Annotated in this window: 184 protein-coding genes, 2 tRNA genes, 1 other RNA gene and 2 pseudogenes (1 of these 189 only partly in view); 86 read left to right on the top strand and 103 right to left on the bottom strand. The window is 62.0% G+C overall.

Translation table 11 applies throughout. The features are described 5' to 3' along the window. Positions 1 to 191: 191 nt before the first annotated feature. Positions 192 to 1,391 (bottom strand): tyrosine--tRNA ligase, encoded by a 1,200-nt coding sequence (gene tyrS / locus IE093_RS05615; RefSeq protein ID WP_189466989.1) that lies wholly within the window; start codon positions 1,389 to 1,391, stop codon positions 192 to 194. 115 nt (positions 1,392 to 1,506) lie between these two features. Between tyrS and IE093_RS05610 the strand changes: the two genes are divergently transcribed. Next, entirely contained in the window at positions 1,507 to 2,640 is a 1,134-nt protein-coding gene (locus IE093_RS05610; RefSeq protein WP_189466988.1) for an anhydro-N-acetylmuramic acid kinase, read from the top strand. Positions 2,641 to 2,664: 24 nt separating this feature from the next. On the opposite strand, the gene IE093_RS05605 is transcribed toward IE093_RS05610, so the two are convergent. Next, positions 2,665 to 3,690 carry a type IV pilus twitching motility protein PilT gene (locus tag IE093_RS05605; protein ID WP_189466986.1) on the bottom strand — a complete coding sequence of 342 codons (1,026 nt, stop codon included), beginning with the start codon at positions 3,688 to 3,690 and terminating at the stop codon, positions 2,665 to 2,667. 33 nt (positions 3,691 to 3,723) lie between these two features. On the opposite strand from IE093_RS05605, the gene IE093_RS05600 reads away from it, so the two are divergent. From IE093_RS05600 to IE093_RS05575, 6 genes are read left to right on the top strand one after another with little or no spacing between them, the layout of a single operon-like run. After that, entirely contained in the window at positions 3,724 to 4,422 is a 699-nt protein-coding gene (locus IE093_RS05600; RefSeq protein ID WP_189466984.1) for a YggS family pyridoxal phosphate-dependent enzyme, read from the top strand. 56 nt (positions 4,423 to 4,478) lie between these two features. Next, positions 4,479 to 5,303 (top strand): pyrroline-5-carboxylate reductase, encoded by an 825-nt coding sequence (proC, locus tag IE093_RS05595; protein ID WP_189466982.1) that lies wholly within the window; start codon positions 4,479 to 4,481, stop codon positions 5,301 to 5,303. A 25-nt stretch (positions 5,304 to 5,328) separates the two neighbouring features. Continuing rightward, the gene (locus tag IE093_RS05590) at positions 5,329 to 5,919 is read left to right on the top strand and encodes a YggT family protein (protein WP_189466980.1); all 591 of its coding nucleotides are present in this window, start codon (positions 5,329 to 5,331) and stop codon (positions 5,917 to 5,919) included. A 53-nt stretch (positions 5,920 to 5,972) separates the two neighbouring features. Next, positions 5,973 to 7,127: a homoserine O-succinyltransferase MetX gene (gene metX, locus IE093_RS05585; protein WP_189466978.1), complete on the top strand. Its 1,155-nt coding sequence runs from the start codon at positions 5,973 to 5,975 to the stop codon at positions 7,125 to 7,127. After that, positions 7,127 to 7,723 (top strand): methionine biosynthesis protein MetW, encoded by a 597-nt coding sequence (gene metW, locus IE093_RS05580; RefSeq protein ID WP_189466976.1) that lies wholly within the window; start codon positions 7,127 to 7,129, stop codon positions 7,721 to 7,723. The genes metX and metW overlap by 1 nt, the downstream gene beginning before the upstream one ends. Before the next feature lie 55 nt (positions 7,724 to 7,778). Continuing rightward, positions 7,779 to 8,234, top strand: coding sequence for a DUF4426 domain-containing protein (locus tag IE093_RS05575; RefSeq protein ID WP_189466974.1), 456 nt, complete (start codon positions 7,779 to 7,781; stop codon positions 8,232 to 8,234). Here the strand turns inward: IE093_RS05575 and IE093_RS05570 are convergent. Genes IE093_RS05570 through IE093_RS05560 form a run of 3 tightly spaced genes read right to left on the bottom strand, consistent with a single transcriptional unit; the run spans position 8,219 to position 11,095 of the window. Then, positions 8,219 to 9,124 carry a ChaN family lipoprotein gene (locus IE093_RS05570; protein WP_189466972.1) on the bottom strand — a complete coding sequence of 302 codons (906 nt, stop codon included), beginning with the start codon at positions 9,122 to 9,124 and terminating at the stop codon, positions 8,219 to 8,221. The genes IE093_RS05575 and IE093_RS05570 overlap by 16 nt on opposite strands. A 37-nt stretch (positions 9,125 to 9,161) precedes the next feature. Next, the gene (sfsA, locus tag IE093_RS05565; protein WP_189466970.1) at positions 9,162 to 9,923 is read right to left on the bottom strand and encodes a DNA/RNA nuclease SfsA; all 762 of its coding nucleotides are present in this window, start codon (positions 9,921 to 9,923) and stop codon (positions 9,162 to 9,164) included. An 11-nt stretch (positions 9,924 to 9,934) separates the two neighbouring features. Beyond that, positions 9,935 to 11,095, bottom strand: coding sequence for an aminotransferase class I/II-fold pyridoxal phosphate-dependent enzyme (locus IE093_RS05560; protein ID WP_189466968.1), 1,161 nt, complete (start codon positions 11,093 to 11,095; stop codon positions 9,935 to 9,937). Positions 11,096 to 11,385: 290 nt separating this feature from the next. Between IE093_RS05560 and dksA the strand changes: the two genes are divergently transcribed. The 12 genes from dksA (at position 11,386) to IE093_RS05500 (ending at position 23,587) form a co-directional block, all read left to right on the top strand. Beyond that, complete coding sequence (gene dksA, locus IE093_RS05555) at positions 11,386 to 11,823, top strand: RNA polymerase-binding protein DksA (RefSeq protein WP_016419052.1); 438 nt, start codon at positions 11,386 to 11,388, stop codon at positions 11,821 to 11,823. 95 nt (positions 11,824 to 11,918) lie between these two features. Beyond that, positions 11,919 to 12,797, top strand: coding sequence for a tRNA glutamyl-Q(34) synthetase GluQRS (gluQRS, locus tag IE093_RS05550; protein WP_189466967.1), 879 nt, complete (start codon positions 11,919 to 11,921; stop codon positions 12,795 to 12,797). A gap of 31 nt (positions 12,798 to 12,828) precedes the next feature. Beyond that, positions 12,829 to 13,005, top strand: a complete 177-nt coding sequence (locus IE093_RS05545) for a hypothetical protein (protein WP_189466965.1) — start codon at positions 12,829 to 12,831, stop codon at positions 13,003 to 13,005. After that, the gene (locus IE093_RS05540) at positions 12,995 to 15,955 is read left to right on the top strand and encodes an ATP-binding protein (protein WP_189466963.1); all 2,961 of its coding nucleotides are present in this window, start codon (positions 12,995 to 12,997) and stop codon (positions 15,953 to 15,955) included. Before IE093_RS05545 ends, IE093_RS05540 begins: the two co-directional genes overlap by 11 nt. Continuing rightward, positions 15,933 to 17,318, top strand: a complete 1,386-nt coding sequence (locus IE093_RS05535; RefSeq protein ID WP_189466961.1) for a sigma-54-dependent transcriptional regulator — start codon at positions 15,933 to 15,935, stop codon at positions 17,316 to 17,318. Before IE093_RS05540 ends, IE093_RS05535 begins: the two co-directional genes overlap by 23 nt. Positions 17,319 to 17,398: 80 nt before the next feature. Next, positions 17,399 to 17,857, top strand: coding sequence for a hypothetical protein (locus tag IE093_RS05530; RefSeq protein WP_189466959.1), 459 nt, complete (start codon positions 17,399 to 17,401; stop codon positions 17,855 to 17,857). A gap of 323 nt (positions 17,858 to 18,180) precedes the next feature. Further along, positions 18,181 to 19,590 carry a polynucleotide adenylyltransferase PcnB gene (gene pcnB, locus IE093_RS05525; RefSeq protein ID WP_189466957.1) on the top strand — a complete coding sequence of 470 codons (1,410 nt, stop codon included), beginning with the start codon at positions 18,181 to 18,183 and terminating at the stop codon, positions 19,588 to 19,590. Continuing rightward, entirely contained in the window at positions 19,583 to 20,077 is a 495-nt protein-coding gene (gene folK, locus IE093_RS05520; protein WP_189466955.1) for a 2-amino-4-hydroxy-6-hydroxymethyldihydropteridine diphosphokinase, read from the top strand. Before pcnB ends, folK begins: the two co-directional genes overlap by 8 nt. 143 nt (positions 20,078 to 20,220) lie before the next feature. After that, positions 20,221 to 21,012 carry a 3-methyl-2-oxobutanoate hydroxymethyltransferase gene (panB, locus tag IE093_RS05515; protein WP_189466953.1) on the top strand — a complete coding sequence of 264 codons (792 nt, stop codon included), beginning with the start codon at positions 20,221 to 20,223 and terminating at the stop codon, positions 21,010 to 21,012. Next, the gene (panC, locus tag IE093_RS05510) at positions 21,012 to 21,863 is read left to right on the top strand and encodes a pantoate--beta-alanine ligase (protein ID WP_189466950.1); all 852 of its coding nucleotides are present in this window, start codon (positions 21,012 to 21,014) and stop codon (positions 21,861 to 21,863) included. Before panB ends, panC begins: the two co-directional genes overlap by 1 nt. Before the next feature lie 32 nt (positions 21,864 to 21,895). Beyond that, positions 21,896 to 22,276 (top strand): aspartate 1-decarboxylase, encoded by a 381-nt coding sequence (gene panD / locus IE093_RS05505; RefSeq protein ID WP_189466948.1) that lies wholly within the window; start codon positions 21,896 to 21,898, stop codon positions 22,274 to 22,276. Between the two features lie 132 nt (positions 22,277 to 22,408). Then, positions 22,409 to 23,587, top strand: a complete 1,179-nt coding sequence (locus IE093_RS05500) for an acetyl-CoA C-acetyltransferase (protein ID WP_189466946.1) — start codon at positions 22,409 to 22,411, stop codon at positions 23,585 to 23,587. A gap of 136 nt (positions 23,588 to 23,723) precedes the next feature. Here IE093_RS05500 and pnp read toward each other — a convergent pair whose 3' ends face one another. The 15 genes from pnp to rlmE all read right to left on the bottom strand — a co-directional run bounded on the left by pnp (position 23,724) and on the right by rlmE (position 39,271). After that, positions 23,724 to 25,856 (bottom strand): polyribonucleotide nucleotidyltransferase, encoded by a 2,133-nt coding sequence (gene pnp, locus IE093_RS05495; RefSeq protein ID WP_189466944.1) that lies wholly within the window; start codon positions 25,854 to 25,856, stop codon positions 23,724 to 23,726. A gap of 185 nt (positions 25,857 to 26,041) precedes the next feature. Next, a complete protein-coding gene (rpsO, locus tag IE093_RS05490; RefSeq protein ID WP_189466942.1) occupies positions 26,042 to 26,311 on the bottom strand; it encodes a 30S ribosomal protein S15 in 270 nt (89 codons plus the stop codon). Positions 26,312 to 26,420: 109 nt separating this feature from the next. Then, a complete protein-coding gene (gene truB / locus IE093_RS05485) occupies positions 26,421 to 27,350 on the bottom strand; it encodes a tRNA pseudouridine(55) synthase TruB (RefSeq protein WP_189466940.1) in 930 nt (309 codons plus the stop codon). Beyond that, positions 27,350 to 27,760 (bottom strand): 30S ribosome-binding factor RbfA, encoded by a 411-nt coding sequence (gene rbfA / locus IE093_RS05480; RefSeq protein ID WP_189466938.1) that lies wholly within the window; start codon positions 27,758 to 27,760, stop codon positions 27,350 to 27,352. The genes truB and rbfA overlap by 1 nt, the downstream gene beginning before the upstream one ends. Before the next feature lie 20 nt (positions 27,761 to 27,780). Then, a complete protein-coding gene (gene infB, locus IE093_RS05475; RefSeq protein WP_189466936.1) occupies positions 27,781 to 30,321 on the bottom strand; it encodes a translation initiation factor IF-2 in 2,541 nt (846 codons plus the stop codon). Between the two features lie 27 nt (positions 30,322 to 30,348). After that, positions 30,349 to 31,842, bottom strand: coding sequence for a transcription termination factor NusA (gene nusA, locus IE093_RS05470; RefSeq protein ID WP_189466934.1), 1,494 nt, complete (start codon positions 31,840 to 31,842; stop codon positions 30,349 to 30,351). A gap of 27 nt (positions 31,843 to 31,869) precedes the next feature. Next, the gene (gene rimP, locus IE093_RS05465; protein WP_189466932.1) at positions 31,870 to 32,331 is read right to left on the bottom strand and encodes a ribosome maturation factor RimP; all 462 of its coding nucleotides are present in this window, start codon (positions 32,329 to 32,331) and stop codon (positions 31,870 to 31,872) included. A gap of 206 nt (positions 32,332 to 32,537) precedes the next feature. After that, positions 32,538 to 32,614, bottom strand: a tRNA-Met gene (locus IE093_RS05460). Positions 32,615 to 32,722: 108 nt separating this feature from the next. Further along, a tRNA-Leu gene (locus IE093_RS05455) sits at positions 32,723 to 32,809 on the bottom strand. Positions 32,810 to 32,839: 30 nt separating this feature from the next. After that, positions 32,840 to 33,199, bottom strand: coding sequence for a preprotein translocase subunit SecG (gene secG / locus IE093_RS05450; RefSeq protein WP_189466930.1), 360 nt, complete (start codon positions 33,197 to 33,199; stop codon positions 32,840 to 32,842). Positions 33,200 to 33,203: 4 nt separating this feature from the next. Next, positions 33,204 to 33,953 carry a triose-phosphate isomerase gene (tpiA, locus tag IE093_RS05445; RefSeq protein ID WP_189466928.1) on the bottom strand — a complete coding sequence of 250 codons (750 nt, stop codon included), beginning with the start codon at positions 33,951 to 33,953 and terminating at the stop codon, positions 33,204 to 33,206. A gap of 131 nt (positions 33,954 to 34,084) precedes the next feature. Beyond that, a complete protein-coding gene (glmM, locus tag IE093_RS05440; protein WP_189466926.1) occupies positions 34,085 to 35,431 on the bottom strand; it encodes a phosphoglucosamine mutase in 1,347 nt (448 codons plus the stop codon). Further along, a complete protein-coding gene (gene folP, locus IE093_RS05435; protein WP_189466925.1) occupies positions 35,428 to 36,291 on the bottom strand; it encodes a dihydropteroate synthase in 864 nt (287 codons plus the stop codon). The genes glmM and folP overlap by 4 nt, the downstream gene beginning before the upstream one ends. A 153-nt stretch (positions 36,292 to 36,444) precedes the next feature. Continuing rightward, entirely contained in the window at positions 36,445 to 38,427 is a 1,983-nt protein-coding gene (ftsH, locus tag IE093_RS05430) for an ATP-dependent zinc metalloprotease FtsH (protein ID WP_189466923.1), read from the bottom strand. Positions 38,428 to 38,593: 166 nt separating this feature from the next. Next, positions 38,594 to 39,271, bottom strand: a complete 678-nt coding sequence (gene rlmE / locus IE093_RS05425) for a 23S rRNA (uridine(2552)-2'-O)-methyltransferase RlmE (RefSeq protein WP_189466921.1) — start codon at positions 39,269 to 39,271, stop codon at positions 38,594 to 38,596. Between the two features lie 138 nt (positions 39,272 to 39,409). On the opposite strand from rlmE, the gene IE093_RS05420 reads away from it, so the two are divergent. Next, positions 39,410 to 39,736: a YhbY family RNA-binding protein gene (locus IE093_RS05420; RefSeq protein ID WP_189466919.1), complete on the top strand. Its 327-nt coding sequence runs from the start codon at positions 39,410 to 39,412 to the stop codon at positions 39,734 to 39,736. A gap of 121 nt (positions 39,737 to 39,857) precedes the next feature. Here the strand turns inward: IE093_RS05420 and greA are convergent, their stop codons facing one another. From greA to dapB, 4 genes are all read right to left on the bottom strand, one after another. After that, complete coding sequence (gene greA, locus IE093_RS05415) at positions 39,858 to 40,334, bottom strand: transcription elongation factor GreA (RefSeq protein WP_189466917.1); 477 nt, start codon at positions 40,332 to 40,334, stop codon at positions 39,858 to 39,860. After that, complete coding sequence (carB, locus tag IE093_RS05410) at positions 40,331 to 43,561, bottom strand: carbamoyl-phosphate synthase large subunit (RefSeq protein ID WP_189466914.1); 3,231 nt, start codon at positions 43,559 to 43,561, stop codon at positions 40,331 to 40,333. The genes greA and carB overlap by 4 nt, the downstream gene beginning before the upstream one ends. A gap of 55 nt (positions 43,562 to 43,616) precedes the next feature. Continuing rightward, positions 43,617 to 44,759 carry a glutamine-hydrolyzing carbamoyl-phosphate synthase small subunit gene (gene carA / locus IE093_RS05405; RefSeq protein ID WP_189466912.1) on the bottom strand — a complete coding sequence of 381 codons (1,143 nt, stop codon included), beginning with the start codon at positions 44,757 to 44,759 and terminating at the stop codon, positions 43,617 to 43,619. A gap of 250 nt (positions 44,760 to 45,009) precedes the next feature. After that, the gene (gene dapB / locus IE093_RS05400) at positions 45,010 to 45,831 is read right to left on the bottom strand and encodes a 4-hydroxy-tetrahydrodipicolinate reductase (protein WP_189466910.1); all 822 of its coding nucleotides are present in this window, start codon (positions 45,829 to 45,831) and stop codon (positions 45,010 to 45,012) included. A 130-nt stretch (positions 45,832 to 45,961) separates the two neighbouring features. Here dapB and IE093_RS05395 point away from each other — a divergent pair, with 130 nt between their 5' ends. Next, positions 45,962 to 47,911: a Clp1/GlmU family protein gene (locus tag IE093_RS05395; protein ID WP_189466908.1), complete on the top strand. Its 1,950-nt coding sequence runs from the start codon at positions 45,962 to 45,964 to the stop codon at positions 47,909 to 47,911. 20 nt (positions 47,912 to 47,931) lie between these two features. Here IE093_RS05395 and IE093_RS05390 read toward each other — a convergent pair whose 3' ends face one another. The 6 genes from IE093_RS05390 to grpE form a co-directional block, all read right to left on the bottom strand. Beyond that, the gene (locus IE093_RS05390) at positions 47,932 to 48,849 is read right to left on the bottom strand and encodes a DMT family transporter (RefSeq protein ID WP_189466907.1); all 918 of its coding nucleotides are present in this window, start codon (positions 48,847 to 48,849) and stop codon (positions 47,932 to 47,934) included. A 54-nt stretch (positions 48,850 to 48,903) separates the two neighbouring features. After that, entirely contained in the window at positions 48,904 to 49,185 is a 282-nt protein-coding gene (locus IE093_RS05385; RefSeq protein WP_189466905.1) for a DUF2218 domain-containing protein, read from the bottom strand. A gap of 70 nt (positions 49,186 to 49,255) precedes the next feature. Then, on the bottom strand, positions 49,256 to 50,506 hold the full coding sequence (locus IE093_RS05380; protein WP_189466903.1) for an NAD(P)/FAD-dependent oxidoreductase: 1,251 nt from the start codon (positions 50,504 to 50,506) through the stop codon (positions 49,256 to 49,258). 126 nt (positions 50,507 to 50,632) lie between these two features. Then, the gene (gene dnaJ, locus IE093_RS05375) at positions 50,633 to 51,778 is read right to left on the bottom strand and encodes a molecular chaperone DnaJ (RefSeq protein WP_189466901.1); all 1,146 of its coding nucleotides are present in this window, start codon (positions 51,776 to 51,778) and stop codon (positions 50,633 to 50,635) included. A 94-nt stretch (positions 51,779 to 51,872) separates the two neighbouring features. Next, complete coding sequence (dnaK, locus tag IE093_RS05370; RefSeq protein WP_189466899.1) at positions 51,873 to 53,804, bottom strand: molecular chaperone DnaK; 1,932 nt, start codon at positions 53,802 to 53,804, stop codon at positions 51,873 to 51,875. 114 nt (positions 53,805 to 53,918) lie between these two features. Further along, positions 53,919 to 54,548, bottom strand: coding sequence for a nucleotide exchange factor GrpE (grpE, locus tag IE093_RS05365; protein ID WP_189466897.1), 630 nt, complete (start codon positions 54,546 to 54,548; stop codon positions 53,919 to 53,921). Between the two features lie 241 nt (positions 54,549 to 54,789). Between grpE and recN the strand changes: the two genes are divergently transcribed. After that, positions 54,790 to 56,463, top strand: coding sequence for a DNA repair protein RecN (gene recN, locus IE093_RS05360; RefSeq protein WP_189466895.1), 1,674 nt, complete (start codon positions 54,790 to 54,792; stop codon positions 56,461 to 56,463). Between the two features lie 14 nt (positions 56,464 to 56,477). Here recN and fur read toward each other — a convergent pair whose 3' ends face one another. Further along, positions 56,478 to 56,924, bottom strand: a complete 447-nt coding sequence (gene fur / locus IE093_RS05355) for a ferric iron uptake transcriptional regulator (protein WP_189466893.1) — start codon at positions 56,922 to 56,924, stop codon at positions 56,478 to 56,480. Between the two features lie 72 nt (positions 56,925 to 56,996). Between fur and IE093_RS05350 the strand changes: the two genes are divergently transcribed. Beyond that, a complete protein-coding gene (locus tag IE093_RS05350; RefSeq protein ID WP_189466891.1) occupies positions 56,997 to 57,440 on the top strand; it encodes an outer membrane protein assembly factor BamE in 444 nt (147 codons plus the stop codon). Positions 57,441 to 57,473: 33 nt separating this feature from the next. On the opposite strand, the gene IE093_RS05345 is transcribed toward IE093_RS05350, so the two are convergent. Together IE093_RS05345 and IE093_RS05340 are read right to left on the bottom strand one after the other, a co-directional pair. Further along, positions 57,474 to 57,803, bottom strand: coding sequence for an RnfH family protein (locus IE093_RS05345; RefSeq protein ID WP_189466889.1), 330 nt, complete (start codon positions 57,801 to 57,803; stop codon positions 57,474 to 57,476). Next, positions 57,790 to 58,227: a type II toxin-antitoxin system RatA family toxin gene (locus IE093_RS05340; protein ID WP_189466887.1), complete on the bottom strand. Its 438-nt coding sequence runs from the start codon at positions 58,225 to 58,227 to the stop codon at positions 57,790 to 57,792. Before IE093_RS05340 ends, IE093_RS05345 begins: the two co-directional genes overlap by 14 nt. Before the next feature lie 132 nt (positions 58,228 to 58,359). On the opposite strand from IE093_RS05340, the gene smpB reads away from it, so the two are divergent. After that, positions 58,360 to 58,845: an SsrA-binding protein SmpB gene (smpB, locus tag IE093_RS05335; protein WP_189466885.1), complete on the top strand. Its 486-nt coding sequence runs from the start codon at positions 58,360 to 58,362 to the stop codon at positions 58,843 to 58,845. Between the two features lie 61 nt (positions 58,846 to 58,906). Next, positions 58,907 to 59,286: a transfer-messenger RNA gene (ssrA, locus tag IE093_RS05330) on the top strand. 172 nt (positions 59,287 to 59,458) lie between these two features. Here ssrA and IE093_RS05325 read toward each other — a convergent pair. Further along, a complete protein-coding gene (locus IE093_RS05325) occupies positions 59,459 to 60,343 on the bottom strand; it encodes a class I SAM-dependent methyltransferase (RefSeq protein ID WP_189466884.1) in 885 nt (294 codons plus the stop codon). Positions 60,344 to 60,541: 198 nt separating this feature from the next. Here IE093_RS05325 and rloA3 point away from each other — a divergent pair, with 198 nt between their 5' ends. Both rloA3 and ybiO read left to right on the top strand, forming a co-directional pair. After that, positions 60,542 to 61,099, top strand: coding sequence for a retropepsin-like aspartic peptidase RloA3 (gene rloA3 / locus IE093_RS05320; protein ID WP_229803262.1), 558 nt, complete (start codon positions 60,542 to 60,544; stop codon positions 61,097 to 61,099). A gap of 213 nt (positions 61,100 to 61,312) precedes the next feature. Further along, positions 61,313 to 63,640 carry a mechanosensitive channel protein gene (ybiO, locus tag IE093_RS05315; RefSeq protein WP_422730962.1) on the top strand — a complete coding sequence of 776 codons (2,328 nt, stop codon included), beginning with the start codon at positions 61,313 to 61,315 and terminating at the stop codon, positions 63,638 to 63,640. Between the two features lie 74 nt (positions 63,641 to 63,714). On the opposite strand, the gene IE093_RS05310 is transcribed toward ybiO, so the two are convergent. The 5 genes from IE093_RS05310 to hemC form a co-directional block, all read right to left on the bottom strand. Further along, positions 63,715 to 65,091: an NCS2 family permease gene (locus IE093_RS05310; RefSeq protein WP_189466882.1), complete on the bottom strand. Its 1,377-nt coding sequence runs from the start codon at positions 65,089 to 65,091 to the stop codon at positions 63,715 to 63,717. A 206-nt stretch (positions 65,092 to 65,297) separates the two neighbouring features. Beyond that, positions 65,298 to 66,521 (bottom strand): heme biosynthesis HemY N-terminal domain-containing protein, encoded by a 1,224-nt coding sequence (locus IE093_RS05305; protein ID WP_189466880.1) that lies wholly within the window; start codon positions 66,519 to 66,521, stop codon positions 65,298 to 65,300. Further along, positions 66,518 to 67,987, bottom strand: a complete 1,470-nt coding sequence (locus IE093_RS05300) for a uroporphyrinogen-III C-methyltransferase (protein ID WP_189466878.1) — start codon at positions 67,985 to 67,987, stop codon at positions 66,518 to 66,520. The genes IE093_RS05305 and IE093_RS05300 overlap by 4 nt, the downstream gene beginning before the upstream one ends. A gap of 6 nt (positions 67,988 to 67,993) precedes the next feature. Then, entirely contained in the window at positions 67,994 to 68,782 is a 789-nt protein-coding gene (locus tag IE093_RS05295) for a uroporphyrinogen-III synthase (protein WP_189467021.1), read from the bottom strand. Between the two features lie 6 nt (positions 68,783 to 68,788). Continuing rightward, complete coding sequence (hemC, locus tag IE093_RS05290) at positions 68,789 to 69,730, bottom strand: hydroxymethylbilane synthase (protein ID WP_229803260.1); 942 nt, start codon at positions 69,728 to 69,730, stop codon at positions 68,789 to 68,791. A 186-nt stretch (positions 69,731 to 69,916) separates the two neighbouring features. On the opposite strand from hemC, the gene argH reads away from it, so the two are divergent. The 6 genes and pseudogenes from argH (at position 69,917) to IE093_RS05260 (ending at position 75,290) form a co-directional block, all read left to right on the top strand. Continuing rightward, entirely contained in the window at positions 69,917 to 71,320 is a 1,404-nt protein-coding gene (gene argH / locus IE093_RS05285; protein WP_189466876.1) for an argininosuccinate lyase, read from the top strand. A gap of 16 nt (positions 71,321 to 71,336) precedes the next feature. After that, positions 71,337 to 71,423: pseudogene (gene lptM / locus IE093_RS22865) on the top strand (LPS translocon maturation chaperone LptM); the annotation flags it as partial. Between the two features lie 92 nt (positions 71,424 to 71,515). Next, entirely contained in the window at positions 71,516 to 72,796 is a 1,281-nt protein-coding gene (lysA, locus tag IE093_RS05275) for a diaminopimelate decarboxylase (protein WP_189466874.1), read from the top strand. Next, positions 72,796 to 73,629, top strand: coding sequence for a diaminopimelate epimerase (dapF, locus tag IE093_RS05270; RefSeq protein ID WP_189466873.1), 834 nt, complete (start codon positions 72,796 to 72,798; stop codon positions 73,627 to 73,629). The genes lysA and dapF overlap by 1 nt, the downstream gene beginning before the upstream one ends. 31 nt (positions 73,630 to 73,660) lie before the next feature. After that, positions 73,661 to 74,383: a DUF484 family protein gene (locus IE093_RS05265; protein WP_189466872.1), complete on the top strand. Its 723-nt coding sequence runs from the start codon at positions 73,661 to 73,663 to the stop codon at positions 74,381 to 74,383. After that, complete coding sequence (locus IE093_RS05260) at positions 74,376 to 75,290, top strand: tyrosine recombinase XerC (protein ID WP_189466871.1); 915 nt, start codon at positions 74,376 to 74,378, stop codon at positions 75,288 to 75,290. Before IE093_RS05265 ends, IE093_RS05260 begins: the two co-directional genes overlap by 8 nt. A gap of 161 nt (positions 75,291 to 75,451) precedes the next feature. Here IE093_RS05260 and gcvA read toward each other — a convergent pair whose 3' ends face one another. Continuing rightward, a complete protein-coding gene (gene gcvA / locus IE093_RS05255) occupies positions 75,452 to 76,342 on the bottom strand; it encodes a transcriptional regulator GcvA (protein WP_189466869.1) in 891 nt (296 codons plus the stop codon). A gap of 124 nt (positions 76,343 to 76,466) precedes the next feature. On the opposite strand from gcvA, the gene amaB reads away from it, so the two are divergent. The 5 genes from amaB to IE093_RS05230 all read left to right on the top strand — a co-directional run bounded on the left by amaB (position 76,467) and on the right by IE093_RS05230 (position 83,231). Continuing rightward, positions 76,467 to 77,960, top strand: a complete 1,494-nt coding sequence (amaB, locus tag IE093_RS05250) for an L-piperidine-6-carboxylate dehydrogenase (RefSeq protein WP_189466867.1) — start codon at positions 76,467 to 76,469, stop codon at positions 77,958 to 77,960. An 83-nt stretch (positions 77,961 to 78,043) separates the two neighbouring features. After that, positions 78,044 to 79,450 carry an L-pipecolate oxidase gene (amaA, locus tag IE093_RS05245; protein WP_229803258.1) on the top strand — a complete coding sequence of 469 codons (1,407 nt, stop codon included), beginning with the start codon at positions 78,044 to 78,046 and terminating at the stop codon, positions 79,448 to 79,450. Between the two features lie 186 nt (positions 79,451 to 79,636). Further along, positions 79,637 to 80,920 (top strand): 2-aminoadipate transaminase, encoded by a 1,284-nt coding sequence (locus IE093_RS05240; RefSeq protein WP_189466865.1) that lies wholly within the window; start codon positions 79,637 to 79,639, stop codon positions 80,918 to 80,920. A gap of 25 nt (positions 80,921 to 80,945) precedes the next feature. Beyond that, positions 80,946 to 82,313, top strand: a complete 1,368-nt coding sequence (gene hglS, locus IE093_RS05235; RefSeq protein ID WP_189466862.1) for a 2-oxoadipate dioxygenase/decarboxylase HglS — start codon at positions 80,946 to 80,948, stop codon at positions 82,311 to 82,313. Between the two features lie 159 nt (positions 82,314 to 82,472). Further along, on the top strand, positions 82,473 to 83,231 hold the full coding sequence (locus tag IE093_RS05230; protein ID WP_189466860.1) for an HAD family hydrolase: 759 nt from the start codon (positions 82,473 to 82,475) through the stop codon (positions 83,229 to 83,231). Here the strand turns inward: IE093_RS05230 and yihA are convergent. Further along, positions 83,228 to 83,839, bottom strand: coding sequence for a ribosome biogenesis GTP-binding protein YihA/YsxC (yihA, locus tag IE093_RS05225; protein WP_189466858.1), 612 nt, complete (start codon positions 83,837 to 83,839; stop codon positions 83,228 to 83,230). The two genes, IE093_RS05230 and yihA, sit on opposite strands and share 4 nt — an antisense overlap. 229 nt (positions 83,840 to 84,068) lie before the next feature. Here yihA and IE093_RS05220 point away from each other — a divergent pair, with 229 nt between their 5' ends. From IE093_RS05220 to IE093_RS05200, 5 genes are all read left to right on the top strand, one after another. Then, positions 84,069 to 84,683: a c-type cytochrome gene (locus IE093_RS05220; RefSeq protein ID WP_189466857.1), complete on the top strand. Its 615-nt coding sequence runs from the start codon at positions 84,069 to 84,071 to the stop codon at positions 84,681 to 84,683. A 204-nt stretch (positions 84,684 to 84,887) separates the two neighbouring features. Beyond that, the gene (locus IE093_RS05215; protein WP_189466856.1) at positions 84,888 to 85,520 is read left to right on the top strand and encodes a thiol:disulfide interchange protein DsbA/DsbL; all 633 of its coding nucleotides are present in this window, start codon (positions 84,888 to 84,890) and stop codon (positions 85,518 to 85,520) included. A gap of 1 nt (position 85,521) precedes the next feature. Continuing rightward, positions 85,522 to 86,373 (top strand): endonuclease/exonuclease/phosphatase family protein, encoded by an 852-nt coding sequence (locus tag IE093_RS05210; protein ID WP_189467016.1) that lies wholly within the window; start codon positions 85,522 to 85,524, stop codon positions 86,371 to 86,373. 58 nt (positions 86,374 to 86,431) lie between these two features. Beyond that, the gene (locus tag IE093_RS05205) at positions 86,432 to 86,983 is read left to right on the top strand and encodes a TRAP transporter small permease subunit (protein WP_189466855.1); all 552 of its coding nucleotides are present in this window, start codon (positions 86,432 to 86,434) and stop codon (positions 86,981 to 86,983) included. 11 nt (positions 86,984 to 86,994) lie between these two features. Continuing rightward, positions 86,995 to 88,398 carry a TRAP transporter large permease gene (locus IE093_RS05200; RefSeq protein ID WP_189467014.1) on the top strand — a complete coding sequence of 468 codons (1,404 nt, stop codon included), beginning with the start codon at positions 86,995 to 86,997 and terminating at the stop codon, positions 88,396 to 88,398. A gap of 36 nt (positions 88,399 to 88,434) precedes the next feature. On the opposite strand, the gene nuoN is transcribed toward IE093_RS05200, so the two are convergent. The 14 genes from nuoN to IE093_RS05130 all read right to left on the bottom strand — a co-directional run bounded on the left by nuoN (position 88,435) and on the right by IE093_RS05130 (position 104,022). Next, positions 88,435 to 89,883 (bottom strand): NADH-quinone oxidoreductase subunit NuoN, encoded by a 1,449-nt coding sequence (nuoN, locus tag IE093_RS05195; protein WP_189466853.1) that lies wholly within the window; start codon positions 89,881 to 89,883, stop codon positions 88,435 to 88,437. Next, on the bottom strand, positions 89,880 to 91,427 hold the full coding sequence (gene nuoM / locus IE093_RS05190) for an NADH-quinone oxidoreductase subunit M (RefSeq protein WP_189466851.1): 1,548 nt from the start codon (positions 91,425 to 91,427) through the stop codon (positions 89,880 to 89,882). The genes nuoN and nuoM overlap by 4 nt, the downstream gene beginning before the upstream one ends. A gap of 72 nt (positions 91,428 to 91,499) precedes the next feature. Further along, positions 91,500 to 93,353, bottom strand: a complete 1,854-nt coding sequence (nuoL, locus tag IE093_RS05185; protein ID WP_189466850.1) for an NADH-quinone oxidoreductase subunit L — start codon at positions 93,351 to 93,353, stop codon at positions 91,500 to 91,502. 20 nt (positions 93,354 to 93,373) lie between these two features. Beyond that, positions 93,374 to 93,682 carry an NADH-quinone oxidoreductase subunit NuoK gene (nuoK, locus tag IE093_RS05180; RefSeq protein ID WP_189466849.1) on the bottom strand — a complete coding sequence of 103 codons (309 nt, stop codon included), beginning with the start codon at positions 93,680 to 93,682 and terminating at the stop codon, positions 93,374 to 93,376. Continuing rightward, positions 93,679 to 94,197: an NADH-quinone oxidoreductase subunit J gene (gene nuoJ / locus IE093_RS05175; protein ID WP_189466848.1), complete on the bottom strand. Its 519-nt coding sequence runs from the start codon at positions 94,195 to 94,197 to the stop codon at positions 93,679 to 93,681. Before nuoJ ends, nuoK begins: the two co-directional genes overlap by 4 nt. An 80-nt stretch (positions 94,198 to 94,277) precedes the next feature. Further along, positions 94,278 to 94,817, bottom strand: a complete 540-nt coding sequence (gene nuoI / locus IE093_RS05170) for an NADH-quinone oxidoreductase subunit NuoI (protein WP_189466847.1) — start codon at positions 94,815 to 94,817, stop codon at positions 94,278 to 94,280. A 16-nt stretch (positions 94,818 to 94,833) separates the two neighbouring features. Next, positions 94,834 to 95,820, bottom strand: coding sequence for an NADH-quinone oxidoreductase subunit NuoH (gene nuoH / locus IE093_RS05165; protein ID WP_189466845.1), 987 nt, complete (start codon positions 95,818 to 95,820; stop codon positions 94,834 to 94,836). Next, positions 95,817 to 98,555, bottom strand: coding sequence for an NADH-quinone oxidoreductase subunit NuoG (gene nuoG, locus IE093_RS05160; RefSeq protein WP_189466844.1), 2,739 nt, complete (start codon positions 98,553 to 98,555; stop codon positions 95,817 to 95,819). Before nuoG ends, nuoH begins: the two co-directional genes overlap by 4 nt. 22 nt (positions 98,556 to 98,577) lie before the next feature. Further along, entirely contained in the window at positions 98,578 to 99,942 is a 1,365-nt protein-coding gene (gene nuoF / locus IE093_RS05155) for an NADH-quinone oxidoreductase subunit NuoF (RefSeq protein ID WP_189466843.1), read from the bottom strand. After that, positions 99,939 to 100,448 carry an NADH-quinone oxidoreductase subunit NuoE gene (gene nuoE / locus IE093_RS05150; protein ID WP_189466842.1) on the bottom strand — a complete coding sequence of 170 codons (510 nt, stop codon included), beginning with the start codon at positions 100,446 to 100,448 and terminating at the stop codon, positions 99,939 to 99,941. Before nuoE ends, nuoF begins: the two co-directional genes overlap by 4 nt. A 3-nt stretch (positions 100,449 to 100,451) precedes the next feature. Further along, positions 100,452 to 102,236, bottom strand: coding sequence for an NADH-quinone oxidoreductase subunit C/D (gene nuoC / locus IE093_RS05145; protein WP_189466841.1), 1,785 nt, complete (start codon positions 102,234 to 102,236; stop codon positions 100,452 to 100,454). 50 nt (positions 102,237 to 102,286) lie between these two features. Further along, positions 102,287 to 102,982, bottom strand: coding sequence for an NADH-quinone oxidoreductase subunit B (locus IE093_RS05140; protein WP_189466840.1), 696 nt, complete (start codon positions 102,980 to 102,982; stop codon positions 102,287 to 102,289). Positions 102,983 to 103,030: 48 nt separating this feature from the next. Then, positions 103,031 to 103,438 (bottom strand): NADH-quinone oxidoreductase subunit A, encoded by a 408-nt coding sequence (gene ndhC, locus IE093_RS05135; protein WP_189466839.1) that lies wholly within the window; start codon positions 103,436 to 103,438, stop codon positions 103,031 to 103,033. 155 nt (positions 103,439 to 103,593) lie between these two features. Further along, positions 103,594 to 104,022, bottom strand: a complete 429-nt coding sequence (locus tag IE093_RS05130; protein ID WP_189466838.1) for a YqaA family protein — start codon at positions 104,020 to 104,022, stop codon at positions 103,594 to 103,596. Between the two features lie 78 nt (positions 104,023 to 104,100). Between IE093_RS05130 and thiD the strand changes: the two genes are divergently transcribed. The 3 genes from thiD (at position 104,101) to dtd (ending at position 106,437) form a co-directional block, all read left to right on the top strand. Continuing rightward, entirely contained in the window at positions 104,101 to 104,913 is an 813-nt protein-coding gene (gene thiD / locus IE093_RS05125; protein ID WP_422730964.1) for a bifunctional hydroxymethylpyrimidine kinase/phosphomethylpyrimidine kinase, read from the top strand. A gap of 179 nt (positions 104,914 to 105,092) precedes the next feature. After that, entirely contained in the window at positions 105,093 to 105,938 is an 846-nt protein-coding gene (locus IE093_RS05120) for a universal stress protein (RefSeq protein WP_189466834.1), read from the top strand. Between the two features lie 61 nt (positions 105,939 to 105,999). Beyond that, a complete protein-coding gene (gene dtd / locus IE093_RS05115; protein WP_189466832.1) occupies positions 106,000 to 106,437 on the top strand; it encodes a D-aminoacyl-tRNA deacylase in 438 nt (145 codons plus the stop codon). 170 nt (positions 106,438 to 106,607) lie between these two features. Here dtd and IE093_RS05110 read toward each other — a convergent pair whose 3' ends face one another. Then, positions 106,608 to 108,548, bottom strand: a complete 1,941-nt coding sequence (locus IE093_RS05110) for an ABC-F family ATP-binding cassette domain-containing protein (RefSeq protein WP_189466830.1) — start codon at positions 108,546 to 108,548, stop codon at positions 106,608 to 106,610. Positions 108,549 to 108,604: 56 nt separating this feature from the next. Here IE093_RS05110 and IE093_RS05105 point away from each other — a divergent pair, with 56 nt between their 5' ends. The 7 genes from IE093_RS05105 (at position 108,605) to IE093_RS05075 (ending at position 114,641) form a co-directional block, all read left to right on the top strand. Further along, positions 108,605 to 109,141 carry a TIGR02444 family protein gene (locus IE093_RS05105; protein ID WP_189466829.1) on the top strand — a complete coding sequence of 179 codons (537 nt, stop codon included), beginning with the start codon at positions 108,605 to 108,607 and terminating at the stop codon, positions 109,139 to 109,141. 93 nt (positions 109,142 to 109,234) lie between these two features. Continuing rightward, positions 109,235 to 110,251 (top strand): TRAP transporter substrate-binding protein, encoded by a 1,017-nt coding sequence (locus tag IE093_RS05100; protein WP_189466827.1) that lies wholly within the window; start codon positions 109,235 to 109,237, stop codon positions 110,249 to 110,251. A gap of 192 nt (positions 110,252 to 110,443) precedes the next feature. Further along, complete coding sequence (locus IE093_RS05095; protein WP_189466825.1) at positions 110,444 to 111,022, top strand: TRAP transporter small permease; 579 nt, start codon at positions 110,444 to 110,446, stop codon at positions 111,020 to 111,022. A 30-nt stretch (positions 111,023 to 111,052) separates the two neighbouring features. After that, complete coding sequence (locus IE093_RS05090; RefSeq protein WP_189466823.1) at positions 111,053 to 112,339, top strand: TRAP transporter large permease; 1,287 nt, start codon at positions 111,053 to 111,055, stop codon at positions 112,337 to 112,339. 22 nt (positions 112,340 to 112,361) lie between these two features. Then, entirely contained in the window at positions 112,362 to 112,802 is a 441-nt protein-coding gene (locus IE093_RS05085; RefSeq protein ID WP_189466821.1) for a universal stress protein, read from the top strand. A 97-nt stretch (positions 112,803 to 112,899) separates the two neighbouring features. Further along, positions 112,900 to 113,586: a BamJ family beta-barrel-assembly machinery protein gene (locus IE093_RS05080; RefSeq protein WP_189466819.1), complete on the top strand. Its 687-nt coding sequence runs from the start codon at positions 112,900 to 112,902 to the stop codon at positions 113,584 to 113,586. Beyond that, positions 113,583 to 114,641 carry an extracellular catalytic domain type 2 short-chain-length polyhydroxyalkanoate depolymerase gene (locus IE093_RS05075; protein ID WP_189466817.1) on the top strand — a complete coding sequence of 353 codons (1,059 nt, stop codon included), beginning with the start codon at positions 113,583 to 113,585 and terminating at the stop codon, positions 114,639 to 114,641. Before IE093_RS05080 ends, IE093_RS05075 begins: the two co-directional genes overlap by 4 nt. On the opposite strand, the gene IE093_RS05070 is transcribed toward IE093_RS05075, so the two are convergent. Continuing rightward, the gene (locus tag IE093_RS05070) at positions 114,638 to 115,228 is read right to left on the bottom strand and encodes an SCO family protein (protein ID WP_189466816.1); all 591 of its coding nucleotides are present in this window, start codon (positions 115,226 to 115,228) and stop codon (positions 114,638 to 114,640) included. The two genes, IE093_RS05075 and IE093_RS05070, sit on opposite strands and share 4 nt — an antisense overlap. Further along, a complete protein-coding gene (locus tag IE093_RS05065; protein ID WP_229803254.1) occupies positions 115,228 to 115,737 on the bottom strand; it encodes a hypothetical protein in 510 nt (169 codons plus the stop codon). The genes IE093_RS05070 and IE093_RS05065 overlap by 1 nt, the downstream gene beginning before the upstream one ends. Before the next feature lie 114 nt (positions 115,738 to 115,851). Here IE093_RS05065 and IE093_RS05060 point away from each other — a divergent pair, with 114 nt between their 5' ends. Beyond that, entirely contained in the window at positions 115,852 to 116,769 is a 918-nt protein-coding gene (locus IE093_RS05060; RefSeq protein ID WP_189466814.1) for an AEC family transporter, read from the top strand. Positions 116,770 to 117,004: 235 nt separating this feature from the next. Here the strand turns inward: IE093_RS05060 and IE093_RS05055 are convergent, their stop codons facing one another. Next, positions 117,005 to 117,916 carry a LysR substrate-binding domain-containing protein gene (locus IE093_RS05055; RefSeq protein ID WP_189466812.1) on the bottom strand — a complete coding sequence of 304 codons (912 nt, stop codon included), beginning with the start codon at positions 117,914 to 117,916 and terminating at the stop codon, positions 117,005 to 117,007. Between the two features lie 76 nt (positions 117,917 to 117,992). Here IE093_RS05055 and IE093_RS05050 point away from each other — a divergent pair. Next, positions 117,993 to 118,862: pseudogene (locus IE093_RS05050) on the top strand (DMT family transporter); the annotation flags it as partial. A gap of 10 nt (positions 118,863 to 118,872) precedes the next feature. On the opposite strand, the gene trmB reads toward IE093_RS05050, so the two are convergent. From trmB to thiS, 3 genes are read right to left on the bottom strand one after another with little or no spacing between them, the layout of a single operon-like run. Next, the gene (gene trmB / locus IE093_RS22415; protein ID WP_229803252.1) at positions 118,873 to 119,619 is read right to left on the bottom strand and encodes a tRNA (guanosine(46)-N7)-methyltransferase TrmB; all 747 of its coding nucleotides are present in this window, start codon (positions 119,617 to 119,619) and stop codon (positions 118,873 to 118,875) included. Positions 119,620 to 119,626: 7 nt separating this feature from the next. Further along, on the bottom strand, positions 119,627 to 120,424 hold the full coding sequence (locus IE093_RS05045; RefSeq protein ID WP_189466808.1) for a thiazole synthase: 798 nt from the start codon (positions 120,422 to 120,424) through the stop codon (positions 119,627 to 119,629). Between the two features lie 21 nt (positions 120,425 to 120,445). After that, the gene (thiS, locus tag IE093_RS05040; RefSeq protein WP_189466806.1) at positions 120,446 to 120,646 is read right to left on the bottom strand and encodes a sulfur carrier protein ThiS; all 201 of its coding nucleotides are present in this window, start codon (positions 120,644 to 120,646) and stop codon (positions 120,446 to 120,448) included. 194 nt (positions 120,647 to 120,840) lie between these two features. Between thiS and IE093_RS05035 the strand changes: the two genes are divergently transcribed. After that, positions 120,841 to 121,233: a DUF423 domain-containing protein gene (locus IE093_RS05035; RefSeq protein ID WP_189466805.1), complete on the top strand. Its 393-nt coding sequence runs from the start codon at positions 120,841 to 120,843 to the stop codon at positions 121,231 to 121,233. Here IE093_RS05035 and IE093_RS05030 read toward each other — a convergent pair. Then, positions 121,209 to 121,622 (bottom strand): PaaI family thioesterase, encoded by a 414-nt coding sequence (locus tag IE093_RS05030; RefSeq protein WP_189466804.1) that lies wholly within the window; start codon positions 121,620 to 121,622, stop codon positions 121,209 to 121,211. The two genes, IE093_RS05035 and IE093_RS05030, sit on opposite strands and share 25 nt — an antisense overlap. Positions 121,623 to 121,788: 166 nt before the next feature. On the opposite strand from IE093_RS05030, the gene IE093_RS05025 reads away from it, so the two are divergent. The 6 genes from IE093_RS05025 (at position 121,789) to IE093_RS05000 (ending at position 129,130) form a co-directional block, all read left to right on the top strand. After that, entirely contained in the window at positions 121,789 to 122,541 is a 753-nt protein-coding gene (locus tag IE093_RS05025; RefSeq protein ID WP_189466803.1) for a response regulator, read from the top strand. Between the two features lie 2 nt (positions 122,542 to 122,543). After that, positions 122,544 to 125,069 (top strand): PAS-domain containing protein, encoded by a 2,526-nt coding sequence (locus tag IE093_RS05020; protein WP_189466802.1) that lies wholly within the window; start codon positions 122,544 to 122,546, stop codon positions 125,067 to 125,069. Positions 125,070 to 125,192: 123 nt separating this feature from the next. Beyond that, complete coding sequence (locus IE093_RS05015; protein WP_189466801.1) at positions 125,193 to 126,212, top strand: sugar ABC transporter substrate-binding protein; 1,020 nt, start codon at positions 125,193 to 125,195, stop codon at positions 126,210 to 126,212. A 59-nt stretch (positions 126,213 to 126,271) separates the two neighbouring features. Next, complete coding sequence (locus IE093_RS05010) at positions 126,272 to 127,357, top strand: ABC transporter permease (RefSeq protein WP_189466799.1); 1,086 nt, start codon at positions 126,272 to 126,274, stop codon at positions 127,355 to 127,357. Next, positions 127,354 to 128,133 (top strand): ATP-binding cassette domain-containing protein, encoded by a 780-nt coding sequence (locus IE093_RS05005; RefSeq protein WP_229803250.1) that lies wholly within the window; start codon positions 127,354 to 127,356, stop codon positions 128,131 to 128,133. The genes IE093_RS05010 and IE093_RS05005 overlap by 4 nt, the downstream gene beginning before the upstream one ends. Positions 128,134 to 128,194: 61 nt before the next feature. Beyond that, positions 128,195 to 129,130 (top strand): substrate-binding domain-containing protein, encoded by a 936-nt coding sequence (locus IE093_RS05000; protein ID WP_189466796.1) that lies wholly within the window; start codon positions 128,195 to 128,197, stop codon positions 129,128 to 129,130. Positions 129,131 to 129,239: 109 nt separating this feature from the next. Here IE093_RS05000 and IE093_RS04995 read toward each other — a convergent pair whose 3' ends face one another. Beyond that, the gene (locus IE093_RS04995; protein ID WP_189466794.1) at positions 129,240 to 131,426 is read right to left on the bottom strand and encodes a malate synthase G; all 2,187 of its coding nucleotides are present in this window, start codon (positions 131,424 to 131,426) and stop codon (positions 129,240 to 129,242) included. 269 nt (positions 131,427 to 131,695) lie between these two features. Between IE093_RS04995 and IE093_RS04990 the strand changes: the two genes are divergently transcribed. From IE093_RS04990 to IE093_RS04980, 3 genes are all read left to right on the top strand, one after another. Continuing rightward, positions 131,696 to 132,700, top strand: coding sequence for an alpha/beta hydrolase (locus IE093_RS04990; RefSeq protein WP_189466792.1), 1,005 nt, complete (start codon positions 131,696 to 131,698; stop codon positions 132,698 to 132,700). Next, positions 132,697 to 133,191, top strand: a complete 495-nt coding sequence (locus IE093_RS04985) for a hypothetical protein (RefSeq protein ID WP_189466790.1) — start codon at positions 132,697 to 132,699, stop codon at positions 133,189 to 133,191. The genes IE093_RS04990 and IE093_RS04985 overlap by 4 nt, the downstream gene beginning before the upstream one ends. A gap of 76 nt (positions 133,192 to 133,267) precedes the next feature. Then, the gene (locus IE093_RS04980) at positions 133,268 to 134,383 is read left to right on the top strand and encodes an aminotransferase class I/II-fold pyridoxal phosphate-dependent enzyme (RefSeq protein ID WP_189466788.1); all 1,116 of its coding nucleotides are present in this window, start codon (positions 133,268 to 133,270) and stop codon (positions 134,381 to 134,383) included. Here the strand turns inward: IE093_RS04980 and IE093_RS04975 are convergent, their stop codons facing one another. Together IE093_RS04975 and IE093_RS04970 are read right to left on the bottom strand one after the other, a co-directional pair. Then, a complete protein-coding gene (locus IE093_RS04975) occupies positions 134,384 to 135,892 on the bottom strand; it encodes a YifB family Mg chelatase-like AAA ATPase (RefSeq protein WP_189466787.1) in 1,509 nt (502 codons plus the stop codon). A gap of 133 nt (positions 135,893 to 136,025) precedes the next feature. Beyond that, positions 136,026 to 136,376, bottom strand: coding sequence for an accessory factor UbiK family protein (locus IE093_RS04970; RefSeq protein WP_189466785.1), 351 nt, complete (start codon positions 136,374 to 136,376; stop codon positions 136,026 to 136,028). A gap of 270 nt (positions 136,377 to 136,646) precedes the next feature. Between IE093_RS04970 and IE093_RS04965 the strand changes: the two genes are divergently transcribed. The 3 genes from IE093_RS04965 (at position 136,647) to glnK (ending at position 138,828) form a co-directional block, all read left to right on the top strand. Beyond that, positions 136,647 to 136,985 (top strand): P-II family nitrogen regulator, encoded by a 339-nt coding sequence (locus IE093_RS04965; protein ID WP_189466783.1) that lies wholly within the window; start codon positions 136,647 to 136,649, stop codon positions 136,983 to 136,985. Between the two features lie 84 nt (positions 136,986 to 137,069). Then, entirely contained in the window at positions 137,070 to 138,320 is a 1,251-nt protein-coding gene (locus tag IE093_RS04960) for an ammonium transporter (RefSeq protein WP_189466781.1), read from the top strand. 169 nt (positions 138,321 to 138,489) lie between these two features. Then, a complete protein-coding gene (gene glnK, locus IE093_RS04955) occupies positions 138,490 to 138,828 on the top strand; it encodes a P-II family nitrogen regulator (protein ID WP_189466779.1) in 339 nt (112 codons plus the stop codon). A gap of 203 nt (positions 138,829 to 139,031) precedes the next feature. Here glnK and IE093_RS04950 read toward each other — a convergent pair whose 3' ends face one another. Then, entirely contained in the window at positions 139,032 to 139,823 is a 792-nt protein-coding gene (locus IE093_RS04950) for a ferredoxin--NADP reductase (protein ID WP_189466776.1), read from the bottom strand. Between the two features lie 131 nt (positions 139,824 to 139,954). Between IE093_RS04950 and IE093_RS04945 the strand changes: the two genes are divergently transcribed. Then, complete coding sequence (locus tag IE093_RS04945) at positions 139,955 to 140,881, top strand: LysR family transcriptional regulator (protein ID WP_189466775.1); 927 nt, start codon at positions 139,955 to 139,957, stop codon at positions 140,879 to 140,881. Positions 140,882 to 140,939: 58 nt separating this feature from the next. Here IE093_RS04945 and IE093_RS04940 read toward each other — a convergent pair whose 3' ends face one another. Together IE093_RS04940 and IE093_RS04935 are read right to left on the bottom strand one after the other, a co-directional pair. Beyond that, positions 140,940 to 142,814, bottom strand: a complete 1,875-nt coding sequence (locus IE093_RS04940; RefSeq protein ID WP_189466773.1) for a methyl-accepting chemotaxis protein — start codon at positions 142,812 to 142,814, stop codon at positions 140,940 to 140,942. Between the two features lie 114 nt (positions 142,815 to 142,928). Next, positions 142,929 to 143,357: a host attachment protein gene (locus tag IE093_RS04935; RefSeq protein ID WP_189466772.1), complete on the bottom strand. Its 429-nt coding sequence runs from the start codon at positions 143,355 to 143,357 to the stop codon at positions 142,929 to 142,931. Positions 143,358 to 143,553: 196 nt separating this feature from the next. Between IE093_RS04935 and IE093_RS04930 the strand changes: the two genes are divergently transcribed. Beyond that, positions 143,554 to 144,051, top strand: coding sequence for a hypothetical protein (locus IE093_RS04930; RefSeq protein WP_189466769.1), 498 nt, complete (start codon positions 143,554 to 143,556; stop codon positions 144,049 to 144,051). Positions 144,052 to 144,121: 70 nt separating this feature from the next. Here the strand turns inward: IE093_RS04930 and IE093_RS04925 are convergent, their stop codons facing one another. The 7 genes from IE093_RS04925 to hemE all read right to left on the bottom strand — a co-directional run bounded on the left by IE093_RS04925 (position 144,122) and on the right by hemE (position 151,036). Beyond that, positions 144,122 to 144,850 carry an amino acid ABC transporter ATP-binding protein gene (locus IE093_RS04925; RefSeq protein ID WP_189467010.1) on the bottom strand — a complete coding sequence of 243 codons (729 nt, stop codon included), beginning with the start codon at positions 144,848 to 144,850 and terminating at the stop codon, positions 144,122 to 144,124. Positions 144,851 to 144,915: 65 nt separating this feature from the next. Continuing rightward, on the bottom strand, positions 144,916 to 146,016 hold the full coding sequence (locus IE093_RS04920; RefSeq protein ID WP_189466767.1) for an amino acid ABC transporter permease: 1,101 nt from the start codon (positions 146,014 to 146,016) through the stop codon (positions 144,916 to 144,918). A gap of 10 nt (positions 146,017 to 146,026) precedes the next feature. Further along, positions 146,027 to 147,217 carry an amino acid ABC transporter permease gene (locus IE093_RS04915; RefSeq protein WP_189466765.1) on the bottom strand — a complete coding sequence of 397 codons (1,191 nt, stop codon included), beginning with the start codon at positions 147,215 to 147,217 and terminating at the stop codon, positions 146,027 to 146,029. A 121-nt stretch (positions 147,218 to 147,338) separates the two neighbouring features. Next, complete coding sequence (locus tag IE093_RS04910; RefSeq protein ID WP_189466763.1) at positions 147,339 to 148,367, bottom strand: amino acid ABC transporter substrate-binding protein; 1,029 nt, start codon at positions 148,365 to 148,367, stop codon at positions 147,339 to 147,341. Between the two features lie 321 nt (positions 148,368 to 148,688). After that, on the bottom strand, positions 148,689 to 149,549 hold the full coding sequence (gene speE / locus IE093_RS04905; RefSeq protein WP_189466761.1) for a polyamine aminopropyltransferase: 861 nt from the start codon (positions 149,547 to 149,549) through the stop codon (positions 148,689 to 148,691). A 37-nt stretch (positions 149,550 to 149,586) separates the two neighbouring features. Continuing rightward, positions 149,587 to 149,967, bottom strand: coding sequence for a VanZ family protein (locus tag IE093_RS04900; RefSeq protein WP_189466759.1), 381 nt, complete (start codon positions 149,965 to 149,967; stop codon positions 149,587 to 149,589). Continuing rightward, complete coding sequence (hemE, locus tag IE093_RS04895; RefSeq protein WP_189466756.1) at positions 149,960 to 151,036, bottom strand: uroporphyrinogen decarboxylase; 1,077 nt, start codon at positions 151,034 to 151,036, stop codon at positions 149,960 to 149,962. The genes IE093_RS04900 and hemE overlap by 8 nt, the downstream gene beginning before the upstream one ends. A gap of 196 nt (positions 151,037 to 151,232) precedes the next feature. Here hemE and ribA point away from each other — a divergent pair, with 196 nt between their 5' ends. Together ribA and trhA are read left to right on the top strand one after the other, a co-directional pair. Further along, positions 151,233 to 151,868 (top strand): GTP cyclohydrolase II, encoded by a 636-nt coding sequence (ribA, locus tag IE093_RS04890; RefSeq protein WP_189466754.1) that lies wholly within the window; start codon positions 151,233 to 151,235, stop codon positions 151,866 to 151,868. 103 nt (positions 151,869 to 151,971) lie between these two features. Then, positions 151,972 to 152,643: a PAQR family membrane homeostasis protein TrhA gene (trhA, locus tag IE093_RS04885; RefSeq protein WP_189466752.1), complete on the top strand. Its 672-nt coding sequence runs from the start codon at positions 151,972 to 151,974 to the stop codon at positions 152,641 to 152,643. A gap of 103 nt (positions 152,644 to 152,746) precedes the next feature. Here the strand turns inward: trhA and djlA are convergent, their stop codons facing one another. The 4 genes from djlA to IE093_RS04865 are packed head-to-tail and all read right to left on the bottom strand — an operon-like array spanning position 152,747 to position 156,659. Beyond that, the gene (gene djlA / locus IE093_RS04880; RefSeq protein ID WP_189466750.1) at positions 152,747 to 153,523 is read right to left on the bottom strand and encodes a co-chaperone DjlA; all 777 of its coding nucleotides are present in this window, start codon (positions 153,521 to 153,523) and stop codon (positions 152,747 to 152,749) included. A 41-nt stretch (positions 153,524 to 153,564) separates the two neighbouring features. Next, positions 153,565 to 155,481 (bottom strand): 1-deoxy-D-xylulose-5-phosphate synthase, encoded by a 1,917-nt coding sequence (gene dxs / locus IE093_RS04875; protein WP_189466748.1) that lies wholly within the window; start codon positions 155,479 to 155,481, stop codon positions 153,565 to 153,567. A 16-nt stretch (positions 155,482 to 155,497) separates the two neighbouring features. Next, positions 155,498 to 156,394, bottom strand: a complete 897-nt coding sequence (ispA, locus tag IE093_RS04870; protein ID WP_189466747.1) for a (2E,6E)-farnesyl diphosphate synthase — start codon at positions 156,392 to 156,394, stop codon at positions 155,498 to 155,500. Further along, positions 156,378 to 156,659: an exodeoxyribonuclease VII small subunit gene (locus IE093_RS04865; RefSeq protein ID WP_189466745.1), complete on the bottom strand. Its 282-nt coding sequence runs from the start codon at positions 156,657 to 156,659 to the stop codon at positions 156,378 to 156,380. The genes ispA and IE093_RS04865 overlap by 17 nt, the downstream gene beginning before the upstream one ends. A 359-nt stretch (positions 156,660 to 157,018) precedes the next feature. Here IE093_RS04865 and serA point away from each other — a divergent pair, with 359 nt between their 5' ends. From serA to IE093_RS04845, 4 genes are all read left to right on the top strand, one after another. Then, positions 157,019 to 158,269: a phosphoglycerate dehydrogenase gene (gene serA / locus IE093_RS04860; RefSeq protein WP_189466743.1), complete on the top strand. Its 1,251-nt coding sequence runs from the start codon at positions 157,019 to 157,021 to the stop codon at positions 158,267 to 158,269. Between the two features lie 167 nt (positions 158,270 to 158,436). Then, a complete protein-coding gene (gene trhO, locus IE093_RS04855) occupies positions 158,437 to 159,399 on the top strand; it encodes an oxygen-dependent tRNA uridine(34) hydroxylase TrhO (RefSeq protein WP_189466741.1) in 963 nt (320 codons plus the stop codon). Positions 159,400 to 159,552: 153 nt separating this feature from the next. Next, positions 159,553 to 160,446 carry a DMT family transporter gene (locus tag IE093_RS04850; RefSeq protein ID WP_189466739.1) on the top strand — a complete coding sequence of 298 codons (894 nt, stop codon included), beginning with the start codon at positions 159,553 to 159,555 and terminating at the stop codon, positions 160,444 to 160,446. Positions 160,447 to 160,527: 81 nt separating this feature from the next. Then, a complete protein-coding gene (locus IE093_RS04845; protein WP_189466737.1) occupies positions 160,528 to 160,761 on the top strand; it encodes a hypothetical protein in 234 nt (77 codons plus the stop codon). A gap of 155 nt (positions 160,762 to 160,916) precedes the next feature. Here IE093_RS04845 and IE093_RS04840 read toward each other — a convergent pair whose 3' ends face one another. Then, positions 160,917 to 162,149, bottom strand: a complete 1,233-nt coding sequence (locus tag IE093_RS04840; protein WP_189466735.1) for an amino acid deaminase — start codon at positions 162,147 to 162,149, stop codon at positions 160,917 to 160,919. 167 nt (positions 162,150 to 162,316) lie between these two features. Here IE093_RS04840 and IE093_RS04835 point away from each other — a divergent pair, with 167 nt between their 5' ends. The 4 genes from IE093_RS04835 (at position 162,317) to IE093_RS04820 (ending at position 166,678) form a co-directional block, all read left to right on the top strand. Next, positions 162,317 to 163,180: a MurR/RpiR family transcriptional regulator gene (locus tag IE093_RS04835; protein ID WP_189466733.1), complete on the top strand. Its 864-nt coding sequence runs from the start codon at positions 162,317 to 162,319 to the stop codon at positions 163,178 to 163,180. 2 nt (positions 163,181 to 163,182) lie between these two features. Continuing rightward, the gene (locus IE093_RS04830; protein ID WP_189466731.1) at positions 163,183 to 164,649 is read left to right on the top strand and encodes an N-acyl-D-amino-acid deacylase family protein; all 1,467 of its coding nucleotides are present in this window, start codon (positions 163,183 to 163,185) and stop codon (positions 164,647 to 164,649) included. Further along, positions 164,646 to 165,038: a RidA family protein gene (locus IE093_RS04825; RefSeq protein ID WP_189466729.1), complete on the top strand. Its 393-nt coding sequence runs from the start codon at positions 164,646 to 164,648 to the stop codon at positions 165,036 to 165,038. Before IE093_RS04830 ends, IE093_RS04825 begins: the two co-directional genes overlap by 4 nt. A gap of 143 nt (positions 165,039 to 165,181) precedes the next feature. Continuing rightward, positions 165,182 to 166,678 carry a sodium:solute symporter family protein gene (locus IE093_RS04820; RefSeq protein WP_189466727.1) on the top strand — a complete coding sequence of 499 codons (1,497 nt, stop codon included), beginning with the start codon at positions 165,182 to 165,184 and terminating at the stop codon, positions 166,676 to 166,678. A gap of 113 nt (positions 166,679 to 166,791) precedes the next feature. Here IE093_RS04820 and IE093_RS04815 read toward each other — a convergent pair whose 3' ends face one another. The 8 genes from IE093_RS04815 to IE093_RS04780 all read right to left on the bottom strand — a co-directional run bounded on the left by IE093_RS04815 (position 166,792) and on the right by IE093_RS04780 (position 177,618). Beyond that, the gene (locus IE093_RS04815; RefSeq protein ID WP_189466725.1) at positions 166,792 to 169,785 is read right to left on the bottom strand and encodes a hybrid sensor histidine kinase/response regulator; all 2,994 of its coding nucleotides are present in this window, start codon (positions 169,783 to 169,785) and stop codon (positions 166,792 to 166,794) included. Positions 169,786 to 169,807: 22 nt separating this feature from the next. Beyond that, entirely contained in the window at positions 169,808 to 171,457 is a 1,650-nt protein-coding gene (locus IE093_RS04810) for a Glu/Leu/Phe/Val dehydrogenase dimerization domain-containing protein (RefSeq protein ID WP_189466723.1), read from the bottom strand. 89 nt (positions 171,458 to 171,546) lie between these two features. After that, complete coding sequence (locus IE093_RS04805; RefSeq protein ID WP_189466721.1) at positions 171,547 to 172,308, bottom strand: 2-keto-4-pentenoate hydratase; 762 nt, start codon at positions 172,306 to 172,308, stop codon at positions 171,547 to 171,549. Positions 172,309 to 172,310: 2 nt separating this feature from the next. Beyond that, complete coding sequence (hydA, locus tag IE093_RS04800) at positions 172,311 to 173,741, bottom strand: dihydropyrimidinase (protein WP_189466719.1); 1,431 nt, start codon at positions 173,739 to 173,741, stop codon at positions 172,311 to 172,313. Between the two features lie 33 nt (positions 173,742 to 173,774). Next, positions 173,775 to 175,076, bottom strand: coding sequence for a TRAP transporter large permease (locus IE093_RS04795; protein ID WP_189466717.1), 1,302 nt, complete (start codon positions 175,074 to 175,076; stop codon positions 173,775 to 173,777). Then, positions 175,073 to 175,687 (bottom strand): TRAP transporter small permease subunit, encoded by a 615-nt coding sequence (locus IE093_RS04790; protein ID WP_189466715.1) that lies wholly within the window; start codon positions 175,685 to 175,687, stop codon positions 175,073 to 175,075. Before IE093_RS04790 ends, IE093_RS04795 begins: the two co-directional genes overlap by 4 nt. A gap of 51 nt (positions 175,688 to 175,738) precedes the next feature. Then, entirely contained in the window at positions 175,739 to 176,797 is a 1,059-nt protein-coding gene (locus IE093_RS04785; RefSeq protein ID WP_229803245.1) for a TRAP transporter substrate-binding protein, read from the bottom strand. An 83-nt stretch (positions 176,798 to 176,880) separates the two neighbouring features. After that, entirely contained in the window at positions 176,881 to 177,618 is a 738-nt protein-coding gene (locus IE093_RS04780) for a maleate cis-trans isomerase family protein (protein WP_189466713.1), read from the bottom strand. 189 nt (positions 177,619 to 177,807) lie between these two features. Between IE093_RS04780 and IE093_RS04775 the strand changes: the two genes are divergently transcribed. From IE093_RS04775 to IE093_RS04750, 6 genes are all read left to right on the top strand, one after another. Beyond that, complete coding sequence (locus IE093_RS04775; protein WP_189466711.1) at positions 177,808 to 178,506, top strand: GntR family transcriptional regulator; 699 nt, start codon at positions 177,808 to 177,810, stop codon at positions 178,504 to 178,506. Between the two features lie 221 nt (positions 178,507 to 178,727). Beyond that, complete coding sequence (locus tag IE093_RS04770; RefSeq protein WP_229803243.1) at positions 178,728 to 179,729, top strand: TRAP transporter substrate-binding protein; 1,002 nt, start codon at positions 178,728 to 178,730, stop codon at positions 179,727 to 179,729. After that, complete coding sequence (locus IE093_RS04765) at positions 179,726 to 180,283, top strand: TRAP transporter small permease (RefSeq protein ID WP_189466709.1); 558 nt, start codon at positions 179,726 to 179,728, stop codon at positions 180,281 to 180,283. The genes IE093_RS04770 and IE093_RS04765 overlap by 4 nt, the downstream gene beginning before the upstream one ends. Then, positions 180,280 to 181,560, top strand: coding sequence for a TRAP transporter large permease (locus IE093_RS04760; RefSeq protein ID WP_189466707.1), 1,281 nt, complete (start codon positions 180,280 to 180,282; stop codon positions 181,558 to 181,560). Before IE093_RS04765 ends, IE093_RS04760 begins: the two co-directional genes overlap by 4 nt. A 103-nt stretch (positions 181,561 to 181,663) precedes the next feature. Continuing rightward, positions 181,664 to 182,419, top strand: coding sequence for an aspartate/glutamate racemase family protein (locus IE093_RS04755; RefSeq protein WP_189466705.1), 756 nt, complete (start codon positions 181,664 to 181,666; stop codon positions 182,417 to 182,419). 95 nt (positions 182,420 to 182,514) lie between these two features. Continuing rightward, positions 182,515 to 183,231, top strand: coding sequence for a GntR family transcriptional regulator (locus tag IE093_RS04750; protein ID WP_189466704.1), 717 nt, complete (start codon positions 182,515 to 182,517; stop codon positions 183,229 to 183,231). A 65-nt stretch (positions 183,232 to 183,296) separates the two neighbouring features. Here IE093_RS04750 and pyk read toward each other — a convergent pair whose 3' ends face one another. From pyk to IE093_RS22745, 14 genes are all read right to left on the bottom strand, one after another. Next, on the bottom strand, positions 183,297 to 184,754 hold the full coding sequence (gene pyk, locus IE093_RS04745) for a pyruvate kinase (protein WP_189466702.1): 1,458 nt from the start codon (positions 184,752 to 184,754) through the stop codon (positions 183,297 to 183,299). Continuing rightward, positions 184,751 to 186,061 (bottom strand): glycerate kinase type-2 family protein, encoded by a 1,311-nt coding sequence (locus tag IE093_RS04740; protein ID WP_189466700.1) that lies wholly within the window; start codon positions 186,059 to 186,061, stop codon positions 184,751 to 184,753. The genes pyk and IE093_RS04740 overlap by 4 nt, the downstream gene beginning before the upstream one ends. 181 nt (positions 186,062 to 186,242) lie before the next feature. Then, a complete protein-coding gene (locus IE093_RS04735) occupies positions 186,243 to 187,127 on the bottom strand; it encodes a 2-hydroxy-3-oxopropionate reductase (RefSeq protein ID WP_189466698.1) in 885 nt (294 codons plus the stop codon). 205 nt (positions 187,128 to 187,332) lie between these two features. Then, complete coding sequence (hyi, locus tag IE093_RS04730) at positions 187,333 to 188,109, bottom strand: hydroxypyruvate isomerase (RefSeq protein ID WP_189466695.1); 777 nt, start codon at positions 188,107 to 188,109, stop codon at positions 187,333 to 187,335. Positions 188,110 to 188,347: 238 nt separating this feature from the next. Next, positions 188,348 to 190,123, bottom strand: coding sequence for a glyoxylate carboligase (gcl, locus tag IE093_RS04725; protein WP_189466694.1), 1,776 nt, complete (start codon positions 190,121 to 190,123; stop codon positions 188,348 to 188,350). Positions 190,124 to 190,376: 253 nt separating this feature from the next. Beyond that, positions 190,377 to 190,865, bottom strand: coding sequence for an ureidoglycolate lyase (locus tag IE093_RS04720; RefSeq protein WP_189466692.1), 489 nt, complete (start codon positions 190,863 to 190,865; stop codon positions 190,377 to 190,379). A gap of 18 nt (positions 190,866 to 190,883) precedes the next feature. Continuing rightward, entirely contained in the window at positions 190,884 to 191,720 is an 837-nt protein-coding gene (locus tag IE093_RS04715) for a bifunctional allantoicase/(S)-ureidoglycine aminohydrolase (protein ID WP_189467004.1), read from the bottom strand. Between the two features lie 218 nt (positions 191,721 to 191,938). Further along, positions 191,939 to 192,667 carry an amino acid ABC transporter ATP-binding protein gene (locus IE093_RS04710; protein WP_229803242.1) on the bottom strand — a complete coding sequence of 243 codons (729 nt, stop codon included), beginning with the start codon at positions 192,665 to 192,667 and terminating at the stop codon, positions 191,939 to 191,941. After that, positions 192,648 to 193,304 (bottom strand): amino acid ABC transporter permease, encoded by a 657-nt coding sequence (locus IE093_RS04705; RefSeq protein ID WP_189466690.1) that lies wholly within the window; start codon positions 193,302 to 193,304, stop codon positions 192,648 to 192,650. Before IE093_RS04705 ends, IE093_RS04710 begins: the two co-directional genes overlap by 20 nt. Then, on the bottom strand, positions 193,301 to 193,978 hold the full coding sequence (locus tag IE093_RS04700; protein WP_189466688.1) for an amino acid ABC transporter permease: 678 nt from the start codon (positions 193,976 to 193,978) through the stop codon (positions 193,301 to 193,303). The genes IE093_RS04705 and IE093_RS04700 overlap by 4 nt, the downstream gene beginning before the upstream one ends. Positions 193,979 to 193,986: 8 nt before the next feature. Continuing rightward, positions 193,987 to 194,814, bottom strand: coding sequence for a transporter substrate-binding domain-containing protein (locus IE093_RS04695; protein WP_229803241.1), 828 nt, complete (start codon positions 194,812 to 194,814; stop codon positions 193,987 to 193,989). A 257-nt stretch (positions 194,815 to 195,071) separates the two neighbouring features. Beyond that, on the bottom strand, positions 195,072 to 195,914 hold the full coding sequence (locus IE093_RS04690) for a MurR/RpiR family transcriptional regulator (RefSeq protein ID WP_189466685.1): 843 nt from the start codon (positions 195,912 to 195,914) through the stop codon (positions 195,072 to 195,074). Between the two features lie 150 nt (positions 195,915 to 196,064). After that, complete coding sequence (locus IE093_RS04685) at positions 196,065 to 198,626, bottom strand: sensor domain-containing protein (protein ID WP_189466683.1); 2,562 nt, start codon at positions 198,624 to 198,626, stop codon at positions 196,065 to 196,067. Positions 198,627 to 198,690: 64 nt separating this feature from the next. After that, a protein-coding gene (locus tag IE093_RS22745; RefSeq protein ID WP_189466682.1) for a methyl-accepting chemotaxis protein crosses the window boundary here: on the bottom strand, positions 198,691 to 198,827 show its end. Its footprint extends 1,579 nt past the window's final position; 137 of the gene's 1,716 nt are visible here — the last part of the coding sequence; its start codon lies beyond the right edge, outside the window — the gene reads right to left on this strand; it ends in the stop codon at positions 198,691 to 198,693.

Here is a 198,827-nt window from a genome sequence, read left to right as displayed (position 1 = left end):
GCCGCTTCCGTGCAACCCCGAATCGCCCAAACGATCCGAAAAAGCCCAACGAAAACAGCCACTTCGGCCACTCACCACCGCCCGCAACGTTTGCCCGTCGCCGGCAGCGGATGCGTACTTTACGGATTCTTGCGCCCCTCTACAAGAATCTTTGACAAAAAAACTCGCCGAACGATCCATCAAGCAGTCGTTCAGCTAACACTCACTCGGGCGAAGCGCTTTTTTCCTGCCTGGATCACGTAGCTCTTGCCGGTTTCCAGCAGGTGATCGCGCTCGACCACCTGACCATCGACCTTGACCCGGCCATTGCCGAGCATGTCCTTGGCCTGAGCACTGTTCTTGGTCAACCCGCAGCGATTGAGCACGGCGGCGATGGGCGCGTGGGCACTACCTTCGAAATCGACACTGACCTCGGGCAGGTCTTCAGGAAGCTCGCCTTCGGTCAACAGGTTGCCGGCAGATTTGTGGGCATGGGCCGCAGCTTCCTCACCGTGGTAGCGACCGATCAGTTCACGGGCCAGGACCATCTTGATGTCGCGGGGGTTGGCACCCTGTTCAACATCACGCTTGAGGGCCCCGATCTCTTCATTGCCCTTGAGTGACAGCAACTCGAAGTAGCGCCACATCAGACTGTCAGGCATGGACACCAGCTTGTTGAACATGACGCCGGGAGCCTCGTCGACGCCGACATAGTTGCTCAGCGACTTGGACATCTTCTGCACGCCGTCCAGCCCTTCCAGTAAGGGCATGGTAATCACCACCTGCGGCTCCTGACCAAAGTGCTTCTGGATTTCGCGCCCCATCAGAAGGTTGAACTTCTGGTCGGTACCGCCCAACTCGACGTCCGCTTTGAGCGCGACCGAGTCATAGCCCTGCACCAGTGGGTAGAGGAACTCGTGGATAGAGATCGACTGCCCCGACCTGTAGCGCTTTTCAAAGTCGTCACGCTCCAGCATGCGCGCCACGGTACTCTGACCCGCCAATTCGATCATGTCGGCAGCACTCATGGCGGAGAACCACTCGGCGTTGAAGCGTACCTCAGTCTTGTTCGGGTCGAGGATCTTGAACACCTGCTCACGATAAGTCTGGGCATTGGCCCTGACTTCCTCTTCGGTGAGTGGCTTGCGAGTGACATTCTTGCCGGTCGGGTCACCAATGCGGCCGGTGAAGTCGCCAATCAGGAAGATAACCTCATGCCCCAACTCCTGGAACTGGCGCATCTTGGTCAGCAGAACACTATGCCCCAGGTGCAGGTCCGGTGCGGTGGGGTCGAAGCCGGCCTTGATGCGCAGCTTGCGGCCGGAGGCGAGCTTTCGCTCCAGCTCGTCTCCCAACAGGATTTCATGGGTGCCACGCTGCAACAGGGCCAGCGCGTTAGCGACATCGGTCATCGTACCCTTTCTCCACTCAAAGCGGTTTTGTCACCAAACGGATTCTCGATTGGGGCAAGATGGTAGCATGTCTTGTGCATAACGGTTGAGCGCCGACGGCGCCAGGGAGGGAAGCATGCCTTTGTTCATCGGCCTGATGTCAGGCACCAGCCTCGATGGCATTGATGCAGCTCTGGTGCGATGCGAGTCGTCACGCCCCCCTGAACTGCTGGCCACCCAAGCGATTGGCTTCCCCGATGAGTTGCGCGACCGGCTGCTTGCACTATGCCATGCCAAGCGGGCCGACTTTGCCGAACTGGCTACAGCGGAAGACAGTTTCTGTCGCCTGCAGGCCGAAGCCGTGGCCCGCCTGCTCGAGACCAGCGCCACATCGCGCGATAACATTGTTGCCATCGGCAGTCATGGTCAGACCATCGAACACGCGCCCTATGGGCATGCTCCTAGCGGCCCGGCCTACACTTATCAGCTCGACAACCCCAGTTTGCTCGCCGAGCTTACCGGCTGCCAAGTGGTGGCCGACTTTCGCCGTCGCGACTTGGCCGCCGGCGGCCAAGCCGCTCCTCTGGCCCCGGCTTTCCACAACGCCCTGTTTCGTGATCCAACCGAGTGGCGCCTAGTGCTCAACCTGGGAGGCTTTGCCAACCTGACGCTGTTGCCCCCGCAGAACAGGACAGCCGAGGTTCTTGGTTTCGACACCGGGCCAGCCAACGTGCTGTTGGATGCTTGGCATGGTCGCCATCGCGGCGGGCGCTTCGATGCGAATGGTGAGTGGGCAGCCTCTGGCCAAGTAGATCCCCCCCTGCTCGAATCGCTGATGCGCGAGCCGTTCTTTCATCAACCGCCGCCACGCAGCACCGGTCGTGAAGTGTTCCACCTACCTTGGTTAGAGCGCCACTTGAATGGCAATGAAGCACCACAGGATGTCCAGGCGACCCTGGCCGAACTGACAGCCACGAGTGTCGCCCTAGGGGTCGAAATGGCCAGAGAGCTGTGCCAGGCGCCTCCAGCCAGCAGCCTGATTCCTTGTGGTGGAGGGGCTCACAATGCCGACCTGCTGTCGCGCCTGGCATACCACTTGCCAGATACCGCCCTGGTACCCAGCGACGACTGGGGCTGGCCCGCCGACTGGCTGGAAGCGGGCGCCTTCGCCTGGCTGGCGTATCGCCGCCTGGCGGGCTTGTCCGGTAACCTCTCTTCGGTCACCGGAGCTTCGGGGCTTCGAGTGCTGGGAGGCATTTACGCGCCTTGAACTCTCTCAGAGGAGTCAGGACGGCTACACGCCCCTGGCCTTGGCCTGTGCGTCCTCACGCGACACCACGCCATCGCTGGCCAGGCGTGCCAGCGAGGCATCCAGAGTCTGCATGCCCAGGCTGCCACTGGTCTGAATGGTCGAATAGATCTGCGCCACCTTGTCCTCCCGAATCAGATTTCGCACCGCCGGGGTTGCCACCAGGATCTCGTGAGCGGCGACCCGCCCACCGCCGATACGCTTGAGCAGGACTTGGGAAATCACGCCTTGCAACGACTCGGAGAGCATCGAGCGCACCATGGCCTTTTCGTCGCCGGGGAATACATCGATGATGCGGTCGATGGTCTTGGCTGCCGAAGTGGTATGCAGGGTGCCGAATACCAGATGACCGGTTTCGGCCGCGGTCAGCGCCAGGCGAATGGTCTCCAAGTCACGCATTTCACCGACCAGGATCACGTCCGGATCCTCGCGCAGCGCACTGCGCAGTGCCGGGGCGAAACCACGAGTGTCGCGGTGCACTTCACGCTGACTTATCAAGCAACGCTTGCTGCGATGCACGAACTCCACAGGATCTTCGATGGTAAGGATGTGGTCGGAACGGGTCTCGTTGATGAAGTCGATCAGCGCCGCCAGGGTGGTACTCTTGCCCGAACCGGTAGGCCCAGTCACCAGCACCAACCCGCGCGGCAGAGACGTCAAGCGGCAAAAAGGGTCGCCCAGCCCCAGCTCCTCCATGGTCAGCACCTTGGAGGGAATGATACGGAAGACCGCGCCGGCCCCCCGTCCATGATTGAAGGCGTTGACACGAAAGCGTGCAATGCCGGGCACTTCGAAGGAGAAGTCGGCCTCGAGCCGTTCTTCATAGTCGCGGCGCTGACAGTCATCCATGATGTCGTGGATCAGCTTTCGAGCCTCACGATCCTCCATGACGGGCATATCGAGCCGGCGGATGTCACCATCGATGCGAATCATCGGTGGCAACCCCGCCGAGAGATGCAGATCGGAGGCGTTCTGCTTTGCCGAGAATGCCAGCAGTTCGGTAATATCCATGCGTTCCCTGCTCCCTACTAAGGTCGACTCAGTATGACAGAGGTTGAACTTTCCGAAACACTCGCCGCCGCACGCGCGCGCCTTGCCGCAGCCCTGCGCGATGCCGGGCGGGACGAGCATGCCGCGCAGTTGCTGGCCGTCAGCAAGACCAAGCCCGCGAGCATGATTCGCGAGGCCTATCGTCATGGTCAGCGCGATTTCGGGGAGAACTACCTGCAGGAGGCACTCCACAAGCAGGCAGAACTGGCCGATCTCACGGATATCGTGTGGCATTTCATCGGGCCTTTGCAGTCGAACAAGACCAGGTTCGTGGCCGAATGCTTCGACTGGGTCCACAGCATCGATCGCAAAAAGATCGCTCAGCGGCTGAGCGAACAACGCCCCGCTCATCTGCCGGCACTGAATGTCTGCCTGCAGGTCAATGTCAGTGGCGAAGCCAGCAAGTCGGGTGCCACGTTCGAGCAACTGGATGCATTAGCCTCGGCGGTAGTCGACATGCCACGACTTGCACTACGCGGCCTGATGGCGATTCCCGCCCCCGCCACGACCCTGGCCGAGCAGAGAATGCCGTTGGCTCGCTTGCGCCAAGCGCTGGAAACCTTGCGGGAACATTATCCCCAAGCGCCGCTCGATACCCTGTCGATGGGCATGAGCGATGACCTGGAAGCGGCTGTCGCCGAAGGTGCCACCTTGGTACGGTTGGGAACTGCCATCTTCGGGGCGCGCCAATAAACGACGGTTTCTGGCACACTTCATCATTCAAAGCCCAGGACGAGAGGACAATATGCATGGCTAGCCAAGTCACATTCATCGGAGCCGGCAATATGGCCAGCGCCATTTTCGGCGGCATGATCGAGAGCGGCTATCCACGAGAGGCGATTACCGCGACATCTCCGGGCGACGAGCACCTGGCCCCCCTGCGCAGCCGCTACGGCATTCATACCCAGACCGACAACCGTGCTGCCATAGCCAATGCCGATGTGGTGGTATTGGCGGTCAAGCCGCAAGTCATGCAAAGCGTCTGCACCGAGCTGCACGAGGTCATCCAGGCACGCAAGCCGCTGATCGTGTCGGTTGCCGCCGGCCTGCCTGCCGAGACGCTGGAGCATTGGTTGGGCGGGAGCCTGGCGGTGATCCGCTGCATGCCCAACACCCCTTCACTGGTGGGTGCGGGTGCCGCCGGCCTGTACGCCAACCCGCGCGTTTCAGCCGCCCAACGCGAACTGGCTACCACCCTGATGCAAGCCGTAGGCCTGGCTGAGTGGGTCGATGACGAAGCACAGTTGGAGGCAGTTACGGCAATCGCTGGCAGCGCTCCAGCCTATTTCTTCCTGATCTTCGAAGCCTTGGAGGCTGCCGGCATACGCTTGGGGCTACCTGCGGACACTGCCCGTCGACTCGCCCAGCAGACTGCCTATGGCGCTGCTCTCATGGCTCAACAGAGCGATCAGTCCCCGGATCAGCTCAAGCGCAATGTCATGTCGCCCGGTGGTACTACGGAACGTGCTATCCAGGTGCTCGAAGAGGCCGGCCTACGCCAGGCTTTCCTCGACGCCGCGGATGCCTGTGCCGAGCGCGCCCGCGAGATGGCCGACGAGCTCGGCAAACGTTAGCCCCATTCAGTCACGAGGAGCCCCCATGGGCAGTCAACTGGGAAGTGCCGGCTTATTGCTGGTCAACACACTGATCAATATCTACCTGCTGCTGCTGATGCTGCGTTTCCTCCTGCAGGCATCACGTGCGGATTACTACAACCCTATCAGTCAGTCGGTGGTCAGGATCACCCAGCCGGTGGTCCGCCCCTTTCAGGGGTTTTTACGTCCGATCGGTACCATCGATCTCGCTACCTTGGCCGCTGGCTTCCTGATCAAGGCCGTGAGCATCATCGTCATCCTGCAGATCGCCGGCTACGGGGTTCCCCCCATCGTCGGTGCAGCCATCGGTGCCGTGGCAGCACTGGCCAACGCTATCCTCAAGATCTATTTCTTCGCCCTGATCGCAATGATCATCCTGAGCTGGGTTGCGCCGCAGGCGAGTCACCCCGCGGCGCTACTGATCTTTCAACTGGTCGAACCGATCATGGCCCCGGTCCGTAAGGTGATCCCACCGCTTGGTATGATCGACCTATCGCCGATCGTGGTGTTCATCGCCATTAGCATCGTCGATGGTCTCGTAGTGGGCTCCCTGACCCGGGCCGCCGGTGTATCCGGTGCTCTGGTCGGCCTGTGAGTACCGCCATGACAACGACGGGAACAACAACATCCGTGAACAACGATAGCCCGATGCCCGAGCTCCCCTGCGATTCGGTCGGCCTGGTGGCGCCGCAGACGGCTCACTTCGACGAGCCACTACCATTGGCCTGTGGTAGAACACTACCGGCCTACGACCTGGTCTACGAGACCTATGGCAAGCTCAACGCCAGTCGCAGCAATGCCGTACTGATCTGCCATGCCCTGTCGGGACATCACCATGCTGCTGGCTATCATAGCCGCGAGGATCGCAAGCCCGGCTGGTGGAATGCCCATATCGGCCCCGGCAAGAGTATCGATACCGACCGCTTCTTCGTGGTGTCGCTGAACAATCTGGGAGGTTGTCACGGCAGCACCGGGCCCTGCGCCATCAATCCCAACACTGGACGCCAATGGGGTCCGGACTTCCCGATGATGACCGTCGGTGACTGGGTTCACAGTCAGGCCAGGCTGGCGGACCGCCTGGGCATCGATCGCTTCGCTGCCGTAGTCGGCGGTAGCCTCGGAGGCATGCAAGTCCTGCAGTGGACCCTGGCCTATCCGGAGCGTATCGCCAATGCCGTCGTCATCGCTGCCACTCCCAAGTTGTCGGCACAGAATATCGCCTTCAACGAAGTCGCACGCCAGGCGATTCGCTCCGACCCTGATTTCCATGAAGGTTGGTACGCCGAGCATGGCACGGTTCCCCGACGCGGCCTCAAGCTGGCACGCATGGTCGGCCATATCACTTATCTCTCCGAAGACGCCATGGGCACCAAGTTTGGCCGCGACTTGCGCAGCGACGATCTCAATTTCGGCTACGACGTCGAGTTCCAGGTCGAGTCCTATCTGCGCTATCAGGGCGACACCTTTTCGACCTCCTTCGACGCCAACACCTACCTGCTGATGACCAAGGCCCTGGACTATTTCGACCCGGCCGCCCCCCATGGCGGTGATCTGGCGGCAGCGGTAGCACCGGCAACTTGCCCGTTTCTCGTGGTCAGCTTCTCCACCGATTGGCGCTTCCCCCCCTTGCGCTCCCGCGAGCTGGTCGATGCACTGATCCGGGCCGGCAAACCAGTGAGTTATGCCTGTATCGACTCACCACATGGCCATGATGCCTTCCTCTTGCCGGAGCCCCGCTACCAGGCAGTATTCGCCAGTTTCATGGGTCGCGTAGCCCGCGACCTCGGCCTGGAGGACACTTGATGCGCGCCGATCTTGAACTCATCCACGACTGGGTGCCAGAAGGCGCCCATGTGCTCGACTTGGGCTGCGGCGACGGCACCCTGCTGGCAGCCTTGGCTCGCGACAAGAACGTCACCGGCTATGGCTTGGAGATCGACCCCGATGGCATCACCGCCTGCATCGCGCGCGGTGTCAATGTCATCGAGCAGAACCTCGATCAAGGCTTGGCAAACTTCGATGATAACGCCTGCGACCTGGTGATCATGACCCAGGCCTTGCAAGCTCTGCGCCGCCCTGACCGGATGCTCGACGAAATGGTGCGCGTGGCTGGCGAATGCATCATCACCTTCCCCAACTTTGCCTATTGGCGCCACCGCGCCTATCTGGGCTTCAAGGGTTACATGCCGGTATCCAAGTCGCTGCCTCACGCCTGGTACGACACTCCCAACATCCATCTCTCGACTTTCAACGATTTTGAACGCCTGTGCCGTGACAAGGGTCTGATCATCAGTGACCGTGCTGTGGGCAACGGCGACCACGAAGGTCACTGGAGCTCACGGTGGTGGCCTAACCTGTTCGGTGAAACGGCCATCTTCCGCGTCAGCCGCGGCCGGTAGTCGACAGGGGAACGTGGAAATAAATCGACGAGCGACTCGAGGAGGGGAGAAAACCATGGCCACAAGAAGCACCTTTCTCGCCTGGGGACTTGGCCTGTTGCTGATGCTGAGTGCGGGCCTGGTATCGGCACAGCAATTCGAGCAGGTGGGCAACTATCAGATTCACTACAGCGCGGTGAATACCAGCTTCCTACCCGCGGATGTCGCCGCAGCCTACGATATCCAACGCAGCCAAATACAGGCACTGCTCAACATTAGCGTGCGCGAGGAACTCGAGGATGGCTCGACCCGCCCGGTCAACGCCACGGTCAATGGCAACGTCGGCAATCTCGCCGGCCAACTCCAGAGCCTGTCATTTCGCACCGTACGTGACGATGACGCCATCTATCATCTGGCGACCTTCCGGATCCAGGAAGACGAACCGATGCGCTTCAACCTCAATGTGACTTACGACCGCAACCAGGAGCCGGCAAGCATCAACTTCGTCCAGCGCTTCTACATTGACCGCTGATCGTGAGCCACGCGCTCACGCAGTGCCTCACAGGGGTCACCTCGTTCGACGGGGAGCGTGAACCAGGCCAGGTCATAGGGTGGCACGCCATCGACACCGGCAGGCAATGCCGAACGCCAGTCGTTCTGGCCTGGCGCCAACTCGACGCAGGCCAGCGAGAGAGGTGCCACGTCGCTATGTAGTGCCACTCCGATGTCACGACGTGCATGGCCGCTACCGCAGATCAAAACCGCCACGGGCGGTAACGCCGCCAATGCCGCAGCCATGGCCTTGTCACGGGCCACCTGGGCGGCCAGCATCCCATCAAGCCGATTCTCGGGGAGTAGATGACAATGGCCCTCGATCAAGATCCGGCGGTGGACGGCAGCCACCGCCGGGGGCAATGCCGGTGCCTGGTTGGTAGCTACGAGTTCCTTGATAGCCTGGCGCCCAATGTTGGCTGCACGCGGCACCAGCCCCAGTTCGAGTACTCGTCGCACTATCGGGCCATAGGCTTGCCAGTTCCACCCTTCGTTCCATTGCAGCAACTTGCGTAAATCAGCCTCAGGCAGCGCCAGCAGCTCGGCGGCCGAGTAGCTCTCCAGCCGCGCCTGCTGGCTGGGGTCGAGCATCTCCATCGCTACCCCGCCTAATTGCCCGCGGCTTGCCAGCCGGTCGATCAACCAGCGTTCCAGCCGATGGTGCTCGGGATTGTCGTGCCGCTCACCAACGATCACCCCACGAGCCTCAAACAATCGCGCCATCAGAGCCCGCTCACTCAGCCAGATACCGCCTCGCAGGTCGCGCACGCGCCCCTGCGGACGCACTGCTTCGATCTCGGCCTCGGCAGCGGGTATCATGCCCAACGCCGCCAGGGCGACGAATCCCTTGAGACACTCGCGTCGACGCATGACCAGACCTCCCTGACGACATGGATGGCGCGCGGCGTTATGTCGCGATGCCCAGAACCTGCCCTACCTGGCGGGTCAGCGATACCGGCAATCGTCGGGCCAGCCGAATGGCTCGTGGCATGCCCCCCTTGAACTCGAGCCGGCATCCGTAAGCCAGCACCTCGACACCTCGAGCCGCAACCTCCCGCAGCGTCTGGGCATAGGCAAGGTCGAGGTGGGCCGCGGGCGCCACATCCGAGATGCCGGTGTGCGCCACGCAGAACAGCAGGACTGCCCGCTGCCCCTGCTCGGCCAATTCGGCTAAGCTTTCCAAGTGTTTGCGTCCCCGTTCGCTGACGGCGTCAGGAAAGTAGCCATGGCCATCGGCCTCCTTGAGGGTCACCTGCTTGACCTCCACGAAGGCACTGGCACAGCCGGGCCGATCGAGGCGAAAATCCAGTCGCGCGCCCGTGACCTTCACTTCGCGCCGGTATTCAGCGTAACCCTGCAGTTCCTCGACCACGCCAGTGCACAGCGCTTCCTCGACGATGGCATTGGCACGCCCAGTCTGCACCGAGGCCAGGGCGGTCGCACCATCGTCCTGGGGAAGCTCGATCAGTTCCCAGGTCCAGGCCAGCTTGCGCTTGGGGTTGTCGCTCGGTGATAGCCATACCCGGCAGCCGGGCACATTGACCGCACGCATCGAGCCGGTATTAGGACAATGCGCCACCACCTGCGAACCGTCACTGAGCTCGACATCGGCCAAAAAGCGCTTGTAACGGCGCCGCAAGATGCCCGGCACCAGGGTAGGGTATTCCATGGGACTCCTCGCTATTGCCGGGCCAGGAAGCGCTCGAGGCGACTCATGGCCTCCTCGAGACGCGCCACGTCGTTGGTGAAAGCGATACGCACATGGCACTCACCACCGTGCACGGCGAAATCGATCCCCGGGGTGATGGCGACGTTCTCTTCTTCCAGGAGACGCCGACAGAATGCCTGACTGTCATGGCTATAGCGCGAAATATCCAACCATGCATAGAACGCACCCTGAGGAGGCACGGAAGGAGCCAGTTCCAGCCGTTGCAACCCCGCCAGCAGGACATCGCGACGCCGCTGCAGTTCCCTTCTGCGCCTCTCGAGCTCCTCCCGACACTCCGGAGTGAAGGCCGCCAAGGCAGCATGCTGAGACGGTGTCGGTGCGGCCAGGAAAACATTCTGTGCCAGGCGGGTAAGTGGTTCGACGGCGGCCTGGGGCGCAACCAGCCACCCCAGACGCCAGCCGGTCATGCCGAAGTACTTCGAAAAGCTGTTGACCACGAATGCTTCGGGTGCAACGGTTGCTGCCGATAATGGCTCGATGTCATAGGTCAGCCCCTGATAGATCTCGTCGACCAGCAAATGACCGCTTTGCTGCCTTACTGTGTCGGCTACCGCAGCAAGTTGTGCTTTATCAAGCATATGCCCCGTGGGATTCGAGGGCGTCGCCAGCATTGCCAGACGCGTCGTCGGCTGCCAATGAGCGGCGATCAGGGCGGCATCAAGTTGCCAGCCGCTATCCGGCCCCACCGGCACCGTATCCAGCTCCGCATCGGCCAAGGCCATGAAATGCCGATTGCAGGGATAGGTGGGGTCCGCCATCAGCACTCGATCGCCGCGCTGCACCAGCAACTGGCTAGCCAACAGCAGTGCCCCGGAAGCCCCGGGGGTGACGATGATCCGGCCTGGGTCGATGTCGGCATCGAAGTGGCTCGCGTAATGTCCGGCGATCGCCTCGCGCAGCGCCGGGAGACCGGCGGTAGGCGTGTATCGCGTGTGTCCATTGGTCAAGGCTTGCCGGCCCGCCGCCACTATCGCCTCGGGCGTGGCGAAATCGGGCTCGCCGACTTCCAGATGGATGACATCGTGGCCCGCGGCTTCGCGTGCCTGCGCCTCTTCCAGCAGGCTCATTACACGAAAGCCCTCGACACGCTCGACTCGCGAACTGAAACGCATTTCCTGCTCCTGATGGCTGTATGACGACAAGGCAGCCTCGTTGCGGCACCCTAGAGGAACTTTTGCGGTCAAAGACGACATTGTACCCGCTTCGCATGTCCTGCTTCAGCTCAAACATGTATTTCAGCAGTTGCAATGTGGGCGTTTTTTCGCTAAATAAGCAGGGCTCTGGGCGGGTGAGGCCGCGCCCACATCAGGTCACCACGAATCACCTCACATCGCGCGATTCGCTGATGATCGGAAACGGCCGGGCATCGGCCCCAGTCACTTGTAAGTAATGAGGCAGCCCCATGCCAGTAGCAGAACAGAAGACGGAAGCGCCTAAGAAATTCACCCCGTACGAGCCGGCGCCGGGTGAAGAGTACATGAACGAGAAGCAGTTGGAGCACTTCCGACAGATCCTGCTGGGCTGGAAACAGGAGTTGATGGAAGAGGTGGACCGTACGGTTCGCCACTTGCAGGAAGACGCCAACAACTATGCCGACCCAGCGGATCGGGCCACCCAGGAAGAGGGCTTCAGCCTCGAACTGCGGACCCGCGATCGCGAGCGCAAGCTGCTCAAGAAGATCAACGAAACCATCGACAAGATCGACGAAGAAGACTACGGCTTCTGTGAGGCCTGTGGTGTCGAGATCGGCATTCGCCGTCTCGAGGCTCGCCCCACTGCCACTCTGTGCGTCGACTGCAAGACGCTGGCCGAACTCAAGGAAAAACAGCTCGGCGGATAAAAGGCCAGCATCATGCAGCCCCTTCCTCCCCGACTGCGCAACGGGCACCTCAGGGTGCCCGTTCGCGTATGCTTCTCCATGTACTCGAACTGCTTATGAGTCACTATCGCGGTCGTTTCGCTCCTACACCGTCAGGCCCGCTTCACTTCGGCTCGCTGGTCGCGGCACTGGGCAGCTTCCTCGACGCTCGGCATGCCGGCGGCCAGTGGCTGTTGCGCATCGAGGATATCGACCCACCTCGCTGCCCACCAGGCGCCAGCGACACCATCCTGCGCCAGCTCGAGGCCTTTGGGCTGACCTGGGACGGGCCGGTGCATTATCAGCACGACCGGAGCGACTCCTATCAACAGGCGCTCTCGTGCCTGGGCAAGCTCGGCTTGGTCTACCCTTGCAGTTGTTCGCGCCGGGAATGGCGAGAGCATCCTATCTATCCCGGGTGGTGTCGTGACGGCGCACAAGCGCCACACAAATCCCAGGCTTGGCGGTTACGCAGCGACCTGGGACTGCGTCCGGTCATCTGGCACGACCGCCTCTTGGGCGAACAGGCCTTCGATCCGGCTGAACTCGGCGATACGATCCTCAAGCGCAAGGACGGTCTCTGGGCCTATCAACTGGCAGTCGTGGTCGATGACGCCGATCAAGGTATCAGCGACGTGGTCCGTGGCGCCGATTTGCTCGACAACACGCCCTGGCAGCGACAGCTTCAAAAGGCCCTCGGTCTTCCCGAGCCACGTTACCTGCACCTGCCATTGATCGTCGGTCGCGATGGCAAGAAGCTGTCCAAGCAGAACTTGGCTCCGGCACTGCCCTGCGATGACGACCAGGTACGACCACTGCTGTATCGTGCTCTGCGTGCGCTCGACCAGCCGGTAGAGAAATCGCAACAGCAGGCACCCGTCGCCGAGCAACTCGCAGCCGCCATCGAGAGGTGGGACAGTACACGGCTGCAACCAGTCACACAGCGAGACTGTTAAACTCGGAGTATTCAAGCGCGCAAGGACTCCCATGTACGTCTACCGCATCATGCTGTTTCTGGTGTTCGGCGGTTATCTGCTGTCGCCGCTGCTGATGAGCGGCTGGTCGAGCCCCGAAACGGCCTGGTATCGCCCCTTCGTGATCTGGGGGGTGCTGATCGCTCTGTCGATCTGGCTGGAGCAGAAAAGGAAACTGGATGAACGCTAGTCTGGGTGGCGTCTTCCTCCTCGGCGCCGGCTACCTGGCTCTCTTGTTCGCCTGCGCACTAGCGGTCGAACGTGGTTGGATCCCGCTTCGCCTCGTGCGCCATCCCGCCGTCTACACGCTGGCACTGGGCGTCTATGCCAGCGCCTGGGCAATCTACGGCAGCCTCGAACTGGCCAGTCAGGTTGGCTACGGTTACCTGGCCTACTACCTCGGCGTAGCTGGGGCCTTTCTGCTGGCGCCTGTGTTGTTGCTGCCGATCCAGCGCATGACGCGCACCTACCAGCTCTCCTCGCTCGCCGACCTGTTTGCGTTTCGTTTTCGTTCGCGCTGGGTCGGCACCCTGGTGACCCTGGTCAGCGCCCTGGCCGTGCTGCCACTGCTGGCCCTGCAGGTGCAAACCATGGGCGATGCCATCCACCTGATGACCGGTGCCGCCTCCCCAAGCATGTTGGCACTGGTCTTCTGCGCGCTGATCGCGTTGTTCACGATTCTGTTCGGAGCCCGGCACACGCGCCTGCACGCCCGCCATGACACGCTGCTGGCCACCATTGCCCTGGACTCCCTGGTCAAGCTGGCCGCCATGCTGATCCTTGGAGCGGTGGCCTTGTTCGGGATCTTCGATGGCCCCGCCGATTTGCAGGCCTGGCTCGACGGGCCGGGGTTGGCACGCCAAGCGGAGGTGACTCATCTAGACCCTGGGCAGTGGCGCACCTTGTTGCTACTGTTTTTTGCTGCGGCCTTCCTGATGCCGCACATGTTTCATATGACCTTTGCCGAGACGCTATCGAGACGCGCCCTGCTCCAGGCCGGCTGGAGTCTACCGCTGTTCCTGCTGCTGATGGCCCTCCCAGTACCACTGATCCTGTGGGGGGCACAGCGCATCGGTGCCGATGAGTCAGGACTCGGCGCTGCTTATCTGGCCTTCGGACTGTCCGACACCTGGTGGGTCGACACCTTGGCTTTCCTTGCCGGGCTTGCCGCGGCCAGCGGTACCCTGATCATCATATCGCTGGCTCTCTCGGGAATGATCCTCAATCATCTGGTACTCGTGGCCCACCCTCCAGCGTACCAGCCGGACCTCTATCGCTGGTTGCGTTGGCTACGCCGGGCGCTGATCGCCGCCGTCGTCTTCGGTGGCTGGCTGTTCTACCGTACCGTCGGTGTCCATCATGACCTGACCACCCTTGGCCTGGCGTCGTTCGTCGGCATGGCGCAATGCCTGCCAGGCATGCTGGCCGTGCTCTACTGGCCCGGTGCCAACCGCAAGGGCATGGTCGCCGGCCTGCTGATGGGCGTTCTGATCTGGCTGCTGGGCCTGTGGCTTCCTTTGCTTACCGGCATGCCGGCACTGGTAGTCATCCCCCCGGGGTTGGAGGCTCTCCAAGGCGCCCCGGTGTGGTACGCCGTCGCACTGGAAGCCCTGGCGGCAAACATCCTGACCTTCATCCTCGTGTCACTGGCGACGCGCACCTCCGAAGGAGAACGCGCGGCTGCCGAGGCATGCTCGGTGGACGCGGTGATTCGTCCCAAACGTCTGCCGCTGATGGCCAGCAGTGGCGAGGATTTCAAGCATCATTTGGCCGAAGCCTTGGGCGAAGAGGTTGCCAACCGGGAAGTGGATCGCGCTCTGGGCGCACTGCACATGTCACCACACGACGGCCGACCCTATGCCTTGCGTCGCCTGCGCGACCGGATTCAGGCCAACCTCTCGGGGCTGATGGGCCCCTCGGTGGCTCAGGACATCGTCGACAGATTCCTGCCCTACCGCCGTGACGGCCAGGCCGCGACCGACGATATCCACTTCGTCGAGAGCCGGCTGGAGGCCTATCGTTCCCGGCTCACCGGGTTGGCACGCGAGCTCGATGGCCTGCGTCGCTACCATCGTCGCACTCTGGCCCAATTGCCCATCGGGCTGTGCGCCTTCGGCGACGATGGCGAGCTTTTGATGTGGAACGATGCCCTGGCCGAACTCAGCGGCATCGACGGAGCCAGTGTGATCGGCTCCCGGCGCAATAGCCTGCCGGCACCTTGGGCCGAACTGCTGGGACGCGTCCTCGCCGGACCACACAGCCACCTTTACAAGCAACCGGTGGAGCTGGCCAAGGGGCAACGCTACCTCACCCTACACAAGGCCGTGCTGAGCAATGGCGATGAGGAACGCGGTGGCACCGTGATCCTGATCGAGGACCACAGCGAGATGAAATGGCTGGAAGACGAGCTGGTACATGCTGCTCGGCTGGCCTCGATCGGCCAACTGGCTGCCGGTGTCGCCCACGAGATCGGCAACCCCATCACCGGCATCTCCTCGTTGGCCCAGAATCTGCGCTACGACACCGACGACCCCGATCTTCTGGAAACCGCCGATCAGATCCAGCAACTCACCGACCGCGTCTCACGTATCGTCGGCTCGCTGGTCGGCTTCGCACATGGCGGCCGACATGTGCATGGCACGACCTTCGCACCGGTCACGCTGCACCACGTCACCGAAGAGGCCTTGCACTTGATTCACTTGGCACGCTCGGGTCAGGATGTAGTCTATCGTAACCAGTGTCCGCCCGACCTGACGGTCGAAGGCGATGCCCAGCGCTTGATCCAGGTGCTGGTCAACTTGTTGAGCAACGCCCGAGATGCCAGCCCGGAAGGGGGAGAAGTCGTCGTTGCCGCTGAACCGGAAGGCCGGGGTGTCTCGCTGACAGTGACCGACGAGGGGCCAGGTATCGATGCCCGGGTTCGCGATCACCTTTTCGAGCCCTTCACCACGACCAAGGCCCCGGGAGAGGGCACTGGCTTGGGCCTGCCACTGGTCTACAGCATCATTGCCGAGCATCACGGGCAGATTCATATCGACTCACCGCCACTCGGGCGGGAACGCGGCACCCGCATCTACATGTGGCTGCCCACGACTAGAGAGGACGGCGAAAACCGCGATGAGCCGGATTCTGATCGTTGAAGACGAAGCCATCATCCGCAGCGCCCTCAAGCGACTGCTCGAGCGTCATGACTACCAGGTCAGCGAGGCCGGTTCGGTCGCCGAAGCCGAAACCCTCGACCCCCAACGTTTCGACCTGGTGATCAGCGACTTGCGATTGCCCGGTGAGGCAGGCACCGCCATGATCGAGCGTGCCGCGCCTACGCCGGTATTGATCATGACCAGCTATGCCAGCATGCGCTCAGCGGTGGATGCCTTGAAGCAAGGTGCAGTGGACTATATCGCCAAGCCCTTCGATCACGATGAATTGCTCGACACCGTGGCCAAGACTCTGGCGCAGTACGGTCATAAGGCTAGCCCCAAGGGCGAAACGCCTCCTGCTGCCACCGCTCAAACCATGATCGGCGACTGCCCGGCCATGGAGACTGTCTATACCCGTATCCGCAAGACCGCCCCGGCCGATGTGACGGTACTGATCCAAGGCGAATCCGGTACCGGCAAGGAGCTGGTCGCACGCGCCATCCACTACCAGAGCCAGCGCGCTCGTGCGCCGTTGATCTGCGTCAACTGCGCTGCCATCCCCGAGACACTGATCGAGTCCGAACTGTTCGGCCACGAAAAGGGCGCCTTCACCGGTGCCAGTGCCGCTCGCACAGGCCTGGTGGAGGCCGCCGATGGCGGCACCCTGTTCCTCGACGAAATCGGCGAACTGCCCTTGGACGCCCAGGCTCGCCTGCTGCGCGTTCTGCAGGAAGGTGAGATTCGCAAGATTGGCTCGGTGGAGACCCGGCACGTGAATATCCGACTGATCGCCGCCACCCATCGCGACTTGCGTGCGCTCTCGAAGAGCGGAGAGTTCCGCCTCGATCTCTATTACCGTCTCAACGTGATGCAGATCGACTTGCCACCGCTACGCGAGCGCGAGGATGACATCCTCAAACTGGCCGATGTACTATTGGAGAGTGCCTGTCGCCGCCACGCCAGAGAAGGCCTCAAGCTTTCTCGTGCCGCACGCCGCGAGATCCGTGATTACCCCTGGCCCGGCAACGTCCGCGAGTTGGAAAACGCCCTCGAACGGGGCGTGATCCTCGCCGAGGGTCACCTGATTCATCCCGATGACCTGGGCCTGCGCCCTCAAGCCCCCCTCCGACCAACACCTCCCACACCCCATCCTCGCAGCGTAGCCAGCACGCAGGACGATCCCCCCAGCGAGGAGGACCTGTCGCTGGAAGACTATTTCCAGCACTTCGTCCTCGAGCACCAGGACCAAATGAGCGAGACAGAGCTGGCTCAGAAATTGGGGATCAGTCGCAAGTGCTTGTGGGAGCGCCGCCAGCGGCTCGGCATCCCTCGCAAGAAGGGCGCTCGTAGCCGTGCAGGCTAACCAGCCCACGGACAACCCGACCATGGTCTAAGTGCCCGGGAGCCAGTCTCTCGGGCATCTTTTTGTGGCCAACACAGGCCTTGGCGCACCAGTTGTTACCATCTCACACAGTAACTGCCCCGCGATGGCTCAAAGGAGGTAACACACCGGTCCCCCATATCAGAGGGAACTCAAGAGAAAAAACACAAACAATTGAAAAAAAAGGACTTTATCAGGCGTGGCACAAGGTCTGCTATACCTATACCAAGAAAAACAAACATCCGGACGCCATCGGCCACCTCCAACAACAACAAGGTGACACCATGGCGCTGCCCCGGCTTCAGAACAAAAACAAAGCCACCGGGGGATCCAGATGGGGCGATGCGCAAGGCGCGAACAACAACAACGCCGCACCGCCCAGCTTCGACTGCCACAAGAACAACACGGTCGAAGATCCGGAAACGACTCAGGACGCGACGCATCCCGAGCGGGCAACAACAAGAACAGGCCCGTCAGAGATGCATCCTCGGCAACAACAACAACATGCCGAGGGGAGGTAGATACCCTACCGTCGTGGTTGGATTATTGTTTTGAATACGAGACGGTCGCCTTCGGGAAGATCGACAACAACAAGAATGCTGATTGCCTGATCACTTCTTGGTGACTGTGGTGCGTATTCAGGGCGATGCGCCATCACGAAGAAAAATCAACAGCATGGATTGCTGGATGCATGCTTGTAGGGGAGGCCATCTGGCCTCCCCTTTCTGCATCTGGCCCTTGCCTTCCACTCTCTCGTGCGCGCTAACGGTTACACAGCGGTTCCCAAGGTGTCGGCGGTCGGCTACACTTGGTGTTTTACAGCATAGCGAGTCGATATCGCTGCATGTTCAAAGGATTTACCCGCTTTCTCCAACGCCCCGGTGAACGATTGAAGACACTTCTCGGCAGCCAGGATGGCCCCGGTGACGGACCCGGCCTTCGCATCATCCCCCGTGAGGATCATCCCGTTTCACGCAAGCTGTTCAGTGAAGCAGCCCTGAAGGTACTCTATCGTCTGCATAACGCAGGCTTCGAGGCCTATTTGGTCGGCGGTTGCATCCGCGACTCGCTACTCGGCAAGGCCCCCAAGGACTTCGATGTCGCCACCAATGCCACCCCGGAGCAACTGCGAGATCTGTTTCGCAACTCGCGCATCATCGGCCGCCGCTTCCGCATCGTGCATGTGCGTTTCGGCCGCGAAGTCATCGAGGTCACCACCTTTCGTGGCAAACCGGGCGACGATCACGGCGAGCACATTGCACACCAATCCGAACATGGTTTGCTGCTGCGCGACAACGTCTGGGGCAACATCGAAGAAGACGCTCTGCGCCGCGACTTCACCGTCAACGCTCTCTACTACAACATCGCCGACTTCTCGATTCACGACTGGGCCGACGGCGTGCGCGACATCGAGTCCCGCACCCTGCGTCTGATCGGCGACCCAGAGACTCGCTACCGCGAAGACCCGGTGCGCATGTTGCGTGCCATCCGCTTCGCCACCAAACTCGGCTTCCGGCTCGACGCCGACACCGAGGCTCCGATTCGCGAGTTGGCTCCGCTGCTGTTGCAGATTCCACCAGCACGGCTGTTCGACGAGGTTCTCAAGCTATTCCTGGCTGGCCATGCCGTCGATACTTTCCATGCCTTGCGCGATTATGGTCTCTTCGCGATGCTGTTTCCCGAAGCCTATGAGGCCATGGCGGAACTCCCCTGGGCCGAGTCTCTGATCGAACGAGCCCTGGACAATACCGATACGCGCATCCGCGAAGAGCGGCCGGTGACGCCAGCCTTCCTCTTCGCCGCCCTGCTATGGCCCGGCGTGGCGCGGCGCATGGACGATATTCAAGCTGAAGGCATGCCTCCCATCCCCGCTCTACAAGCCGCCTCGCAACAAGCCGTGTCACGCCAGTTGCAGCACATCTCGATCCCCAAGCGCTTCAGCCTGCCGATGCGCGACATCTGGGACCTGCAACTACGCCTGCCCAAGCGTCGCGGCAAACGCGCCATACAGACGCGAGAGCATCCGCGTTTTCGAGCCGCCTACGACTTCCTGCTATTACGCGAGGAAGCCGGCGAGATCGATCCAGGCCTTGGCCAATGGTGGAATGCCTTCCAGAACGCCGATGATCATGAACAGCATCGCATGCTGGGCAAGCTGGACGGCAGCGACCCTTCGGGCGCAGATAACGGTCGCAAGCGCCGCCCACGCAAGCGTCGGCGTCGTACCTCGTCATCCATGGGACACCATGACTAGCCGCTACCACCGCGCCTACATCGGCTTGGGCAGCAATCTCGATTCACCTAGCGATCAGGTCGAACGCGCCTTGATGGCACTGGATCGATTGCCACTGAGCCAGCTGGTTGCCCGCTCGAGCCTGTACGCCAGCCGACCGGTTGGCCCTCAGGACCAGCCCGATTTCGTCAATGCCGTCGCCGCGCTCGACACCCGGCTATCGCCGCTGGCACTACTCGACCAACTTCAGGCTTTGGAACAGCGCCATGGCCGCCAGCGTCTGCGTCACTGGGGGCCCCGCACGCTGGATCTCGACCTGCTACTCTACGACGACTCCCATATCGATACCCCCCGCTTGCGCGTTCCCCATCCGCGGATGGTCGACCGCGGCTTCGTGCTGGTGCCCTTGGCCGAAGTGGCGCCGACATTGCGTCTACCCGATGGACGTGACATCGCCAGCCTGGCGCGGGACCATCCACAGGACGACTTGCGGGTGCTGTTACCCTAAAGGTAGAGTTGCCCGAAATTTGTTACCGATCCACACTTCCTTGCGTCAGCGGTAACAACCCATGTAACAGTTCGGGCCAGCCATGGCGGCTTCGGAGCCAATCCGAAATGCCGTCCGTATGAGAACGACGAGATCGAACGCCTATGAAAACGGTCACCTTGAGCACGCTACAAGCCTGCAAGCGCGCCGGCGAAACGTTCAGTTGCCTGACCGCCTACGATGCCACCTTCGCCCGTGCGGCAAGCGATGCGGGTATAGAGGTCCTGCTGGTCGGCGACTCCTTGGGGATGGTACTGCAGGGCCATGACAGCACCCTGCCCGTCACGCTGGACGACATCTGCTACCACACTCGCTGTGTAGCGCGCGGCAAGGGCACGAGCCTGCTGATGGTCGACCTGCCGTTCATGAGCAATGCCAGCCAGGAACGCCTGCTGCTGGATGCCGGCGAGCTGATGCGAGCAGGGGCAGAGCTGGTCAAGGTGGAAGGCGAAGCCTGGATGGCTGACGGCATTCGCGAGCTGACGCGTCGAGGAGTGCCGGTATGCGCTCATTTGGGCCTGACACCGCAGTCTGTCTATCAGTTCGGAGGCTACAAGGTCCAGGGTCGCGAGGCTGAACGTGCCGAGCAAATCGTCGCCGATGCACGTACCCTGGTTGACGCTGGCGCCTCAGTGATCCTGCTCGAATGCGTACCGGCCAGCCTTGGCCGCGCGGTGCGCGAGGCGGTATCGGTCCCGGTGATCGGCATCGGCGCGGGCCCGGATGTCGATGGCCAGATCCTGGTAATGCACGATGTACTGGGCGTCACACATGGCCGCACCCCGCGTTTCGTCAAGAACTTCCTCGCCGAGGCCAGCGATATTCCGGGGGCGTTCCGCCGCTACCATGAAGACGTCAAGGCCCGGCGCTTTCCCGCCGAGGAGCACTGCTTCTGATGCGAACGATCTACGATATCGCCGAACTCCGTCAGGCTCTCGATGGGCCCAAGCGTCAAGGACAGTGCATTGCCCTGGTCCCCACCATGGGCAACTTGCACGCTGGACACTTGGCCCTGGTTGAGTCGGCCCGGGCCCGAGCTGATCTTGTGGTGGCCACCATCTTCGTCAACCCTTTGCAATTCGGGCCGGACGAGGATCTCGACAACTATCCGCGCACCTTGGCTGCGGACCAAGCCGGCCTGCAAGCGGCCGGCTGTGACCTGTTGTTCACTCCGGATACCGCCACCCTTTACCCTCGTGGACTCGACGTCCAGACCCATGTCAGGGTTAGTGGTGTGAGCGAGGGGTTGTGTGGCGGCAGTCGCCCCGGCCATTTCGACGGCGTGGCAACCATCGTCACCATGCTGTTCAATCTGGTCCAGCCCGATGTGGCCTGCTTCGGCGAGAAGGACTACCAGCAGTTAGCGGTGATTCGTCAATTGGTGGCCGACTTGCATTTCCCCATCGAGATCGTCGGCGTACCCATCGTACGTGCCGACGATGGCTTGGCGCTGTCCTCCCGCAATGGCTATCTCAACGCCGAGGAGCGTGGCAAGGCCCCTGGCCTGTACCGTACCTTGTGCGAAGTACGGGATGCCCTGGAGGACGGCCACCCCCCTCAGCAGGCCATCGATGCCGCTCTGACACGCCTTGTCGAGCGCGGTTTCAAGCCCGACTATCTCGAAGTGCGCCGTGCCCACGACCTGGCACCGCTCGATGAATCGAGCCGTGAAGCGGTGATTCTCGTCGCCGCCCACCTGGGGCCGGCGCGCCTGATCGATAACCTGTCCGTCAGCCTGCCGCGCTAGTGCGGTGGAACGAAGAAAGGAAAACCAACGCCATGCATACCATCATGCTCAAGGCCAAGTTGCATATGGCCCGCGTCACCCATGCCGTTCTCAACTACGAAGGGTCCTGCGCCATCGACGGCGACCTGCTCGACATGGCGGGAATCCGCGAGAATGAACAGATCCAGATCTATAACGTAGAGAATGGTCAGCGCTTCACCACTTATGCCATTCGCGGCGAAGAAGGCTCGAAGATCATTTCCGTCAACGGTGCAGCGGCTCATCTAGCTAGTGTCGGCGACCGGGTGATCATTTGCAGTTACGCCCACTACAGCGAGGCCGAGCTGGACGACCACCAACCGGCGCTGGTCTATCTTCAGGAAGGCAACACGGTAAGCCATACCAGTAATGCGATTCCTGTCCAGCTTGCCTGACGACGCTCCTGGTACGAAAACCACTGATTGAGAGCATGCCGAATTACCGGCATGTCATCGATTTGGCGTTGCCGCGGTGCACAAAACTCTCCTATGCTAGGAGGTCCATAGATCAGTATCGAGGAGTCTCTTATGCAAGATGTGGTGATTGTCGCGGCTCGCCGCACCGCTATTGGCACCTTCGGCGGGTCGCTCGCCGGTATTCCCGCCAGTGACTTGGGGGCACTCGTCATCAAGGACATCCTCGAGCGTACCGGCGTCGCCAGTGACCAGGTCGATGAGGTGCTGCTCGGCCAGGTGCTGACCGCAGGTGTTGGGCAGAACCCGGCACGCCAGGCCGCTATCAAGGCCGGCCTTCCCGACGCCGTTCCCGCCATGACCATCAACAAGGTGTGTGGCTCCGGGCTGAAGGCCTTGCACCTGGCTACCCAAGCGATTCGCTGCGGTGACGCCGAGCTGATCCTCGCCGGCGGTCAGGAGAACATGTCGCTCGCGCCGCACGTGCTGCCCAACTCACGCACCGGCCAGCGCATGGGAGATTGGAAGGCATTGGACTCCATGGTGCATGACGGCCTGTGGGACAGCTTCAACAACTATCACATGGGGATCACCGCCGAGAACCTGGCCGAGAAGTACGGCATCACCCGCGAGGCGATGGACGAATTCGCCGCCGCTTCACAGCAGAAGGCCAGCGCCGCCATCGAGAGCGGCAGGTTCAAGGACCAGATCGTTCCTGTGGAAATTCCGCAGCGCAAGGGTGATCCGCTGGTATTCGACACCGACGAGGGGCCGCGCGCCGGGACCACCGCAGAGAAGCTGGCCGGCATGAAACCTGCCTTCAAGAAAGACGGTAGCGTTACCGCCGGCAACGCCTCCTCGATCAACGACGGCGCTGCCGTGGTCATGCTCTGCTCCGCCGAGAAGGCCAAGGCCCTGGGCCTCGAGCCGCTGGCGCGGATTGCAGCTTATTCCAACGCTGCTGTCGACCCGGCAATCATGGGTATCGGTCCGGCCCCGGCCACGCGCCGCTGCCTGGAGAAGGCCGGCTGGAGCCTGGACGATCTTGACCTTGTCGAGGCCAACGAAGCCTTCGCCGCCCAGGCGCTGGCGGTGAATAAGGAACTCGGCTGGGATACCGATAAGATCAACGTCAATGGCGGCGCCATCGCCTTGGGCCACCCCATCGGCGCCTCCGGCTGCCGTATCCTGGTGACCTTGCTGTACGAAATGATCGCCCGCGATGCCAAGAAAGGTCTGGCCACCTTGTGCATCGGTGGTGGGCAAGGAGTTGCGCTAGCCATCGAACGCTGAGCTCGAAGCTCGAAGCTCGAAGCTCGAAGCTCGAAGCTCGAAGCTCGAAGCTCGAAGCTCGAAAGCAAAGCCTAACGAAACCGCCCCCATGGCGATGCCATGGGGGCGGTCGTTCTTTCAGCTTCTAACTTACCACTTACAACTGGGTATCGACGGTCTCCGTTTCGAAGGCAGCCTTCTCTTCCGCGGTGATCTCCTTGATCGAGAGCTTGACGCGGTTACGGTTGTCGATATCGAGCACCTTGACGATGACTTCGTCACCCTCGTTGAGGTAATCGCGCACATCGTTGACCCGTTCTGGGACGATCTGCGAGATATGCACCAAGCCATCGGTGCCCGGCATGATATTGACGAAGGCACCGAAGTCGGCGATACGCACCACCTTGCCCTTGTAGAGCTTGCCGATCTCGGCCTCGGCAGTGATCGCCAGAACGGTGTCGATGGCCTTCTTGGCCGCAGCCTTGTCTTCGGCATAGATCCGCACGGTACCATCGTCGTCGAGGTCGATGGACGCACCGGTGTCTTCGCATATCTTGCGAATGGTCGCGCCACCCTTGCCGATCACATCACGAATCTTTTCCGGATCGATCTTGATGGTGGCCATCGACGGCGCGTTCTCGGAGATCTCGCTACGGCTCTGGCTGATCACCTGGTTCATCTCACCGAGGATATGCAGGCGCGCCTGATGGGCCTGCTGTAGCGCCGTTTCCATGATTTCCTCGTTGATGCCCTCGATCTTGATGTCCATCTGCAGGGCGGTGACACCGTCAGCGGAACCGGCCACCTTGAAGTCCATGTCGCCAAGGTGATCCTCGTCGCCGAGAATATCGGTCAACACGGCGAACTTGTCACCGTCCTTGACCAAGCCCATGGCGATGCCCGCTACCGGCGCCTTGAGCGGCACCCCGGCATCCATCAGTGCCAGCGAGGTACCACACACAGAGGCCATCGAGCTGGAGCCGTTGGACTCGGTGATTTCGGACACCACGCGAATGGTATAGGGGAAGTCGTCTTCCTCGGGCAACATGGCCTGCACACCACGCCGAGCCAGGCGCCCATGGCCAATCTCGCGGCGCTTGGGACCACCCATGAAGCCAGCTTCGCCGACACAGTATGGCGGGAAGTTGTAGTGCAGCAGGAAACGATCCTTGCGCTCACCCTCCAGGGATTCGATCAACTGGGCGTCACGCAGCGTGCCCAAGGTGGCGATAACTATCGCCTGGGTCTCGCCGCGGGTGAACAGAGCCGAACCATGGGTCTTGGGCAGTACGCCGACACCGATGTCCAACGGGCGCACAGTCCTGTGATCGCGACCATCGATACGCGGCTCGCCATTGATCACACGCGAACGCACCACCTGCTTCTCGAGGCTGGCGAAAGCACCGGCCACGTCGTCGGCATCGAACTGGCCTTCATCCTCGCCAACGAGCTGCTCGATGGCGGCCTGCTTCAGCTCGGCCAGGGCATCCTGACGAGCCATCTTGTCGGTGATGCGATAGGCATCGCCGACCTTGGCTTCGAAGCCGGCCTTGATGGCATCCTTGAGCGCGACGTTCTCGGCCGGAGGCTGCCAGTCCCACTTGGGCTTGCCGGCTTGCGCGACCAGTTCGTTGATGGCCTGGATGGCGATCTGCATTTCCTGATGAGCATAAAGTACCGCGCCCAGCATCTCGTCTTCCGAGAGCTCCTTGGCTTCGGACTCGACCATCAGCACGGCCTTATCGGTGCCAGCGACGACCATGTCCAGTTCGGAAGAAGCAAGCTCCTCGACGCTGGGGTTGAGGAAGTAGCCATTATCCTCGGTAAAGCCGACACGAGCGGCGCCGATCGGCCCATTGAACGGCAGTCCGGAGATGGCCAGCGCCGCCGAGGTGCCGATCATCGCGGCGATGTCCGGATCATGGTTGCGATCGGCTGACAACACGGTGCAGATGACCTGCACCTCGTTCATGAAGCCCTTGGGAAACAGTGGACGGATCGGGCGGTCGATCAGCCGTGAGGTCAGGGTCTCCTTCTCCGTGGGACGTCCTTCGCGTTTGAAGAAGCCACCGGGAATCTTGCCTACCGAGTAGGTCTTTTCCTGATAGTGCACGGACAGCGGGAAGAAGTCTTGGCCTGGCTTGAGCTCCTTCTTGCCGACCACGGTGCAAAGCACCACGGTGTCGTCCATGGTCACCTGAACGGCGCCGGTGGCTTGACGAGCGACTCGGCCCGTTTCGAGAGTGACGGTGCTACGACCGTACTGGAAGCTTTTCTTGACCGGATTCACGGTAACATCCTTCAACTTGTCGATTTCATGTATGGGTCGTTTTTGACTCGGTGACCATTTTAGGAGTTCAGTCGGGCCAGGGCTACCGATTGCGCATAATAAAGAACGGGCAGCCCCAAGAGGGGCTGCCCGTTCAACATCCAGCAGGAGACGGAGGAATTCGCGGTAACGAATTACCCTTTTCCTTAGCGACGCAGGCCGAGGCGCTGGATAAGCGACTGATAACGCTCGTAATCCTTGCGCTTGAGGTAGTCGAGCAGCTTGCGACGCTGGTTGACCATGCGGATCAGGCCACGACGCGAGTGGTGATCCTGCTTGTTGGTCTTGAAGTGATCCTGCAGGCCATCGATGTTAGCGCTCAGCAGGGCCACCTGAACCTCAGGGGATCCGGTATCGTTTTCGCCACGGCCGAATTCCTTGACGATCTCGGCCTTCTTTTCAGCGGTCAGTGCCATCTGTTTCTCCAGTAAGCAATATGCCTGAGTGATGAATGTCGGAGACCACGCATATTTGCAGTCTCCACGCCTGCCATACGCCGCCTTGGGCGACGAATCGCGGGTTGCTTCACGCACCGCCGGTAGCGGCGGAGGTATCCAGCAGGCGCCGGGGAGCGATTTCCCCCACCGCCTTGACCGTAGCCAGGCCCAGAAAGGCCTCGTCACGGTAGAGTCGTGCCAGGCTGTCAGGCGTCAGACCGTTGGTTTCGGCGCAAACCGGCTGGCCGTGCAGTAGACGGCAAGCTTGCTTGTCCTCGACGGTAATCACCGGCAAGTGAGCAACCAACACGTCCATCGGCAACAGCAACGCTTCACGAGCGGCCTGGTTGGGCAACGCCTCCAAGGTTTCCAGCGTGTGCATACCGTCGGCCTCGAAAGGCCCTGTCTTGAGCCGCCGCAGCGCGGTGATATGCGCTCCACAGCCCAATTCCCGGCCGATATCCTCGGCCAGAGTGCGAATGTAGGTTCCCTTGCTGCACGACACTTCGAACTCGAAGCTGGCATCGTCGTGCGAAAGAAGGCGCGTATCATAAACCTTCACGCGCCGAACTGCACGTTCGATCGTCTTGCCCTGCCGGGCCAGTTCATAGAGCGGGCGTCCTTGGTGTTTCAGGGCTGAGTACATCGGCGGCACCTGCTCGATCTCGCCACGAAAGCGTACCAATACATCGCGCAGCTCGGCTTCGCCGAACGGCGGCACCGGCAGTCGTTCAACCACCTCGCCCTCGGCATCGCCGCTATCAGTGACCTCGCCCAACCGGGCCCGGGTACGATAGACCTTGTCAGCCTCGAGCAGATGCGAAGAGAACTTGGTTGCCTCGCCGAAACATATCGGCAGCAGGCCAGTGGCCATCGGATCCAGAGTGCCGGTGTGCCCGGCTTTCTGGGCCTGGAAAAGCCGCCGTACGCGCTGCAATACCTGGTTGCTCGACATTCCCTGGGGCTTGTCGAGCAACAGCACACCGCTTACCGGCAGGCCACGACGCCGACGTGCCATCAGTGAGTATCCTCGTCCTCGTCGCCTTGCGGCCCATCATGTTCGTGACGAGCACGATCGCTGGCGACCGCCTCCTCGATCAGTGACGACAGGCGCCGTCCGCGCACCAGGGTCTCATCATAATGAAAGCGCAATTCCGGCACATGACGCAGTTTAATGCGGCGCGCAACCTGGGTACGCAGGAACCCCGCGGCACGTTTGAGCACCTTGAGATTGGCCCGGATCCGTTCGAGGTCGTTCTCCCCGAGCAGCGTCACATAGACGTCCGCATAGGCGAGGTCACGGCTGACCGTGACCCCGCTGACGGTCACCATGCCCAGGCGCGGATCCTTGATCTCGCGCTGGATCAACACCGCCAGCTCCTGTTGGAGCTGATCGGCGACCCGGTCGGTACGCTTGAACTCACGCATCGGCGTCGCTCCTCGGCGGCTTACAGACTACGCTCGACCTTGACTTGATCGAAGACCTCGATCTTGTCACCGGTCTGGACATCATTGTAGTTCTTGACGCCGATACCACATTCCATGCCGTTACGTACTTCGTTGACGTCATCCTTGTAGCGACGCAGGGATTCCAGCTCGCCCTCGAAGATCACCACGTTGTCACGCAGCACGCGGATCTTCTTGTTGCGATGGACGGTGCCCTCGACCACCATACAGCCGGCCACGGCGCCGATCTTGGGAGCACGGAAGACATCGCGTACTTCGGCCACGCCAATGATCTCTTCCTTCCACTCCGGTGCCAGCATGCCGCTCATGGCCTGCTTGACCTCGTCGATCAGCTGGTAGATGACGCTGTAATAGCGCAGGTCCAGCCCCTCGCGCTCGATGATCTCGCGGGCCGAGGCGTCGGCACGCACGTTGAAGCCGATCACAATGGCGTCACTGGCCAGCGCCAGGTTGGCATCGGTGCCGGTGATGCCACCGACCCCGGAAGAAACCACGGAAACCTGGACTTCGTCGGTGGACAGCTCTTCGAGCGCGCCTTTGATTGCTTCCAGCGAGCCCTGCACATCGGCTTTGAGGACAATGTTGACCTTGGCCGCTTCGTCTTGGCCCATCTGGCTGAACATGTTCTCCAGCTTGGCCTTCTGCTGACGCGCCAGGCGCACTTCGCGGTACTTGCCCTGACGGAAGTTGGCAACCTCGCGGGCTTTCTTCTCGTCGGCCACGACCATGAAGTCATCGCCGGCATCGGGCGTCCCATCGAGCCCCTGAATCTCCACCGGCATCGCCGGGCCGACTTCCTCGACCTGACTGCCAAGCTCGTTGGTCAGCGCCCGCACCCGGCCGTAATGCAGACCGGCAAGCACAATATCGCCGCGCTTCAAGGTACCGTTCTGGACCAGCACCGTGGCCACCGGACCACGCCCCTTGTCGAGACGCGACTCGACCACCACCCCCTTGCCGGGGGCCTCGGGCACTGCCTTGAGTTCGAGCACCTCGGCCACCAGCAGTACCGCCTCGAGCAGTTCATCGATGCCTTCACCGGTCTTGGCCGAAACATGCACGAACTGGGTGTCGCCACCCCACTCCTCGGAGATCACACCATGCTGGGATAGCTCGTTCTTGACCCGGTCCGGGTCGGCGCCCTGCTTGTCGATCTTGTTGACAGCCACCACCATCGGCACCTCGGCCGCCTTGGCGTGCTCGATGGCCTCAATGGTCTGTGGCATCACACCGTCATCGGCGGCTACCACCAGGATGACCACGTCAGTGGCCTGGGCACCACGAGCGCGCATAGCGGTGAAGGCCGCGTGCCCCGGGGTATCAAGGAAGGTGATGTCACCATTCTCGTGCTCGACGTGATAGGCACCGATATGCTGGGTAATGCCCCCGGCTTCGCCAGTGGCTACCTTGGTGCGGCGGATGTAGTCGAGCAACGAGGTCTTGCCGTGGTCGACGTGCCCCATGACGGTCACGACCGGTGCACGGGTGATCTCCTCGCCTTCGTAGGAGATGCCTTCGAGCACCTCGGTCTCCAGCGCGTCGTCCTTGACCAGTTTGGGCTTGTGCCCCATCTCCTCGACCACGATGGCCGCGGTGTCCTGGTCGATGGTCTGGTTGATGGTCACCGCCGCGCCCATGGTGAACATGGTCTTGATGACCTCATTGGCCTTGATCGACATCTTGTCGGCCAGGTCGGCGACACTGATCGACTCAGGGATCGATACCTCGCGTACTATCGGCTGGGTCGGCTTCTGGAAACCGTGCTTGCCACCGCTGTCACGGCCGCCGCGGCGAGAGCCGCGCCGCTCGGCACGTTTGACCTTCTTGCCGCCGCGACGACGTTCATCGCGCTCACTGCGATCATCGTCATCATCGCGCACGCCATGACGACCTTTCTTGGCCGCAGCCTTCTTGGGCGGTGCGGTACGGCGATCGCTCCGTCCCTCCTTGGGTGGAGCCGGGGGTTCATCGGCCGGCTGCACGACATCGAGCTCCGGAACCGGGATCTCGGGCTCCGGAACCGGTTCGGGCTGTGCCGACGTGGCCTGTTCAGGCTTGGCTTTCTCGGCCTTGGCCGCTTCCTCGCGCGCGCGCTCCTCGGCTGCCTTGGCTTCAGCCTGAGCGGCTTTTTCCGCCTCGGCCTGAGCCTGCTGCGAGTCGGCCATATCGCCCACCAGTTGACGAGGGCCACTCTCCTCGACCTTGGGCTCGGGCGGCGCCTGTTCTTCTTCAGCGCGCTTGACGTAGGTGCGCTTCTTGCGTACCTGCACCTCGATGGTCTTACCGCGTTCACCGGTGCGAATACGGCTCTTGGTCTTGCGCGTCAGAGTGATGCGGTTCTTTGGGCCACGACCGCCGCCATGGCTTTTAGTGAGGTGGTCGAGCAGGCACTGCTTGTCCTCCTCGGACACGGCATCGGCCTCTGACTTGTGCGGCAGACCCGCTTCCTTCATCTGCTCCAGCAGGCGGGGTACTTCACGCCCCACCTTGGCTGCAAAATCTTTAACGGTCATTTCTGACATTACGACCCTCCTGAGCCCGTGACCTGTTTACTGTTCGCTCTCGAACCAAGGCGCACGGGCAGTCATGATCAGTGCCGCAGCGCGCTCCTCGTCCACGTCCTCGATGTCCTTGAGATCATCGACGGACTGCTCGGCAAGGTCCTCCATGGTGACGATGCCTCGGCTGGCCAGAATGTAAGCCAGGTGGCGCTCCATCCCCTCCATCTCGAGCAGGTCTTCGGCGGGCTGTGCGCCATCGAGCTGCTCCTCGGAAGCGATCGCCAGATTCAGCAGTTCATCCTTGGCGCGCGCCCGCAACTCCTCGACAAGCTCCTCCTCGAACTCCTCGATCTCGAGCATCTCCTCAAGTGGTACGTAGGCGATTTCCTCGAGTGAGGTAAAACCTTCATCGACCAGTATCCGTGCCAGTTCCTCGTCGATCTCCAGATGCTGGATGAAATGCTCGACCAGGCTGTCGATCTCCTGCTCGCGCTTGCCTTCGGCCTCTGCCTCGGTCATCACATTGAGTTTCCAACCGGTCAGCTCGGAGGCCAGCCGCACGTTCTGCCCGCTACGCCCGATTGCCTGGGCAAGATTGTCCTCCGCGACGGCGACATCCATCGAGTGAGTATCCTCGTCGACCAGGATCGAGGCGACATCCGCCGGCGCCATGGCATTGATCACCAACTGCGCGGGGTTGTCGTCCCACAGAATGATGTCGACCCTCTCGTTGCGCAACTCGGTGGACACCGCCTGCACGCGCGAGCCACGCATGCCGACGCACGCACCCACCGGATCGATGCGCTTGTCATTGGTCTTGACGGCGATCTTGGCCCGTGAACCAGGGTCTCGGGCTGCGCCTTTGATTTCGATGAGCTGTTCAGCGATCTCTGGCACCTCGATCTTGAACAGTTCGATGATCAACTCGGGACAGGTCCGCGACAGAATGAGCTGGGCACCGCGCGCCTCGGCATCGACCTTGGTCAACAACGCCCGTACACGCTCGTTCAAACGATAGCGCTCGCCGGGAATCATCTCGCTACGCGGCAGGAACGCCTCGGCGTTATCACCAAGGTCGATGATCAACCCGTCACGTGTGGTCTTCTTGACGATGCCGGCGACCAGCTCGCCTTCGCGCTCGGCATATTGACGCACGACTTCCGCACGCTCGGCCTCACGCACCTTCTGGACGATGACCTGCTTGGCGGTCTGCGCCGCGATGCGCCCGAAGGCGGCATTCTCGATATGTTCCTCGACCACGTCGCCCAAGCCCAGTGGTGGATCGCGACGCTCGGCGAACGACTGCTTGATTTCGGCATCGGGGTTCTCGAATTCGTCGTCTTCGACGACCACCCAGCGCCGGAAGGTCTCGTAATCACCGGTCGAGCGATCGATCTTGACCCGGACACTGACTTCCTGGCCGTCAAAACGCTTGCGGGACGCGCTTGCCAGGGCGGCTTCCACCGCCTCGAAAATCACTTCACGGGGCACGCCCTTTTCATTCGAGATCGCATCAACGACCATCAGAATCTCTTTGCTCATGCCTTTGCCTCGCCTGAAAACCAGTCCTTAAGCATCGAACTGCGGAACGATCCGCGCTTGATCGATGGTATCGATGGGAAAGCAGTACTCTTCGCCGTCGAGTTGCAACAACACTTCGTCACCTTCGATCCCAGCCAACAGCCCTTGGAACTTGCGCCGACCTTCGAAGGGTGTGCGCAGCTTGAGGGCAACCACATGGCCTTTGAAGCGCGCGAAGTGGTCGAGGGTGAACAGCGGACGGTCCATTCCAGGTGAGGACACTTCCAGGCGATACTCGCCAGCGATCGGATCCTCGACATCGAGCACGGCGCTCACTTGTCGGCTGATACTGGCACAATCCTCCACCGACACCCCTTCGGAGCTGTCGATGTAGATCACCAGTCGGGAATGTTTTCCCTGGGAAAGATAGTCGATTCCCCAGAGTTCGAAGCCCATGGATGTCACCACTGGCTCGATGAGCGCATACAGCGCCGCGTCCTTGATTGCCACAGACGAAGACTCCTACAGCCGTTGCATCAGGCACCTGACCAGGAGTTCATGAAAAAGCTAGGTGGCTGATTGGCATTGCTGTTAACACCTGAACGGTCAACAGATGAGCTGCTAACAAAAAGCCCCTTCATTGGAAGGGGCCTTTTACAAGAAACCTTTCACACCACTCACCGAGGCCCCTCGACAAGGCAATGACTTCGGCGAAATGGTAGCGGGGACCGGATTCGAACCGATGACCTTCGGGTTATGAGCCCGACGAGCTACCAGACTGCTCCACCCCGCATCATACAGGTCGGCGATTATAAGAGAGACTCACGATTTCGTCAAGAAAACGTAGCATCGCCGGCATGCCAATCTTGCGCTGAACGTCCACTGACAGGCGGCATTCAGTTGGTGCCGAAGGCGGGACTTGAACCCGCACGACCATAAGGTCACTACCCCCTCAAGATAGCGTGTCTACCAATTCCACCACTTCGGCATCGGGGAGCGCGTTGGAAAAGCAATGACGTCAGTCGCTGCTTTCCTCCAGCACTGGCGCGGCATTATCCACGTCTCCTGCCTCTTCGTCAAGGGTAGGCACGCCGTTTTGCTGTTCGATCACGCGCGCATCCGGGATTCCGGCCTCGGGGGCTTCGCCAGTTTGGGAGGCGAAATAGGCCAGAGTCAGCGAGGTCGCAAAGAAGGATGCGGCAAGCACGGCGGTAAGCTTGGACAGGAAACTGCCGCTGCCACGTGAACCGAACACGGTTTGGGAGGCACCGCCCCCAAAGGCGGCACCAGCTTCTGCCCCCTTGCCCTGTTGCAGCAGGACGAGAGCGACCAAGGCGATGGCGATCGCCACATGGATCATGAGAATGGCAACTTGCATGGGTTTAACCTGCTGACTGGCAAATGGCTAGAAAATCGTCGACCTTGAGTGAAGCCCCGCCTACCAGGCCGCCGTCGATGTCGGGTTGCACGAGCAACTCCGCAGCATTGGCCGCCTTCATGCTGCCACCGTACAACAGGCGCATGCCCTCGGCCAACGTTGCGTCATATTCCCTGAGTCGGGAGCGGATCACAGCGTGCACAGCTTGCGCCTGCTCGGGAGTGGCGGTCTTGCCGGTCCCGATTGCCCATACCGGCTCATAAGCGATGACAAGCCGCTCTCGCTCTGCGGGCTCAAGAGCATCGAGAACCGCGGTCACCTGCCCCAGCACCACGGCTTCGGTACGATCTGCCTCGCGCTCTTCAAGACTCTCGCCAACGCATAGGACCGGTGTCAGATCCGCGACGAGTGCGGCCTTGACCCGTGCCAGCACCGCAGCATCGTCTTCGTGGAACAGGCTGCGTCGTTCGGAATGACCGACCAACACATAGCGAGCGCCGAGTTCGGCCAGCATCGCACCGCTGACTTCGCCGGTGAAGGCACCATTGGATTCCGGATGGAGCGTTTGCGCCCCGGTTGCCACCGGCGTACCGCCAAATGCTCCCCGGGCCGCATCCAGATAAGGTGACGGTACCATCAGCGCCACTTCGACACCTGCCGGCAAGCGTGTCTCGACAAAGGCTTGAGCAAAGCGCTCGACCAGCGCCAGTGACCCGTTCATCTTCCAATTGCCGGCAATCAGTGCCGTTCGCATAAGCGGTCCTCTCTCAAGATGGAGCGAAATGGTATAGGAGCGCTCCTAGCATGACAACCAGGACATGGCAACCGAAGCAACCGCGCACGTCCCAACCTCGATAGCTGCGCCACCAACACGGGGGCAAGAACTCATGCCAGTAACGTTTCGACGTCACTGGCAATACGCTGAGCCAGGCCAGCGACATCCAGGTGCGGCCGCCCTTCGACCATCACCCGGACCAGGGGTTCGGTGCCCGACGGCCGCAACAACACCCGCCCCTCGTCGCCCAACTCGGCCTCCACTGCGGCCACGGAACGTTTCAGGTCGTCGCTGGCCATCAACGCGGCACGGTCGACATCGGAGGGCAAACGCACATTGACCAATGCCTGAGGAGCCTTCTCGAACCCCTCCAGCAGCCGAGCCAGCGGCACACCCTCGCGGACCATGATCGCCACCACCTGCAGCGCCGAGACGATACCGTCACCGGTGGTCTGCACATGGCCACAGACGATGTGTCCCGAGGACTCACCCCCCAACTGCCAGCCGTTGGCCTCGAGACGCTCGGTGACGTAACGGTCGCCGACCTGGGCGCGCTCAAAGGGCACCCCCATCTCCTCCAAGGCCGCAGCCAGACCGAAATTGGACATCAGGGTGCCGACCACACCGCCGCCCAGTTCACCGCGCGCATGACGGTCGCGCGCGATCAGGTACAGGATATCGTCGCCATCCACTTCGCGGCCATCGGCATCGACCAGCAGTACCCGGTCACCGTCACCGTCGAAGGCGATACCGAGATCAGCGCCTGCCCCGATCACCGCCGCCCGCAGACTGGCCGGGTGGGTCGAGCCCACCTGCTGATTGATATTCAGGCCATCGGGGGTGGCGCCGACCAGGCTGACATCGGCCCCCAGCTCACGGAACACGCTGGGGGCGATGTGATAGGTGGCACCATGGGCACAATCGAGCACGATCTTGAGTCCGTGCAGGCTGACCCGGTCGGGTATCGTCGACTTGCAGAACTCGATATAGCGTCCCGGTGCGTCGTTGATGCGTACCGCCTTACCCAGCGCATCATTGGCGACCGTGGTCAGAGGCTTGTCGAGCTCTTCCTCGATACGCGTTTCGATGCCGTCATCGAGCTTGGTGCCCTCGGCGGAGAAGAACTTGACGCCATTGTCGGCAAAGGGATTGTGTGAGGCCGAAATGACGATCCCCGCATCTGCCCGGAAAGTGCGCGTCAGGTAAGCGATGCCTGGTGTCGGCATCGGCCCCAACAGCGACACGTCGACACCTGCCGCGGACAAGCCCGCCTCCAGAGCCGATTCAAACATGTAGCCGGAAATCCGGGTATCCTTGCCGATCAACACCTTGGCCCGGCCATCTCGAGCGAGCACCCGCCCCATGGCCCAACCCAGCTTGAGCATGAAATCTGCGGTAATGGGATATTCGCCAACGGTACCGCGAATGCCGTCGGTGCCAAAATAACGTCTTGTCATGGCTCCAAGCCTTCCTGTAGAACGGCCCAAGTCATGTTGACCGCATCCACGCTGGGCCCAACATCGTGAACACGTAAAATCCGGGCGCCACGCTCGACAGCCAGCGCAGCCAATGCCAGCCCACCGGCCAAGCGTTCCTCCACAGGTCGCTCCAGCACCTTGCCGATCATGCTCTTTCGCGACATCCCGGCCAGTAGGGGCAGCCCCAGTGTCTGCAAACGATCCATGCGATTAAGCAGTCGCAGATTATGCTCGACCGTCTTGCCGAAGCCAAACCCCGGGTCGAGAATCAGGCGCGAACGGCGCAAACCGGCCGCCTCACAGGCGGCGATCCGCTCGTCGAGGAAGGTCAGCACCGCTTCCTCGATATCCACATCATAGTGTGGGGCGTACTGCATGTCCCCCGGCTCGCCGACCATGTGCATTAAACACACCGGCAAACCGCTACAGGTGGCAGCCTGCAGGGCACCTTCGCGTCGTAGTGAACGCACGTCATTGAGCATGCCGGCTCCCAAGCGAGCCACCTCTCGCATCACCTCCGGTGCACTGGTATCCACCGAAACCAACGCATCGAGTTCGCGCACCAGGCGCTCGACCACCGGAGCCACGCGATCCAGTTCTTGCTGCGGAGAAATCGGTGTAGCGCCAGGACGAGTCGACTCTCCCCCCACGTCGATGATCGCCGCACCTTCGGCCAGCATCCTCTCGGCATGGTGCAGGGCATCGTCGATCGCGGTGTGCTGGCCACCGTCCGAGAAGGAGTCGGGAGTGACATTGAGGATCCCCATCACCCGGGGATAGGAAAGGTCGAGCCGATGCCGGCCGCAATGCAAGGGGGCCGCTGTCGAAGTGTCAGTCATGGAGCAGGATCCTGCCGATGGAAAACACCTGCCACTGCGCCATCGTGCGGCGGCAGGTGCCTCTCAAGAAAAACGCCCACTGTAATCAGCACCCAGCCAAGGTGCAAGAAGGCGCCCCAGAGGGCGCCTTCATTACGACGGACATCCGGTTTGTCAGTGGCCAGCTGGCCCTCCCAAGGGGTCGGAAGGCCGACGACGCGGGCCGTCCTCATCTTCTTCCTCGTCGCCATCATCGGCCGGTTCCGGCACGCTCGATGGCGAATCGGCCTTCGGCTCATCGGCCGCCGGGGTGCCGCCGCTCGGATCGTTCCAGCCCTCGGGCGGACGTGGCTTGCGGCCTTCCATGATGTCCTTGAGCTGATCGGCATCGATGGTCTCATACATCATCAAGGCTTCGGCCATGGCGTCCAGCTTATCGCGGTTGTCCTCGAGGATCTGGCGCGCCTTGGCATAGCACTCGTCGATGATCCGGCGCACCTCCTTGTCGAGCTTGGTGGTGGTTTCACCAGACTTGAGCTTGCCACCACTACCCGGTCCGCCAAGGAACTGGTGCGACTCGTCTTCGTCGTACATCAGCGGCCCCATCTCATCGGACAGGCCCCACTTGGCGACCATGTTGTGTGCCAACTCGGTGGCCCGCTTGATGTCGTTGGAAGCCCCGGTGGTCACCCCGTTCGGCCCCAGCGTCATTTCCTCGGCGATACGGCCGCCGAACAGCGAGCAGATCTGGCTGATGATCTGCTGACGCGAGAGGCTATAGCGATCCTCTTCCGGCAGGAACATGGTGACGCCCAAGGCCCGTCCGCGCGGAATGATGGTGACCTTGTACACCGGGTCGTGCTCGGGCATCACCAGACCGATGATGGCGTGGCCCGACTCGTGATAGGCGGTATTGCGCTTCTCTTTCTCGGACATGACCATCGACTTGCGCTCGGCGCCCATCATGATCTTGTCCTTGGCCAGCTCCAGCTCTTCCATGCTGACCAGGCGCTTGTTGCGACGCGCCGCGAACAGTGCCGCCTCATTGACCAGGTTGGCCAGGTCGGCGCCGGAGAAGCCCGGCGTGCCTCGCGCGATCAACTGGGGCTTGACGTCCTCGGCCAGCGGCACCTTGCGCAGGTGCACACCGAGAATGTGCTCACGGCCACGGATATCCGGCAAGCCAACGGTAACCTGGCGGTCGAAGCGGCCCGGGCGCAACAGCGCCGGATCGAGCACGTCGGGACGGTTGGTGGCGGCGATGACGATGATGCCTTCATTGGCCTCGAAACCGTCCATTTCCACCAGCAACTGGTTCAGGGTCTGCTCGCGCTCGTCGTTGCCGCCGCCCATGCCGGCACCACGCGAACGACCCACGGCATCGATCTCGTCGATGAAGATGATGCACGGCGCCTGCTTCTTGGCCTGCTCGAACATGTCGCGCACACGGGACGCACCGACACCGACGAACATCTCGACGAAGTCGGAACCGGAGATCGAGAAGAACGGCACCTTGGCCTCACCGGCAATCGACCTGGCCAGCAAGGTCTTACCGGTCCCCGGCGGACCGACCATCAGCACGCCACGCGGGATGGTCCCGCCCAGGCGTTGGAACTTGCTTGGGTCGCGCAGAAAGTCGACCAACTCCTCGACTTCTTCCTTGGCTTCGTCGCAGCCGGCGACATCGGCGAAGGTGGTCTTGACCTGATCGTGGGACAGCAGCTTGGCCTTGGACTTGCCGAAGCTCATCGGCCCGCCCTTGCCACCTGCGCCGCCCTGCATCTGACGCATGAAGAACAGGAAGATGGCCAGGATGATCAGGATCGGGAAGCTGGCGATCAGCAGCCGAGTCCACAGGCTCTGCTCCTGGGGTTCCTTACCGACCACAGTGACGTTGTTGGACAACAGGTCATCCATCAGCTTGGGGTCTTCCGCCGAAGGCCGGATGGTCTGGAAATGAGAGCCATCGGTACGCTCACCGGTAATAGTGTAACCATCGATGGTCACGCTACGGACCTGCTGATTCTGTACCTGCTGGACGAACTGCGAGTAGTTCATCGTCTGCGGCGTGCTGTCGACGCTGAAGTTGTTGAACACCGTCAGCAGCACCGCTGCGATGACCAACCACAGGATCAGGTTCTTCGCCATGTCATTCAAGGGAGTACCCTCATTGCTAAAATCGGTCTACTAAACGAGCCTAGTGGTTCGACACTACAGTACAAGTGGGCGTTCAGCCATCCATGCCAGCCTCGACCACTTTGCCATATTCGGCCCACGTGTCCGGCTATCGTCTCGTTAGTCCATCGCTATCGGCCGTCGGCGTCTAGCCTCGAAATCCTTGCGCCAGCAGGTAGACCTCGCGTGAACGCGCGCGCGAGGCCCCCGGCTTGCGGGTAACCACTTTGGTGAAACTGTCACGCAGCTCCGCCAGGAAGTCATCGAATCCTTCACCCTGGAATACCTTGGCCAAAAAATGGCCGCCAGGTGCCAGTGTCCGACGCGCCAAGTCCAGGGCCAGCTCGACGAGATACATCGCCTGAGGCTGATCGATGGCGGCCATACCACTCATATTGGGGGCCATATCGGACATCACAAGGTCTACCGGCCTCTCGTCCAGGGTGGCGAGAATGGCGTCGAGCACCACGTCTTCGGTGAAGTCGCCGGCAATGAACGTCACACCGGCCACAGCCTCCATCTCAAGGATATCGGATGCGATCACCATTCCGCGATCACCGACCTTCTCGGCCGCAACCTGGCTCCAGCCTCCCGGGGCGGCCCCCAGGTCGATCACCGTCATGCCCGGCTTGAATAGCTTGTCCTTGGCATCGAGTTCGAGCAGCTTGTAGCTGGCACGCGAGCGATAGCCATCCTGCCAACTGCGCTGCACATACTGGTCATCGAAATGCTCCTTGAGCCAGCCGGCACTGGTTTTACTGGCAGCGCTCTTGCTGGAACCGCGGCGAGGCGCGGAAGTCTTGCTGGAGCGGGAGGCACGAGCCACAACATCACCTGCGTATCTAAACCGGGAATCACGAAGATTGCGGGGGGAGCCTGCATCAAGACTGCGGATGGCGCTTTCACCGTTGCAACTTTCACCGTACCATGACGCGTTCAGTGCAACAGGAAACGTCACGATACCATGAGCTTGTCACAGGCACAAAAGAAAGCATTCCGTAGTATTGGCCATCATCTCAGCCCGGTGGTCACGGTGTCCGAGAACGGTGTCAGCGAGGGGTTACTGGCCGAACTCGAGCGTGCCCTGACCGATCATGAGCTGGTCAAGATCAAGCTGGCCATCACCGAGCGAGACGACCGCGCCATCGTTCTCGACCAACTGATCGCCAAAAGCGGTGCCGAACGGGTGCAGACCATCGGCAAGATAGCGTTGCTCTACCGTCACAATCCCAAGGCCAACCCCAAGCTTTCCAATATCAAGCGTTTCGAAAACCACCACGGGCGCCACTAGGCGCTGGTGCGCCGGCATCGAGCCTCGGGCTCCGAACCGCGAGCAATATCGAATATCGAGCAGCTTCACAAAAAGCCCGCGACACTATGTCGCGGGCTTTTTTTAGCTCGTAGCTCGTAGCTCAGAGGTGCTCGACCCCGCCGATCTCGTATTCGACTTCACCGCCGGGAGTCCTGACCATCACCACATCCCCTTCTTCCTTGCCGATCAGGGCACGGGCGATGGGCGAGGTTACCGAGATCTTGCCTGCCTTGATATCGGCCTCGTCCTCACCGACGATGCGATAGCGCACGGCCTCGTCGGTATCCAGATTGAACAGCTCGACGGTCACACCGAAAATCACCTTGCCGGTCCTGGGCAGCTTGGTGACATCGATCACCTGCGCAGTCGACAGTTTGCTTTCGATCTCCTGGATTCGCCCCTCGATGAACCCTTGCTGTTCGCGAGCCGCGTGGTACTCGGCGTTCTCCTTGAGATCGCCATGCTCACGCGCCTCAGCGATCGCATTGATCACCTTGGGACGTTCGACTCCCTTGAGTCGCTCCAGCTCTTCACGCAATCTGGCTTCGCCTGCGACGGTCATCGGGACCTTGTTCATTGTGTCGCTCCTGCATGCAAGTCTTGCAACCGCCGCACGGTAATCTCATTGCCGTATTCCAATGCCATGCACACTGCCCGGGCACCTGCCAGCGTCGTGGCATAAGGTACCTTGCGGGCGAGAGCAGTGCGGCGGATTACCGATGAGTCGCTGATCGCCTGGCGACCCTCGGTGGTATTGACGATATAGGCCACCCCATCGTTCTTGAGCATGTCGACGATATGCGGGCGGCCCTCATAGACCTTGTTGACGACGTCCACCGCCAGACCGGCAGCCTCGAGCGCGGCCGCAGTCCCACGAGTGGCACATAAACTGAACCCTAATCCTAACAAAGATCTCGCCACCTCGATAACGCCGATCTTGTCCGGATCGCGCACCGAAAGGAAGGCCTTACGTTCACCGTCGAGAGCGGGAATTGCCTCACCGGCACCCAACTGGGCCTTGTAGAAGGCCTCGGCGAAGGTGGCACCCGAGCCCATCACCTCGCCGGTGGACTTCATTTCCGGCGACAGAATGGGATCGACGCCGGGGAACTTGTTGAACGGGAATACTGCTTCCTTGACGCTGTAGAAGTGCGGCACGATCTCACGCTCGAAGCCTTGGGAGGCCAGCGTCTTGCCGGCCATGCAGCGCGCAGCGATCTGGGCCAGCGAGATGCCAATGCACTTGGAAACGAAGGGTACGGTGCGCGAGGCGCGCGGGTTGACCTCGATGACGTAGATTTCATTATCCTGCCAGGCCAGCTGTACGTTCATCAGGCCAACCACTCCCAACTCCACGGCCATGCGCTTGACCTGATCGCGCATCTCGTCCTGAACCTCCGCCGGCAGGGAATAGGGCGGAAGGGCGCAGGCGGAATCGCCGGAGTGCACCCCAGCCTGCTCGATATGCTGCATGATGCCGCCGATCACCACCTGCTCTCCGTCGCTGACGGCATCGATATCGATCTCTATGGCCGCGTTGAGGAAGTGGTCGAGCAGTACCGGCGAGTCGTTGGAAACCTTGACCGCATGGGTCATGTAGCCTTCCAACTCGCTCGGCGTGTAGACGATCTCCATGGCCCGACCGCCCAGCACATAGCTGGGGCGCACCACTAGCGGGTAGCCGATGGTCTCGGCCTTGACGAAGGCGTCCTCGAAGCTGCGCGCGGTGGCATTGGGCGGCTGCTTGAGACCCAGCTTGTCGATCATCTGCTGGAAACGCTCGCGATCCTCGGCGCGATCGATGGCGTCCGGCGTGGTGCCGATGATCGGCACGCCGGCGGCCTCGAGCTCGCGGGCCAGCTTGAGGGGCGTCTGACCACCGAACTGCACGATCACACCGACCGGTTTCTCCTTGTCGGCGATTTCCAGTACGTCCTCCAGGGTCACCGGCTCGAAGTAGAGGCGATCACTGGTATCATAGTCGGTGGACACGGTCTCCGGGTTGCAGTTGACCATGATGGTCTCGTAACCGTCATCGCGCATCGCCAGTGCCGCATGCACGCAGCAGTAGTCGAACTCGATGCCCTGCCCGATGCGGTTTGGCCCGCCGCCCAGCACCATGATCTTCTGACGGTCGCTGACATCCGCCTCGCACTCCTCCTCGTAGGTGGAGTACATGTAGGCGGTACTGGAAGCAAACTCAGCGGCACAGGTATCGACACGCTTGTAAACCGGCCGGATCCCCAGCTTCTGGCGCGTCTTGCGCAGCTCCTTCTCGGCAACACCGAGCAGGCTGGCCAGGCGCGCGTCGGAAAAGCCCTTGCGCTTGAGTACGAACAACTCGCGGGTGCCGAACTCGGAAAGTGAGCGCTGGCTGACCTCGGACTCGGTACGCACCAGGTCCTCGAGCTGAACCAGGAACCAGCGGTCGATGTTGGTCAAGGCGAAGATCTCGTCGACGCTCATGCCGGCACGCATGGCATCGGCGACAAAGAAGATACGCTCGGCGCCCGTTGTCTGCAGCTCCCCCTTGATATGCGCAAGGGCCTCCTCGTCGAAGCTGGTGACCTTGGGATCGAGGCCATCATTGCCGGTTTCCAGGCCACGCAGCGCCTTCTGCAACGACTCCTGGAAAGTACGGCCGATGGCCATCACTTCGCCCACCGACTTCATCTGGGTGGTCAGACGGTCATTGGCCTGCGGGAACTTCTCGAAGGTGAAGCGCGGAATCTTGGTGACCACGTAGTCGATCGATGGCTCGAACGATGCCGGCGTGGCCCCACCAGTGATGTCGTTGGAGAGTTCGTCCAGGGTGTAACCAACCGCCAACTTGGCGGCGATCTTGGCGATCGGGAAGCCGGTAGCCTTGGAGGCCAGCGCCGAGGAGCGCGACACTCGCGGGTTCATCTCGATGACCACCATGCGCCCGGTGTCGGGATCGACGCCGAACTGAACGTTGGAGCCACCGGTTTCGACGCCGATCTCGCGCAGCACCGCCAATGAGGCGTCGCGCATGATCTGGTACTCCTTGTCGGTCAGCGTCTGCGCTGGCGCCACGGTGATCGAGTCGCCGGTGTGCACGCCCATGGGGTCGAAATTCTCGATCGAGCAGACGATGATGCAGTTGTCGCTCTTGTCGCGAACGACCTCCATCTCGTACTCCTTCCAACCCAGCAGCGACTCGTCGATCAGCAGCTCATGGTTGTTGGAGAGCTCGAAGCCGCGGGTGCAGATCTCCTCGAACTCCTCCTTGTTGTAGGCCACGCCACCACCGGAACCGCCCATAGTGTAGGACGGGCGAATGATCACCGGAAAGCCCAGCTCGCCCTGGATCTCCCAGGCCTCGTCCATGGAGTGCGCCACCTGGGCCTTGGGACACTCCAGGCCGATGTTCTTCATCGCCTTATCGAAGAGGTCACGGTCCTCGGCCTTGTTGATGGCATCGGCGTTGGCACCGATCATTTCCACGCCGAACTTGTCGAGCACGCCGTGCTCGTCCAAGTCCAGGGCACAGTTGAGCGCGGTCTGGCCACCCATGGTCGGCAGCAGGGCGTCGGGGCGTTCGGCCTCGATGATCTTGGCCACCGCCTGCCAGGTAATCGGCTCGATGTAGGTGGCATCCGCCATCACCGGGTCGGTCATGATGGTCGCCGGATTGGAGTTGACCAGGATGACCCGGTAACCCTCCTCGCGCAGCGCCTTGCACGCCTGGGCGCCGGAATAGTCGAATTCGCAGGCCTGGCCGATGACGATCGGGCCTGCGCCAATGATCAGGATGCTCTTGATGTCGGTACGCTTGGGCATGACGGTTCCCGCGGCTAATTCGGTGAAAAACGGACGATCTGACGGTGACGCGCGCTCAGCGGCGTTCCTGCATCATCTTGACGAAGCGGTCGAACAGCGGCGCGACATCGCGCGGGCCGGGGCTCGCCTCCGGGTGACCCTGGAAGCTGAAGGCCGGGCGGTCGGTACGCTCGATACCCTGCAACGAACCATCGAACAGCGAACGATGGGTGGCCCGCACATTGGCCGGCAGGGTCGCCTCGTCGGCGGCGAAGCCATGGTTCTGGCTGGTGATCATCACCTGCCCGGTATCGAGGTCCTGGACCGGATGGTTGGCGCCATGGTGGCCGAATTTCATCTTTACCGTGAACGCACCGCTGGCCAGCGCCAGCAGCTGATGACCGAGACAGATGCCAAATACCGGGATCTCGGTCTCGAGGATTTCGCGGATGGCGGCAATCGCATAGTCGCAGGGCTCGGGATCGCCCGGACCATTGGCCAGGAACACGCCGTCCGGGCTCATGGCCAGCACCTCGGCAGCGGGAGTCTGTGCTGGAACGACGGTCAGACGGCATCCGCGCGAGGCCAGCATGCGCAGGATATTGCGCTTGACGCCGTAGTCGTAGGCCACCACATGGTAGGGACGGTCACCGTTGGTATCGGCATAGCCGCTTCCCAGCGACCACTCGCCTTCGCTCCATTCGTAAGGTGCCCGGCAGGAGACCACCTTGGCCAGATCCATGCCCTTGAGCCCCGGGAAATCACGGGCTGCCTGCAGGGCACGCGTGACGGCATCCTCACCCTCGGCCTCTGCCCCGGCAAGGATAGCGCCGTTCTGGGCGCCCTTGTTGCGCAGGATGCGTGTCAGGCGACGAGTATCAATATCGGCGATGCCCAGCACATTCTGGCTCTTCAGGTAAGCGGAAAGCGAGCGCTCGCTACGGAAGCTGCTGGCCAGAAGCGGCAAGTCACGGATCACCAGGCCGGCGCATGCGATGGTGCTGGACTCGACGTCCTCGTCATTGACGCCGGTATTGCCGATATGCGGATAGGTCAGGGTAACGATCTGTCGAGTGTAGGAGGGATCGGTAAGGATCTCCTGGTAGCCGGTCATGGCCGTATTGAACACGACCTCACCGCTGGTTTGCCCATCGGCGCCGATGGCCGTGCCATGGAACACGCTACCATCTTCCAAGGCCAGTATCGCGGGTCTGTTCAACGCAACTTCCTCCCATGCTCTTGTGAGATCGTCCGACGAGACTACCTCTCATCCGACGGGTGAATCACCTGGCCGGTGCCGGGATCGAGTCGTAAAAAAGCGGGACGAAACCCGATGAAGACCGGTTTCATCCCGCTTGTTGTCATTCGCTCGGAATGCCTGTGGCCCGACTCAACAAGCGCTAACACGGATGTCACACCCGGCGCCCGGCCAAAATTTTGGGGATGTTACAGGATTTGCTCCTGTTAGGCTAGTCCGTCAGGCCCAACACGTCCTGCATATCATAGCGTCCCGCCTCGCGCCCGGCGACCCAGCGTGCCGCACGCACCGCGCCCTTGGCGAAGGTCATGCGACTGCTCGCCTTGTGGGTGATCTCGATACGCTCGCCCTCGGTGGCGAATAGCACCGTATGTTCGCCGACGATGTCGCCGGCACGCACCGTCGCGAAACCGATCTCCTTGTCGGCACGCGGCCCGCACTGCCCCTCGCGGGCGAACACGCCGTGCTCCTTGAGGGTTCGCCCCAAGGCGCCAGCCACTACCTCGCCCATCTTCAACGCCGTGCCGGAGGGCGCGTCCACCTTGTGGCGATGATGCGCCTCGATCACCTCGATGTCGTAACCCTCGTCGCCCAGCGCCTTGGCGGCGGTCTCGAGCAGCTTGAGGCTCAGATTGACCCCGACACTCATGTTCGGGGCGAAGACCATCGGCACCCTGTCACGATAGCCGTCAAGCTCGGCAAGCTGCTCGTCGTTCAGGCCGGTAGTGCCGATCACGATGCGCTTGTCATATTCGGCACAGAAGGCCAGGTTGGCAAGCGTCACCTGTGGCGCGGTGAAATCGATCAGCACATCGAAGTCATCGACGATCTCGGCCAACGACCCCACCGCTGATACGCCCAGCTTGCCCTGCCCGGCCAGTTCGCCGATATCCGCCCCAACCAGTGAGCTGCCCGACTCGACGACCCCACCGGCGAGGGTGGCGTCAGGGTCTTGTTCCACGGCGGCGACCAGAGTGCGGCCCATGCGGCCAGCGACGCCCATAATGGCAATACGAGCTGCGGTGCGGGTCATGCGAACTCCTGAATTCGATAGTCTGACAATGACGGCAGTATACCAAAGGCGGGCGAGTCACGGAGGCCTGCTCTTGGGCGGTCGCCACGAAATTGGCCACACTTGCCTTATAGGCAAAGGAGAGCGCCCCATGTGGCCGGAAGTCTCCCCACTCCCCCAAGACCACCCCCTGTTGCCCCTGCTCGAGCATCATCAGCGAGTGTTGCTCGCGGGCGCCCCGGGCAGTGGCAAGTCGACTCTTGCCGCGCGAATTGCCGCCACACTGGAAGCCCTGGGGCGCTCCTGCCACTGCCTGAGCACCGACCCGGGATCTCCCGCCTTCGGGCCTCCCGGGGCGGCAAGCCTAGGGTACTGGCACCAGGGCCAGTGGGAGCTGCAACACCTCGAGGCGTTGAGCACTCTGGATGCCGCTCGCTTCCGCCTACCGTTGACCGAGGCGGTACGACGGTTAGCCAGCGCCAGCCATGGCTGGCCGCTGTTGATCGATCCTCCCGGCGTGGTACGTGGCACCGCTGGCGCCGAACTGCTCCCGGCCCTGGCTGATGCCAGCGCAGCACAGGCCCTGGTCGTACTGGCACCACCAGGCGTAGCGCCACCACTCGCCGAAGAGTGCCGTGCACTAGGCCTCGCCACCCTGCACCTGGACGCCGATCCGCAGGCCCACTACCCCGGGCGGCTCACCCGAGCACAGCATCGCACCGCCATCTGGGAGGCCTACCTGGAGGATGGTGTCGAGCAGAGCCTGGACTTGGCGACCCTGGCGGTGCTCGGCACACCTCCGCCGCGCTCTGCTCCCGAGGCTTGGCGTGGCCGGCAGATTGGCCTACTCGATGCCGCGCGGAACACCCTGGCGCTGGGGGAAGTGCTTGCACTGGACGGCACACGGCTGCGGATACGCGCAGCATTGCCGACGCGACCAGTAAGAGCAGTGGCGATCCGCGATGCCCAGCGCAACCAGGATGGGCAATTGACCACCGCACGCCAACATCGCGAGCCCGTCGAGCATGAGCGCCCTCCTCCCGAGCTGGTCGCGTCATCCCGGCGACTGACGGGCAATGGCGGCCCTCACCCGGTGATACGCCTCGGTATGGCGATAGCAACGCTGGTGAATGGCGTCTATGGCGACCCGGCGCTGCATCTGCGCTTGCGACATCAGCGGCGCAGTCTGCTATTCGACCTGGGAGACGTCGGCCGCTTGCCGGCACGCCTCGCTCACCAGATCAGCGATGTATTCATCAGTCACGCCCACTTCGACCATGTCGCCGGCTTCCTTTGGCTGTTGCGCTCGCGAATAGGGGAGTTCCCTCCTTGTCGGTTGTATGGCCCACCGGGACTCGCCCAGCACCTGGCCGGCATGGTGCGCGGCGTGCTCTGGGACCGGGTGGGCAACAAGGCACCACGCTTCGAGGTCGGCGAGCTGCATGGCGAGCGACTGCGACGCTACCGTATTGCAGCCGGCCAGGCGAACCCGACGCCCCTGCCGTCGCAGCCGGTCATCGATGGCATCCTGCGCCAGGAGCCCTGGTTTCGCGTGCGCGCAGTGACACTGGATCATGGCACACCGGTGCTTGCCTTCGCCTTCGAGCCCTGCACCCAGGTCAATGTGCGCAAGGAACGCCTGATCGCTCACGGCTGGCCACCGGGGCCCTGGCTCGGTGAGCTCAAGCACAAGGTGCTGACCGAAGAACCGGACGCCATGATCGCACTGCCCGATGGCAGCACCGCACGCGTGGACACGCTGGCAGAAAAGCTCCTGTTGATGCAGCCGGGGCTGCGACTGGTGTATGCCACTGACCTCGGCGACACACCAGACAACCGCCGGCGATTGATCGATCTGGCCCGTGAGGCGCACACACTGATCTGCGAAGCTCCCTTCCGCCAGTGCCAGGCGGACCAAGCCACGAACACTGGACACCTTACTGCCCGAGCCTGCGGCGAGATCGCCGCGGCAGCCCGGGTGGAAAGACTGATACCCTTCCACTTCTCGCGGCGCCACAGCAACGACTTGCAAGCCCTCTACGCTGAGATTCGTGCCGCCTGCCCCCGGGTGACGATTCCGCCTGATGCCATCTCCGGTTAACCTGTCGCTAGCGCCAAACCTCAGGAGGCAGCCCGGCCATTGCAAAACAGCAGGGCCATGGCCATGAGCACCAAGCCACTGCCGGGAAGCCACACCCAGCCGATCTGTCCAGGCTGCTGGATGAACAGCAACAGCATCGATACGAAAGGGACCAGATAGTTGTAGGCCGTCACCGCCCCAGGCGTCAGCGCCGCCGTGGCCCGTTGCAACAACCAGAAGGTCAGCGCGCTGGAGCACAGCCCCAGGTAGATCAGCAGCAGCGCATCGCGACCCGTCATCACCGCCAGGTTGGCCACAGGCTCCAGCCCCAACCCGGCAAGTCCGATCAACAGGGCCCCAATCGCCAGGCTCCAGAAGGTACGTGCCGCCGCGGATTGCGACAGCCATCCCCGCGACAGCCCCCATTTGCTGAGCACCGGATACAGCGCCGAAGACAGGCAGCCCATGAAGAACACCGCTTCGCCCCGACCAAAGCGCATGCCGGAACCGCCATATCGCGACTCCGCCCAGGCCAGACCCAGCGCCCCCAAGGCGCCTAGCGCCAGAATCGCCGGCAACCGCCAGGCCAGGCGCTCGACTCGCGCGAACAGCCCCAACACGAAGGCCAGCAACGGTACGCTGACGAACAGCGTCGCCATCGACAGTGCCGTGGCATGATGGGCGGCCCAGAACATGGCGCCAAAAAAACCTGCCAGACACAGCCCCATCAGGGAATAAAGCGCAAGTGAGCGGCCACTCGGCCACCAGTCCATCGCCCGACGGGCCAGGACCCACAAGGCCAGGGAGGCGATGATGAAACGCAGGGAAGTGAGCAACAGCGGCGGCAGCGCCTCGCTGACCAGCCCTACGGCAGGAAACGACAGCCCCACCAGCATCGCCCATAACAGCATGCCCAGATGGGCCTGACGGGCACTGGGTGGGGCAGACGTAACGCGCATGGACGCTCCCTGGCCTCGAGACGAAGCGCCCTGCCTACCACGCGACACGGGCGATCAGTTTTCCCAGACGATATCCAGGTCTTCCTTGCCCGCCATGCGCACCAGGTGGCTATCCACCACCTCTTCCAGGCGATCCAAGCTCTCGTCGTCCAACGCCTCGAGCGCCACGGTCAACTTGCCATCCTTGGCGTACATCAGGCAGGTGCCCGCCTCGAAGGTCACCCGTGCCTGCCCTTCGCTCTTCTCGACATCGAGCTTGTGGGCCCAGTGCTTGCACAGGCGATCGATCAGTTTCGCCCCGGAATCGGTGGCGATCTCGGCTCGGGAAATCGGCATGGCGGTATCCACTCCCATCGATAAAACAACCCTTAGACTATGACGCCCGGACACCGGAATACCAGCAGCTTCAGGCGTCAGCGAAGCGCTCGGCACGAAATGGCGCCATATCCACAGCGGGAGGTTCGCCATCCATCATTTCCCCAATCAAGCGTCCCGTCACCGGGCCGAGCGTGAACCCTTGGTGGCCATGGCCAAAGGCGAACCACAACCCGGCATGCCGGGAAGCGGGCCCGATCACCGGTTTCATGTCCGGCATGCAGGGGCGATTGCCTCTCCATGGCTCGGGATCACGCCGCTCCCCCAAGGGAAGCAGTCGCCTCGCCACCACTTCGGCGGCATCGAGCTGGCCGTGGCGTGCCGGCCCTTCAAGGGTGGTCAGCTCGGCTCCCGTGGTCAGGCGGATGCCGGCCTGCATCGGAGCCAGCAGGAAGCCCGACTCGAAGTCCATCAACCAGTGATGAAGCCAGCCCACATCACGCATCGCGTAATGCATGTGATAGCCGCGTTTGGGGAACATCGGCAACCGATACCCCAGCGGTCGCAGCCAGCGTTGCGACCAGGGCCCGGCGGCGAGCACCACCTCCTCGGCTTCCAGGCTGCCCGTGGTGGTGGTCAGCCGCCAGCCGGAGGCTGTTTGCTCGAGTTGCTGCGCCTCGGCTTGCTCGATATGTCCACCCAACGCCTCGAATGCCTGTGCATAGGCTTGTACCAGGCCTCCGGGGTCGACCACCGTCCAGGCATTGGTCCAGTGAATGGCACCGATCAACTCATCGGAGAGATGCGGCTCCTTGGCCTTGAGCATTTTGCTATCCAGCACCTGATACGTCACCCCGAAGCGAGCCTCGTTATCCCGTGCGATGGCGAGCTGCTCATCGAAGACGCGTTGTGTGCGGAAGCCCTCCAGCCAGCCCTCCTTGCGCACCAGCGCCTCGACACCCGCCGCTTCGATCATGGCCTGGTGTTCCTCGGTACAGCGCATGATCAGCGAGGCATATTCAGGGACGATCACGGCATAAGTGTGTGGCGCAGAGTGCCGCCAGTACTCCCACAGCGGCCCGGCCGCGGCAAGCATGCCCTGGGGGCGATAGCGGATGTCGATACGTCGGTTGGGCAGCACCCGAAGCAGCGTGGCCATGTCGCGGGGAAAGGCATGTGGCCGCACTGCCTCACGCTGGATGATGCCGGCATTGCCGAATGAGGTCTCCTTACCCGGCGCACGCCGATCAACCAGCACCACTGAGCGCCCCCGACGTGCCAGATGAAAGGCGATGGATGTGCCGACCATGCCGGCGCCCAGAACGATGGTGTCGCGAGTCATGCCGCTTGTCCTTAACACAAGGGTTACTCTGACGATATTCGCTGATATGGACCCCGTAAAGGCAAAGCCCCGGATCCGACTACTGGATCTCGGGGCTTCTTGTCTCAATGAGACATCACCGCCTTGTTACGGCTTCATGTCCTCGAAGAACTTCCTCACGCCGTCGAAGAAGCTGCTCTTCTTCGGCGAGTGGCTATTGCTCTCACCGAGGCTATCCTGGAACTGGCGCAGCAGCTCCTTCTGATGCTCGTTGAGCTTGACCGGGGTTTCCACCACCACTTTACACAGCAGGTCGCCAGGGGGACCACCGCGCACCGGCTTGACGCCCTTGCCGCGTAGACGGAATAGCTTGCCGGTCTGTGTCTCGGGCGGGATCTTGAGCTTGACCCGGCCGTCGAGGGTCGGCACCTCGAGCTCGCCGCCCAGCGCCGCGTCGACGAAGTTGATCGGTACTTCGCACTGCAGGTTGCGCCCGTCGCGCTGGAAGATCGGGTGCGGCTTGATCGCCACCTGCACGTAGAGATCTCCGGGCGGGCCGCCGTTGAGACCAGCCTCGCCCTCGCCGTTCAAGCGAATGCGGTCGCCGGTATCCACGCCGGCGGGAATCTTCACCGACAGGGTGCGGGTTTCGCGCACGCGCCCTTCGCCATGACAGTTGTGGCAGGGCACCTTGATCATCTGCCCGCTGCCATGACAGGTCGGACAGGTCTGCTGCACGGCAAAGAAGCCCTGCTGCATACGCACCTGGCCATGGCCGCCACAGGTCGGGCAGGTTTCCTTGGTGGAACCCGGTTCGGCGCCGTTGCCATCGCAGCGCTCGCACTCCACATGGCGTGGCACACGGATATCCACGGTGGTGCCGGTCACGGCATCCTCGAGGTCGAGCTCGAGGTTGTAACGTAGGTCCGAGCCGCGTTGCGGGGCATTGGGGCTGCGCCGCGCGCCACCGCCTCCGAAGATATCGCCGAACACGTCGCCGAAGATGTCGCTGAAGCCACCGGCACCAGCGCCACCGAAACCGCCCGCGCCGAAGCCACCGGCCTGGCCTTCGACCCCGGCATGACCGAACTGGTCGTAAGCGGCTCGCTTCTCGCTGTCGGCCAGGACCTCGTAGGCCTCGGAGACTTCGCGGAACTTCTCGGCCGCGGTCTCGTCACCGGGATTGCGGTCGGGGTGATATTTCTGGGCGAGCCGCCGATACGCCTTCTTGACCTCTTTCTGATCGGCTCCGCGCTCCAGGCCCAGCACCTCGTAATAGTCACGTTTGGACATGGATCTGTCCGCCTCCTATCGGCGCTACGCAAACGCCAACGCGGGAGTCATGCTGCCCCCGCGCTGGCGTCGTCCCTAGCATCTGACGTCGTGGTTACTGCTTCTTCTGGTCGTCGTTGACTTCTTCGTACTCGGCATCGACCACGTCGTCTTCCTTCTTCTTCTCGCCGGCGCCAGCGTCGTCTCCGCCCGCCTGAGCGCTCTCGGCCTGCTCGGCGTACATCTTCTGCGCCAGCGCGCCGGAAGCTTCGGTCAAGGCATCCAGCTTGGCCTGGATGGCATCCTTGTCATCGCCCTTGATAGCTTCCTCAAGATCGGAGATCGCGGCTTCGATCTTCTGCTTCTCGTCGGCACTGGCCTTGTCGCCGGCTTCCTCGAGCGTCTTGCGCGCGGCGTGAACCATGCCGTCGGACTGGTTACGCAACTGCACGAGTTCCTCGAACTTCTTGTCCTCTTCGGCATGCGCCTCGGCGTCGCGCTGCATCTGCTCGATCTCCTCCTCGGTCAAACCGCTGGAGGCCTTGATCACGATCGACTGCTCCTTGTTGGTGGCCTTGTCCTTGGCGGAGACATGCAGGATACCGTTGGCGTCGATGTCGAAGGAGACTTCAATCTGCGGCACGCCACGCGGCGCCGGCGGAATGTCGGCCAGGTCGAAGCGGCCCAGCGACTTGTTCTGACTCGCTTGCTTACGCTCGCCCTGCAGCACGTGAATGGTCACCGCCGTCTGGTTGTCGTCCGCGGTCGAGAAGGTCTGAGTCTTCTTGGTCGGGATGGTCGAGTTCTTCTCGATCAGCGGCGTCATCACGCCACCCAGGGTCTCGATGCCGAGTGTCAGCGGAGTGACGTCAAGCAACAGCACGTCCTTGACGCCACCGCCCAGCACACCACCCTGGATCGCGGCACCCACGGCCACGGCTTCATCCGGGTTGACGTCCTTGCGTGCATCCTTGCCGAAGAACTCGGCGACCTTCTTCTGCACCAGCGGCATGCGAGTCTGGCCGCCGACCAGGATCACGTCATCGATCTCGGACGACGACAAGCCGGCATCGGCCAGTGCGGTCTTGCACGGCCCAATGGAACGCTGCACCAGGTCTTCCACCAGCGACTCCAGCTTGGCACGGGTCACCTTGACATTGAGGTGCTTGGGCCCGGTGTTGTCGGCGGTGATGTAAGGCAGATTGACATCGGTCTGCTGAGCGCTTGACAGCTCGATCTTGGCCTTCTCGGCGGCTTCCTTGAGGCGCTGCATGGCCAGGTTGTCGCCGGACAGGTCGATGCCGCTGTCGGCCTTGAACTGATCGACCAGGTAGTTGATCAGTTGCATGTCGAAGTCTTCGCCGCCCAGGAAGGTGTCGCCGTTGGTAGCCAGCACCTCGAACTGGGTTTCACCGTCGACGTCGGCCACTTCGATGATCGAGATGTCGAAGGTACCGCCACCCAGGTCATAGACGGCGATGGTCTTGTCGCCACGCGTCTTGTCCATGCCATAGGCCAGCGCCGCCGCGGTCGGCTCGTTGATGATGCGCTTGACCTCGAGACCGGCGATGCGGCCGGCATCCTTGGTCGCCTGGCGCTGGGAGTCGTTGAAGTAAGCCGGTACGGTAATGACCGCCTCGGTGACTTCTTCACCCAGATAGTCTTCCGCCGTCTTCTTCATCTTCTTCAGCACTTCGGCGCTGACCTGCGGCGGTGCCAACTTCTTGCCCTTCACTTCCACCCAGGCATCGCCGTTGTCGGCCTCGGCGATCTTGTAGGGCACCATCTTGATGTCCTTCTGCACCACATCGTCGGAGAAACGACGGCCGATCAGTCGCTTGATGGCGTACAGGGTGTTGTTGGGATTGGTGACCGCCTGGCGCTTGGCCGCCTGGCCCACCAGGATCTCGCCATCATCGGTGTAGGCGATGATGGACGGTGTGGTGCGGCCACCTTCGGCGTTCTCGATGACTTTGGCGCTGTCGCCGTCGAGCACAGCAACGCAGGAGTTGGTCGTCCCCAAGTCAATACCGATGATGCGTCCCATAGGAAATCCTCGAAATTCGTGTCACTGATTCACTTTTTGCGGCATTTACCGCGGAATTGACGTCTATGTGGGGGTTGCCACGACCATTTCAAGTCCAACCCCCGTTTCGTGTCGTTAGCTCGCCGCTTGACTCACCACCACCATGGCCGGGCGTACCAGGCGACCGTTGAGCAGATAGCCCTTCTGCATCACTTCCATCACAGTGTTGGGCTCAAGCTCGGGGTTGGGCACCATGGCCATGGCTTCGTGATACTGTGGATCGAACGGTTCGCCCTCAGGCTCGATCACCTCGACGCCGAACTTGGCCAGTACATCGAGCTGCATTTTCAGTGTCATCGCCACACCTTCGCGATGTGTCTCGTTGGCGTCTTCCTGCATGGCATCCAGCGCCTTCTCGAGGCTGTCGACCACTGGCAGCAGCTCCTTGACGAACTTCTCCAGCGCGAATTTGCGTGCCTTGTCCATATCCTGCTCGGCACGCCGGCGCGCGTTCTGCGCCTCGGCGGCGGCACGCAGCGTCTGGTCCTTGGCCTCGGCCAGGCTCTGCTCGAGCTCCTCGACGCGCGCGGCCAGCACCTCGGCTTCGGGTTCGGCCAGGTTCTCGGCGTCCGCTGTCCGTTCCTCGGCGGCTTCGGTCGCATCGGCCTCTTCCAGCTCACCTTCCACTGGCCCTGACTGGGGCTCGCCTTCACGTTCGGTGCGTTCCACTTCCTCTTCGACGGGCGTCTGAGGTTCTTTGGCCATGAGCATCTCCTAACAACGAAAACGGCACCGGGCCGTCTTCGACGTACATTTGGCTTAACGAAAAACGGTGTTACGACGAGAGTTTCAGGGTATATGGGGATACCCCCATGAATCTCAAGGGATCATGGACAATCCGTTGCAACTGAAGATTGAAGGGTTATGCTAACTACTGTATAAACACACAGAACCGACATTTTCATGGGAACCCCGTGTTGCACGGGTGTCATGCCTGGAGGTGGCCATGCTGGTGCAGCTTGCGATTCGCGATTACGCCATTGTCGATAGCCTGGACCTGGAGCTGCACGGCGGCATGACCGCCATCACCGGCGAAACCGGCGCCGGCAAGTCGATCCTGCTCGGCGCCCTCGGTCTATGCCTGGGGGAGCGCGCTGATGCCGGCAGCGTGCGTCATGGCGCCGAACGTGCCGACCTCTCTGCGCGCTTCGACATTGCCGACTTGCCAGAGGCGCGCGCCTGGCTCAGCGAGCGCGAGCTGCCCGACGATGACTGCTTGCTGCGCCGAGTGGTCACCACCGCAGGTCGCTCGAAGGCCTGGATCAACGGCCAACCGGCGACCGTGTCGGATCTTAGGTCGCTGGGCGAGCACCTGATCGAGATCCACGGCCAACACGCGCATCAGGCGCTGCTACGCGAGGAAACCCATTTACGCCTGCTCGACGACTTCGCTGGTCATGCCGAGTCGGTCGACGAACTGACGACGCTTTACCGGCAGTGGCAGGACAAGCGCCGCCGCCTCAAGCGGCTCAGTGAAGACGGCGAGGAGATCCAGGCACGGTGTCAATTGCTGCGCTATCAGGTCGAGGAGCTCGACCAACTGGCGCTGGCCGAGGGTGAGCTGCAAGCGTTGGAAGAGGAGCAGGTGCAACTGGCTCATGCCGAGGAAACCCTGCGCGAAGCCCAGTTCGCCGCGGAATGTTGCGACCATGACGAGGCCGGCGCCCTACACCTGCTAACCCAGGCGACGCAGCGGCTCGGCCCACTGCCCGGCAGCGACCGTGGTTCTCTTGCTGAGGCGCTGGGCATGCTGAACGAGGCACGTATCCAGATCGAGGAAGCCGCACGCGAACTGCACCGATTCGTCGACACCACCGAACTCGACCCCGAGCGCTTGGCCTGGGTGGAGGAGCGCCTGGGCGAAGTGCACCGTATCGCGCGCAAGCATCACGTAATGCCCGAGGAGCTCGCCGAGCTACACCAGCGCCTCCAAGCCGAACTCACCGCCCTGGAGGGCGGCGAACACAACCTCGAGACGCTATCCTCCGAGGTCGAAGCGCTACGCGAAGATTGGCGTCAGCAAGCCAGAGCCGTCGGCGAAGCGCGCCGTGAGGCGGCAACACGCTTCGGCCAGGCAGTACAGGAGCAACTGGCATTCCTGGCCATGGGCAAGGCCAGTTTTCAGGTACAAGTGGAGAGTCGCGACACCCCCGCACCGAACGGCCTGGACAGTGTGCGTTTTCTGATCAGCGCCAACCCCGGGCAACCGGCCAGACCCTTGGCCAAGGTCGCCTCCGGTGGCGAGCTATCGCGCATCAGCCTGGCCATCCAAGTCGTGGCCGCCAGCCACTCGACCATTCCCAGCCTAGTGTTTGATGAGGTGGACGTGGGTGTCTCCGGGGCCACTGCCGAGATCGTCGGCCAGTTGCTCAGGCGCCTGGGCGAGAACGGCCAGGTGATGACCGTCACCCACCTGCCCCAGGTCGCCGCCCAGGCTCACCAGCACCTGCATATCGAAAAGCAGGCGCAGGAAAAGACCACCTTGACGCGGATGTCGCTACTCGACAGCGCCGGTCGCGTGCGCGAACTGGCCCGCATGCTGGGAGGCGTCACGCTCTCCGACCGCACCCTGGCCCACGCACGGGAAATGCTGGACGCCAGCCAACACGCCCATCACTAAGGCCGCGCTAGCTCTTAGCCCTTCTTGATGCCTTCTTGCCGGGTCGCCTTGGAGCCCTTGGGACGCACATAGAGCACCAGCGCATGATCGACGAGTTCGTAGCCGTGCTCCTCGACGATTTCTTGCTGGCGGCGCTCGATGGCCTCATCGTAGAACTCGATGATTTCGCCACTTTCCAGACACACCATGTGATCATGGTGTTCGTCTTGTGACAGCTCAAAGAGAGCGTGCCCGCCATCGAAGTTGTGGCGTGTCACCAGGCCGGCGGATTCGAACTGTGTCAAGACGCGATATACGGTGGCAAGCCCGACATCCTCCCCGGCCTCCAGCAACGCCTTGTAGACATCTTCGGCGCTAAGGTGATGCTGCTCGGGGGCATTTTCGAGTATCTGAAGGATCTTGACGCGCGGCAGGGTCACTTTCAGACCCGCCTTGCGCAATTCATGGTTCTGATCAGCCATGGTTGCTCTTCGCAGTGACGTGTAGGGTCGGGTATCATCGACCGAATCAACGATAGTGAAGAACGGACGCAAATGCAAAAGCTGATTAAAATGGTCACCCTTTCCCTGGTGCTGTCGCTGGCTGGCGGCTGCAGTTACCTTGGCGTGTACAAGCGTGACCTGCCCCAGGGAAATCTGGTGACACAAGAGATGGTCGCCCAACTCGAACCGGGCATGACACGTGAACAGGTCAAGTTCGTCATGGGCAGTCCCTTACTCGAGGCTCCCTTCAGTGCCAACCAGTGGGACTACCTGTACCGTCTCGACGAGGCCTACGGGGATGTAGAACAACGACGCGTGACCCTCACCTTCGCCAACGATCGCTTGGTGAACATCACCACTGAAGGCGACCTGGCCAGCGACATCGAACTCCCTTCAGTCGAGGGGGTGGGTCCGGCTCCAGCAGGCGCCGGACCGGAAGACTCCGCTTTGTCGCCCGAGGCGGAAAGGCCAGGCACCCCGACCTCAGTGCCATAAGGCGAAGATCCGCCTGCAAGGACATCCAAGGCGCTAAGTGCGGCGGCCTGAGGCCCGCTGCTTGCGGGCTTCCTTGGGGTCGATCTTGAGCGGGCGGTAGACTTCGACGCGATCCCCCGCCTGTAGCTCATGGCGGTCGGGGTCACGTAATAGTTTGCCGAAGATACCCAAGCTCGCCTCGCTGAACGTCTCCGCGGGCAGTTCAGGGAAGTAGCGCGTCAATTCGGCCAGCTCGACCGCTCGTCGCGCCGTGGTGCCTGACGGTACCGTCAACGGCACGACCTTCTGCCGCTCAGGCAAGGCAAAGGCCACCTCCACCTCGAGGCATGCCTGGTTCGTCTCTTCCCGATCAGTAGCGACCATAGACCTCATCGGCTCGGCGAGTGAAAGATTCCACCAGTTGCCCCGCCACCTGTTGAAACAACTTGCCGAAGGCCATGCCCAGCAGTCGATTGGCGAACTCGAACTCCATCTCCAGGCTCACCTTGCAGGCATCCTCACCCATCGGCGTGAACAGCCAACGCCCCCGCAGGCGACGAAAGGGGCCTCGAACCAACGACAACTCGATCCGTTCCGGCGAATACAAATCGTTGCGCGTGGTGAAACTCTGCTCCACACCCGCCTTGGACAGCGTCAGCTCACCAATCAGATGAGCCTCATCCTGCTCGATCAACCGTGCCCTGCGACACCCTGGCAGAAACTCCGGATAGCGCTCGAAATCATTGACCAGGTCGAACATCGCCTGGGGGGAGTGCCGCACCAGGGCGGACCGATTGACCGTTGGCATGTACCTCTCCGCTGACTTTACAAGGCCTTGGGCGTATCATGGGCGGTTATTTCGTCAAGCCTTGAATGGTACCACGCTTCCCCCCATCTCGAAGGGGTAGCCGCCATCCGGCATATCGATCAACGAGGTTTCATGGCCAACAAGAAAGGCAAGAGCAAAGGGCCCAGCAGCAACGTCATCGCCCAGAACAAGAAGGCACGCTTCGAATACCACATTCAGGAGACCTTCGAGGCGGGGCTGTCGCTGTCGGGCTGGGAGGTAAAAAGCCTGCGCGCGGGTAAAGCCCAGCTCACTGACACCTATATCCTGGTCAAGAACGGCGAGGCATGGCTGCTGGGCAGTCATATCACGCCGCTCAGCACCGCCAGCACCCACGAACTGGCCGATCCGACGCGCACCCGCAAGCTGCTGCTGCACCGCAAGGAGATCGCCAAGATCTTCTCTCGCACCCAGGACAAGGGACACACTTGTGTGCCGTTGAAGCTGTATTGGAAGAACAACCTGGTCAAGTGCGAGCTGGCGCTGGTCACCGGCAAGAAGCTGCACGACAAGCGCGCCACCGAGAAGGAACGCGACTGGAACCGCCAGAAGGCACGCATCATGCGCGAGAACAAGTGAGCGGGCGAGCCCTTGAACTGGCGCTGCAGACCCCCCATCTGGTATAGTGAAGACGTTCTAAGGGGGCGACATGGTTTCGACGCCGGTGACAACCCCTGAGGTGCATGCCGAGAGCGTGATGTATCTCGTAAATCCAACATCACGACTAAATAGTCGCAAACGACGAAAACTACGCTCAGGGCGCTCTGGCAGCCTAAAAACTGCTGGTAGTTAGCCTGGCCCGGAAGCGATGTGCCCATTCATCGTGGACGGGAGACGAGCGCAAAGTGATGGGATCGCGGTTGGCGACGCCTTCGCGTCAATCGTTAAACTTAAGAAGGCTCGCGTTGCTGGATCCTGCCCGTCGGAGTCAGTAACGCTAAAACAAAAGACGGAACTAAGCATGTAGAGCCAATGGGCGAGTGCCGGCGGACGCGGGTTCGATCCCCGCCGCCTCCACCAAACATGTCGACGAATCAAGCACCTACGGGTGCTTTTTTCGTTTACCCACCAACCCCGTGAGCGGCAGGCACCACACGTAACGCAGTCAGCATACGCTGGACTGCTCATCACCCGTGCCTCTACGGCAACCAATGATTAATGATTGAGGTATAGGCTCTTCCGGTCCAGACCCTCACCAGGCGTCCTCGGCCCCATGCGGCTTGCGTGCAGCGATACAGTGACACTCCAGGCCTAGATGAACACGGCCATCTGCGGCCTGGTAGGGTTTCACGGCCTCGGCGACAGCCTGCCAGATGTCTTGCTGTTTCTCGGGCGACAGGCCTTCGAGAAGCCTCACGATGTCCCGGGCGACATCCTGCAGGAAGTGGACGTAGGCATCGGGCGAATCGTGGACACATTCACTGGCGACTTGTTCGAGCGCTATCTGATCGAAGCCTGCCGCCTGGAACCGCCGCTCAAGGTCCGCACTGTCGGCAAGACGGAAAATATTCGGTTCGTCAGGATCCGGCGGCCCGACACCGACCGCACGGCGCACCGTCGCGCCCGCAATCGATAGCAACGGCGACTTCGCGGGCTCGCTGAAAACCGCCATGGCAACGCGACCACCTGGCTTCAATAACTCATGGACTCGCCCCAGGCACGCGTCCGGGTCGGCCATCAGCATCAATCCCCACCGGCACAGCGCGGCGTCGAAATCGGCTTCCGGAATCTCCAGTACCTCACCGTTGCACGCGTAGAAAGCGACATTCGTCATGCCAGCCTGGGCGACCCGTTCACGGGCAAGTGCAATCATCTCCGGCGAAAGGTCCGTCGCTACCACAACTCCGCTGGGGCCCACCCGCTCGAGGATGCTCATCAAAGGCTCGCCATAGCCCGTGGCAATGTCGAGCACCTTGTGTCCGGCGCCGAGTTGCGCCATATCCACCAGCCGGTCGTTGATCACTTGGGCGGCCGACTCGATGGTTGGCGCCCACTTCTTCCAGCCATAGGCCACGGAGTCCCAACCCCGACGGTCCGCCTCCGTCCCCTGTGCCGGATCGAACGTACTCTCGCTCATGGCGGCTTCCCCATCTGAACAGTCATTGTGGCTTGCACGAAACCACACACATAGCTTAGCAGCGGTTCAGCCATGGCCTTAGCGAGAATCGCGTGTGTGGGGAATCCCCTCCCCACTTGCCACCCCACACAGTTGGATGGAATCATTCCTCCTTTCTCAAGCATTAGGTTGCTGTACTCCACGTAGAGGAGAATCGCCGTGAATCACAAGGGATACCGCTGGTTGCGCCGCGCTGGCGCTGCTGCCCTACTTCTGTGTGCCGCTTCCCTGGCCCAGGCCGACGACGAGCGGAAGGTCTTCGGCTGGGTGGAAAAAGCAACCGTCGAGCCTTGGGGCGTGGAGGTGAAGGCCAAGCTCGATAGCGGAGCGCTGACCTCCTCGCTAGACGCCCGTGATATCGAGCGCTTCCAGAAGGACGGCGAGGAGTGGGTGCGCTTCCGCCTCGAACTCGAGGACGAGGAAACTGGCGAGGTTACGTCCGAAGTACTGGAGCGCGAAGTCAACCGCAAGCTGATCCTGCGCGGTGCCGGCGGAGAGTCCCGGCGCCCTACAGTGATCATGACGATCTGTGTCGGCGATACGCTGTACGAGGAGGATTTCAGCCTGCGCAACCGCGGCAACATGCTCTATCCGATGTTGCTGGGACGCCGCACCATCGAGCACCTGGGTCTACTCGATGTCACCCGAACCTTCCAACACAAGCCCGAATGCGACGAAGACTCGCCGCTGGTCGCCTATGAAGACGAAGACGACTGACGTCGACGATCAGTAAAAAAATAACCACCCTTCCTGGGTGGTCAAAGGGTGGTGCTTAGGTATTCTTCACTATAATTTGGTATAAGCATTATCAAATGTACAGCATCTGTATAATGATGCCTGTACGATAGTACCCACCGAAGGGTGCCAAGCGGGGGGACGTTTACATCCGTTCACCCCCACCGTCCCACGCCGATTCATGGAGGTCGAAGCGTGCTTCAATCCCGCCTTATTCGTCTGCTGGCAAGCTGGGTAGTGATGGTCTTGCTGGCCATCAGCTTTCCACTACAGGCCCAACAGAGCGATGCCCCTTCCGCCGAGCCTCCCGCCTACGCCACGCTGGCCGATCTACTCGAGAACGAGCAAGCCCGGAACGAGCTGATCGAGCACCTGCGTAGCCTGGCGGCACGCACCGATGCCCCCGCAGATGCCGCGCCACAAGCGGGGGCAGAATCGGCTCCCAGCGACCAGCCCGCTGAACAAGCGTCGCTGCCGCGGCGCCTGGCGGAAGCCACCAGCCATATCGCCGGCAATATCGGTGGGCAACTCGATAACATGCTCAAGGCCGTCAGCGCGTTGTTCAGTGGTGAGGCCACCGCGAGAGATACCACCTTCGATATGGCCGCCTTCACCGAGGCGGCTTTCAATCTGGCACTGGTCATCATTGCCACCTTCGCGCTGTTCCTGGGCTTTCGCCGCCTGGCCAAGCGGGGCTTCACCCGTATCAACGAATGGTCGCTACAAGGGACGGGGCTTACGCCCATCTTGCGCCTGGTGATCGCCGTGGTCGCAGCCGCGGTGATCGATGTGGTGATCGTGGCCTTGGCCTATGTCGGTGGCAACCTGATCGCTACCTTCGCGATTGGAGAGACCGGCGAACTCTCGACCCGCGCCTCGTTGTTCCTGAACGCCTTCCTGGTCATCGAACTGCTCAAGGCCGCTATTCGCATGCTGTTCGCGTCGCGCTACGACGGCCTACGCCTGCTACCAATCTCGGCCAGCGATGCTTCCTACTGGAATCGCTGGATCGCGCGCTTGATCGGCCTTGTCGGCTACGGCCTGCTGGTCGTCGTGCCGCTGATCAACTTCTACGTTTCACCGGCACTGGGACAAGGCATCGGCACCCTGATCATGATCGGCGCCTTCGTCTATGCCGTCGCCGTAGTGATAAAGAACCGCCTCAAGGTCCGCCGGGCCATCGAAGCGAAAGCCGAAATGGCGACCATGAACGCATCGCGACTTTCGCTGCGCCTGTTCGCACGTATTTGGCACTGGCTGGCGATTCTCTACTTCCTGATGGTGTTGGTCGTTACCCTGACCCGGCCCGAAGATGCGCTGCCATTCGTGATGCTGGCCACCCTCAAGACCCTGATCACGATTGGCGTGGGCGTGCTGTTGTCGAGTCTGCTGACCCAGACCATCGGTCGTCGCATCACCCTGCCCGAAGACCTGCGCCACAAGTTGCCAAAGCTGGAACAGCGGCTCAATTCCTACATCCCCAATGCCCTGCGGGTGATCCGTGCGATCATTCTGGTAATCGTGGTCATGCTGGTGCTGAGCGCCTGGGGGGCCTTCGATGCGAGCGCCTGGTACGCCTCCGAGGCCGGCCGTAACCTGGCCGGCAGAGTCATCAGCATTGCCGTGATTCTCCTTGTGGCGGCCGCCATTTGGCTCGCCCTCGCCAGCTTGATCGAACATCGCCTCAGCCCCGAGACGGGAGGCGGAGAACCGACGGCACGCGCCAAGACCCTGCTCAGCCTGTTTCGCAATGCCCTGGCCATCGCTATCGTCACCATGACGGCGATGATCGTGCTCTCGGAACTCGGCATCAACATCGGCCCGCTGATCGCCGGTGCCGGGGTGCTGGGTCTGGCGATCGGCTTCGGCTCCCAGAAACTGGTGCAGGACATCATCACCGGCATCTTCATCCAGGTCGAGAATGCCATGAACACCGGCGACGTGGTCACCGTGGGCGGCATCACCGGTACGGCCGAGCGCCTGAGCATTCGCTCGGTCGGCATACGCGACCTGTCGGGGACTTACCACATCATCCCCTTCTCCAGCGTCGACACCGTCTCCAACTTCATGCGTGAATTCGCCTACCATGTCGGCGAATATGGCATTGCCTATCGCGAGAATATCGACGAGGCTATCGTCAGATTGCGTGAAGCTTTCGATGAGTTGGCCAATGACGACGAGCACAAGATGAACCTGCTGGCGCCACTGGAGGTGGCTGGCGTTACCGCTCTCGCCGACAGCTCGGTGAATATCCGCGTGCGCATCAAGACCACGCCAGGTAACCAGTGGGCCGTCGGGCGCGCCTACAACCGCCTGGTCAAGATGCATTTCGATGCCGCCGGTATCGAGATTCCCTTCCCGCATACCACGCTATATTTCGGTGAAGACAAGGACGGTACCGCTCCCCCGGCGCGCGTTCGCGTCGCCCAGGAGCCTCGGCCCGCCGTCGAGTCCAAGGACTACAGCGACGATCCACGTGCCCAAGTCAACCCTGAGTTCAAGGGCGACTTCGACGAGGATTGAGCTTCGCTCATGCAACGAACGGGGCAGCCGGATGGCTGCCCCATTTGCTTACGCTACCGGATCATATCGGCTCGTCAATGCGTGGTGACCAGCATCACCACACTCAACGCGGCCGACACCCACATTGCCGGCTTGATCTCATCGATGCGGCCGGTAAAAGCCTTGATCAGCACGAAGCTCAGGAAACCGAAAGCGATTCCAAGGGTGATCGAGTAGGTCAACGGCATCAGGATGATGGCCAGGAATGCCGGGAACGCCTGATCGTAGCGGGTCCAGTCGATCTTGCTGACCGGCGCCAGCATGAACAGCCCGACCAGCACCAGCGCCGGCGCGGTGGCAATGCCCGGCACCAGCGACAGCAGTGGCGAGAGGAACAGGAACGGCAGGAACAGCACCGCGATGACCACTGCCACCAGGCCGGTACGCCCGCCCTGGGCAACGCCGGCCCCGGATTCGATGAACGTCTGGGCGGCGCTGGTGCCCAGCGGCGCGGCAATCATCGAGGCAAAGGCGTCGACGGTCATCGAGCGCTTGAGATTGCGTGGATTGCCGTCCTTGTCCTTGAGGTCGGCCGATTCGGAGAGCGCCATGAAGCACGACAGCGCATCGAAGAAGTTGGTGAACAGCATCACGAAGATGAACGGCAGGTAGGCAACCTTCAGCGCCCCCCAGATATCGACCTGCATCACTGCGCTGAAATCGGGCCAGGCGGCCAGACCACTCCATTCCACCAGAACCTCTTCGCCCCACAGGCGCCCCATGGGCGCAGCCAGCAGCGTGGTGAAGGCGATCCCCAGGATCAGCGCGCCATTGAAGCGCAGGATCACCATGATCGCCGTGGCCATCATGCCGACGAAGAAGGTGATCAGCGTCGGATCCAGGCTGCCCAGCGACACCAAGGTAGCCTCACTGGCGACGATGAAGCCGGCGTTCTTGAATCCGATGAAGGTGATGAATAAACCGATACCACAGGTAATGGCGTAACGCAGGGTCGCCGGGATCGCCTCGATGATCGCCTTGCGCACATTGAACACGGCGAGCAGCGCGAACAGTACACCGGACCAGAACACGCAGCCCAGTGCCACCTCCCAGGAGAGACCGGCTCCCAATACCAGGGTATAGGTGAATAGTGCGTTCATCCCCATGCCAGGGGCGACGAGGATAGGGTTGCGAGCATAGAGCCCCATCGCCAGGCTGCTCATGAAACTTATCAGCACGGTGGCCGATAGCGCCGCCGAGAAGGGAATCCCGGCAGCGCTGATAATTGCCGGGTTGACGACGATGATGTACATGGAGGCCAGAAAGGTCGCGATCCCGGCCAGGATCTCCGTACGCAGGCTCGAGCCTCGTCGGCTCACGCCGAAGTAGGTATCCAGCCAGTTTTCTCCCGCAGCCGGTGCGACGACCGAATGGGGGGAGGCCTCATGACGAACGGTCGAGGTCTGTTCCATGGTGTGGTCCCGTTGTTGTTGGAATGGATGCACGTTTGTGAGCGCCAGGGATTTGACCTATTGGTCAACTTTGGTCACAAGCACAGCGTAGGCAATTTTTGACCGATCGGACAACAACGAAACCTGATGTTACGTATTTGAGATGTGAATACAGCCCTATCACAAAAAAGGGCGCCTTTCGGCGCCCAGGAGAGCAAAAAACAGGCTCAGCGATTGATGTCGCTGGGCTGGGGAAGCGAGGGCAGCGACTTGTCGAGCAGTTCCACGCTCTGGCGATAGTAGAGCTGACTCTTGTTGTGCTCGCCGAGATTGGCATATAGCCGCGCCAGTTCGGCGCAGACCACGCCACTGGGACGCTGGCGCTGGCTGGCCTCGAAATATTCCTGAGCCTTGCCCCAGTAGGCATTGCGCAGCGACAACCGCCCCAAGGTGAGTAACAGATCCGGATCGTTGGGGCGCTCCTGCAACCACTTTTCGGCATAGACCAGCTGGCGAGCGGCATCGACGTTGAGCAGCCCGTAACGCAGTACCAAGCGCGAATCCCAGTGTTCCTTGAGCGAGTGGCGCAGCAGGCGCTCGGCGATCCCCTCTTCGCCGCTACGCACCAAGGCCTCGGTATACAACACCACCAGTTCCACGTCACCGCGTAGGTGATCTGGCATGTCGGCCCACAGATTGCGCACCCGCTCGATATCGTTGGGATTGCGCGCCGCCTGGACGATCAACTCGCGATAGGCGCGCTGCTCGAGTTCCTGGCGTTCTTCCTGGGCAATCAATTGCTGTTGGGCCAGACGCGGCGTCAATCGCCGTAGACCATCCCAGTCGTTGACGCTCAGATAGGCTTGTTTGAGCAGCTTGAGCACCTGTGGGTGGTTCGGTAGCTGCTTGTCGAGCCGAGTCAGAGTGGCCAGGGCCTCCTCGAACTGCTGCCGGTCGAGCATCAACTGCGCCTGGACCATCCCCACCGCGGTATCGGCACCTTCAGTGCTCAGGTGGGCACGCTTGAGCAAGGTATCGGCCTGCTCATAGCGCCCCTGATAATGCGCTGCCAGTGCTGCCGAGAGGTAATTGACCAGCGGCGTGCTGGAATCGTTGGCAGCCTTGACCAGGGATTTCTCGGCACGCTTCCAACGCCCCTCGGCCAGTGCCACCAGCCCGCGTACGGTGCGCTTCATGGCATTACGATGACGGGTGCGGCTGTTCCACACCTTGAGCCGACTCACCGGGTGGCGCATGCGCATCAGCGCCCGAAGCACGAAGTGCAGTATCAGGAAGGCCGCCAACAGCAGGATCAGGCCAAACCAGAATGAGGTCTGGAACGAGGTATTGCCAACCCGAACCAGCCAGTAGCCGGGCAACGAATGCATCAACTGGCCGAACAGCGCCCCGACGGCCAGGCCAAAAACGATGAGGAGGATCAGCTTTCTCATGCCTCATCTCCCCCACTACCTTTGGAAGACGACTCGAAGCGGCGCTCGATGAAAGTGGCCAAGGCTTGCTGGGAACCGCTGATGTCCGGCAGTTCGGGACGCACCGCTGCCTCGCGCAGTTCGTTCAGACGCCTCAGCGTGGCCTCGACACCACTACGGTCGGCGGCATAGTAGTCGCGCACCAGGGAGATCGCTTTGTCGAGGCTGGCCCGGTAGAGCTCCGGCTCCTCGCGAAGCAAGGCCAGTTGGGCCTGCTCGAGCACCAAGCGCACGTTCTGGCGCAGATAGGCCTCCTGCTGCGGCGTGATCAGCGCCTCGAGCGCCTCGTCATGGCGACGCACCGTGACCAGCTCCTTGAGCTCCCCAGCAAAGCGCGCAAGCTGCTGCTGCCAACCACCGCGAGGCGGTGTATCGTCGCCGGGCTGTGCGGCAATCTCTTCGACATCCTGCTTGAGCGGTAGCCGGGCAAGTTGCTGCTGTTGGGCATTGAGGGCCAGATACAGGCCGGTACGATCGATACGCGGTACGGCGTCCAGAGCCGCGAGCTCCGATGAGATTTCCCGGCGCACCGGCACCAGGGCCGGATTATCGGCATCGCGCAAGCGCTCATCCGCGGTGCGCAACAGTGCGGCTGCGCCTTCGACATCGCGCTCGAGCTGCAGGCGCTGGTTGGCCAGACGCAGTAGATAGGCGGCCTCGGCATGCAACCACTCTCGCTCGTCGGTTTCCTGTTGGCTGGACAGCTCATCAAGGACTTGATCAAGGGTCTTGTCGACATTACTGCGATAGTCGCTGAACTCGGCACGCAACGACGCCAAGGCGTTATCCAGTGCCGCCTGACGCTGCTCCTCGCTGGAGGCAAGCCGCGACTCCAGATCCGCAATGGCCTCGGCATTGGCCTCGATGTCCGTCAGACGCTGCTGCTGCGTCTCGAGCCGCTGCCAGCCCAACCAACCGAGCAGCGCCACCGCCACCGCCAGCACGACCACCAGCACCAAGGCAGCGACCCCCAGCGATTTCCCGCTCTGGCCACCTTCTCCCGAGGTGCCGCCGCCGGATGCATCGCCACCGCTCGAAGGCGGCGCCTTGCCCGTCTCTGCCTCCTTCTTGCGCTTGTCATTCGTATCGGCAGTGGGCTTGCCGGTACCCGCGGTTTTCTTGTCGGAGCCTGAGGGCGTGTCATCGCCACTGGACGACGGCTTATCGCTGCTTTTCCCCTTGACACCTTCCTTCGACGCCACTGAGCCGGACGCCGTCTGATTGGCCGCGGCACTCTTGGTACCCCGACGGCCACGCGACCGCGAACGCTGTGGTTTCTCGGCTTTCGAGGCCTGAGCCGGGGAATCCGGCGTGGAGGCTTCGGGAGCCCCGGTGGGTGCCGGCGTCGACTCGTCCTTGTCCGAGCGGGAGGCATCTGCGCCGCCGGGCGCCTGCTGTTCGTCCTGATCGTGTGGTTGCTTGCTCATCTATCGCTAGCCTTTGTCAAGATCGTCATGATCGATATCGGCACCATCCAGGTCACAGGCCTCGGCGACTGTCGCCGCCAAGGCGTTCGGCGTGGCGCCCTGCGCCACGCGGAGATCGGCGAATCCCAGGCTGCCGGCCAGTGTAGCCAAACGCTGGCTGGAAACGATTAGCGGTTGGTTCAACGCCGCCTGTGTACACCATCCTGCCAGATGATCGAGTATTTCTCCGCTGCTCACCACCAAGGCGGTGAAATCTCCACGGGAGAGCATGCGCGCACTGGTCTCATCCGGCGGTGTCAGAACACGCCGATAGAGTGCCAGACGCGTGAGACGTGCGCCACGCGTCTCGAGTGTCTCGGCCAGCAATGCACGGCCACCTTCCCCTGCCACCAGCAGGACCTTCTGCTCGTCGAGTGCCTGCAGCGAGGGCAATGACAGCAACGCCTCGCTGGTATCCTCCGGGCCGGGCGGCGGCACGCGCACACGCACAGCCAGCCGTTCATGCAGCGTTTCGGCGGTGGCGCGACCGACGGCATAGAAGTGCGGGCCCACCGGCAACTGAGGCCAATAACGGTCCAGCGACTCGGCCAAGCAATCGGCGGCGAAAGGACTGACCACCACCACCTTGGAAAACTGATCGAAGTCCAGCCAAGCATTGCGCATGGCCTGGGTTTCGACCAAGGGCTCCTGACGCATGATCTCGAGCGGCTTGACCTCGGCCCCCAGTGCTTCGATAGCGCGAACCAGTGGCATCGCTCGACTGCCCGGTCGTGTGATCAGGACCCGTGGCCGCATATTCATTCAGGTGTCGCCGTAGACCTGGGCCAGGATTTCGCCGGCGCCCTGCTCGAGCAGGTCCTCGGCGACCCGCACGCCCAACGTTTCCGGTTCGCTGGCCGCCCCCCGACCTTCGGCACGCAACACCTGGGTGCCGTCGGGGTTGCCCACCAGGCCGCGCAGCCACAAGGTGCGGCCATCGTTCTCGAACACTGCGTGGCCGGCGATAGGGACCTGGCAGCCGCCGTCCAGGCGCGTATTCATAGCGCGCTCGGCGCGCACCCGAGTGGCAGTGGCGGGATCATCGAGTGGTGCCAGCATGGCGATCAGTTCAGCATCGTCGGTGCGGCACTCGATCCCCAGCGCCCCTTGGCCGCAGGCCGGTAGGCATACCTCGGGGGGCAGCTCCATGGCGATCCGCTCGCCGAGCCCAAGGCGACGCAGGCCGGAAGTGGCCAGGATGATGGCATCGAACTCGCCGGCATCGAGCTTACCCAGTCGCGTCTGCACATTACCGCGCAGGGTCAGGATCTCCAGGTCGGGGCGCGCCTCGCGCATCTGCAAGCCACGACGCAGGCTCGAAGTGCCGATGCGAGCGCCCTGGGGCAGTTCGTCGAGCGAGGCATAGTCGTTGGAGACGAAGGCATCGGTGGGCTCGGCGCCCTCGAGGATCACCGACAGCCCGAGTCCTTCGGGAAAGTGCATGGGCACATCCTTCATGGAGTGCACGGCGATATCGGCGCGCCCGTCGAGCATCGCTTCCTCCAGCTCCTTGACGAACAGCCCCTTGCCGCCCACCTTGGCTAACGGGGTGTCGAGGATCTTGTCGCCACGCGTGGACATGGCGACCAGTTCCACCTCGAGCCCAGGATGTATCGCCCGCAGACGGTCACGAACATGCTCGGCCTGCCAAAGGGCCAGGCGGCTCTTGCGGGTAGCGATACGCAGGATGTTGTCGGCGAGCACGATGATCCCCCTGTGGGCGGTCTGTCTGGGTTCGGTTGATCCCCTATCATAATGCACGCGCCGGACTAGGAAAAATGCCCGCCACGACCCTGGCATGTCCTCCTGCTTCCACCCTCGCCTGTCGGGCCGACTCTGGTACACTTCCCTGCAACATCCCTACAGCAACAATGCAGGATATCCAGTTCGATGCCGCAGCCAACCAATCAGTCCTGGGGCGGGCGTTTCAGTGAGCCCACCGATGCCTTCGTCGAGCGCTTCACTGCCTCGGTGGATTTCGACCAGCGCCTCGCCCACCACGACATACAGGGCTCCATTGCCCATGCCACCATGCTGGCCCGGGTTGGAGTACTGAGCGATGACGAACGCGACGCCATCATCGCCGGGCTCCAGGAAATCGACCAGGAAATCGCCAACGGCACCTTCGCCTGGTCGGTCAAGCTCGAAGACGTGCACATGAACATCGAGGCACGGCTGACCGAGAAGATCGGGATCACCGGCAAGAAGTTGCACACCGGCCGCTCGCGCAACGACCAGGTCGCCACCGACATTCGCCTTTACCTGCGCGATGCCATCGACGCGGTAGACGCCGAACTCACGCGTCTGCGCGAGGGCCTGATCGAACTGGCAGCGCGCGAGGCCGATACCATCATGCCGGGCTTCACCCACCTGCAGACTGCGCAACCGGTCACATTCGGCCACCACCTGCTGGCCTGGCAAGAGATGCTGGCTCGCGACCAGGAGCGCTTGCGCGACTGCCGGGGACGGGTCAACGTGATGCCCCTAGGCGCCGCCGCGCTGGCCGGCACCACCTACCCCATCGACCGCCATGTCACCGCCGAACTGCTCGGTTTCGAACGCCCGGCCGAGAACTCGCTGGACGCAGTGAGTGACCGCGACTTCGCCATCGAGTTCACGGCTTTCGCCAGCGTACTTTTGATGCATCTGTCGCGCATGAGCGAGGAGTTGGTGCTGTGGACCAGCGCCCAGTTCGATTTCATCGACCTGCCCGACCGCTTCTGCACCGGCTCTTCGATCATGCCACAGAAGAAGAACCCCGATGTGCCGGAGCTGGTACGCGGCAAGACTGGGCGTGTCTACGGCCACCTGATGGGCCTACTGACGCTTATGAAGTCGCAGCCGCTGGCCTACAACAAGGACAACCAGGAAGACAAGGAGCCACTGTTCGACACGCTCGACACCGTGCAAGGTTGCCTCAAGGCCTTCGCCGACATGATTCCGGCCATCGAAGCCAAGGCCGAGAACATGTACGAGGCCGCGCGCAAGGGCTTCTCCACCGCTACCGACCTGGCCGACTACCTGGTGCGCAAGGGAGTGGCGTTCCGCGACGCCCACGAAATCGTCGGCCAGTCGGTGGCCTACGGTATCGAGCACGGCAAGGACCTCTCGGAGATGAGTCTTGACGAACTCCAGCAGTTCTCCCAGGTGATCGAGGCCGATGTATTCGAGGTGCTGACGCTCGAGGGTTCGGTTGCCGCGCGCAACCATATCGGTGGCACCGCTCCCGACCAGGTGCGCGCCGCGGCACAACGTGCCCGGGATGCTCTGGCAGCCCTGCGCGGGGGAAATTAAGATGCGCTGGCCGGTCATGCTCGCCACCCTGCTGCTGATGCTCGCCGGATGCGGCCAGAAGGGTCCGCTCTATCTGCCCGGCGACGAGGCAGCCGCGGAACGCTACGGCACCGGTGCAGCGCGTGAGAACGCGGACGACGAAAACGTCCAAGGCGGTGGTGACACCGCCAGCGACAGCGAAGACGAGAACTGAGCATGGATCATTTCGAATACCGCGACGGTGTCCTGTTTGGCGAAGACGTGCCCCTGGCCGATGTCGCCGAGCGCTTCGGCACTCCCTGCTACGTCTACTCCAAGGCCACCCTTGAGCGGCATTTCCGCGCCTACACCGAGGCGCTGGGCAGCCACCCGCACCTGATCTGCTATGCGGTCAAGGCCAACTCCAACCTGGCGGTACTGGGCCTGTTGGCTCGCCTCGGCGCTGGCTTCGATATCGTCTCGCAGGGCGAGCTGGAGCGAGTGCTCGCTGCCGGCGGAGATCCCGCCAAGGTGGTGTTCTCGGGTGTCGCCAAGCAGGAAGGCGAGATGGCCCGCGCGCTGGACGTCGGCATCAAGTGCTTCAACGTCGAGTCACTGCCCGAGCTCGAACGGCTCGATCGCGTCGCTGGCGAGCAGGGCAAGGTGGCGTCGGTCTCGCTGCGCGTCAACCCGGACGTCGACGCGCGCACTCATCCCTACATCTCTACCGGGCTCAAGGCCAACAAGTTCGGCATTCCCGTCGACGAGGCGCTCGAGGTCTACGAAATCGCCGCCGGCATGGACAACCTGCGTGTGGTGGGAATCGACTGCCATATCGGCTCCCAGCTCACCGAACTCTCTCCGTTCCTTGATGCGCTCGACCGATTGCTGGTACTGCTCGACCGGCTCAAGGAGCGCGGCATCGAGGTCGAGCACCTGGATCTCGGCGGTGGCCTGGGCGTGCCCTATCATGACGAACGCCCACCGGCCCCCTTCGATTACGCCGCCTCGTTGCTCGAGCGGCTCGCTCAGCGTCACGGCGAACACCAGTTGACGCTGCTGTTCGAGCCGGGGCGCTCGATCGCCGCCAATGCCGGAGTGCTGTTGACCCGGGTAGAGTTCCTGAAACACGGCGAGACCCGGAATTTCGCCATCGTCGACGCGGCCATGAACGACTTGATCCGCCCCGCGCTGTATCAAGCTTGGCAGACGATTCTGCCGGTCGATACCCGCGCACCACGCGAGACGCAAACTTTCGACGTGGTCGGTCCGGTCTGCGAAACCGGCGACTTCCTGGGTAAGGACCGCGAGTTGGCGATTGCCGCGAGCGACCTGCTGGCGGTACGCTCGGCGGGAGCCTATGGGTTTGTAATGGCGTCGAACTACAACAGTCGCCCGCGCCCAGCCGAGGTAATGGTCGATGGCGACCGCGTCCACCTGATCCGCCGGCGCGAGCGTCTCGAAGACCTGTGGGCCGGAGAGTCCTTGCTACCCAGCGACGGGGCGGAGGCCGAGTGATGCTGCTGCACTTCACCAAGATGCATGGCCTGGGCAACGACTTCATGGTCGTCGACCTGGTGACACAGCGCGCCCGGCTGCGCGAAGAACAGGTCCGCCGCCTGGCCGACCGCCATTTCGGTATCGGTTTCGATCAGTTGCTGATCGTCGAGCCGCCGCTCGATCCGGACATGGACTTTCGCTACCGGATCTTCAATGCCGACGGCGGCGAGGTGGAAAACTGCGGCAATGGCGCTCGCTGCTTCGCCCGCTTCGTGCGCGACCAGCGCCTGACGCACAAGCGCGAGATCCGTGTCGAGACTGCCGGAGGTCCCCTGACCTTGCTGGTCGAGGATGACGGCCGGGTGACCGTCGACATGGGCACACCGCGCTTCGCTCCCGAGACAGTGCCCTTCGAAGCCGAGGAAGACCGCGACCGGCATGCCCTGGAAGTCGACGGCGAGCGCCTGGAGGTGGGCGTGGTCTCGATGGGCAATCCTCATGCAGTGCTGCGCGTGGATGACATCGACCAGGCACCGGTGGCGCATCTTGGCCCGCTGATCGAGGCTCACCCGCGCTTTCCACAGCGGGTCAACGCCGGCTTCATGCAGATCGTTTCGTGCCATGAAATCCGCTTGCGGGTGTTCGAGCGCGGCAGCGGCGAGACCCTGGCCTGTGGCACCGGCGCCTGTGCCGCGGTGGCCTGCGGCATTCGCCAAGGCCTGCTCGATAGCCCAGTGACCGTGCACCTGCGTGGTGGAGACCTGACCATCACCTGGGGCGGAGACGGTACCAGCCTCAAGATGACCGGCCCCGCCGAACGTGTCTTCGATGGACGGGTGGCGCTGAACTAAGCGCACCACCCCAGCGACAGGAGAACTCTGCATGCCCCGTGCCCAGGCTCCCGAACCTCGCCAGACACTGGATCCCGACCGGGTCGCCCAATGGCTGGCCCGGCACCCCGATTTCTTCGTCGGCCGCGAAGGGTTGCTGCAGCAGCTCAAGGTGCCGCATCCCGAGGCTCGTGGTGTCACCTCGCTACTCGAGCGCCTGATCCATGACCTGCGCGCACGTGCCGAGAATGCCGAGTGGCGTCTCGAGCAACTCCTCGACTCGGCGCGCCATAACGAGGCTCAGTATCGTCGGACCCGTGAACTGGTGCTTGCCCTGCTCGAAGCCGAGGACAACGACGCCCTGGGCCAGGCGCTGGCCACCCAGCTCAGTGAGCGCTTCCGCACCCCAGCGATTGCGTTGTGGTGCCCAGCCTCGCTGACCGACCGGGAGCCACACCCGCCACAGCCACCACGTCAGGTGCTCGACGACGCCGCTGGCCTGCGGCTGGCCGCCCTGCTGGACGGGCGCACCAGCCGCTGCACACGCCTTAGCCGCACCGACTGGCAACGCCTGCTACCGCATGCTCCGCCTCCGGAGCAGGCCGGCTCCTGCGCCCTGACCCGCCTGACCCTTGGTGAGCCGCTAGGTTACCTGGTGCTGGCCAGCCCCGATCCGGAATATTTTCGTGCCAGCCTCGACACCCTCTTCACCGAATACCTGGGCGAGGTCGTGGCTCGTTTACTGGTACGGCTGGCAGAACCCCGATATGGCTGAGTCGGCCCTACAGGCCGATATCGAGGCCTTTCTCGCCGACCTGACGCAAAGTGCCAGCCCGGCGACGCTCGATGCCTACCGGCGCGACCTGGCCGCCCTGGTCACCTTCGCCATCGAGTTGGACCTTCCCGGCTGGCATGCGCTGGATACCGCCCTGTTGCGCCGTTTCCTTGGCCGCGAGCGTTCGCGCGGGCTAGCGCCGCGCAGCCTGGCCCGGCGCCGTGCGGCGCTATCGCGCTTCGCCGAGTATCTGGTAAGTCATGGACGCTTGTCCCACAATCCTGTCAGCTTGACCCAGGCCCCGCGTCAGCCCAAGCACCTCCCTCATCCACTGGATGTCGACCGACTGGCACACTTCCTGGATGCACCGCATGACGACTCGCCACTGGCACGCCGCGATCAGGCGATGCTCGAGCTGTTCTACTCCAGCGGGCTACGTCTGGCCGAACTGGCGGCACTCGATCTCGGCCAGCTACAGGGGCCTCGGGTAAGAGTGATGGGCAAGGGCAGCAAACCGCGTCAGGTGCCGGTCGGCCGTCGCGCCCAAGAGGCGCTCGATGCCTGGCTGAAGGTCCGCGGTCAATTGGCGGCTAACGGCGAAACCGCTCTATTCGTCGGAGTACGCGGTCAGCGCCTGGGGCACCGCGCCATCCAGCAGCGCCTGGCACACCTCGCCAAGGAGCGAGGGTTGGCCGAACACCTGCATCCACACAGACTGCGGCACTCTTTCGCCAGCCATTTATTGGAATCCAGCCAGGACCTGCGCGCCGTCCAGGAATTGCTCGGTCATGCCAACCTGTCGACGACCCAAGTCTACACCCGGCTCGATTGGCAGCACCTGGCAGCGAGTTACGATGCCGCCCACCCTCGTGCGCGGCGCAGTGAAACGCGAAAGAAAAAGAAATAAGCCTAGGCTCTGTCTGAAAAGTCGACGAGCGAAGGTCAGACAAGGCAAAAATCAGCGAAAAACGGACTGGGCTCGCACTCGAGTTTACGTGGGTGTAAATGAGCATTTTAAGCTGATTTTTAACGCCGTATGGGCGAGCGCAGACAGTTTTCAGACAGAGCCTAACCATCGATCCTGGCAGTTATCCACTCCATAAAGCTCTTCACTTTGGTGACCTCTCCCATGTTTTCCGGGCAAGCCATATAGTACGCATCACGACTTTTCAGAGAAAAATGCCAGGGAATGATCAGCTTCCCCTCCTCCAACTCCTCGGTCACCAGGAACCTTGGAATCAAAGCGACGCCACACCCCGCCTGGGCAGCTCGAATCGCCATATAGAAGGTATCGAAGCGAGGCCCATGATAGCTATGCTCCGTATAATAACCTTGTGCATCAAACCAATCGTGCCAAGCTTCGGGCCGTGTGGCACTCTGCAACAAGACGAGTTGCGTCAATTGCAAGGGATCATCAAAAGGGGTTTGCGGAGCGATTGAAGGCGAGCATACAGGCACGACCTCTTCATCGAGTATTTTGACACATTCGGTCTTTGGCCAAGCTCCATGTCCATAAAAGAAAGCAACATCCACCCGCTCTTTCTCCATGTCGAACGGTTCCACACGATTGGTGATGTTTAGATATATCCCGGGATGCGAATATCTAAAACCATTAAGCCTCGGTATCAGCCATCGCGCCCCAAAAGTAGGCAACGTGGTGACATTAAGCACCTCACTCTCTCCACCGTAAGACAGCATATACCGAGTCGACATCTCGACCTGGGCAAGAATCTTGCGCGCTTCCGTCAAATACAAGGAGCCCTCTGGGGTCAATTGAAGCCGCTTTCTCACACGTCTGAACAGCTTATGCTCAAGCGCGGCTTCCAGTTGAGCCACCTGCTTGCTCACGGCACTTTGTGTCAGGCTCAGTTCCTCTGCCGCGCGAGTGAAGCTCAAATGGCGAGCAGACGCCTCGAAGCATTGCATGGAAGACAGTGAGGGTAAGTGCCTGCGACTCATGCGAAAACCCGATTCATGAAAATTAGGAATGATGTCTATCTTAAACGTCGTTTGCCCGAGGTCAAGATCCCCATCGATACTGAGCCGGACCCCTCACGCGTCAACAAGAACGATAGGAGAAAGAATGATAGACTCTATCATGAAGCGCCTCGGTGTATCTCACGACCTGTACCAGAATGGGAATTACACGGTTAGAACTCCCATTGACGGTAGCGCCATGGGACAAGTGTCGCTTGAAGGCGCTGAGGCTGTTGAGGAGCGAATTGCCAAAGCCCAGCAGGCCTTCGAAGCCTGGAGGAAAGTGCCCGCTCCTCGTCGCGGTGAACTGGTAAGACTCTTTGCACAGCAGCTACGCGATCATAAAGAAGATCTGGGCAGGCTGGTCACCTGGGAGTGCGGGAAGATCCTCCAGGAAGGGCTGGGTGAAGTTCAGGAAATGATCGATATCTGCGACCTGGCCGTGGGTCAGTCACGCCAGCTCTACGGTCTGACCATCGCTTCCGAGCGTCCCGGTCACCATATGCGCGAAAGCTGGCACCCACTGGGTCCGATCGGCCTGATCACCGCATTTAACTTCCCGGTAGCGCCATGGGCATGGAACGCTGCGCTGGCCCTGGTCTGTGGCAACAGCCTGCTGTGGAAGCCCTCCGAGAAGACGCCGCTCTGCGCCCTGGCCTGCCAGGCCTTGCTGGAACGCGCCATGGAAGAGTTCGGCGACGACGCCCCGAAAGACCTCAGTCAGGTGATCATCGGTGACCGAGACGCCGGCGAGCGTCTGGTAGATGACCCTCGCATCCCGCTCATCAGCGCTACCGGCAGCACCCGCATGGGCCGAGAGGTCGCGCCGCGTGTCGCCGCCCGCTTCGGACGCAGCATTCTCGAGCTGGGTGGCAACAATGCCATGATCCTGGCGCCCAGCGCCGATCTGGACATGGCGGTGCGTGCCATTCTGTTCTCTGCGGTCGGAACTGCGGGGCAGCGCTGCACGACACTTCGCCGCTTGATCGTTCACGAATCCATCCGCGACGAGGTCGTCGATCGTCTCAAGAAGGCTTACGCCGGTATCCGTATCGGCGACCCCATGGAAGGCTACCTGGTCGGCCCGCTGATCGACTCCCAGGCTTACGAGCAGATGCAGTCCGCTCTGGAGCGCGCGCGCCAGCAGGGTGCCAAAATCTTTGGCGGCGAGCGTCATCTGGCCGATACCTACCCCGACGGCTATTACGTCTCCCCTGCCATCGTCGAGGTCGAGCAACAGGACGACCTGGTCAGGCACGAGACGTTCGCCCCCATCCTGTATGTCATGGGTTACCGCGACTTCGACGACGCCTTGGCCATGAACAACGACGTGCCTCAGGGCCTGTCTTCCTGCGTGTTTACTACCGATGTGCGAGAAGCCGAAACATTCGTATCCGCTGTCGGTAGTGACTGTGGCATTGCCAATGTCAACATTGGTCCGAGTGGCGCCGAGATCGGTGGAGCCTTCGGAGGAGAGAAAGAAACCGGTGGCGGGCGTGAATCCGGATCCGATGTCTGGAAGAGCTATATGCGCCGTCAAACGAACACGGTCAACTACTCTCGTGAGCTTCCACTGGCCCAAGGCATAAAGTTCGACTGATAAACCATACCTCCCCTGGGCTCTAACGAGTCCAGGGCCCCTCGACTCAAGAGACAAAGATAATAAGGTAGGTCTCATGCAAAGTGTACAAGTTGGTAAAACCCCAGGGTTACTTTGGGTTTTCTGCCACTATTGGCAACTGTCCTGGCAGTCTGGTTGGTAGTCATGGGCAAGCACCAATATCGTCGTTTGGAAAGGGGCCTATTTTTATGGAAATACGTTGTTTATGGGAAGCCACATCCCGCGAATCATCTATCGTCTCTTCCACACTTGACTCACAGCAGGATGCCGATGTCTGTATCATTGGAGGTGGAATTACAGGTTTATCTACTGCGTTTCACTTGGCCGAGCAAGGTGTCAAAGTTACACTCATCGAAGCCAAGGAAATTCCCAGCGGTGGCTCGGGACGCAGTGTCGGGCTGGTAAATGCAGGTCTCTGGATTCCACCGGATGATATTGTCAAAACGCTTGGCAAGGAAAATGGAGAAAGAGCAAACTCCATTCTTGGCAGTGCTCCTGGCGAAGTTTTCAACATAATTGAAGCTCACAATATAGAGTGTGATGCAACGCGCACCGGCACACTGCACTTGGCACACAACGCCAAAGGAGCCAAGGAGCTGACAAGGCGCCGTGACCAGTTACAAAATCGCGGTGCTCCTGTAGAGCTTATCGAGGGCGACGACTGCCAAAGATTGACCGGTACCGAACGTATCGAGGGAGCGCTTCTCGATCGTCGAGCAGGCACACTGAACCCTACTGCATACACAAGAGGGTTGGCTCGCGCGGCTCAGTCGGCCGGAGCGGACATTTACACACAGAGCCCGGTCGTTCGGTTGGAGAAATGCAGGGATGGTTGGCGAGCCATTACACCAAAGGGCAGTATCACAGCCCAAAGGGTCGTACTGGCGACAAATGCATATACTGAAGATACGTGGAATCAGGTACGCAACAACTTCTTCCCCGGATACTTTTTCCAAGTGGCATCCCGCCCGCTAGCGGAAGATATCCTTCCCGATATCCTGCCTGAACGCCAGGGCGCATGGGATACACGCACCGTACTAAGCAGCATTCGCCGAGATAGCGAAGGAAGGTTGATCCTGGGTAGTCTGGGGCGTGGTGACGGCAAACCCTTGTCATACATAAAGTGCTGGGCCAACCGTGTGAGGGAACACTATTTCCCTCAGCTTGGAGAAGTGGAATGGGAGTGTACATGGACAGGAAGAATCGCCTTCACTCCCGATCACACTCTTAGAATTTTCGAACCTGCTCCAGGAATATTGGCAGTCACCGGTTACAACGGACGTGGTGTTACTACAGGAACGGTGGTAGGGAAAGGGTTCGCGCATTACATCATCAACAGTGATGATCATTTCCTGCCATTCAAGATTCAGCCATCTCGGCCGATTTCAGGAAAACAACTATGGAAAGCCGCTTATGAAACTGGCTTCTCCCTTTACCATGCAGGGCAGTGCCTCAAGATATTGATTTAGCAATTCATAGAATATCAAAGGGCTCTCCTAGGGGGGCTTTTTTGTGTCATGGAACTTTGCAACCCACCACTCCACCATGAAATTTTGGAATGTTGTAGGTGTTTTTTTTCGTTTGTGCTGCACAGTTCCCATCTGATTTGATATGAGCTATATGGCCTGACACGACAATACTTGGGGAGAAAAGGCATGCAACCGGGAGTTAGCCAGTCCTTGGGAATAATCCATCCAATCATTCTTGAGAAAGGGCTGAATGCTGAGGTATGGGATAACAACGGGAAACGCTACATTGACTTTGTCGGTGGCATAGGCGTTCTTAACCTGGGTCACTGCCATCCTGCTATTACTGCTGCCGCCAAGAGTCAGATAGACAAACTCATGCACTCGGCATTCAATGCTGTTCCTCATCGAGGATATTTAGATGTTGCAGAGGCGTTGCAGTCATTTATCCCGGTTGACTATTCGCTTTCCTGCATGCTGACGAACTCTGGTGCCGAAGCCACGGAAAATGCCTTGAAAATATCTCGGGCTGCCACTGGCAGACAGGCCGTGATTGCATTTGATGGTGGTTTCCATGGTAGAACACTCGCAGCGCTCAACTTGAACGGCAAGGTGAGTCCGTACAAGGTCGGACTGGGAACACTTCCAGGCCCTGTCTATCACCTGCCCTTTCCCAGTCCTGACAATGGAGCCAGTACTCAAGAGGCCATTCAGGCACTGGATAGGCTCTTCGAGGTCGAGATTTCATCGGAAGAGGTCGCATGCATAATCGTCGAGCCTGTCCAGGGTGAAGGCGGTTTTCGTTTACTCGATCATGTCTTTGCAAAGCATTTGCGCAAGGTCTGCGACGAGCGAGGAATCGTTCTGATCGTAGATGAAATCCAATCAGGATTTGGAAGAGCCGGTACACGCTTTGCCTTTACTCACTTAGGCATCGAACCCGACCTGTTGCTGATGGGGAAAAGCATGGCTTCGGGGCTCCCACTGGCGGCCGTGGCTGGACGTGAGTGCCTGATGAATGCGCTACCGAAAGGAGGGCTTGGCGGAACATATTCCGGCAATGCCGTTGCATGTGCCGCAGCCAAAGTCGTCATGGAAGTCATGAGCGATGACAACCTCGCCCAATGGAAGAACACCCAAGAGTCTTTATTTCTGGAAACCCATGACCGCTGGAAGAGAAGCAATCGTTTCCCAATGTTGGGCCCCATGACGGGTATCGGCTCGATGCGGGGCATCGTCTTCGAAGATACTCTCAATGCCACGGGAGCCGAACATTTAGCCACCTTGCTGAGTGCAGCTCGGCAGGCGGGTGTCTTGCTGATGCCTAGCGGCAGGAAACGCAATGTCCTGCGGTTACTCCCTCCATTGACCATCTCGCAAGAGCACTTGTCAGAAGGTCTATTCAAAATCGAGCAAGCCTTGGGGACGTTGCAGGAAATATTGGCAATGCATAAGGCTCGGGAAACCGAGTAACAACGTATAACCGATGAGGCAAACGATGCTCAGCAATCATCATGTATCACCCGAGCTGATACGAGACATGTTTTCAAAAGCGATGTCTGAAATGTATCAAAAGGAAGTGCCACTATATGCCAATCTTCTTGAATTGGTAGCACAGGTAAACCGTGCCGAGCTAGAGAACAATGAAGAACTACGTTTGAGAATGGAGAAAAGCGGTGAGCTTAATCGCTTAGAGGTCGAGCGACATGGCGCCATTCGAGTAGGAACTGCCGAAGAGCTTTCCTTGCTACGTCGCCTTTTTGCAGTGATGGGTATGTACCCCGTCGGATATTATGACCTTACCGAGGCGGGGGTGCCAGTACATTCCACAGCATTTCGGCCGATTACCGAAGAGTCTCTGCAGAAAAACCCGTTTCGGGTATTCACTTCCCTGCTACGCCTTGAGCTCATCGAGGACGAAAAACTCAGAGAAATAGCGTCAGAAATTCTGTCGTCAAGGAACATATTTACAAAGCGGACAATAGAGCTCATTGAGACGCATGAGAGGAATAACGGGCTTAGGCTAGAGCAAGCCGAAGAATTCGTTGCCGAGGCATTGGAAACCTTTCGCTGGCATAGCGATTCGACAGTAGACAAAGACACTTATGAAGCATTGCATGCCGAGCATCGCCTGATAGCGGATGTGGTATGCTTTAGAGGCCCTCACATAAACCACTTGACCCCTCGCACGCTGAACATTGATGAGGTACAAAGGCTGATGCCTTTACATGGCATTTCACCGAAAGCCATCATTGAAGGCCCCCCGCGCAGGAATTGCCCTGTCCTATTGCGACAAACAAGCTTCAAAGCTCTAGATGAGCCAGTTAACTTCTCAGGAGATCAGCAAGGCAGTCATACTGCTCGGTTCGGAGAGATTGAACAACGAGGGGCCGCGCTTACCAAAAAAGGGCGTGAGCTATACGATCATCTGCTACGTAAATCCCAACCCCAGGGAAGTAGAACGGATAACAACGAGCATCAGAAAAACTTGAGAGATGTCTTCTCCGAGTTCCCTGACGATGAAGAAACACTGAGAAAAAATGGATTGGCATTTTTCTATTACCAACCAGTTTTTGACGCAAACAAAAAGACTATAAGAGTTAAAAACTCCGACAATCTGGAAGACTTGATTCAGGCAGGAGCTGTTTCAGCGACACCTATAACTTATGAAGATTTTCTGCCAGTTAGCGCTGCTGGTATATTTCGCTCAAACCTTGGAGAAGAAGCCAACACCATGTATGAAGGCAACCCCAACAAGGCGGAGTTCGAAAAGCACCTGGGAGCTTCTGTTAACGATGAGATAGAAATCTACGCAGAGATCGAGAGAAAATCCCTTGCCAACACATTGAAGCAAATAAACCAATAACGAGCCAGGCAAGATGCAAGCCTGGTCGAATTACGACCAGGCCCATCTCAATATTAGTCATGCATTCAGTGGATTGATTTCATCGAGCACATATGCCAGCTTATGAGCCAAGTATTACGCAGCCCGCCCAACGACGATTCCACGCCCTGAGACTAGCCGATGTCCCCCCATGCCCCGCTCGACACCCTGACCTTCGACCTCGACGACACCCTGTGGGACAACCGCCCGGTCATGGAGCATGCCGAAAAGGGGCACTATGCCTGGCTCGACGAGTCGCTGGCTGCCTGGCATGGCACGCATCTAGACCGACAGGGTCGTTACAGCGAGCGCTTTCCGCTGAGTGCCTACCAGGCACGGCGCCTGGAATTGGCCCAGCGCGTCCCATTGCGACGCGGAGACTTCACCTGGATTCGCGAGCAGGCATTGACCGAGCTTCTCGAAGAATACGGTCTGCCTCGCAGCGCTGCCAGGATGTGGGCGGCGGCGGCCATCGACCGTTTTCTCGACCTGCGCCACCGGCTGAGTCCCTATCCCGAGGTTGCGGCGTTGCTCGAGAACCTGCGCGGTCGCTATCGCCTGGCGGCGATCACCAACGGCAATGCCGATTTGACTCGGCTACCTTTGGCGACTCACTTCCCGGTAACGATCGCTGCCGGCGAGATGCTCGCGCCCAAGCCCGATGCGCGCCCCTTCCTGGCCGCACTGGCGCGTCTCGGCAGCATTCCGTCACGCGCGCTGCATGTCGGTGATTCATGGCGCGAGGACGTACTGCCGGCCAGTCGACTGGGCATGCGCGTGGCCTGGATCGATATCCACGACGACCCCGAACGAGCGCTGCCGGCCGGTGTCTACCGCCTTCGCCATGTTCGTGAACTGCCCGACCTGCTAAACCGACTGGGATCGCTCTCCAGCGACTAATCCTCGCGCAGCAACCAATCGTCCAAACGCTGGTGAGCCTCTTCGACTCCCTGGCGCTTGAGCGCCGAGAACAACTGGATGCTGACCAGATCTTCCCATTCGCGTAGCCGGTTTCGCACCTGTTGCAGGGCATTCTTGGCGGCTCCGCTCTTGAGCTTGTCGGCCTTGGTCAACAAGATGTGTACCGGCATTTCCTTATCGTCGGCCCAGCCCAGCATCGTCTCGTCGAACTCGGTCAGCGGGTGACGCACATCCATGACCAACACCAGCCCACGTAACGAGCCGCGCTTGTGCAGATATTCGGCGAGGTGGCGCTGCCACTCGAGCTTGACCTTCTCCGGCACCTTGGCGAAACCGTAGCCTGGCAGATCCACTAGTCGCCGCGCAGTATCCTCGCCCAGCGAGAAAAAATTGATCAGTTGGGTGCGTCCCGGCGTCTTGGAGGTGCGCGCCAGTGCCTTCTGCTGCGTCAGGGCATTGATCGCACTGGATTTCCCGGCGTTCGAACGCCCGGCAAAGGCGACTTCTGCCCCTTGGTCTGGCGGACACTCTGTCAGTGTCGGCGCGCTGGTGAGAAAGCGGGCGGTCTGGTAGTTGAGACGCGACATGGGGATCGGGATTCCTGGCAGCGGTTAAGACTCAGGCGGCAGGCCGGGCACATTCACCTCATCCGGGTGAATCGTTATAATACAGTGTATTTTTTCCGCGACCTGGGGCACGCTAGTGTACCACCGTGCTCTCGCCGACAGCGAACCGCGCGCCATCACGCGTGCTCACCACGACGGGCGGCACCCAGGGTACGTACCGGTCAACAATCAAAGGCATAGTGGATTAGCGATGAGAAAGTTACTGGCAAGCCTGGCAATGACCTTGAGCGCCATCGGCGTGGCCCATGCGCAAATGGAAGGCGACCCCGCCGCGGGGCGCGAAAAGGCCCAAACCTGCGCCGCCTGTCACGGCCAGCAAGGCATCAGCCCTTCCGGCACCTTCCCCAACCTGGCGGGCCAGCAGGCCTCCTACCTGGCCAAGCAGATCATGGACATCCGCGATGGCGAGCGCAACGTGCCACAGATGGCTGGCCAGGTCGATGACTTCTCCGACCAGGACGCCTGGGACGTCGCCGCTTTCTTCTCACAGCAAGACCCCAACCTGGGGCAGGCCAACCCCGACGAGGAGTTGGTAGAGCATGGCCGCGAACTGTACCGTGCCGGTGACATGGCCAAGGGCATCCCGGCCTGCGCCGCTTGCCATACTCCCACTGGCGAGGGCATCGGTACCGCCGTCTATCCGGCACTGTCCGGTCAGCACCGCGAATACGTCGTCTCGACTCTGCAGGCGTTTGCCTCGGGCGAGCGCAGCAACGATCCCAATGCCATCATGCAAGATATCGCTGCCAAGATGAGCGACACCGACATGGAGGCCGTTGCCAATTACGTCTTCGGCCTGCACTGATTCCCCGCAATGACGAGATGATCCCGGAAGGCGGCTTTGGCCGCCTTCTACCTTTTTCAACGATGAACCGGGGAACCATGGCCAACTCACCGCGCTCAAAGCCTGCGTCATGAAACCTCGCGCGATGACCTGCCCGAGCGCGTCGTTTCCTGTTACCTTCCATGGATATCCATCCCCTTCGAGCCCTTTAAGGAGTCTTTTCGCATGTTCAAGACGTTGGTTATCGCCCTCGCCGGTCTTGGTCTGTCCTCCCTGGCCTCGGCACAATCGCTGGTCGAGGGCGAGCACTACAAGGTGCTCAACGAGGCGGTGCCCACCCAGGTAGAAGAAGGCCAAATCGAGGTGGTCGAGGCTTTCTGGTATGGCTGCCCTCACTGCTACAACCTGGAAGACCCGCTCAACGCCTGGGTTGCCGAGCTGCCCGAAGACGTAACCTTTTATCGCCTGCCTGCCACCATGGGTGGCGACTGGAACAAGCATGCCTCCGCCTTCTATGCCGCCCAGGAACTGGGCATTCTCGAGGCCACGCATGAAGATTTCTTCGATGCCATCCATCAGGATGGTCGCAGACTCACCGAAGAAGAGGACGTCGCCGACTTCTTTAGCGACTATGGCGTGAGCGAGGAGGAAGCCCGCAAGGCCTTGAACTCGTTTGGCGTCAAGAGCCAGGTCAATCAGGCCCATGCCCGCATGCGCGCTTACGAACTGATGGGAGTACCAGCGCTGATCGTTGATGGTCGTTATGTCATCACACCTTCGAGTGCCGGTAGCCTCGAGAACATGCCACAGATCGCCAGTGCTCTGATCGAGAAGGTTCGTGACAACGGGAATCAGTAAACTGGGCCGAGCGGAGGGTATCCACTCGGCGCTGGATACCGGGCATCTGCGCCTGTTGACCTTCAACCTGCAGGTCGGCATCCAGACTTCGGCCTATCACCACTATCTGACGCGGAGCTGGCAGCATTTCCTGCCCCACCCAAAGCGCCTGCGCCGCCTCGACATGGTGGGCGAAGTGCTGGGCAAGTTCGACATCGTCGGCCTCCAGGAGGTCGACGGTGGCAGCTTTCGTTCCGGCAATGTCAACCAGGTCGAATACCTGGCGGCTCGCGCCGGCTTTCCCCATCACTTCCAGCAACTCAACCGCAACCTGGGACGAGTCGCCCAGCACAGCAATGGCCTGCTGTCGCGCCTGCACCCCACACGCATCGAAGAACACCGGCTGCCCGGTACCTTGCCAGGACGCGGTGCCATCCATGCCCGTTACGGCGATGGCGAGGATGCCCTGCACCTGTTCGTGGCGCACCTGGCGCTGAGCCATCGTGCCCGCATTCGCCAGCTCGACTACCTGAGCGAAATCATCACTCCCCTGCGACACGTGGTGGTGATGGGCGACCTCAACTGCACACTGGAGCAGCTTCACTCGCATCCGCGCTTCTGCACGTCTCTACCCCTGCACCCGGTGCGCCCGTTGCTCAGCTACCCTTCCTGGCAACCTCGCCGCGCACTCGATCATATCCTGCTCTCCAACTCACTGGTCGCCCGAGACGTGCGGGTGCTCGACCAACTCTTCTCCGACCATCTGCCGATCGCCGTCGACGTGCAATTGCCAAGTGCCTGCCAGAAGGTGCTGACCTCACTCTTGCACCCTGGCAAGCACAGTTCTCCGTCCAATGTTGAACACAAGGGATGACGGTTGGCGTTCAATCGGCGATGATGCGCGCTTTCGTTAGGTTACCTTGAGAGGCCTCATGAATCGCGTGACTCGCGAGCCGGCCCTGCTCACCCGGCTCGATGCCCTGACCGACATCATCGGCCGCAGCATTGCCTGGCTGGTTCTGGTGATGATGCTGGTGCAATTCACCATCGTTGTGATGCGTTACGCCTTCAGCATGCACAGCATCGTGATGCAGGAGTCGGTGATGGCCATGCATGCCATGGTGTTCATGCTCGGCGCCGCCTACACCCTCAAGCACGACGGCCATGTTCGGGTGGATATTTTCTATCGCCGCCTATCCCCGCGCGGTCGCGCCTGGGTCGATCTTGGCGGAACCCTGCTGCTGCTGACGCCAGTGGCGCTGTTTATCGCCTTTGCAAGTTGGCACTACGTGTTGAGTAGTTGGTCGATCCTGGAACGCACCCCAGACGGCAACCTGCCCATCGTGTTCCTGGTCAAGTCCCTGATCCTGCTGATGATGGCGCTACTGCTGCTGCAGGGCATCGCCCAAGCCATCCGCCAAGTCCTGATTCTGCGCGGTCGCCTGCCCGCCGAACCCACACACGAGCACGAGGAGGTGCTGTAGTAGTGGAAATCGTGCTCGACTACATGCCGCTCCTGCTATTCGCCGCCGTCTGTGCCGTTCTCATGCTTGGCTATCCAGTGGCGCTGTCGCTGGCCGGTACCGCCCTGACCTTCGCTGGTTTCGGCCTGGTACTGGAGTCCATGAGCATGGCCGTGCCATTCGATGCGGGCTTCCTGTCGGCCATGCCCAACCGCTTCTACGGCATCATGACCAACCAGACGTTACTGGCGGTGCCACTGTTCGTGCTGATGGGCGTGCTGCTGGAAAAATCCCGGGTCGCCGAAACCTTGCTCGACGCCATGGCGCTACTGTTCGGCGCCCTGCGCGGGGGCCTGGGCATCTCGGTCACCCTGGTGGGCATGCTGCTGGCGGCCTCGACCGGTATCGTCGGCGCCACCGTGGTGACCATGGGACTGCTATCGCTGCCGACCATGCTCAAGCGCAGCTATTCACCGGCACTCGCCACCGGCACCATCTGCGCCACCGGCACCCTGGGGCAGATCATCCCACCGTCGATCGCCCTGGTGCTGCTCGGCGACGTACTTTCCACCGCCTACCAACAAGCCCAACTGGCAATGGGCGTATGGAGCCCCAAGACCCTGTCGGTCGGTGACCTATTCATCGGAGCCCTTGTCCCCGGCCTGGTACTGGTAGCGGCCTATATCGTGTTCATCGCCATCACCGCCTGGGCACGGCCCGATCTGGCCCCGCCCGCCGACCGCCAACAGCTGATGCAGGAAATGAACCACCAGGGCAGCCTGTGGCCATTACTGCTCAAAGGGCTGCTGCCGCCAGTGGCATTGATCGTCGCGGTACTGGGGTCGATCCTTGGCGGTTTCGCCACGCCCACCGAGGCTTCGGCTGTGGGCGCCTTCGGCGCCATGCTGCTTGCCCTGGCCAAACGCAGTCTCGATGGCCCTACGCTCAAGGCCGTAGTACAGACCACTACCCAGGTCACCAGCATGGTGTTCCTGATCCTGATCGGCGCGGCACTGTTCTCGCTGGTATTCCGTGCCTACGGCGGCGAAGAACTGGTCACCGAGCTGTTCGACTCCCTGCCCGGCGGCGTGGTCGGTGCCATGGTCGTGGTCATGCTGGTGATCTTCCTGCTCGGCTTCATCCTCGACTTCATCGAGATCACCTTCGTGGTGGTGCCGATCGTCGGCCCGGTGCTGCTGGCCATGGGTGTCGACCCGATCTGGCTGGGCATCATGATCGCCGTCAACCTGCAGACTTCGTTCCTCACGCCACCCTTCGGCTTCGCACTGTTCTACCTGCGCGGCGTAACGCCGGACTCGGTGCCGACTTCAGCGATCTACAAGGGAGTGATTCCCTTCATCCTGCTGCAACTCGCCATGCTCGGCGCCCTGGCGCTGTTTCCGGGGTTGGCCACCTGGCTGCCGTCGGTGCTGTGAAGCAGCAGACCGTGCCGGCTCTTGTGGGCCGGCACATTACCTAACTGTGATGTGCTCCACCAACCTCACCCACTCGATCATCGGCGCGGGATAGACGCCCAGCATCACGACCAGCAGCGCCAATCCCAGCACGACCACGCCGCCGGCACGCCCTCCCCAGTCACGCGGCGCATCGCGGCGCCGCATTCCAGGTTCGACCAAGTAGAGGGTGACCATCACCCGAAGGTAGTAGTAAAGGCCGATAGCGCTGCCCACGATGATCCCGCCAACCAGCCACCAGCGCTCGGCCTCGACGCCCAGCGCGATGATGTAGAACTTGCCGATGAAGCCAGCCGTGAAAGGGATGCCGGCCAGCGACAGCAGGGACACGGTAAGCACCGCGGTGAGATAGGGTCGCCGCCAGAACAAGCCTCGATAATGGTGCAACGCCGCCGTATCCTCGCCACTATAGGAGCTTGAGAGCAACGTCACCACGCCGAAGGCGCCCAATGTGGTCACCAGATAGGTGAGCAGATAGACGCCACTGGTTTCTGTGGCCAATCCGTCGCCAACCACCAGTGCCACCAGCAGATAGCCGAAATGAGCGATCGACGAATATCCCAACAGGCGCTTGAGGTTCGATTGGACCAGGGCCAGCAGGTTGCCCACCAGCATGCCGGCCAGTGCCAGCACCGCGAGCACGCCCCGCAGCCAGTCATCCTGAAAGGCTGGTGTCGACAGCACCAGGCGCAGCAACACGACGAATACCGCCACCTTGCTCGCCGAGGCCAGGAATGTCGCGGCGGGCCCCGGGGCGCCTTCGTAGACATCCGGTGTCCACAGATGAAACGGTACGATCGACAACTTGAAGCCCAGCCCGACCAGCAGCAAACCGATACCGGCCAGCCCCCAGGCCGTGGGACGCTCGCCGAGCACCGCCGCCACCGCCGGCAGGTCCAGACGGCCGACCTGAGCGTAGAGCAGCGCCATGCCAAATAGCAGAAAGGCAGTGGCCGCCGCCGACAGGATGAAGTACTTGATGCCAGCCTCCAGCGAACGTCGCTCGGAAAAGGCATAGGCCAGCATGCCGTAGAGCGGCATCGATAGTAGCTCCAGACCGACGAACAGCGTGGCCAGATGCCGGCTTGCCGCCAGCACCATGCCTCCTGCTGCGGCGCACAACAGCAGCAAGTAGAACTCTTCGCGGGGGCCGGGGTAGTTGTCCAGATAGACATATGCCAGAGCGGCACAAGTCAGCGATGAGATCAGAATCATCGCGCCCGCAAACAGTGCCAGACCATCGACGACCAGTAATGGCACCTCAACCGGTGCCATCGTCCAGATCGGCAGCAACATCGCCAAGGTCAATACGATTCCTATGACAGTGACCGCTGCCGTGCCTCCATGATGGCGTCGCCAGGCGATACCCAACATCACCGTGATCGCTGTGGCACAAACCACGATCAGCGGTAACAGCGCCATGAGGTGCGTCATGGTCAACGTCATGAGTCCCCCATCGGCTCGGTGGAAGACATGAATGCCGAGGCATCGCTGAATAACCGCTGCACCTCGTGCATGGTGGCACCGGAGGTCTCGAGCAACGGCTGAGGAAAGAGCCCAAGCAGCAGTACCAGTGCCAGTAGCCCCAGCATCATGGCGTATTCACGACGATCGAGATCGGCAAAGCGCCCCTCACCCTGTGGAGGACCGTAATGCACCCGCTGCATCAACAGCAGCGAATAGATCGCTGCCAGTACCAGCCCGGCACTGGCGATCGCCGCCACCCATGGCACCAACGGAAAACTGCCGAACAGAATCATGAACTCACCAACGAAGTTGACGGTACCGGGCATGCCCAGCGAGGCGACCACGAAACACAACATGAACCCCGGCAGGCTACCCATACGCCCCCACAAGCCGCCCATCTCGCGCATATCGCGGGTATGCAGGCGCTCATGGATCTGGCCGCTGATGATGAACAAGGCCGAGGTCGAGAAGGCATGGGCCACCATCAGCACTACCACTCCTTGCAGTGCCAACTCGCTACCGGCATAGATACCGATCAGCACGAAGCCCATGTGCGAAATGCTGGTGTAGGCGACCAGCCGTTTGATGTCCTGCTGGCCACAAGCCAGCAGCGCGCCATAGAAAATACCTACCAATCCCAGTCCCATCGCCACCGGGGCGAACGCCTGTGACGCTTCGGGAAACAGCGGTAGCGCGAAACGCAGCATGCCGTAGGCCGCGGTCTTGAGCAGGATGCCAGCCAGATCCACGCTGCCGGCGGTCGGTGCCTGGGCATGCGCGTCGGGCAACCAGCCGTGGAAGGGCACCACCGGCAGCTTGACCGCGAAGGCGAAGAAGAAGCCCAGCATCAGCCATGTCGACAGTTCATCGGACAGAGGCGTCTCGCGCAGCGCTGCATAACTGAAGGTGTATTCGCCGGTCGCATGGTGATGGGCGAAGACCAGGCCGAGGATCGCCACCAGCATCAGCAGACCACTGGCCTGGGTATAGATGAAAAACTTGGTCGCCGCGCCGATACGCGTCCTGCCCGTAGAACCGCTGTGGCCCCACAGCGCAATCAGGAAGTACATCGGCACCAGCATCATCTCCCAGAAGAAGAAGAACAGGAACAGATCGATGGCCAGGAAGACGCCGACCACTCCGGCGAGGATCCACAGCAGGTTGAGATGGAAGAAGCCAACCCGGCGTCCGATCTCATGCCACGAGCACAACACCGCCAGCACGCCGAGCAAGCCGGTCAACGCAACCAGCACCAGCGAAAGGCCGTCCAGCGCCAAGTGCACCTCGATACCGAAGCGCGGAATCCATGCTGCGCGCCACTCGATGGCCCAAGGCACGGCTTCAGCCTCGGCGCCGGGGGGCAGCCGATAATCGCCATACCACCACAAGCCCAGTGTGATCAACAGCACCAGCAGCATGGTGCCCAGGGCGATCCAGCGCGGGGACTGCTCGCCCCAACGCTCACCCTGCCAACACAGCAGGCCACCGACGAAGGGGATCAGGATCAACCAGACCAACGCCATGGGTTACGAACTCCTTGCCGTTGCAGGCTTGTCATCGTCACTCTCCTTGTCTATGCCACAGGACCATGCGTCCTACGTCGCCAACGCCATCACCAGCAGCATCAGCGTGGCTCCAACCACCATCGAGGCAGCGTAGAGGCGCAGCTTGCCGGTCTGGGTTCGTGCCAATCCCACGTGCAGCCACCACGCCAGCCGAGCGACGAGCCCAACCACCGCATCGACGACATCGTTTCGCAGCCACTCCACCAAGCCACGATAAGGACGCACCAGCAGCCGGTCGTAGCCAGCATCGAAGCCCCAGGCGTGATGCCAGAGCCTCCATAACCTGGCCCCCCAACCGTGCGAAGCGACGTCGGCAAGCCATGCGCCCCGTCGCAGGAATAGCCAAGCTCCCAGTGCAATGCCTGCCAATGCAACGCCACTGGCCATGATCTCGAGCGCCAGGTGCCAACCCTCGCCACCCTCGTGGGGGGCGGGGAACACCTCGACTAGTGGCGGCTCGAACCAGGCACCAAGGAAGGTCGACAGCAGCACCAGCACGATCAGCGGCAGGCCATGCGCCAGCCCGCGCCCTGCCTCGGCACGGCGAGCGTTATCGCTGCCCGGATTGCCGTGGAAGATGCCGATGATCAGGCGCAGGGTGTATAGCGAGGTCAACAGCGCGCCGAGCAATCCTGCCAGCAGCAACTCCCCATGGCCCGATGCCAACGCCTGCCACAGGATCTCGTCCTTGCTGTAGAAGCCGGCAGTGACCAGCGGCAGCGCCGCCAGCGCCGCGCCTCCCACCACGAACCCGGTGTAGGCCAACGGCAAGCGACGCCATAACCCGCCCAGGCGCCGTATGTCCTGCTCATGATGACAGCTGACGATTACCGCCCCTGCGGACAGGAACAGCAGCGCCTTGAAGAAGGAGTGGGTCATCAGATGGAAGATCGCCGCCTCGAAGCCGCCTACCCCGAGCGCCAGGAACATGTAGCCGATCTGGCTCATGGTCGAATAGGCCAGCACGCGTTTGATGTCGGTCTGCGCCAGGGCGGCGAAACCAGCTGCCAGCAATGTCAGCGCACCAATGACACCGGTCAGCAACAGCACATCCGGAGCGAGCAGAAACACGCCATGCAACCGTGCGATCAGATATACCCCGGCGGTAACCATGGTCGCCGCATGGATCAGCGCCGACACCGGAGTGGGGCCGGCCATGGCATCGGCCAGCCAGGTATGCAACGGCAACTGCGCCGACTTGCCCAGCGCGCCTCCCAGCAACAGCAGCGCCGTCAGCTCGACCATGGGATCGCCTGCGGCCCACAGCTCGGGAGCGCGCTGAAGAATCTCGGCAATGTTCAGCGTGCCCAGTTCACGGAACAGCAGAAACAGCCCGACGGCCAGGAAGGCATCGCCGATACGGGTGACGATGAAGGCCTTGAACGCCGCCCAGCCATTGGCGGCGGTATGGTAGTAATGGCCGATCAGCAAGTAGCTGCACAGCCCCACGCCTTCCCAGCCGAGAAACAGCAGCAGCAGATTGTTGCCCAGCACCAGCAGCACCATGCTGGCCACGAACAGGTTCATGTAGGCATAGAACCGCGTGATGCCTTCCTCGCCGTGCATGTACCAGGCGGCGAACCAATGGATCAGCAAGCCGACGCCGGTGATGATGCCGAGCATGGTCAGCGACAACCCATCCAGCATCAGGCCGAAGGTCGGCTGGAAGTCGCTTACCGCTATCCAGGTCCACAGTGTCACGCCGCGCGCCTCGGGCATGCCAAGGAATTGGTGGACCAACAGCGCCGTGGCCAGGGCCGCCAGACCCACGCTGATCACCCCGACCCAGGCACTGCCTCGCTCACCCAACCGAGTATGGGAAAACGCCAGTATCAGCGTACCGGCCAAGGGCAGCAGGAAAGTCAGCGGCAACAGCAACGTCATCGGTGCCTCCCTTAGCCAGCCTAGCCACGCATCCTGCTGGCCATGTCGATATCAAGTGTCTTGAATCGGCGATACAACTGGATCAACAGTGCCAACCCAACGCTGGCCTCGGCCGCAGCAAGAGTGATCACCAGCAGGAACATTGCCTGGCCCTCGGCCTGCCCCCAGGCCATGCCGGCAACGATGAACGCCAGCCCCGCCGCGTTGAGCATGATCTCCAGGCTGATCAGCATGAACAGCATGTTGCGGCGGAACATCAGCCCTGCCAGGCCCAGCGCGAACAGAATGGCCGCCAGCACCAGACCATGCTCCATCGGTACTCCGTTCATGACTCGTCACCCCTCGTATCCGGCGACTGCGACCGCCCGACATGCGAAGCGGTGACCAGCGCCGCCAGCAGCAGCATCGCCGCCAGCTCGACGACGATCAGCCAGGGACCAAATAGCGCAGTACCCACGGCCTTGGCGGTCAGCGTTTCGCCCTCGATCACCAGACCGATATCGCCACGCCACAGGGTTGCGACCAACACAAGCAATAAAATGGCGGAGAGCACGGCCGGCCCCAGCCAGATGCGCGGCTTGAACCAGGCACGTTCCTGGGCGGCCACGCCTTCATCCAGGTTGAGCATCATCACCACGAACACGAACAACACCATGATCGCCCCGGCATAGATGATGACCTCCAGCGCCCCGGCAAAAGGCGCACCGAGAGCAAAGAACACCATGGCCACGGCGATCAGCGACACGATCAGATACAGCAGCGCATGTATCGGATTGATACTGGTCACGACCCTCAGCGTCGCCAACACGGCGACCAGGCCACTCAAGTAGAAGGCGACTTCCATCTTTCCCTCCTCCGACGGCTAACCAGCAGAGTGCTCGGTTTCAAGGCCATATCGTTGGGTACAACCAGTCGGAAAGCGGCCTAAGGCAGCAACGTCTTGACGTCGACTGGCGCTGCCTCATCCGGGCCCTGCCCCTTGTCCTTGCCGGCTATCGCCAGCCCAGCCACCTTGTAGAAGTGGTAATCGTGGTCCTTGCCGGGCCCGTCGATCTGCAAATCCTCCTTTTCGTAGACCAGATCCTGGCGACGGTACTCGCTCATTTCGAAGTCGGGCGTGAGCTGGATCGCCGAGGTCGGGCACGCTTCCTCGCACATGCCGCAGTAGATGCAGCGCGAAAAGTTGATGCGGAAGGATGACGGGTACCAACGGCCGTCCTCCTTTTCGCCTTTCTCCAGCGCAATGCAATCCACCGGACAGGCCACGGCGCACAGGTTGCAGGCCACGCAGCGCTCCTCGCCATCCGGGTCCCGGGTCAACACGATGCGCCCCCGGAAGCGCGGCGGCAGGTAGACCTCCTCGTCGGGGTAATTGACCGTCTCGCGTCTGCGGAAGGCATGCAGGAACACCATGCCGAGCGTGCGCAATTGCGACCAGGTTCCGGAGATCAGCGACGTGAACATATCGAGCCTCCTCGGTTCAGGTGCCGGCCGGCGCCAGCAACAGGATCGCGGCGCCGGTCACGAGCAGATTGATTAGCGTCAGCGGCAAACAGACCCGCCAGCCAAAGCTCATCATGCGGTCGTAACGCGGGCGCGGCAGTGAGGCGCGTAACAGCACGAACAGCACCAGCAATGCCGCAGTCTTGAGTGCGAACCAGACGAAGGGCGGCAGCCAAGGACCGAGCCAGCCGCCGAAGAACAGTGTCACGATCAGTGCCGAGACCAGCACCATGCCGATGTATTCACCGATGAAGAACATGCCGAACTTCATTCCCGCATACTCGATGTGGTACCCATCGGCCAGCTCCTGCTCGGCCTCGGGTTGATCGAAGGGATGGCGGTGGGTCACCGCGACGCCAGCGATCAAGAAGGTGCAGAAACCGAAGAACTGGGGAACGATGAACCACAGCCCCTGCTGAGCGGCGACGATATCGCGCATGTTGAACGAGCCGGCCAATGCCACCACGCCCATCAGCGACAGCCCCATGAACACCTCGTAGGAGAGTGTCTGTGCCGTGGCACGCATGGCACCGAGCAGTGCGTACTTGTTGCCGCTCGACCAGCCACCCAGCAACACGGCGTAGACGTTGATGCCGGCCATGGCGAAAAAGAACAGCAACCCGATGTGCCAGTCCGCCACCCCCCAGTTGGGAGTCAGCGGGATGATCATGAACGCCAACAGCAGCGATGCCATGCCGATGACCGGGGCCAGCACGAACAGCGCGCGGTCGGCGAACGGCGGGATCCAGTCCTCCTTGAACAGTATCTTGATCATGTCGGCGACCAATTGCAGCGAACCGAAGGGCCCGACGCGATTGGGTCCGTAGCGGTCCTGCCACAGGCCCAGCAGGCGGCGTTCGACTACCGTCATCACGGCCCCCAGCAGCAGCGCGCCGAGCAGAATCACCAGCGCCTGCGACATGGCGATGAGAACCTCCATGACCATCGGTGTCAGCCAACTCATGGGGGTTCCTCCTCTCCCTCGGGTGCCAGCGAGAGCCACGCACGATCTCCCGTGACCAGCGCTGCCTCCAACCCCGCCGGTACTCCCACCAAACCACTGGGCAGCGTCGTGTCGACCCGCAGCGGCAACGACAGCCTCGTGAGCGAGGTCTCCACAACCAGTGTGTCGCCCTCCTCGGCCTCGAGCCGCCGGGCATCCTCCTCCGACAAGTGCAATCTCACGGCTGCCGCACGTGCCATGATCGGTGTCGCCCGTGACGACGTTTCCTCACCGCCAAACAGGCGAGGTAACACCACGACTTGCCACTCGCCGACGCCAGATGTGAAGGGTGGCGGTATCTCGTTGACGTAGTCGCCGATGTCCTCTGTCGGTTCCAGCAGCCTGACGCCAGGATCGCCACCGCGTAAATGACCACCTACCTCGTCGGTGAACTTGTTCCAGGCCTGGGGTGAGTTCCAGCCCGGCGCCCAGGCGAAGGGCACCTCCCGGCGTGGTCGGTCGAAGCCATAATAACCCTCCATGGAAAACGTGAAGGGCGTATCGGGATCCTGTGGGGGACGCGGCTCGCTGACATCAAGGTGAGCACGCATCGCCGTGCGCCCGCTATAGCGGTGCGGCTGGCGGGCCAGTTTGAGGCCGCTGACCCGCTGGTCGGCACTCGGCGAGGCTTCGACGATACCGGCCAGCGCGGGGTGGTGGCGCGCGCAATCACGAGTGACCGCATCGAGCGTGACATCGGGTACGGCGCGGCGCTTGAGACTAGCGCGCAGCGCCTGCAACCAGCGCCAGCCCTGATGAATCCGTGTCTCGGGGCGGTGGTAGCGTGGCTCGAACACCTGGAAGAAGCGCTGTGCCCGTCCCTCGAGGCTGACCAGGGTACCATCGCCCTCAGCGAAGCTGGCCGCCGGCAGGCCCAGATCAGCACGCTCCCAGATCGAAGTGCGCTGATGATCGAGCACGATCACCGTCCTGGCGGCGGATAAGGCCCGTTCCACACGTCCACTCGGCAAGCGCTGATGGAGATCGTTTTCCAGCACCACCACGGCATCGGCAGCGCCACGGGTCAACTCATCGAGCGCCCACTCCAGTGGCCGACTGCCGAGCAGTTCCACGCCGGTACTGTTGGCCTCGCGACGCACCAACATCAGGCCGCCGCGCCGTCCCCTGGTCGCCAGTGCACGTGCGATGTTGCCGGAGGCCTCGATGATCGCCGTCGATTCGAGCGAGCCACCGCTGATCACCAGCGGGCGCTTTGCCGCTAACAATGTCTCGGCAATATGCTCGGCCGTCGCTTTCGTGCTCTCGTCGATCCCTTCGACGGCGGGCGCCTTCACGTCGATGGCGTGGGCCACCGCGAAGCCCAGGCGAGCGATATCATCCGGAGCTTGACGCAGACAGCGATCGGCGACGTCGTCCAAGCCGGTGGCCGTGGGGTAGGCGACGAACAGCGGATGACGCGCATCCTGTGCCAGGGTCATTACCGCCTCGGCATTCCAGGCGGGAATGCCACGGGCTTCGGCCAAGCGCTCGCGACGCGCCAGCACCGCCTGACGCACCGACAGCCCCAGCCGGGCGGCGCTCTGAATCAGGTCCTCGCCAAGCACCAGGATGGCATCGTGCGACTCGACATCGCGCAGTGTCGGAGTGGGCAGTCCGGCATCGCGGTTGAGTCGGCGCATCCGCGTCAGGCAGACCTGCTCGCGCTCAGCGATGCCGGTGGAGAAGTTGGCCTGGCCGACCAGTTCGCGTAGCTGGTCGTTGCTTTCCAGACTGGCCCGTGGGGAACCGATGCCGATCACCCGCCGCGCCTCGCGTAGCGCATCGGCACCGCGATCCAGGGCCTCGTCGACGTCGAGGGTGACGGTTTCCTCTGTCTCGCCGTGCCATTCGGGGCGGCGCGGGCGATCGTCGCGATTGACGTAGCCATACCCGAAGCGTCCCCTGTCGCACAGGAAGAAGCGATTGACCTCGCCATGGTAACGGTTCTCGATGCGGCGGATATCGCCATAGCGCTCGCCCGGGCTGATGTTGCAGCCCACCGAGCACTGGTGACAGACGCTCGGTGCGAACTGCAGGTCCCACTTGCGGGTATAGCGCTCGGAATGGGTGCGGTCGGTGAATACGCCGGTGGGACAGACTTCGGTCAGGTTGCCGGAGAACTCATTCTCCAGCACGCCCTCGCGGTGACGACCGAAGTAGACGTTGTCGTTGGCACCGAAGGCACCGAGATCCTCGCCGCCGGCATAGTCGCGGTAGAAACGCACGCAGCGGTAACAGGTGATGCAGCGGTTCATCTCATGGGCGATGAACGGCCCCAGATACTGGTTGCGATGGGTACGCTTGCGGAAGCGATAGCGGCGCCGGCTGTGACCGGTCATCACCGTCATGTCCTGGAGGTGGCAGTGGCCGCCTTCCTCGCACACCGGGCAGTCGTGGGGATGGTGAACCATCAGCCATTCGATGACGCTAGCGCGGAATTCGCGGGCCTGCTCGTCCTCGATCGAGATTCGACTGCCATCGGCGGCGGGGACCATGCAGGCCATGACCAGCGCCCCTTGCGTATCGTCAGCGTCCCGGTACTGCTTGACCGCGCACTGGCGGCACGCCCCCACGCTGCCCAGCGCCGGGTGCCAGCAGAAATACGGCAGGTCGAACCCCAGCGTCAGGCAGGCCTGAAGCAGGTTGTCCTTGCCATCGACCTCGTAGCTGCGACCGTCTACCTGTATCGTCGCCATCACCGTCACTCCCCGACTCGCCTCATGCTTCGCTCGTCGATAGCGGCCCGTCGGGCACCACGTCATCCTTGCCCGGGCGGGCGATACCGCGTTCGAATTCATCGCGGAAGTATTCGATTGCCGACGCCAGGGGCATCGCCGCACCGGGTGCATGGGCGCAGAAGGTCTTGCCAGGCCCCTGATCCTCGGCCAGTTCCTCGAGCAATTCGATGTCCCCCGGCCGGCCTTCGCCACGCTCCAACGCACGCAGCAGCTTGACCGTCCACGGCAGACCGTCGCGGCATGGTGTGCACCAGCCACAGGACTCGCGGGCGAAGAATTTCTCCAGGTTGCGGACCAGCGCGACCATGCTCTGGTCGTCGGCCACCAACGTGATGAGGCCAGTGCCCAGACGACTGCCGGTCTTGCCGATGGTGTCGAAGTCCAGCGCCAGATCGAGATGCTCGGGTAGCAGGAATCCGGTGCTGCCGCCGCCAGGTAGCCAGGCTTTTAGCGAGCGACCGTCGCGCATGCCGCCGGCACGGTCGAGCAGCTCACCCGCCGTGGTGCCGATGGGCAGCTCCCACAGCCCGGTGCGGTGCGCCTTGCCCGAGACGCCGTAAAGCTTGGTACCGCCATCGCCGCTGCGCTCCCCGGAAAGTCCTTGGTACCACTCGGCACCGAAACGCAGCACTGCCGGCACGTTGCACAGCGTTTCGACATTGTTGACCACGGTGGGCTTGCCCCAGGCGCCGGACTGGCCGGGAAACGGCGGCTTGGCTCGCGGGTTGGCGCGCTGGCCTTCCAACGAATTGATCAACGCGGTTTCCTCGCCGCAGATATAGCGACCGGCACCAGTGTGCAGGGCGATATCGAAATCGAAGCCACTACCGGCGATGTCCCGGCCCAGCCAGCCGGCAGCCCGGGCCTCCTCTATCGCCCGGGTTATCGCCCGTGCCGCCGTGACGTACTCGCCACGCAGGAAGATGTAACCGAAGCAGGAGTCGTTGGCGTAGCCGCCGAGGATCATGCCCTCGAGCAGCAGGTGCGGCGCTTGCTCAAGCAGCAGCCGATCCTTGAAGGTGCCGGGCTCCATCTCGTCGGCATTGCACACCAGGTAACCGCGCGGCATGTCCTCGCCCTTGAGCGTCAGGCCCCACTTGACCCCCGCCGAGAAACCGCCACCGCCCCGGCCGCGAATATTGGCCGCCTTCAGGGTCTCGATCACCTCGTCGGGACGTTGATACCCCAGGACCTGGCGCACGACGGCATAGCCGTCCTTGGCGACGTACTCATCGAGGCCAACGCGTTCACCATCATCGCGCAGCCACCAGGTCAGCGGGTGCATCTCGAGACGACGCTCGTGCGCCGCTTGATGAAGCCGGCAGCGGTAACGGTTCGCCGTCATGGATAGTCCTCCAGCAATGCGGCCACGTCCTCTGCGGCGACGGGGCCGTAGGTATCGTCATCGATCATCAACGCCGGGCCGCCATCGCAAGCGCCCAGGCAGCACACCGGCAACAGCGTGAAGCGGTCGTCCGCGGTGGTCTGGCCGAAACCGATGCCCAAGTGGCTGGAAAGGGCCTCGCGCAGCGTGTCGTAGCCGACGAGAAAACACGAACTGCTGTCACAGATCAGGATCACGTGACGCCCCACCGGCTGGCGAAAGATCAAGCTGTAGAATGTCGCCACGCCCTCGACCTCGGCAGGTCCGATGCCCAGTGTCTCGGCAATGGCGACGATCGCACCGTCCGGCACCCAGCCATGCCGGCGCTGGACGATCTTCAACGCCTCGATACACGCCGCTTGCGGCTGCTCGTAATGGGCTCGCTCATGTTCAATGGCACGAAGGTCTTCGGGGTCCAGGATGAAGCCGTCGCCATCGCTTGCCAGGAGATGCGCATTCTCATTCATGGGTCAGCGGTCCACGTCGGCCATGACGAAGTCGATACTGCCCAGGTGGGCGATCAGATCCGACACCAAGCTCCCTCGGATCACCATCGGAATCTGTTGCAAGTGAGGGAAGCTCGGCGTACGGATGCGCGTGCGATAACTCATGGTGCTGCCATCACTGGTCAGGTAGTAGCCGTTGATGCCCTTGGTCGCTTCGATCATCGACAGCGACTCGTTGGCCTCGAGCACCGGTCCCCAGGAAACCTGGAGGAAGTGAGTGATCAGGGTCTCGATGTGCTCGAGCATGCGCTCGCGAGGGGGCGGCGTGGTCAACGGATGGTCGGCCTTGTAATCGCCGGCGGGCATGTGGTCGACGCACTGCTGGATGATGCGCAGACTCTGACGCATCTCCTCGATACGGATCCAGCCACGATCGAAGGCATCGCCATTGGCAGCCACCGGCACCTCGAAGTCGAATTGCTCGTAACCGGAATAGGGGCGCCATTTACGCAAATCTAAATCGAGGCCAGTGGCGCGTAGATTGGGGCCGGTAACCCCCCAGGCGAGCGCCTCCTGAGTGGTGTAGGCGGCAATGTGACGGGTACGGTCGCGTACGATGGCGTTGTCCATCATCGCCCGCTCGTATTCGCGCAGCCGTTTCGGCATCCAGTCGAGGAATCCCTGCATCAGCCGATCCCATCCCTGCGGCAGGTCTTGGGCCACCCCTCCGATGCGAAACCAGGAAGGGTGCATGCGAAACCCAGTGATGGCCTCGATGACTTCATAGGCCTTCTGGCGGTCGGTGAAGGTGTAAAACACCGGTGACATCGCCCCCAGGTCTTGCAGATAGGTGCCGAGAAACAGCAAGTGACTGTTGATGCGAAACAGCTCGGTCAGCATCACGCGGATGGTATTGACCCGATCCGGAACCTCGATATCGGCGAGCTTCTCCACTGCCAGCACGTAAGGCAGGTTGTTCACCACTCCGCCAGTGTAATCGACACGATCGGTATAAGGGATATAGCTGTGCCATGACTGACGCTCACCCATCTTCTCGGCACCGCGATGGTGGTAGCCGATATCCGGCACGCAATCGACGATCACCTCGCCGTCGAGCTGCAGTACGATGCGAAAGGCGCCGTGAGCCGACGGATGGTTGGGACCGAGGTTGAGGAACATGAATTCGGTGTCATCGCTCTCGCGACGCATGCCCCACGCTTCAGGGTCGAACTGCAGCGCTCGTTGCTCCCTGTCCTGGCCCTCGACGGTCAGGGTATAGGGATCGAATTCGGTGGCCCGTGCCGGATAGTCCTTGCGCAGCGGATACCCCTGCCAGGTCGGTGGCATCAGCAGGCGATACAAGTGTGGGTGGCCACGGAAAACGATGCCGAACATGTCCCACACCTCGCGCTCGTACCAGTCGGCATTGGGGTACAGCGAGATGACGCTGGGCAGCTCCAGATCGCCCTCGCGCAGCGCGACCTTGAGCATGACATCGCGATTCCGCGACACCGACAGCAAGTGGTAGAAGATCGTGAAGTCCGACTCCGGCATCCCCTCTCGCTGCGTACGCAGACGTTCGTCGATCGCCGACAGATCGAACAGCACCTCGAAGGGTTCTGGCATGTCGCGCAGAAAGGTTAGCGCCTCACACAGGGCATCGCGCGATATCCACACCACCGGCATGCCGGTCAGGGTGGCCTGTTCGCGGACCCCCTGTTCACCGAGGCGCTGCTTGAGAGCAATGACAATGGGGCCGTCCGCCACGCCCTCCCTGGACGCAGCGGTCGTCGACGTGGTCTGACTCATCGGTAGCATTCCATTTCTGCTTGACGATGAATGACGGTGCCGTTATTGACTCAGACGCCATCCGGTGTGCGCAGTTCGGTAGCGTGGATGCGGCGCTCACGGAGCGTCTCGCGCCGCGAGGGCAGCTCGGCGCGATAGATACCCTGGTCGCCGATCACCCACGACAACGGTCGGCGCTCTTCCTGGATCGAGTCCTGCAGCAAGCGTAGGCCCTCCAGGAAAGCCTCCGGGCGTGGCGGACAACCCGGCACGTAAACATCCACCGGCAGAAACTTGTCGACGCCCTGCACCACCGAGTAGATGTCGTACATCCCCCCCGAGTTGGCGCAGGAACCCATCGAGATCACCCATTTGGGTTCGAGCATCTGGTCATAGAGCTGCTGGATCACGGGTGCCATCTTGATGAACACAGTACCAGCGATGACCATGAAGTCCGCCTGGCGTGGCGAGGCGCGAATGACTTCCGATCCGAAGCGGGCGATGTCGTGAGGGGCAGTGAAGGCAGTGGTCATCTCCACGTAGCAGCACGACAAGCCGAAGTTGTATGGCCACAGGGAGTTCTTGCGGCCCCAGTTGACGACGGCATGAAGAACCTCTTCGAGCTTGCCGGTGAAGATGTTGCGCTCGAGCTGCTCCTTCATCGGCTCCTCGACACGGCGACGCTCGCCGAGGGGATACCGTGCATTTCCCGTCTCAGCGGCATCGGTCGCCAAGATATCGTCGGCACGCGTCAGGGTATAGTGCATCCGACTCCTCCAGCACGAGACATGTCATGCTCTGCCCAAGATGCCAAGTCAAGTGGCGGGGCCGGGTGGCCGGCGGCGCGGCGCCCAGTCGAGGGCCCCGACACGGCTATCGTAGATCAGGCCAGCAAGCAGGATGAGAATGAAGACAGCCGCTCCCCAAAAGCCGGACCAACCTACCTCACGCACCGCGACAGCCCAGCCGAACAGGAATACGGCTTCGATATCGAAGATCACGAACAGCATCGCGACCAGGTAGAACTTGACGGAAAAGCGCTGTCGGGCGCTGCCCGCCCCGACAACGCCAGACTCGAAAGGCAGGGACTTGGCACGTCCCCAACTGCGCCCACCCAACAGGCTGGCGACTCCGGCCGTGAAAACACACAGTGTCAGGACGGCAAGGACGAACACCCCCACCGCCCATTGCTCGGCAATCAATGCGGTGGCGGTTTGGCTCATGCCTCTCCTCGTTGGGCCATCGGCCCGGCCCATGTGTGTCACTACATGTCACCGGGTCGGGTTTCATCAGCAGACGCCCCCGCTTTCCCGATAGGGGACGGCTGCCTTGAGAGTAGGAGATTAGGCGGGATTTGTCAGAGATGCCTCTGTGCCGGTCAACACAGGGGTACCAACCACACCTCGGTCAACCATAGCACCAGGGAATAGCGAGCCCCCTTGGCCACGGCGATCAAAAGCACGGCCCGCCACCAGGGTAGCCGGAAGACACCGGCCAGTACCGTGAGCGGATCGCCGACCACCGGCACCCACGAAAGCAGCAGGCTCCATTCGCCAAAGCGATGATACCAGCGCTCGGCCCGCGCCATTCCCTCACGCGAGGCGGGAAACCAGCGTCGGTCCTGAAAATGCCGTGCATAGCGGCCTAGCCATACGTTGATCAAGCTCCCAAGAGTATTGCCGGCGGTTGCCACTAGCCATAGCATCGAGACTGACTCGCCGAGGCACCATAGCCGTGCCAACCATACCTCCGAGCCGCCGGGCAACAATGTGGCACTGGCTAGCGCTACCGCGAACAGGCTCAGCATGGCCGCGGCAGGGTCGCTGGTAGTAGGCTAGAGGTCCAGCTCACCGATGACCGTTTCCGCGACTCCAAAATGACCGACATATCCGCTTCCCGTTCGATTCCCAATGTCCTGACCATCGCCGGTTCCGACCCCAGTGGCGGCGCCGGCATCCAAGCCGACCTCAAGGCGTTCTCGGCATTGGGTACCTATGGTACCAGCGTGATCACCGCCCTGACCGCCCAGAACACCCGCGGTGTCACCGGCGTTCACCCGGTACCGGCCGATTTCATTGCCGCCCAGCTCGAGACTCTGTTCGACGACGTGGCCATCGACGCAGTGAAGATCGGCATGGTGGCAAGCCGCGACGTCGCCGAGACGATCCGCGAATCATTGACCCGCCACCGGCCCCGATGGATCGTGCTCGACCCGGTCATGGTCGCCAAGAGCGGCGATATCCTGGTCGACGATGCCGGCATCCGGGCAGTGCGTGAGATCCTGGTGCCACTGGCCGATCTGATCACCCCCAACCTGCCCGAAGCGGCGGTACTGCTCGACTCGCCGACGCCCACCTCCCCCGATGCCATGGAGGCCCTGCTGCCCGCCTTGACCTCGCTGGGGGCCCAGCACGTGCTGCTCAAGGGCGGACACCTGCACGGTGAACGCTGCCCAGACCTGTTGGCCAGCCACGGCCAGGCACAGTGGCTGGACGGCCCGCGCATCGCGACCGACAACCTGCATGGCACCGGTTGCTCGCTGTCCTCGGCAATCGCGGCTTGCCTGGCGCACAATGATGACCTGCCTGCGGCGGTGGAACGTGCCAAACACTGGCTCAGCGACGCACTGGAAGCCAGTCACCGGCTCACTGTCGGTGATGGCCATGGCCCAGTGCACCATTTTCATGCCTGGTGGTAGCCAATCCATCTTGCAGTACCTCCCCCAGACCACCATGCTGAAGGCTGCGTGACCAACTTCCCGATTTCACGGATTCGTGGTGCCGGATGTGGCACTGCATGAATCGTCAAGCGGCGTGCCACGCAGCGACTTGTCTGCACAGGCAATCACCCGGCAGTTCCACGAGGGAGGGAAACGCCATGACCAAGACCCTGCTGTTCGCCTGCGACCTGTCTGCCGAGAATCGCGCCGCCTTCGCCAGAGCCATCCGCCTGGCCTATGAGACCGGCACCCGCCTGGATGTGGTCCACGTGCTCGACCCCCATCTGCCACGCCAGGCACTGCACGACCTGGAGCAAGCGGTGGTGGCCGAGATGGAAAGCATGATGAGCGACATCCGCGAGGATTACGCCCTCCCCGCCCCGGCGTCGCTGATCCAGACCGTGGCCGGCGCGCCGTACGCCGAGATCATTCGCGAAGCCCATGAACGCGAGGTCGACATGATCGTGCTCGGCGCCCATCGCAAGCGCGGCCAGCCCGACCTGGTAAGCGGCACCACCTTGGCACGGGTGTTGCGTGGCGCTCCCTGTCCGGTGCTATCGGTCAGCCATCCCGCCACTCAGGACTGGCAGGATATCCTGGTCCCGGTGGACTTCTCCCTAACCTGCCGCCACACCCTGCGTGAGACGCTCAAGCGTTTCCCCGAGGCAAAGCTCACGTTGCTGCACGCCTGGAACATCCCTGGTGAGCGCGAACTCGGTTCGGACAGTGACTACGCCCGCTGGCGAGACCGTGAAGTCGGGCGCCTGCGGATGCAGCTCGAACGCGAGATCGAACAGATGATGGCCGACTTCGACGACGTTCCCGACCTGGAGCTCGAGCTGGAGCAGGGCGACCCGCTGGAGGTGCTGATGAACCGCCTACGGCGTCAGCCGCCGGACCTACTGGCACTCGGCAGTCGCGGACAGCTTGGGCGCCAGGGGCAACTCACCGAGCAACTGCTGGCCGAACCCCACTGCGACATCATGGTGTGCCGCGCCTGGTAGCAGCCTGGCCTCCTTGCGTCATGTTACCCTCTCGACCTGAACCATAGGGGGCGAGGACGTCATGCGCGCATTGATTCAACGAGTGAAGCGGGCCAGTGTCGAGGTCGAGGGGCGTACTGTCGGCGCCATCGACCACGGCCTGCTGGCGCTGGTCGGGGTGGAAAAGGGCGATAGCGAAGCGCGCGCCGACAAGCTGCTGCACAAGCTGCTGCATTATCGCGTGTTCAGTGATGACGAGGACAAGATGAACCTCGACCTGCGACAGGTCGACGGTGGTTTGTTGCTGGTATCGCAGTTCACCCTGGCCGCCGATACCCGCAAGGGCCTGCGCCCGAGCTTCTCCAGTGCTGCCCCGCCCGCCGAGGGTGAACGCCTGTTCGCCTACCTCGTCACCAAGGCCCGGGAACACTGGCCACAGGTCGCGACCGGCGAATTCGCCGCCAACATGCAGATCTCGTTGATCAACGACGGCCCCGTCACCTTTCTGCTGGAAAGCTGAAAGCTCGAAGCTCGAAGCTCGAAGCTCGAAGCTCGAAGCTCGAAGCTCGAAGCTCGAAGCTCGAAGCTCGAAGCTCGAAGGCAACATCTTGCCACCAGAAGCTAGCGTCAGGGGTTTTTCTTCAAGCTTCTAGCTTATGACTTCCAGGCGCGAAGCGCCGCTCTTCAAGCTTACAGCTCCGAGCGCAGCTCGGCCGCCTCCAGCGCTTCCTCGGCGTCCAGCCATTGTTGTTCCAACGCGTCGAGGCGTGACTTGAGCTCCCCTTGGCGGGCCAGTGTCTCGGTCAACTCGTCCTTGCGCGACTCCTCGGTGTAGAGATCGGCATCGCCAAGACATGTCTCGACCTCCTCCAAGGCGGCTTCCACCTTGGTCATCTCGGCCTCGACGCGATCACGCTCGCGTTTCAGCGGACGCAACTTCTCGCGCAACTCGGCGGCGGCCCGTCGGGCGGCCTTGCGGTCCTCACGCGGCATGCCCGTGCTTTCCTGGCGTTCGGCCTTGTCCTGGCGTGCCTCGCGGCGCTCGCCTTCCAGGCGTGCCTTGAGCCAGACGCGATAGTCGTCTAGATCGCCGTCGAAGGGCGCCACGCGATGGTCGGCGACACGCCAGAACTCGTCGACCGTCGCCCGCAGCAGGTGGCGGTCGTGAGAGACCACGATCACCGTGCCTTCGAAACCAGCCAAGGCCTCGGTCAATGCCTCGCGCATCTCCAGATCCAGGTGGTTGGTGGGCTCGTCGAGCAGCAGCAGGTTGGGCTTCTGCCACGCTACCAACGCCAGGGCCAGGCGAGCCTTCTCGCCGCCGGAGAAGCATCCCACTTCGCCGAACGCGTCGTCGCCGTGAAAGCCGAAGCCACCCAGGAAGTTGCGGATCTCCTGATCGCTTGCCGTGGGTGACAGGCGCTGCACATGTAGGAAGGGCGTCGCCGACAGGTCCAGCCCCTCGACCTGGTGCTGGGCGAAGTAGCCGATGGCCAGGTTCTCGCCGGGAACCCGCTTGCCGGCCAGCAGTGGCAACCCTCCGGTCAGCGACTTGATCAGCGTCGATTTACCAGCGCCGTTGGGTCCCAGCAGGCCGATGCGCTGCCCGGGCAACAGGGTCAGCTTGACGTGGTCGAGTTGGGCGTGGTCACCCTCTTCTCCTCGATAGCCAAGACACGCCTCGTCGAGCACCAACAAGGGATTGGAGGTCTTGTCCGCAGCCGGAAAGGTGAAGTGGAACGGCGAGTCGACGTGCGCCACGGCGATGGTTTCCATGCGCTCGAGCATCTTGAGACGGCTCTGCGCCTGGCGTGCCTTGGTTGCCTTGGCGCGGAAACGCGCCACGAAGCGCTCGATCTCCTCGCGCCGCGCCTGTTGCTTGGCAGCCTCGGCCTGTTGCTGGGCGAGCTTTTCCGCCCGGGAACGCTCGAAGGCGGTGTAGTTGCCGCGGTAGGTCACCAGCCGGCCCTGATCGAAGTGCACGATGTAATCGCATACCGCATCGAGAAAGTCGCGATCATGGGAGATCAGCAGCAACGTGCCGGGATAGCGGATCAGCCACTGTTCAAGCCATAGCAAGGCATCGAGATCAAGGTGGTTGGTCGGCTCGTCGAGCAGCAGGATGTCAGAGGGCATGAACAGGGTACGCGCCAGATTGACACGCATGCGCCAGCCACCGGAAAAATCGGACAGCGGACGCTCCAGGTCGCCTTGCACGAAGCCCAGCCCCACGAGCAACTGCGACGCGCGCGCCCGGGCACTGTAGCCGTCCAACGCTTCGATGTGGCCGTGCAGCTCCGCTTCGCGATGGGCATCGCCGCCGGCCTGGGCTTCTTGAAGTGCACGCTCGGTGGCGCGCAGCTCCCGGTCGCCGTCGAGTACGTAATCGACGATGGCGCGATCGAGCGCCGCCACCTCCTGTTCCATATGCGCGATGCGCTGTCCGCCGGACATCTCCACCTCACCCTTGTCCGGAGCCAGTTCGCCAAGCAATAGCTGAAACAGACTCGACTTGCCGGCACCGTTGGGGCCGACGATGCCGGCCTTGTGGCCAGCGTGTAGGGTCAGTTCGGCATTCTCGAGCAAGGTCTGGGTGCCGCGTTGCAGGGCAACCTGGCGCAGTGCGATCATGCAAGCTCCACTCGGCAGTGCGTGAGGGCTGCCATCACTTGGTCGACAGCCGTGACATGAACAGCGATTCTACCTCATTGTCCGATACCCTGCGGCCCCGTCTCGCCGCGGACAGGCTGTGGGATTTCGCCTTGGCGCTGTATGCGCGCCCGGGAGTGGAAGCAGCCTGCTTGAGGTTGCAGGACGAAGCCGGCGTGGATGTCTGCGAACTGCTGTGGCACTGCTGGCTGTATCATCACGGCCTGATGGTTACCGGCGAGCCCGAAGGCCTGGTGGAAATCCGCCGCTGGCAGCGCGAGGTCACCGTGCCACTGCGCCAGCTGAGACGCACGCTCAAGGCCGAGGCACAGCAGAAACGGGGGGTAGCCGACGTACGCCAGCATTTAAAGCACGCCGAGCTTGCCGCGGAGCGGGAAACCCTGTCACGACTGCAAACGCTAGCCGAGCATGGCAATGGTATTCACTCGTTCGGCAAAGAGCCCCCCTGCTTGGCAAAATACTTGGCTTCACGGCTGGCAGTGCAGAAAAAATCCCAACTATCGGCCTTGAAAACCCTAGAAACCCGCCTTGACCCCCCCACAGAGCCACGCTAGCCTCAATTAAGCAGAGTCTATTGATTTTCCTGTAATTCAGACCAAACGCAGGCTCCAATCCATCGCCATTATATGGCTAAGGGGAATAGAATAATGAAGGTACAAAAGCTACTGACCACCGCCAGTGTGGGTGCCTTGGTACTTGGCATGTCCACTGCGGCCTATTCCGATAACTGGCGTTATGCCCACGAAGAATACGAGGGCGATGTTCAGGACGTCTTCGCCGTCGCCTTCAAGGAATATGTCGAGGAAAATTCCGACCATACCGTACAGGTCTATCGCTTTGGCGAGTTGGGCGAATCCGACGACCTCATGGAACAGACCCAGAGCGGTATCCTGCAGTTCGTCAACCAGTCGCCCGGTTTCACCGGCGCCTTGATTCCCGCGGCTCAGATATTCTTCATCCCCTATCTGATGCCCACCGACACGGAAACCGTTCTCGAGTTCTTCGAGGAGAGCAAGGCCATCAACGAGATGTTCCCCGAGCTCTATGCCGAGCATGGCCTCGAACTGCTGCAGATGTACCCGGAAGGGGAGATGGTGGTCACCGCGGATGAGCCGATCACCGCCCCCAGTGGGTTCGATAACAAGAAGATCCGCGTGATGACCAACCCGCTGCTGGCGGAGACCTATAACGCCTTCGGTGCCACTCCCACACCGCTGCCGTGGGGCGAGGTCTACGGTGGGTTACAGACCGGCATCATCGACGGCCAGGAGAACCCTCTCTTCTGGATCCAGACCGGTGGCCTGTATGAAGTGTCGCCTCACCTGATCTTCACCGGCCATGGCTGGTTCACCACCGCCATGATGGCCAACAAGGATTTCTTCGATGGCCTGCCCGAGGAAGACCAGCAACTGATCCGTGACGCATCCGAGGCGGCCTACGACCATACTATCGAGCATATCCAGGGCCTGGCCGAGGAGTCACTCGAGAAGATCAAGGAAGACTGCAGTGAGTGTACCTTCACGCGTCTGACCGAGGAGCAGATCCAGGCCTTCCGCGAGCGCGCCCCGCAGGTCGAGGAAGCCTTCCTCGAGATGACCGGTGAAGATGGCGCGGCACTGCTCGAGCAGTTCAAGGCCGACCTCGAAGCGGTCAACGAGGAATAACCATACTTTGACGCCGTGGTGGGGGGCAGCCATCGCTGCCCCCTTCGTGTTCGTCGGTAGCGTCATAGCGTCCACCAAGCGTTGAGGGCTGGCGCCACTCGCTGGCGCGTTTCTATTAGCCTTGGAAGCATGGGTATCGCGACTACCCGGCAAAGGCCTCGCTGAATGGCTCGTGGAAAGGAGTGCGGCTTCATGTCCGAAGAAGAATCAGAAAAGAACTATCGCTCGGGCCTACCTGGTTTTCTGGGAACTATCGATACCGCCATCAGCCGAATCGAATCGGTCATCCTGGCACTCGGGGTGTTATTGATGGCCGTCAACACCGTCGCCAACGTCATCGGGCGTTTCGTGTTCGGCCAGAGCATCTTTTTTTCCGGCGAGATCAACCGCATCCTGATCATCATGATTACCTTCGCCGGCATCGGCTATGCCGCCCGCCATGGTCGCCACATTCGCATGTCGGCCATCTACGACGCCCTACCCGTGGGCGGCCGCAAGGCCCTGATGATCGTCATCTCACTGTTCACCTCCCTGGTCATGTTCTTCCTGCTCTATTATTCGATCATTTATATCCTCGACCTGTATTCCAGGGGACGCATCCTGCCCGCCCTGGGCTTCCCCATCTTCATTATCTACGTCTGGGCGCCGATCGGCTTCCTGGTCACCGGCATCCAGTATTTGCTGACGGCGATCAAGAACCTGACCTCGAGAGACGTCTATCTCTCGACCTCGGTCGTCGACGGGTACAAGGATACGGAAACGGAAGTCTGACGCAGGGCTAGCGGCCTGGAGGAACGTTCGATGACGACGATAATGGTCACCACCATGATAGTCCTGCTTCTGCTGGGCTTCCCGATGATGATTCCGCTGGTCACCGCGGCAGCCGTCGGTTTCTACTTGATGTTCAATGGCTTCGGCCAGATGGACACCCTGATCCAGCAGATGATGGCCGGCATTCGCCCCGCGTCGTTGATCGCGGTGCCGATGTTCATCCTCGCCGCCGACATCATGACCCGCGGTCAATCGGCGAATCGTCTGATCGACATGGTCATGGCCTTCATCGGCCACATCAAGGGCGGTCTGGCGGTCAGCACGGCGGCTTCCTGCACGCTGTTCGGTGCCGTATCCGGCTCCACCCAGGCCACGGTGGTGGCGGTCGGCTCGCCGTTGCGCCCCAAGATGCTCAAGGCCGGCTACTCCGACTCCTTCACCCTGGCGCTGATCATCAACTCCAGTGACATCGCCTTTCTGATCCCGCCAAGCATCGGCATGATCATCTACGGCGTCATCTCGGGCACCTCCATCGCCGAGCTGTTCATCGCCGGCATCGGGCCGGGAATCCTGATCCTGCTCATGTTCTCGGTGTATTGCATGAGCTACTCCTTCATCAAGGACGTTCCCACCGAGGCCAAGGCCAGTTGGCGAGAGCGCTTCACCGCCGTCCGTCAGGCGCTATGGCCACTGGGCTTCCCGGTAATCATCGTCGGCGGTATCTATGGCGGCATCTTCAGCCCCACCGAAGCCGCGGCAGCCTGTGTGCTCTATGCGGTCATCCTCGAATTCGTGGTCTTCCGCTCACTGAAACTGCCGGATATCTACGCCATCGCCAAGTCCACCGGGTTGATCACCGCGGTGGTCTTCATCCTGGTCGCGGTGGGCAACGGCTTCTCCTGGATCATCTCCTTCGCGCATATCCCGCAGCAGATCCTGGCCGCCGTGGGCATCCAGGAGGCCGGCCCCATAGGCGTGATGATCGCCATCTGCGTGGCCTTTTTCGTTGCCTGCATGTTCGTCGACCCCATCGTGGTGATCCTGGTGCTGACCCCGATCTTCGCACCAGCCGTGGCCAGCACGGGGCTCGACCCCGTGTTGGTAGGCATCCTGATCACCCTGCAGGTGGCGATCGGCTCGGCGACACCACCCTTTGGCTGCGATATCTTCACCGCCATCGCTATCTTCAAGCGACCCTATTTCGATGTGATCAAGGGCACCCCACCATTCGTCTTCATGTTGATCCTGGCCGCGGCCCTGTTGATCATGTTCCCACAGATCGCCCTGTTCCTCAGGGACCTGGCCTTCGCCGACTAAATCCGCATGAAGGGGCTGTGTCATGTTCAAGAAGATTCTGGTACCAGTCGATGGTTCGAAGGGGGCCCTGGCAGCGCTGAAGAAAGCGGTTGAGCTTCAGAAACTGACCGACGCCGAGCTGTACATCTTGTGCGTATTCAAGCACCACAGCCTGCTCGAGGCATCATTGTCGATGGTGCGTCCCAAGCAACTCGACATCCCCGACGACGCCCTCAAGGAATACGCCACCGAGATCGCCGTGCAGGCCAAGCACGAGGCAATCGAACTGGGCGCCAGCAAGGTACGGGCCTTCGTCAAGGGTGGACGCCCTTCGAATACCATCGTGCGCTTTGCCAGGAAACGCGATGTCGACCTGATCGTGATCGGTTCCCAGGGTACCAATGGCGAAAAGACGGCTTCCATCCTGGGCAGCGTTTCCCAACGAGTCGCCAGTATGGCCAAGTGCCCGACTTTGGTGGTATGACACCCGACAAGCCGCAGCACTATGGGTGGGATGCGGAACCTGACGAGTCCTGATAGAGTCCGAAGGGTTTACCACATTCACGCGTTAAGGACTCCTCATGAAAACACTGGTGACCGCCACCGCTCTTGGAACCCTGCTGAGCGTTTCGACCTTCGCCCTGGCCGCGCCACTGGAAAGCGAAGAAGCCAAGCTCAGCTATAGCCTGGGGGTGACTCTGGGACAGAGCCTGGTGCAGGACGTCGCCGATCTCGATATCGATGCCTTCACTCAAGCAATCGAGGATGTCTACGCCGAGAACGATCTGGCCATGAGCGAAGAGGAGATGGCCGAAGCCCTGACCCGCTTCCAGCAGCAGGCCATGGCCGAACGTCAGCGTCAGGCCGAGGAACTCGCCGCCGACAACCTCGCCGCTGGGGAGACCTTCCTCGCTGAAAACGCCGAGAAGGAGGGCATCGAAGTCACCGACTCCGGCCTGCAATACAAGGTACTGGAAGAGGGTGACGGCGCTTCGCCGAGCGCCGACTCCAATGTCGAGGTCCACTACGAGGGCAGCCTGCTCGATGGCACCGTGTTCGACAGCTCCTACGAGCGGGGCGAACCGGTCAGCTTCCGTGTCAACCAGGTCATCGAAGGCTGGCAGGAAGCGCTGCAGATGATGAGCGTCGGTGATACCTGGATGCTCTACATTCCGCCGGAGCTTGCCTATGGGCCTCGCGGTCAGGGTCCCATCGGTCCCAACGAAACCCTGACATTCAAGGTCGAGTTGCTCGACGTCAACGAATGAGGCGTTCCCTTGCGATCGCCGGCCTGGTGCTGGGGCTCGCCGCCCCAGCCATTGCCGATGATCCAACGCTCTCGCCGTTGCCCGTGCTAACGATCGACCCCGATGCCATCAGCGTCATCGGGGTTTCTTCCGGCGGCTACATGGCCACACAACTGGCGGTGGCCTTTCCCGAGCGATTCCACGGCCTGGGAGTATTCGCCGCCGGCCCTTGGGGTTGCGCCCAAGGAGCATTGAGTCGCGCCCTGAGACAATGCATGCAAGCCAGCCTTGGCCCTCCTGAACTTAACGACCTGGCCGAACGCCATGCCGAGTATCGGGACAACGGCCAGGTTGGCCCCCGCGAAGAATTGACCCACCAACGTGTCTATATCTGGCATGGCGAGGCCGATACCACTGTCGATCCAACCCTTGGCGCAACGCTTGCCGAGCAATATCGCGCCTGGCTTGACGACGGCGACGCACAGTTGCGTCTCGAGATGGGTGAAAATGCAGGCCACGGCTGGCCAGTAGACAACCAAGGCGACACATCCACTCTGGCCGACTGTGCCGAAGGCGGCAGCCCCCATCTACTGGCATGCGATGTAGACGGTGCCGGTGACGCATTGTCATGGCTTTACGAGAACCTCGAGCCACCCGAACGGGCTCGGCCCGGTATGCTGTGGACATTCGACCAGGCCCCCTTCGACGGTGGCCGAAGCTTCGACGAACAAGGCTATCTATTCGTGCCCAAGGTCTGCGAAGAGGGTGCCGAATGTGGCCTGGTGGTAGCCCTGCACGGCTGCGACATGGGCCGTGAACGAATCGGTGAAACCTTCGTACGGCATAGTGGGCTCAACGAATGGGCTGCCACCAACGAGCTGATAGTGCTTTATCCCCAGGCCACCGCCAGCCTACCCAACCCCCGAGGCTGCTGGGACTGGTGGGGATACGCCGAGAGCGCTTGGCAACCCGACCCGCTTCATGACACGCGGGATGGTCGGCAGGTAAGCGCCATCATGGACATGGTCGAACAGCTCGCTGGCCTGGCGCCGCCCGTGGAATCGGCACGCCACTAGGCTCCCAGTTCGTTCTCCAGCGCCGCAATCAGGCCGTGGGGATTGGGAGAATACAACACCCGCTGGAGAATCCGGCCTTCGCGGTCGACCAGATACATCGAGGAGCTGTGATCCACGGTGTATTCCATCTCGGAATCTTCCATCTCCACCTTGCGCCAGAAAATGCCATAACGCCCGGCGATGTCCTCTAGCTGTGCCTGACTACCTCGTGCACCGATGAAGGATTCCCCGAAATAGCTGACATACTCATCCAAACGCTCGAGTGTGTCGCGCTCGGGATCGACGGTGATAAAGACCGGCACGACACGCGCCGCCAGATCGTTATCCAGTCGCTGCAGTGCCTGGCGTATCACGGCCAGTGTCATTGGACAGACATCCGGGCAATAGGTATAGCCGAAGAACAGCACCGCGAGTTGATCGTCCTCGAGTTGTGATAGCGAGAAATCACCCTGGGTGGAAGGCAGGGTCACCTCGCCTCCGACTGGTGCATCGCCATCGGACGCCTGCTGCTGAAAGGCCCACACCCCGATTGCCGCGGCTACCAGAAGCACGGCCCCCAGGCTTACCCAGATAGCCAGACGCTTCATCACAACCTCCTTCTCACGTTGAAATCGAACCAGCTCCCCTTGCGGCCATCGGATGTTTCAATGATCACCTGCGCTCGCCAGGGCATGACCGCTTCGGTGCAGACGCCGATCTGGGCATCGCCCCGGAAGCGCCCCTCCTCCTGCAGCGTCAAGGGAAAGCGGTTAAATCCCATGTTCATGTTGCGACCAACGAACTCCACCATGACCGCCGTGGCCTCGATGCCTTCGACCTGAACCTCGACCGGCAGGGTTTCCAGCGCCTGAAGTTCTCCTTCGATGTCCAGGACGAGACGGGCATCCAGCCCCAGGCTGGCTTCGCAAGGCCCTTGCTGCAAATCGCAGGGCTTGGTCGGCGGGTACCAGGTCACATCTTCGCTACTGCCTCGCAGGTAATAGTCAACGAGATACCACAGCGCCACGACCATCGTGATCAATGTGACCACGATCAACAGTTTGAGCAGCGGCGAACGATGGGTGTCATCGTCCGAGTGTGGCAGAGAAGTTGGCATGATGGCGAAAGAAGCACTCCAGAAAGCTCATTGAAACGGTAAGCTTATCAGCTCTTGCTTGCACAAGGGCTGCGAACGGATGTCGCAGCTCGGCCACTACCACGAGGAGGCGACATGACAGGCGTCGACAACGCCCTTGGCCCGCTGTTTCTGCTGATTCTACTCGGAGCCGTACTGGGTTGGCGACGCATCCCTGGCGGTGATTTCTGGCCTCAGCTAGAACGCATCATCTATTTCCTGCTGTTTCCCGCCATGCTGGTCTCCACCTTGGCCACCGCCGACGTCAGCCAAGTACCGGTAGCACGCGTAGCCATAGCGTTGCTCGGTGCCATGCTGCTGTTCGCCGTTGCTCTATGGGGGCTGCGTTCGAGGCTGCGTCTCGAAGCGCCGGTCTTCACTTCAGTCTTCCAAGGAGCTTTGCGTTTCAATACCTACGTCGGCGTAGCCGGCGCCAGCGCCCTGCACGGCAGCAGCGGTGCCACTGTGGCTGCGGTGGCCGTGGCACTGATGGTGCCAGTGGTCAATGTGCTGTGCGTGATGAGTTTCATTGCCGCCGGCACCTTGGGTCCGGCCAGTCTCGGTCGCAGCCTGGCCGCCCTGCTGCGCAATCCCTTGATCCTGGCATGCGTGGCCGGCATCGCCTTGAATCTCAGCGGTGTCGGTTTGCCGGGCTGGAGCGAGGCCAGTGTCTCGCTGCTGGGCCGCGCCGCGCTTCCAATGGGCCTGGTGGCCGTTGGGGTAGCGCTTCGCCCCCAAGCACTGACTCGCCTGAACGGAGGTGTATGGACCGCCAATCTGGTCAAGCTGCTGCTGATGCCGGCCCTGGTCCTGGCCCTGACGGTGCCCTTGGGGCTCGACCCGGTCAGCCGCGACATTGCTTTGCTGTTCGCCGCCCTGCCCACCGCCACATCCGCCTATATCCTCGCCCGCCAGCTCGGCGGCGATGCCGAGCTGATGGCCGCGTTGATCACTGGACAGACCTTGCTGGCGATGGTGACGCTGCCCCTTTGGCTATCTTTGACGGGTGGATAGCTACCACAAATAAAAAATATTCTCGTTTAGCTTGACGCCACAAATGAGAATGATTATCTTGAAACCGTGGCGCTCGCCAGGTGCCACACCCATCGCAGAGGATGTCAGGTTCTCTGCCATGGTTTCTCCTCATCAAGCTAGTCACGGTCTTGACGCCACCCACCCGGGTGGCGTTTTTTTGTCTTGATCACACTGGTTTTGACGCCATCCACCGGGTGGCGTTTTTTTGTCTTGATCACACTGGTCTTGATGCTGCCCGCCACGGACCACACTCGCGCAGGCGCTCGCGCAGCAATGTTGCCAGCGCTTCCACCGCCGGGCGCGACGCTTCTTCTATGCGTCTGCCGAAATGCAGTCGCGCTTCACAGGTCCGCAAGGGCGGCAAGCCCTCGTCCCGACCGATCTCGCGCATGGCCGGCGTCAGGCGCTGGCGGTCGATCACACTGATCGCCAGACCGGCCTCCACCGCCTTCTCCACGGCGTGGATGCTGGTACTGGTGAAGACCGCGTGCCAGGCCGTGCCGGCCGCTTCCAAGGCTTCGATAGCCAGCTCCCGATACGGACAGTCGACCTCGTGAAGCGCTAGGGGGACACTGGCGCGTTCAGTCAGCCGTCCTACGCGCGGGCCAGCCCATACCGGCGAGGTCTGCCATAATGCCTCCCCTCCCGGTAGCGGATGCGGACGATCCAGCACCACCGCCAGTGTCAGCTGAGAACGGGTCAACTGGCGCGCCAGTTCGCCACTGGTGGCGGTGACCGCTTCGAGCAGGACATCGGGATGGTGCGCCATGAACTCCGGCAACACATCGACGAGCAGTTCACGTGCATAGTCCTCCGGTAGGCCTAAACGCACCTTGCCGCCCAGCCCGCGACCGGTGAAGCGCGACAGCATCCCGTCGTGCAACCGCAATAGCTCCCGCGATTCCTGTAACAAGGCCTCCCCCGTGGCGGTCAGCGTCACGCCGCGAGGGCCTCGCTCCAGCAATCGCGAGCCTAGCACTTCCTCTAACCGCTTGATTTGCATACTGATGGCACTGATAGTGCGATGCCGTTGTTCTGCGGCAGCGGCAAGCGATCCCAATTGCGCGGCTACCTGAAAGCTACGCAGCAACTCGAGATCCAGCGCCGAGGCTTGGACTTCAGCCATATTGAAGTCTCTCTACAGATTATTTCAATTTATTGAAGCCGCTTTCTGGGTCAGGCTCAAGGACGAATTTCGCCTGATGGGAGAGACGATGATGCCCCCCACCCTGCTGACACCTCTGGTCGCCCTGGGCTTCGTGGTGTGCTGGAGTTCGGGATTCGTCGGTGGAAAGCTGGCCACCGAGGCCGCCATGCCGGTCCTGGCCCTGTTTGCCTGGCGTTTCTGTCTGGCGAGCCTGGTGGTGGGGCTCTGGTGGAGACTGAGAGGAACGAGCCCGTTAGCCTGGCGAGACGTCCTCCGCGAGGCGGGAATCGGCACCCTGACCATGGGTGGCTACCTGCTGGGCGTGATCCTGGCGATCCAGTTCGGCGTCAGCGCCGGTGTGACTGCCCTGATTGCCGCCCTGCAGCCCTTGCTGGCGGCGGCGCTGGCTGGTCCCTGGCTCGGCGAACGCCTCCCCCCGCGCGGCTGGGCGGGCATGGCGATCGCCACCCTGGGGGTCTTGATGTGCGTGCTCGACGATATCGAGCGCGGGACCGGCACCCCATTGTGGGCGTATACGCTGCCGCTGCTGGCGGTGGTCTCGGTCACCCTCGGCAGCATACTTGCCGTGCGTTGGTCAACGGCGCTGCCGATGGCTGCGACGCTGACGGCCCAACTCGCCGCCGCGACCGCCATCTTCGTGGTCGCCGCCCTGATCGAAGGCGCTGGTCGCCTGCCTCCACCCGCTTTCGAGCCGGTCACGCTGGCGGCGATCGGCTGGCTGGTCGTGCTATCGAGCCTCGGCGGCTATGGGTTTTTCGTTGCCAGCCTGCGGCGGCTTGGCGTTACCCTGACCTCGACGCTGGTCTACCTGACGCCACCCGTGACCCTGCTGTGGGCCGCGGTCATGTTCGGCGAGACCCCGGGACCTCGGGGGGTCGCTGGCATGGGTATCGCCATTATCGGTGTCGGCCTGGCTATACGCAGCGCTCGAAGATCAGGTCCCACACGCCATGTCCCAGGCGCTCGCCACGCGCCTCGAACTTGGTCAGGGGGCGAAACTCCGGGCGCGGAACATAGGGCGCCGTGTCGGCGGATGCGACATTGCGAAAGCCCGGTGCGGCGGACATGACCTCGGCCATGTGTTCGGCGTAGTTCTCCCAATCGGTGGCCATGTGCAGGGTGCCACCGTGCTTGAGGCGGGTACGCACCAACTCGACGAAAGCCGGCTGCAGGATGCGCCGCTTGTGATGCTTCTTCTTCGGCCAGGGGTCGGGGAAGAACAGCTGCAGGGTATCGATCGAGGCCTCTGGCAGGCACTCGTCGAGCACCCGCAACGCATCTTCACGGTACACGCGCAGGTTGGACAGGCCACGCTTGTCGGCCTCGTCGAGCAGCTTGCCGACCCCCGGGGCATGTACCTCGATGCCAATGAAGTCGGTCTCCGGATGGCGCTCGGCCTGTTCGATCAGCGATGCCCCCATGCCGAAGCCGACCTCCACCACTCGGGGGGCCTGGCGCCCGAACACGGCGTCCAGGTCCTGGCGCCCGTCGTCGAGCGTCAGCCCCAGTCGCGGCCAGACTTCCTCCAGGCCGCGCGTCTGGGCGGCGGTCATGCGCCCGGCACGCAGCACATAGCTCTTGATACCGCGGCGATGCAGTGGCACCTGGGGAGCGCCGATGGAGGTGGGCATGTCAGTCGTATCGTGGCGTTGGTCGTTCATACACCCTTTACCCGTTGATACGGCCGGCGAAAGGAGAAGAGGGTTCGGCGCTCTGGCGACGCGGCATGCGCCCGGCAAGGAAGGCCTCGCGACCAGCCTCCACTGCCTTGCGCATGGCCTGGGCCATCAGTACCGGTTGGCGGGCATGGGCGATGGCGGAATTCACCAGCACCGCGTCATAACCCAATTCCATGGCCATGGCGGCATCCGAAGCGGTGCCAATACCGGCATCCACCAGCACGGGCACCTCGGCCTGCTCGACGATCAAGCGCAGGTTGTACGGATTCTGCAAGCCATGGCCGGAACCGATCAGCGAGCCCAGCGGCATCACCGCGCAACAGCCACGTTTCTCCAACTCCTTGGCGATGATGGGGTCATCGCTGGTATAGACCATGACATCGAAGCCGTCCCGGATCAGTTCATCGGCGGCCTTGAGTGTCTCCACCACGTTGGGGTAGAGGGTGTCGGTGTCGCCCAGCACCTCGAGCTTGACCAGCTTGTGGCCGTCGAGCAGTTCACGGGCCAACTTGCAGGTTCTGACCGCGTCCTTGGCGGTATAGCAACCGGCAGTGTTGGGCAGCAGGGTGTAGCGCTCGGGTGAAATGACGTCGAGCAGATTGGGCTCGCTCTCATCCTGCCCCAGATTGGTGCGCCTTACGGCGAAGGTGACGATCTCGGCACCGCTGGCCTCGACGGCCCGCGCCGTCTCGTCGAAATCCTTGTACTTGCCGGTTCCCACCAACAGGCGCGACGTGAATTGACGGCCAGCCACATTCAGCGGCCGATCCTGGAACAGTTCAGACATCTCGTCTCCTTGCGCGGTTATTTAGCCACCGCCAATGGCATGTACGATTTCTACGCAGTCGCCGTCGGCAAGCCGGGTGTCGCCATGCTGGCTGCGCGGCACGATTTCCTCGTTGACCTCGACAGCGATGCGTCGACCGGCCAGCCCAAGCGACTCGATGAGATCATGGATCGTGACATCGCCGTCGAGCGCTGTCATCTCACCGTTGAGCTGAATCTGCATGGCTGCCTCCGAATCTCCTCACAAACGGACCGCTTCCGCAGCGGGCCTATATTTTAACGCCAATCGCCTCGTCAGGCATCCTTCGGTGGTCACCCATCGGGGTCGGCCAGTTCGGGGCGCTTGAGCGACAATGCTGCCCGGATGCGCGATGCTTGCAGCTATTGTCAACCCATAGTTCTCGGGAGACCCGCCACATGCCTCATCGACTCGCCTGGATCGCCGTTGCCCTAAGCGGTTTCGTCACTGTCGTCGCCGGTGCCTTCGGTACCCACGGGTTGGAGGGAAGAACTCCGCCGGAGTTGGTCCGGGCCTTCGAAACCGCCGTACGCTACCAGGCCTGGCACACCCTGGCCTGCCTCGGCATCCTGGTCTGGCAACAGGTCCGCGAAGTGAAGGGGCAATACCTGGTGCTGGGGCTGTGGGCGGCGGGCATGCTGCTGTTCTCGGGGTCGCTCTATCTGCTGGTGCTGACCGGTGCGCGCGTCTTGGGTCCGGTGACACCAGTCGGGGGAGTGCTGCTGATGCTCGGCTGGCTGGCGCTGGCGTGGTGTGCCTGGCGAGCTCAGTCGTTATCGGGCAAGGCATAGGTCGCGGTGACGATGGCCACCGGCGCCTCGTCGCCGGCGGAGAACAGTTGGACCTCACCCACCACCAGGCGTCGCCCCAGCTTGACGATGCGTGCGTTGGCGATCAGGTCGCGGTCGCCACGCGCGCGACGCAGGAAGTGACAGTTCATGTCGGTGGTCACCGCCATCGGCTCAGGGCCGATCTGAGCGAGAATGGCCACATACAGGCAGACATCCGCCAGTCCCATCATGCTGGGGCCGGAAACGCAGGCACCGGGGCGCAGGTGTTCGTCCTCGATGGCCAGGCTCATGGTGGCACGTCCGTCGTCGATGCCTTCGATGGTGCCCTGACGATGAGGAAAGACCTCATCGAGAAATTCCTCGATGGCGGCGGCGGTCATCACGGGCATGAGGCTCTCCTGGCGGCTCGATACGGTGGATATTGCGCCTCAAGATAGCGCAAGCCACGCTTTCCGCACAGTCGCCCGAATCATTCTATGGTCGAGCGCTGCGGCGTTTACGAAATCTTCCGTTAACATGACGATGCAAGGGTTGTGCACTATGGCGGAAGAAACAATGACAACACCTATCCCAGTGACGGATCAGACCAGATACCACATTGCCGTGGTGGACGACGAAGTCGACATGCGGGAAGTCCTGCAAGACGCGCTGCAGGAGGCAGGCTATCGGATCAGTTCCCTGCCCAGCGGCCAGGCGTTGCATGAGCTGCTGGCAAGGGATCCCGTGGATCTGATCGTGCTCGACCTGAAGCTGGATGGCGAAAGCGGCTTGCAGGTGGCCCGGAACGTTCGGGCGACCAGTCCGGTCCCGATCATGATGCTGACCGGCAAAGGTGATGAAACCGATCGCATCCTGGGCCTGGAACTCGCGGCCGACGACTTCCTGATGAAGCCCTTCAATCTGCGAGAGCTGATGGCACGGGTGCATGCCCTGCTGCGCCGCTCCAAACAGCTCAGCGTGACCCTCCAGACCGTCGCCGACCAGGGTCATGAATGCCTGTGGTTCGACGGCTGGCGGCTCGATCTTACCGAGCGCATGCTCTATAACCCTGACAACCAGCCGGTCAACCTCACCTTCGGCGAGTTCAACCTGCTGGAGAGCCTGGTATCGTCGGCCAACCATGTGCAGAGCCGCGACAACCTGCTGGAACGTACCCGTGGCACCGATAGTAACTCTTTCGACCGCAGTATCGATGTACTGATTCTGCGTCTGCGCCGCAAGCTTGAAGCCAACCCGAAGCAACCCCGCTACATCCTGACCGAACGCGGTCTGGGATATGTGTTCCGGGCCCAGGTGCTCAGGCGTTGAGCATGGCACGTTGGACCTTGCAACGGCGTGCTCTGCTGGCGCTGATCCTGGCCACACTACTGGCGATCGGCCTGGTGATGGTCGCTTGGTTCGGCCTGACCCGAACCCGTAATGCCGTCAGCGAGTTCGAGGCCCGCACACTGCCGGAGGTCCGCACCGCGTTGACGCTATCCGAGGAAGTCGCTCAACTGGCTGCCTTGGCCCCCTATGTCGCCTCAGCCGCCAAACCCTTCTTGTTGCAGATCGAACGCGACCGCCTCACCCAGCGATTCCGGTCGTTAGTGGCGGTGGCTTCCTCGATCCGCGATCGCGCCTTCCGACAAGAACTGGAAGCCCAGCTCAATGCACTGCGTACCGACGTCGAGCGCCTGACCGACTTGGTGGAAACCGAGCTTTTCATTCGCGAGGATCTACTGACGGCCCGATTCGAAGTCGCCCAGATCGTCGGCCAGGCCACCGAACCGGAAGGGAGGCACTCCCTTACCCGCTGGCAGATATTGCAAGCGCTGTATCAAGGCCTCAGCGATCCCGACCAGTGGCTCGAGCAATGGGCCACCTTGGCCGAACCTCCCGACCCGATGATGGAGCACGCAGAGGACTACCAGCGCTTCCTGGAACTGGCGGAAGCCAGTGCGACCAGGCTGGCGCTAATCGGCCAGCAGAAAGCCTTCCTACTGGCTAGCCTACGTGCCGGATCCGACCGCCTGACCCACGAAGTCAATGGCTTCGCCAGCGAGCTCCAGCGTCAGGTCGTGGCTCAGCAGCAGTCGGTGCACGCTCAGGTCAACCGCGTACTGTTCGGCATGATGCTGATGACCGGTCTGTTGATCCTGGGCGTCATCCTGCACTACATGAGTAACCTGAAGACGGTACGCGATCTGGGGGTCGTCACTCAGGACATGACGCAACTGGCCCAAGGTGGGGAAGCCCCCAAACGGATCGCCATCACCCGGCGCGACGAGATCGGCGCCTTGGCCAGGGCCTATGAGGTATTCCGCGAGCATGCTGGTCGCATCGAGCAGGTCGGGCATGACCTGCGCGCCCAGAAACATCTGCTGGAGACGGTATTCAACGAGATCCAGGATGGGCTCAGTGTCTTTTCCGCCGACGACCGCTTGATCGCCTGGAATCGCCGCTACCTGGATATCTTCGGACTGACCCAGGACAGCATCAGGCCCGGGATGCCGCTGGCCGAAGTGCAGTGCCTGATCACCCGCCAGCCTCACCGCAATCTGACGCTGGCCAATCGCTCGGTCGACATGAGCGCGATCAACGTGCGCCGCCACCAGGCCTACCAGAGCTTCGAACGCCACTATGACGACGGTCGGGTGATCGAGTTTCGCAGCCAGCCCATGCCAGGCGGCGGTTTCGTGACGCTGTACAGCGACCTCACCGACCGCCGCACCATCGAGCAACAACTGCAGCAGGCCCAGAAGATGGAAGTGCTGGGCCAGTTGACCGGCGGTGTGGCGCATGACTTCAACAATCTGCTGGCGGCGATTCTCGGCAATCTGCAATTGCTCGAGCAGCAAACGGGCCTATCCGATCGTGCACGCAAATACACTGAACGAGCGCTGGATGTCGGCGAACGGGGCACGCAGTTAGTACAGCGTCTGCTCGCGTTCAGTCGCAAGCAGCACCTGCAGCCGGAATGGGTCGATATCGATGCCCTGATCGACGGCTTAGAAGAACTGCTCGAATACAGCGTCTCGGCCCAGACCCGGCTGGTGATCCGGCTGCAGGCCTCGGACATACGGCTGTATATCGACCCCTCGCAGTTGGAAAACGCCATTCTCAACCTGGCACTGAACAGCAGTGCGGCAATGCCGGAAGGCGGTCAGTTGGTCATCGCCACCAGTCTCACCGAAGGCGCGACAGCCAAGCTGGTCATCACCGTAAGCGATACCGGTCAGGGCATTCCTGCCGAGCTGCAAGCGCGGGTCCTGGAGCCCTTCTTCACCACCAAGCCCATGGGGCAGGGCAGCGGCCTGGGCTTGAGTAGCGTCTATGGCTTCGTCACCCAGAGCGGAGGCGAATTCAGCATGGAGTCCGAACCTGGCCAAGGCACGGCGGTACGCTTGAGCTGGCCGGTACAGGCCGCCACGGCGCAATCCACAGCCACGCCCCACCCCCTTCTGTCCTTGATGGTACCACCCGGTAGGACCGTGGTAGTGGTGGAAGACAATGCCGAGGTCAGGCACGTGACAGCCGACCTTATCGCCGCTCACCAGCACCCCGTCGCAGCGTTCCCGCGTGCCGAGCAGGCCCTCGAATGGTTGCATCGCCACGCCAAGGTGACCGGCTTGGTTCTCACCGATGTCAATCTGAATGGTGCATTCAGCGGTGTCGACTTGCGCGAACACGTACGTCACCACTGGCCGGCGATTCCGGTCGTGCTGGCATCGGGCATGCCGCGCGAGGCACTCGAGCGCGAGTACGGTCTCTCCATGGGTGACGCTTTCCTGCAGAAGCCTATCCGTCCCGAGCAATGGCAAGCCTTTTTCGCCAGCTCCTCTACCGAGCGCTGAGGCGACTCACGGCAAATATTACAAATGTTTCAAATTGCCCCCGCGTGCTGAAATCGTTGGTTAGCAGGGCGCTGCCATGGTGTCTCGTGTCACTGGTCCAACAACAACATCAAGGAGTACGCCATGAAGAAGTCCCTGTCCGCGCTGGCCTTGGGATTGGCAGCGACGCTCGCCACCCCTGCCGTATTGGCCGACGAGGTACTGGTAGGGCTCATCACCAAGACCAATACCAACCCCTTCTTCGTCAAGATGCGCGAAGGCGCGCAAGTGCAAGCTTCCATGCGGGGTGCCGAGCTGCGCACCTTCGCCGGTCGCTTCGACGGTGATAACGACTCTCAGGTACAAGCCATCGAGAACCTGGTGTCCGCTGGAGCCCAGGGCATCCTGATCACTCCCAACGATCCGGTGGCGATCGTTCCCACCGTCGAGCGAGCCCGCGAGGCCGGTGTTCTGGTCATTGCCCTGGATACACCCTTGAACCCGGCCGACGCCGCCGATGCCACCCTGGCCACCGACAACTTCAAGGCCGGTGAACTGATCGGCCAGTGGGCCCGGACCAGAATGGGCGACAACGCCGACAATGCCAGAATCGCGCTGTTGGACCTGAATTCCAGCGAGATCACCGTGGATGTTGCCCGCAACCAGGGCTTCCTGCAGGGCTTCGGCATCGACCTCAACGATCCCAACGATATCGGCGACGAAGACGACCCGCGTATCGTCGGCAACGACGTGACGCAGGGCTCCGAAGAGGGCGGTCGACGGGCCATGGAGAACCTGCTGCAAAAGGACCCTAGCATCAACCTGGTCTACACCATCAACGAACCGGCCGCCGCCGGCGCCTATGAAGCCCTGAAAGCCGTAGGACGCGAAGATGCCGTGACCATCGTCTCGGTCGATGGCGGATGTCCGGGCGTGCACAACGTCGAGGACGGCGTGATCGGTGCCACCTCGATGCAGTTCCCGCTGCGCATGGCTTCCATGGGCGTCGAGGCGGTGGTCAATTACGTCAACACCGGCGAGAAACCACGCATGTCCCAAGGGCTCGACTTCGTGAACACCGGCGTGGAGCTGATCACCGACGCTCCCGTGGAGGGGCTATCCTCGCGCTCGTCCAGCGAAGGCCTGGAGCAATGCTGGGGCTGATGATCCCTGTCTTTCGGCACCCTCGCCCGAGGGTGCCCCGTTTCATGAGCAGGTGAGTTATGACACAACCCAATCGATCAGATCCCCACAGCATTGCCGCCCATGAGCATGTGGCGGAATCGTCGGCTGGCCAGGTGGCCCAGTTCGAAGTGGAAACACTCTCCCTGGGCCAGCGGATTCATCGTTTCTTCCATGCCAACCCGACGGCGGCACCGGCGCTGGTGCTGATCGTATCCGTGCTGGCCTTCATGTTGCTGGTGGGCGAACGCTTCCTGGCTCCGTTCAACCTTTCACTGGTGCTGCAGCAGGTCACCATCATCGGCACCCTGGGCATCGCCCAGACGCTGATCATTCTGACCATGGGCATCGACCTCTCTGTCGGCGCCATCATGGTGCTCTCGTCAGTGGTCATGGGGCGCATGGCCGTCGACTTCGGCCTTCCTCCGTCTCTGGCACTGGCCATCGGCCTGCTGACGGGTGCCGCCTGTGGGCTGCTCAACGGTACCTTGGTGACGCGGCTGAAATTGCCTCCCTTCATCGCCACCCTGGGTACCTGGAATATCTTCTTTGCGTTGAACCTGTGGTATTCGAAGAGTGAAGCCATTCGCTCGCAGGATATCGAGGCAACGGCACCGTTACTGCAATGGGGGGGCACCGCCTTCGAGCTGTTCGGGGCTCGCTTCACCTACGGTTCGATCCTCATGATCGTCATGTTCTGCGCCGTCTGGTATGCACTGAACTGGACCGCCTGGGGGCGCCACGTCTATGCCACCGGCGATGACAAGGACGCCGCGGAACTGGCCGGCATCCGCACCCGCCGTGTCTTGCTGTCGGTCTACATCGTAGCCGGCATCATCTGCGCGATCGCCGCCTGGCTGTTGATCGGGCGCACCGGCTCGGTGAGCCCCCAGGCGGGTTATACCGCCAACCTCGACAGCATCACCGCCGTGGTGATCGGCGGCACCTCACTGTTCGGCGGACGAGGCTCCATTTTCGGCACCCTGATCGGCGCCTTGATCGTCGGTGTGTTCCGCAACGGGCTGGCATTGGCCGGAGTCGACGTGCTGTGGCAGGAGTTCACCGTCGGCATGCTCATCATCGTGGCAGTGACCACCGACCAATGGATTCGGAGGACGTCGGCATGAACACCTCATCTCCTATTTTGCAGGCGACCGGTCTGGTCAAGCGCTATGGGCGGGTAACCGCACTCGACCGGGCGGATTTCGATCTGTACCCCGGCGAGGTCCTGGCAGTGATCGGCGACAACGGTGCGGGCAAATCGTCATTGATCAAGGCCCTGTCTGGCGCGGTGATCCCCGATGCAGGCGAAATCCGCATGCACGGCAAGCCAATCCGCTTCAGCAATCCGATGGAAGCACGCGCGGCAGGTATCGAAACGGTCTACCAGACGCTGGCCGTGTCACCGGCACTGGGCATCGCCGACAACCTTTTCCTTGGCCGCGAGCTGCGCAAGCCGGGCATCCTGGGATCCATCTTCCGCATGCTCGACAAAGCGGCAATGCAGCGGCAGGCGCGGCAAGAGCTATCCGAACTGGGGCTGTTGACCATCCAGAACATCAACCAGGCCGTCGAGACACTCTCCGGCGGCCAGCGTCAAGGGGTGGCGGTGGCGCGCTCGGCGGCATTCGGCAGCCAGGTGGTGATTCTGGACGAGCCGACGGCGGCCTTGGGCGTCAAGGAATCGCGACGGGTGCTGAACCTGATCCGACAACTGCGTGACAATGGCCTGCCAATCGTCCTGATCAGTCATAATATGCCGCATGTGTTCGAGGTCGCCGACCGGATTCACGTACACCGCCTGGGTCGCCGCGCCGCCGTGATCCGACCGGATACGCACAGCATGTCCGACGCCGTCGCCATCATGACCGGCGCGATGGAGGTGGAATCCAGCGTCGCGTGATTCGACGCATCGCCGCTCCGAACACCGCCGTGGCGTCGCCTCCTTCGATCGGGAAATTCGCATGCGCAAGCTTCTGTTCATCCTGCTGTCGCTATATGCCACTCAGCTCCATGCCGAACCGCTCAAGATCGGCGTCAGCATGGCGGATCTCGGCAACCCCTTCTTTGCCACCCTGGCAGATGCCATCGGTGACTCGGCGCGGGCGGCATATTCCGGGGAAGTGGTGCTGCAGGTACGCTCCAGCGCCTACGACCTCACACGTCAGGTACGCCAGGTCGATGCCTTCACGGAACAGCGCATGGACATCATCGTGCTGGCCGCCGCCAATAGCGAGGCCATCGGCCCGGCCGTACGGCGAGCCCAGCAAGCCGGCATCGTGGTGGCGGCAGTCGATATCAATGCGCATGGGGCGGATGTCAGCGTGACCACCGACAACGTTCAGGCGGGAGAAGTCGCTTGTCGCTACATGGCTGAACGTCTGGGATATGTCGGCCGAGTGGCGATCATCAACGGCGCTCCGGTATCGTCGGTCACCGACCGGGTGGCCGGCTGTCGCTCGGTGCTGAACGATTATCCCCGGATCCAATTGCTAAGCGACGACTACAATGGCGGCGGAACCCACAGTGGAGGCCTGGAGGCCATGACTTACCTGGTCCGCTCCTATCCGGACCTGGATGCCGTCTTCGCCATCAACGATCCGTCGGCAATGGGGGCGGCCGATGCTGCACGTATGGCCGGATGGACGAACCTGTTCATTGTCTCGGTGGACGGCTCTCCCGAGGGTGTGGAGGCCTTGAAGGAAACGCCGTCACTGCTGGTCGCCTCTGCCGCGCAATTGCCTCGCCGCATGGCCGAAACGGCCATTCGCGAGAGCCTGAGGCACCTGGCCGAGGCCAGGCCTCAGGAGAGCCAAGTGATCCGCCTCCCCACGCACTTGGTCACACGGGAAAATGCCGAGCATTTCGGCCACTGGGGCGACAGCCTGCCAACGCCGTGAAACGCAGCCTCGACACGACAACGCCCCCACCGGTCTCCCGGCGGAGGCGTTCGTTCACTGGCCCGTAGCCCGTAGCCCGTAGCCCGTAGCCCGTAGCCCGTAGCCGAGCTTACTTGGCCTTGTGCACGGCGCGCCAGTGATGCAGCAGCGGCTCAGTGTAGCCGGAGGGCTGTACACGGCCCTTGAAGATCAGGTCGCTAGCCGCCTGGAAGGCCGTGGAAGCGGAGAAGTCGGCCGACATCGGCGTATAGTCGGGGTCGCCCGTGTTCTGCTCGTCGACCACCTTGGCCATGCGCTCCAGGGCTTCTTGGACACGCTGGGCAGTCACCACACCGTGGTGCAGCCAGTTGGCCAGGTGCTGGCTGGAAATGCGCAGCGTGGCGCGGTCTTCCATCAGCCCCACATCGTGGATATCCGGCACCTTCGAGCAGCCTACACCGTGCTCGACCCAACGCACCACGTAACCGAGGATCCCCTGACAGTTGTTGTCGATCTCCTGTTGGATCTCGTCATCGGACCAATTGGCGTTTTCAGCCACCGGTACGGTGAGCAGGTCATCGAGAAGCTCTTCACGAAGGGCAGGCTCACCCTGCCCTTCCAGTTCGCGCTGCACGGCATCCACGTCCACCTGATGATAGTGCAGGGCATGCAGGGCTGCGGCGGTCGGCGACGGTACCCAGGCGGTGTTGGCACCGGCCTTGGGATGACCGACCTTCTGTTCGAGCATGGCAGCCATCAGATCGGGCATGGCCCACATGCCCTTGCCGATCTGGGCGCGACCGCGCAGTCCGCATGCCAGGCCGATCTGGACATTGTTGCGCTCATAGGCATTGATCCAGGCCGCTCCCTTCATGTCGCCCTTGCGGATCATCGGCCCGGCTTCCATGGCGGTGTGCATCTCGTCGCCGGTACGATCGAGGAAGCCGGTATTGATGAACACCACCCGCGAGGCGGCCTCGGCGATACATGCCTTGAGGTTGACCGAGGTGCGGCGCTCCTCGTCCATGATGCCCATCTTCAGGGTATCGCGCGGCATGCCCAGGATGTCCTCGACACGTCCGAACAGTTCGTTGGACAGCGCCACTTCCTTGGGGCCGTGCATCTTGGGCTTTACGATGTACACCGAGCCGGCGCGCGAATTGCGCGGCTGGCCGTCGCCCTTGTTGATGTCGTGCAAGGCGATCAGGCCGGTGACTACGGCGTCGAGGATGCCTTCGGGCAGTTCGTTGCCGTCGGCATCGAGCACCGCCGGGGTGGTCATCAGGTGGCCGACGTTACGTACGAACATCAGCGACCGCCCGGGCAGGGTCAGGCTGCCGCCTTCCGGCGTGACATACTCACGGTCGGCATGCAGACGCCGGGTGATGGTCTTGCCACCCTTCTCGACTTGCTCTTCCAGGTCGCCCTTCATCAAGCCCAGCCAGTTGCGATACACGCCGACCTTGTCCTCGGCATCCACCGCCGCCACCGAGTCTTCGCAGTCCATGATGGTCGTCAAAGCCGCTTCGACCACCAGGTCCTTGACACCTGCGGGGTCGGTCTTGCCAATCGGGTGTTGGTCGTCGAACTGGATTTCCAGATGCAGGCCATGGTTGGCCAGCAGGATGGCATCGGGCTTGGCGCTATCGCCCTGGTAACCGACCAGCTTGCCGGGGTCCTTGAGACCGGTTTCACGGCCACCGTCCAAGGTCACCACGAGGTGCCCATCGCGCACGGTGTAGTCTACGGCATCGCGGTGCGTACCGGTAGCCAGTGGCGCGGCCAGGTCGAGGACGCCGCGCGCATAGGCGATGACCTTCTCGCCACGCTTGGGGTTATAGCTTGTGCCCTTCTCGGCGCCATCCTCTTCGCTGATGGCATCGGTACCGTACAAAGCGTCGTAGAGACTGCCCCAGCGCGAGTTGGCGGCGTTCAGGGCATAGCGGGCGTTGCTGACCGGGACTACCAACTGTGGCCCGGCCTGTTCGGCCACTTCACGGTCGACGTTGGCGGTAGTCGCAGCGACCTTGGCCGGGGCATCCACCAGGTAACCGATCTTCTTCAGGAATGCACGATAGGCGGCCATGTCCCGCACCGGGCCAGGATTCTCACGATGCCAAGCATCGAGCTCGCCCTGCAGACGCTCGCGCTCGGCGAGCAGTTCGCGATTTTTCGGGGTTAGATCATGAAAGAGAGCATCCACGCCCACCCAGAAGGCCTCGGCATCCACGCCACTGCCGGGCAGGGCCTGGTCGGTGATGAAACGGTCCAGTTCTGAGGCCACCTGGAGACGATGGCGGGTGACACGGTCGGTCATGAGAATCTCCTGATGCGCTGTAACCGGCGAGTCGCGCCGGCTATGTGTCGTTCTGCTGTTTTTTGACCACTATTATTTGTGGAAATACCTTCCATATGCTACCCGAAATAATCGCCGAGGTCTTCAGTGCTCGACCAAAAGATAAAATCACCAACCCGAAATGGCTTGGAGAAATGCACTGAAAGAGCCTCTGAATACGGGCGGATATGCATTCAGTGTTTCCCAAGACAAGGCTAGGCGCTAGCATGAAGGTATATAGGGAGGGTTCGATGACCGATTTCGCACCACTGCAGGCCCTTGGGCCCATCGCACCAGCCAACATGCCTGGCGCTGAACCATGGAGTGATCATCTCAGCCGCTACCTCGACCATTATCGGTTGGCGCCGTTGCTCGCCAAGCATGTCGGTCTGCACGTGGGCTTCATCGAAGCCGGTAACTTCCGGCTCTGGACACAAGTCTGGACCCCCGCGACCCCGCATGGCACCGCTTTTGTGGTCCACGGCTACTTCGATCATCTGGGCCTTTACCGCCACCTGTTGCAGTGGTTGCTCGATCGCGGCTGGCGCGTGGTGCTCTGGGACCTGCCGGGGCATGGCCTGTCGAGCGGTGCACGCGCTTCGATCGACGACTTCGAGGACTACGGCACCTGCCTCGCCGCCCTGCAGCAACACTTGGAAATGCGTGACCTGGCGCCCCATCCATGGATCGGCATTGGCCAGAGCACCGGCGCCGCGATTCTGGCCACCGATGCCTTGACTCAGGGCGAGGACAGTCACTGGGCCGGCCTGGCCCTACTGGCACCTTTGGTTCGCCCTTGGCGTTGGCAGCAGTCGAGCTGGTTGCACCTGCTGGCTAGTCCCTTCATCCGTTCCCTGCCACGCAAGTATCGCCCCAACTCGACGGACAGCGATTTCACCACCTTCCTTCGCGAAGGTGACCCGCTGCAGTCAGAGCGTCTGACGGTGGCCTGGATCACCGCCATGCGGCGCTGGATGCCACGTCTGCTTGCGCTGCCGCAAAGCGAGTTGCCCGTGCTGATCCTGCAAGGGGAGCAGGACCTGACAGTGGATTGGGAGTGGAATCTCGGTGTTCTCGAGAACAAGTTCCCCCGCGCCCGCATTCATCGCCATCCCGACGCTCGCCACCATCTGGTCAACGAGACCGAGGCGATTCGTCAAGTATTGTTCACCGAACTAGAGGAGTTCATCAGCCGCTTCGAGCAAGTGCCACCAGGCCCGTCCAGTGTCCCGCCAACGGTGTCCGAACGATCATGAGTCGCGCTGTCTTGTGGCTAGCGACGGCTCTATTGATACTTGCCGTGGGCGGTTGTGCCGGTGCCCCGGAACGACCGTCACTCATGCGTCAGGCCCTGGCCGGTCTAAGCGACCGTGCAGTGCAATTAGTGATGAAGAATCCGGCCTGGACCCGACCCACCACCGATGTAGTGGTATTGCTGCCCCCTCCGCAGATCGACACTAGCCTGGGCATCGACAGCCACCGCTTTCACGAAAATCTCACTCGTGCCTTGCTCGCCCAACAGCAGGGGCCACAAGTTCTCGACTGGACACCGGTTCTGGCGGAAACCGACACTCCGGACAATCAATGGCTGCTGGAATGCGAACTGGTATCGGACGGCCCTCGCCTGACGCTTTCGGACCGTGACCTGCTGCCCTATCGGTTGACGCTTTCGCTGCGGCGCCCCGGAGAGGAGGCGCCTCGCTGGCAACAGCGTATCAATGGCGCCATCGACGTCACCGCGCTATGACGCGCTGGGGGCTTGGATCGCGGCCCCCAGGGCGGCGACAATGCAGTGATGTCCATCTCGCCAGGAGTCTTTCGTCATGCCGCGTTTTGCCGATCACCTCTACCGCGACGGTCCGACCAACCCGTTCCCCGGCCTCAAGGCCCTGGAGCGGCGCTTGGGGCGCGAGATCCCGTACCGGCTTGGCTCCAACGAGGGGCTGGACATGCCCCATCAGGCACTGGGGGCACGCTTCGGCCGCGAACTGGCCGATCTGGCCCGCTGTTACGGCGATGCAGAAGCCATGGGGGTGCGTTCCCGCCTGAGCGAACGGCTCGGCACGCCGCTCGAGGCCCTGCTGGTCGATGCCGGCGCCGACAGCCTGATGGCTCTGGCGCTGCGCGCTGTGGCCACCCCGGGCACCACGGTGGTGTCCAGTGCCGGCACCTACCCCACCTTCGGCTATTTCGCTGCAGGCCAAGGCTGCCGAATCGTCGAGGTCGACTATCGCGATAGCCCCGGGATACTGGCACCCGACCTCGACGCCCTGGCCCAGGCCGCCCACCGCGAGGATGCCCGCCTGGTCTATCTGGCCAATCCCGACAACCCCGGCGGTCACCTACACGACGATGAAGCGGTGACACGGCTGCTCAAGGCCTTGCCCGAGGACTGCCATCTGCTGCTCGACGAGGCCTACCACGACTTCCGCGCCGATGCCGACTCGCCCAGTGCCGGCGAAGCGTGGTCCGGCGCGATTCGCCTGCGCACCTTCTCCAAGGCCCACGGGCTAGCAGGGCTGCGCATCGGTTATGCGATCGCCGAGCCAGAAACGATCGAGATGCTGCACAAGGTACGTATCCACTACGCGGTATCATCACTGGCCGAAGCCGCCGCCGAGACCCTACTCGACCACTCCGGTGAGACTCGCGCCCATGTCCAGGCAGTGATCGACCGCCGCCAGCGCCTAACCCACTGGTTGCGCGGCCTCGGGGCTGATGTTCCCGACAGTGCCACCAACTTCGTCGCCGTACGCTTGAGCGATACCGAGCTCGCCAAGCGAGTGCACGGCGAACTGCTCGAAGCCGGCAGCCTGATTCATCGACCGCCACACCCCGCGCTCGGTCATGTGTTGCGCATCAGCGCCGTGGAGGACGCCTTGAGGCCAGGGCGACTGGCGGCGCTGGAACGCGCCGTAAGTGGTCGCCTCGAAGGTTGATCAGGTCTTGCGCAACAATCGGTCGAGCTGACGATAGCCGATGGCTTCCATCAATTGCGGCTTGGCGGGGTGCGCCTCGCCGGCCAAGTCGGCCAGGGTCAGGGCCACGCGCAACACGCGGTGATAGGCTCGCGCCGAGAGGTGCAGGCGCTCCAGCACCTCGGCTAGCCAAGTGCGCTCCGACACCCCCAGCGCGCAGGCGGCTTCCAGTTCGCGACCGGGTAGATGAGCATTCAGGCCACCGCGAGCATACTGGCGCTCGCGCGCTGCCTCCACCCGCGCACGCACCTCTGCCGAGCTCTCTCCTTGCTGGGACGAGGTCAACTGCTCGGGCGGCAAGGCTGGTACCTCCACCTGCAGATCGATTCGATCGAGCAAGGGGCCCGACAGCCGCGCTTGGTAGCGTTGAATCTGGGTGGCGGTGCATTGGCAGCGCTGGCGTGGATCGCCCAGGTGGCCGCAAGGGCAGGGATTCATCGCCGCCACCAGTTGGAAGCGCGCCGGATAACGGCGCTGATGGCTGGCCCGGGATATGGAAATACACCCTGATTCCATCGGCTCGCGCATCACCTCGAGCACGCTGCGGCTGAACTCCGGAAGCTCGTCGAGAAACAACACTCCCTGGTGGGCCAGCGAGATCTCCCCAGGACGCGGCTTGGAGCCCCCTCCCACCAGCGCCACCGCGCTGGCTGTGTGATGCGGAGCCCGGAAAGGGCGTTGCCCCCACTGTTCGCGTAGTGGCAACCCGCAAACCGAACGGATGGCGGCAACTTCCAAGGCCTCGTCTTCGGTCAGGACGGGCAGAATACCGGGCAAACGGCTGGCAAGCATGGTCTTGCCAGTTCCCGGAGGACCAGCGAACAGCAGGTTGTGACCGCCCGCCGCCGCAACCTCCAGGGCACGCCGAGCCTGATGTTGCCCTCGTACGTCGAGCAGATCGGTGGATGGAGCGAGCGTGGCAGCCGGCACATTGAGCCGATGCGCCTTGATCCGCGTCTGTCCCAGCAGATGCGCCACCACGTCCAGAAGATGAGCGGCAGGCCAGACTTCCAGGTCTCCCGCCAGAGCGGCTTCATCAGCGTTGGCTTGCGGCACCAGCAAACGACGCCCGGCACGACGCGTCGCCATGGCTACCGGCAGTACGCCGGATACCGGGCGCAAGCGGCCATCGAGCGCCAACTCGCCCAGGCATTCGACGCCTTCCAACGCCTCGGCCGGCACCTGACCCGAGGCCACCAGGATGCCCAGCGCGATGGGCAGATCGAAACGCCCGCCCTCCTTGGGCAAGTCGGCGGGTGCCAAGTTGAGGGTAATGCGGCGGGTATTGGGGAATTCGAAGCCAGCATTGATCAGGGCGCTACGCACCCGTTCACGGCTCTCCTTGACCGCTGTCTCGGGCAACCCTACCAAGGTCACCCCCGGCAGGCCGTTGGCCAAATGGACTTCGACCAACACTTCGGGGGCGTCCAGACCTACGCTGGCACGCGTATTGATGAGGGCCAGCGTCATCGGCATTCCTTGCACATTGTCATTCATCCCTGAGTACACGCCACCTACCCGCTGTGCGGCGGTGGCGCAGTCATTGCCCGGTAGCGACCGGCTTCCTTGATTCGACTACCTGCCGTTGGAGAGCCGGTCCAGGTCAATCATCATCACGGGAGGGCGGTTTGCTCGCTTCTCCCGCTCCAGCATCCTCCGCTGGCGGGGTATCGCCGCGATGCTCGACCACCGGCCGTTCAGTCGGCTGCCGTGCCTCCAGCGTCGCCTCAAGTGCCGCAACCTGCTTCTCCAGTGCCTCGACACGCGCCCGAGTACGCTGAAGGACATCCATCAGGATATCGAAATCCTCGCGTGATACCAGTTCCAGGCGATCGAAGGCGCCGCGCATGACCTGTTGTACCCCACGTTGCAACTCCTCAGGAGCATGCGAAGCATCCTGAAGACGTTCACCAAGCCGCTGCGCCAACCGGCTGATGCGGTCATTGTTCACCATGGATCACTCCTCGCTCCGTGACATGTGACTTCCTACAGGATACGCAAGGGCACTGCGAAGCGCATGCGCCAACTTGATGCACCGACACGGCAACGACGCACCATTTCGATGCATTCAACTGCCGACATGGCAGCCCCTTGCTGTTAGGGCAGTGAAGAAACCCGCCCAACAACCTGATTAAAAAGAACTTTATTGATCATGGCATGCTTTGCGCTTGATGCACAATAGGCGCAAGCCGATTGATAGCACGCCATTGACGGGAGATCTGGGATGAAACTCATCACCGCCATTATCAAGCCATTCAAGCTTGACGATGTCCGCGAAGCGCTGGCCGACAACGGCGTCCAGGGCATCACCGTGACCGAGGTCAAGGGCTTCGGTCGTCAGAAAGGTCACACCGAACTCTACCGTGGCGCCGAGTACGTCGTCGACTTTCTGCCCAAGGTCAAAGTCGAGGTCGCCGTGGACGACAACCGTCTGGAAAGCGTGCTCGATGCCATCCGTACCGCTGCCAATAGCGGCAAGATCGGTGACGGCAAGCTCTTCGTGACCCCACTGGAAGACGTGATCCGGATTCGTACCGGCGAGCGCGGTGCCGATGCGGTCTGATTTCCTTTCAGGCCGGACCGGGGTACGCAGGATTTCGCGCCAACGCAACCATCGAAGAATGACGCTGGCTCAGGAGATTATTAAATGACAGAACTATCAGAGCTGACTTACGCGCTCGATACCTTTTACTTCTTGGTCTGCGGCGTGCTGGTCATGTGGATGGCCGCCGGCTTCGCGATGCTCGAGGCCGGCTTGGTACGCTCCAAGAATACCGCCGAGATTCTGACCAAGAACGTCGCCTTGTTCGCCGTCGCTTGTACCATGTACCTGCTGATCGGCTACTACATCATGTATTCCAGCACCAGTGGCGGCTTCCTGCCCAGTCTGGGAGTCCTGATCGGCGTCGAGAACTCCCTGGATGCCATCACCGCCGGCGGCGCAGACGCCCCCTACTACTCCATGCGTTCCGACTACTTCTTCCAGGTGGTGTTCGTGGCCACCGCCATGTCCATCGTCTCCGGTGCCGTGGCCGAACGCATGAAGCTTTGGGCCTTCCTGGCCTTTGCCGTGATCATGACCGGCTTCATCTACCCGGTGGAAGGCTACTGGACCTGGGGTGGCGGCTGGCTTTCCGAAGTCGGCTACTCCGACTATGCCGGTTCCGGCATCGTGCACCTTGCAGGTGCAGCGGCAGCCCTGGCCGGTGTCCTCGTTCTCGGCCCTCGCGCCGGCAAGTACGGCAAGGATGGCTCCATCTACGCCATTCCTGGTGCCAACATGCCACTGGCAACATTGGGCGCCTTCATCCTGTGGATGGGCTGGTTCGGCTTCAACGGCGGTTCCGAGCTGAAGATGTCCGATGCCGCGTCCGCCAACAACGTCGCCCAGGTGTTCGTCAACACCAATGCCGCAGCGGCCGCTGGCGTGATCGCCGCCCTGGTACTGGCCAAGCTGTGGTTCCGCAAGGCCGACCTGACCATGGCGCTCAACGGTGCCCTGGCTGGCCTGGTCGCCATCACCGCTGATCCGCTCTCGCCCCCTGCCCTGGGTGCGGCCATCATCGGTGCTATCGGCGGGGCCATCGTGGTCGCCTCCATCGTGACGCTCGACAAGCTCAAGGTCGACGACCCTGTCGGCGCCATCTCGGTGCATGGTGTGGCTGGCATCTGGGGTGTACTGGCGGTCCCGATGAGCAATGCCGACGCCTCTTTCGGCGCCCAGATCATCGGCATCATCGGCATCTTTGGCTGGGTCTTCATTGCGAGCCTGGTGGTATGGCTGATCCTCAAGGCAATCATGGGTATCCGGGTCAGCGAAGAGGAAGAATACGAAGGGGTCGACCTGACCGAATGTGGTCTGGAGGCCTATCCCGAGTTCAATGGCGCGAAGAAGTGATCGCGACACACCGAGTGAGCTGGCGTGCTCCCCTGGCCTCCTTCGGGGGGCCTTTTTTAATCCTTGCCCGAGCAGTGTATGCTTGACAGCCAATACCGCTCGGCAATGCTAAAGATCATGTGGGGGCTTCGGTGCGCCGCCCGCACAACAGATGCGAGGAGTAAGGACCATGAAACTGGTGACTGCCATCATCAAGCCGTTCAAGCTCGACGACGTTCGGGAATCGCTTTCCGAGATCGGCGTTCAGGGCATCACCGTCACCGAGGTCAAAGGCTTCGGGCGACAAAAAGGGCACACCGAGTTGTACCGGGGGGCTGAATACGTGGTCGACTTCTTGCCCAAGGTCAAGCTCGAGGTGGCGGTGGATGACAGCATGGCCGACCAGGTCATCGATGCCATCACTCAAGTGGCCAATACTGGAAAAATTGGCGACGGCAAGATCTTCGTTTCGGCACTGGAGCAGGTCATCCGTATCCGCACCGGCGAAACCGGCAAGGATGCGGTCTAAGCTCGAAGCTCGAAGCTCGAAGCTCGAAGCTCGAAGCTCGAAGCTAGGCAGAGCTTGACAGCTTAATGACAAACCAAGAAAAGCCCCTGCAATTCAATTCTGCAGGGGCTTTTCTCTTCCAGCTTCCAGGCGCGGAGCGCCGCTCTTCAAGCTTCTAGCTTATGACTTCCAGCCGCGAAGCGGCGCTCTTCCAGCTTCAAGACTTATTTTTCGACGAAGGCACGTTCGATGACGTAGTCGCCAGGTTCGCCCATGCGTGGCGAGATCTGGAAGCCGAGGTCGTCGAGCAGGGCGCTAGTGTCGTCGAGCATCGACGGGCTGCCGCAGATCATGGCGCGATCCTGCTTGGGATCGATCACCGGCAGGCCGGTGTCCTCGAACAGCTTGCCGCTGTTGATGTGGTCGGTCAGGCGTCCCATGGTATGGAACTCCTCGCGGGTAACCGTCGGATAATAGACCAACTTCTCGCTGATCTCTTCGCCCAGGTACTCGTGAGCCGGCAGCTCCTTGGTGATGAAGTCTGCGTAAGCGAGTTCACTGACATGGCGCACACCGTGGATCAGTACGATCTTTTCGAAGCGTTCGTAGGCTTCGGGATCCTGGATCAGGCTCATGAACGGTGCCAGACCCGTGCCGGTGGACAGCAGGTAGAGGTTGCGTCCGGGCAGCAGGTCATCGGTGACCAAAGTACCGGTGGGCTTGCGGCTGACCATGATCTGGTCGCCTACCTTGAGATGCTGCAGGCGTGAGGTCAGCGGGCCGTCCGGGACCTTGATGCTGAAGAACTCGAGGTGGTCCTCGTAGTTGGGGCTAGCGATGGAGTAGGCGCGCATCAGGGGCTTGCCGTTCACCTCGAGACCGATCATCACGAACTGACCGTTCTTGAAGCGCAGGCTACGCTCACGCGTGGTGCGGAAGCTGAATAGACTGTCGTTCCAGTGATGGACGCTGAGGACTTCTTCCAGGGCAAACTTGCTCACGACCGGCTCCTTCATATTCCATTAGCGAATAACATCGCTTGATTAACTTTGTTGGTAATTCTAAGCCCCTATTTCATATCTGTTAAATGGGTAGTATGGATAAAGCTTATCTATAATATGGATATGTAGACCATTGGGAGCCCATCGTGCGTTACACCTTGCGTCAATTGGAAGTCTTCGTCGCCGTCGCCCAACACGAAAGCGTATCGCGAGCCGCCCATGCCCTGTCCTTGTCGCAGTCGGCGGCCAGTACGGCGTTGGCCGAGCTCGAGCGCCAATTCGACTGTCAGCTGCTCGACCGCATCGGCAAGCGCCTCAAACTCAACGCACTAGGTTTCCAGATCCTGCCCAAGGCGGTAGCCCTGCTCGATCGTGCCGAGGAAATCGAGGAACTGCTGCGCGGCCAGCGAGGAATAGGCTCGCTCGACGTCGGCGCCACTCTGACCATCGGCAACTATCTGGCCACCCTGCTGATCAGCGACTTTCTACAACGCCATCCGGATAGCCGAGTACGGCTTCAGGTACGCAATACGGCCGCCATTATCGAACGCATCGTGCAGCACGAACTTGATCTGGGTCTGATCGAAGGTGATTGTCAGCACGAGGATGTGGTGATGCAGCCTTGGGTAGAGGACGAATTGGTAGTGTTCTGCTCACCGCTCCACCCACTGGCCAACGTCGGCAAGTTGGATATGGACCGCTTGCTGCGCGCCGACTGGATCATGCGCGAACAGGGCTCGGGGACACGACTGACCCTCGAGCATGCCGCCCGGCACCGCCGTGGACGTTTCAACATCCTGCTCGAACTGGAGCATACCGAGGGCATCAAACGTGCCGTGGAATCGGGGCTGGGCATCGGTTGCGTGTCGCGACTGGCGCTACGCGATGCCTTCCGCCGTGGCAGCCTGGTACCATTGCCGACCCCGGAGTTGGACCTGCGGCGCCAGTTTTCCTTCATCTGGCATCGCCACAAGTATCTAACTACCGGCATGCGCGAATTCTTGCGCCTGTGCCGGCAGATGACCGAAGGCATCGAGCGCAGCGACGAGATCGACCTGCCCTATATTCCCTGAACCAAGGTCGTCGAGAAAGCCCGGTCGAAGCCGGGCAGGCGTGGGAGGAATGCTGCACTCAGGCCGACTCGAGGCGCGGATACTCCTTTTGGCGGATCTGCAACGTTTGTGGCGAGATGCTTGATGGCCGCTCCTGGCTGAGAGTGAAACCTCCCACTGCCGTGGCCAGCCGGTCCGCCTGATCCTTGAGTTGCTCAGCCGCCGTGGTCGACTCTTCGACCAGCGAGGCATTCTGCTGGATCATGCGGTCGAGTTCGGAGACCGCCACATTGACCTGACCGACCCCGTCACTCTGCTCGGCGGTAGCGGTGGTGATTTCACCCAGTACGTCAGCCACCCGGGTAATGCTATCGACGATTTCCCCCATGGTGGTACCGGCGGTGCGCACCAGTTCGGCACCTTCTTCGGTCCGGGCCACCGAGGTGTCGATCAATGCGCGTATCTCGCGCGCGGCGGAGGCCGAGCGGCCGGCCAATTGGCGCACCTCGCCAGCCACCACCGCGAAGCCGCGACCCTGTTCACCGGCCCGTGCCGCCTCCACCGAGGCATTGAGCGCCAGCAGATTAGTCTGGAAGGCGATGCCGTCCATCAGCGTGACGATCTCGGCGATCTGCCGCGAGGAATCGGTAATCTCATCCATGGTGCTGACCACTCGGGAAACTACCTCACCACCGCGTGTCGCCACCGAAGACGCCGACTGGGAAAGTGAGTCGGCCTCCCGCGACGACTCGGCGGTGTGTTCCACGGTGCTGGTGATCTCCTCCATCGAGGCCGAAGTCTGCTGCAGGCTGGCGGCAGCGGTTTCGGTGCGCCGTGACAGATCCTGACCGCCGCTGGCAATTTCGGTGGCGGCGACGCGCACGGCCTCACTGCTGTCGCGAATGGTCAACATCACCGTTTCCATCTTGGCGACGAAGCGGTTGAATGCCGAGGCGATCTGCGCCACTTCATCGCTCCCCTCCTCCGGCAGCCGACGCGTCAGGTCACCACTGCCACTGGCGATGTTCTCCATGGCATCGCGAGCCCGCACCAGGCCTCCCAGTGAGCGCTTGAGCCACATGCCGAGCAGCACCGCGGCAATAGCCGCCACCACCAGCAACGTGATCAGAGATGTGTGAATGATGCCTCGCAGTCCAGCATTGGCTTCACGCGTATCGAGCGCCACGCCCAACTCCCAGTCGCTACCCGCGATAGGCACCACGGCAAGACGCTTGCCGCGCCCCTCGATATCGATGGCACGTCTCTCTCCATCGCGGCTCAGTGCCGCCATCGTCTGTGGCGTCAAGTCGTCGCTCAGCCGGGTCACGGGCTCCAGGATGAGATCGGCGTCGGGATGGGCGATCAGTGTCTCTCCTCCTCTGCTCAGGAAGGCGAAACTCGAAGGTGTCGGCTGAATGGCCGCGATGTCGGCAACGATGTCATCAATCACCACATCGCCACCGATCACGCCGACCAGCGTGCCGCTTCGTTCGACCGGAGTGGCAAAAGACACCACCACCTGTCCCGAATTGGCGTCGACGTAGGGCAGCGAGACAATGGTCTCACCGCGCTCGGTGGCATCGATATACCAGCCACGCTGTCGCGGGTCATAGTCGTCGGGCGGCACCCACCCATCGGAAGCGATCAGGCTACCGTCGGGCTTGCCCAGGTAGGCCGAGAGAAAGCCACCGGACTCGGCCAACTGGACCAGTGCCGTGACAGGCGCGTCACCCGCCACCGGGGCACGTGCCGCTTCGATCATGCTGGTGCGAGCACCGATCCACTCACCGATTGCCAGGGCATGACCTTGGGTCACGGACGCCAGTTGTCGGCTCACCTGGTCATCATTGTGGGACTTCACGGTCAGATAGCTGGCAATGCCATTGATTGCCAGTGCCAAAGCGATCACCACCAAGGTGGCGATCAGGATGCGTATACGCAGGGAGGAAACCATGAACACTCTCGCTGATAGGGGCGTTTTCCAGAACGGCGGCGCGCGGGTGCCACGCGCCACCGTTGTCCCCTATCGGCAGAGATGGCTCAGGCTTTAGCCAAAAAACGAAGACATTCAGCGCAGGTCGCTGACAGCCTCTTGAATTTCACTTTGGCTTGCCTTAGAGAGGTCCTTGGCCAAGGTATGAATGATCAGCTTGCCGGAAGGGGGATCGAGCTTGTCGCGCAGGAGCCCCAGAAAGCGTGGTGGCGCTACCAGTATCAGCTTCTGCAGATGATTTTCGACGCGCGCTCGATAGATCCGTTCAGCCACCTCCTTAGCGAATATTTCCGCATGGTGATTGGAGACGGCATTCTCGCCACCCGATGCTCGGGCGGTAGTAGTCGTCGACTCGTGTACGTCACCGCGGCCATCTGTCACCAGGTCACCCTCGTGCAGGCGCCCTTCGGCATGTACCAGGCTGTCCTGTTCCACCAGTTGCAAGGCGTCGCGGGTAAAAACACGTGCCCGAGCCGAGTCCGCCACCACGATATACGTCGTCATATGTGCTCCTTGGGTTCCTACCACCTCGACACTTACCTTATCGAGATTGGCAAGGGTACAGCCGGCGGTCAATATTCCGATCAGGGTCTGGCCACTGCCGTTTTTCCATAAAGTGGGGTAGCATCTGTGGCGCCGGCATGGAAGTCGGCGCAACCGGCCAACATCGCGAGTGCCGATTCACCGGGAGGTCCTTCACATGCGACAGTTTCTGTTTCCGCGTCACCCCCTGTCACGACGCACCCTGATATTCACTCACCTGGTCATCCAGCTCAGTCTGCTGGTGGCCGGTATCGCCTGGCTGGCACCTCGCACCCCCTGGCTTGCCGAGACAAGCTGGGCCGGGGCTTGGCCCGAGCTGGTCCTGGGGGGTGGCACGCTGCTGTTGGCCATGGCAGGCGCTCGGCTGCTCGCCGAACTCTGGCTCTTGCCCTACCATCTGGCCAACCTGCGTGCCGGTTTCGCTCCCGGGGCGGTCATTACCCGCTCCTTCGATCGCCGCCCGGCTGTGCATGACGCCAATGACAGTTGGACCAGTGCGTCCAGACGCCATGATGCCGAAGACACCGTACTCGGGACGGCTCGCGTCACTCAGCCAGCAACCCCGAAACGCCGCCAGCGCCAGGATGAACCGACCCTGGATCTCGCCGCTGGTGCCGTCTCCGAGCCACCATCACGCCACGAGCCACGGCTGTAACACCGGCTTCCCCAAAGCACGACGCCTCGGCGCAAGGCCGAGGCGTCGTCTTGTCTTCCTGTCGAACATTTTAGTGCCCGAGAATCTGACTGAGGAACAACTGGGTACGCTCGGACTGCGGATGGTTGAAGAACGGCTCCGGTGCGTTCTCCTCGATGATCTGCCCCTGGTCCATGAAGATCACCCGGTCGGCCACGGTCTTGGCGAAGCCCATCTCATGGGTCACGCAGAGCATGGTCATGCCTTCCTGGGCCAGCTCGACCATGACATCGAGCACTTCCTTGATCATTTCGGGGTCCAACGCCGACGTAGGTTCGTCGAATAGCATGACCTCCGGATGCATGCACAGCGAACGGGCGATCGCCACCCGCTGCTGCTGACCACCCGACAACTGTCCCGGATACTTCTTCGCCTGTTCGGCGATCCGCACCCGCTCGAGATATTGCATGGCACGTGCTTCGGCTTCGCGGCGCGGCTTCTTCTGCACCCACATCGGCGCCAGGCAACAGTTTTCCAGCACCGTCAGATGCGGGAACAGGTTGAAGTGCTGGAATACCATGCCTACCCGTCGGCGAATCTGCTCGATGCGCTTAACGTCCTGAGTCAGTGGCATGCCCCCCACCACGATCTCGCCCTGCTGATGCTCTTCCAGATGATTGATGCAGCGGATCAGCGTCGACTTGCCGGAGCCCGAAGGTCCGCAAATGACGATGCGCTCGCCACGACTGACCGTCAGATCGATGTCACGCAACACATGGAAATCGCCGTACCATTTGTTGACACCGCGCATCTCGACCATCGAGGTCTCGGTACCAGTCTGGGAAATGGAAGCTTGTTCACTCATTTGGAATTGTCCTTGCTTGCTCAACGCTTGTGGCCGGTATGCAGCTTGCGTTCGAGATATTGGCTGTAGCGCGACATGCTGAAACAGAAAATCCAGAACATCAGCCCAGCGAAGATGTAGCCTTCCAGCGAGAAGCCCAGCCAACGCGAATCCGACAGTGCTGCCTGCACGATGCCCAGCAGGTCGAACAGGCCGATGATCATCACCAGGGTGGTGTCCTTGAATAGAGAGATGAAAGTATTGACGATTCCCGGGATCATCATCTTCAGCGCCTGAGGCAGTACGATCAGGCCCATGCGCTTCCAGTAGTTCATGCCCAGTGCCGCGGCGGCCTCCTCCTGTCCACGGGGAATCGCCTGCAGGCCACCGCGCACCACCTCGGCCATGTAGGCGCTCTGGAACAGGGTGATGCCGATCAGGGCCCGTACCAGCCGATCGACGCTGACGCCCGTGGGCATGAACAACGGCAGCATCACCGAGGCCATGAACAGCACCGTGATCAATGGCACGCCACGCCAGAACTCGATGAACACCACACAAAAACTCTTGACGATGGGCATGTGCGAGCGCCGCCCCAACGCCAGTAGAACGCCGATGGGCAGGGCCGCGACCATACCCACCACGGCCAGCACCAGGGTCAGCATCAACCCGCCCCAGCGATGGGTTTCCACCACGTCCAATCCGAAATGGCCGCCGTAGAGCAGGAAATAGGCGAATAGCGGAAACCCGAGCAGGGCGACCGCTGCCACCCAGTGCTTGAATGGCAGCCGGGGAATCGCCAGCCAGGCGATCAGCGCAGCGAAAGTGACGAAGGTCAGGTTGACCCGCCAAATCTCACTGCCCGGATACAGCCCGTAGATGAACTGACCGATACGGGCATTGATGAACACCCAGCAAGCCCCCGTACGTGAACAGTCCTCACGGCTGGTGCCAATCCAATCGGCATTGATCAATGCCCACTGGATCGTTGGCATCAGCAGTACATACAGCAAATAGAGGCCAAGCAACGTGAAGATGCTGTTGATCGGCCCACTGAACAGGTTGGCACGCAGCCAGGCGATGGGCCCGATGGTTCCGGATGGCGCCGGACGCGCTTCGATCATCGTGCGGTTATGAATCATGGCGCCTCTCCTAGCGTTCCACCAGCGCCACTCGGGCGTTGAACCAATTCATGAACATCGACACCAGCAGGCTGATGGTCAGGTAGACCGCCATGGTCATGGCGATGACCTCGATCGCTTGCCCGGTCTGGTTAAGCGTGGTGCCCGCGAACACCGACACCAGGTCGGGATAACCGATGGCCGTGGCCAGCGAGGAGTTCTTGATCAGATTAAGGTACTGGCTGGTCAGCGGCGGGATGATCACGCGCAAGGCTTGGGGAATGACCACCAAGCGCAGTACCAGTCCCTGGGGTAGGCTCAAGGCCTGGGCGGCTTCTGTCTGGCCATGGGAAATGGCCTGGATACCCGAACGCACGATTTCGGCAATGAATGAGGCCGTATAGATCGACAGCGCGAGCCACAATGCCAGGAACTCGGGAATCACGGTAATCCCGCCGCGGAAGTTGAAGCCACGCAGCTCCGGCACCTCCCAGGTCACGGGGACGCCGGTTACCACCAGCACGCCAAGCGGCAGGCCGACGATCAGCGCCAGCGAGATCCATCCCGCCGGCAAACGCTTGCCGGTCGCCTCATGACGGCGCTTGTTCCAGATCGTCAACGCGATACTGGCAACGATCGCGACCACGAACGCCAAGGGGATCAAGCCGAAGCCGGACTCGAACAGCGGTTGGGGCAGGTAGAGGCCACGCACATTGAGAAAGATCACCTCGCCGAAGGACATGCTGTCGCGAGCACTGGGCATGGCTCGCAGCACGGCGAAGTACCAGAAGAAGATCTGCAGCAGCAACGGGATATTACGGAAGATCTCGATATAGCCATTGGCCAGTCGCGAGATCAACCAGTTGGGCGACAGCCGCGCGATGCCGACGATGAAGCCGACGATGGTCGCTGCCAGCACTCCCAGCCCCCCCACCAGCAGGGTATTGAGCAGCCCGACCACGAAGGTTCGGCCGTAGGTGCTTTGCGACGAGTAGTCGATCAGGGTCTGGACGATGCCGAAGCCGGCAGTGTCGTTGAGAAAACCGAAGCCGGTGGTAATGCCGCGCGCCGCCAGGTTGGCTTGGGTGTTGCCGATAATGGTCAGTAGGAAGGCCGCGACACCCGCCACCAACAGTAGCTGGAAGACTAGGGCCCGCTTGGCGGGATCGCGCCAGAACGGTGGTTTGGGGCCCTGAGTCGGGACCTTGGGTCGAGCAGACATGGGATACGTCTCCGCCAGGAGTCAAACAGGATCGATCACGACGGTCCAGGACCGGGATCATCCGGCCCTGGGGTCGACATACATGCTCCGGTCGATGACGACCGGAGTCCAGGCGGGACGCTTAGCGTACCGGCGGCGCGTACTGGATACCGCCGTTGTTCCACAGTTCGTTGATGCCACGCTCGATCTGAAGCGGCGAATCCATGCCCACGTTGCGATCGTAGATCTCGGCATAGTTGCCGACCTGGCTAATGATGTTATAGGCCCAGTCGGCCGAAAGTCCCATGCCTTCGCCGAAGTTGCTGTCCTGGCCAAGCAAGCGCGCGACATTGGGATTCTCGGAATTCAGCATCTCGTCGACATTGTCACTGCTGATGCCCAGTTCTTCGGCGTTGAGCATGGCAAACAGCGACCACTTGACGATGTTGAACCACTGGTCGTCGCCCTGACGAACCACCGGCCCCAACGGCTCCTTGGAGATCACCTCGGGCAGGATCATGGCATTGTCCGGATCGGACAGTTGGATACGCAACGCAGCCAACTGCGAAGTATCCGACGTCAGGACGTCACAGCGGCCAGCCTCGAAGCCGCCGACGGTTTGCTCGGAAGTGTCGAAGACGATGGGGTCGAACTGCATGTCATGGGCACGGAAGTAATCGGCCACATTGAGTTCGGTGGTGGTGCCGGCCTGTATGCAGATCGCCGCGCCATCGAGTTCCTCCACGCTGCTGACGCCCAGGTCCTTGGACACCATGAAGCCTTGGCCATCGTAGAAGGTCACGCCGGCGAAATTCAGGCCCAGAGTCGTATCACGCGTGGTGGTCCAGGTAGTGTTGCGTGACAGTACGTCGACCTCGCCCGACTGCAGGGCAGTGAAGCGCTCCACGGCATTCAGTGGCACATAACGCACCGCTTCGGCGTCACCGAAGACCGCCGCCGCGACCGCCCGGCAGACTTCGACGTCGATGCCCTGCCATTCGCCTTGATCATCCGGCGCCGAGAAACCCGGCAGGCCGTCGCTGACACCGCACTGCACCACGCCGCGCTCACGGGTATCGTCGAGCGTCGCGGCCTGGGTGGTAGCACTCGCCCCGAGTACCAGGGCGGCAACGGAGGTCAGCATTACCAGTTTGTTGTTCTTGTACGACATGTGTAGTTCCCTCGGATGGTATGGAAGTCGTGCATGCTTGCGCATGTGACATGCACCTTAGCAAAGACCGTTACATCCGCGTGATGTCTTGGCGATAACATTTATTCAACGCAGGAAATACAGCAAAAAGTCAGGTCTGTGTAGTCGATCCTGCCAACCACATCTATCATCTCGAGGCCATGACGACACCATGACAGTGCAAGATCGGGCCCACAAAGTCGGCTTTGCGCCTCGTTGGCGCCGAAATGCGCATGCCCCCTCATCCCAGGATGAGGGGGCATGCGTAGGAAAGGCCTGAAAAATGGGGAAAACGTTATCCGCTCAATCCAGCAAACGACGCATGAAAGGCGGAAGCACCAAGGCGCCCCGGTGGGCTTCAGCGGTGTAGTAGTCGAGTGCCAGGTCGGTGGCGCTGGCATCGGCTTCGCGGAAGCGGGTCACGTCACAGCCCTTGCCGGCGAGCGTTGCGCTCCACCAGCCGGAAGGATAGACCGGCTGCGGGAACGGCAGCGTCGCCACGCTATCGAAACCGGCCTCGCGCATGCCCTCGCGCAGATCGCGGATGATCGAGCCGCTGTGATAGAGCGGCGATTCACTCTGCTGCACGATAACCCCACCATCCTTGAGGATGCGGTGGCAACGCTTGAGGAAGTCGGTCTTGAACAGGCCTTCCGCTGGCCCTACCGGATCGGTGGAATCGATGATCATGACATCGATACTGGCCTCCTCAGCCGCGTCGACCCACTTCACGCCATCAGCGAATAGTAGTTCGGCGCGCGGGTCGTCATTGGACTCGGTCAAGGCCGGGAAGAAGCGCTTCGCGGCCTTGGTGACTTCCTCGTCGATATCGATCTGCGTAACATGCTCGACCCCCGGATGCTTGAGCACCTCGCGCAAGGTGCCACAGTCGCCGCCACCGATGATCACCACCCGCTTGGGGTCGGCATGGGTGAACAACGCGGGGTGCGCCATCATTTCGTGATAAAGGAAGTTATCGCGATCGGTCAGCATCACGCAGCCATCGAGCACCATCAGGTTGCCATAGGTCTCTGTGGCATAGACCTCGAGGTGCTGATAGGGACTGTGCACATCAAGCAGTTTCTCGATGATTTTCAGCGAGAAGGCGCTACCGTCGCCATTGCTGACCTCGGTGAACCAGTTGGCGTCGAGAGACTTGGTCATCTTGGAGCCTCGTATGAACAAAAGTGAATGCCGGGGACTACCGCTGGCGACCCAGAACGCCCCGACGCAACCAATACAACACCAGCACCGCTGTGACAGCGCCCAGCGAATTGGCCAGGATGTCCCACCCATCACCGCCACTGCGTCCCGGTACCGCTATCTGCAACGTTTCGATGACGATGCCATAGAGCGCAGTCACGATGAAGGTTCCCGCCAGGCGCATTCCTGCCAGTCCCACCAATCCCGCCAGGCCGGCATAGCCGGCGAAATGATTGAACTTGTCCCACGGCAACCGTTCGGGCATCTCGCTGGCCGGTGTCAAGCTGCCGATGGCAATCGCCGCCGCAATCAGCACGGCCAGAACGGCCCATAACCGCCGCCGATCGTGCCAGCGTTTGAGCCAGGCGAGCTCAGCCATGCGCGATCCCGCGGTGATAGGCCGGGCTCAGTTCATGCAGCGCATCCATGAAGGCAGTGACATGCGTGGGATCGGTAAACTGGCTGATACCGTGGCCCAGGTTGAACACATGCCCCGGCCCCTCACCGTAGCTGTCGAGAATGCGCGCCACTTCGGCACGGATCGCCGAGGGCTTTGCAAATAGCACATTGGGATCAAGATTGCCCTGCAGCGCCACGCGATGGCCGACACGGGCCCGCGCTTCGGATAGTTCGGTGGTCCAATCCAGTCCCACGGCATCGGGGCCGGCACTGGCAAGGTGTTCTACCCACTGGCCACCGTTCTTGGTAAACAGGATCACCGGCACCCGACGCCCCTCATGCTCGCGGATCAGACCGGCGACGATCTGCTCCATGTAACGCAGCGAGAATTCCAGATAAGCCGGCGTCGACAGCGCGCCGCCCCAAGTGTCGAAGATCTGCACCGCCTGGGCGCCAGCGCGAATCTGGGCATTGAGGTAGTCGGTGACCGCCTGGGCCAGCAGATCCAGCAACCGATGCATGGTGTCCGGCGTATCGTAGAGCATGGTCTTCACATGCCGGAAGTCCTTGCTCGAAGCGCCTTCGACCATGTACGTGGCCAGAGTCCAAGGACTGCCGGAAAAGCCGATCAGCGGAACCCGGCCGTTCAGTTCGCCACGAATGGTGCGCACGGCATTCATCACGTAGTCGAGATCGCGCTCGGCGTCCGGCGCCTCGAGCGCGTCGACGTCCTGCACGGTGCGCACCGGTTTGCGGAATTTGGGGCCCTCGCCAGTCTCGAAATACAAGCCAAGTCCCATGGCATCGGGAATGGTCAGGATATCCGAGAACAGGATGGCGGCATCCAGCGGGTAGCGCTCCAGCGGCTGCAGGGTGACTTCGCAGGCAAGCTCCGCGTTGCGACACAAGTCCATGAAGCTGCCGGCCTGGCCACGTATCTCGCGGTATTCCGGCAGATAGCGGCCCGCCTGCCGCATCATCCATACCGGGGTGCGGTCCACCGGTTGACGTGCCAAGGCACGCAGAAAGCGATCGTTGTTGAGTTCCATGGTCGGGACACCGCTTGCGAATTTGCCCGCATTGTACCCAAACATGGCACACCCGGCTTGATTCCTGTCCTCGTTTCCCCCATTTATTGGCAATATTCATCGACTGGTGAGGCGCCGCCGTGAGTCGCGAGTACGATCCTGCTAGAATGGCCGCTTCACTTGCCGGCACCGCCGTCGTCTATCATCGAGGTTCCCTGTGACGATCCGATTCATCGCCGCCTCCAAGCTGCCCACCCCCTGGGCGACCTTCACCATGCATGGCTTCGAGGACGAGGCCACCGGCAAGGACCATATCGCCCTGACGCTGGGCGATATCGCCGACGGCGAACCGGTGCTGGGCCGCGTGCATTCGGAGTGTCTGACTGGCGATGCACTGTTCTCGATGCGCTGCGACTGCGGTTATCAGCTCCAGGAGGCACTGAAGCGCATCGCCGACGAGGGTCGAGGCGTACTGCTCTATCTGCGCCAGGAAGGGCGCGGTATCGGGTTGCTCAACAAGATCCGCGCCTATCACCTGCAGGACGAGGGAGCCGATACCGTAGAGGCTAACGAGCGGCTAGGCTTCGGCGCCGACCTGCGGCGCTACGACCTGTGCGTGCCGATGCTCGAGCATCTGGGCGTCGCCGCGCTCAAGCTGATGACCAACAATCCGCGCAAGGTCGAGGCGCTGACCCGCGATGGCGTGACCGTCGCCGAGCGACTGCCGATCACCACCGGTCTCAATCCCCACAACGAGCAGTACCTGGCGACCAAGGCCGGCAAGCTCGGGCATATGATGGCGCTCGGCGATTTTACCCAGGCACCGAATGTCGATATCGACCGCGAGCCCTGAACCCGCGCCGGCACCCTAAATTCAAAGCTCGTTGAACTCAGCTCCAGGGCTCTAGGGAACAGACTGACGACAGGCGGGTCTGACGTGTCATGGAGAACTCATCATGACGGACCTGCGGCCCCTCGACGATATCCCCTACAGCTTTCGCGAAGAACTCCTGCACAGTATCAGCCATGGGGTGGGTGCGGTACTGAGCCTCGCCGGCATCATAACGCTGATCGTGCTCGCCAGCCTGGCTGCAGATGTCGATCCTTGGAAAATCGTCGGCGTGAGTCTCTACGGGGTCACGCTGGTCCTGCTCTATACCGCCTCGACGCTCTATCACGGCAGCCGACATCCGAAGCTCAAGCGCACTTTCCAGAAACTCGACCATTGCGCCATCTACGGCCTGATCGCCGGCACCTACACACCTTTTCTGCTGGTCAACCTGCGCGGCCCACTGGGTTGGACGCTGCTGGCACTGGTCTGGGGGCTGACGTTCGGCGGCATCGCGCTAAAGCTGCTCTGGCCACACCGCTTCGGCATGTTGCGAGTGACCGCCTATCTGGTCATGGGCTGGCTAATCGTGGTTGCTTTTGGTGAGATGCTGCATCGCCTGTCGACAACCAGCATCGTCCTGCTGATCGCCGGCGGCGTTACCTACAGCGTAGGCATGGTCTTCTACGCGATTCGCGCCATCCCCTTCCATCACGCCATTTGGCATCTGTTCGTACTCGGTGGCAGCACCTGCCACTACTTCGCCGTGTATACCGCTGTATTGCCTTATCCCGCCTGACGACACCCCATTTCCCACCCTCGATGATATCCACCAGGACAGCAAGACTCTCGTTCTGATGCGGCCGATTACCGCTACGCCGATCATGATGTTGTAACCAAGCTTAGGCGGCCTGACGCTCGCGTGTCTTCTTGATCAGATCGTAGGCGTTACTGATCTCGCTCGTCCGCTCCTTGGCCACTTCCCTCATGCTCTCCGGCAAGCCCTTGCTGGCCAACTTGTCAGGATGGTTCTGGCTCATCAGGCGGCGATAGGCGCGCTTGATCTCGGCATCGCTGGCGCTGGCATCGACACCCAGCACTCGATAGGCATCCTCCAGCGACTTCTCGGAAGCGGCTCCCGGCGCCTGGGCACCGCCGCCACGCAGCATGGCTTCGATCTGCTCGATTTCCGCCTCCGAGCAGCCCAGGCCTCGCGCCACCCGCACCAGCATCTCATGCTCGGCGGGATGCAGTACCCCATCGGCGGCTATAGCCGACAGCTGCACCTGCAGGAATACTTGCAGTAACGCACGCTGACCGCCGGTGATACGGCGGACAATCGCCAGTTCCGCGTCCAGGTCGAAGTCGGGCGCCTTGCCGCGGTTGAATGCCGCCTTGGCTCGCTCACGCTGCTCGGCGTTCAGCCGCAGGCGATCCCACAACTGCTTGGAAACTTCCAGCTCGTCTTGAGTGACCTGGCCATCCGCCTTGCACAGGCAACCCATCACCGCAAAGGTGGAATCGAGGAACTGCGCCTGTATTCCGGCCAGTTTTCCCAGCACGCTCTTCCGCAACACGCGCTGGACACCCCAATAAGCGAGTGCCGCCCCGATCAGCATGCCCAGCGGGCCACCGATCATATATCCCAGCACTGCCCCAATCACTGTCGCTATCAACATGGTTTTTCACCGTAACATTGGTGTGACGTGGCTTAACACCTTCAATCCAGGCGCCGATGAATCGCTGCCTCTATACCCACGGCATCCAAGCCGCAGTCGGCAAGCAACTCGGCAGGTTTGCCATGCTCGACGAATACGTCGGGTAACCCCAGATTGAGCACCTGACACAATAGCCCTTCCGCCGCCAGCAACTCGTTGACCGCGCTGCCGGCACCACCGGCGACCACGTTCTCTTCCAGGGTCACGAGCAGGTCGTGGTCACGGGCGGCGGCCAGCACGGCATCGCGGTCCAGTGGCTTGACGCTGCGCATGTTGAGATGCGTCGCATCCAGTCGCGCGGCCACCTCCACCGCCGGTCCATTGAGGCTGCCGAAGGCCAGCAGGGCGATACGCTTGCCTTCGCGCCTGAGTTCCGCCTTGCCGATCTCGATAGGATCCAGCGAGTCGGGAACGGCCACGCCAGGCCCCTTGCCGCGCGGATAGCGCACCGCCGCCGGGCCGGGATGGTGATAGGCGGCACTGAGCATGGCGCGGCATTCCGCCTCGTCGGCCGGCGCCAGCACCACCAACCCCGGGATGCAACGCAAATAGGAGAGATCCAGAGCACCGTGATGGGTTGGGCCATCCTCGCCGACCAGGCCGGCGCGGTCGATGGCGAAGGTCACGTCCAGGGACTGGACGGCCACGTCATGGATGAGCTGGTCATAGCCACGCTGCAGGAAGGTGGAGTAGATCGCCACTACCGGTTTCATGGCTTCGCAAGCCATGCCGGCAGCGAGCGTGACGGCGTGCTGCTCGGCGATGGCTACGTCGTAATAGCGCCCGGGATATTCCTTGGAGAAGCGGATCAAGTCCGAGCCTTCTCGCATCGCCGGGGTGATGCCGATCAGCCGCTCGTCAACCGACGCCATGTCGCAGATCCAGTCGCCGAAGACATTGCAGTACTTCTTGGGCTTTGGTTTCGTTTGCGGTTGGGTCGGCTCAGGGGGCCTGGACTCGACCTTGGGTGGCGGCGAGGGCTCCTTCTCCAGCTTGGTGATGGCGTGATAGCCGATGGGATCGGACTCGGCGGGCTGGAAACCGCGTCCCTTGCGCGTCTTGATGTGAAGGAACTGAGGTCCCTCCAGGTCACGCATGTTGCGCAGCGTGTGCACCAGCATCGGTAGGTCGTGCCCATCGATGGGACCGATATAGTTGAAGCCCATCTCCTCGAACAGCGTGGCCGGGCTGATCATGCCCTTCATATGCTCTTCGGTACGCTTGGCGAATTCCAGTGCCCCCGGCAGATGCGAGAGCACCTTCTTGCTGTTCTCGCGCATCATGGTATAGGGCTTGCTGCTGAAGATCCGCGCCAGGTAGCTGGCCATGCCGCCGACGTTCTCGGATATCGACATCTCGTTGTCGTTGAGGATCACCAACAGGTTGGCATCCACATGACCGGCATGCGCCAGGGCCTCGAAGGCCATGCCGGCGGTCAGCGCGCCATCGCCGATCACCGCGCACACCCGACGTTTCTCGCGGCATGTGCGTGCCGCCAGCGCCATGCCCAACGCCGCCGAGATCGAGGTGCTGGAGTGACCCACGCCAAACGTGTCGTACTCCGACTCGGCGCGCCGTGGGAAGGCCGCTAGACCACCATGCTGTCGAATGCGCGGCATCTGCTCGCGACGACCGGTGAGGATCTTGTGCGGATAGGCCTGATGGCCCACGTCCCATACCAACCGATCGTGCGGTGTCTCCAGGATATGGTGCAAGGCTACGGTCAACTCGACCACCCCCAGACCGGCACCGAAGTGGCCTCCACTGCAACCCACGCTATAGAGCAGGTAAGCGCGTAGCTCGTCGGCGACCTGCAAGAGCTGCGCCTGGCTCATGGCTCGCAGCGCGGCAGGTGTGTCGAGAGTATCGAGCAAAGGTGTCGCCGGGCGCTCGGCGGGTATTTCGTCGAACAGCTTCATGAAAGTATCTGTCTCGTCAATGGTCGCGCTCGATCATATACCTGGCCAGATCGGCAAGCGGCGCCGCAGGCTCACCCAACGGGGCGAGCGACGCCAAGGCCTCATCGAGCAGGGCGCGAGCCTTGGCACGGGCACCATCGAGCCCCAGCAGGGCCGGGTACGTGGGTTTGTCGCGTGCCGCGTCGGCTCCCGATGCCTTGCCTAACTTGGCAGGGTCGCCAGTGACATCGAGAATGTCATCCTGGATCTGGAAGGCCAGGCCAATAGCCGCCGCATAGTCATCCAGGGCGCTCAACCGCGGATCGTTCTCGGCCACGGCCACCAGTGCCCCAAGGCGCACCGCGGCACGGATCAGCGCGCCAGTCTTGTGGCGATGCATCTTGGCCAGCAACTCGACATCAGGGTGGCCGCCAACCGCGGCCAGGTCCAGCGCCTGGCCGGCCGCCATACCATCACGTCCGGAGGCCGCGGCCAGGGTGCGGATCAGGGCCCCGAGGCGGGGGTGCTCGACGAGCGTCAATGCCTCGAAGGCCAGCGTCTGCAACGCATCGCCGGCAAGGATCGCGGTCGCTTCGCCGAAGGCCTTGTGGACCGTGGGTTGGCCACGCCGCAGGTCATCGTCGTCCATCGCCGGCAGGTCGTCGTGCACCAGCGAATAGGCATGGATCAGCTCCACCGCCGCAGCCGGGGCGTCCAACGCCTCGACCGAGGCACCCAAGGCACGTCCCGTGGCGTACACCAATATCGGGCGCAGTCGCTTGCCTCCCCCCAGCACGCCATGACGCATCGCCGCCTCGAGTTGCGGCGCCGCCGGCAGACGTTCATTGAACAGACGTTCGAGCCACGCATCGACACGTGCCCGGTCACTCGCCAGACGCGCTTCCAGCGCCGAGAGATCAGCGTTCACCAGCATCTCCCGCATCTGGCCCCGCGAAGGGCATGTCATGCAGGCTGTCATCCGGCTGCTCGACCAAAGTGCGCACCTTGAGTTCGGCCTCGTCGAGCCGGCGTTGAGCATCACGGGTCAGGTTCACGCCCTGCTCGAATGCCTTCAGGGAATCCTCCAGCGACAATTCGCCGGATTCCAGCTGGTTGACCAACGCCTCCAGCCGTTCGAGGGTCGCCGCAAAATCAAGGGGCGCCTCATGCTCGGGTAACCCAGTGTCCTTGTCAGCCATGGTGCGTCTCGCTCATCGTGCGGGCCGTTCGAGAATAGGCACCGGAGTCCCATACCGGGCCAGAAATCGAGGCCCAGTATACACGCTCCCCCCCGGGGTGCGTCTGCCCTGAATGGTGTCCACTTGCAAGGCGTTCATCTTTGCGGCGCAGCATTTTCATCACGCTATGCCGCCGGGATACGGCATGGCTGTGCTAGGATAGTGGCCCTGTTGCGCCCCGGGCGTCTCTCGCCACTGCATCCGGGCAGCCCCTTCCTGTTCTCCTCCCTGGGTCGCTGCTCTCGACATCGACAGGCCAACAGGCGAAATATCATACTGATTAGCAAGCGGCTTTCGCCGCGGAAAGGGTTGATTCGACCATGGCCAAAACCTCCCTGGACAAGAGCAAGATCAAGATCCTGCTGCTCGAGGGCGTCCACCAAAGCGCGGTGGACAACTTTCTGAATGCCGGTTACACCAACATCGAGCACCTGTCGACCTCGCTCGATGAAGAGACGTTGATCGAGAAGATCCGCGATGTCCACTTCATCGGCATTCGCTCCCGCACCCAATTGACCCAGCGCGTGTTCGACGCTGCCGAGAAGCTGGTGGCGGTGGGCTGTTTCTGCATCGGCACCAATCAGGTCGACCTCGGTGCGGCGCTCAAGCGCGGCATCCCGGTATTCAATGCGCCCTATTCCAATACCCGCTCGGTAGCGGAACTGGTACTCGCCGAGGCGATCATGCTGCTGCGCGGGATTCCCGAGAAGAGCGCTCGCGCCCACCAGGGCGGCTGGCTGAAAACGGCCAAGAACTCCCACGAAGCCCGTGGCAAGACTCTGGGTATCGTCGGCTATGGCAACATCGGCGCCCAGCTCTCGGTATTGGCCGAATCGCTGGGCTTCGACGTCATCTACTACGACGTGGTCACCAAGCTGGGCATGGGCAACGCCCGCCAGGTCGGCAGCCTAGAGGAACTGCTGGCACGTGCCGACGTGGTCAGCCTGCATGTGCCTGAACTGCCTTCCACCAAGTGGATGATCGGCAAGGAACAGATCGCTTTGATGAAGCAGGGAGGGATCCTGATCAACGCTTCGCGCGGCAGCGTGGTGGTGATCGAGGAACTGGCCGAAGCGCTCAAGAGCGGCAAGTTGCTTGGCGCGGCCATCGATGTCTTCCCAGTGGAGCCCAAGGGCAACAACGAGGAGTTCGTCAGCCCGCTTCGCGGTCTGGAGAACGTCATCCTCACCCCGCACGTCGGTGGTTCGACCCTGGAAGCCCAGGAGAACATCGGCGTCGAGGTCTCGGAGAAGCTGATCACCTATTCCGACAACGGCACCACCATCACCTCGGTCAACTTCCCCGAAGTGGCTCTGCCGGCGCATCCGGACAAGCATCGCCTGCTGCATATCCACGACAACGTGCCCGGCGTGCTGTCCGAGATCAACCACGTGCTGTCGGAGAACGACATCAACATCTCCGGTCAGTACTTGCAGACCAATGAAAAAGTCGGCTACGTGGTGATCGACGTCGACAAGGCCTACGGCCCCCAGGCGCTGGCGGCGCTCAAGAAGGTCAACCACACCCTGCGCCTGCGCGTGCTCTACTCCGAGACCAACTTCGAGGAGTGATGCCTCGCGGTACATGACGATCCCGCCCCCGGCGCCCCTCACGGCGTCGGGGGCGGCATGTATCGGCCCGACGGATGCACGCCGTTTCACGCTGGCGTAAAATACGCCTCCTCAGCCCGTTCCCCCCCGGTCCGTCCTTTGCGAGGACGACAACCAGGAGACACTGCATGACCCATTCCAGCGATTCCCAGCGAATCGTCGTCGTGGCGTTGTACAAGTTCGTCACGCTCGAAGACTACGAAGCCCTGCGCGAGCCATTACGTCAGGTAATGCTCGACAACGACGTCAAGGGCACACTGCTGCTCGCCGAGGAAGGCATCAATGGCACCGTGGCCGGGCCACGCGAAGGCATCGATGCGTTACTTGCCTGGCTGCAAGCGGATCCACGGCTGGTCGATATCGACCATAAGGAATCCTACTGCGACATCCCGCCCTTCTACCGCACCAAAGTCAAACTGAAGAGGGAGATCGTCACTTTGGGCGTGGAAGACGTCGACCCCAACCGCCGCGTGGGAACCTACGTCGAGCCCGAGGATTGGAACGAGGTGATCTCGGATCCCGAGGTGCTGGTGATCGATACCCGCAACGACTATGAAGTGGCCATCGGCTCCTTCGCGGGTGCGGTCGATCCAAAGACCAAATCGTTCCGCGAGTTCCCAGACTACGTGCGCCAGCACTACGACCCGACCCGGCACAAGAAGGTGGCGATGTTCTGCACCGGCGGTATTCGCTGTGAGAAGGCGTCGAGCTTCATGCTCGACGAAGGCTTCGAAGAGGTCTACCACCTCAAGGGCGGTGTACTGAACTACTTGGAAAAGGTGCCCGAGGAGAAGTCGTTGTGGCGCGGCGAGTGTTTCGTGTTCGACAACCGAGTCACGGTACGCCACGACTTGCGCGAAGGCGAGTACGATCAGTGCCACGCTTGCCGCATGCCGATCTCCGCCGAGGATCAGCGTTCTGAATACTACGAGCCCGGCGTGAGTTGCCCGCACTGCTGGGACTCGCTACCCGAGAAGACCCGTGCCGGCGCCCGCGAGCGCCAGAAGCAGATCGAATTGGCCAAGGCGCGCGGCGAGCCGCACCCGATCGGCCGCGATCCCAGGCTGATGAAGGAGCAGGCCGAAAGCTGATCTCTTCTCTTCGAGCTGAGAGAAAAGCCGCCACGCTCGTCTCGACGCGGCGGCTTTTTTCATGGTAATGGTTAACGTCCAAACGATTTCCCGCCCGGATGCAACTTCCTGGCGTTATCCCATGCTGTCTTGCCCTCTTCAAAGGACGATGTCATGCCAACCGGACCGGCTTATCTGATCGTGGTACTGGTGTGGGCCACCACGCCGCTGGCCATCAAGTGGAGCGCCGAGGCTGGCGCCCCCGTGGGCAGCGTGTGGCTGCGCATGGCGATTGCCGCGATTCTCGGCCTGGCGATTCTCAAGGTCATCGGGGGACGCCTCGCCTGGCATCCGCGGGCGCTAGCCAGCTATGCCGCCGCCGTGCCCGGGATTTTCGGTGCCATGGCGTTGAGCTACCGCGCTTCCCTGACCCTGCCCTCCGGCATGATGTCGGTAATGTTTGGTCTGGCACCGTTGATCTCGGGCCTGATCCTGCAGGTCTTGCCCGGGGCAACGAAGCTCAAGCGCTGGCACTGGCTGGGGTGTGTACTGGGCGTGATTGGATTGGCCGTGATCTTCGCCGACTCGCTGTCCAGTGGCACTCGACAACTTGGCGCCCTAACGATGATGGTTGCAGCGGTAACCCTGTTCAGTGGCAGCGGCATTGCCGTGCAGCGCGTGGGTGCCGGCCTCAAGCCGCTCAATCAAACCCTTGGCGCCCTGATCCTCAGCATGCCCTGTTTCGCGATGCTATGGTTCACCAGCGGCGAACCCCTGGCCATGCCACTTTCGACACGTGGGCTATGGGCGGTGCTTTACCTCGGTGTGTTCGGCTCACTGCTAGGCTTCTTGTGCTATTACCTGATCCTGTCGCGGCTGTCCGCGGCCACCGTTGCCCTGGTCACCCTGATCACACCGGTACTGGCTCTGGGGCTGGGCATGGGATTGAACGGTGAGCATCCAACTGCCTCGATGATCGCCGGTGCCATGCTGATCCTGGTCGCTCTCGGCGCCTACCTGTTTGGCGACCGATTGGCACGGCTGTCGCCACGAACGGCTATCGACTAAAGAAAATTCGACAGCGGCCGATATCCTTGCTTGACGGCCGCTCCCGGCCACCGTTCGATTCCCCAACTGGAGACGACCGCATTGCGAATCTCTCGGACACGCCAGCGGACACAAGGCGGAAAAACCGAACCCCTGCATAGCGACAAGGATATCGAAAGGGTTCTGGTACTGCTGATCTACTCGGGGCGTCATGAAAAGGCAGAACCGCTGTTCGCCGAAGCGCGCAGGCTTCTGCCCGGCGTCGACGTGGCTCAGCTCAACCGTGTGGCGCATCGCTTCGCCTCGCAGCTCAAGGCCAACGGCATCGCCTGGTAAGCCAGGAGAGACACAAGGCTATGTCTGAAAAGTCGGCGAGCGCCGGCCAGACAAGGCAAAAATCGGCGAAAAGACGGAGTTTACGCATGTAAATGAGTACTTTGAGCCGATTTTTAACGCCGTATGGGCAAGCGCAGCCAGTTTTCGGGCATAGCCTAGAAGCAGGTCGTCATCACCTCGACCACATTCAGCCGCTCGTCCGCCAGGCAGATACTGCGCCACTTATCGAAGGTCAGGCAGGGGTGGGAGGCTCCAAACGCCACGATGTCGCCGACTCTGACCTCCCCGTTGCCCACTTCCGATGCCTCCTCGGGCAGGCGCACAAAGGCATGCTGGTCCATCAGTTTGGTAACCTCCCACCCCTCGACGGAGAGCACGCGGTCGGCGCTGCCGCCCTCCCGGTAGCGACGTAATGGCTCGGGCAGGTGGTCGAAGCCGATATCGCGCTTGCCCAAGGCAATTACGGCCAAGCCAGGCTCGGGCAGCGACTGGACCTGGGCGAAAACCTCCAGTGCCGGCTCGAGCCCCCGATCCAGCTCGGGACGGCGACGCAGCACCTCGCGCTGAGCCTGGCGGTAGATACCATGATCGTGGACCACATAGCAGCCCGGGCGCAGCACCGGCACGAAGTGCTCGCCGAGATGCGCCTCGCGGAAGACTTCGGCGATCAGGTCATACCAGGCCGACCCGGAGGCAGTGATCAGCGGTGACGGCGATTCGATCAACCCATCGTGATCCAGTGCCTGAGCGGCCTCCACCAGATGCCAGGCATAGGCCCGGACACCTGCTACCGGATCGTCGCCATACACCACGCCCTCGTAGCCTTCCAGACCGGCCAATACCAGCGCCTGCTCACTGTCGACCAACTCGGCCAAGGCCATGATCTCGTCCTGATCGCGACAACCACAACGCCCGCCATCCACACCCAGCTCGATCAATACCTGCAGACGCAGGCCCCGCGCCGCGAAGTAGCGCCCCAGATGGCGCACATTGGCAACACCGTCGACCACGCAATAGAAATCGGCCCCCGCCTCGATCAGTTCGGCGACGATCGCCATGTTGGCCTCTCCGACCAGTTGGTTGGCCATCAGCAGGCGATTCACCCCGTGGGCGAAAGCGGCGCGGCATTGCGGTGGCGTAGCCAGGGTGATGCCCCACGCCCCGGCATCGAGCTGGCGCTGGAACAGGGCAGGGGTCATGGTGGTCTTGCCATGCGGCGCCAGCCGCGCGCCATGATCCGTGGCAAAACGCTGCATCCACTCCAGGTTGTGCGCAAGCGGTCCTTCGAAGATGACTGCCGCCGGCAAGCTGACCCCGGACAGCAGATCGGGGCTGATCTCGATGGTGCCCTTGTCGCAGCTCCAAGGCGCGCTCGTCGCGTCTTTCATGACCCTCTCCCGTACTTCTTTTTCATGCGGTTTCCTTCATATGACACCCGCTTGAAGGATATTTTCACACACGCTTGACTATTTGTTAGAAAATAACATACTTTCTCTCACAGGCAAGCACCAGCTTCCCGAATATTACCTGGAAGCCCCCGCCAGAGGAGACGACGGTGAGCCAGGACATCGATATCCTGTCGCACATTACGGCCAGTTTCGCCGCTTTGCGCGACGCCGAAAAGAAGGTCGCCGAGCTGATCTACGATGACATCGACTTCGTCACCGAAGCCAGCATCAGCGAGATCGCCGCCCGCGCCGGCGTCAGCGACGCCACCGTGACGCGCTTCGCCCGCGCTGTGGGCTGTCACAACGTGCGCGACCTCAAGACCCGCCTGACCCGCGCCCTGGCTGCCGGGCGTCGCTTCATCCAGGAAGCCGACCCGGCGGACGGGCCCTTGGCGGTCTACGAGATCGCCACCCAGACCTTGGCGGTGAACCGCGACCTGATGGCCCAGGCCGATATCGCCGGTGCCGTGGAGCGTCTCGACGGCGCCCGCCAGATTTTGGTGTTCGGTGCCGGCGGAGGTTCCAGCATGCTGGCACAAGAAATGCAGTTTCGCCTGGTCCGCTTGGGCTATGCCATCAGCGCCTACCCCCAGACGCTGCTACCGCGCATGGTGGCCTCGACCCTCGACCCCGAGGACGTGGTGGTGGTGCTGTCGGTCACCGGATATACCCCAGAGATGGTTGAATCCGCCCGCATCGCCCGCCAGTACGGTGCCCAGGTGGTAGCCATCACCGCCAGCGGCTCGCCGCTGGCGGAAACCGCCGACGTGGTACTGCCGGTGGTCTCGCGCGAGACCGACTTCATCTATCACCCCTCCGCGTCGCGCTACGCCATGCTGGCCGCCATCGACGTACTGGCCCTCGAACTGGCCACACGCCACCGCGACCGCTCGCGCGACAAGCTGCGCCGCCTCAAGATCACCCTCGATGCCCATCGCGGCGGCGACAACCGCCAGCCGCTGGGAGACTGACCATGCATTTTGACGTACTGATTCGCGGCGCCCAAGTACTCGACGGCACCGGCTCGGCCCCCTTCCGGGCCAATATCGGAATTCTCGGTGAACGCATCGCTGCCATCGGCGAGTTGGGCCAGCACACGGCCACGACCACCCTCGATGCCGCTGGCCGCTATCTGGCACCGGGGTTCATCGACGTGCATACCCACGACGACACCAACGTCATCCGCACTCCGGAAATGTTGCCCAAGCTGTCTCAAGGCGTGACCACGGTGGTGGTAGGCAACTGCGGCATCAGCGCCAGCCCCGTCAGCCTGGCGGGCGAGGTGCCGGACCCCATGAACCTGCTTGGCCGCGCCGAGGACTTTCGTTATCCCAGCTTCGCCACTTACGCCGCGGCCGTGGATGACGCCGTGCCCAGCGTCAATGTCGCCGCCCTGATCGGCCACACCAGCCTACGCAGCCAAGTGATGGATGACTTCGCCCGTCCGGCTAGTACGCACGAAATCGAGGCCATGCGAGCCCTGCTGTCACGGGCACTCGACGAGGGTGCACTGGGGTTGAGTTCGGGGCTCGCCTACCGCAATGCCTTCCACGCCCCCACGGCGGAAATGGAGCCCCTGGTGGCAGCGGTGGGCAAGGCCGGTGGTGTCTACACCACTCACCTGCGCGACGAGTTCGCTGGCCTGCTCGAGGCCATGGATGAGGCCTTCGCCACCGCCCGCCACGGCGAGGTACCGCTGGTGATCTCGCATCTGAAATGCGCCGGGGCTGGCAACTGGGGAAATGCGCCCCGCGCGCTAGAGCGGCTCGACACGGCGGCCCGCCACCAGCGCGCCCACTGCGACTGCTACCCCTACACCGCCGGCTCATCGACCCTCGACTTGGGCCAGGTCAGCGACGATATCGAGATCACCATCACCTGGTCGGAACCGCATCCCGACCAGGCACAGCGCCCCCTGAAGGCCATCGCCGCCGACTGGGGCGCATCGCTGGTCGAGGCGGCACGGCGCCTGCAACCGGCCGGTGCGGTCTACCACAACATGAGCGAGGACGACATCCGCCAGGTGCTCGCCCACCCGCTGTCGATGGTCGGCTCCGATGGCCTGCCCAACGATCCGCATCCGCACCCACGGTTGTGGGGAGCCTTTCCCCGAGTACTGGCCCGCTACAGCCGTGACCTGGGCCTGATGTCACTGAGCGAGGCAGTGCGCAAGATGACCGGCCTCTCGGCAGCCAACTTCGGGCTCACCGACCGCGGAGTGATTCGCGAAGGCGCCTATGCCGACCTGACGCTCTTCGACCTCGAGACCCTCGAAGACACCGCCGATTACGACGCCCCCATCATGCCGGCTCGAGGCATCGAACTAGTGATGGTCAACGGCGTGATCGGCTATCGACATGGTATAGCCACCGGCAAGCATGCCGGGCGCATGCTACGCCGCTCACAACACCTCACCCACCGCATGGAGGATTGCCCATGAGCATCACCCGCTACGGCGTCGAAGGCGGCGTCGGCACTGGCGGCCAGAAACTGCCCTTCGCCCGCGCCGTGGAAGCTGGCGGCTGGCTCTACGTCTCAGGCCAGACACCGATGATCGACGGCGAAGTGGTCGAGGGCGGCATCGTCGAACAGACGCGGCTGGCTTTCGACAACTGCCTGGCGATCATGCAGGAAGCCGGCTACTGCCTGGAGGACGTCGTGCATGTCACCGCCGTGCTCACTGACGCGCGCTATTTCTCGTCGTTCAACAAGGTGTTTCACGAGATCTTCGCCGACAACCCGCCGGCCCGCATCTGCAGCGTCCAGGACCTGGTGGTCGATTGCAAGGTGGAAGTCGACGTGAAGTGCTTCCGGGCCGACAGGGCCTGAGAGAGAAGTGCCGTGTCCCCGGCAAGGGACACGGCACCGGATCGCGTTCGGGCCACCTTGGAGAAGTGCCAGCCCGGCACGATCGCCACATTGCTTACCACTGGTCGCGGCAACGACCGGGCAAACAACGACAAGAGGTTACCATGAACAGTCAGATTTTCCTCGGCGCCTTCCTGGCCTATGTCCTGGCGATGATCGGCTTCGGCTGGTGGATCTCGCGCCACAAGCGCGGCACCGGCGACGACTTCCTGCTCGGTGGGCGCAGCATTCCCATCTTCCTGACCATCGGTACCACCCTGGCGACCATGGTCGGTACCGGCTCGAGCATGGGCGCAGTCGGCTTCGGTTATGCCAACGGCTGGGCCGGTGCGCTCTATGGCATCGGCGGCGCGGTCGGCGTACTGTTGCTCGCGGCGTGCTTCGCCCCGGTACGCAAGCTGCGTTTCATGACCATGAGCGAGGAACTCTCCTACTATGTCGGCGCCAACCGCCTGGTGCGCAACCTGGTCGCGCTTCTGATCTATATCGCCTGCATCGGCTGGCTGGGCGCACATATCCTCGGCGGCGGTCTCTACCTGTCGTGGATGGCCGATATCGACCTCGATACAGCGCGGATCCTGGTGGCGCTGGGCTTTGGCATCTATTGTGTGATCGGCGGCTACTTCGCCGTGGTGTGGACCGATACCGTCCAGGCAGTGATCCTATTCGCCGGCTTCCTGCTGATGGCGGCACTGGCATTGGTCGAGGTCGGCGGCTTCGGCGGGTTGACCGCCAGCATGGATGCCGGCGCGGCCAGTTTCCTCGGCATAGGCAAGATCGGCGGCCTGCCGGCGCTGTCACTGGCCACAGTGATCGCCGTAGGCGTTCTCGCCACGCCGTCGTTCCGCCAGCGCATCTACTCCGGCGATTCTGTGGCCTCGGTACGCCGCTCCTTCGTGATCACCGGCGTGCTCTACCTCGGCTTCTCGATCATTCCAGCGATTCTCGGCATGGCCACCCATGCCTTGAATGCGGAATTGGACAACAGCAACTATGCCTTCCCGTTCCTGGCGACCGAAGTCCTGCCACTCGGGCTCGGCTTGCTGTTGTTGATCGCCGGCCTGTCGGCGACCATGTCCAGCGCCAGCTCGGATGCCATCGCCGGCGTCTCGACGCTGATGCGCGACGTTTACGTGCTGTTCACCGGGCGCACGCCCGCCGCACGCCATGTGGTGCTCTATTCACGCCTGGCGCTGGTAGCCACCATCGGCCTGGCCCTGGCCTTCGCGCTGACCTCGGACAATGTCATCAACTACATCACCCGCATGATCGCTACCATCATGGCCGGGATGTTCGTGTGCGGCATGCTGGGCCGTTTCTGGCCGCGCTACAACTGGCAAGGTGCCGTGGCAACCCTGGTCACCGCCTCCGTCACCTCACTGGCGGTCATCGCCAACGAGTCCTGGAGCGCCTTCTGGGGCAACCCCAGCATACCGGCGGTACTGGCGGCGCTGGCCGGCGGTGTGGCGGTCAGCCTGCTGACCCAGGCATCGCGGATCACCGAGCAGGAAGCGCTGGCCATTCTCGACCGTGAGCGCGAGCGCATGGAACACGCCCCCGACGCCGCCCTGACCCAGCCGGCGACCCCTTCCCCTCGCTAGAATATAGGAGTCGATGAAAACCGGGCCCCGGCATGGATGGCGGGGCCATGTCGTTGCAGATCACGAGGAAATCACTTCTGTATGGCAACGCACCAGGCGGGCCTCCAGCCCAATCACGGGGACTCGTCACCTCGATGCAGCGCCTCGAGCTTAGGCTCGAGTTCATTCAGGCGTTCCTTGAGGATGTCGAAAGCCTCGGCGGTACCATCGAACTCACCTTCCCGCGCCAGGTTCTCGAGTTGCGATGCGGCGGCTCCCACCGACCGCGCGCCGATCACCAGCGCCGCACCCTTCAGTGTATGTGCCGCACGACGAAGTACCACCTTGTCCCGTTCGACCATGGAGGTCTCGATCTCCGCCATCAGTTCAGGCGCCTGCTGCCGGAACAGCTCGGCCATTTCCTGTAACAGCACACGGTTGTTCTCGAGATTTTGCAGCGCACCTTCCCAATCCAGGCAGGGCACTTCCTCTTCTCGCGCCACCTGGGAGGCAGGTGCCGTTTCGTCATCGGCTGGCGGAGTCTCCTGCTGTTGCTGGCGGATGCCCAAGCTTCCCATTTCCCCTTCGACAGCCGCGAACAGCTCGGCAGCACGGAACGGCTTGGTGACATAGTCATCCATTCCTGCGGCTAGGCACCGCTCGCGGTCTTCCTTGGTGGCACTCGCGGTCATGGCGATGATCGGCACGTGATCGCCGGTGTCACGCTCCCGTTCGCGGATCGCCCGCGATGCAGCGAGACCGTCCATCACCGGCATATGGATGTCCATCAGCACCACATCGAAATCTTGGCGGCGGGTGGCCTCGACCGCCTCGGCGCCATTCTGGGCCAGTTCGACGCTATGCCCGCGTTGGGACAGCAAGTCGATCGCCACGCGCTGGTTGGCGAGACCGTCCTCGACCAGCAGCACACGGCGCGCGGCCGAGCCTCTGGGACGATCATGCGGTACCGGCGCCACCTTGCTCTTCCCGGTCGTGATGCCGAGCGCCTCGCCTATCGCGTTCAGCAATTCCGATTGCTTGACCGGCTTCATCAGCAGGCGAGCGATGCCTAACCGCCGACGCTGCGACGCACCACCAGCACGTGCGCTCGACGACAGCATCAGGATCGGCAGGCCAGCCAGTTCGGGACGTCGGCGAATCCGCTCGGCCAGCTCGTAGCCGTCCATGGCTGGCATCATCACGTCGAGCAGTGCCAGCGGGAAAGGATCGTCAACCGAGCGATCGAGGACTTCGAGTGCTTTCTCCCCGTCCGCTACCGTCGTCGGCCGCATGCCCCAACTGCTCAGGATCTCCTCGAGAATCATGCGATTGGTCTGGTTGTCGTCGACCACCAGCACGCGCTGGCCGTCAAGGCCGATGGGGCGTGGGGCTAACTCGTCCCGTTCCTTCGGCAGGCCGAAGTCGATGCTGAAGCTGAAGCTGCTGCCGCGGCCTCCGGGGCCACTGTCGACACCGATCTGCCCCCCCATCATTCCGACTAGTTGCGAGGCGATGGACAGTCCCAATCCAGTGCCGCCGCTCACCCGGGTGGTGGAGGTATCCGCCTGGCTGAAGGCTTCGAAGACCTTGCGGCGCTGCGCTTCGGGAATGCCGATCCCGGTATCGCGAATTTCGAAGGCCAGGCGCGCGCTGCGCTCGTGGAGCGCCTCGAGCTGCAGATCGACCACCACCTCGCCGGTTTCGGTGAACTTGATGGCATTGCCAACCAGGTTGACCACCACCTGGCGCAGGCGTACCGGGTCACCGAGCAGCCGGTCGGGAATTTCGGGTGGGATATGCACCGCCAGCTCGAGCCCCTTTTCGTCGGCCCGCAGCGCCATCGTCTGAAGCGTATCACCCAGGGTGTCGCGCAGGTGAAAGGCCACCGATTCGAGCTCGAGCCGCCCCGCCTCGATCTTCGAGAAGTCGAGAATATCGTTGATCAGTCCGAGCAGGGTATCCGCCGACTTCTGGATGATCGCCACATACTCGGCTTGCTGTTCGGTCAATTCGGTGCGTTCCAGCAATTCGGCGACACCGATCACTCCATTCATCGGGGTGCGAATCTCGTGGCTCATATTGGCCAGGAACTCGCTCTTGGCCAGGCTGGCCTGCTCCGCCAGATCGCGTGCCCGACGCAACTCATCCTGTGAGCGGCGCAGTTCCTCGGCAGTGGCCAGGAGCTCGGCGGTGCGTTCCGTGACCAGCTCTTCCAGACGATGGCGATGCTGCTCGAGCTCGGTGATGTCCGAGTAGACCGCGACATAGCCACCATCCCCGGTGCGATGTTCGCTGATCTGGATGCAGACGCCGTCACTGCGCACCATATGATAGGGCCCCGTGGGATTGCGATGCGCGGCGAGACGTTCGGCGATCCACGCCTCACTCGACGCATAGCCAGGGGGAGTGAGACCACGCTCGACCACGGCCCGCAGCAGATCTTCGAAACGCAACCCCAGTTCGACCACATCGCCCGGGGTGACGAAATGCTCCTTGAAGCGGGAGTTGTAGAGCACCAGCCGGTCGTCGGCATCGAACAATGCGAATCCCTCGGCGATGGATTCGAGCGCTTCGGTGAGCTGGTCGCGCGCCGCCTCGGCGCGGGCCTGGGCCTCCTCGGTCAGCTGGACCTGAGCCTCGAGATGGGCGCGCTGGGTTTCCAGCTCGGTGATATCGGTGTAGATGGCCACCACGCCACCGTCGCGGGTGCGGCGTTCGCTGATGCGCAACTGCATCTGGTCGGTGCGGCGATAGGTGAACGGCTTGCCCGGGTTGCGCCGTCGCTGCAGTCGTCGTGCGATCCAGGCTTCGGGCTCCATGTCGCCGATATCGACAACTTCCCTGGTCACGGCGGCGCGAATCAGGTCCTCGAAACGAACGCCGGGCTTTGCCAGGTCGGGAAGCCCCGAGTACTCGTCGCGGAACCGCGAGTTGCAGGCCACCAGGATGTCGTTGGCATCGTAGAGAGTGAAGCCCTCGGAGATAGACTCGAGCGCCTCGATCAGTTGCTGACGCTGAAGACAGCATGGCGCTATCTCACTGGGTTGCTCGGAGGTCGCCTCGGTCGGCTGTTGCTGCGCCGACTTACTGCGTGTGCTGCCATCGTCGCCATTGGAGGGAACACTCATAAACTCGACACCACCGCTTCGACTACGGGAAAACGCCCCGCCACAGCTTGGCCTCGGTCACCCGCGAGACGCCTTCGATCAGTGCCGCGGTGCGCATATCGAGCCGGTCCTTCTGCGCTCGGTGCAGCGTCCGGCGGAAAGCATCCAGCAGGATCGACTTCAGTCGCCCATTGATCTCGTCCAGGGTCCAGGTCAGGTTCTGCATGCCCTGCACCCATTCGAAATAGGACACCGTGACACCGCCGGCATTGCCGAGGATATCGGGCAACACGAAGATGCCACGATCATGGAGGATATCGTCGGCCTCCAGCATGGTCGGGCCATTGGCGCCCTCGGCCAGCAACCGGCAACTGATCTGCGCTGCGTTTTCCACCGTGACCTGGTTCTGCAACGCCGCCAGCACCAGTACGTCGCAGTCAAGCTCCAGCAAGTCGGCGTTGCTGATCGGCTCGGCATCCGGATAGCCGTCCAATACCCGGTGCTCGTCAACATAGGCTTGCAAGTCCTTCACCGACAACCCCTCGCGCCGGTAGAGGCTGGTGGAAACATCGCCGACACCGATGATCTTGACGCCCAGTTCGGCGAGGAAGCGCGCGGTATGGCTGCCGACGTTGCCAAAACCCTGGACCACGGCGGTTGCCTTGGAGAGTTCGAGCCCCAGGTGTTGCGCCGAGGCCTCGATCAGGAACACCAGCCCGCGTCCGGTGGCCTCCTTGCGGCCCAACGAACCGCCCAGCACCACCGGCTTGCCAGTGACCACCGTCGGCACGGCATGACCGATCTGCTGGCTGTAGGTATCCATAAGCCAGGCCATGACCTGCTCGTCGGTGCCCAGGTCCGGCGCGGGGATATCCCTGTCCGGGCCGATCATTTCAATGATCTCGGTGGTGTAACGCCGCGTGAGCCGCTGCAACTCCGTCCTGCTCAGTGCGGTGGGATCGACCCGCACACCGCCCTTGGCACCACCAAACGGCAGCTTCATCAGCGCACACTTCCAGGTCATCCACATCGCCAGGGCCGCCACCTCACCCAGGTCGACCCCTTCGTGATAACGAATCCCGCCCTTTGTCGGCCCCATCGTCAGCACATGCTGCACACGGTAGCCGAATACCGTCTCCACTTGGCTGTGGTCATCGCGGAAAAAAGGGAAGGAAACCATATGCGCGCGCTGCGGGAACAGCAGGCGCTGACGAACGTTGTCGTCCAGACCCATGTACTGGGAGGCCTTGAGGAACTGCTGCTGCGCCAAGCGAAACATCGGCGAGTCCCACTCGCCGCCCCTGGCACGCGCCCGGGCCAGGGTGTAGCGAACGGCACGCCCCAGGGAAGCCCCTTTGAGATGCGACTTGACCAGATAGTCGTAGGCACCGGACTCCACGGCCCGTGCCGCCAGCTTGACATCATCCAGGCTGGTGAGGATGACCACCGGCACCTGCGGCGCTACCAGGCGCACCCGCCATAATGTCTCGAGTTCCTCACTGTCGGGCAGTACCAGATCCAGCAGGACCAGGTCCACCTTGCCTCGCGTAAGCCGGACCAGGCCTTCATCCAGACGCTCCACCGCTTCGACTTCACAGCGTAGCTGGGTGTCGGTCTTGAGCAACTGCTGAATCAACCGGCTGTGGAGTGGATTGTCTTCGATCAGCAACAGGCGAATAGGGAAATCGGACATGCCCTGTGCCCCGCTGTGCACCAACGCATACCCTAAGCGTAGGCCACAGCGGCACAACAAGCGCTATCCTGACTTGCTCATGAGCCCTTTCACTGCATCCTCAGTTCCACCTGCCCGATCCCTTCGAATACCAACCGCGCCCGCTGGCCTACGAGCATCTCCACCACACCCTCGAAGGTCCCGGTGGTGATCACCTCGCCGGCGTGGAAGCCCTCGCCGCTTCGGGCAATGCGATCGTTGATCATTTCCACCAGCAGCCGGGCCGGATCGCCACCGGGGTGACCGCCGCGCCCGGCCATGCTGACTTCGCCGTCCAGGCTCAGGTGGTAGGCGGCATTGGCCATCCGGCTCAGATCATCGACCGATGTACCACCACCCAGCACGAAGGCACCATGACTCAACCCATCGGCCAATTGCCACAGTGGCGGTACCTCGGGCCAATTCGTGAAGCGGCTGTCGACCACCTCGATGGCGGCATGCAGGCTCGCCACCCGCGAGGCGATCTCGCTCAGGGTATAAGGAGTGCCGCGGGAGGGGATCCCCTCACCCAACGTTACCGCCAGTTCGGGTTCGAGGTACACCACGTGAAAATCCCGACGCGCCAGGCGTGCCGGCGAGTCATGGCTGAGCTCAGCGAACAGTCGCGAATAACGCGGCACTTCCCCCCTGCGAATGCCGCCCAACTTCCAACCCGAAGGCGTACCCAGTGTCGCGGAGACACGCTCCTGAATGGCATAGGCATCCTCGAGCTCGGCAAGCGGGATATCCTCGGGTACCGCTATCCGAGCCCGACGTTGATGCGCCTCGATCAAGCACCGGGCACCGGCTTCGATGATCTCGTCGCGAGTCATGCTCAGAACCCCTTGGCTTCGCCACGCGGCCGCGCCGGTTGCGGCTTGCCACATTCGAGAAATTGCCCGAACCCCGGTTCGCCGGCGAGCCGGCCATCGCGGGACACCACCTGGCCACGGCACAACGTCAATACCGGCCGTCCGGTAAGCTCGAGCCCTTCATAAGGAGTGTAGTCGACATCGTGGTGCAGCTCGGCGTTGCGTACGGTGGTGCGGGCTCGGCTGTCCCACAGCGTCAGGTCGGCATCGGAGCCAATGGCGATGGTGCCCTTGCGTGGGTAGAGACCATAGATCTTGGCCGGATTGGTCGCGGTCAACGCCACGAAGCGGGTCGCGTCGATGCGCTCTTTTATCACGCCCTCGGAGAACAGGATCGGCAGCCGGGTCTCGAGCCCGGGAATGCCGTTGGGGATATGCTTGAAGCAGGCCGTTTCGCCGTGCAGCTTCTTGCCCTTGGGGTCCTCGTAGCGGAACGGCGCATGGTCCGAGGAGAACACTTGGAAGACACCGCTCTCCAGTGCCTGCCACACCGCCTGCTGGGCAGCCTCGTCGCGCGGCGGTGGGCTACACACGCACTTTGCGCCCTCGAAGCCTTCCTGGTCCAGATCGGTGGCGGTGAGCATCAGATATTGCGGGCAGGTCTCGCCATAGACGCGCAGGCCGCGGCTCTGTGCCCAGCGAATCTGCTCGATCGCCTCGGGTCCCGAGACATGCACGATCAGTACCGGGACGTCGATCAGTTCGGCCAGCGAAATGGCACGGTGGGTGGCCTCGCGTTCGGCGATCGTCGAGTGCGCCTCGCCATGATAGACGGGCGCCGTCTTGCCGCACGCTTCGAGCAATTCGGTCAGGTAGGCGATGCAGTCGGCATTCTCGGCGTGCACCATGACCATCGCCCCTTCGCGCCGGGCCAGGGCCAGCACCTTGAGGATCTCGCGATCGTTGAGCTTGAGGTCGTCATAGGTCATGTAGATCTTGAACGAGCTGTAGCCCTCCTCGATCAATGCCGGCAGTTCTTCCTTGAGCACCGTTTCGGTGGGATCGGTGACGATCATGTGGAAGGCGTAATCTATGAAGGCCTTGCCCTCGCTGCGCCGATGATAGTCATCCACCGCGGCGCGCAGGCTCTGCCCCTTCTGCTGGGCGGCGAAGGGGATCACCGTGGTGGTGCCGCCACAGGCCGCCGAGCGGGTCCCGCTGTGGAAGTCGTCGGCCATCACCGCGCCATCGCCGAGCGGCTGGTCGAGGTGGCAGTGGGCGTCGATGCCACCGGGCATCACCCATAGCCCATCGGCGTCGATGATCTCGGCGGCATTGCCGAGTGCCTGACCAAGGGCGGCGATACGCCCTTCCTTGATGCCGATATCGGCGACATAGCGATCGGCGGCGGTGATGATCAGACCGTTCTTGATGATAGTATCGAAGTCACTCATGGGATTTCCCTTGTCATTGTCGTATGGCGTGACTCAGCCCATGGCGTTGGGCAGCCACAGCACCAGTTGCGGCCAGGCGATGATCAGGAACACGAAGGCCAGCATGATGGCGAAGAAGGGCAAGCTGCCGAGCATCACGTCCATGATCGAACCGCGCCCGCGCACGCCCTGGACCACGTAGAGGTTCATGCCGATCGGCGGGGTGATCAGCGAGATTTCCATCATGATCACCAGGAAGATGCCGAACCACACCGGGTCGAAGCCGAACTGCACCACCATCGGCACCACGATGGGCACGGTGGCGATCATCATCGACAGCGTCTCGAGGAAGCAGCCCAACACCAGATAGAAGACCACCAGCGCCAGGATCAGCCCCAGCGGGGTCAACCCCAGGTCGGCAACCCAGCGGGTCAGGGTGGTGGGAATGCCCAGGATGCCGACGATGTAGTTGAGGAAGAACGCTGCCACGATGATCAGCAGGATCATCGCCGTGGTGCGCGCCATGGACAGGAAGCACTCGTGAAGCATGGTCAGCGTCAACTTGCGGTTCAGTGCCGCCAGGATCAACGCCGCGACAACGCCCAGGGCCGCCGCCTCGGTGGGAGTGGCCCAACCGCTGTAGATGCTGCCGATGACGATCGCGAAGACACAAGCTGGCGGCAACAGATCGACCAGCGACCTGACTCGCTCGCCCAGTGGCACACGCGGCTCGCGCTCGCCGGCCACGCCGGGGCACAACAGGCTGAAGGCCATGATCGCCAGCATGAAGCACCCGGCCAACGCCAGCCCGGGCAGGATGCCGGCGATGAACAGCTTGCCGATGGAGGTGTTGGTGATCGCGCCGTAAATGATCATGTTGATGCTGGGCGGAATCAGGATGCCCAGGGTGGCGCCAGCCGCCAGCGTGCCCAACGCCAGGCGCTCGCTGTAGCCGCGTTCGGCAAAGGCCGGCAGTGCCACGGTGCCAATGGTCGCGGCAGTGGCCACCGAGGAGCCGGACATGGCGGCGAACATCGACGACGCCCCGATGTTGGTATGCAGCAACCCGCCCGGCATGCGGTTCAGCCACACCGATAGGGCGCTATACATGCGTTCGGTGATGCCGCTGCGCAGCAGCAGTTCGCCGAGCAGGATGAACAGTGGAATCGCCGTCAACAGGAAGTCGTTGAGGGTGCTCCACAAGGTATCGCCGAACGAATACAGCAGTGGCGTGCCCAGATACAGCAAGGTCCCCAGGGCGGCAACACTGAAGATAGCCACTGCCACGTGCAAGCCAGCCGCCATCATGCCCAGCATGATGAAAAAGCCGATCAGGACTTCGATGGCACCAATCATACTGGCGTCCTCCCGACGGTGGCGGCGTGCTTGTCGTTGGCATAGTCATGCCTGGCCTCGTCGAGTTCGTCATCGGTGGAACGTGGATCGAACTCGCGGTTGAGGGTGGTGCCACGCCCGCGCAGCAGCAGGCTCCAGGCACGCCCGGCCAGCAACAGCGCCAAAGCCGCGAACACGGCAAGCCCCATCACCCACAACGACTGCGGAATCCATAACGGCGTCTGTAGCGGTGTGCTGGCGCGACTGCCGAACTCCAGGGTCTCGCGCAGCGTCTCGACGCCTCGCCACAGCATGAAGGTCGCGAAGGCCGCCAATAGCGTTGCCGCCAGGACATTGAGCGGTGCGCGCAACGCGGCCGGCAGCATCATCAGCAGCACATCGACCCGAGTATGGGCACGATGAAGCAGGGCATAGGCAAAACTGAAGGCAACGCCGATGGCCAGCACATAGCCGCCAAGCTCATCGACGCCCTGGAGGGAAAAACTGAACAGCTTGCGGGCGATGACCTCGAAGGTGATCAGCCCCGACAGCCCCAGCGCGGCATAGCCCGCAGCGATGGCCGCGACATGCGCCAGCCGGTGGGCCGCGCGATATGGTTTCTGGGTCAACATGAGATGAGCCTCTCGCTGGTCGACGGGGGCCCGGCCCCCGTCGCTTTCCGGTCACGGCAGGTCGATGGACAAGCTCGCGGCGGCCCCGACCGTGTCGTTCCACACCGCGGCGCAGCCATCGTATTGCAACTCGCAGCTCTCGCCCCAAACCGGCAACACGGCCTCGGCGGTGATCGCGCTGACCCGCTCCCGCGAGGCCTCGTCGAGTTCCACCAGGGTCATGTCATAGGCTTCATGATCGCGACAGCTCGACTGCCCGGTGCTGCAGGCAATGGCATCGTCATTGACGGTGTAAGCCACCTGCCACATCGCCTCTTCCATTTCGGCGAAGGCTGCCTCGAGCTCCTGCTGCTGGGTCTCGTCGAGACGGTTCCAGGTGTCCAGGTTCATGAAGTGTCCCTGCACCGAGTAGGACAGCGGCAGCGGCACGAAATGGTTGGTGACTTCCGGCCATTTGCCGCTATTGCCGGCGGTAGGCGCGGTCACCCCGCAATCGGCCACACCACGCTGCAGGGCCAGGTAGACCTCACTGAACTGCAGCGTCACGGGAGTCGCTCCCAGTCCTTGCACCAGACGTGACATCGATGGGGTAAAGACCCGCACCTTCTTGCCCTTCAGGTCCTCCACTCCCGAAATTTCGCCGTTGCAGAACATCATCTGCGGGCCGAACGGCCACAGCGTCATCAGCTTGGCGTTGAAGCGCTCCTGCAGCCGCGCGTCGAACTTGTCACGGATGGCATTGACGGCTTCACGCTGCTCGTCGAGCGTCTGCGAGACGCCGGCCAGATCGATGCCTTCGAAGAAGGGCTCGTCACGGGACGCCATGCCAATCTGCACCGACATCACATCGAAGGCCCCGGAACGAATCAGGCGCAGGGCATCGGCAGCATCGACACCGATACCATCCATGGTGTTATAGGTCACCGCCAGGTCGTCGCGGGCATCCAGCTTTTCGAAGAAAGGGCGTTCGACTTCCTCGACATGGATCTTGTTGCCCGAGAAGTTGCCTACCACCCTGAGCGACGTTTCCGCCTGAGCCATGCCGCCCAACGCCATGCCACAAGCGACTGCAGCGCCCAGGGAGATTCGCTTGATTGTCGTTGCTTTCATCACGATACCTCTTGCCAGTTGGTTTGTTGTTGTCGATCGACCGTCTCGGGCGGACGCCCGCGTGAAGTCAAAGTCCTAGGCTCCTAGGCTCCTAGGCGGCGATCCTCGAACAACCGCCCCCAGCCCTGGATCTGCGACGGATCGTTTCCCGTCATCAACAGGGTCTTCCACACCGTCACGCTGACCGAGTCGTAGATGGGAATACCGAGCTCGCGCTCCAGCTCGGCGACAATGCCGGCTCCGCGCAGATTGGTGCAAAGGATGGTGATCGCCTCGGGACGCGACTTGGCCACATCGCGCACCATGCCGGCCAAGGTGGCCTCGTCGTACTCGGAAAAGGAGAAATTGCCTCGATCGCCCAAGTGTCGCTCGGCGACCACCTCATGACCCTCGGCCTCGTAGTTGGCGACGATCGCCGCCTGAATGTCGTCGAGGTAAGGCGTCACCAATCCCAGACGCCGTACCTCGGTCCGCTGCAACACCTCGTTCAGGGCCAACACACTGGTGGTAGCTGGCACGCCCGTGGCCTCGCGGATAGCCGCGCACAGTCGCCGGTCAGTCTCGAACCCCAGCCAGCTAGAGGAGGTGCCGTTCCAGGCGATCACATCCATCCTGGCGTCGCAGAGCAGTTGCGCAGCGGCCAGCAAGGGAGCGGGATCGAACTGGGCCAAGGCCTCGTCGCGCAAGGAGATCTCCTTGACCGTAAAGCGCTGGAAGTGCGCCGTGACCCACGGCATCAGGTCCTGCAACAGGGCGCTGGTATAGGGCTCCAGCACGGTGTTGGAAGAGGGTGTCAGCATACCGATGAGGGTGCGTTTCATGGGAGGCGTGTTCCTTGTTCTCGTTGTGATTCTTTAGAAGGAGCATTCCGATTTTGGAATTTAGAATTTGGAATTCCAAATTCTTTTGATGACCCAAGGATTGCACAGCGGTAGAATTTTGCAAGCATGCTTTCACCCAGCTTGGCCGAGGCGTACGCCAGCGCTAGCCACGAACAAGGAGAATCTCGCATGGCCGAAACATTCCCAACCGTCGATGGCGCCAGGGCTTCTCGCGCTACGCCCTTGCGTCGTCACACGCTGTATGAGGCAGTGACCGAGCGATTGCGCGAGATGGTACTGGAAGGCGAGCTGGAGCCAGGCAGCCGCATTTCCGAAAAGCAGTTGTGCGAGGCCTTCGAGGTCTCTCCCACTCCCCTGCGGCAGGCGCTCAAGGTGCTGGCCAGTGAAGGGCTGGTGGAGTTACTGCCCAACCGCGGCGCCAAGGTCACCGAAGTGGACGCCGAGGAAGTGGCCGACCTGTTCGAAGTGATGGCAGTGCTGGAGGGGCTGTCAGGCACCCTGTTGGCGACCCGGGCTAGCGATGCTGAAATCGCCGAGATCCGCGCCATGCACGAGCGCATGATGGAGAAATATCACAACAATCAACGCAAGGAATACTTCCAGCTCAATCAGGCAATCCATCGCCGCCTTAGCGAAATCGCCGGCAATCGCGTACTACTTGAGCTCGAGACCTCGTTGACGCTCAGGATCACCCGTGCCCGCTACGCAGCCAACATGCAGTTGGGCCGCTGGGAAGAATCCGCCAAGGAACACGAATACTTCGTTGAAGCGCTCGAAAGGCGTGATGCACAGGCCCTTTCCACCGCCATGAGCCTACACATGCGCAAGACCGGCAACGCCGTCATTCAAGGCCTGCAGCAGAGTTGATGCTCTAGAAGAGGTTCCGTCCCTCCCTACTACCCACCGGCTCATTGGCGGAACCTTATCTCTCTTACCTCTCAAATATATAAATTTTAACATATTGATTTATATTGTTTTTTAAAAAAACAGTATTTTAAGTTTTGAATTTCTAAGTGTCCTGACCTATGTTCATTCCTGGGTTTCAACTCGGCCCGGAAATAACCGTCTTCCCACACAAGGACACTCTCATGATGACAACAACAACGCGCTTCACCCGACACTGCGGTACCCTGCTGCTGGCCCTGGGGCTCGCCGTCCCCTCGCTGGCCAACGCCGAGAACCTGCGTTTCGGCGGCAACTTCCCCGGCGACCATTCGTCCAGCAAAGCCATGGAGATCTTCCAGGAGGAACTCGCCAGCCGTACCGATGGCGACCTGAGTGCCCAGTTGTTCCCCAACATGCAACTGGGCGGTGCCGGCGAGAACATCGACCAGGTTCGCTCCGGCGCCATCATGGGGACCTGGATCGGCATCTCCTACCTGTCGCGCATCGTCCCCGAGCTCGAGGCCCTGAGCCTGCCGTTCGCCTTCGATAGCCGCGAGGATGCCTTCCGCCTCATCGATGGCGAAGTCGGAGACCTGCTCGACGAAAAGCTGGCCGAGAAGGGCTTCGCCGCCCTGGGTTACATGGAGTTGGGTTTCCGCAATGTGACCAACAGCGTCCGGCCGATCACCTCGATCGAGGACTTCCAAGACCTCAAGATCCGCCTGCAGCCGAATCAGACCCACCTCGACACCTTCCGCGCCATCGGTGCCAACCCGGTGTCCATGGACATCAAGGAGGTCTACGGTGCCTTGCAGCAGGGGGTGTTGGACGGCCAGGAGAACCCCTACAGCATCATCAGCACCAACCGCATGGATGAGGTGCAGGAATACTTGTCCGACAGTGGCCACTTCTACGACTTCATCGTCGTGGTCGCCAATCTGGACAAGTTCAATGCCCTGAGCGACGAGCAGCGGCAAGCCATCCACGAGGCCATGACCGAAGCCGTCGAATGGCAGCGAGCCAAGGCCGCCGAGGAAGATGCCGCCGCCCGCGAGACGCTGATCGAGCGCGGCATGGAATTCACGCCGCTGGCCCCCGAGGTGCGCGCCGAGTTGCGCGAAGCCACCCAAGGCGTCGTGGATGACCTGCGCGACAAGATCGGTGCAGAGATCGTCGATAGCGTGCTGACGGAGCTGAACGCATGACACCCGCGTCCTCACGGCTGGAGGCTCGTGCCTCCAGCCCGCTGAAGCGCCGCTTCGTCATGGCGCTGGCGCTGCTCGACCGCACTTCCTACTACGCCATCATCATGGCGATGGGGCTGATGACCCTGCTGGTTTCGGCCCAGGTCTTCTCCCGCTACGTGCTGTCGACCTCGATCGACTCAGCCGACGAGCTCTCGCGGCTGTTCTTCGTCTGGGCGATCTTTCTGGCCATTCCGCACGGTATCAAGGTCGGTATCCACGTCGGTATCGATGCGCTGGTCAGCAAGTTGCCCGATGTCGTGCAGGAGCGTCTCGCTCGCCTGATGGCGCTGATCGGCGCGGCGCTGATGGCCATCCTGTTCTGGGTTTCCCTGGGTGCGGTGGCCGACAAATGGCAGGAGTTGATGCCGACCATCGAGATCACCGCCGCCATTTTCTATATCGCCGTGCTGATATGCGCCGGCCACTGCTGCCTGCACCTGCTCGCCCAGGTACTGCGCATCGAGCCGCTGCCCAGCGCTCCCCCAACCAGTGAAGGAGGAGCCCGCTCATGACCCTGGCCATCGTCCTTACCTTTCTCGCCTTCGCACTGTTGCGCATGCCGCTGGCTTTCGCCTTGGGCCTTGCCTCGCTGGTGGGCCTGTATATCGGTGGAATGGATTTCTCGGTGTTGCCGCAACGCATGATGCATTCCGTCGACAACTTCCCACTGATGGCCATTCCGCTATTCATGCTGGCCGGTGAGTTGATGGTCGCCGCCGGCATCCTGCAACGCCTGGTCGACTTCGCCAACTCGCTGATCGGACGCGTTCAGGGCGGGCTGGCACATGTCGCCATCGTCGCCGGCATGGTACTGGCCGCGGTCAGCGGCGCCGCCGTGGCCAGCGCCAGCGCGCTGGGCAGCTCGCTGGTGCCTTCCATGCGTCAACAATACGACACCGGCTACAGCAGTGCGGTGGTCGCCTCCGCGGCCAACCTCGGCGCCATCATCCCGCCCAGCAACGCCATGATCGTCTATGCCTTGATGGCGGGTTCCAGCGTTTCCGTGGGTGGGCTGTTCATGGCCGGTATCGTGCCCGGGATCCTGCTCGCCGTGGGCTTCATGGGCCTGGCCACCTTCCTGGCGATGCGGCGCCGTTATCCGCTGGTCGGTGAATCGCTGGGGCTCAAGCACGTGCTGGCGCAGACCTGGCGCGCACTGCCGATCCTGCTGATGCCGGTGGTGGTGGTCGGCGGCATCGTCGCCGGCGCCTTCACCGCCACCGAAGGGGCGGCCATCGCCGTGGTCTATGCGCTGGCGATCGGCTTTTTCGTGACCCGCAAGCTGCGCCTGTCCGACCTGCCCAAGGCAATGTTCAACGCAGCGGTAACCGCAGCCATGGTCGGCGCGCTGATCGCCTTCGCCTCGACCATGACCTTTGCCTTCACCATCGATTTGATCCCCATGCGGTTGGCCGACTGGCTGCAGGGCGTGACCGCCGACCCGATGATCTTCCTGCTATTGGTGATGGCGCTGCTGATCGCGGTCGGCATGTTCATCGAGTCCAATGCCGCCTACATCATGCTCGTCCCGCTGCTGGCACCGATCGCCCTGGCCTACGGTATCGATCCGCTGCTGTTCGGCTTCCTGTTCGTGATGAACCTGGTGGTAGGCATGATGACGCCGCCGGTCGGCGTGCTGCTGTTCGTGATGTGCGGCATCTCCAAGATCAGTCTCAACGAACTGCTGCGCAGCGCCTGGCCATTCATCGCCTTCCAGTATGCCGTGCTGGGGCTATGCATCCTGTTCCCGGACATCGTGACCTGGCTGCCACGAGCCCTAGGCTACTGAACCCGGCCATATCGTCCCTTGCCTCGTTCCTCCACCGCCCACCACGGGTGGGCGGCGGGGGCTCTTTATGCCGATACTCACAACAGAAAAAGCACACCACGCCATGAAACTGCTCATCATCAATCCCAATATCTCCCGTGACGTGACCCACCTGATCGAGTCGGAGGCCACGCGCAGCATCTATCCCGGTACCGAGCTGACCCTGGCCACCGCACCCTTCGGCGTGGCCTATATCGAGACCCGCGCCGAAGCGCTGATCGGCGGCTACGCCGCCCTGCAGATCGCCGCCGAGCAGCATGCGCACCACGACGCCATCGTGGTCGCCGCCTTTGGCGACCCCGGCCTTGCCGCCTTGCGTGAAGTCATGCCAATCCCGGTGGTGGGCATGACCGAGGCCGCCCTGGTCAGTGCCTGCCAGCATGGCGGCCGTTTCTCGGTGATCGCCATCTCCCAGCGCATCCAGGCCTGGTACCGCGAATGCATCACTGCCTATGGCTTCGCCGAACGCCTGGCCAGCATCCGCGCCCTGGACGAACCCCTGGCCCATATCGGTCGGGTGCAGGAGGACCAGGGCGAGCGCCTGGTGGCCCTGGCGAATCAAGCGGTGGAACAGGACGGCGCCGACGTGTTGATCCTTGCCGGCGCACCCTTGGCCGGCCTGGCGCGTACGGTGGCCACACGCCTGCCGGTTCCGGCACTGGACGGCGTAACCTGCGCCGTGACCCAGGCTCAAGCCATGGCGAGTATGGAGATAGCCGCCCCCGTGGCTGGCAGCTTCGCCCTGCCACCGGAGAAGCCATGCAGCGGCCTCGGCCCAGCGCTGGCCCGGCTGGTGGGACGGCAGCCGACCGATACTTGATGTCCGAGCATCATTGGTCGGATTGGATGCAGCAGCCATCGGCGAGACAATGAAGCTCGAATCAAGGTGATGCATCTCGCAACGGAGCCCAACTCATGACAACGGACACTGTCTCTTCATCAGGCCAACGGCGTGCCGCCACTCGCAGCGGCACGCCGACGAAGCGGCGCATCACCACGCCTTCGCTGGCGGAAGAGGCGTATCAGGCGCTACATCGGCTGATCGTACGCGGGCGCCTCGCCCCAGGCGAACGTCTGGTGGAGCCGGAGCTTTGCGAGCAACTGGGCATCTCGCGTACTCCATTGCGCGAGGCGGTCAAGTTGCTCGCCGCCGATGGGCTGGTGACCTTGAGGCGCAACCGCAATGCGCAAGTGTCACTGATCGACGCCAAAGAGCTCGAACACCTGTTCGAGGTCGAGGCCGGCCTCGAAAGCCTGGCCGTTGGCCTGGCAGCCAAGCGCATGACCAATACCGAGATCAAGCGACTCGAAGCCATGCAGGAACGCTTGGAACGCTTGCTCGACAAGGGCGACCGGGACGCCTATTTCGAACTCAACCAGCGTATCCATGCGCATCTCGTCGCCGGGGCCAGGAACCCGGTGCTCGAGGAGACCCATCGACGGTTGCTCGGACGCCTGGAACGGGCCCGCTACTTGGCATTGGATAGAATCGGGCGCTGGCAGGAATCGACCGAGGAACATAGGGAGATACTGGAGGCCCTCAAGGCCCGTGACGGCGAGCGGGCCAGCCGCTTGCTGGCCTCCCATGTCCAGCATACCGGCGAAGTGATCGCCGCCCTCAACGCCCGCTAGACCGACGCATTAGACGAGACGCCCGCCCCCGCCAATATAGCGAGGGCAGGGCGTGCATGGCGGTTTCAGCTCACCTCGAGGATCTTCAGCGTATTGGTGCCGCCGTGGGCATTCATGTGGTCGCCGCGGGTCAGGATCATCAGGTCGCCCGCCACCGTGATGCCGCGCTCCTTGAGGATCGCCACGGCCTTCTCGTCGAGTTCGTCGGCCGCCATGTCGCTGGTATCGAACAGCAGCGAGACCACGCCGCGGTACAGCGCCATGCGCCGCTGGGCGATGGGGCTGTGGGCCAGGCCGACGATCGGCAGCCCCGAGCGGATGCGCGAGGCGATCAGCGGCGTGTAGCCGGTGGCGGTCATGCAGGCGATCGCCGCCACGCCCTCGAGGTGGTTGGCGGCGTACATCGCCGACAGCGCCACCGTCTCGTCGATCTTCGAGAAGCCCTCGTGGATGCGGTGCCCCGATTCCTGGGCGATGCGCTCGCGCTCGGCGCCCAGGCACAGGCGGTGCATGGCCTCGACGGTCTCCACCGGGTAGTCGCCGGCGGCGGTCTCGGCGGAGAGCATCACCGCGTCGGTGCCGTCGAGCACGGCGTTGGCGACGTCGAACACCTCGGCGCGGGTCGGCAGCGGAGCGCCGATCATCGACTCCATCATCTGCGTCGCGGTGATCACCGCGCGGTTGAGGGTGCGGGCGCGCTTGATCAGGCGCTTCTGCACGCCGATCAACTGGGCGTCGCCGATCTCCACGCCAAGATCGCCGCGGGCCACCATCACCGCCTCGCTGGCCGCGATGATGGCGTCGAGGGTCGCCGCGTCGGCCACCGCCTCGGCGCGCTCGATCTTGGCCACCAGGCCGATCTCGGCGCCGGCCGCGCCGAGCAGCGCGCGGGCTTCCTGCATGTCGGCGGCCGAGCGCGGGAAGGACACGGCGAGATAGTCGACGCCGATGTCGACGGCGGTCTTGAGGTCGGCCTTGTCCTTGTCGGTGAGCGCCGCGGCGGAGAGCCCGCCGCCCTGCTTGTTGATGCCCTTGTTGTTGGACAGCTTGCCGCCGACCACCACGCGGGTGTGCACGGCGGCGCCGTCGATGCGTTCGACCTCGAGCACCAGGCGGCCGTCGTCGAGCAACAGGCGATCGCCGGTGGCGACATCGGCGGCGAGCTGCTTGTAGCCGCAGCCCACGCGTTCCGCGGTGCCGGCCTCGCCGTCGAGCGCCATGTCGAGGATGAAGGCCTGGCCCTCGGCCAGCGTCACCGCGCCGTCACGGAAGCGGGCGATGCGGATCTTGGGGCCCTGCAGGTCGCCCAGCGCCGCGACGCTCTTGCCCAGGCGCTCGGCGATCTCGCGCACCCGGGCCAGGCGGCGGCGATGGTCGTCGGACGAGCCGTGGGAGAAGTTCAGGCGCACCACGTCGACCCCGGCGGCGATCATGGCCTCGAGCACCCCCTCGCGGTCGCTGGCCGGGCCCAGGGTGGCGACGATCTTGGTGCGGCGGATGGAAGCTTGCGTTATCGCTGTCATGAGGCCCTCGGCAGCACCAGGATGGCGCGGAAGTCGTTGACGTTGGTGCGTGTTGGCCCCGTGACGATCAGGTCGTCGAGTTCGGCAAAGAAACTGTAGGCATCGTTGCGTGCCAGGTAATCCAAGGCAGAGAGTCGCGCGCTCCGGGCGCGCGTCCAGCAAGCGGGGCCGATCAAGGCACCGGCGTTGTCCTCGGAGCCGTCGATACCATCGGTGTCGATGGCCAAGGCGTAGATGCCTTCGGCTCCCTTGAGGGTCTCGAACAGTCCCAGCAGGTATTCGACATTACGCCCACCACGACCGTCGCCACGTACGGTGACACTGGTTTCGCCACCGGAGAGGATCAGCAACGGCCGCTCGCTCTCGCCCTGGACGGTAAGCACCATGCGCGCCTGGGCACGCCCCAGATCTCGGGCCTCCCCTTCCAGGTCATCGCCCAGCATCCTGACATCCAGACCAGCGTGCTCGGCACGTTCTCGAGCCGCCTCCAAGGCATCGCGGGCTCGCGCCAGCACCACGGCCTCGTCGCGAGCGAAACCGGCATCGTCACGCCGCGGTGCGCTGCCATCGGCCATCAAGTGCCGGCGTACACTGTCGGGGATCTCGATGCCGTAGCGCTCAAGAATCGACAGGGCACCCGCCGGGGTCGAGTCATCGGGCAACGTGGGGCCGGAAGCGATCAGGCTTGGCTCGTCTCCTGGCACGTCGGAAATCAGATAGGTCACCACCCGGGCCGGATGCGCGCTGGCGGCCAGGCGACCGCCCTTGATCGCCGACAAATGACGGCGCACGGTGTTGATCTCGCGAATCGGCGCACCGCAACGCAGCAACGCCTTGTTGAGAGCCTGCTTCTGGTGCAGCGTCAGGCCGTCTGCCGGCAAGGTCATCAGCGCCGAACCGCCACCGGAGATCAACGCGATCACCAGATCGTCCTGGCCCAGGTCCTGCACCGCCTTGAGCATGCGCCGGGCGGCCTGCTCGCCAAGCTCGTCGGGCATCGGGTGCGAAGCCTCGAGCACTTCGATACGCCGGCAGTCGGCCCCATGGCCGTAACGCGTCACCACCAGACCGGAGAGCTCGGCCTCGGGATGATGTCGCTGCCAGGCCGTTTCCAAGGCACGTGCCATGGCCGCGGCGGCCTTACCGGCGCCGACCACCACGGTGCGGCCTAGCGGAGGCTCGGGCAATCGATCGGGCAATAGGGTGTCGGGATGCACGGCGGCTACCGCCGTTTGGGCCAGGCGCATCAACCACTGGCGCGACGCCTCCTCATCGGTGAAGGGCGTGAAAGGGGCATGGGCATTCATCGACGAACTCCTCACGGAAAGCGTCACGGCAAAAAGACCGACGACAGGGAAATGGCATGCACAGGGGAGACCTGTCGCCGGCGGAGGGCCACATGCAGTCGCTGTGGCTGATGGCGGGCGACGACCCGACGCCCGCCAAACCAGGAAAAACAAGGAAGCGACGATTTACGTCAAATCTTCCTTAACCGACTTCGTGGCCGGAAAGCGTTTCCAGCGCCCGCAGGATGCCGGCATGGTCCCAATCCTCGCCACCATGGGCGGCACAGGCCTGGAACAGTTGCTGGGCATTGGCGGTGCCCGGCAGTGCCAGGTTGAGGCTGCGCGCACCCTCCAGAGCCAGGTTGAGGTCCTTCTGGTGCAAGCGGATGCGGAAGCCCGGATCGAAGGTACGCTTGATCATGCGCTCGCCGTGCACGTCGAGAATCTTCGACTGGGCCAGACCCCCGAGCAGCGATTCGCGCACCTTGGCCACGTCGGCGCCGGCCTTGGAAGCGAACAGCAGGCCCTCGGCCACCGCCTCGATGGTCAGGGCGACGACGATCTGGTTGGCCACCTTGCAGGTCTGGCCATCGCCATGACCACCGATATGGGTGATGGTCTTGCCCATCACGTCGAGAATCGGCTTGGCGCGCTCGAAGCCTTGCTCTGTGGCACCGACCATGATGGTCAGGGCGGCATTGATGGCCCCGCCCTCACCACCGGATACCGGGGCGTCGACGTATTCGCCGCCAGCGTCATGAATGCGCTTGGCGAATTCCTGGGTCGCCAATGGGGCAATGGAACTCATGTCGATGACCAGGGTGCCGGGCTTGAGGCCCTCGATCACCCCACCTTCACCGAACAGCACCGCTTCCACGTCCGGAGTATCCGGCACCATGGTGATGACGATCTCGGAGGCTTCGGCCACTGCCTTGGGATTGGCCAAGACCTTGGCACCCTTGTCAGCCAGTTCCTGTGGCAATGGCTTGCTGTGCTCCACGGTGACGAGTTCGTGGCCGGCGTCCAGCAGGTGACCCGCCATAGGACGCCCCATGATACCCAGGCCGATAAAACCGATCTTGCTCATAGTCTCTCTCCTTCTCGAACTGTCATGGTGATTTCTGACTTAGCGTTCATTTCCAAACACCCGGCGAGATGAGCGCCGGGGGCAAGGCGAAGCGAGGGTCATTTGCCAGGGATGGCAAATGTAGCGCCCAGGGATGGGTTCACAGCGCCCTCGCGTAGGCTTGCCGCCGGAACAGCTCATCGCTTGCCGGGCGCCGTACGTCCTGTCAGCGCACGCCATCCAGCCATCCCAGCCCTTCCCGGGTGGTGGCCTTCGGCTTGTATTCGCAACCGATCCAGCCGTCATAGCCGAGGCGGTCGAGATGGGCGAACAGGAACGGATAATTGATCTCGCCGGTACCCGGTTCGTGGCGTCCCGGGTTGTCGGCGATCTGGATATGGGCGATGCGCGCCAGATGTTTCTCGATGGTCGGCGCCAGATCCCCCTCCATGATCTGCATGTGGTAGATGTCGTACTGCAGCTTCAGGTTGTCGCTGCCCACCGCATCGAACAGAGTCAATGCCTGCTCGGTGCGATTGAGAAAGAAGCCAGGAATATCGCGAGTGTTGATCGGCTCGGCGAGCAGCAGGATGTTTTCGCGCGACAGCTTGTCGGCAGCGAAACGCAGATTGTCGATCAGCGTCTCGCGGGCCTGGTCATGGCTGACATCTTCCGGCTGGATGCCGGCCAGGCAGTTGACCTGCTTACAACCCAGGCTGGATGCGTATTCGATGGCCCGATCAACCCCTTCACGGAACTCGCTGACCCGGTCGGGATGGCAGGCGATGCCGCGCTCGCCGGCCGCCCAGTCGCCCGCCGGCAGATTGTGCAGCACCTGAGTCAAGCCGTTTGCATCGAGTCGATCCTTGAGTTCCTGCGGCTGATAGTCGTAGGGGAAAAGGTACTCGACACCAGAGAAGCCGGCATCCGCGGCGGCCTTGAATCGGTCGAGGAAGTCCTCCTCGGTGAACAACATGCTTAGGTTGGCGGCAAATTTAGGCATGGCTTGCTCCTGTGTGGGGAAACGCCGATCGATCGTTAACATCGATCAGCGTCTCTCTCGTTGCGGTTTAGTGTCGATAGCGGGTGCGTTGAGTTTAGGTTCTGTTTGAAAAGTCGGCGAGCGAAGGCCAGGCAAGGCAAAAGTCATCGAGAAAGCGGAGTTTACGTGGTTGTAAATGAGCATTTCGAGATGACTTTTAACGCTGCATGGCCAAGCGCAGGCAGTTTTCGGGCAGAACCTAGGTCAAGGCGGCGATCGATGTCGGGGCATCGGTGACATTCTCGGCCAGCTCTTCGAACTCGTTAACGCCGTCGAGATCGGTGCCCATAGCAATATTGGTGACCCGCTCCAGAATGATCTCGACCACCACCGGCACTTGATGCTGACGCATCAGGTCTCGCGCCTCGGCGAAGGCCGCGGCAATGTCCTCGGCCCGCGTCACGCGCAGCGCCTTGCAACCCAGGCCCTCGGCCACCGAGACATGATCGACGCCGTAGTCGTTGATCTCCGGGCAGTTGATGTTCTCGAACGAGAGCTGCACGCAGTAGTCCATGTCGAAGCCGCGCTGGGCCTGGCGAATCAGCCCCAGGTAGGAGTTGTTCACCAGCACATGCAGGTAGGGCAACTTGAACTGCGCGCCAGCAGCCAGCTCCTCGACCATGAACTGGAAGTCGTAGTCGCCGGACAGTGCCACGATCTCCGCCTCGGGATCGGCCTTGCGTACACCCAGCGCCGCCGGCACTGTCCAGCCCAAGGGACCGGCCTGACCGCAGTTGATCCAGTGGCGCGGCTTGTAGACGTGCAGGAACTGCGCCCCGGCGATCTGTGACAGCCCGATGGTGCTGACGTAGCGGGTGTTCTTGCCGAAGGCCTTGTTCATCTCCTCGTAAACGCGCTGTGGCTTCACCGGCACGTTATCGAAGTGGGTCTTGCGCAGCAGGGTGCGCTTGCGCTCTTGACACTCCTCGACCCAGACACTGCGGTCATTGAGCCGCCCAGCGGCCTGCCACTCCTTGGCCGCTTCGACGAACAGCTTCAGTGCCGCCCCGGCATCGGAGACGATGCCGTAGTCGGGACCGAACACGCGGCCGATCTGGGTCGGCTCGATGTCGACATGGACGAACTTGCGTCCCTTGGTATAGGTCTCCACCGAGCCGGTATGGCGGTTGGCCCAGCGGTTGCCGATGCCCAGCACGAAATCCGAGGCAAGCATCGTCGCATTGCCGTAGCGATGCGAGGTCTGCAGGCCGACCATGCCGGCCATCAGCGGATGATCGTCGGGAATGGTGCCCCAACCCATCAGGGTGGGGATGACCGGCACCCCGGTGATTTCAGCGAATTCGGTCAAGAGCTCGCTGGCATCGGCGTTGATGATTCCGCCACCGGCGACGATCAACGGCTTGTCGGCAGCATTGAGCATCTCCAGCGCCTTCTCGATCTGGGCCCGGCTGGCCGCTGGCTTGTAGACCGGTAGCGGCTCGTAGGTATCCGGATCGAACTCGATTTCGCTGAGCTGCACGTCGAGCGGCAGATCGATCAGTACCGGCCCGGGGCGCGACGAGCGCATCAGGTGGAAGGCCTGCTGGAAGGCACGTGGCACTTGGGCCGGTTCCAGCACGGTGACCGCCCACTTGGTGACCGGGCCGGCGATGGCCTGGATGTCCACCGCCTGGAAGTCTTCCTTGTGCAGGCGCGCGCGCGGCGCCTGGCCGGTGATGCACAGGATCGGGATGGAATCGCCGGAGGCGGAATAGAGCCCAGTGATCATATCGGTACCCGCTGGGCCGGAGGTGCCGATGCACACTCCAATGTTACCGGCCTTGGTACGCGTATAGCCCTCGGCCATGTGCGAGGCCCCCTCGACGTGGCGAGCCAGCACGTGATCGACACCGCCGATCTTGCGCATGGCGGCATAGAAGGGATTGATGGCTGCGCCGGGCACGCCGAAGGCGACATCGATGCCCTCTTTCTTCAGGACGTGAACGGCGGCTTCTGCTGCGGTCATTCTGGCCACGACGATACCTCCTCGGTGACGTGATCATTGTTGTTGTATCCAAAACTAGGCCGGGCACAGCATGCTGTCAATATTTTGTGGAAAATATTTCCAATAAAAATATCAAATACTCAAAAGCACCTGAGTTTTCAGAAGGATGGCCGTATGTCGGCATGGCAAAGAGAATGAAAAAGGAGAGCGAGCGGCAGGAAACCTGCCGGTCAGCCTAGGAGGGGAGGGCAAAAAGGCGCACCCGGTCAGGGCGCGCCGTGCATCACGCCAGAGTGACGCGTATCGGAAGCGGGTACTCGTCGCAGTTGTGGCCCTGGCCACCACGGTCGATGACCAGGAACTCGCCCTCGCGGTCCAGCACCGACTGGATGGCATGCCAGGTACCGGCGCGGTAATTGACTCCTTGGCGCCCATCAGTGACGAAGGCACGCACTTCGCCCGGATCGATCTCATCGCCCGGTGGCGCGACGACCACCAGGAAGCGCTCTTCATGAAGTGGCATGAAGGCCTGACTGCCCAAGGGGTGGCGCTCGAGGAATTCGAGCTCGAGCGGCACCTCGACTGGCTGGCTGACGAAGATGTTGATCAACGTCCGCGCCTCCTCGCCCAGGGTCTCGACCTTGGCCAGGTCGTGGTAACGCCGGGTACGACCGGCGTTGATCGGGAAGTAGTCGGCGCTGCGCGTATCGATCACATCGCCGAACGGCGCGAAGGCCTCCGGCGTCAACGGCTGTGCCTTGAGTTCGAGCATATGTCTCTCCTCGCGGGATCAGCGTGCACCGAAAAGCGACAACTTCATGTGTCGATTGACGTCTTTATACAAGAGATAGCGGAACGGTCCCGGACCGCCGGCATAGCAGGCCTGCGGGCAGAAGGCGCGCAGCCACATGAAGTCGCCGGCTTCCACTTCGACCCACTCCTGATTGAGATGGTAGACCGCCTTGCCTTCCAGTACGTACAGGCCGTGCTCCATGACATGCGTCTCGTCGAACGGAATCACGCCTCCCGGCTGGAAGGTGACGATGTTGACATGCATGTCGTGGCGCACGTCCTGCGGATCGACGAAGCGCGTGGTGGCCCAACGCCCTTCGGTATCCGGCATGGGGGTGGGCTCGATGTCGTTCTCGTTGGTGACGAAGGCTTCCGGCACCTCGATACCCTCGACGAACTCATAGGCCTTGCGCACCCAGTGGAAGCGTACCGGGGCATTCGACTCATTGTGTACTTGCCAGTGGCTGCCTGGGGGAATGAAAGCATAGCCGCCCGGCAGCATATGGTGACGTTCTCCGGCAAGCGTCAGGGAGAGCTCGCCTTCGACGATGAACAGCACGCCTTCCGCCGCGGGATCCAGTTCCGGCTTCTCACTACCACCACCCGGCGACACTTCCATGATGTATTGGGAGAAGGTCTCGGCGAAGCCGGACAGCGGGCGGGCCAGCACCCACAGGCGAGTCTTGTCCCAGAATGGCAGGTTGCTGGTGACGATATCACGCAGCACGCCCTTGGGAATCACTGCATAGGCCTCGGTGAATACCGCACGATCCGACAGCAGTTGGGTTTGGGGTGGGTGCCCACCGTGGGGCGCGTAATAGTTTCGGCTGGCCATCATCCGTCCTTTCATCACGGTTTTTATGAAATATGGAATCTATTTTCAGATTAGCTCCCGATCAACGGCAAAGCAAGCTGACAAAAGTTATCGTATACAAAAACATGCCGTAGATGAATCCACTCTTGATTCCAAGAATAGGATAGGCTTGGACCTGAAGGGTAGGCTCGCAGGGTAGCCCACCCTGCATCCGCCGGGAATGCGGTGGGCTCGCCGGGTTAACGTACTGCCGAGATGAACTGCCGCAACTCGGGGGTGCGGGGGTGGTTGAAAAGCGTCTTGGGGTCGCCCTGCTCGTGAATGCGCCCATGGTGCATAAAGACGACGCGATCGGCCACATCGTGCGCGAACTTCATCTCATGGGTCACCAGGATCAAGGTCATGCCTTCCTCGGCCAAAGCTTCCAACACAAGAAGCACTTCACCTACCAGTTCCGGGTCAAGCGCCGAGGTGACTTCGTCACACAGCAAGACCTTGGGCTTCATGGCCAAGGCTCTGGCGATGGCAACGCGCTGCTGCTGTCCACCGGAAAGCTGTGCGGGATAGGCATCGAACTTCTCCAGCATGCCAACCTTGTCGAGCACTTCCCGGGCCACTCGCGACGCTTCCTGCTTGTTCACGCCACGCACGACGACTGGCGCCAACATCACGTTCTCGCCCACGGTCTTGTGGGGGAACAGATTGAAACTTTGGAAGACCATGCCGACATTGCGGCTCAACTCGCTTGGCGCCATGGCCTCGGCGTCGAGCCGTTGACCCGCGATTTCGATGTTGCCGCCGTCGTGCTGCTCGAGTTGGTTCAGACAGCGCAGCAACGTGCTCTTGCCCGAGCCACTACGCCCGATGATGGCCACCACTTCGCCGGGAGCAACGTCCAGGTCGACACCCTTGAGCACTTCCAGGTCACCGAAGGATTTGTGCAGGTCCTTAACGCATACCAGCGTCATAGAGGCGTCTCTCCAGGTAGCGTGAATAACGGGAAAGGGGGTAGCAAAGCGCGAAATAGATCAGCGCCACCAGCGCGAAGATGGTGAAGGGAGCGAACGTGGCATTGTTGAGCATGGTCCCGGCCTTGGTCAGTTCGACGAAGCCAATCACCGATGCCAGCGCTGTACCCTTGACGACCTGGACCGAGAAACCCACGGTGGGCGGCACCGATAGGCGCAGCGCCTGGGGCAGGATCACATGGCGCATCGTCTGCAGATAATCCATGCCCAGCACCCGGGAGGCATGCCACTGACCTCGTGGAACCGCCTCGAGGCACCCTCGCCAGATGTCGCAGAGGAAGGCACTGGTGAACAACGTCAGCGCGACTGAGGCCGCCGCCCAGGCCGAGACATTGAATCCCAGGGCTGCGGCGCCGAAGTAGGCCAGGAACAGCTGCATCAGCAAGGGCGTGCCCTGGAAGACATCCACGTAAACACCGATCATGACCTTTAGCAATCTGTTGCCGGACAGGCGCAGCACGGTGAACAGCAGGCCCAGAGATGCGCCGCCGACGAAGGCGATCAGGGACAGCACGATGGTCCAGCGGGCCGCCAGCAGCAGGTTGCGCACGATATCCCATAGCGTGAACTCGATCATGCCTGCCCTCCTTGCCGAAAGGCGAACAACCGACGACCGACCAGCAGGAAGAGCTGACGCATGCCTACCGCCAGCAATAGATAGACGAGCGTCACCAGCAGATACGCCTCGAAGCTGCGGAAGTTACGCGACTGGATGAAGTTTGCCGCGTAGGTCAGGTCGAACACCGAGATCTGCGAGACCACCGCCGAACCGAGCATGACGATGATGCATTGGCTGGTCAACGCGGGATAGATGCGCGCGAAGGCCGGCACCAGTACCACATGCCGATAGCTCTGGAATTTCGACATGCCCAAGGTGCGGGCGGCCTCGAGTTGCCCTCGCCCGGTGGCCTCGATACCGGCACGCAGGATCTCCGCGGTATACGCCGCCAGGTTCAATGTCATGGCCAGGAACGCCGCGGTGATCGCGTCGATCTTGATGCCTAATGCCGGCAGGCCAAAGAAAATGAAGAACAATTGCACGATGAAGGGCGTGTTACGCGTCAGCTCGACATAGCCCCCCAGGATCCGCCGTACCCAGGTGGCGGCATGTACTCTCAGATACGCCACGACGATGGCCAGCATCAGGCCGGAAAGGGTGGTCACCACGGTCAACACGACCGTGGTGACCAGCCCTCTCGCCAGCTCACCGACATAGGGCGACAGTGCGAGGAAGTCCAGAGTCAGCCCCATGTCCGTCCTCACATCCCGAAGTTATCGGGCAGGCTAGCGTGCAGCCACTTCTGGGAGAGCGACTCGAGGGTTCCATCCTCCAAGGCCTGGGCGACCAGTTCATTGACCTTCGCCATCAGAGCCGGTTCTTCCTTGTTCATGCCGACGTAGCAGGGAGAGTCCTTGAGCTGATAGATCAGGGTTGGCGCACGGTCGCTGTAGCGCTCAGCGATTTCAGCGGCCACCACGTTGCCGGTGGCGATGTAGTCCACCTGCCCCGAGAGGAAAGCGGCAATGGTGGTGGCATTATCCTCGAAGCGATTGATCGTCGTGTCGGTGGGCGCGATGTCGCTGAGTTCCATGTCCTCGACGGAGCCTCGGGACACGCCGATGGTCATGCCAGCGAGCTCGTCCACCGAGTCCAGCGGTGCCGCCTCATCCGTGCCGAACACGCCGAGGAAGAAAGGCGCATAGGCATCGGAGAAGTCGATCATGGCCTCACGCTCCGGGTTCTTGCCCAGGCTCGAGATAACCAGATCCACTTGGCGGGTCTGCAGGAAGGGAATGCGGTTGGCACTGGTTACGGTCACCAGTTCCAGCTTCACCCCCATCTCCTCGGCCAGGTAGTTCGCCATGTCGATGTCGTAACCACGCGGCTGCAGGTCGGTGCCCACCAAGCCGAATGGCGGGAAATCCTGCGGCACGGCGACTCGCAAGGTGCCGCGCTGTTCGATCTCGGACAAGGCATCGGCCTGTACCGGCTGACTCACGACAGCGGCGCCCAAGCTCGTCACAGCAAACAGGCCAGCGGCGAGAATCCCTTTCATGCTCTTGAAACCACGATCCAGATATCTCATTGATTGTTCTCCTGGTGGTAGCACCTACTTGTATAGCTTTATATACGTGGATTGTGAAACTAACGTCTCAACGGTGACACTTGAGAAACTTTCGTTTCATATGAGGGCAATGGGCATGCCAGAAGACCAAACACTCGTTGTCGATCAATTCATTAGCCGCCCCAGAGCTTCACGGTTCTGTGGCACAGGGATCGTCATGGCACCGTCCTGGAGCGCCAAGGGTGGGAAAGAGATAGGTGACGCACCATCAAGGCGCATCAAGAGGAAAGCTCATCCAGCCGCCGATACAACTCACTCACCGCATCGATACGAGCACGTCCTTGGGCTAAACGATGATGCAACAAGCCATTGGCCAGCAGACTGATGAGGCTCATTGCGCTGGCATAGCTGTCGAAGGCGGAAATGCTGTCGAGTGGGCATTCCAACCGCCAATCGACCTGTCTTTCGAAACCGGCGGCCGTCGCATCGGCGATCAGCAATACACGGCAGGGAATGGTATCGAACGCTCCTACGACTTCTTCAAAAATCCGCGGCCGACGTCGGAAGCCAAACAGGATCACCAGGTCCTCCTCGCCCAGGCCAACCAATTCTTCGGCCAGCGACTGGTTGGGTTCGGGTGCCAACCTGACCTGCTCTCGTGCCTGGATCAACTGCTGACGACAGTGCATGGCCAACGGGTAGCTATTGCGAAACCCCACCACGACGACCTGGCGGGCGCTATCCAGGCAACGCACGATGTCTTCGAAGACCCCTGGCTCGATTGCCGTCAGGGCACGCCGCAGGTTTTCCTCTTCGCGCTGAAGATGGCGCTTGAAACGCTCATCATCGCCCTGCATCGCATCGGCATCGGTGACCAGGGGCATGCCGAGACTGCGCAATTGCCGGGCATGCACCTTGACGGCCTGGTAACTATCAAAGCCCAGACGCCGAAACAGGCGACTGACAGTGGACTTGGAAACCCCGGTCAGACGCGACAGGTCGGCGGCACTGTACATCGCCAGATCATCGAAATGATCCAGGATGAAGGCCGCAACTCGCTGCTCCTGAGCACTCAACTCGGCGTATTGGGCCGTGATCCGCTGACCGATGTGTGGCGTCATGGCTATCCGTGGCGTTGCCAAAAGGGAATTGCGCCATATTTCACACCCATGCGGTCAGCCATGCAATCAACGGCAGTTCCCGGACCGATGAGCGTCAGGGTGACGCCGGTTCGCAGCGATGGCGCTTCCAAGAGGTGAGCACTGACATGCTCAACATTCCGGTTTGGCCATCATTGCAGCCGAATGGCTAACATGGAAATGCTGCGGCAACGAGGCGAGCTCTGCCTCCGGCAATGGCTTGCTGTAGAGGAATCCTTGCGCTAACTGACAGCCGTGGGCCGCCAGGAAGGCCGCCTGTTCGACCGTTTCGACACCTTCCGCCACTACCTCCTGACCAAGGCTACGCGCGATGGACAGGATGGCTTTCACGAGTTCGGCCCCGTAATGGTCGGTGATAACGCTTTGGATGAACGAGCGGTCGATCTTCAACGTATCGATGGGGAATCGTGTCAGATAGCTCAGCGCCGAATAGCCGGTGCCGAAGTCGTCGATGGCGATGGAAACGCCCATGGACCTGAATGCCGAAAGCGTATCCAGTGTCTTGCCATTATCGTCGAGCAGGAGACTTTCGGTGATTTCGAGTTCTATCCATTCGGGACGGCAGTCAGTGTCGTTCAGGATATCGGCCACCGCCCCGGCCAGATTCTGGGACTGGAACTGCTTGGCCGACAGGTTGATCGCCACCTTGTGAGGAGGCTTTCCTTCCGCGTTCCATTTGGCTGCCATTCGGCAGGCCTCGCGCAGCACCCATTGGCCCAGGTCGACGATCAGCCCGGTATCCTCGGCGATCTGGATGAACTGAGTGGGCGGCACCATGCCGAGCCGAGGATGACACCATCTCAGCAAGGCTTCCGACCCGATCATCATCCCGTCGCTCAGCGACACCTTGGGCTGGTAATGCAGTTCGAGTTCCATGCGTTCGGCGGCGCGGCGCAGTTCCGACTCCAGGGTCAGGCGCTCCTTGGCGCTGGCCGTCAGGTCCTTCGAGTAGTAACGGAAGTTGTTGCGTCCACTGCGTTTGGCGAGATACATCGCCGAATCCGCATATCTCACCAGATCGTCGGCATCGCTGCTGTCATCGGGGTATACCGCAATGCCGATACTGCACGACATAAAGACCTCTCTGCCATCCAACAGGAAGTGGTCGCCGAACTTGCCGAGCACCTTGTCGGCGATGCGGGCGAGATCGTCAACGTGACGGATTTCCGGCAGCAGGATGGCAAACTCGTCGCCACCGAGGCGCGCCACGGTGTCATAACTGCGCACGCATGCACTGAGTCGCGCCGCCGCCTCACGCAACAGCTCATCGCCGACGGAGTGACCCATGGTGTCGTTGACGGCCTTGAACTGATCCATATCGATCAGCATCACACCCGCCATCTGGCCATGCCACGAGGCATCGGCAATCATCTGTCGCAGGCGGTCGTTGAACAGCGCTCGATTCGGCAGCGACGTGAGCGGATCGTAAAAGGCCATCTGATGGATCTTCTGGCGTGAAGCGCTCAATTCGGTGATATCGCGCCCAACGATGAGGACGCTTTCCACACTGCCATCTTCAGCGAATTCCGGGGTCATGCGGACCAGATGACAGAGTTCGAGGCCACTTCTGTTTTTCCACGTCAATTCGAATTCGCGGCCGTTCGCGGTCTCGAACACCTCACGCATGTTCTGTTCGTAGATGGCGACATACGACCCGCCCGGACTTTCCGAAGGCGTCTTGCCGAGCAATGCGGTCGTGTCCCCCCCTGCCAGTACCGCGGCGAAAGCCGGATTGACATACAGGCGCCGCAGGTCGCGATCGTAACGCGCCACCATGTCGGGAGAATTTTCGACCAGGGTACGGAATTCTCGCTCACGCGCGGCAAGCGACTCCTCCATGCGCCTGCGCTCGGTGATATCACAGCCGACGCCGAGCACCCCGGTCATCCTGCCGTCCGCGTCGAATACCGGAACCTTACGCGTTTCCAACAAGACACGCTGGCCGGTGCAGCGATGTGTGATCCATTCCTCGTCAATACAGAGGCGCCCGGCCGCCATCGCGGCCCGATCAGTCTCGCGACAGCAAGCGGCCTCCCCGGGCTCGAACAGGTCGTAATCCGTTCCTCCGATGATCTCGGCTTCCCGTTGTCCCACTGCCTGCTCGAACGCCTGGTTGCAAAACAGAAAGATGCCGTCCAAGTCCTTCAGCCATACCATGTCGGGAATGGCTTGAACCACGCTGAGCAGGCGTGTACGCACCTCGCCAAGGGCGTGTTCCACTTGCTTGCGCTCGGTGATGTCGCGCGACAATACCAGGAATGTGTCTTCGGACGGCTGTTCGCCGCGCTTTTTTGCCAGGGAGTGCTCGAACCAGAGGTGCTCGCCGTCCTGCTGGGGGATGCCGATGACATTGCCGTAAGACACCCCTTTTTCGTCGGCCTCCATGATGGCCTTCAGCGCATCGACGGCCTGCTCGGGTGGAAGCACCTCGTGGACTGTCTTGCCCAGCAGTTCCTCCTTCGGCGCTGCCAGCAATTCCGGGTTCTTCGTCCAGACATTCAGGTACCTGCCATCCCGGTCCACCTCGAACAGAACGTCGGGGATGGCATTGATAATCCCCTCAGCCAGCTCAAGCGCGTCAATGGGATTCCGTTCCACTTGTGTACGCTCGGTGATATCCGTCATCAGGAGGGAGCGCTGCAATGGCTTGCCGTCGTTATTGGATCGAGTCATGGGTTCGCCGTTTCCAGAACATCCGGTTCTCGGTGCTTCAAGGAGCGAAAAGCTCCAATGCACATCAGAATTCCAGCCACTCTTCCTCGGTGGAAGTCTTCGTGGTGGTACCGGACGCAGACGGCAGTGCTGCGGCGCGGGAGGCCGGAGATGGCTCTTCCTCTTTGGAGCTTGGCCGGTCTGGCGTCATCGCTGGCTGCG

It is taken from the genome of Litchfieldella qijiaojingensis, from assembly GCF_014651875.1.
Classification (GTDB): Bacteria; Pseudomonadota; Gammaproteobacteria; order Pseudomonadales; family Halomonadaceae; genus Litchfieldella; species Litchfieldella qijiaojingensis.
Note: the sequence above shows the minus strand (reverse complement) of the source record. Positions and strands in the feature narration are given on the sequence as shown.

Bases quoted from the DNA above. Each gene is read 5' to 3' on its own strand.
- tyrS (WP_189466989.1), bottom strand. From the start codon at position 1,391: ATGACCGATGTCGCTAACGCGCTGGCCCTGTTGCAGCGTGGCACCCAT.
- IE093_RS05610 (WP_189466988.1), top strand. From the start codon at position 1,507: ATGCCTTTGTTCATCGGCCTGATGTCAGGCACCAGCCTCGATGGCATT.
- IE093_RS05605 (WP_189466986.1), bottom strand. From the start codon at position 3,690: ATGGATATTACCGAACTGCTGGCATTCTCGGCAAAGCAGAACGCCTCC.
- IE093_RS05600 (WP_189466984.1), top strand. From the start codon at position 3,724: ATGACAGAGGTTGAACTTTCCGAAACACTCGCCGCCGCACGCGCGCGC.
- proC (WP_189466982.1), top strand. From the start codon at position 4,479: ATGGCTAGCCAAGTCACATTCATCGGAGCCGGCAATATGGCCAGCGCC.
- IE093_RS05590 (WP_189466980.1), top strand. From the start codon at position 5,329: ATGGGCAGTCAACTGGGAAGTGCCGGCTTATTGCTGGTCAACACACTG.
- metX (WP_189466978.1), top strand. From the start codon at position 5,973: ATGCCCGAGCTCCCCTGCGATTCGGTCGGCCTGGTGGCGCCGCAGACG.
- metW (WP_189466976.1), top strand. From the start codon at position 7,127: ATGCGCGCCGATCTTGAACTCATCCACGACTGGGTGCCAGAAGGCGCC.
- IE093_RS05575 (WP_189466974.1), top strand. From the start codon at position 7,779: ATGGCCACAAGAAGCACCTTTCTCGCCTGGGGACTTGGCCTGTTGCTG.
- IE093_RS05570 (WP_189466972.1), bottom strand. From the start codon at position 9,124: ATGCGTCGACGCGAGTGTCTCAAGGGATTCGTCGCCCTGGCGGCGTTG.
- sfsA (WP_189466970.1), bottom strand. From the start codon at position 9,923: ATGGAATACCCTACCCTGGTGCCGGGCATCTTGCGGCGCCGTTACAAG.
- IE093_RS05560 (WP_189466968.1), bottom strand. From the start codon at position 11,095: ATGCGTTTCAGTTCGCGAGTCGAGCGTGTCGAGGGCTTTCGTGTAATG.
- dksA (WP_016419052.1), top strand. From the start codon at position 11,386: ATGCCAGTAGCAGAACAGAAGACGGAAGCGCCTAAGAAATTCACCCCG.
- gluQRS (WP_189466967.1), top strand. From the start codon at position 11,919: ATGAGTCACTATCGCGGTCGTTTCGCTCCTACACCGTCAGGCCCGCTT.
- IE093_RS05545 (WP_189466965.1), top strand. From the start codon at position 12,829: ATGTACGTCTACCGCATCATGCTGTTTCTGGTGTTCGGCGGTTATCTG.
- IE093_RS05540 (WP_189466963.1), top strand. From the start codon at position 12,995: ATGAACGCTAGTCTGGGTGGCGTCTTCCTCCTCGGCGCCGGCTACCTG.
- IE093_RS05535 (WP_189466961.1), top strand. From the start codon at position 15,933: ATGAGCCGGATTCTGATCGTTGAAGACGAAGCCATCATCCGCAGCGCC.
- pcnB (WP_189466957.1), top strand. From the start codon at position 18,181: ATGTTCAAAGGATTTACCCGCTTTCTCCAACGCCCCGGTGAACGATTG.
- folK (WP_189466955.1), top strand. From the start codon at position 19,583: ATGACTAGCCGCTACCACCGCGCCTACATCGGCTTGGGCAGCAATCTC.
- panB (WP_189466953.1), top strand. From the start codon at position 20,221: ATGAAAACGGTCACCTTGAGCACGCTACAAGCCTGCAAGCGCGCCGGC.
- panC (WP_189466950.1), top strand. From the start codon at position 21,012: ATGCGAACGATCTACGATATCGCCGAACTCCGTCAGGCTCTCGATGGG.
- panD (WP_189466948.1), top strand. From the start codon at position 21,896: ATGCATACCATCATGCTCAAGGCCAAGTTGCATATGGCCCGCGTCACC.
- IE093_RS05500 (WP_189466946.1), top strand. From the start codon at position 22,409: ATGCAAGATGTGGTGATTGTCGCGGCTCGCCGCACCGCTATTGGCACC.
- rpsO (WP_189466942.1), bottom strand. From the start codon at position 26,311: ATGGCACTGACCGCTGAAAAGAAGGCCGAGATCGTCAAGGAATTCGGC.
- truB (WP_189466940.1), bottom strand. From the start codon at position 27,350: ATGGCACGTCGGCGTCGTGGCCTGCCGGTAAGCGGTGTGCTGTTGCTC.
- rbfA (WP_189466938.1), bottom strand. From the start codon at position 27,760: ATGCGTGAGTTCAAGCGTACCGACCGGGTCGCCGATCAGCTCCAACAG.
- infB (WP_189466936.1), bottom strand. From the start codon at position 30,321: ATGTCAGAAATGACCGTTAAAGATTTTGCAGCCAAGGTGGGGCGTGAA.
- nusA (WP_189466934.1), bottom strand. From the start codon at position 31,842: ATGAGCAAAGAGATTCTGATGGTCGTTGATGCGATCTCGAATGAAAAG.
- secG (WP_189466930.1), bottom strand. From the start codon at position 33,199: ATGCAAGTTGCCATTCTCATGATCCATGTGGCGATCGCCATCGCCTTG.
- tpiA (WP_189466928.1), bottom strand. From the start codon at position 33,953: ATGCGAACGGCACTGATTGCCGGCAATTGGAAGATGAACGGGTCACTG.
- glmM (WP_189466926.1), bottom strand. From the start codon at position 35,431: ATGACAAGACGTTATTTTGGCACCGACGGCATTCGCGGTACCGTTGGC.
- folP (WP_189466925.1), bottom strand. From the start codon at position 36,291: ATGACTGACACTTCGACAGCGGCCCCCTTGCATTGCGGCCGGCATCGG.
- IE093_RS05420 (WP_189466919.1), top strand. From the start codon at position 39,410: ATGAGCTTGTCACAGGCACAAAAGAAAGCATTCCGTAGTATTGGCCAT.
- greA (WP_189466917.1), bottom strand. From the start codon at position 40,334: ATGAACAAGGTCCCGATGACCGTCGCAGGCGAAGCCAGATTGCGTGAA.
- carB (WP_189466914.1), bottom strand. From the start codon at position 43,561: ATGCCCAAGCGTACCGACATCAAGAGCATCCTGATCATTGGCGCAGGC.
- dapB (WP_189466910.1), bottom strand. From the start codon at position 45,831: ATGACCCGCACCGCAGCTCGTATTGCCATTATGGGCGTCGCTGGCCGC.
- IE093_RS05395 (WP_189466908.1), top strand. From the start codon at position 45,962: ATGTGGCCGGAAGTCTCCCCACTCCCCCAAGACCACCCCCTGTTGCCC.
- IE093_RS05390 (WP_189466907.1), bottom strand. From the start codon at position 48,849: ATGCGCGTTACGTCTGCCCCACCCAGTGCCCGTCAGGCCCATCTGGGC.
- IE093_RS05385 (WP_189466905.1), bottom strand. From the start codon at position 49,185: ATGCCGATTTCCCGAGCCGAGATCGCCACCGATTCCGGGGCGAAACTG.
- IE093_RS05380 (WP_189466903.1), bottom strand. From the start codon at position 50,506: ATGACTCGCGACACCATCGTTCTGGGCGCCGGCATGGTCGGCACATCC.
- dnaJ (WP_189466901.1), bottom strand. From the start codon at position 51,778: ATGTCCAAACGTGACTATTACGAGGTGCTGGGCCTGGAGCGCGGAGCC.
- dnaK (WP_189466899.1), bottom strand. From the start codon at position 53,804: ATGGGACGCATCATCGGTATTGACTTGGGGACGACCAACTCCTGCGTT.
- grpE (WP_189466897.1), bottom strand. From the start codon at position 54,548: ATGGCCAAAGAACCTCAGACGCCCGTCGAAGAGGAAGTGGAACGCACC.
- recN (WP_189466895.1), top strand. From the start codon at position 54,790: ATGCTGGTGCAGCTTGCGATTCGCGATTACGCCATTGTCGATAGCCTG.
- fur (WP_189466893.1), bottom strand. From the start codon at position 56,924: ATGGCTGATCAGAACCATGAATTGCGCAAGGCGGGTCTGAAAGTGACC.
- IE093_RS05350 (WP_189466891.1), top strand. From the start codon at position 56,997: ATGCAAAAGCTGATTAAAATGGTCACCCTTTCCCTGGTGCTGTCGCTG.
- IE093_RS05345 (WP_189466889.1), bottom strand. From the start codon at position 57,803: ATGGTCGCTACTGATCGGGAAGAGACGAACCAGGCATGCCTCGAGGTG.
- IE093_RS05340 (WP_189466887.1), bottom strand. From the start codon at position 58,227: ATGCCAACGGTCAATCGGTCCGCCCTGGTGCGGCACTCCCCCCAGGCG.
- smpB (WP_189466885.1), top strand. From the start codon at position 58,360: ATGGCCAACAAGAAAGGCAAGAGCAAAGGGCCCAGCAGCAACGTCATC.
- IE093_RS05325 (WP_189466884.1), bottom strand. From the start codon at position 60,343: ATGAGCGAGAGTACGTTCGATCCGGCACAGGGGACGGAGGCGGACCGT.
- IE093_RS05310 (WP_189466882.1), bottom strand. From the start codon at position 65,091: ATGGAACAGACCTCGACCGTTCGTCATGAGGCCTCCCCCCATTCGGTC.
- IE093_RS05305 (WP_189466880.1), bottom strand. From the start codon at position 66,521: ATGAGAAAGCTGATCCTCCTCATCGTTTTTGGCCTGGCCGTCGGGGCG.
- IE093_RS05300 (WP_189466878.1), bottom strand. From the start codon at position 67,987: ATGAGCAAGCAACCACACGATCAGGACGAACAGCAGGCGCCCGGCGGC.
- IE093_RS05295 (WP_189467021.1), bottom strand. From the start codon at position 68,782: ATGCGGCCACGGGTCCTGATCACACGACCGGGCAGTCGAGCGATGCCA.
- argH (WP_189466876.1), top strand. From the start codon at position 69,917: ATGCCGCAGCCAACCAATCAGTCCTGGGGCGGGCGTTTCAGTGAGCCC.
- lysA (WP_189466874.1), top strand. From the start codon at position 71,516: ATGGATCATTTCGAATACCGCGACGGTGTCCTGTTTGGCGAAGACGTG.
- dapF (WP_189466873.1), top strand. From the start codon at position 72,796: ATGCTGCTGCACTTCACCAAGATGCATGGCCTGGGCAACGACTTCATG.
- IE093_RS05265 (WP_189466872.1), top strand. From the start codon at position 73,661: ATGCCCCGTGCCCAGGCTCCCGAACCTCGCCAGACACTGGATCCCGAC.
- IE093_RS05260 (WP_189466871.1), top strand. From the start codon at position 74,376: ATGGCTGAGTCGGCCCTACAGGCCGATATCGAGGCCTTTCTCGCCGAC.
- gcvA (WP_189466869.1), bottom strand. From the start codon at position 76,342: ATGAGTCGCAGGCACTTACCCTCACTGTCTTCCATGCAATGCTTCGAG.
- amaB (WP_189466867.1), top strand. From the start codon at position 76,467: ATGATAGACTCTATCATGAAGCGCCTCGGTGTATCTCACGACCTGTAC.
- IE093_RS05240 (WP_189466865.1), top strand. From the start codon at position 79,637: ATGCAACCGGGAGTTAGCCAGTCCTTGGGAATAATCCATCCAATCATT.
- hglS (WP_189466862.1), top strand. From the start codon at position 80,946: ATGCTCAGCAATCATCATGTATCACCCGAGCTGATACGAGACATGTTT.
- IE093_RS05230 (WP_189466860.1), top strand. From the start codon at position 82,473: ATGTCCCCCCATGCCCCGCTCGACACCCTGACCTTCGACCTCGACGAC.
- yihA (WP_189466858.1), bottom strand. From the start codon at position 83,839: ATGTCGCGTCTCAACTACCAGACCGCCCGCTTTCTCACCAGCGCGCCG.
- IE093_RS05220 (WP_189466857.1), top strand. From the start codon at position 84,069: ATGAGAAAGTTACTGGCAAGCCTGGCAATGACCTTGAGCGCCATCGGC.
- IE093_RS05215 (WP_189466856.1), top strand. From the start codon at position 84,888: ATGTTCAAGACGTTGGTTATCGCCCTCGCCGGTCTTGGTCTGTCCTCC.
- IE093_RS05205 (WP_189466855.1), top strand. From the start codon at position 86,432: ATGAATCGCGTGACTCGCGAGCCGGCCCTGCTCACCCGGCTCGATGCC.
- nuoN (WP_189466853.1), bottom strand. From the start codon at position 89,883: ATGACGTTGACCATGACGCACCTCATGGCGCTGTTACCGCTGATCGTG.
- nuoM (WP_189466851.1), bottom strand. From the start codon at position 91,427: ATGGCGTTGGTCTGGTTGATCCTGATCCCCTTCGTCGGTGGCCTGCTG.
- nuoL (WP_189466850.1), bottom strand. From the start codon at position 93,353: ATGACGTTGCTGTTGCCGCTGACTTTCCTGCTGCCCTTGGCCGGTACG.
- nuoK (WP_189466849.1), bottom strand. From the start codon at position 93,682: ATGAACGGAGTACCGATGGAGCATGGTCTGGTGCTGGCGGCCATTCTG.
- nuoJ (WP_189466848.1), bottom strand. From the start codon at position 94,197: ATGGAAGTCGCCTTCTACTTGAGTGGCCTGGTCGCCGTGTTGGCGACG.
- nuoI (WP_189466847.1), bottom strand. From the start codon at position 94,817: ATGTTCACGTCGCTGATCTCCGGAACCTGGTCGCAATTGCGCACGCTC.
- nuoH (WP_189466845.1), bottom strand. From the start codon at position 95,820: ATGAGTTGGCTGACACCGATGGTCATGGAGGTTCTCATCGCCATGTCG.
- nuoG (WP_189466844.1), bottom strand. From the start codon at position 98,555: ATGGCGACGATACAGGTAGACGGTCGCAGCTACGAGGTCGATGGCAAG.
- nuoF (WP_189466843.1), bottom strand. From the start codon at position 99,942: ATGACGGCGAACCGTTACCGCTGCCGGCTTCATCAAGCGGCGCACGAG.
- nuoE (WP_189466842.1), bottom strand. From the start codon at position 100,448: ATGAATGAGAATGCGCATCTCCTGGCAAGCGATGGCGACGGCTTCATC.
- nuoC (WP_189466841.1), bottom strand. From the start codon at position 102,236: ATGAGTCAGACCACGTCGACGACCGCTGCGTCCAGGGAGGGCGTGGCG.
- IE093_RS05140 (WP_189466840.1), bottom strand. From the start codon at position 102,982: ATGCACTATACCCTGACGCGTGCCGACGATATCTTGGCGACCGATGCC.
- ndhC (WP_189466839.1), bottom strand. From the start codon at position 103,438: ATGAGCCAAACCGCCACCGCATTGATTGCCGAGCAATGGGCGGTGGGG.
- IE093_RS05130 (WP_189466838.1), bottom strand. From the start codon at position 104,022: ATGCTGAGCCTGTTCGCGGTAGCGCTAGCCAGTGCCACATTGTTGCCC.
- IE093_RS05120 (WP_189466834.1), top strand. From the start codon at position 105,093: ATGACCAAGACCCTGCTGTTCGCCTGCGACCTGTCTGCCGAGAATCGC.
- dtd (WP_189466832.1), top strand. From the start codon at position 106,000: ATGCGCGCATTGATTCAACGAGTGAAGCGGGCCAGTGTCGAGGTCGAG.
- IE093_RS05110 (WP_189466830.1), bottom strand. From the start codon at position 108,548: ATGATCGCACTGCGCCAGGTTGCCCTGCAACGCGGCACCCAGACCTTG.
- IE093_RS05105 (WP_189466829.1), top strand. From the start codon at position 108,605: ATGAACAGCGATTCTACCTCATTGTCCGATACCCTGCGGCCCCGTCTC.
- IE093_RS05100 (WP_189466827.1), top strand. From the start codon at position 109,235: ATGAAGGTACAAAAGCTACTGACCACCGCCAGTGTGGGTGCCTTGGTA.
- IE093_RS05095 (WP_189466825.1), top strand. From the start codon at position 110,444: ATGTCCGAAGAAGAATCAGAAAAGAACTATCGCTCGGGCCTACCTGGT.
- IE093_RS05090 (WP_189466823.1), top strand. From the start codon at position 111,053: ATGACGACGATAATGGTCACCACCATGATAGTCCTGCTTCTGCTGGGC.
- IE093_RS05085 (WP_189466821.1), top strand. From the start codon at position 112,362: ATGTTCAAGAAGATTCTGGTACCAGTCGATGGTTCGAAGGGGGCCCTG.
- IE093_RS05080 (WP_189466819.1), top strand. From the start codon at position 112,900: ATGAAAACACTGGTGACCGCCACCGCTCTTGGAACCCTGCTGAGCGTT.
- IE093_RS05075 (WP_189466817.1), top strand. From the start codon at position 113,583: ATGAGGCGTTCCCTTGCGATCGCCGGCCTGGTGCTGGGGCTCGCCGCC.
- IE093_RS05070 (WP_189466816.1), bottom strand. From the start codon at position 115,228: ATGAAGCGTCTGGCTATCTGGGTAAGCCTGGGGGCCGTGCTTCTGGTA.
- IE093_RS05065 (WP_229803254.1), bottom strand. From the start codon at position 115,737: ATGCCAACTTCTCTGCCACACTCGGACGATGACACCCATCGTTCGCCG.
- IE093_RS05060 (WP_189466814.1), top strand. From the start codon at position 115,852: ATGACAGGCGTCGACAACGCCCTTGGCCCGCTGTTTCTGCTGATTCTA.
- IE093_RS05055 (WP_189466812.1), bottom strand. From the start codon at position 117,916: ATGGCTGAAGTCCAAGCCTCGGCGCTGGATCTCGAGTTGCTGCGTAGC.
- trmB (WP_229803252.1), bottom strand. From the start codon at position 119,619: ATGAACGACCAACGCCACGATACGACTGACATGCCCACCTCCATCGGC.
- IE093_RS05045 (WP_189466808.1), bottom strand. From the start codon at position 120,424: ATGTCTGAACTGTTCCAGGATCGGCCGCTGAATGTGGCTGGCCGTCAA.
- thiS (WP_189466806.1), bottom strand. From the start codon at position 120,646: ATGCAGATTCAGCTCAACGGTGAGATGACAGCGCTCGACGGCGATGTC.
- IE093_RS05035 (WP_189466805.1), top strand. From the start codon at position 120,841: ATGCCTCATCGACTCGCCTGGATCGCCGTTGCCCTAAGCGGTTTCGTC.
- IE093_RS05030 (WP_189466804.1), bottom strand. From the start codon at position 121,622: ATGCCCGTGATGACCGCCGCCGCCATCGAGGAATTTCTCGATGAGGTC.
- IE093_RS05025 (WP_189466803.1), top strand. From the start codon at position 121,789: ATGACAACACCTATCCCAGTGACGGATCAGACCAGATACCACATTGCC.
- IE093_RS05020 (WP_189466802.1), top strand. From the start codon at position 122,544: ATGGCACGTTGGACCTTGCAACGGCGTGCTCTGCTGGCGCTGATCCTG.
- IE093_RS05015 (WP_189466801.1), top strand. From the start codon at position 125,193: ATGAAGAAGTCCCTGTCCGCGCTGGCCTTGGGATTGGCAGCGACGCTC.
- IE093_RS05010 (WP_189466799.1), top strand. From the start codon at position 126,272: ATGACACAACCCAATCGATCAGATCCCCACAGCATTGCCGCCCATGAG.
- IE093_RS05005 (WP_229803250.1), top strand. From the start codon at position 127,354: ATGAACACCTCATCTCCTATTTTGCAGGCGACCGGTCTGGTCAAGCGC.
- IE093_RS05000 (WP_189466796.1), top strand. From the start codon at position 128,195: ATGCGCAAGCTTCTGTTCATCCTGCTGTCGCTATATGCCACTCAGCTC.
- IE093_RS04995 (WP_189466794.1), bottom strand. From the start codon at position 131,426: ATGACCGACCGTGTCACCCGCCATCGTCTCCAGGTGGCCTCAGAACTG.
- IE093_RS04990 (WP_189466792.1), top strand. From the start codon at position 131,696: ATGACCGATTTCGCACCACTGCAGGCCCTTGGGCCCATCGCACCAGCC.
- IE093_RS04985 (WP_189466790.1), top strand. From the start codon at position 132,697: ATGAGTCGCGCTGTCTTGTGGCTAGCGACGGCTCTATTGATACTTGCC.
- IE093_RS04980 (WP_189466788.1), top strand. From the start codon at position 133,268: ATGCCGCGTTTTGCCGATCACCTCTACCGCGACGGTCCGACCAACCCG.
- IE093_RS04975 (WP_189466787.1), bottom strand. From the start codon at position 135,892: ATGACGCTGGCCCTCATCAATACGCGTGCCAGCGTAGGTCTGGACGCC.
- IE093_RS04970 (WP_189466785.1), bottom strand. From the start codon at position 136,376: ATGGTGAACAATGACCGCATCAGCCGGTTGGCGCAGCGGCTTGGTGAA.
- IE093_RS04965 (WP_189466783.1), top strand. From the start codon at position 136,647: ATGAAACTCATCACCGCCATTATCAAGCCATTCAAGCTTGACGATGTC.
- IE093_RS04960 (WP_189466781.1), top strand. From the start codon at position 137,070: ATGACAGAACTATCAGAGCTGACTTACGCGCTCGATACCTTTTACTTC.
- glnK (WP_189466779.1), top strand. From the start codon at position 138,490: ATGAAACTGGTGACTGCCATCATCAAGCCGTTCAAGCTCGACGACGTT.
- IE093_RS04950 (WP_189466776.1), bottom strand. From the start codon at position 139,823: ATGAAGGAGCCGGTCGTGAGCAAGTTTGCCCTGGAAGAAGTCCTCAGC.
- IE093_RS04940 (WP_189466773.1), bottom strand. From the start codon at position 142,814: ATGGTTTCCTCCCTGCGTATACGCATCCTGATCGCCACCTTGGTGGTG.
- IE093_RS04935 (WP_189466772.1), bottom strand. From the start codon at position 143,357: ATGACGACGTATATCGTGGTGGCGGACTCGGCTCGGGCACGTGTTTTT.
- IE093_RS04930 (WP_189466769.1), top strand. From the start codon at position 143,554: ATGCGACAGTTTCTGTTTCCGCGTCACCCCCTGTCACGACGCACCCTG.
- IE093_RS04925 (WP_189467010.1), bottom strand. From the start codon at position 144,850: ATGGTCGAGATGCGCGGTGTCAACAAATGGTACGGCGATTTCCATGTG.
- IE093_RS04920 (WP_189466767.1), bottom strand. From the start codon at position 146,016: ATGATTCATAACCGCACGATGATCGAAGCGCGTCCGGCGCCATCCGGA.
- IE093_RS04915 (WP_189466765.1), bottom strand. From the start codon at position 147,217: ATGTCTGCTCGACCCAAGGTCCCGACTCAGGGCCCCAAACCACCGTTC.
- IE093_RS04910 (WP_189466763.1), bottom strand. From the start codon at position 148,367: ATGTCGTACAAGAACAACAAACTGGTAATGCTGACCTCCGTTGCCGCC.
- speE (WP_189466761.1), bottom strand. From the start codon at position 149,549: ATGACCAAGTCTCTCGACGCCAACTGGTTCACCGAGGTCAGCAATGGC.
- IE093_RS04900 (WP_189466759.1), bottom strand. From the start codon at position 149,967: ATGGCTGAGCTCGCCTGGCTCAAACGCTGGCACGATCGGCGGCGGTTA.
- hemE (WP_189466756.1), bottom strand. From the start codon at position 151,036: ATGGAACTCAACAACGATCGCTTTCTGCGTGCCTTGGCACGTCAACCG.
- trhA (WP_189466752.1), top strand. From the start codon at position 151,972: ATGACGGACCTGCGGCCCCTCGACGATATCCCCTACAGCTTTCGCGAA.
- djlA (WP_189466750.1), bottom strand. From the start codon at position 153,523: ATGTTGATAGCGACAGTGATTGGGGCAGTGCTGGGATATATGATCGGT.
- dxs (WP_189466748.1), bottom strand. From the start codon at position 155,481: ATGAAGCTGTTCGACGAAATACCCGCCGAGCGCCCGGCGACACCTTTG.
- ispA (WP_189466747.1), bottom strand. From the start codon at position 156,394: ATGCTGGTGAACGCTGATCTCTCGGCGCTGGAAGCGCGTCTGGCGAGT.
- IE093_RS04865 (WP_189466745.1), bottom strand. From the start codon at position 156,659: ATGGCTGACAAGGACACTGGGTTACCCGAGCATGAGGCGCCCCTTGAT.
- serA (WP_189466743.1), top strand. From the start codon at position 157,019: ATGGCCAAAACCTCCCTGGACAAGAGCAAGATCAAGATCCTGCTGCTC.
- trhO (WP_189466741.1), top strand. From the start codon at position 158,437: ATGACCCATTCCAGCGATTCCCAGCGAATCGTCGTCGTGGCGTTGTAC.
- IE093_RS04850 (WP_189466739.1), top strand. From the start codon at position 159,553: ATGCCAACCGGACCGGCTTATCTGATCGTGGTACTGGTGTGGGCCACC.
- IE093_RS04840 (WP_189466735.1), bottom strand. From the start codon at position 162,149: ATGAAAGACGCGACGAGCGCGCCTTGGAGCTGCGACAAGGGCACCATC.
- IE093_RS04830 (WP_189466731.1), top strand. From the start codon at position 163,183: ATGCATTTTGACGTACTGATTCGCGGCGCCCAAGTACTCGACGGCACC.
- IE093_RS04825 (WP_189466729.1), top strand. From the start codon at position 164,646: ATGAGCATCACCCGCTACGGCGTCGAAGGCGGCGTCGGCACTGGCGGC.
- IE093_RS04820 (WP_189466727.1), top strand. From the start codon at position 165,182: ATGAACAGTCAGATTTTCCTCGGCGCCTTCCTGGCCTATGTCCTGGCG.
- IE093_RS04815 (WP_189466725.1), bottom strand. From the start codon at position 169,785: ATGAGTGTTCCCTCCAATGGCGACGATGGCAGCACACGCAGTAAGTCG.
- IE093_RS04810 (WP_189466723.1), bottom strand. From the start codon at position 171,457: ATGTCCGATTTCCCTATTCGCCTGTTGCTGATCGAAGACAATCCACTC.
- IE093_RS04805 (WP_189466721.1), bottom strand. From the start codon at position 172,308: ATGACTCGCGACGAGATCATCGAAGCCGGTGCCCGGTGCTTGATCGAG.
- hydA (WP_189466719.1), bottom strand. From the start codon at position 173,741: ATGAGTGACTTCGATACTATCATCAAGAACGGTCTGATCATCACCGCC.
- IE093_RS04795 (WP_189466717.1), bottom strand. From the start codon at position 175,076: ATGATTGGTGCCATCGAAGTCCTGATCGGCTTTTTCATCATGCTGGGC.
- IE093_RS04790 (WP_189466715.1), bottom strand. From the start codon at position 175,687: ATGTTGACCCAGAAACCATATCGCGCGGCCCACCGGCTGGCGCATGTC.
- IE093_RS04785 (WP_229803245.1), bottom strand. From the start codon at position 176,797: ATGAAAGCAACGACAATCAAGCGAATCTCCCTGGGCGCTGCAGTCGCT.
- IE093_RS04780 (WP_189466713.1), bottom strand. From the start codon at position 177,618: ATGAAACGCACCCTCATCGGTATGCTGACACCCTCTTCCAACACCGTG.
- IE093_RS04775 (WP_189466711.1), top strand. From the start codon at position 177,808: ATGGCCGAAACATTCCCAACCGTCGATGGCGCCAGGGCTTCTCGCGCT.
- IE093_RS04770 (WP_229803243.1), top strand. From the start codon at position 178,728: ATGATGACAACAACAACGCGCTTCACCCGACACTGCGGTACCCTGCTG.
- IE093_RS04765 (WP_189466709.1), top strand. From the start codon at position 179,726: ATGACACCCGCGTCCTCACGGCTGGAGGCTCGTGCCTCCAGCCCGCTG.
- IE093_RS04760 (WP_189466707.1), top strand. From the start codon at position 180,280: ATGACCCTGGCCATCGTCCTTACCTTTCTCGCCTTCGCACTGTTGCGC.
- IE093_RS04755 (WP_189466705.1), top strand. From the start codon at position 181,664: ATGAAACTGCTCATCATCAATCCCAATATCTCCCGTGACGTGACCCAC.
- IE093_RS04750 (WP_189466704.1), top strand. From the start codon at position 182,515: ATGACAACGGACACTGTCTCTTCATCAGGCCAACGGCGTGCCGCCACT.
- pyk (WP_189466702.1), bottom strand. From the start codon at position 184,754: ATGACAGCGATAACGCAAGCTTCCATCCGCCGCACCAAGATCGTCGCC.
- IE093_RS04740 (WP_189466700.1), bottom strand. From the start codon at position 186,061: ATGAATGCCCATGCCCCTTTCACGCCCTTCACCGATGAGGAGGCGTCG.
- IE093_RS04735 (WP_189466698.1), bottom strand. From the start codon at position 187,127: ATGAGCAAGATCGGTTTTATCGGCCTGGGTATCATGGGGCGTCCTATG.
- hyi (WP_189466695.1), bottom strand. From the start codon at position 188,109: ATGCCTAAATTTGCCGCCAACCTAAGCATGTTGTTCACCGAGGAGGAC.
- IE093_RS04720 (WP_189466692.1), bottom strand. From the start codon at position 190,865: ATGCTCGAACTCAAGGCACAGCCGTTGACGCCGGAGGCCTTCGCGCCG.
- IE093_RS04715 (WP_189467004.1), bottom strand. From the start codon at position 191,720: ATGGCCAGCCGAAACTATTACGCGCCCCACGGTGGGCACCCACCCCAA.
- IE093_RS04710 (WP_229803242.1), bottom strand. From the start codon at position 192,667: ATGACGCTGGTATGCGTTAAGGACCTGCACAAATCCTTCGGTGACCTG.
- IE093_RS04705 (WP_189466690.1), bottom strand. From the start codon at position 193,304: ATGATCGAGTTCACGCTATGGGATATCGTGCGCAACCTGCTGCTGGCG.
- IE093_RS04700 (WP_189466688.1), bottom strand. From the start codon at position 193,978: ATGGGGCTGACTCTGGACTTCCTCGCACTGTCGCCCTATGTCGGTGAG.
- IE093_RS04695 (WP_229803241.1), bottom strand. From the start codon at position 194,814: ATGAGATATCTGGATCGTGGTTTCAAGAGCATGAAAGGGATTCTCGCC.
- IE093_RS04690 (WP_189466685.1), bottom strand. From the start codon at position 195,914: ATGACGCCACACATCGGTCAGCGGATCACGGCCCAATACGCCGAGTTG.
- IE093_RS04685 (WP_189466683.1), bottom strand. From the start codon at position 198,626: ATGACTCGATCCAATAACGACGGCAAGCCATTGCAGCGCTCCCTCCTG.